Raw genomic sequence first — 230,686 nt, 5'->3', positions numbered from 1 at the left:
TTCAAGCGGGGATGTTGCCTAATAAGCAAGGGAAAGTAGTGGATTTAACTCTAAAACAATTATATCAATTAGTAGATCAGTTACGTCAAACAAATAAAAGCAGGTTAGTTAAAGTAGTAGCTAAAGAAGATATTTGGCGGGATGATAGTTTGGCCCAGAATATTAAATTTAAGGTGGAGAGTTAAGATGATTATAGCAATTGATCCCGGCAGGGATAAGTGTGGGTTAGCAGTTGTTAAAAAAGATCTAACCGTTGAGTATAAGGAAGTGGTAGCGACCACTGATTTAAAGTCTAAAGTAGAAAAAACACAAGAAAAATATCAAGTTGAAGATTTAGTTTTAGGGGATGGTACTAAGAGTCAAGAAATTAAAATAGAAATTGAAGAATTTTTTAAGCGGGTTATCATAGTTGATGAAGCCCATTCTACTCTAGAAGCTAGGGCTATTTACTGGCAGGATAATCCGCCTACTGGTTGGAGAAGGTTACTTCCTACTTCTCTACAGACACCTCCGCAACCGATTGATGATTATGTAGCAGTTATCTTAGCAACTAGATATCTAAAAAAGGATTAAAATGCTTTTTGTAAATTATCTGAAGATTAAGAAATATATGTAACACAAGTTGTATTTAATGGATTATTATGTTATAATAATACCAAATGGCTGGTGGAATCTAGGAAAAAATAAATTTTCTGATTTTTTTAGTTTATTTTGCAGGACTTTGTTCAGTTTTATACAAATAGTTAAATAACGATCTATTTACATAATAAAGGACGGGAAAGGAGGTGAATCCCCGCGCGTCGAAAATTTAATATTTTTTGAATAAGTTATTAAATTAATTTGAATAAAAATGTTAAGGGGGATATAAAATGAAAAAGATTACAACATTACTTGCGTTTGTTTTAGTTTTAGCATTAGCTATTCCAGCTTTTGCTGCTAAGGATAATGTAAAGATTACAGGTGAAACTATTACTACTTATGATAAATTTAGTGGTGAGTATAATGCACTTGAAGAAGATTGGGAAGATGGAGAAATTTTAGATGATGATAAATACTTTGAAGATAATGAAGAAAAAGTATTTAATCAAGAGCTTAACCTAAATCTTCTTGCTGAGACTGAGGGAGCAACTATTGATGTTGCTTTAAATCTAGATAATAATGACTTTGCTGGAGAAGAAGTTAGAAACTTAAAGTTAGATACTGGGAAAGTAACAGTTGAAAATGATACTGTAACTGTAAAAGCTGGTGACCTAGGTGGTTATACTATAGCAGACTATTATTTACATGATGAAGATTTAGAAGGTATAGAAGCTAGTACTGCTGTTGCTGGTTTAGACTTAAAAGTTCTATATGCTAATCAAGCTGATACTAGTACTACTTATAAAGTTGTAGAAGCTGCTACTGATGTAGCTGGTCTTAACTTAACTGGTCGAGTATTGACTAATGGTGTTAAAGAGGATAAGACTTATGCTGTTGAGGCTAAGACTACTCTTTCTGACATTACTTTAAATGGTACTTTTGTTACTAATGAAGGTAATGTAATCAGAGCTGGAGCTAGTATGCCATTCGCTGGTGGAACATTAAACGCTGATGTAGAAAAAGTTGATGCAGATTTTATTGGTGTAAAAGATGATGATGTTACTGTTACTGAGGATAAGACTGAATATACTGTAGGAGTTGAGGCTTTACCTCTAGCAGAGAAGCTAACTGTTGATAGTAAGGTAACTTATAATGAAGATGCTACTGTTGAAGCAGGAGCTACTTATGCTGTAGTAGCAGATGTATTAAGTGTAAATGGTAAGTACACTTATAAAGCTGCTAAGGACGCAGACAATATTATTGAAGCAGGAGCTAAGTATACTCCAACTAAAGCAGCTACTGCTGAGGTTTCTTATAAGAACGAAGGAGAGACTACTACTATCAAAGCAAATGGTAGTTATGATTTAACTGATGCTCTTGTTTTAAAGGCTGAAGCAATTAATAAAGATAACAAAGCTGATGTAGTATACACTTATTTAGAAGGTGGAGCTGAATATACTGTAGCTAAAGATGTTACTTTAAATACTACAGTAGCTAAATTAGCTGATGATGCTGATAATGCATCTACTAGAGTTAAAACTACTTTAGATGTTAAGTTTTAATTAACTTAATAATAAATAATCCTCGGGCCAAGCGCCCGGGGGTTTTTATTTTTTTTGGATATATTTTCTTAAAGGAATTAGGCAGGAAGCGTCAAATAAGTATAATAAAGCAGTAATGATTGATAATCAGCAATTAAAAGTTAATCTAGAATCATCTGGTAATACTGGTTGGATTAACTTAAAGGAATTAGGCAGGAAGCGTCAAATAAGTATAATAGGAGTTGATAATTAGATACTAGTGTTAGTATTTAACTATGAGTTCCACTTATATTTTTTACCCTTAATGTCGAATTTTGTCGAAAAATTGAATATTGTAGTACCCTAAACTCGTGTTTAAATAATCCTATAAATCTGGCAGGAAAGGAGGTGCCCCCCGCTAAGCCGAACAGAGGATTATTTAGCAGGTATTACAGTTGCTAAGGGATAATAAACTATAGAGTAAGGAAAGAATGAGGAAACACGGCCACTCACTTTTGAATTACTCCTAGTTATTATTGATTGTGACTGTAATATCTTAGATAGATTAGATATTAAATTAAGAAATGTTCTAACAATCAAAGATTAAACAAACTAGGGGGATTTACTAATGAAATCAAAATTAACTGTACTATTGACATTGGCTTTAGTATTCGCACTAAGTATTCCGGTAATGGCTAGTCCGTTTACAGATGTACCAGCAGATCATTGGGCTACTAGCGCTCTAAAGAAAGTTGCTAAGGCAGGACTAATTAATGGTTACAATGATGGCACTTTTAAAGGACAGAAAAAATTAAGTCGTTATGAAGTTGCTACTTTAACAGCAAAAGTATTAACTAAAATTAAGAAAGAAGATAAAGAAGTAACAAAAGATGTAGCTCAAGCAATTGAAAAATTAGCTACTGAATTTGATCAAGAATTAGCTATGGTTGACCAAAGATTAGATAATTTAGAAGCTGTTCAAATCAATGGAGAGACTGGTGTAGAGTATAAAGATATTACTGTTGAAGGTGGAACTGCTTATCAAGATCCGTATACTAAGGATATCAATGGTGATGATGTAATTGATGATGACGATAAAGTAATTGCAGAAGACACTTTTAAACAATATGCTGACTTTAATGTAAATGTTGCTCAAGATGGCGTGCAAGCTGATTTAGATTTAGAAGCTGTGAATAATAGTTTTGGTGGTGCTGATGCTACAGCTTTTAAATTAGAAAGTATTTCTGGAGAAGTTGCTACTGAAGATTTTGTAGCTAATATTGGAGATGACCAAGACCTAGGTTGGAAAGAGTATTTATTCGCTGGAGAAGATAATATTGATGGTGTTATCTTTAATGCAGGAAACTCTACTCTTGCTTTAGGTGAAGATAAAGACGGAAAGACTTTAGCTGCTAAGCAAGCTAATTTATTTAACCTACCTGTTAATGTATATGCAGGTGCTGACTATGCACAAGGTAGAAATATTGTTGTAGGTGCTGATACTGCATTTAACTTAGCTGGAATTGATTTAACTGGTGAAGTTGCTACTAGTGATACTGAGTTAAATGGTAAATTAGCTAAAGTAGGAGCTAAAAAAGATTTAGGATTTGTTGCACTAGAAGGTAATTACAAGTATGTTAATGATGCTTTTGCTCCAATCCAAGAAGACGAAGACTTTACAGCTGAAACAGGTTATGACCTAAAGGCTACTACTAATCTAGATAAAGTAGAATTAGCTGCTAAGTATGAAGATTACGCTACACAAGAGACTACTTTAACTGCTAAAGTAGCTGAAGAGAAGGCTTATAATGTATATGGTGTAGATGTATTTGGTAACTATGAGTACAAAGTAAACTCTAAAGCTAAAAAAGGATATGTAGAAGCTAATGAAGAATTAGGTAATGTTAAGTTAGCAGCTATCTATGATTATGATAGTGCTGCTAATAAATCTGATAAAGTTATGAGTGTAGCTTATACTCCAGAATTTAATGTAGCTGGAGTTAAGGTAGATACAAAGGCTAAAGTTGCTGCTATTTATGACAAGAATAATAACCAGGCTGTTAATACAGAAGCTAGTGTAGACGCTACTTATCAAGTTAATGATAAGTTAACTGCAACAGCTGGATATGCTTGGGCCAATAAAGAAGACCGTGTAGATATCGCAGGAGAAAAAACAGTTGTTAATGCTGGATTAGATTATCAAGTAGCTGAAGATGCTACTGCAACTGTTAGCTATGAAACTATGAACTTTACAGGAGCAGATGCTGCTGATAGTTTCGATGCTCAAAGTCTAAAAGGACAAGTTAACGTTAAGTTTTAATTAAGCTCCCATAAGTTTATGAGCTTGGCCCCTGGTCTTTTCCAGGGGCCTTTTTATTTTAACTCCCACAAAAAAAGGAGGAAGTGAGCATGAAAAGAATAACTATTTTCTGTTTGGTAGTTGCTATCTTAGCTATTCAAGCTCCAGTAGCCTTGGCCCAAACAGTTAAGGTAGATAGTAAGGTAGTTAAGGTAGACCAAAAAGAACTAATTGAATTAGCTAGTAGCGAAAAGTTTGATAGTTTGCAACTGGTACTAAAAAAATTAGTCCAACAAAACTTAAGTACAGAGAAAAAGATTAAATCAGTTAAACTAAAAAAGATTACCATTATAAATTTTAAGTATAGTTTAGATAATATCTTAAAAATATACTATCAATTACAGTAAACAAATTCCCAGGCAGTAAAATGTCTGGGATTTTACCTTAGATGACATAAACTATAATTAAACAAGGAAATTAACTTAAAATCAAGAATAATAAAAATAGAAGCTTGTACTTAATATTGATTAATATTGAAGGAGGTCAGAAAAGGTGAACTATAAAAATAAATATTTAGTGTCTTGTCTAGTAATATTTTTTATTGTAGCTGGTTCTTTGTCAGCTAGTGCACTGCAGACTAGTACAACAGTAGATGGACTTAAAATCTATTATAATGATACATATGGAGGAGTAGTTCCAGATGAGAATGAAACTTCTGGTGATGGACAAGCAGTAGTAGAAATTACCTCTCAAGCTGGATATAGTTTTCTTCAATTTTCTGAAGATACAGATGCAGATGGTAAACCAGATACTCCTATTAGTCTAATAAGTAGTAGTGATAGTGATGGAGATGGAAAGAAAGAATATGCAATTGATACTGCTACTTATAGTGAGGTGTATGCGGTATTCGAACCAACTTTGACCGTTGAAGCAGGAGCAGGAGGGAACGTAGAGGTTTATGAAACAAGTACTAGTAACCATCTTAGTACTGTAACAGAAGGTAATCTAGAAGAATTTCCTAAGTCTACAGTCACAAATGGAGAATTTGAATTGAGTGCTGTAGCTGGGGCAGGCTATGAGTTTTCTCATTGGGCCAACCAAGCTGGAACTGAATTATCTAGTAGTCCAACCTATTCAGTTGCTCTTACTGACCCTACTACTATAAAAGCAGTATTTGCCGCTAAAGACTTAGAAGATTACCTTGATCTTAGTACTTTATCGATGAGTCCGACTGCTAATAGTGTAGTAACAGAAATGGGATATCATGATTATGTAGTTAGACCGGCAGCTACAACGCAAAATATTAAAATAACTGTGATGCTTGAAGAATCTGTTACGGATACAGAGGTTAGAGATGCACTAGATCTAACTTCAACTGTAATTGAACTAGAAGGTGTAGGTGAAACAGGTCAGATTCCACTTTATTCTAGTGATGGAACGGTAAATGAGGAAGATATTCTACCTGTCGGATCTAATGTAGTAACTTTTACTATGAGTAATGAGGTGCTAAGGAATAAATTAAACCTTAATAATCTTGATACTTTTGAAGTTAGAATTCCTAGAGTAGAATCAGGCTATCAAGAAGCAGCTACTTTCCGCTTAAGTCAGACTTATAATCCACCAATTATAGATGTAGAGTTAACAGAATATCCTGAACTAGGTTCTCTACAGCCCGGAAAAGTTTATTATCTTCATAGTAATACAAAAGATTCTATGGATGATGTAGGTGACTTGAGAATTAGAGTTATAGCTGAATCAGAGGTTATCAAACGAAAATATAGAATTAATCAACTTGGTATTTATAATATTACAAATAATTTAATTAACTTTGAGAGTGGTTGGGCAACTGATTATAGTAAGATAAATTATAATCCTGAAGCAGGAAGTGACGATTATCCTAAAAGTTCTGAACAAAATCTTGGCACAGCAGATTATATGTATCTAGACCCCTCTCCTATTCAAAAAGAAGTAGGGATAGCTAAAGCTGAAAAATATGGTTTTAGAATTGTTAAATTAGATATTTTGAATTCTGGTGTGTCTACTGAAGAAAGGGATAATTATCAACGACCAACTTATTACTTTGTCAGAGATCCTAATTATCCTAGCATCCAGGTTTACAAAAAAGGAGATAATTTACCAAATGAAAAGACATTTGGGGTGCGAGAGGTTGCTCAGCCGTTGTTAGAAGCTAAAATAGGTGATTCTCTATCAGGAATCAATCCAGATACTATAACTGCTAAATTTATTAAAGTGCCTGGTGATGAAGATGTTAGTACTGTAATTCAGGATCTTAAGAGTTCAAATGATCCAAATGGAGAATTTGCTACAGAATTTAAGTTAGCAGAAACTAATGGTTTTTTAGAAGTTATCAATTATAATTCTACTGAACAGGTAGCTACTATGGTACCCTATACAGATTTAGGGGATGGAGAATATGTAGTAAAATTATCAGCTGCGGATAAAGCTGGTAATAATAGTGATGAATTAGGAGATGCAGATAGTGATCCTAGTAGTGATAAAAAAAGTTTTATTTTCTCATTGACTATTAATGCTGCTGGGCCACAATTTATTAGTACTAGTTTAAATGACTATAGTAATCTACTTAATAATCAACAAAATATTATAGTAGGAAAAAGTAGATTAGATCTAGGATTTAATATATATGACGCACAAGAAGTAATGTATGCCATTAGGTACAGAGGGATTGATGGTACTAAAAATGGAGTTTGGAAGTACGCCGCCCCTCAAGAATATATTAAACCTGGTTGGCAGTATATTCAACTAGACAATAATCAAGGTCTGGCAAATTTAAATTGGAGAAATCAGTATTTTACCCGAGATTTACTAAAGGTATTAAATACAAAAGCAGCTACTGATGGTATTTATGATTTAGTCTTAGTGGCAGATGATACTAAAATAGAAGAAAGGGTATTTGATGCTATAAGTACGACAGGGAGTATAGAAGAAATAGATGGCTTAGAGAATACCAGTTCTAAATTAGACACCAGAAGAACAACTATTAGTGCTTTTCAATTTCGGGTAGATGCTACAGGGCCTAAGGTAGGAAGTATTAAGTACATTAAAAAGACGGAAACAGGCGAAAAAATAATTCCTTTAGAACCAGGGGTAACTAGTTTTGGTGTTTTCTATACCGGAAAACCTGTCTTTGAAACTACAATTAAAGATATTTCTCAAGTGACAGATGATAGTATCACAGTTCAGATTGGTAAGATTAGAGGGAGTATATTTAGTTATGAGAGTAAAGAAGTAGATGGAACTAAAAAGCACACAATTAGATTCATGCCTACTATTCCGTTAAAAGATGGAGTACACAATGTTAAGATAATAGCTAAAGATATTAAAGGGAATAAAGATACGGCAACATTTACTGATTTATTTGAAACCCGAAATACCGCTAAGGGGATTAAGTTTAATTTAGCCGATAAAGACCATCGACTAAACATTAATAATAGTTCTGCAATAGAAATTATACTACCAACTGATGTACAGGTTAATTTAGCTACTTTAAAGATCAAGGTTAATGGTGAGCTTGTCGTTAATAATGGTGATAGAATAGAGAGTCCTACTAATGCCAGTAGAGATTATACTGTTTTATTCTTTCCTAGTAAAAAAGAAATGGAAAGGATACTGCTTTTTGCTAGAAGACCATTACCTGATGGGCCAAATAACAAAATAATAGTAGAGGTAGAAGATGCCTATGGGAACCCCAAAGGAAATCAAATTAACTTTACAGTAGAAGATTATCGTAATGGCTTTGGATTTGGGCGTTTACTAATTAATTAGAAAAGGGGGGGCAGAGATGCTTAAAAAAATAAAGATAGTTATAATGGTTGTTTTAATTACTACCAGCTTATCAGGTTGTTTAGTATTTAATAATTCAAGTACACTAATAGATGATCAGTCTAGAACTAAGATAGAAAATCAAGCTGAAGAGATTACAAAGCAATTTCTAGAATATAATGCTTATAGTAGTGGTCAGAAGTATCAGTATAAGAAATTATATAATCTATTTAATCAAGATAAAACAGGAGCAGTTTTAACGATCAATTCTATTGCCGGAACTGAATATTCCAAGAGATTAGATAAATTATATAACCCTCAACAAGATAGTGGAGAACTTAAAGAACAGGCCCAGGTTTTTAAAGCACAACCTGATAGTTATGCTCTAAGCTTTGCTTATAAAGTAACCACATTTGATAAAATTACTCAATATACAGCCTCTTATACAGCAAAATTTAAGGTGTTAGAAAAAACAGACATTATGAAAAATAAAATTTTAACTGATAATGGTTATATTCACTTTACCCTTGAAAAGATGATCAGTGGTTGGAAGATTAATCATTTGAAAATCGACTTTTTAGAATTAGGAGTTTTTAATAATGAAGGGAATTGGAAAACAGCTAAGTAGAATAATTATTATAGTAACTATATTAGTGATAAGTTGTACTGTTCAAGCTAAAAATAATAGCTATTATAATCTATGGTTTAATATAGGAGAGCATATTAGTAATATTAATCATAATCTACACTTAGAGTATGGTCAAGAAATAAAGGGTTATCAAATAAATACCCAACTTGATTTAAGCAAAGAATATCGTTTTTTGATGGGGGTTCCTAAAGAAGGTGACTGGAATTATAGTAATTATTTAATAAAGATTAACCGCAAAGAAACCAAGTTGGAACTGGGAAATACTTCTCAACCTATGATTTCTAGGTTTTTAGTTGGTGGGTCTTTAGTAGGGGTTTATTTTAAGCAGGATAATTTTCAATTATGGCAGGGAATAATCTCGAGTAGTCAGTTTGGGAGTACTAAACTAGTCAGTAAGGGGATTAGCTACCAAGAAAACGGAAAGAAAATAAGTTATTCTGCTGATCAATTACTAAATCAAACTAATCATTACCTTGCCTATCAGGATAGTTATACTAATTCTAATTTAAATTTGGATTTAGATGCAGTTTTAGGGGCTGATACAAAGCAGTTAGGTGAAGCATTAGCACTGAATTTATCTTTTTGGGAGGATAAAATTCATTATTATTCTAATCTCTCCTACCGCTCACCAGCTTTTACAGCTATCCAAAGTAAGTTTAATACTGGACATGGCAAGTATAGAATCAGTCTTAGTGGTTATCGAAAGCTTGGGGCTGTATTAATCAATAGTGACTTAATCTATAGTGAAAATAATTTAGATAGACAAGCTGCTCACACGACTAAGGATCTAGCTCATAGTTGGAATTTTAATTACTATACTACTGCAGGAAATAAATGTAGTATCTATTTGGGTTATCAACAACAAAGTAAGTATCAGACTAGACAGCAAAAGTTAATTAATCTTACTAAAGACTTTACTTTAAACTTAGGTTATGAGACTAGACTATGGGATTATAATTTGAAGTTGGCCCGTCTAGACGCTAAAAATTCAGGAAGTATTTCTGCTAAATATGATACGGGAACTTATCAGTTTAATCTATTTTATAAGCTAGAGGCTAGTACTAAAAAGTGGGATGATTATTATGACCTTACTTTAAATTATGAAGAGAGGTTAAATCAGATAGATTATAGTTTAGAAGTTAATCTAAATAATAATAGTAGTTTACAGGCTATTCTTAAGCAAGATATTAATTATTCACTCACTACTAATCAACAGTTAAGCCTTAGCTTAGAGCTAAATAAGTATTTAGAGTTTAATCATGCGGTCAGAAAGAGTTTGACTGGAAATTATACATACCAGTTTTAGGATACCTATTTAGTAGTTTGTAGTAGCTAAGTAGGTATTTTCTATTTTATGGTGATAGATGTTTACTGTAATTCATGTTATAATAAAGGCTATAGTGATACTTTAATTAAAGTGAGGTGTAAGTAGTGCGGAAGGTTACAATCATTACAGTACTGATATTAGTCTTTTTTGTCCAACCAGCAATGGCAGCTAAGCCACCATTTACTATTCAAGCAGATGACCACGTAGGTTTTTCGCAGGCTAAAAGAGAAATTGAAGCCGAAGGAAATGTATTAATCACACTTAAAGACGGATCAATTAGAGCAGATAAAGTAGTAATTTCATTAGCAGAGAAGCTAGTTAGAGCTAAAGGAAATGTAGTATTGATCAATGGCGAACAAAAGGTTACAGGAACAGCCCTAAAGTATAACTATCAAACTAAGACGGGCCAGTTATTTAATAGCCAGACAAAACAAGATAGGATTACTTTTAGAGGTGAGGTCATTAAACTAAAAAAAGATAAAATGACGATTAAAGATACCTCCTTAACACCTTGCGCTTTAGAAGATCCTCATTATAAGTTAACTGCTAAAGAAGTTAAAGTCTATCCTCAAGATAAGATTATAGCAACTGGAGTTTGGTTGTGGGTTAAAGATTATAAATTACTACCCCTGCCAACTTATACAGTTAGTTTAAAAGAAGGAACTAAACAGCAGACAACCTCTATTCCCGAACCTAATTTTGGTTATAACATGCAAGATGGAGCTTATATGTCAATCAATTATGACCATTACGTTAATCAGGATTTACAGGGGACTATTTATACTAAAGCTGCAACTAAAGGGCCAAATCAACTTAATCTAGACTACACTTATAGCCCACATCAGTATTTAAGCTTTAATCCTAAATTAGAGTACAATCAAAAATTTGGTCTAGACTCTTATCTTAAATTGTCTAATCAACTAGGGCCCATGACTAGTCACTTAAAGTATAACTCTTATGTAATCAAGGATGAAGATGATGCAGAGTATAAAGAGAGAAAAGAAATAACCCACTGGCAGACAACAACCAAGCTCAAGGGGCTAAGATTAAATACTTTACTAAAGCAAGAAGGGGCTAATAAATATCTACAAGAGAAGTTTTCTGTATCTAAAGCATGGTCTGATTACTATTGGAAGTTAGAAAGTAGTCGCCACACCGACATTGAGTATCAGCCCCAATTTTCTCTAGGGATTAAAAATAAACAACTAGACAATGGCGTTTTATTATCAGCTGGGATTAAGACAGGAACTATTCAGGCTGAAAAAAATCACGGCACAGCAGATCTAGAAACAACTAGAGAACAATTAAATTTAAGTCTAAAACAAGATTATAAGTTAACAGAGCAGACTAAATTTAGTTGGGCTGGTCAGATAGTAGATGCAACTTATGGTACAGGAAATAATTATCGTAGTTATGACTTTAGTGCAGGATTAGATAGAGATTTACCATTTTTACAACTTGGTTTAAATTATAACTACTATGGTGATCGAGGTCAGACTCCTTTTAAATTTGATGATTTGATTACTGATGCTTTAGGTAATAGACACTTAATCTCTGGTAGTATTGGCCAGGCAGATATTAAATTAACAAATAATACAGAATTAGATTGGAAGGTTTATGGCAACAGAACCTTTTATGAAACTGGAGAAGAATATGGACAATATGGTTTAAATGCAGGAATTAAACATCAGATTAATGAAGTTAATAGTTTAGCACTAGATTATAAATATCGTACTCTAGATCATAAGAGCCCTAAACCAGCTACTGAACTTGATTTTGTAGCTGAAGATGAACTTGATTTAATCAACCAACTTGATCTAACTTATAATTTCCAAACAGACAAGGGTAAATTTCCTTATTGGGATGTAGAAATCAAGGCAGGTTATGATTTTACAGCAGAAGAATTAGCAAAGTTAAAATACTCTGTTACGCGAGAGTTTGATTGCTTTGGCCTGCAGTTTGATCTAGACCAGATTAATAAAGAGGCTAACTGGAGACTTAACTTTAAATATTAAATAATTAAACAGGTAAGCTCGTTCCTAGGAACGAGCTTACCTGTTTTGCTAAAGAATGTTGATTGAAGTATGATTATATTTATTATATAATCTGAAAGAAAGGGAATAATAATCTATAAACTACTATTGGTGAGGGTGTTTAATAATGCGAGTAGCTTATTGGCTGTATGATTTATTGTTATTAGTTGTTTTTATTTTTTATTTGCCAGTTATGTTATATAAAATAATATTCAAAGGAGAACCTAAAGAACAATTTAAGCAACGTTTAGGATTCTTATCTGCTAGGATTAAATATAATCTATCAGGGAAACAGGTAATTTGGGTTCATGCAGCCTCTGTGGGTGAAACCGGAGCCGCTGAACCATTAGTTACAAAGTTACGTGATAAATTTCCCAAGTATAAGATTCTATTTTCTACGATGACTACTACGGGCCAAGAGATGGCCCATAAATTAATAGATGAGGCAGATGAGATCATCTACTTTCCTTTTGATTTACCCTGGATTATCAAGCGGGTTCTACAAACAGTTAACCCAGAATTAATCGTGTTAATGGAGACAGAATTATGGCCTAACTTAATTAGCCAAGCTAGCAAAAAAGGAAGTCAGATAATGGTTGCTAGTGGTCGAATTAGTGACCAAAGTATTGATCGTTATCAAAAACTAGGTCCTTTCGTAGAAGATGTATTAGCTAAGATTGATTCTTTTAGTATGCAGTCACAGTTAGATAAAGAAAGAATAATTACATTAGGGGCTAATGAAGATATAGTTTATAATAATGGAAATACTAAGTTTGACCAAGAGTATGGTAGTACTAGCCCTGAGGCTAAAGAAAAAATTTATCAAGAGTTTAAATTAGATCCTAAAGAACCTATTATAGTAGCTGGTAGTACTCATGAGGATGAGGAAGAACAGTTACTATCTTGTTACCAGAAGTTAAAAGAAAAGTTTCCTGATTTAGTCTTGCTCTTGGCCCCTAGATATGTAGTCCGAAAAGAAGAAATTGAGGCTATCTATCATAGAGCAGGGATTAAGACTGTCAGAAGAAGTAGAATTAAGACTAGAGACCCCCAGCAGGAGTCAGTGATTATAGTAGATACTATTGGTGAGCTAGCTAGCTTATATGGGATTGCCGACCTTGTTTTTGTAGGGGGTAGTTTAATAGATAGAGGAGGACATAATATTTTAGAACCTGCTGCCCAAGGAAAACTGGTCTTCTTTGGCCCAGCTATGTATAACTTTAAGGATAGTACAGAGTTATTATTAGAGCATGGCGTAGGAATTCAGGTACAGGATGCTGACCAGTTGGCAGTTAAAATGGCCTGTTATCTTAAAGACCGAGCTAGGTTAAAGGCTAAAAATAGACAAGCCCTAGATTTAATTAAGCAAAATCAAGGAGCAGCTAGGGCCAATGCTAAGTTAGCCCAACAATTAATAGCTACCAGAAAGATATTATTAGTTCGTTTAAGTGCTATTGGGGATGTAATTCATGCTTTACCAGTAGCTAGAGCAGTTAGAGAGACTTATCCGCAGGCCCAATTAACTTGGATTGTAGAGGAAAAAGCAAAGGATTTAGTAATAGATAATCCTAATTTAGATCGAGTTATTGTCTTACCTAAAGAGCAATGGAAAGCCGACTTTAAAGCAAACAAGAGGGCTACTCTAAAAGAAGCTAAAGAATTTTTTGCTAAGATAAGAAAAGAATATGATTTTGATTTAGCTTTAGATCTTCATGGCTTATTTAAAAGTGGTCTAACAGCTTATCTAAGTGGGGCCAAGCGAAGAATCGGTTCCCAAGCGGGCCAAGAAGGTAGTCCCCTCTTTTATAATCAACAGCTAGAACTACCTACAACCCAGATGCACCAGATTGATAAGCACCTTTATTTAGCTAAAAAGGGGTTAGGAGCTACCAGTCAAGAGGTAGGATTTGATATTGTGATCTCTAAAGAAGAAAAAATAAAGGTAGATCAATTATTAACTGAACTAAAGATAACAGAAACTGATAAATTAGTAGCTATTAATCCTTTAACTAGCTGGGAATCTAAAAATTGGTTACCTAGCAGATACGCTCAATTAGCTGATAGATTGATTAAAGAATTAGATGTTACAGTTATCTTTACTGGCGGGCCAAGTGATCAAGAGCAGATAGAAGCCATTCAAGATCAAATGGATACTCTAGCCTATAATCTAGCAGGCCAGACTAATCTAAAAGAAACAGCCGAGCTTTATAGGCGGGCCCTAATTTTTGTAGGTGGTGATACAGGTCCACTTCATCTAGCAGTAGCTATGGGTCTTCCCGCGGTAGCACTCTTTGGCCCAACTACTCCAGTAACTCATGGCCCTTATGGCAAAGAACATATTGTGATTCAACCAGATATAGAATGTAAAAAATGCTGGAAGCGAGAGTGTCCCAAGGAGACTCATAGGTGCATGGAAGAAATAACAGTTGATCAAGTTTTTAGTGTTATTAATCAAAAAATTGGAGTGTGAGTAAGATGAATCAGATGCAAAAAGCTGAACGAATAGTAATTATCGATCTACTATATTTGGGAGACTTGCTATTTGCCACCCCATTCTTTCGTAATTTGAAAAAGAATTTTCCCCAAGCTAGAATAGATTTAGTAGCCAATGCCAATTTTGCTGAGATAATTGAGGACAATCCTCATTTGGAGCAGGTGTATGCCTATGATAAAGATTGGGGCCTTACAGAAAGTTGGAGTTTTGCTCGAGAGCTAAGCGGTAATGATTATGATCTAGGACTTAATATCCATGGTAATTGGCGGACTGCTCTATTACTAAAGATAATTAATCCTAAGTATAGTGTAGGGTATGGTACCAAAGGTAGAGGAGTTTTTTTAGACCAGACTTTAACTCCAGTGGAAGCAGGACATATGGTTGATAATTATCTTGCTTTATTACCAGAAATAGATCTAGATATTTTTGATGATGCAGGACAGGAGTTAGGAATTAATGATTCGGCTTTAGAGAGTATGGAGCAGTTTTTAACTACAGCTAATACTGATGAAAATAAGATTATTGGTTTGAATACAGGAGCTAGTTGGCCTACTAAACGGTGGCCTTGCCATAATTGGGCCAACCTAGCAGATAAATTAATCAAGCAAGGGGCTAAAGTAGTCTTTTTTGGTGGGCCCGGTGATGTTGATCGGGTAGACCAGATAGTAAATATGATGGAGGAGGAACCTATTGTAGCTGCCGGAAAGACTAATTTAAAGGAGTTAGCTGCTTTAGCGTCATTATGTGACTTATTTATTAGTGGTGATAGTGGACCAGTTCATGTAGCTGCTAGTGTAGATACTCCGACTATAGCTATTTTTGGCCCGTCAGATGAGAAAAAGTATCACCCGTACGGAGAGAATCATCAAGTAATAAAGACTGAACTTGATTGTCGCCCGTGTGGTGAGCATGAGTGTCCTTTAGAACATCATCAGTGTATGGAGAATATTAGTGCTGAGGAAGTTTTGAGCTGTGTGCTGTGAGTAAATAATTCCCCTCTAAATGTATGTAATTATCTAGATTGAGTAATAGTAATTTTAGGGGGTGACTAATGAACAAATTAAATATACTACATATTCATTCTGCTAAACACTTTGGTGGTGGAGAAGTCCATCTCTACCAACTGGCTAAAGGGCTATCTGCAAGAGGTCATAATCTTGTTTTGGCAATTAGAGAACCTATGGTTGATAAGTTTTCAGGGTTAGATGTTAAGATAGAAGAGTTACCTTTAAGAAATGTGTTAGATCTTTCTTCTATTTCACAGTTAGTTAAAATTATAAAAGAGAATAAAATAGATATCATTCATGTTCATCGTGGGAAAGGTTATTGGTTAGGTGTTATCTCTGTTAAGTTGGCTAGAAGAGGTAAAGTAGTAGCTACCAGACATATTCTTCGTTCTTTAGGAAAGGGATATGTTTATTCTCGATTATATGAGAATATTAGTAGATTTATAGCTGTATCTAATGAAGTAAAGAATATTTTAGTTCAGGAAAATAAGATAGCTGATGACAAGATAGCTGTAATCTATAATGGAGTTAATATTGAAAATTTTAATACTAAAAAGGTTGATAATCAAGGCTTAAAGCAGGAATTTGGACTTAAGAATAATGAGTTAGTAGTCGGAACGGTAGGTAGATTAGGTGCACTTAAGAATCAAGAGTTATTGGTCAAGATGGCTGCTAAACTAAAGAATAAAGCAGATGTTAAGTATCTAATTGTAGGAGAAGATAATAGTTCTAATCAAAGCTATAAGCATAGACTAGAAGACTTGATTAAAGAGTTTAAATTAGAAGATAAGGTGGTTTTAACAGGATTTCGTAGAGATATTCCTGAACTAATGAGCCTTTTTGATATTCTCGTTGTTCCTTCACAAGAAGAATCATTTGGGATTGTGGCTATTGAAGCTATGGCAATGAAGAAACCAGTAGTAGCTAGTGATGTTGGTGGCTTAAAAGAAATTATTCAAGATAATAAAACAGGATTTTTAGTACCTTTAGTAGAAAAAGAATTTATAGGCAGGTTGCTAAAGCTAATAAATAATTCAAATTTAAGAAAAAAGATGGGTCAAACTGGATATGAAAGAGTATTAAATAAATTTACAATTGAAGCCATGATTGACCAGACGGAGGAGTTGTATTTTAGTTGTGTGCTGTGGGCATAAGACACACGACACAAGAAGGAGGCAACTAGATGGTATCTATTGGAGTATTAGTTTTAACTTATAATGAAGAGGATAATATTGAAGAATGTTTAGAAAGCGTTAGCTGGGTTGATGAGATAGTAGTAGTCGACTCTTATAGCCAAGATGATACTTTAGAGTTGGCCCGGCAGTATACTTCAAATATCTATCAACGTGAATTTGATGACTTTGCTACCCAGCGAAACTATGGTTTAGACCAGATGGAGTCAGAATGGGTGTTAGTAGTTGATGCTGACGAACGTGTTACTTCTGATTTACAAGAAGAAGTCTTAAATAAGTTATCTAATCCTGAAGCTAGTGGTTATAAGATTCCTCGGAAGAATTATTTCCTAGGCAAATGGATTAAATACTGTGGCTGGTATCCAGATTATACACTACGGCTATTTAAAGTAGCTGATAATAGATATAGTGGATTAGTTCACGAAGGGTTAAAGATAGAAGGAACAGTAGAAAAACTGGAGGGCACTTTAATTCATTATACTTATCGTGATTTAGAACATTACTTAAATAAGATTAATCACTATACTACTTTAGATGCTCAAAAGAAGTATCAAGCTGGCAAAAGAAAAAGACTATTATATATATTAATGCGTCCAGTATTAGAGTTTATCAAGAAGTATATCCTGAAGAAAGGCTTTCTGCTAGGTTCTCAGGGTCTTATCTTAGCTATTTTATCATCCTACTATCAATTTTTAAAGTATATTAAGTTGTGGGAGAAGTATAATAGCGATGAGTCGTGAGCTATGTGCTCAAGACACAGAGCACAAGATACGCGATCCCAAAAGGAGGTGAAATGAAATTTGAAGAAGATATTATTCCTCAATAGTTGTGTAGAATGGGGCGGTGGAGAAAAGTGGACTTTTGAAACAGCTCTAGAATTACATAATAGAGGTTATCAAGTGACTGTTGGTAGTGTTCCTAATAGTGAATTATATCAACGAGCTAAAGAGAATGGACTTAATACTAAAGTAGTTCCTATTAGAGGTAGCTTAACAGTTCTAAATCCAGTTAAGTTAATATCTTTTGTTAATTACTTAAAAAGTGAGGAAATAGATACTATTTTTTTAAATTTATCTCAGGATTTAAAGTTTGGTGGCTTAGCAGGTAGATTAGCTGGAGTAGATAAAACCATCTATAGACGAGGTAGTGCAATCCCTATTAAAGATAGGTTTTATACTGAGTTTTTATTAGAAAATTGTGTAACTGATATTATAGCTAACTCTCAATCTACTAAAGAGACGATTTTAGAAAATACGGCTCAGTGGTTATCTGAAGAGAAGATAGAGATTATTTATAATGGAATAAAGTTGAATAAAGTAGAGCAAGAGCAGGAAGTTGGTCCTGATATTCGGGATGAGTTTGGAATAAATAAAGAAACTACTCTAATAGGGAATGTAGGTAGACTAAGTGAGCAGAAAGGACATAAATACTTAGTAAAAACAGTTGATTTACTAAAGGATAGACTAGATGACTTTAAAGTTTTAGTAGTTGGTAAGGGAGAGTTAGAATCTAAGATAAAAAAGCAAGTTAAAGATTTAGATTTAGAAGAATACATAATTTTTACTGGTTTTAGAAGTGATATTTATAATATTATGAGCCAGATGGATTTCTTATTACATACAGCTTTATGGGAAGGTTTTGGTTTTGTAATTGCTGAAGCAATGGCTGTTGGTAAGCCGATTGTAAGTACTAATGTAAGTAATATTTCTGAGATTATAATAGAAGGAAAGACTGGTTACTTAGCTGAAAGTAAAAAACCTGAGAATATTGCTAAAGAGGTTATTAAAATGGTTAAGCTTAGTCCAGATGAAAGAAATAAGATGGGACAATTAGGTAAAGAGATAGTAAAAGATAATTTTGCTTTTCAGGATAAAGTTTCGAGACTAGAAGATCTATATCTTATAATGAGTGACAAGAAATTAGTAACGAGTAAGCAGTGATAAGTAATCAGTTGCTATCAGTCTTCATATAGTTTAGCTGATGGCAGAAGACAGATAGCAGACGGTAGATGAACAGAAGGAGGAGGTAATAAGTGGATACGGGCTTAAGGCAAGTGGTTGAAAATATAAATTGTGAGATAGAAGAGAAGAGTTCAAGTGATAAATTAATTTGGCTTACTCAAGAATGGGCTACTGATAATTTTAGAGAATTTATAAGTTATAGAGATGAATTAGAAACTGGAAAGATTATTGATGATAATCGTAATCTATTAGTCCATATTTCAGCTGATATAAAGCCAAATCTTAAAGAAGATATTATGGTCAAAAAATTCAACCTAGTTAGAAAGTATGATAAATTAAGATTTTGTTTTCTAAATTCTAAGGCAGTTCGTTCTTTACGATTAGCTTTGGCCTTACAAGAGTTAGGACTTAATACTCCTCAGCCTTTAGCTGTTATAGAAGAAAGAGGTAAGTTCAATCAACTAATTTATAGTTATTTTATTACTGAGTATATTGATTATGATTACAATCTATTAGATATTGTTAAGGATTATGACCATCCTCAGCGAGAGAAAGTAAAAGGCTATCTCCCTTTAATTGCAGATGATATCAGACAGATGCATGATGCAGGAATAGTTCATAATGATCTTCACGCAGGTAACATTTTAGTTAAGGAGAGAGAAGATAAGCCTGAATTTTATTATATAGATTTAAATCGAGGTCGGATAAAGGATGAGTTAAGTATTAAGGCTAGGATGAAGGATTTGGCAAGATTTAAATTAACAGAAGAGGAACAAGAGGTCTTTCTTAAAAATTATGATCCCCAAAACTATAAAAAACTACTAAAATTAATGATCGCTCAAAGAGAAAAAAGAAAGAAGTTTAAAGAATGGAAAAGAAAAGTGAGAATTATTTTTAAAAAATAAGATGGGAGGATTAAAAATGAAAATTAGTGGATTTTCAATGGTGCGTAATGCTACTAAATTGTACTATCCAATAAAAGAAGCGATAGAATCTATTCTACCTATTTGTGACGAATTTATAGTAGCAGTAGGAAAAGGAGATGAAGATGATTATACTAGAGAGCGGATTGAAAGTATAGATAGTGATAAGGTCAAAATAATTGATACTGTTTGGAAGGAGAAAGATTTTGAAAGCGGTAGAGTGAATGCTATTCAGACTAATATTGCTTTAGATGAATGTAGTGGAGATTGGTGTTTTTATCTTCAGGCAGATGAAGTAGTTCATGAAAAGTATTTACCAGTGATAAAAGATAGATGTAGAGAGCTTTTAGATGATGATGAAGTAGAAGGTTTAGTTTTTGATTATAAGCATTTTTGGGGTGACTATGAACATTATCATAATAGTCATGGTTGGTATAAGCGTGAGGTAAGGGTAATTAAAAATAATATAGGAGTTAGATCTCATAATAGTGCTCAAGGATTTAGAAAGAATGGAGAGCCTACTAAAGCAGCTCATGCTAATGCAGAAATATTCCATTATGGTTGGGTAAGACCTCCTCATTATATGCAGAGTAAAAAGAAAGCACTTGATTCTGTTCATTGGGGTAAGGAAGAAGCAGAAGAATTTTATAAGACTGAACCTGATGAATTTGATTATGGCCCTTTAGATCAACTACCAATTTATAAAGGTACTCATCCAGAAGTAATGCAAGATTGGATTGCTAAAATGGACTGGGAAGATAAATTACAGTATAGTGGTGAGCCTGATCCAAGACGTGAGTTACATAAGCATGAACAGACTAAGAATAAGATTCTAACTTCTATTGAACAATGGTTAGAAAGAAAATTTGGAGGAAAAGTATATCTAAGTAGTCACCGTAATTACAAATTATTGGGAGAAAAATAATCAGTTATTGTTAGGATAGTTAGTATATTTTAGAAGGAGGAAATAATATTTTAATTAAGAACAAGGACTCTAAATTAACTAGTTTTTTAGACCAGGGAATTATAATAGGTTTATTTATATTTGCTTTAGCATCTTTAACTTCTAAAGGATTATCGAGTATAGGTATAGGATTGGTTGTTCTATTTTGGTTGGTTCGTATTATTATAACTAAAGATTATAAATTTACATCTCTACCTTTAAATAAAGCAATGTTATTATTTTTAGTATCGATATTAGTCTCGGGAGTAGATGCTTGGGGAATTAAATTTTTAGATGAAGTTAGCTCATTTATCTTATTGGTGTTATTTTATTTTGCTATAATTAATACGGTAGATAATCTTATCTTAATTAAGAAATTAGCTTATACTACTTTATTTTCTATGCTTATAGGAGTAGGGTATGGCTTGTATCAAAAATTTTACTTAGATATGCCTCGAGTGGGAAGTTTTTCTTTTGCGTTAAGCTTTGGAGAGTTTACAGCTATTTTTCTAATGTTTACTATCTCCTATTTACTCTGGTCTAAAGCCGATAATAAGCAGAAAGGTGGATTATTATTTTTAACTGTAATTATAGCATTAAATCTATTATTTACTAAATCTCGAGGAGCTTGGTTAGCTTTTATTGGTGGTTTGTCTAGTTTGGTTTGGCTAAAGGATAAAAGAATAATAATAATATTTTTAATCTGTTTACTAGTTTTACCCTTATTGTTACCTCAAGAATATATAAGTAGATTTAAAAGTAGTTTTAATGTAACGACTAATAGGTCTAATCTGGGTCGGATAGCATTATGGAAGGGTTCGTGGCTAATGTATAAGGATCATCCAATTAATGGAGTAGGCATTGGTAGATTTAGTTCAATTTATAGTAATCAATACAGACAACCTCATACAACTAGTATTGATCATGCTCATAATAATTGGTTACATTTATTAGCTACTACAGGTACTATTGGAGTGTTAGCTTTTGGATATTTAATTTTTAAGATTCTGAAGTTGTTATATTATGGCTATTATAAGATAAATGAATCTAATTGGCATTTATTTGTATTGGCTTCTCTAGCTGCTGTGATTGTATTTAATATAGAAGGGTTAACACAATATAACTTAGGAGATACAGAAACATCACGATTTTTTTGGTATTTAGTATCTTTAAATTCTATAGTAATTAATAAGTTAGTGAGGGAGGGAGCAAAGGAATGAGAGTATACTTTAGACCTAGTGAAAGTAATAGTAACAAGTATATTAAGAATATTGTACAAGGATTAGAGAAGAAGGGAGTAACTATTGCTAACAAAGGATTTAGTAGTAATTCTCTAGCTAGGATTAAATGTACCATGTCGCAAGATGTTAAAGTCTTTCATTTTAATTGGGTATTAAAAAGGGCAACGGGAAAAGAAATTGATAGTTATATTCAAACGTATAAGTTGATAACATGGTTAAAAATATTACAAAAGATTGATCGAAAGATCATTTGGACTATGCATAATAAAGTACCACATAAATTTGATAATACTAGTTTAGTGTATAAATTTAGAGAGTTTATGATTCGGAATAGTGATCGAATAATTATTCATTGTACTGAAAGTAAAGAGATCTTAAAACAATATTTATCAGTCGAAGATTTTGAACACAAGGTAAGGTATATTCCTCATGGGCATTATATAGATAATTATCAAAAGACAGATGATGATTTTAGAAAAGAATTCAATATAGCTAAAGATGATTTTGTATTTCAATTTTTAGGACAGATTCAGCCATATAAAAATATTGATTTGCTTATCAAAGTTTTTAATGATTTAAAACTAAAAAAATCCAAGTTATTAATTTGTGGTCGCCCTGCTAATGATAATTTAAAACAGAAATTAAAAAAGTTAACCAATAAAAATAATAATATCATTTTTATACCTAAGTTTATACCTAACAATCAAATAGTTAAGTGTTTAAATACTGGTGATGTGTCGGTACTGCCGTATAATAAACAGAGTGTATTAAATTCTGGTTCTATTTATTTGGCTTTATCTTATAAGCAACCAGTAATTACATCCCAGATAGGAACTGTTAAAGATATGGAGGGTAGAGATTTTATCTTTAGTTATAATTATGAAACTAGAGATGAACATTATAATAATTTAAAACACAAGATGAAAGATTGTTATAATTTAGCTAAAGACAATAAGGATAATTTCTCTAAATTAGGAATAGAAGCTTATGATTATCTTCAACAAAATAATAGTTGGGATAATATTATTAAGAACCTATATAATATTTATGAGAAATGTTTCGAAAGATGACTTAAAGTAGAAAAATGATATGAAATTAAAAATCAAGTTAGTATTTCAACTATTGACATAAATATAAAAAAAGGAGGAGAGTATGAAAAAGACTAGAATTATTTTATTAGTAATTTTGATTTTATCATCACTTCCTGCAGCCGCTCAAGAGAGATGGAGGTTCGATTTTTTATTAGGTGTGCCTTATAATTTCTCAACTCCTTTGAGTATTGAGCAAGAAGGATATGATGATATTAATTTAGGTAATGCTGATTATGAGTCTAAACCTTTTGTAAACCCAATCTATTATTCTTGGCGTTTAGGTCGTTGGAAGCGGGATAGTGCTTGGGAGTTAGAACTTCTTCATCAGAAGCTCCATTTACAGAATAAACTTCGAGAAGTAGACCACTTTGAAGTCTCTCATGGATATAATTTAATTACTATTAATAGGGCTTGGCAAAGTGATAGTTTGACTTATCGTTTAGGAGCTGGAATAGTCTTGGCCCATCCTCAGACTACTATTCGAGGTAAGACTTTATTTGAGCAGGGGGGAGTTTTAGATACTGGATATTATATTGCCGGGCCAACCTTGCAGGTAGCTGTAGATAAGAAGTTTCCTGTAACTAATAGATTATATATTATCACAGAAGGTAAATTGACAGCCTCTCATGCTATTATACCTATCAGCGGTGGACAGGCTAAAGTACCTAATCTGGCCTTACATGGATTATTAGGATTAGGTTATAAATTTTAAAGGAGGAGCTTATGCAAAATATATACTTATCTAAATTCAATAAAATAACTGCTTTTTTACTAGTAGTTATTAGTAGTGTACTTATCTTCTCTCCCTTAGCTAAGGCTAACTTAGATGAGGTTATTAGAGATAGAGTTCAAGCAACTGATACAGGATTTGTTGATAGTTCAATGCAGGCTATTACTTACTTAGGAGATGGAGCTGTTGATACTATTATAGCCAGTGCTTTGCCTGATGAAGAAGCCAAATATGATGCTTATAAATCATTACTAGTTGGTGGTCTCTCAGTCTTTACTTTAAAGTCTATTATCGGGAAAAAGAGACCACCTGGGCCAATTGAATATAATCATTTTACTCTAGATAGTAAGTATCATGCCTTTCCTTCAGGACATACAACAACAGCTTTTGCTTTAGCTACTATTATAGCAGAGTATTATCCAGATTATAAGTATCTATCTTATGGTTTAGCAACTCTAGTAGGGATCAGTCGTTTATATGAAGATAGACACTGGTTTAGTGATGTAGTTGCCGGAGCAGGTTTAGGCTATGCAAGTGCAAAGTTTGTAAAGTATAAGTGGTAATAATGTCGAAATTTAAAATTAATAGGGCCAAAAATAGATTAAAAGTGACTTACTTTGATAAAAAGTGTTAAATGACACATAAATTCAGGCTTTTTAGTTGTAAAATTAAAGTAAAGTTGGCCCTAAGTAACAAATTATCAGTTTTGGAAAGGGGTAAAATATGAACCAACTGGAGAAGAGAGAAGAATTTGTAGAAATCGATTTAAGAGAGTATCTTAAGGTATTAAGCAAAAGGAAAAATGTGATTATAGGAATCTTTTTAGTAGCAGTTTTATTAAGTGGATTTATAAGCTATTTTGTCTTAGATCCTGTTTATCAATCACAAGCCACAATTAAATTAGGAAATTATAGTGGAGAATATTCTAATCCTCAAGTGGCAGCAAGTTTCTTAACTAGTTTAGGTTATTTAAAACAGGTTAATCAAGAGTTGAATTTAGATTATACTACAAGTCAACTTACTAAATTAAAAGAAGAAACATTGAAAGTTAAGAGATTGGAAAATACTAAAGATTTAATTACTATCACTTACAATAGTAAAAGTGCTAAAAATACAAAATTAGTTATTGATAAATTAATTGAGCAATATAAAAATAATAGCTTAGTAGAATTTAATCAAAACCGAAAGCTCAAAGAAGAAAGACTAGCAGCAATTAAGGATGAGATTAAGAATTTAAAAGCTAGAATTAATCAGACAAGAAGTGTGCTTAATAATTTAACAGAAACTAAATTATCTACAGTAGATCAAGTAGTATTGAACAATGATTTGATAGGTAAGTTACAAGCAATGAATCAAATGAAATCATCATTAATAAATCAAAAATATTCTCTAATAAATAAGCTAAATGATATGCAAGCAATGCAAGTAATTAATGAACCAGTAAAACCAAAGATTCCTATTAAACCTAACAAGAAGTTAAACATTGCTATAGCTGCTGTATTAGGGTTGATGATAGGAGTCTTTGCTGCCTTTTTACTTGAGTTTTTAGATGATGGTCAAGAAGTAGTAACTAGTAGCTAAAACAGATTGCAATTTAAAATGAGTATGTTATAATACTAACAGTCTTTAGAAGATTTATTTTCCAAATAAGAAAAATGTTTTAATTTGAAATTTAAAGTAGGAATTAAGGATAAATTGTAGAATTTATTATAAAGTATACCTTATAAGTATTAGTCAAGCATAAGACTGGGGGGTTACAGATGTCAGAAGTAGAAAGTAGAGTAATAGAGGAAAGAGTAGAAGAGTTTAATATGGAATTAGTCAAGGAAGAAAGAATAGAACAGACAGGGTATTTAGCTATTAAAAGAATAGTTGATATTGTGGTATCTATAGTAGGATTGGCTATAACAGCACCTATTATGTTATTGGCTACTATTGCTATTAAACTAGAGTCACCCGGGCCAATTATCTTCAAACAGACTCGCTTAGGAAAAAATGGACAAGAATTTACTATTTACAAGTTCAGATCCATGGTCAAAAACGCTGAAAAGAACACAGGAGCAGTCTGGGCCAAAAAAAATGACGCCCGAGTAACTAACGTGGGTCGCTTTATCCGAAAGACTCGGATTGATGAACTCCCTCAGTTTATAAATATCTTAAAAGGTGAGATGACTTTAGTAGGGCCAAGACCCGAACGTCCATCTCTGACAGATGAATTTCATCAACAGTATCCTGGTTTTAAGAATCGCCTATTGGTAACACCTGGTGTAACAGGACTTGCACAGATTAAGGGTGGCTATGATATAACTCCTGGACAAAAGTATCGGTTAGATAAACTATACATTAAACGACGAAATTTATTATTAGATATAGAGATTATGTTTAGAACAGCTTTAGTAATGATTATCGGTGATGGAGCGAGATAAAAGCAATTGACAATTAACAATGTAGAATTTACAATTAACTACCATAAGAGATATTAAACTACAGTATAAGATAAGAGGAAGGTGAGAAGATGATTACACCATTAATCATGGCTGGTGGGGTAGGAAGTAGATTTTGGCCTCTGAGCCGAAAAGATCGACCAAAACAGTTTTTAAATCTAGTAGATGAAGACCGAAGTATGATTCAAGCTACAGTAGATAGAATTAGCAAATTAACTGCTCATGAAAATATTTTTATTGCTACCAATGATAGATACGCCCACAAGATGAAAGAACAGTTACCTGAAATCCCAATGGATAATATAGCTGTAGAACCAATGCGCAAGAATACGGCAGCTTGTATTGGACTAGCTTCACTATATATTGAACGAAAAGATCCAGAAGCAGTGATGATGGTCTTACCTTCTGATCACTTGATTAAAGATGAAGCTAACTTCTTAGAAGTAATGGAGAGTGCTGTTGAAGTAGCTAACAGAGGAGATAATTTAGTAACATTAGGTATCCGACCTAATCATCCCGAGACAGGTTATGGCTATATAGATTATGCGAGTAAGTATGATGAGATAGATGGTAATGAGGTTTTTGAGGTAAATGCCTTTACTGAAAAGCCTGATAAAGAGACAGCTAAAAAGTTTGTAGATGATGGTACTTATCTCTGGAATAGTGGTATGTTTGTCTGGAAAGTATCTACTATTCGGAAGATGTTTAAGGAACATATGCCTCAATTACATAAAGGTCTACAAAAGATGAAAGAGGCGCTTGGAACACCTAAAGAGAGAGAAGTAGTAACTGAGGAATTTGCCAAATTAGATAGTATCTCTATAGATTATGGAATTATGGAAAAGGCAGAGAATATTTATGTTATCCCCGGTAGCTTTGGTTGGGATGATATTGGAAGTTGGCCCGCCTTAGAAAGAGTAGAAAAGAGAGATAAAAATGGAAATGTAATTAAGGGAGAACATATTGGGATTGATACCGAAAATACTATTGTGCATGGTAATGGTAAAATAGTTACTACCGTTGGGCTTGATGATGTAGTAATTGTTGATACAGAAGATGCTATCTTAGTTTGTGATAAGAAACGTGCCCAAGAAGTAAAGGAGATTAGGAATCTACTAGCTGATAATGGTTTAGAGAAGTGTTTATAAGTAACCTTAAATCAAAAGAAAGGTTGATTTGAATTGAGTAATGAGACTGTTTTAGTAGTAGGAGGAGCAGGATATATTGGTTCTCATCAAGTGAAAATGCTAGATGAGCAAGGATATAATGTGGTAGTTTATGATAATTTATCCAAGGGGTATAGAGATTTAGTTACAGTTAATAACTTTATTAAAGGAGATCTAGCTGATAAAAATACTCTAAGAGAAGTTTTTGAAGAGTATGATATAGATGCAGTTATGCATTTTGCTGCTTTTATAGAAGTGGGAGAGTCAGTAAAGGATCCAGCTAAATATTATAGAAATAATGTAGTGAATGTAATTAATCTTTTAGATGTAATGTTAGAGTATAATGTGAATAATTTTATTTTCTCTTCAACGGCAGCAGTTTATGGTGAACCTGAGGAAATTCCTATTAAGGAAAATCAGAAAAAAGATCCCATTAATCCATATGGTAAATCTAAATTCATGGTAGAACAGGTTTTAGAAGATTATGACCAAGGTTATGGTCTGAAGTATACTTGTTTTAGGTATTTTAATGCTTCAGGTGCAGATGAAAGTGGAAAAATTGGAGAAAAACATAATCCAGAAACCCATTTAATCCCTTTAGTATTACAAACTGCTTTAGGAGAAAGAGATGAAATTTATATTTTTGGCACTGATTATGATACAAGAGATGGTACTTGTATCAGAGATTTTGTTCATGTTAATGATTTAGCTGATGCACATATTAAAGGTTTAGAAAGACTATTTAGTGGTGGAGAATCTGAAGTATTTAATTTAGGTTCAGGCGAAGGTTATTCTGTTAAAGAAATCATAGATAAAGCTATAGAAATTACAGGGATTAATTTTAAAGTTGTAGAAGATGATAGAAGACCAGGTGATCCAGCTGTACTTATTGCTGATAGTTCTAGAGCAAGAGAAATTTTAAATTGGAAACCTAAATATAATTTAAGTGATATAATAAAAACAGCTTGGATCTGGCATAAAAATAATAATGATTGGATGTAAAAAGCTATAATTAGGATTTATAAAAAAGCGAGGAATAAAATATGATAAATAAGAAAGAGGAGTTAGTGACTGATTCCCATTCAAAAGAATTAGTTAAAAAAATAGTTATATATGTCCCAAGTAAAATTTTTCCTGCATTTCTTAGTTTAGCTTTTACAGCAATATTTACACGAGTTTTTTCAACGGGAAGTTATGGTAAATATAGTTTGATGTTAAGCATAGCTACATTAGTAGTTGCAATTTTATCTCAATGGCTTCAGCAGTCTATCAATCGTTATTTTCCTGGTGCAAAAGCTAAAGAAAAAGATAAATTGAGAGAAATCATAGGATTAGGTTTTATATTTATTATCGGAGTAATTTTAATTTTGGCAGTTATAGGTTGGATAATAGTTGAGCATTTATTTCCTAATTGGAGTGTTTATTATATATCGTCTATTTTATTTATATTAGCTTATAGTTTATTTAATCCTTTAAGAGTAATTTTCCAGGCAGATATGCAAGCTAATAAATTTACTAAATATAGTTTATTTAAATCTATTCTTAGATTTGGAATTTCTGTAGGATTAGTATTTTTAGTTTTTAAAAAAACTTATAATTTACTTTTGGGAACGGCTTTAGGGGGGTTGTTTTTAGTTCCCTTTTTATGGTGTGAATTAAATTTTCCTTCCTTTAGTAATATTCTTAGTAAAAAAAAGATTAGAAGCAGATTAGTTAGATTGAAAAAACTTTTTAATTATGGTCTTCCTATGACTGGTTGGTTTTTGGTAGCCACAATTTTAAATGTAGGAGATAGATATATTATTCAGTGGTTCAAAGGGGCTAGTCAAGTTGGCTTATATTCTGCTAATTATCGATTGATTAATGGAACGGTTGGTTTAATGACAGCACCCATCGTAATGGCTGTTCATCCCTTTTTAATGCGAGCTTGGGAAAATTCAGATAAAGAAAAAATGTCAAAATGGTTAGAAGTTATTATAGAGTACTTTTTTATTGGAGGTATATTATTAATAAGTGGAGTTTGGCTATTTAGTAAAGATATAGCTTTTTATTTCTTAGGATCTCAGTTTAGAAAAGGACATATTATTATGCCAGTAGTAATAGGAGGGATTATAATTTGGCAAATGGGGATGTACTTTCATAAACCCTTGGAATTTGTTGAAAAAACTAAAGTTATGTTTAAATTAGGTTTAATAACTGCAATAATTAATATATTATTAAATATATTGCTTATACCTAAATTTGGGTATATAGCTGCTGCATATACTACTTTAATTAGTTTCATTTTCTATGCAATAATCGCAGCAGTTATCGGTAAAAAAATCATAAATTGGAAAATTAACTGGAAAAAAATAATTAATTATTTTTTTTTAATTTTACCTCTTGTATTAGGTTTACGAATATTAAGAATTAAATTATTTATTAATTATATGCATATAATTAATTTTGTTTTAAGTATGATTTTATTTTGCGGAATAATAATTATTATAATTGGATTAGAACATTTTTTTAATAAAAATAAGTCTAATTAGATAATAGAATTGAGAGGTGGATTATAAAGATATGAAAAGGAAAGTTCTAATTATTGGACCAAAATTTTATAATTATAATAAGAGCGTTGGAAAAGCCTTTCAGCGTTTAGGGTGGCAAACAGAAATTATAGATTTTTTTGAGGAATACCCTCCTGGATTAAAGAATAAAATTTTATGTGGTGCTTTATCTGAAATATTTAAAATAAAATATTTTGTACGAAAATATGATAAGACTATAAATGAATATATATTAGACATTTATAGAGACTTTGAGCCAGAAATAGTTTTTGTTATAAAAGGCCACAAACTTTACCCAAAAACTATAAAAGAAATGAAAGGGTCTAAGGTAGTTTTATGGATGATGGATTCCATTTACAGGGTTCCTGAGACATACAAGAATTTAGATTTATATGATTATAAATTTATGTTTGAAAAAAGTGATGTTAATAAATTAGAAAAAGAAGGTTTTTGTTCTTATTTTTTACCATTAGCTTTGGATAGTGAGATTTACTATCCTATAGATAAAAAAGAAGATATTGATATTTTATTTGTTGGATCTTTATACCCAGAACGATTAGAAGTTTTAGATAAATTAATAAATGATTTTCCTAAATTTAATATTAAAATTTATGGTAAGTATACTAATTGGAGGAGGCCGAATTCATATATTAATTATTATTTAAAAAAATATGACCATTACTTTATGAATAAAAATATTTTACCTAAAAAGGTTAATGAGTTGTATTCGAGGTCTAAATTGATTATTAATATTCATCATAATCAATCGCAATATGGTTGTAATCCAAAGGTTTTTGAAATATTAGGAACTAAATCATGTCAATTAGTTGATAATAATAAATTTGTAAGACAAAATTTTTCTCAAGAGGAGATTGTAACTTATTTTAGTTATAATGATTTAAAAGAAAAAATAAAAAAATATTTAGTAGATTCTGAATTAAGGTCATCTATATCTGAAGAGGGATATGAAAAAGTCAAAAAAAATCATAATTTTAATAGGAGAATACAAAAAGTAATAAGTATAATAAATTCATGATTTTATCGAATTTTATTATTTTAATTTTTAAAACAAGCAATAGGTTATTCTATTGCTTGCTTAGGTAAAATTGTTAGATGATTAATATAACTATTTTTAATAAATAAAGAAGAGATTAATGTAGTAGTGTTATTTTTAGAAGGAGGTAATAAGATGAAGATTTTATTTATAAATTTAACTCCATTTTATGGTGGAGGAGAAGTTTATTTAAAAGAGTTAATAAACAATTTTTTTCGAAGAAAGGATTTTCAGAATGTTTATCTAGCATCTCCTAAAGTTGATGAATTCTTTAATAATTTAATTATACCTAAAAAGAATATCTTTGATATATGTAATGGATATTCTAGATTTAAAAGAAATTCCAGGGATATTAATGAAATAATTGAAAATAATAATATAGATTATGTTTTTTTAAATGGAAATAGGTCTATTTATTTAGCACCATTGATAAGTAAAAAAGTAAAAAAAATATGTACAAGGCATATGCTTTTGAATTCTAATTCAGGATTGAAAAAAATTGCATCTAAATTTATTGGTAAAATGGCTACAAAATATATTGATAAGGTAATAGTAATATCGAATTATCATAAGAATGAACTTTTAGAAAATGACTTTTGTAATGAAGAAAAAATAGAGGTTGTTTATAATGGTATCAATACAAATCATTTCACACCTAAACCTTTTAATATAGAAGACAATATTACTAGGATTACTCAAATTTCACGGTTAGAACCGCATAAAGGTCATTTGGATCTAATATCTGCTTTTGAAAGAGTTTATATGGATAATAAGAACATTAGATTATTAATCGTAGGAACTGGAAGTCAAGAAAAAAAATTAAAAAGGATTGTTCGGGATAGAAATCTAGAAGAATCAATATCCATATTAGGTTTTAGAAAAGATATAAAAGCAATCTTAAATAAAACTGATATTTTTGTTTTACCTTCTTATGATGAAGGATTCCCATTATCTATATTGGAAGCAATGTCCATGGGGGTTCCAATTATATCAACAAATATAGCAGGAATTCCTGAAATGATTGAAGAAAATAAAAGTGGATTTTTGATTAAACCAGGGGATATAAATAATTTAAAGGCTAAGATTGAATTATTAATTAACGATTTAAAATTAAGAAAACAAATGGCTGATTGTTGTATGAATAAATCTAGGCAATTATTTGATGTTTCTAATATGGTCAGTAATACACTTGAAGCTTTAAAAAGGATTTAGATAAAATGAGAATTAAACATATCAGATTTAAATTAGAAACAATTTTATTTTTATTTATATTAGTTAGTATTCAAGTTAATAATAGTAAATATTTTATTGAGATTAGTGGATTATCTATAAGATATTATATGATATTTATATTATTAGGTTTGTTTTTTATTATTTTTAATAGAAGAAAAGTATTAGTTGAATGGTTGCTTAATTATATTTTTATATTCCTTTTTGGAATAATCTCATTTTTATATAGTCCATTTCCTGTTGAATTTAGTCATGTTCTAAAATATTCGATATTCTTCTTGTTTCAAATGATATGTTATTTTGTTATTTTAAATATTTATTTTAAAATAAATAATAGGGAGAAGGCGAAATTATTTAAAATATTACTATTTATATTTTCTTTTAGTTCTTTGATTTTATATACTATTCAATTACCTATAACTTACGGTAGTTATAGTACAACATATTTAGGTATATTTTATGGTCATAATGGAGTTCCTAGAATGACTGGTTTCTTTGAAGATCCAAACTATTTTGGATTATATATAAACACATTTATGTTCATATTTATATTTGTCAAATATAAATATGAACATAAATTTAATAGAACTGATTATTTAATATTAATAATTTCTATTCTTTGTATTGTGTTAACTCATTCAAGGGCTGCAATGATTAGTGATTTTATTGCAATTTTTTTATTATTTTTAACGTTAAAAAAGAATTTAAAAATAAAATTAGCAACTATAAGTTCGTTTTTTCTTATTATCATTATTGGAATAATTTATTATAGTTTTCCCGACTATTTGAACGAAATATTTTCTAGATATAGTTTTTCTGGAGGTTCATTTAGTGAAAGATTGAAACTTATGAAGATAGGTTTAAATAATATTGTAAGGTATCCTTTTGGTGTGGGATTAGGTAATGTACAATTCTATTATAATGAATTTTATGGAAAGCTTAAATTAGCCCATAATGATTTTTTATCTGTATTTATTGAAACAGGTGTAATAGGTATTACATTTTATATTTTATATTTTATTAGAATTTTTATTTTATCTGGAAAATATGGTAAGATATTAATCATAACATTATTTATACATTTGAATACACTTTCATGTTATAAATATGAGCCAATTATTCCAATTGCTTTAGCAATTCTAATCTTAGAAAGTAAATATAATTATTATTTTAAAGAAGGGTGACAATTATGAGAATAGGTATAAATGCTAAATATGCTTTTGACAAGAAAGTAAGGGGGATAGGAAAATATACTTTAAAACTAATTCAAAATTTAGCTAGAATAGATACCAATAATTTTTATATCTTATATGTAGACAAAGTTTATTCCAATAATGATATATTTAATAATTTACCAGACAATTTTAAGATTAAACAAGTAAAAGAATCAAATTATTTACTATTTGAGCAAGTAAAACTACCTAAATATATAAAAAAAGATAGTTTAGATGTATTTCATGCTACTGGTAATACCTTTCCTGTATTAACAGACTCTAATCTGAAGATGATCGTTACGATACATGATGTAATGTTTTTAAAAAATGAAGATATTATCCCTCAACCACAGACTTTTTATCAAAAACTAGGGAAGTACTATAGAAAATATAATTTAAAATTTAAAAGTAAAATTGATAAAGTTATTACTGTTTCTGATTTTTCAAAGTATGATGTACACCAAGAGACTAATATAGACTTATCTAAAATAAAAGTCACTAGATTAGGATTTGAAAAAAAATTTTTGAATTATGAAATTAGTCAAAAAGAAATTGAAAAAGGTAAAGAAAAGTTTGGAATTAAGGATCAATTTTTTTATCATTTAGGTGGAGATGCTACTAATAAAAATACTGAACAAGTTATAAAAGTTTATAGTAAATTACCTAGTCATATAAAGGTTAAATATCAATTAGTAATAACTGGAATAAAACATGATTTGGAAGATTGGAAACGAAAATTGAAAGATTATGGACTAAATAATGAAAGAGTTATTTTTACTGGATATGTAACTGATGATGAACTGAAATTTTTATATGACCAAGCTGAACTATTTTTATTCTTATCATTATATGAAGGATTTGGAATTCCAATATTAGAAGCCATGGGGAGTAAAACTCCAGTTATAGCTTCAAATCGTTCGGTGATTCCTGAGATAGTAGGTGATGGGGGGAAGATTGTTAACCCAAATAATGAAACGGAAGTAGTAAATGCTATTTGTAATATTTTAAAATCTCAAGAGTTATATTGTAAGATAATTAATAAAGGAGTTAAGAATTTAAATAGATTTAGTTGGTTGGAATTAGCTAAATTAACTTTGAAACAATATAAAGAGGTGTATCAAAAATGAATGTTCTATATGTAACTCCGCGTCCTCCTCATTCTCCATATAAAGGAGATCAATTAATTGCCTATAATCAAATAAAAAGATTAGAAAATAAATGTAAGTTGAATCTTATTACATTTATAGAAACTCAGAAACAGAAAAAAGAAGTTCATAATGAATTTGCTGAGTATTGTGAAAATATATTTTTTATTAAGCTCTCAAGAAGCAAAAAAATTAATATATTGAAAACCTTAATTAATTACAAACCTTTTCAAGTAAATATGTTTAAGGAATCTAGAGCTAAAGAAAAAATAGAAGATATAATTAATAGTGTTGATCCTGATTTAATACATGTACAAACTATAAGATTGGCCGAATATTTTTTAGATACTAACTTACCTAAAGTAATTGATATGATTGATGCTATATCATTAAATATGAAAAGAAGAAGTAAAAAAGATAGTTTTTTATTAAAACTTCCTTTCTATTTAGAAAGTTATTTATGTGAGAAGTATGAGGATAAAATTTTAGATGAATTTAATCAAGTTTTGTTAATATCTAAAAAAGATAAAGAATATTTAAAAGACAGTGACAAAATAAAAATAAATCCTAATGGAACATATATAGATCAAGATTTTTTATCTAATTATAATAATATAAAAAAGGAAAAGGCTCTTGTTTTTCATGGTAATATGCAGTATTTTCCCAATGTTGAAGCGGTAAATTATTTTACAAAAGAGATTTTCCCAAAATTAAAAAATGAATATAAAGATTTAAAATTTTATATTGTGGGAAAAGATCCAACAGAAAAAGTTGAAAAATTAGCTAATAAAGAAGGGGTTATAGTTACAGGCTTTGTTGATGATATATGTGGATATTTAATCAAATCACTAGTGGGGGTTTATTCATTAAGATCTGGAACTGGAATGCAAAATAAGATACTTGAAGCATTAGGTTGTGGGTTACCTTCTGTGGTTTCTCCATTGGCTCTTCAAGGAATTCAAAATACCAATGATTCACATGTGTGTATTGCAAGAAATAAAGAAGAATTTATAGAAAAGATTAGTATACTTATTGAAAATGAACAATTAAGAAAATCCATTGCTAAAAGAGGACAAGAGTTTATTTTAAATAATTATACTTGGGAGGCTAATGTTAATAGACTATTAAAATCATGGAAAAACACGTTAAACGATTAACCATTTTCTAAAGGAGGTAATAAGATGAAAGGGATTATTTTAGCAGGTGGTTCTGGAACTAGACTATATCCATTAACTAAAGCATTATCAAAACAGAGTTTACCAGTTTATGATAAGCCAATGATTTATTATCCATTATCAACATTAATGTTATCAGGCATAAGGGAGATACTTATTATTTCTACTCCACAACATTTACCGGTTTATAAAGAAATGTTAGGTGATGGAAACCATATAGGACTAGATATTTCTTATAAAGTACAAGAAGAACCAAAAGGATTAGCACATGCCTTTATAATTGGAGAAGAGTTTATTGGAGATGATAATGTATCTTTAATTCTTGGTGATAATATCTTCTATGGTCAAAACTTTAGTCAAATATTAAAAAGAGCTGCCTCTTTAGAAGAAGGAGCCACTATCTTTGGTTATTATGTAAAAGATCCAAGTAGTTTTGGTGTAGTAGAATTCGATGATAGTGGAAAAGTATTATCCTTAGAAGAAAAGCCAGATAATCCAAAATCAAGTTATGCAGTACCTGGATTATATTTTTACGATAATACAGTTGTGGAGAAGGCCAAAGAAATTGAACCTTCAGATAGAGGAGAACTTGAGATAACTGATATAAATAAGCTTTATTTAGAAGAAGAGCAGCTAATGGTAGAACATTTTGGTCGAGGTATGGCTTGGTTTGATGCAGGAACTCATGATGGATTATTAGAGGCTGCTACATTTGTAGAAGCTATTCAAAAGAGACAAGGACTTTTTATAGCTTGTCTAGAAGAAATAGCTTATAGATTAGGTTATATTAATTCTGAGCAACTAAAAGAATTAGCTCAACCATTGATGAAGACTAATTATGGTAAATATTTATCTGATATTGCTCAAGGGAATAGAGAGTTTAAATATAATTCTACATTATCAGAGGTAGCAGCAACTAAAGAGTAGAAATAGGAAATAAACTGTTCACTATTTTTACTATTGATGATTGAAAGGAGTAATTATAATGTCTAAGTTTAAAAAGATTGAGACTCCTATACAAGATTTATATATAATTGAACCAACTGTTTTTGGAGATCATAGAGGATTTTTTATGGAAAGTTATAATCAAAGGGAATTTGCAGAGATTGGTATGGATATGGATTTTGTTCAAGATAATCATTCTAAATCTAAAAAGGGAACTCTTAGAGGACTTCATTTTCAGACTGAACATCCTCAAGGTAAACTTGTTAGAGCTATTAAGGGACAAGTTTATGATGTAGCTGTTGATTTAAGAGCAGGCTCTGATACTTATGGAGAATATTTTGGAGTTGTTTTATCTGAAGAGAATAAAAAAATGTTTTATATTCCAGAAGGATTTGCTCATGGATTTTTGGCTTTAAGTGATGAAGCAGAATTTATGTATAAGACGACTGATTATTATTGTCCCGAGTGTGATGGTGGAATTATTTGGAATGATAATAATATAAATATAGATTGGCCATTAAAAGAGTACGGACTTACAGAAGATGATTTATTGCTTTCAGACAAGGATAAAGAGTTACCTACTCTTAAGGAATCAAATTATAAGTTTTAATTGATATATATGCTATAAATTATTGATTAAAAATAGGTAGGTGTTAATTAATGAACGTATTAGTAACCGGTGGAGCTGGATTTATTGGTAGTAATTTTATTTATCATATGTTAAACAAATATGACGATTATCAGATTGTTAATTTAGATAAATTAACTTATGCAGGAAATTTAGAAAATTTAAAACAGGCAGAAGATAATCCAAATTATAAATTCATTAAAGGGGATATTACAAATAGAGAATTAGTTGAATATATTTTTAATGAATATGATATTAATTATGTAGTTAATTTTGCAGCTGAATCTCATGTAGACCGTAGTATTGAAGATCCAGATATTTTTGTTAAGACTAATGTGAGAGGAACTCAGGTTTTATTAGATATAGCAAAAAAATATTGGTTAGATGAGTGTTATGATCAATCAGTTAAATCTAAGTTCTTACAAGTTTCAACTGATGAAGTTTATGGTTCACTTGGAGAAGAGGGTTATTTTACAGAAGAAACTCCATTAGCGCCGAATAGTCCTTATTCTGCTAGTAAAGCAAGTGCAGATATGATGGTACGAGCTTATCATGAAACTTTTAATTTACCAATCAATATTACACGTTGCTCTAATAATTATGGGCCTTATCAATTTCCTGAAAAATTAATTCCATTATTCTTAACAAATGCTTTAAATGATAAGGAATTACCGCTTTATGGAGATGGACAGAATGTACGGGACTGGCTTCATGTAAAAGATCATTGCCAAGCAATTGATTTAGTATTACATGAAGGTGAAAATGGAGAGGTATATAATGTTGGTGGAAATAACGAAAAATCAAATATTGAAATTACCAAAGCTATTTTAAATGCTATTGATAAACCAGAGTCACTAATTACTTTTGTAGAAGATAGATTAGGCCATGATAGAAGATATGCGATTGACCCTAGTAAGATTAGAGAAGAATTAGGTTGGGAACCAGAATACACATTTGAGACAGGAATTAAAGAGACTATTCAGTGGTATTTGGATAATAAAGAATGGTGGAAGAAAGTAAAGAGTGGAAAGTACCAAGAATACTATAAAAAAATGTATGCTAAGCGTTAGAGAAAAAAGAAGGGGACTTTATCCTCTTCTTTTTTGCTTATGATATGGAGGTATTAAAATGAAAGTATTAATTACTGGAGGACAAGGACAACTAGGAACAAGATTAAATTCTTTATTAGCAGATAAATATGATATATATGCTTGGGATATTGATGAACTAGATATTACCGAAGGAGAAGAAACAATTGAAAAGGTAGTTAATCTAAATCCCGATGTTGTAATTCATTCTGCTGCTTATACAGATGTTGATGGTTGTGAAGAAAATATAGATTTGGCGTATCAAGTTAATGCTTATGGAACTAGGAATATAGCAGTCGCTTGTCAAAAGTGTGATGCTAAAATGGTTTATATCAGTACAGATTTTGTTTTTGATGGAAAAAAAGATGAACATTATATAGAGTTTGATCAAACTAATCCCTTAAGTGTTTATGGTAAGTCTAAGTTAGCTGGAGAAAAATTTGTTAAAGACCTATTGAATAAATACTTTATTGTTAGGACGGCTTGGTTATATGGAAAAAATGGGGGTAACTTTGTCAAGACTATGTTGAAGTTAGCTCAAGAAAGAGATTTATTGACTGTAGTTGATGACCAAGTAGGGTCTCCAACATATGCTAAAGACTTAGCTAAAGTCATTGCAGAATTAATTACTACTAATTTATATGGTACTTATCATGCTTCCAATAATGGAGAATGTTCTTGGTATCAATTTGCTAAGAAAATATTTGAATATACTGATACAGAAATAGAAGTTAAACCGGTGACTTCTGAAGAGTTCGTTAGACCAGCTACTAGACCAAGTTACTCTGTAATGGATAACTATTCTTTAGAACAAGGTTTAAGTTATGAAATGAGAGATTGGCAGGATGCTTTAAAAGATTATTTGGAAGAAAATTAAATAATCTTTTTAACAACTTTTATATAATGAATTTAATATACTAATAAGCTTTGTTTTTAAAATATATTAATTATATAATTTAAGGTAAGGATGTGATAATTGATGTTTTTGAGAACTGTATTAGTAACAGGAGGAGCAGGATTCATTGGTTCCCATATTGTAGATAAATTAATAGCTAAAGGAGATAGAGTAATTGTAGTTGATAATTTATCAACAGGAAAAAAGGAAAATTTGAATCCTCAAGCTGAGTTTTATCAGTTAGATATTAGAGATGATTTAACAGAAGTTTTTGAGAACTATCAGATTGATTATGTTATTCATCAGGCTGCCCAGATTGATGTCCAACAGTCTCTGGAGCAACCTGACTTTGACAGTGATGTTAATATTACAGGGACAGTTAATTTATTAGAATACTGTAGGCAGTATGATGTAGAGAAGATAGTCTATGCTTCTTCAGCAGCAGTCTATGGACAACCTGAGTATCTAGGAGTTGATGAAGAGCATCCAGTTAATCCTATTTCTTACTATGGAATTTCTAAGCATACTCCTGAACACTACTTAAAAGTTTTTCACCAACTATATGATTTAGATTATACTATTTTGCGTTATGCTAATGCCTATGGTATTAGACAAGACCCTAAAGGAGAAGGTGGCGTTATCTCCATCTTTGTTGATAAGTTTTTACAAGGAGAACAGCCTATTATCTTTGGTGATGGAGAACAGACTAGAGACTTTGTTTATGTTGATGATATTGCCGAGGCCAATTTAGCTGCTTTAGAGCATGGTAGTGGAGAAATTATCAATATTAGCTGTAATATCCAGACTTCAATTAATGATTTGGTTGCTACTATGAATCAAATTACAGGTTTAGATTTAAAAACAGTCTATCAAGGGGCTAGATCAGGAGATATTAGAGATAGTTATCTAGTTAATGATAAAGCTCAGGATATTTTAGATTGGGAGCCACAGTATGATTTACAAACTGGATTAAAAGAGACTTTTGCTTATTATCGTGATCAATATAATTTAAACCAAGAGATTGCAGCAACAAAAGAATAAAGTTTAAGTTTTAGGGTGAGCTATTATTAGTTCATCCTTTTTTTAATATAATAGTTATAGCTTAAGATTAAAAATCTAGTTTAAATCAAATTTTACCTTGCAAACTAGCAAATAATTGTTATAATACTAATTAACTTGTAATGATGATTAAACATAGCGATTTAGTAGAGATTAATATATAACAACGAACAATTCTTCGTTGTAAATTGTAAATTACTAATGAGGGGGCTTAAATCGTGGATCATTTAGACAAACTAGAGAATAAGAGTATTCATATCATTAGAGAAGCATATAGTGAATTCAATAACTTAAGTATGTTATGGTCAATTGGAAAGGATAGTACAGTTCTTTTATGGTTAGCTCGGAAGGCTTTCTTTGGTCATGTACCACTGCCTTTAGTACATATTGATACAGGCTATCAAATTCCAGAGATGATTGAACATCGTGATAAGTTAGCTAAGGAATGGAAGTTAGATATGATCTATGGTCAAAATGAGAAGGCTCTAGAAAAGAAGCAAACTCTTCCTGCTGGCAATGTAGATCATACACAGTGTTGTAAGAACATGAAGGCAGAAGCACTAAAGAAGACACTAAATGGAACTTGGAAGAGATACAGAATGAATCATGAAACAGGCCAGTATGAAGCAGATGATAATCAAAAGCCATATACAGGTGTGATTGTAGGGGTTAGAGCAGATGAGGAAGGTTCTCGTTCTAAGGAACGTTACTTCTCTCCTCGAGATACAAACAATGATTGGGATATTGGAGACCAACCACCTGAATTTTGGAGCCAGTATAAGACAGACTTTGCTCCTGGTACTCACGTGCGGATTCATCCTTTACTAGACTGGACTGAACTTGATATCTGGGAGTATATCAAACGAGAACAGATTCCAATAGTAGATCTTTATTATGATCGAGGTGAGGGAGAGAGATATCGTTCTTTAGGTTGTTATCCTTGTACTGAACCTGTTCAATCTACTGCTAGTAATGTAGATCAAGTAGTTCAAGAATTAAAAAGTGGTAAATTCTCTGATATAGCCGAACGAGACGGCCGAGCCCAAGATTCAGACGAAGGCGCAGGATTGGAGGAGTTACGGAAGGATGGCTACATGTAAAAAATAATTGACAATGGAAAGGCAAATTCAAAGTCTTTAAAACTAAATATTATAAGATTAATGGGTTTTTAATTCTCCATTCTCAATTAAGAACAGATCACCTCTTAAAAAACAATGTAAATGTATCATTTACAACTTGAATGAATATAATAATAACTGTAAATAATTGATTGCAGGACACTTATGAGAATGATATAATTGTATTGAAATCTATTGGGTTTATGATTTTGATTGTAAATTCTCAATTGTCAATTATTATTAAGGGGTGATAAAATGGTTTCTTTGAATAAACTTATTGGAAATAGAATACAACAATGTTTAGATAAAATGAATTGGAGTCAGTCTCAGTTAGCAGAAAAGTTAGATGTATCTCGACAAACTGTTAATAAAATCATTAATGGTAGAAAGAATATCACCATTGCAGAAACTAAAGCAATTGCCGATATTCTGCCATTAGACCTTCAGGAATTAATCAAACCAGCTAAAGAAGTTGAAGAGAAAGATCCAATTATTGCTTTTATGGGTGAAGTAGATTCCAGTGAAGCTAAAGCCGGATTACAACATGCCCAACAAATTATGGATCTGTTAATCTTCCACCGTGATATGAAACAAGAACACGAAAACATTTTAGCTGATAAGTAATATTAAATGATAATCTGATTGTGTAATGTAGTTATTAAGGTTGTAATGTAGGGATTTGGCACTGCCAAATCCATGATTATAATTTTTTGAATTTGATTGTATTGTTTTAATTGTCAATTTTCAATTGATTGTATATTCCTGGAGGGATGTAAATGGATTTATTAAAGCAGACTATAAAAAATATTAATCCTGACTTATATGAAGAAATAGCCAAAGAAGCTACTTATGTCTTAAAAAAATTTGGTGGAGCTCATGGCCAGGCTTTACAAGATGATATTTTTCGCATTATTCCTGATCAAGTTGATTTGCTTCGGTTTCCAGTAGAAGATGATGACTTTTGTGGCTTTATCTGTAACCACCAAGGAGAAACTTTTATTTATATTAACACTTATCTATCTTATGAAAAGCAGATTTTTGCAACTGCTCATGAGTTGTACCATTTTCGTAATAACCGTAATGGAGAACAAGAAGTACTTCATCAGCAAGTTGTTAATCAGGAGAATAATATTGATTTAGAGGAAAGTAAAGCTAATTTATTTGCAGCTTTATTATTAGTTCCTGAAGAGTCTTTAAAAGAAGAATTAGATCTCTTGCAGGTTAACCAGGCCGCAGATTTAGATCTATTAAAACTAATTAAACTAATGGATACTTTTGCAGTACCTTATAAAACAATCATTCTCCGGTTGTATGAAATTGAACTACTGACTACAAAAGAAGCTCAAAGCTGGTTAGATATTCCTGATAGAGATCCTAAGCAAGGAGTCTTATACCATATAAATAAACACCAAATTGGTCAGCGGTGGCAAAAGAGAACTAAAGAAGTCAAATATAGTAATCTCAAACCACTTATATTAGATAATGATGCAGCAGAAATACTACCTAAAACAAGAATAGAGCAAGATTTAGAACTGATAGGTGCCAATGATGAACAATACTTTAGAAAATGAAGAAATAATTCGAAAATTATATCAGGATGAATTGATATTGCTTAGAAATGGTAGTTTGATGTTAAAGGAAAACTAGCACAAAAGTTATTTGTAAAACTCTTATTAGCCTTTCTAAAATATGTTTTATACACTTAGTACTTGATTGTTTTAGGGGTTAATGTTTTCAACCGTCAACCGTAAACTGTAAACTAATAATTTTTTCAAATGATTGTAATATTTCTTTATTGAGATATAATAAAAATAGAAGTTAATAGTGTATAAGAGAGAATATTGAAGACATAATAAGCTAGTTAAAGGGGGCGAAAAAATAGATGGATTCTAATCAAATAAGTAATACATTACAGGATATATTGTCTACCAAACAAGAAATAGTTTTTGTTTATCTTTTTGGATCAGTAGCAAAAGGATCAGAGAACAAACTAAGTGATATTGACATTGCTATTTATTTAAATAAAGATAACATGCCTCCCAGTGGTAACTTTGGTTACAAAGCTGAATTGATAGCTGAATTAGAAGAAAAGATAGAAAAAGAAATTGATTTAGTTATCTTAAATGATGTTTCTTTAGAATTAGCTTTTAATATAATTAAAGATGGTAAATTAGTACTATGCAATTCAAAAAGAAAAAGAGCTGATTTTCATTTTAGAACACAAAGAGATTATCTTGACTTTAAACCTTTTTTACAGGTACAAGATGACTATTTAAATGAATGGTTATATAGTGAGTCTAAAAGATGAATTTGGAGGTAGCAAATGGTAGAAGAAAAGCTAGTACGAACCAAATTGAAGGAATTGCGTAGTTATTTAAATCAATTAGATAAGTACCAAGAGATTACTGTAGAAGAGTTAGAGAATAATTTAGAACAACGTTGGGTTATTGAAAGAGGACTACAACTCTCTATTCAACTAGTATTAGATATTGGAAATCATATCTTATCTGAAGAAGGAATAACAGTAAATAATTATACAGGTATATTAAAAGAATTAGGTGAATTAGAAGTTATTCCTCCTGAGTTTGCTAAAAAAATAAAAGGAATGGCAGGTTTTCGGAATGTTTTAGTGCATGATTATATGGAAGTTGATCTTGAGTTACTTGTAAGAGTTATTAATAATAGTTTAAAAGACTTCAAGAAATTTGCACAATATATTTTAGATTACTTAAATAATAATTAACTTTCAATTTTTAAATCCAATTTACAATAAAGAGATATTTGCCATCTGGGTATGAAAAATAGGGGTGAGTCAAATGTGTAGATACAATCCCAAAATAGATCTAGTCTTTAGAAAATTATTTGGTAAGTGGTATGATATAGAGATGCAACTAGCTGAACAAGGAGCTTATGGAAAAAGATCATTTGGAATTCATTGCTAAATTAATTTTATAAATTATTACGCGAAAGGGGAGAAACAATGAATCAGCAGATAGATTCTTTAAATGAGAATACAGACCAAAACATGAATCTAGTAATTGCCGGTCATGTTGATCACGGTAAAAGCACCATCATTGGTCGTTTACTAGCCGATACAGATTCACTGCCTAAAGGTAAACTAGCTGATGTTAAAGAAACTTGTCGCCGTAACTCTAAACCATTTGAATATGCTTTTCTATTAGATGCTCTAAAAGACGAACAAGACCAAGGAATCACTATTGATTCGGCGCGGGTCTTCTTTGAAACTGACTTACGAAAGTATATTATCTTAGATGCACCAGGCCACATTGAATTCCTAAAGAATATGGTTACAGGAGCAGCTAGAGCAGAAGCAGCTTTACTAGTCATTGATGCTGATGAAGGAATTCAAGAGAACTCTAAGCGTCACTGTTATATGTTATCTATGCTAGGGATTGAGCAAGTATCTGTCTTAGTCAATAAGATGGATTTAGTAGATTATGATCAAGATACCTTTAATCAGATAGTTGAGGATTATACTGAGTTTTTAGAGGAGATAGGTATGGAAGCAGACTGTTTTGTGCCTGTTAGTGGCTTAGAAGGAGCTAACATAGCTACTTTATCTGATGAGACCCCTTGGTATCAAGGTCAGACTGTGTTAGAAGTCTTAGATAGTTTTGAGAATCAGAAGTTACCAGAGGATAAACCATTTAGAATGCCTGTTCAAGATGTCTATAAGTTCACTCGTGGAGGAGATGATCGTCGGATTGTATCAGGTACAATTGCAGCAGGTCAGGTTAGTGTTGGAGATGAAGTCGTTTTCTATCCATCTGGTAAGCGCAGTACTGTTAAGTCCATTGAAGGATTTAATCGAGCTAAGACAGATACAATAGGGCCAGGTTTTGCGACAGGCTTCACTCTAGATGAACAGATCTTTATTAAACGAGGCGAGCTAGCTACTTTAGCAGATGAGACAGAGCCCGAAGTAACTTCTCGGATTAAGACCAATCTCTTTTGGTTAGGTAAAGCACCACTAAGTAAGAATAAAGAGTATCAGATTAAGCTAGGTACTGCTAAGGTAAGTGCTAGACTAGAAAAGATTGAACGAGTTATAGATGCTTCTAACTTAAGCCAGAGTCAAGAAAAAGATCAAGTAGAGCGCCATGATGTAGCCCAGTGTGTCTTTAAGTTAAATAAAGCTATTGCTTTTGACTTAGCTACTCAGTTTGAAAAAACAAGCCGCTTTGTAGTAGTTGATGATTATGAGATTGCTGGTGGTGGCTTAGTTGAAGAGGCTATAGAAGATAAACAAAGCTGGGTTAGAGAAAAGGTAATGCTTAGAAACTATAAGTGGGAAAAGAGTAAGATCACTCGTGAAGAGAGGGCCAAGAAGTATAGCCAACAGCCTACTTTAGTCTTAATCACTGGAGAAGAAGATGTAGGTAAGAAGCCAACGGCCAAAGAATTAGAGAAACAGTTATTTAATGAGGGCCAAATGTCTTACTTCTTAGGTATTGGTAACTTATTGTATGGTGTAGATGCTGATATCAAAGGCGAGAATAATCATAAAGAAGAACACCTACGCAGATTATCTGAAGTCTCTCATATCATGCTTGATGCAGGGGCTATCCTACTTGTAACTGCTGTAGAATTAACTCAAGAAGACTTAGAACTAATCAAGACAACAGTTGCTCCTGATCAGATAGAGACAGTCTGGTTAGGTGATAAGATAACAACAGATATTGATTATGATCTACATATCTCCGACTTTGAATCTGAAAGAAAAGCTGCTGGAGAAATAGAAGGTCTATTGCAGGATAGAGGGATTATTTTTAGACCGTGGTAGAGAAAAAGTTGGCTATGCGCCAACTTTTTCTCACGAAGGGTTTTGGAACAAAACCCGAAGGGACGCGTTGTCAATTCATTATGTTTGGAGGTGTTAAAATGACTGAAAACATAACCTGGCACGAAGGGGAAGTGACTTATCAAGATCGCTGTGCTGTTTTAGACCAACCTGGCCTTGTCATCTGGTTTACAGGTTTATCAGGCTCAGGTAAATCAACAATTGCTGTTGAGGTAGAGAAACAACTAGTAGCTCAGAAAAAGGCTGTTTATAGACTAGATGGTGATAATGTTCGCCATGGCTTAAACTCAGACTTAGGCTTTACTCCTGAAGATAGGAATGAAAATATCCGCCGGATTGCCGAAGTAGCTGCTTTATTTAAAGATGCTGGATTAATTACGTTAGCTTCCTTTATCTCTCCTTACCAAGAATCTAGAGCATTTGCTCGGGAGAGAGCAGGAAGAGATAATTTTATTGAGGTTTATGTCAAGGCTGATGTAAAGACTTGTGCTGATCGTGATCCTAAAGGATTATACGAACAGGCTAAAAAGGGTGAGATAGATAACTTTACGGGGATTTCTGCTCCTTATGAAGAACCAGTTGATCCCGAAGTGGTAGTTGATACCAGAGAGCTATCTCTAGAAGAAGCAGTTAATCAGGTATTAGCAGCAATTACTGAAAAATTAAATGATTAAGCAGTCTGAGGTGAACTTTGGGTTCACCTCTTATTATTTGCTCCCCGCTTAAATTATTGTTATAATATTAGCGTTGATTTTGAAAGGAGATAACTATGAAAAAAATTGATTTACATACACATACTATAGCTTCTGATGGTTCATTTACACCACAGGAATTAGTAAAGGCAGCCGTTGAACAAGGTTTAGCAGCAGTTGCTATCACAGACCATGATAGTCTAGCTGGAGTCCAACCAGCTTTAGAAATTGGAAAAGAACTGGAGATAGAAGTCGTCCCAGGGATTGAGTTAACGACTTATTACCAGGGACAGAGAATAGATATCTTAGGATATTATATTGATTTAGACTCACCACAATTAAACGAAGTATTAGATAAGTTACAACGAGCTAGAGAAGTAAGGGCCAAGCAGATCCTAGCTAAACTGGCCAACTTAGATGTAGAATTAGACTTTAAGCGACTAAAAAAAATAGCAGGAGATACAGGAGTAGGTCGGCCGCATATTGCTAGATTAATGGTAGAAGATGAGTATGTTACTGATATGCAGACAGCCTTTGATGATTACCTAGAAGATGGTGGCCCAGCTTATGTTCCTAAGTACCAGTTAACACCTAGTGAGGCAGTTAAATTGCTAAAACAAGCAGGAGGTATTCCGGTTTTGGCCCATCCTGGAGTGATAGATAATCGAGAGTTAGTAATAGAGTTATTAGAGCAAGAGGACTTTGCTGGAATTGAAGCTTATTACTCGCAGCATAATCAAGCCGAGACAGATTATTATCTGCAGTTAGCTACTGAGTATGATTTGTTGGTAACAGGGGGTTCTGATTGCCATGGCCCTGCTAATGAAGATAAGTATCTGTTAGGGAGAGTAGATGTACCTTATAAACTGTTAGAGCAATTAAAGAAAGGATAAATCTGTTGATTGAAATAATTTCAAATTTATCATATAATGGATACAGTGTTATCGATTTCACAAATTGAATTAAATAATTTATAGTTGCAGGAGGAATATTAAATGAAGCTAACTGTTGTAGGAACAGGATATGTAGGATTGGTTTCGGGAGCTTGTTTTGCTGAGCTAGGAAATGATGTAATCTGTGTCGATATTGATCAAGAAAAGATTGCCGGTTTAAAAGATGGGGTGATGCCTATCTATGAACCAGGTTTGAAAGAAATTGTTGATCGTAATTATGAGCATGGTAATCTAAAGTTTACTACTTCTTTAGAAGCAGGGGTTAAAGAAAGTGATATTATCTTTATTGCTGTAGGTACTCCTTCTCAAGAGGATGGAGGAGCAGACTTATCAGCAGTTAAAGCAGTAGCTCAAGATATAGCCCAGTACATTAATGGTTATAAGATCGTAATTGATAAGAGTACTGTTCCGGTCGGAACAGGGGATTGGGTAGAAGAATTAATTGAGCAACAACAAGAGGCTGATTATGACTTTGATGTTGTTTCTTGCCCTGAGTTTTTACGGGAAGGTTCTGCTGTAGCAGATACTATGCATCCTGACCGAGTGATAATAGGGACTGAAAGTAAAAAAGCTGCTGATATTTTAGATGAGTTACATCAGCCATTTGAAGCCCCTATCTTACATACTGATAGGTATAGCGCAGAGATGATTAAGTATGCTGCTAATGCTTTTTTAGCGACTAAGATTAGCTTTATTAATGAAATAGCCAACATTTGTGAACGAACAGGTGGTGACGTAGCAGAAGTAGCTAAAGGAATTGGGACAGATCATCGAATCAGTGACAAGTTCTTGCGCGCTGGAGTTGGTTTTGGTGGGGCTTGCTTCCCTAAGGATACTAAAGCAATTACTAAGACAGCACAAGAGCGTGGCTATGACTTTAAAGTTGTCAATTCAGTAGTTGAGGCTAATAAATTACAGAAACAAACTCTAGTCAAGAAGTTAAAACGAGAAGTACCAAATTTAGCTGGGCAGACAATCTCGGTTCTAGGATTAGCCTTTAAGCCAAATACTGATGATATGCGAGAAGCACCATCTAGAACAATAATCAAGCAGTTATTAGAGGCTGGGGCCCAGGTTAAAGCCTACGATCCAATTGCTATGGAAGAAGCGCAAGGTATCTTTGCTGATGATATTCAGTATTGCAAGAACGCTTATGATGCTATAGAAGATACAGCTGCTGTTATTTTAGTTACTGAATGGGATGAATTTCAAGACCTTGATCTTGATCGGGTAGCAGAACTATTAACTAATCCTATCTTTATTGATGGACGCAACTGCTATGATGTAGAAGAGATGAAAAAGCGAGGCTTTACTTATTATAGTGTTGGTCGTCCAGCAGTGAATAATAGAGAATTGGCTGCTACACAAGAGGTGGCAACAACTGAATAGATAATGCAGGTGACTAATGACTAAAAGTTGCTTTAGCTCCATATACTAAATAAAAAATGGGGGATAATTGTAATGAAGCAACTCAAAATTATGTCTATCTTTGGTACACGACCAGAAGCAATCAAAATGGCTCCGGTAATCAAGGTTTTAGAAGAAGATCACAGAATCAAATCCCTGGTTACCGTTACGGGCCAACATCGTTCTCTATTAGATCAGGTCTTAGAACTATTCTCTCTTAACCCAGATTATGATTTGCAAATTATGGAATCGGGCCAATCGCTAGCCCAAATTACTACTAAGATATTATCTAATCTAGAGGATGTAATTAGTCAAGAAGAGCCAGATTTAGTTTTAGTCCATGGTGATACCTCTACTACCTTTGTCAGTGCTCTAACTTCTTTTTATCAACAACTTAAGATAGGCCATATAGAAGCTGGTTTACGCAGTGGTAATAAGTATGCACCGTATCCTGAAGAGATCAATCGCCGTCTAACAGGTGTCTTAGCTGATCTACACTTTACTCCTAGTGCAACTAATCGTTCTAATCTACTAGCCGAAGGGATCCCAGATGCTAATATCTTTCTAACAGGTAATACTGTGATTGATGCTTTAGAAATGATGGTAGAGCCTACTTATCAGTTTCAAGATTCTACATTACAACAGCTTGATTTCCCAAACAAGAAGATAATTTTAGTAACAGCCCACCGAAGAGAAAATTTAGGCCAACCACTAGTTAATATTTGTAGAGCAGTTGAGGATGTAGTAGCTTTATCCTCTGAGGTAGAAGTAGTCTGGCCTCTCCATCCAAATCCTAAGATTAAGGATAAAGTTTATGATAGTTTGGCTAATCTATCTAGAGTCCATTTAATTAAGCCCTTACCTTACCAAGAATTCATTAATTTAATAGCTAGATCTTATTTAGTAGTTACTGATTCTGGTGGCTTACAAGAAGAAGCGCCTAGTTTAGATAAACCTGTTTTAGTATTACGGGAGACCACCGAACGAAGTGCAGCATTACAAGCAGGTACTATTGAGTTAGTAGGTACGCAACAAGAAGGTATTAGAGCAGGGATACTTAAGTTATTGACTAACCAAAGGAAGTACGAAACAATGGCTAATACGCCTAATCCATATGGTGATGGACAGGCTAGCCAGCGGATAGTAGAGGCAATTTTATATTCTTGGGGTTATCATGCTATCAGACCAACTGAATTTGAACCTCTAATTATATAACTAGCATTCCTAGTAACTATTTTGTAAATAATGCTATCATATGTTACAATATTGAGTATAAGTTTAAACTAAAATTTAATTATAAATTAGAGTAGGAGGATTGTATATGACTAAGGTTAGAAAAGCAGTAATTCCAGCAGCAGGATTAGGGACTAGATTTCTCCCAGCAACTAAAGCACAACCTAAGGAAATGTTACCAATTGTTGATCAGCCAACGATTCAGTATATTGTTGAAGAAGCAGTTCAGTCAGGTATTGAAGAGTTAATTATTATTACTGGTCGCCATAAACGGGCTATTGAAGATCACTTTGATAAAAATTTAGAGCTAGAGATGGCTTTAGAGAGAAAAGGTAAGGATGATATGTTAGAGACAGTCCAGGATATCTCTAATTTGATTAATGTTCATTATGTGCGCCAAAAAGAGCCTAAAGGCCTAGGACATGCTATTTTACAGGCAAAGACCTTTATTGGTAATGAGCCATTTGCAGTTTTATTAGGTGATGATATTGTAAAGGCCCAAAAGCCTGTCACTAAACAGTTAATTGAAGCCTTTGCAGAAAAAGAATCTAGTATCATTGGGGTCCAAAAAGTGGCTGATGAAGTAGTTAATAAGTACGGAATTGTTGATTATGATCAGCAAGAGGATGATTTATATAAGGTGGATAATTTAGTAGAGAAGCCAGCTTTAGAGGAAGCACCATCTAACATTGCTATTTTAGGTCGCTATATTTTAACGCCAGAAATCTTTACTATTTTAGAGAATACGCCACCTGGTAAAGGCAATGAAATCCAGTTAACTGATGCTTTAGAGAGCTTGTTGGCTCAAGATGAGATCTATGCTAGAGTATTTACAGGAAAGAGATATGATATTGGTAATAAATTAGGCTTTTTAAAGGCTACAGTTGAATTTGCTTTATCGCGAGAAGATATTAAAGATGACTTTAGCAATTATTTAGCTGAATTATTAAGTCAAGATCCCCAGACACTCCAAAAAATAGCAGCAGCTCAAGAAGAATAATCTTAAACGTCGGAGAAAATCCGGCGTTTTTTGTTTCCAATAATTGATAATTGTATAGTCAGCTAACGTACGCTATAATTAGATATAAAGGATTCTAACAAAGGTTGTGATAAAATGTGGCAGGATAGGAATAAAATGGTGCTAGGAATAGTAATTATTGGTTTATTATTTGGGATTAGTCTAGCAGTAGGGAGTTTTTATTTAGCTCCCAAAGAGCAGATATCCCAGGGCCAAGAGCAAAAGAAAGTAGAGAAAGAACCAGTCAAGAAGGAACCAGTCAAAAAATTATTAACTGTAGCGCGACAGGCTTATTATCAGGGAGATTATCAGAGTAGTATTAAGCAGTATAAAAGAATTGCTAAGGAATTTAAATCTCAGCAGGCACTGCTTAATTTGGCTACGATTTATGAAGAGCTAGGTAAGTATCAACTAGCAGCAAAAAGTTACCAAAGGTTATTAAAGTTAGATTCACAACCACAGGTTAGATTAGGATTGGGGATTGCTTATTATAATCTGGGCCAACTGCAAAGAGCTAAGCAGCAATTATCTAAAGCTGTAGCTACTGGCCAACAAGATTATTTATTACGAGAAGCACATTATTATTTAGGATTAAGTTATAAACAACAGCAGGATTATAAACTAGCGGCTACTCATTTGCAAAAAAGTTTAAAGCAAATCAATTTTGCGTTAGGTTATTATCAGTTGGGCCAAGTTAGATTTGCTCAAGGTAAGTATCAACAAGCACGTGACCTTTATCATCAGGCTTTAGAAACTGATGGAAGTTTGAAAGGTGTAGCCCGTGAATTAGCGTTATCATACCTTAAAGCAGGGCAAATCGGGGCTGCGATTAAGTATTTTAAGGCAGCTCATAGTGAAAATAGTAGTGACCAATTAGTAAATCAAGAATTAGCTAAGTTACAGGAGAAGTATCCACAGTATTTTGAATCTACTCCTGCTCCAGTGCCTACTCCAGGTCAAGAGGAGCCAATTACTAGAGAGGATTTACCGACAGAGGTTGATTTTAAAACAATCAAACCTTTACCACAAGCTGGGCCACAGATAAGAGTTGGGATTATGACTAACCAACCACAAGTCTTCTTTAGAGTAGGTAGTGATTTTTCAGTTAAGCAAGGTACTAAGATAGTTGCGACTGGAGAGAAAGGCCAAATTGTCAAGGCTTCTTATCAGCAGGGTAGTTATCAGTTAGACTTTGGAGAGCAAAAATTAGATTTTAGTAAACCAGTTAAGATTGTACCACAGGCTTATGTGCCTATTTTAGTGCATAATGTTAAATATGGTCAAAATTATTACTGGGGTGGCAAAGAAGATCGCCAGTATCGTGGTTTACTAGAGTTAAGACCAGCTGAGCAAGGGGTGACAGTTGTTAATCTAGTACACTTAGAGGAGTATTTAGCAGCAGTAGTTCCTTCGGAGATGTCTGCTTCTTGGCCCCTTGGTGCTTTAAAGGTGCAAGCAGTGGCGGCTAGAAGTTATACTTTAGCTAATTTAGGTCGCCATGTGAGTGAAGGTTTTGACTTATGCTCAACTGTTCATTGTGCGGCTTATCGTGGCTTAAGTAGAGAGTATCAACGATCTACTCAAGCTGTTAGAAAGACAGCTGGTGATGTAATGACCTATCAGGGAGAGCCAATTAATGCTGTCTATAGTGCTAATTCAGGTGGTCATACAGAGGATAGTGAGGATATCTGGAGTGGAGAAGTACCTTATTTACGTGGGGTTTCTACTGCAATGGAAGAGACTGAATTTCCTCTACCGCCTGCTAAGTTAAAGAAATGGTTAAAGAAGATACCTCAGTCTTATTCAGCAGATAAAGAGTATACTAAATTAAGCCATTATCGCTGGCAACGGAGCTTAGCTGTAGATTATTTAGAGAATAGATTAGGCATTGAAGATATTAAGCAGATTATCCCAACCCTTCGTAGTGAAGCAGGAAGTGTAAAAGCACTACAGGTAGTTGGAGCTAAGCAGACCAAAGTCTTTAAGGATGGAATCCGGTGGAGATTTGGTGGCTTAAGAAATAATCGGTTCTGGATCCAACCCCGGTATGAAGATGGTCAAGTAGTTGACTTTTTATTTTATGGTAGTGGTTGGGGCCATAGTGTAGGTATGGATCAGGTAGCTGTAGCTAGTATGGCTGATCACGGCAAAAATTACAAGAAGATTTTGCATCATTTCTATACAGATATTAAATTAGAAAATTGGTATTAAAGGTACAAGGGCTTAATTAAGCCCTTGTATTTTTTATTTTTTGATAGATTAATTATTTAGAGTAGGTTTTTGTTAGGTATATAATTTGCATTAAGTTAATAAAAGTAAAGGAAACTAAGAAAGGATGTAGAATTAATTATATAATTATCCATTTATCTTTTAGAAAAGAAAATAAATTATTTAAAAATATAAGGAGGCTAATAATGAAAACAAAGTCCAAAAGATTAAGATTAGTAGTATTATGTTTAGTATTAGTCGGACTAGCTGTTGGTTGTGCCCGTAATCCTCGGGGAAATAGCTTTGGCCCGGCTTGGGATGTAGCATATAAAGTTCCTTTAATTGAGAGTAAAGAAAAAGTTTTAGGGGATGTATTACGTGAACAGAATTTAGGAAGTGAGATTGTAGTGCCTAAAGAGGGGGCAACTGATACAAGAATTAAGATCAATCAAACTAAGAATTTAGCTTCGATTAAGTTGGGTGAAAAAATGACTGATATAACGTGGCCTACAATAAGTTCCTCAGTAGATTTACCTTTAATTACTTTAGGTAGTAGCACCGATCCTTTAATTCCTAATAAGAATTCTAGCATTACATTGCCTTCAGGAAAGACAATTCCTGCTGGGAGTAGGTATAATTATGACAGTACTTCTAGTACAGAGTTAAATGGTATTTCTATTGATCTATCAAATCAGTTTAGTAGTATTCTCTTTAGTGCTAATACCATAAACAAGATGGATATTACAGTAACTAATGCCACTGGACTTAAAGTTGAAAATCTAGCTTTGAATTTAACGGATGCTAAGGGAAATAAAATTCCAGCAGAAATTACTTCTATAGCTGATGGTAGTAATCAAGATAGTAATTGGGACTTACAAAGCACAGAATTATCTAATCTAATTAATGCTTCTATAAAATTTGATTTAGTTAATAATACAGGTAATTTTGTAACTTTAGATGGAAGCGAAAGTTTAGCATTTGATTTTAGCTTACCACAAGCAGAAGTTAGTAGAATCGAAGGATATGATTTGAGTTCAGGTATCACTTTTGATAAGTCAACTAGTATTCATATAAAAGATGGTCTACAAAGTATTGGTTTTAATAGTGGTAACTTAGATTTAGCTATTAATTCTTCTAATAGTACTCTTAATTTTACTATTAATCAATTTAATTTGGGGAGTATAACTAGTGATACTAGTAGTGTAGATTTAACAGGGCAAGAGGCTAGTCTTTCTTCTGGAAATATTAATATTGAGTATATACTTACAGTTTCAGGTAGTAATATAACTTATGATGCTAGTCAATCAGTTGCAGTAACTGGTAGTTTTAGTAATCCACAGATAAATTATGTAACAATTGATAAATCGAGTATTGATTTTAGTCAATTTGATCAGAATTTGACTCAAGAGATAATGTCTAGTATTCCTGATAAACTTTCTAAGTTATCTTTAAATAACGCTACAATGGAGTTAGTTATTGATCATAGTATTAAGGGGTTGTATCTAGATTTAACTAGTACTAGTAATCCTATTAAATTTGTAGCTAAAGCTGATGGTAGTCTAGTAGATGAGAAACCTATTACTGAATTAACTAGTGATAGCACTAAAATTACTGCTAGCAATTCTAAAATTTCTCTCAATGTTAGTGAATTAATAACTTGGTTACAAGGATTAGATTCTAGTAGAGTTGATTCTGTAGTGTTGGCTGGTGCAATTAAAGCCGGAGCAGATACTAGTCCGCTAAAGGTTAGTGCTGATAGTGTAATTGCTCCTCAGGTTAAGATGAATATTCCATTTGATTTTACACTCAATCAGAATATAGAGGATGAAGTAGCGATTACTGCAATGGGCCAAGCTCTAACTGAGCGTCAGTTAGCTGCTCTTAAGTCTGGAATTAAAGAGGCAAGGCTGATTATAGGGGATTTTGAAAATCAATTGCCAATTAACTTAGAGATTAAATATTATGCTGGTACGGTTAGTGACTGGGCTACTTATGATAATATTAAAAATCATTTAGCTAGTTTAACTTCAAAGGAGAAGGAAGACGAGCTGGACAAATTATATAAGCCAGATAATTTAGTAAAGACATTTACTCTAGATGAAGGTGATGATGGTAAGAAGGAATTTATTTTAAGACCTGAAGCTGCAGAGGTCTTTACCCAAGATAATGTCTATACAGGTATTAAGTATATCATTAAGAGTGGTAATGTAACATTAAATACGACTGATCTTATTAAGATTGAGGATGCATATCTTGAATTAACAACTAAAGTTAATCAATTTGCACAATAATTTAAGGAGGTGACTACTAATGTTAAAGAATAAATTTATTAGTTTAGTTGTGGTGATGGTCTTACTTATAGCGGTGACGTCTATTACTTTAGCTAATTCTTCGGCTAAAATGATTGGTTTAGGTGATAATTTTGTAACTGTTACAGGAGCAGATGCTTTATATGGCAATCCAGCGGCAGTTAATGCTAATGCAGATGTATTTACTTTAGAGTTAGGTACAGATATGAAAATCTGGAATAACTTATTGAAGAATGATTATATTAGCTCAGCAGAAAAAAAGGATTTATTATCTAGTATCAAAGGTGAAGGTTTTTTCGTTGGAGTGACAGGTAGAAATGGTGCTAAGTTGATTATTGGCCCTGTAGCTACCAGTTTAGACCTTAAAGCAGAGGGAGTAGTTAGATTTAATCCTGATATAGCTAGATTAGTACTGCAAGGAAATAAAATTGGTAAAACTTATCAGTTTGATGATTCAACTGGTAGTGGGGCAATTTATGCTGATGGGGCAGTTAATCTTTCCGTTACAGGTCCAGAAGATATCTGGGATGTAGAGGATTTATATATTGGCTTTACCTATCATCAACTAGCAGGAACAATCTTTAAGGTTACAGGTACGGGTGATTTAAAGGTTGATTATGCTGCTGATGGTGGGCCAAAGGCTACAAGTAATGGTCAATTTACTGTTAAGTATAATCCGATGGAGACTGCATCTGATATGGCAATGGGGTCTGCGCTTGATTTTGGAACTTATGCTCGGTTAAATGATACTTATACTGTTGGATTTAGTGTGATGAATATAGGAGCTATGACAGCCGATAGTACTCGTTATATTAAGTATAAGTATAATTATGATAGCCAAACTACAGATAAGACCTTACAAAAGACAGAAGAAGGAAGATCTACCCAAGATTTAAAATGGCGCTTGCCAGCTACTTATCGGGTAGGAGGTCAGATGAGTTATAGTGAAGATATCACTTTCTTTACTGACTATTCATATACTACTTATTATACGGGAGAAGAAAGTTATCAAGATCATCAGATAGCAGCAGCTACTCAATTAACGTGGCTTAGTTTCTTACCCTTACGGACAGGACTTAATTATTCTACTTTAGAGAATGACTTTGATTGGTCAGCTGGTTTAGGGTTATACCTTGGCCCGTTACAGGCAGATTTAGGTGTTTCTGATCTAACAGGATTATTTAATCAGACTAAGGATTTAAGATCTGGTCTAACATTTAAAATAGAATTTTAAGCAAAAGACAGGAAGTTTTCTTCCTGTCTTTATAGTCTTAATTCGTAGATTATTTGGATAAGAAAGGGGTAGAAGTTATGTTAAAGGGGAGTAGTAAATTAATTTCGACTTTATTAGTATTCTTTATGTTAGTCACATTTATCGGAAGTGGTTATGTAGAAGCTAAAGGCAGAGCCACTGATAACCAAGTTTTAAAGAATATAGGTCTTGGTGGATTAGTAGTATTAGGAGTTTGGGGGATTATTAATTGGGTGAATGATTATCAGCAACAACAATATACTTATTATTTAGAGCGCGGTCAGATGTATTTTCAAGCGGGAGATTATGGATTAGCTATTGATAATTTAAAAGAAGCTTCTGAGATAAGAAGTACTATAAAAACAGAAAAATTATTATATAAAGCTAAGAATAACTACCAACAGAAGCATTATCAATTAGGAAGTAAGTATTTAAGCGAAGAAAAGTGGCAATTAGCCTACCAAGAATTTAAACAAGTAAAACGCTTTGGAGATTATCTAGATACTACCTATAAATACCAGCGAGCCTATCAAAAATTACGCAAGTTAAAATTAAAGCGCATAGCAATCATACAATTTGAGGATAATTCATATAATTATGAGTTAGGAAATAAAGCTACTAGCCTATTTACTGCTCAATTATTAAGTAAGGATCCTAAGTTTATTGAAGTAATTGAACGTGAACAATTAAATCAAATAATTAAAGAACAAAGATTAGGTGCTACTGGTTTATTAAGTCCTGCTAGCTCACAAGAGATAGGCAATATTTTAGGGGTTGACTATCTAGTAGTAGGGGAAGTGATTAGTGGACAGGTATCAGAAAATAAAGTAAGTCAGTATGTTGAAGTTTATTATTCAGACTCTAAGAAGAGAAGGTATGAAATACAAAAGTCAGCTTATGTCCACCTTTATTTTAAATTATTAGATGTAAGCAATGCTGCAGTAGTTTTAAGTAAAAAAGTTGAGAAGAAAGTAAATTATAGTACTAGTTATTATGAAGGTGAATCTGTTATTATTCCTTCAGATGAAGAGTTAATTGATGAGGCTTTGCTTAAAGCTGTTGATGTGTTTGCTCAAGAAGTTTATAATCGTTATCAGCTTTAAAAAGAGGGAGGATTCTAATGGTAAATAAAAAATTAGTATTTCTAGTCAGCTTATTATTATTGATAAGTATAGGACCAGTAATTAATGCTAGTGATAGTCAAGTGGTAGAGGTAGAAGGAATGGCATCTGTTACTGCTGGCAACTTAGTTCAAGTTAAAGAGCAGGCTATAAATAACGCTCTAAGAAGAGCAGTAGAACAGGTGGCAGGAACTTTTATTAGTGCTACTACTAAAGTTCGGAATGCTAAATTAATTAAAGATGAAATTTTAAAGAATAGTCAAGGTTATGTAACAGGTTATAAAGTTTTGCATAAGGAACTTAGTGGTAGTTTATATCAAGTTAGACTAAGAGTAAAGGTAGGGGTTAAGGATTTAAGTGCAGATGTAGAAGCCCTTAAGATGAATATTAAACGTATTGGTAATCCTAGGATAATGATCTTAATTTCCCAACTAAAAGAAGGATATTATCTTAATTTATCTTCCTCAATTGTAGAAACTGAATTAATGGATCAATTTGTTAGTTCAGGTTATCAAGTAATAGATAGGTATATGATTAATAAAATTATTACTAGAGAACAACGCCGATCAATTTTGCAGGGTGATTTTCAATTAGCTACGAAATTAGGGTCTAAATTAAATGCTGATTTTATTGTAGTAGGGGATGCAAGAGCTAGTTATGTTGACTTAGATGATATGTTTAGTGATAGTGTTGCATCTAGTTTAAAAAGTTATAATGCTCAAATAAATGCTAGAGTAATCAATACTGCTACTGCCCAAGTAATTGCAGCAGTAAATAGTAATGGTCAAGGGGCTGGGATTAATAAGGAGAGTGCTGCTAAGAAAGCATTAGTAACAGCTAGTAGTAATTTAGCAGATAATCTTATTGAAAAAATAAGTAAGGATTTAATCCAAGGGGAGAAGACAATTAAGATAAGGATTGCAGGGGTTAAATCTTTAAGTCAATTAAATCAATTAAGAAATGCCCTACCTACTTTATCTGGAGTTAAAGATTCTTATTTTAGAGATTATGGAAGTGGTTTAGCAACTTTTGATCTTGATTTGGAGACTACTGCTAAGATTTTAAATTTGGCTATTGAGTTAAAAGAAAGAGTTAACTTTGCTTTTAAAATTAGGAGTATGTCAGCCACAAAGTTAGTCATAAAGATCAAATAAATTTTAAGAGGTGGTATTAATGTTAAGGAAGCTAACCGTTTATGTTGTAGCAGCTTTATTAATAGTAAGTATGATTTTAGGTGTAGGAACTAAAGCTAGTGCGGCAAATAATTTTTTGAGTAACCAAGAACAAAAAAATAAAATTGATTGGGAGCAATCAGTAGTTAAAGCCACTGGTTATGGTATAGCTCCTGACTATATCAATAATGATGCCCAAGCTAAAATAATGGCTAGAGAAGCTGCTATTACCTTGGCCCAACGACATTTATTAGAAACTATTAAAGGAGTTCAAGTTAATGCTACTCAAACAGTTAAGAATGCTCAAATTCAATCTGATATAGTTAAGAAGAGACTATCTGGTATGATTAAAGGGGCCAAGATTATACAGGAAGAGAGTCCAGCCCAGGGAGTCTATAAGGTAGTAATGGAGGTTAAATTTTATGGTCAAAATGGTATTGTGAAGGCCATTTTTCCTAAGCTAAAAGAAGAAATTAAGCAAGCTAAACAGAGTCGGCAATTTAGTCTTAATCCGTCTAATGATCCAGGAGGTAATAATTCAACTACTAGTGTAGCCCAGGATTATACAGGGATTATTATTAATACTATAGGCTTAGATGTTGAGCCTGCCTTAGTTCCTAAGATCTATAGTGCTAGTGGAAATATAATTTATGGGATGAGTATTGTTAATTCAAATGGAGTAGTTACTAAGGGGATTGTAAAATACAGTAGAAGTTTAGCCGGGGCCAAGGTTAACCCAAGAGCAGGAAATAATCCACTGATTATTAATGCTAAGCAAATAAAAGGTAGCTATAAAACAGATATAGTGCTATCTAATAAACAAGCTAATCGGGTTAAGCAAGTAGGAAGAACTAATAATATCTTTGCTAATTGTAAAGTAATTATTGTTTTAAATTAAGGGGGAGAGTTAGATGAAAAAGAAGTTATTACTAACTAGTTTATTATTAATATTGACTTTAAGTGTAGTAGGATGTAAGACTGAATATATGAATTTAAGAGGTCAGGTAACTGATAGGTTTACTGGTCAAGCTCTAGCTGGGGTTCAAGTTGAGGTCGGAAATCGACTAGTAGAGACTAATGCCCATGGTTACTTTATAGTTAAAAATATTCCCGTAGTAGATGATTTATCAGTTAAAGATAGAATGCTTAAGGTTAGTGCACCAGGGTATAGAGTCTATGCTCAACCACTGACTTTACAAGCAGGAGATAAGAAGGTTAAGATTGGATTAGAGAGTAGAAGGGAGACTAAATTTTTCTTTGTTAGTGACCAAAGTGATTCTAAAAGTATTTATCTGACTGATATTTATGGTAATCAAGTAACTAAGCTAACAGATGATAAAGGAGATGATTGGGCACCAGATTGGTCTGCTAATAAAAGGAAGGTTGTCTTTTTATCTAATCGAGCTGGAAACTCTAATATTTATACTATGGATGCAGGTGGCTCTAACTTAAAGCAAATTACTTATACTACTACGAACAAGCAAACTCCAATTTGGGTTGGTGACAATAGTATATTATTTGCCTCTAATCGTGATGGTGATTATGATTTGTATTTGACTAATTTAGCTGGTAGCTTTTTAAGACGACTGACAGATAATAATCATTATGATGGGCAAGCTGCTTATTCTGCTAAAAGAGCACAAATTGCTTATATCTCTGCAACAACTGGTAAGAGACAACTCCATTTAATGAAGATCACAGGAGATAGAAAGTTATTATTAAATAAAGGCCTAGGAGTAGATCAGCATCCAACTTGGTCTTACAAAGAAGATAAGATTTTGTTTACTACATCAAGCACTGGAAAAACAGTTATCAAGCAGATTAATCCTAATGGAAGTGGTTTGCAATCATTATTTAAAACTAGAGAGAGAATTTATGATTATGCTCTGTGGGATACTAAAGAAAGATTAATTCTTTATGTTACAGATGGAGAAGATAGTAAAGATTTAAAGCTATACACTAGTAATAACCAAAGGGATGTTTTAGTAGCTGAAGATATAAATTATCTTAACCCTGAATGGAAAGAAGAAAAGTAGCCTATAACACTGGAGGTATAGGTTGATAGGCCAACTTTTAAGTTGGCCTGTTTAATTAATAAGCAAAGATATGTTTACCAATTCTTCTTACTACATCTCTAGAGTAAATCCACATTGAGGTAACTCCGGCTGGATTATAGTAATAAAGTGAACCATAAGTAGGATCCCAACCTCTATAGGCAGCTAGTGTAGCCCGAATAGTTTTATAGCTTGGTGCATGATTCCAAATATGTCCGTACATGACTGCTGTAAAAGCCCATGGTTGATAGATAACCCCTCCTATTGTATCGGGGAATTTGGGACTATCAACGCGGTTCATGATTACTGCTGCAACTGCCACTTGGCCCACAAAGGGTTCTCCTCTAGCTTCTGCTGATACTGTTCTAGCCATTAGTCTTACTTTAGGGGCCAAGGTCCAAAACCACCAAGGGGTATAAGCTTCAGTATTCTCTATATTACTATCAGATTGAATATAATAGACAAAGGTTCCCATACTAATCAATAGTAAAATTAGTATAAAAGTAATCCCTTTTTTCATACTATCCCTCTTTTATAGACTATTTCAGGAAGTTAAACTAAAGCTCCCTGATGTATTTTTATAATTTGCTTATAATTCAATTTCTATACAATTAAATTTGAAAGTTTTTAATCTAGGTGGTTGACATTTGTCTTTCAATATCGTATTATATAAATATAATCTTCTTTGGAGGTAATTCAAGTGGAGAATATCACAAATGAAATGGCAGAGTTAGAGGAGAAGGCTGAAATTTTAAAAGCATTATCCCATCCAATTAGACTATGTATTGTTAAGGGATTAATGGAGGAAGAAGGATGTAATGTATCTAAAATGCAATATTGTATTGATATTCCTCAATCAACTCTATCCCAACATTTAGCTAAATTAAGGAATCTTAATATTTTAGAAGGGAATAGGAATGGAGTTGAAGTCAATTATTATGTAGTTAATGAAGATGCCAAAAAGATTATCAGGACATTATTTTAATATAAAGCACTGCTAAAAATAAATTTATTTGAACAAGTAACTGTTTTGTTTTAGATCATATATTTGTTTATTAATATATAACAATATTTAAAGGAGGATTGATTATGGGTAATAAGATTTTGATTGTTGGTGGTGTAGCAGGTGGAGCTAGTACTGCTGCTAGGTTACTCGAATGGATGAAGAAGCAGAGATTGTCATTTTTGAAAAGGGAGCACATATTTCTTTTGCTAATTGTGGATTACCTTATCATATTGGTGAGGTAATTGAGGAGCGAGAGAAATTATTAGTTCAAACTCCTGAGGCAATGAAGGCTAGATTTGATATTGATGTGAGAGTTAAAAATGAAGTGCTTAAGATTGATCGTGAGGCAGAAGAATTAGAGATAAAAGATTTAAACTCTAATGAGACTTATCGTGAAAGTTATGACTATGTCGTATTATCTCCAGGGGCTGATCCAATTAAGCCACCTCTTCCTGGTATGGATGGAGAGAAGATCTTTACTTTACGTAATATTCCTGATACTGATCAAATTAAAGGATTTGTTGATAATAACAATCCACAACATGCTGTAGTAGTGGGAGCAGGATATATTGGGGTTGAAATGGCAGAGAACTTACATGAGCGGGGGCTTGATGTTTCAGTTGTAGAGATGGCGCCTCAAGTTCTAGGGCCAATTGATAGAGAAATGGCAGCTCAAGTTCATAATCATCTCCGGATGAAAGGGATTGAGTTATATTTAGATAATGGAGTAGCTGGCTTTGCAGACCAAGATAAAAGAAAGAAAGTTGAGTTACAGGATGGAACTGAATTAACAACTGATTTAGTTATTATGTCAGCAGGAGTTAGCCCTAATACTAAATTGGCTGAAGAAGCAGGGTTAGAGATTGGCCAAACAAGAGCAATTAAGGTTAATGATTATTTACAAACTTCTGATGAGAAGATCTATGCAATTGGTGATGCTATTGAAGTAACTGATGTAATCACTGGGCAACCAGCCCATATTCCACTAGCAGGACCTGCTAATAAACAAGGTCGGATTGTAGCTAATAATTTAGTGGGAGACAAGGAGAAATTTAAAGGTAGTCAAGGAACTGCTATAGCCAAAGTCTTCGATTTAGAAGTAGGAGCTACTGGAAATAATGAAAAGCAACTTCAAGCAGCAGGTATTGATTATCAGGTTTCTTATATTAATAAGAAAAATCACGCTGGTTATTATCCTGGTGCAGTACCATTAATGCTTAAGATTCTTTTCACTCCTAAAGACGGGAAGCTATTAGGAGCTCAGGCTATAGGATATGATGGAGTAGATAAACGAATTGATGTTTTAGCTACAGCAATTAGATTTGAAAAGACAGTTTTTGATCTACAAGATATAGATTTAGCTTATGCACCACCATTTGGTTCAGCTAAAGATCCTGTTAATATGGCTGGATTTACAGCAGGTAATATTTTAACTGGTAAGATGGATGTTATTCAATGGCATGAAATTGCCGATTTAGATTCTGAGACGATTATTTTAGATGTTAGAGAAGAAATAGAAGTACAGTTAGGTAAGATAGATAATTCAGTAAATATTCCGTTAAATCAGTTGCGAGATAGATTAGATGAATTGGATTCAGATAAAGAAATAGTAGTTTATTGTGCTGTTGGATTAAGAGGTTATATTGCAACTAGAATCTTGTTACAAAATGGATTTAATAATGTTAAAAACTTAGCTGGTGGATATAAGCTATATAGTGCAGTTCAAAAGGACCAAAATGAGGTAGTTGATGATTCTACAACACCAAATCAGGATAAATTAGCTAGTATTTCTAACCCCGAAGAAGGACAACAAGCAGAGGAGGAAATAGAAATGGCTACTAGTGAAGGAGAAAGAGTTAAGCTTGATGCCTGTGGATTACAGTGTCCAGGGCCAATCATGCAGGTCTCTAAAAAGCTACAAGAGCTTAATGATGGAGATATTTTAGAAGTTGTAGCTACTGATCCAGGGTTTACAGCTGATATTAAGGCCTGGTGTCAAAGCACAGGTAATACTTTATTAACTACGGGTAATCAAGGGAGTGAATTCACAGCTGAGATTAAAAAAGGTCAATCTGATCAACCTTTAGGAAATAATCAAAGTGCTCCAGCTAAAAATGGTGCTACAATGGTTGTCTTTGAAGGTAGTTTAGATAAAGCAATAGCTTCCTTTATCATAGCTAATGGTGCAGCTTCAATGGGTAAAGATGTTACCTTATTCTTTACTTTCTGGGGGCTTAATGTCTTACGGAAGAATCAAGATATAGATGTAGATAAGGGACTTATGGATCAGATGTTTGGCAAGATGATGCCCCAAGGTAGTAAAGAGTTACCACTATCAAATATGAATATGTTTGGCATGGGCCCTAAGATGATTAGAAATGTAATGGAGAATAAAGGAGTGGATTCTTTAGAATCATTAATGAAGCAAGCTCAAGAGAATGGAGTTAGATTAGTTGCTTGCCAGATGACGATGGATATGCTAGGTATTCAAAAAGAAGAATTAATTGATGGAGTTGAAGTTGGTGGAGTAGCTACTTTCTTAAACTCTGCTGACCAATCAAATATGAGCTTATTTATTTAGTATAATAAGCCCCTTAGCATTTTGCTGAGGGGCTTATTATTTTGTCTAAATAGCAAATAAAGTTAATTATTGAATTAATAATTAAAATTTGCTACAATCAATTTTTGAGGTAATTATTGGTCCTTATGTTACATATAAAAAGAAAAATAGTTTATGTCAAAAGATTATTAATCGTAGTTATTATTGTAGTTATTATTATTGATAAAATAATTTTAAGTATTAATCTATAAAAAATTGACGTTATCAAAGTATAGAGAAGTGTTTACTTAGCAATAATTGCATGATATAATTATTACTAATAATAGTTATTGATTTTAATAATATGATTAGTAGGATGAAAGAATTAAGAAAATAAATAGTACAGAAATCTGATAATATTAGTAATCATTAATGATTAGGGAGGCCAAATGAAAACTGTAACTTATTCTAAAAATATATTTATTCCACTAACCAATGCTTGTTATAATAATTGTAATTACTGTCAGTTCAAGAAACCTCTGTCTAAAGCTAATATCACTTCCTTGGCCCAGATAAAAGCTACTTTAAAGCAAGCTAAACAGGCTGGTTGCAAAGAAGTATTATTTACTTGCGGAAGCAAACCAAGAAAAGTAGCTGGATTTAAGGAAAAATTAAAGTTAGAAACAGGATTTAAATCTTTATTTGATTTGTTAGTGGCTGCTTGTCAGCAAGCTTTAGAGATAGGTTTATTACCTCATTCTAATTTGGGAGTAATCTCTAAAGAAAAATTGCAGAAGTTAGCTCGCTATAATGCCAGTTTGGGATTAATGTTAGAAACAACTGCTGATGTTAATGCCCATACTCAATCTCCTACTAAGAAACCAGTATTTAGGAAGAAATTAATATCTACAGCTGGTCAACTTAAAATTCCATTTACTTCTGGATTATTATTGGGTATTGGTGAAAGTAGGCAGGATAGAATTGATAGTTTAATTGAGTTAAAAAAGTTACAGACAACTTATGGCCACCTACAGGAAATAATTCTTCAGCCAGTTGACCCACCAATAGATACTGAAATTACTACTCCATCAATAAGAGTTTTGATTGATACTTTAGAGTTGGCTCGAAAGATTTTGCCAGAAGAAGTTGCTCTACAAGTACCACCTAATTTAGTGGATCTAAATCAAGTTATATCTTATTTTATAGATGATATTGGAGGGATTTCTCCTTTAACTATTGATTATATTAATCCAGAACATAAATGGCCAGCTATTGAAAGATTACAAACCAGATTTCCAGAAATTAAATTTCAAGAGCGATTGCCAGTTTATTCACAGTATTTAACTACTGAATGGCTAAAAGAACCAGTTTGGAATTGTTTACAAAGTGAGGGATGGCTAGATGAATACAGAACAGAAAAGAATTTTAACTAAAGCTAGGGAAGGTTCAAGACTGACAGTTAAGGAAGCAACAGAGTTATTAACTGTCCAAGGTGTTGATATTTATCCAGTACTCAAAGCAGCTGAGAAACATAAGCAACAAGTAGTTAATGATAAAATAACTTATGTAATTAATTATAATTTGAATTTGACCAATGTATGTGTTAATGATTGTAAATTTTGTGGTTTTAGTCGAAAGATTGATCATCAATCTAGTTATCAGCTTAGTGAGCAAGAATTAGACCAGCACTTAGCCAAAGTAGCAGAACATGATATTACTGAAATCTGTTTAGTTAGTGGTTTACATCCTGATTTTAACATAACTACTTATTTAGAAATTATAGAAAAAATTAAAAGGCGATTACCAGAAATTCATCTGCATGGTATTACTCCAGCTGAATTAAATCATGGGTTGCGAAATAGTGAATTGAATTTTAAGGAAGGGTATCAGTGTTTAAAGGAAGCAGGGCTTGATTCTATTCCTGGAACAGCAGCTGAAATTTTAGTTCCTGAGGTAAGAAATAAAATTTGTCCAGATAAAATTTCTGCTTCTAAGTGGACTGAAGCTATTAAAGCAGCTCATAAAGTAGGGTTGAAATCAACCGCCACTATTTTATACGGTCACCTAGAAACAATGGAACAACGAGTTAAACATTTAAAAATTATTCGAGATATTCAAGATCAAACTGGTGGTTTTACTGAGTTTATACCTCTATCTTTTGTTTATCAAAAGACTCCCTTAGGGCAAACAGAAAAAGTTACCCAAGCTGCTACTGGTCGAGAAGATCTGTTAATGATAGCTGTCTCTCGGTTATTTTTAGATAATATTCCTAACTTGCAGGCTTCTTGGGTTAAGTATGGAACAAAGTTGGCCCAACTTATGCTGACTGCTGGAGCTAATGATTTAGGAGGTACTCTATTTAATGAAAATATTTCTAAGGCAGCTGGAAAAGAAACTAGAGGCTATTTACCTCCCAAGAGAATAGTTAATTTGATTTCTGACATGGGCTATATTCCTCAACAGCGAACAACGTTGTATGAGTTAGTATAAGTTAATTATTACAATTAAAATAGATTAATATTTTAAATGGAGGTGCTTGTTAATGAAGGAAGTTTCTCTGTATCAAGAAATTTTTGATGAGTTGGAAGGTCCAGTAGAAGATTTAACTGGTGAGGTTAGTAATAGCAAATTAAAATCCCGTTCTTTAAAGTATGAGACTGAAATTCCCAAACTAGAGCAGATGTGCTATATTATGGAGAGTGTGTTATTGACAAAGGATGAAGCTGAAGGCACGACTGTTTATGCTGGTTTTCAAAAGGTTTCTCGAGCAGAAGATATCTGGGATCGTTATTTTGATTTAGCTGATACAGTAGATCAAATTTATTTATTTGGTGAAGATGATGCTACTTTGAAGGCGCATCCAAATATTGATTTTATCTACTTGCCAGAAGGACATGAGTTGACAAGAGAATGGTTTTTAGTTATTGACCAGCCCTTAGCTAAGTCAATGATGGTAGCTTATGATTTAGATGGTTTTGGGGTTTATGAAGATGAAAAATTGAGGAACTTTAAGGGTGCTAAGAGTAATAATCCGCGTGTAATTAAAAAGGCTATTGATTTATTAGAAGATGTGATTGATTCTTATTAAAAAAATATAAGGAGTATGGTAGATAGAATATAATCTATCCAGAAGTTAGATCTTTTTTAGGAAAGAATTTATAGAAACCCCGATGCTAATATTAGCATCGGGGTTTTAAGGAAAATTTAGAACAAAAGTTAGATAATCTAAAACCAGGTACTCAGCAGTCTGATTTTAATGACTTAGAAGAATTTGACCAAGAAAATATGGGGATTCCTTATAATCACTTAACTATCATGAATAAATAAGAGAGGTGATCATAATGACAGTAAATTGGAATCAAGGTTTAGAACTAGGAATTAAAAAAATTGACCAACAGCATCGAGCTTTTTTTGAAGAAAGAGATAAGTTTGTTACAGCTTGTACTCAATTATTAAAAAAAGAGAGAGATTCTGAAATTAATAGAGAGAAGATTGCTGAAGTATTTTATTTTTTAACCGATTATTTTAAAACTCATTTTAGTGATGAAGAGCAATTGCTGCAGGAGAAGGAATATTCTTATTATGAAGAGCATAAACAGAGACATCAAAAGTTTATTAAGGAAGTGCAGCAGATTAAATATGAGTTTTTGCAAACTGATGAAATTAATATCGAATTAGTGCATCAGTTAAAAGATAAAATCACGAACTGGTTTGTTAATCACATAGCTAAAGAAGATAAAAAAATTGCAAATCATTTATAGAGACTAATTGGTAATTTTTAAAAGAGGAGGCAATATTGTCTCCTCTGCCTATAATGATTTAACTCTAACTCTTTTACCCGAAAAAGTTATGTTGTGTTAATGATTAAAATAAAATTATTACTTTGTAAAATTTACTATTCTCCTATATATATATTTAATAAGTTTGAAAAATAACATACAATATCATAAAATGGTATTATATTATTTTATTTAAAAATGATGAAATATAATTTTTAAATTGGAAAGGTAGTAATAAACTATTATGTTTGCATTAAAATAGTAGTTATTAGTAATGATAATAAATTTTAATATATTAGGAGGAGAACTAATGAATTTAAGTAAACTTAGAGATATGAATATTAAGAAGAAAATACTTTTGTTATTATTAATAATTGGTGGGATACTCATTGGTTTATCTAGCTTGGTAGGAAGATTTCAACTTAATAATTTAGAAGAAGAAAATTTAAAAACAACTAGTAAAAAATTAAAGACTGAATTAAAGGATTCTATTAATGCTAAGAAAAAAGTGTGGTTGACAAATTCTTTACAAATAGCAAATAATCCAATTATTGAAGAAGCAATGGCTAAAAAAGATAGGAAAAATTCTCTAAAGATATTAGAGAAATATAGCCAAATTTTTAAAAAGAATACTGGTTTTAATAATATCAAAGTACATTTAATTGATAAGCAATTGAACTCTTTTGTTAAATCATGGAATAGCGAAAGTTTTGGTGAAAGTCTAAAGTATTCTGATGCTTATCAAAAGGTAAAAGATTCTAAAGAGCCTCTAGTTACAAAGGAAGAATCACCTAAGGGATTAAGGTTAAAAGCATTATATCCTGTACATTATCAGGAAAAATTTGTAGGAATGGTTAATTTTGAAGGTGGGCTTAATTCAATAAAGAGAACTTTAAAATCTAATAAAATTGATTTCTTGTATTTTTTAAAAAATGATTATTTGAATATGGCTAAGGGTATAAGTGATAAAGCTAAAATTAAAGGATATACACTGAGTCAAAAAGATGTCAATCAAGAATTTTTATCTGCAGTAACTAGTAATCTAGATTTGAGAAAAGCAATACAAAGTTATCATCTTACTGATGACTATTTAATAACTGCTCAAAAAATTAAAAGTGTGAATGGAGAAGAGGTTGGTATTTATCTTTTAGGACAACCGAAAGAAGTGGTTATGAAAACTGTAAATAAGAGTAAAGGGGTTGTCTATTGGACTTATTTTTTCTTCTTAATTATTTTTATTTTACAATTAGGCGCTATATTTTTATTTATAAGTAAGAATATAAATCAACCTTTGGATAATTTGATTGATAATATTAATGAATTTACTGATGGTAATTTAAAAGAAAAAATTAATATTGAGCGAAAAGATGAAATTGGAATATTAGGAATTAAATTAGAAGAAATGAGGGGCACATTGAAAGAGATAATTGAAGATATTTTTGACAAAACAGAAGATTTATCAGCTTATAGTGAGGAATTATCAGCTTCTGCTGAAGAAGGAAATGCTACAATTGAAACCTCTAATGAATTAGTAGAGGATATATCTGCTAATATAGAAGAAATATCAGCTAGTACTCAAGAAGTAACTAGTTTTGCTCAACAATCCAGTTCAAAAACTAAAATAGGTAGTGAAAATATAGATGAAACTTTAACTAGTATAAGAGAAATTAAACAATCAACTAATCAGGCAGTGAATATTATTAATGAACTAGATAATACCTCTAATGAAATTGGAAAAATAGTCGAAATGATTAATAATATAGCTGAACAAACTAATTTGCTAGCTTTAAATGCATCGATTGAGGCGGCTAGAGCAAGTTCTATAGAGAATTTTAATAGAGATCATAAAAATGAAGCGGGAGCAGGTTTTGCAGTAGTTGCTGAAGAAATAAGAGAATTAGCTGAAGAAACTAATAAAGCTACTCAAGAAATTGCAAATTTGATTACTGAAACTCAAGATAAAGCTAATAATGGCCTTGAAGCTGTTAAAGAAGTAAAAGATAAAGCATTAAAAGGAGAGAAGGTAGCAAAAGAAACTAAAAAAGTACTTATAGGAATTAAAGAAGCGAGTAATGAAACAGCAACTCAAATTGAACAAACTGCTAATGCTACTCAAGATGTAGCAGAAAAAAGTGAACAGGTAAGATCAAGTTCAAATAATATAGAAAATATGTCTAATGAAATCACTAATTCTTCACAAGAATTAGCTAATATGGCACAAGAATTACAATCTCTGCTTGATGAATTCGAAGTATAAAGATAAATTTTTCTTTATCATATCAAACCGTGCTAGTTAATCTTTATCACTAAAAAAATTAATATTATAAATAAAAACCAGGAATAATAGAAGTAAGTAAGAAATAGATAGTTATGAATGGAGGGGTATATTATGATTAAATTATATCAATTTCAAGCATGTCCCTACTGTGCTAAGGTAAGAAGAAAGTTAGACCAGTTAGGATTAGAGTATGAAAAGATAGAAGTCTCTAAAGATAAATCTAAACGAACAACTATTAAAGAGTTATCAGGACAGATTAAAGTGCCAGTTATTCAAGATAGTGATGGGACAGTAGTTAATGATTCAAGTGAAATTATTACTTATTTAGAAAAACACTACGGATAGTTTAAATTTAGACTTTAAATTATATGAAAAATATGCTAATATATATAATGAATAGTTACTATGGTATATTTGATACTGTGCAATCGTTTGAACAAATTTAAGGAGGCTTATAATGGCTACTAAAAAACCAAAAGTAAGTTATTTCTGTATGGAGTATGGTCTAGAGAGTGATTTTAATATTTATTCTGGTGGTTTAGGTATTTTAGCTGGTGATCATTTAAAGACAGCTAAGGATCAAGGTGAATCAATTATTGGATTGGGTATTTTATGGAAGCAAGGCTATCACAAACAAGAGATTGGTAAAGATGGTAGACCACGTAATGCATATCCAATTTATGAGTATGATTTCTTAAAGGAGACTGGAATTAAGGTTAAAGTTAAGATTAGACAACGAGATGTTTACTGTAAGGTTTGGAAAGTAGACTGCTTTAATAATGTTGATTTATATTTATTAGATACTGACCTTCCGGAGAATGGTGGAGGAGATAGCTGGATTACAGGTCAGTTATATGGTTGGTTTGGAGAAGAGAGAATTGCTCAAGAGATGGTCTTAGGTATTGGTGGAGTAAAGGCATTAAGGAAGTTAGATATTGAAACAGATGTCTATCACTTTAATGAAGGTCATGCTGTGTTTGCTGGAATTGAATTGATTAGAGAGAAAATGGAAGAGGAAGGTATGAGTTATGAGGAAGCTGTAGAAGCTACTCAAGAAGAGATTGTCTTTACTACTCATACTCCAATTAAGCAAGGAAATGAAGAACATCCCCATCATAGATTAAGATACATGGGTGCTAATCAGAATTTGACAACTGAACAAATGGTTGCTTTAGGTGGAGCTCCATTTAACATGACTGTAGCTGCTTTAAAGTTGGCCCGTAATGCCAATGGTGTAGCTCAGCTACATAAAGAAACAGCTCGTGAAATGTGGAAGCATGTAGATAAAGCTGCCCCTCAAATTGAAGGTATTACCAATGGTGTTCACCGACCTACTTGGGTAGATGAAAGAATGGTTAATGCCTTTAAAGATGGTTCAACTGAGAAAGTGTGGAATAGTCACCAAGATGTTAAAAGGGATTTAATCGATTATGTCGAGGAACAGAATGGAGTTACACTAGATGAAGATAAATTATTAATTGGATTTGCTCGTCGTGCTGCACCTTATAAGAGAAGTAATTTAATCTTTACTAAACCAGAAGTAATTGATAAGTATTTAGAAGATGGTAAGATTCAAATTATCTTCTCTGGAAAGGCACATCCTTTAGATGATACAGGAAAAGAAATAGTAGAGCGTTTAGTAGAAATGACAGAAGAATACCCAGAAAGTGTGGTATTTATTGAAGATTATGATATGACAACAGGTAAAATGTTAACGAGAGGTTGCGATGTATGGCTAAATAACCCACGTCGACCTAAAGAAGCAAGTGGAACTTCAGGTATGAAGGCAGCTATGAATGGGGTACTAAATGTAAGTATTCTTGATGGTTGGTGGCCTGAGGCATGTCGTCATGGTGAAAACGGTTGGGCAATTGGTACTGAGCCTAAAACTGCTCAAGATTTTACAGGTACTTATGACGAAAGAGTTGAGAAGTTAGATGAGTATGACCTTAAGAATCTATACGATGTATTATTAGATGAAGTGCTTCCGACTTATTATGAACAACAGGATAAGTGGGTTAAGATGATGACAGAAAGTCATGATGATACTTATGAAAAATTCTCTGCTAAGAGAATGTTAGAACATTATTATGAATTAATGTATGCTCCAGCTGAATAACCAATAGTTAAAGGCCAACTTTTAAGTTGGTCTTTTTTTTATTATAATAGAAGTATTAAAGCAAAAGGAGTGAAAGTATGGATAATAGATTAAAAGATGAAGTTACTGAGCGATTAGTTGAAGCTATTTTATTACTAGAGGATAAAGAAGAGTGTTATGATTTCTTTGAAGATATATGTACGATCAAGGAGATTAAATCTATGGCGCAGCGATTAGAGGTAGCTAGAATGTTAAAGCAAGGAGCTACTTATGATCAAATTGCTGAAAAGACTGGGGCAAGTACTGCTACTATTAGTCGAGTTAAACGTTATTTAAATTATGGAGCTGATGGTTACCAATTAATATTAGAACGAATGGCAGAGAAAGATGAATAGAAAATTCTCATATTTTGAAGATGAAAGTGGTAGACTAATGATTAATTAACTTAAGAAAGGAGTTAATTATGCAGATTGTGCATGCCACTTTTGAATCAGGAGAAGGAGGAACGGCAGTAGAGATTTTATTAGAGTTAGGAGTTGATATAGAAGATTATAAGTTGATTCAATCACAAACAGGGGACTTATTAATTATAAATTTATTATATGGACATGCTGATAAAATAATAGATAAATTAAAGGGCCAATTTGATTTTAGTACAAATGAAGATAGGAGTTTGATTATTTTTACTCCTGATACTGTAATCCCACGTAATAAGGAGAAAGTTGAGAAATCTAAATCTAGAGCTAGCAAAGAAACAATAGTTACTTACGCTAAGGAAAGTGCTCAGCTTGATTCTAATTTTATAGTTTTAGCTATTGCTGCTTCTATTGCAGCCGCCTTAGGTCTAATTGTTAATAATATTCCTGTAATAGTAGGCTCAATGATTATTGCGCCTGTCTTTGGCCCGATTGCTGCTATGGCAGTGGGGATTGTATTAGGAAATTGGAAGTTATTTAGAAAGGGATTAGGAGCTGAAATAGTAGTAGTTGCGATTGGAATTATAATTGGCTATATTTTTGGAGCAGTAATTCCTGATGTATCAATTAATCCTGCTTTACGTGTTAGGATGTTTCCTACTATAGCTGATTTATTAATTGCTTTTGCTGCTGGAGGAGCTGGGGCTTACTCTTTAATTGCGGATGTTAAGTCCCAACCATTAGTAGGGGTTGTAATTGCTGCTGCTTTAATCCCAGTAATGGCTGCTTTAGGAATTGGAATATCTATGTGGAATTTATCAATGGTTTATGGGACAAGTTTACTCTTATTTGGTAATTTGTTTAGTTTATTGTTAGCAATTATAGTTATTTTTTATAGTAAGGGCTTAAAGCCACAGTGGTGGTATGAATCTACAGCTCAAGAAATGATAAAGAAAAGCTTAGTGTTTCTGATTATAGCAGTGATTATATTAACTATTCCTTTATCAGTGATTACTTATCGACAGATGATTAAAGAAAAACCAACTGAAATTATAAGGGAACTTTATAAAGAGCAGTTTAAAGATCAGTTAGAGGCTAGACTAGTTTCAATTAATACTAATCCTAACCTTAAAAAAACTGTTTTAGTTTTGTATGTACCAGCTAAGACAAGAAAATTTTTATTTGATCAGTTAGCTAATAGAATTAAAGAGAGGCTAGGAGCAGATTATCGAGTTATATTTGAAGTAATTCCTACCAATATTATCCAGCCTTCTTTAAGTAATCTTGACAAGTAGGGTATATTTTGGTACACTAATAATGTCATTAAAACTTATCAATTTACTATGTTTTAATCGTGAGGAGGATACAGATGAAAATAGCAAATAATATTACTGAATTAATTGGTGCTACTCCACTGGTTAAGTTAAATAGACTCGTACCAGAAGATGCAGCAGAAGTATTAGTCAAGTTAGAATCTTTCAATCCCGGAAAGAGTGTTAAGGATCGAATCGCACTAAATATGATTGAAGAAGCTGAAAAAGAAGGCGTTTTAAAGCCTGGTGGAACTATTGTAGAGCCTACGAGTGGTAATACAGGAATTGGATTATCTTTTGTTGGTATAGCTAAAGGATATAATGTAATTTTGACAATGCCCGATACAATGAGCATTGAAAGAAGAAAATTATTAAAAGCCTATGGTGCTGAATTGGTATTGACACCGGGTGAAGATGGTATGCCAGGAGCAATTGATAAAGCTAAAGAAATGGTAGAGAATAATGAAGATTATTTTATGCCCCAGCAATTTAATAATAAAGCAAATCCACAGGTGCACAGAGAAACAACAGCCCAAGAAATTATAGAAGCTACTGATGGTCAATTAGATGCTTTCGTAGCTGGAGTAGGAACTGGAGGAACTATTACTGGAACTGGGGAAGTTTTAAAGCAAGAGTTAGACCAGGTAGAAGTAATAGCAATTGAACCAACAGATTCAGCAGTAATTAGTGGTGAAGAGCCAGGACCACATATGATCCAAGGAATTGGTGCTGGATTTATTCCTGAAGTTTTAGAGGTTGAATTATTAGATGAGGTTGTTAAGATAGAGAATGAAGAAGCTATGAAGATAGCGCAGAGGTTGGCCCAAGAAGAAGGCATTCTAGTTGGTATTTCTTCTGGAGCAGCAGTAGCAGCAGCTATTAAAGTAGCTAAGGAGTTAGGGCCAGATAAACGGGTAGTAACAATAGCCCCTGATACTGGAGAGAGATATTTAAGCACACCATTATTTAAAGAAGAATAAACTATTATTTTCCTAGAGCAACCTAAAGAGGTTGTTCTTTTTTTTATTTAAATACCTAGTAAATTTATTGACATACTAAAAATAATATGATAGTTTTTATAGTAACAACTAATATATATAAAACATATAAGAATACTAGGTATTAAGAGGAGGAGAAAGATGAAGATTGAAATTAATGGTAATCAGGTAGAATTTAACAAGGAATTAACAGTGACGGAATTATTAGAAGACCAGGATGTTGATATGCCAGATATGGTTTCAGTTCAGTTAAATGGTGAAATTTTGGCTAGAGATAGTTTTGAAGATACAGTAGTTACAAATGGTGATGAAGTAGAATTCTTATACTTTATGGGTGGTGGAGCTCTTGTTTAGTGAAGAGCAGTTAGAAAGATACTCACGTCATATTATCTTAGGCGATGTAGGTGTTGAAGGACAACAAAAGTTACTTAACTCCTCAGTTCTTATTATTGGGACTGGTGGTTTAGGGACCCCAGCTGCTCAGTTTTTAGCTGCTGCTGGGATAGGCAAAATTGGTTTAGTAGATGCAGATCAAGTAGAGTTATCTAATTTACAACGACAGGTTTTACATCATACTCCAGATGTAGGTAAATTAAAGGTTAAGTCAGCTAAAGAGACTATCAATGATATGAATCCTGATGTAGATGTCGAAACTTACGATTATTATTTACATTCAGGAAATATTAAGGAAGTAATTAGAAGTTATGATTTTGTAATTGATGGAACGGATAACTTTCCGGCTAAGTTTTTAATTAATGATGCGTGTGTAATGGAGAACAAACCTCTTTCTCACGCAGGGATAATTAGATTCTCAGGCCAGACAATGACTATTGTTCCTGGTGAATCTTCTTGTTATAGATGTGCATTTCCTAAACCTCCTAAGCCAGGTGCTGTTCCTTCTTGTAAGGAAGCAGGAGTATTGGGAGTAATGGGGGGCGTGATTGGTACTATTCAAGCTACAGAAGCTATTAAGTATTTGCTTGATAAAGGTGAATTATTAACTAACACCTTATTAACCTATGATGCTTTAAAGATGGAATTTAATAAGCATCAACTTAAGAAGAGAGATAATTGTGCTATTTGTAGTAGTGAACCAGAGATTACAGAACTAATAGACTACGAACAAGGAGCTTGTGATTTATAATGATTAAGTTACCAACTAGCTTATATAAAAAATTAGTCGGTCATGCTCAAGATGAATTTCCTCAGGAATGTTGTGGATTAGTAGCCGGTGTCAGTCAAGAAGAGATAGAGGTTAAAGAAGTATATCCGATGACTAATACTGATGCTTCAGCAGAGCATTTTTCTATGGATCCTAAAGAGCAATTTAAAGTAGTTAAAGAAATTAGGAGTGAGGATTATGAAATGATTGGTAATTATCATTCCCATCCCTTTACTCCTTCGCGACCTTCTGAGGAAGATAAGAGATTAGCTTATGACCAAGAGGCCATTTATTTTATTTTATCACTAGCAGGAGAAGAGCCGGTTTTAAAGGCCTTTAGAATTAAAGAACAACAAGATGTAATTGAAGTAGAGATTGAATTAATTTAGAAAGGAAGGTGAAAGTTAATGAACAAGCAGCCTGTATTTAATATTCCTCAGACAGTTAAAGAAGATACTAAAGAATATGAAACAGAAGTGGAACGATTTTTGGCTGGGGAGCTTGATGCTGTTAGATTTAAGAGTCGTAGAGTACCAAAAGGGGTTTATAGTCAACGAGGTTATCAGCCTGGTCAAGAGAGATATATGGTACGGGTTAGAATCCCGGGAGGAGTCTTAACTAAAGAGCAATTAAAGCGCTTAAATCAATTAAGTAAAGATTATGGGAGTGGATATCTACATGTTACTACTAGACAGGATATTCAAATCCATCAAGTTAAGATAGAAGATACGCCACAAGTTTTATTTGAATTATTAGAGGTTGGTTTAAGTCCACGCGGTGGAGGTGGAAATACTGTTAGAAATATTTTAAATGCTCCTCGAGCAGGTGTTAATCCTCAGCAGGCATTTGATACTACTCCACATGCGTTAGCTTTAACTGAATATTTGATTAAGACTCGTTCATCATTTAATTTACCACGTAAGTATAAGATTGCTTTTTCTCCTACTCAGGAGGATAATGCTTTGGCGACGATTAATGACTTAGGCTTTATTGCTCAAGAGGTTGATGGTACAAGAGGTTTTAGAGTTTATGCTGCTGGTGGAATGGGTAATGAACCAGAAGTTGGATTGCTTTTAGAGGAATTTGTGACTGAGGGTAAAATCTTTCATGTAGCAGAAGCAATTAAACGATTCTTTGATGATTATGGTGACCGAAGTAATAAGCACCAGGCTAGATTACGTTTTGTTAGAAAGAGATTAGGAGATCAAGAGTTTGTTAAGAAATATCAAGAATATCTAGCAGAAGTACTAGAGGAAGATTTAGCTGGTGAAGAAATAAATTATTACGAGGAAGTAAGGACTAAAGGAGAAGACTTAGATTTAGAACTAGAGGCTGATTATATTTATCCTGAAGCGGAAGATGGGTATTATTCTTTAGAATTAAGACCTACTAATGGTGATCTTAATTATAAAGATGTAGAAGAGTTATTAGATCTATTGACTACAGAGGAGATAACTCTTAGAACTACTTTAAAACAAGGTTTACTAATTAGAGGAGTAAAAAGTAATCAAGTAGCAAGTTTAAGCAAGCAAATTAATAATATTAACGATGAATTATTAATCGCTAATAGGGGTACGGTACCAGTTTCATGTAAAGGAGCTTCTACTTGTAAATTAGGTTTATGTATTTCACCTAATTTGGCCCAACAGATTAAAGCTGAATTAAGTTCTTTACCAGACAAATTACAAAGTGTTTTACCTCAAGTTTATATCAGTGGTTGTCCTAATGTCTGTGGTCAACATTTAATTGGTAAGTTAGGTTTTGAAGGGAAAGCAAAGAGATTTAATGATAAATTAGTACCTCATTATTCATTATTCTTAGGTGGTAATATAGAACAGGATAATAGCTGTTATGGTGATAAGACGATTGATATTCCAGCTAAAAGGATCCCTGACTTTTTAGAGGATTTAGCGAGAATGTTGGTAGAAGATTTAGATTATAATAAAGAGCAGTTTAATCAGTATTTAGAGGCTGGTGGAGCAGAAAAAATAATTAATCTAGCTGCTAGGTATACTAGTGTTCCTAACTATGAAGAAGACCCTGCTATCTATAAAGATTGGGGCCAAGAGCAAGACTTCTCTTTAGCAGGTAGAGGGCCTGGAGAATGTGGAGCTGGAGTAATGGATATTATTCAGTTAGATATAGATACAGCTAAATCTCACTATCAAGCAGCTACTAAAGATAATGATAATGAGCAACTTTATCAGGCAATAGTTAATGTTGCTCGAGCTTTATTAATTGTAAGAGGTGTGGATACAGATAAAGATCGGGTTATTTTAAAAGAATTTGAAACTGAGTTTATCGATAGTGATTTAGTAGATAATAGTTATGTAAAATTATTAGATGCTGCTATAGATTATAAACTAGGTGATATTGATGATCTATTACAGTATCAAGAGCAGGTAGCAGCATTAGTTAATCGAGTTGAGAAGTTATATAATTCTTTAAATGCTAAATTAGAGTTTGATTTAGAGGAAGAAGTTGAGGAGAATAAGGAGACTACAGAGGATAGGGAAGAAAAATTAGCGGACTTAAGAGGCGTTGAATGTCCGATGAATTTTGTGAAAGCCAAAGTAGCAATTAGTCCTTTAGATGAAGGTGATATACTAGAGATTTATTTAGATGAAGGAGAGCCAATAGCTAATGTACCTCAGAGTTTAGCTAAAGAAGGCCATGAAATTTTATCTAAAGAACAAACTAAGGAAGGTCATTATATCTTATTGGTAAAGAAGCAATAAATATGATATATATAGTTTAACTTTTAGATTGCTTAGAGAGGATTTCTCACTAAATAAATTTCTCAAAATTCGTCTAAGCTTACTTCCATAAAAATAAGGTTAAGCTAATCAAAAACAGGTGATTAGCTAACCCAAACCTTATTTTTATTCCAGTTCACTAAGACTCATTAATGAAAAATTTATGAGTCGTTGCGAACCCTCTCCAGCAATTATTAAAGGTATTGTGGGGCTTTTGGACTGTCTTATAGTTTTTGTTCATATGCTTTGAATGAAAGGTAAAATAGATATGAATAAGCAAATCTATGATTTGGTTTATCTCATTTTACCTGGAATGAAATGAACAAAAACTATTTAAGGAAAAAGCCACACAATGCCTAATTGAGAAGTGCCACTATATATCAATAAAGCTAAAAAGAGAGGAGTAGAGTATGAGATTTAATACCAAGTTAGTTAATAATAAAATTAAAGATGATTACGGGGCAACTAATACTCCAGTTTATTTAACTAATGCTTTTGAGCATCAGACGGCTGAAGATTTAAAGAAGGTATTTAATAACCAAGCTCCTGGGTATGTTTATAGTCGGATTAATAACCCTTCGATTAATAATGTAGAGCAAAAATTAGCTGATTTAGAAGGTGGAAAGGCTGCTATTTTATCTTCTTCTGGGATGGCAGCTATTTCAACTGCTACTTTAGCTATTTTAGAAGCTGGTGATGAATTTATTGCTACTAGTTCATTATTTGGAGGGACTTATAATCTTTTTAAAAGTTATCAAGATTATGGGATAACTCCTCGTTTTGCTAAGGGAGTAGAGAAAGAAGATATAGAGGAGCTAATTACTGCTAAGACTAAATTTGTTTTTTTAGAGACCTTGGGGAATCCGAAATTGGATATCCCAGATATTCGAGGGATTGCAGAGCTTTGTAAGAAACAAGAGGTAGCTCTAATAGTTGATAGTACAATGACTACCCCAGCTTTAATTAAACCTTTTGAATTAGGGGCCAACCTTGTAATTCATTCTACATCTAAATATATTAATGGTACTGCTAATTCTATTGGTGGGATAATTATTGATGGTGGAAATTTTGCTTGGACTAGATTTGATAACTTCTCAAATTATAAAAGGTATGGTAAGTTAGCTTTTAGTGCTAAGGCCAGAGGAGAGACATTTAGAAACCTTGGCCCGTGTGCATCACCAGTTAATTCTTTCTTGAATGAATTAGGATTACCTACTTTAGCTTTAAGAATGGAACAACACTGTGATAATGCTTATAAGCTAGCTAAGTTTTTAGATGATCATCCGCAAGTAAAAGAAGTTAATTACCCTGGATTAGAGGATAATAGTTATTATTCTAGAGCTCAAGATCTATTTAATGGTGGCTATGGTGGAATGTTAACAATAAGAGTAGGTAGTCAAGAAGAGGCGTTTAAAATAATTAATAAATTGGAATACTTTTATAATCTAGCTAATATAGGTGATGTTAAATCACTTGTGATTCATCCAGCTTCTACAATTTATACTAACAATACTAAAGAAGAGCAAGAAAAGCTGGGGGTTTATGATGATTTGATTAGAATTAGTGTGGGGCTAGAAGATATTGCAGATTTAAAGAAGGATTTCTCTCAAGCTTTACAGGATTAAAGTTAAAAAGGTGGTAACGCATTAAGTTAGTGATTAATAGTATAAAGAGAGTGGGTAAAAAGTTCAATTGAATTAGGAGGGATTGAGATGTTGATTGAGCCACATGGTGGTCAGTTGGTTAATAGAATTGTACCAGAAGATAAGCAAGCTCAACTGTTAGCTGCAGCAGAGAATATGCCCCAAATTAACTTAAGTAATCGAGAATTAACTGAAGTAGAGAATATAGCCACTGGGTTATATAGTCCTTTAACAGGATTTATGAACCAGAAAGACTATCAACATGTTATAGAAGATATGCAACTAGCTAATGGGTTACCATGGACTATTCCAGTCGTATTAGGTGTTAGTGAGGCACAAGCGAAAAGTTTAACCATTGGTCAAGATATAGCCTTGACTGCAGGTCAAGAAGTATATGCTATCTTGCATTTAGAAGATAAGTATAAGTATGATAAGAAGCAAGAAGCTAAATTAGTCTATCAGACTACAGAAAAGGAACATCCTGGAGTAAAAAAGCTTTATCAACGTGATAATATATTACTAGGTGGGAAGATTTCATTACTTAAAAAAATTGATCACCACCGGTTTAGACATTATAGGTTAGAGCCTAGTGGTGTAAGAGAGATGATTAAAGAAAAAGGTTGGGAGAGAGTGGTAGGTTTTCAGACACGAAATCCAATTCATAGAGCACATGAGTATATTCAAAAGTGTGCTTTAGAAATATGTGATGGTTTATTATTAACTCCTTTAGTAGGAGAGACTAAAAGTAGTGATGTTCCTGTAGAGTATAGAATTGAAAGTTACGAAGTAGTAATGGATAAGATCTATCCTCAGGATAGGATGGCTTTGACAGTTTTTCCAGCCCCAATGAGATATGCCGGGCCAAGGGAAGCAATCTTTCATGCTTTATGTCGTAAGAATCTTGGTTGTACTCACTTTATAGTAGGCCGGGATCATGCTGGAGTAGGAGATTATTATGGTACTTATGAAGCTCAGGAATTATTTGACCAATTTGATTCTGATAAATTAGGAATTGCTCCTTTATGTTTTGACTATTCATTTTATTGTAAAGAGTGTAATTCAATGGCTACTAAAAAGACTTGTCCTCATGATAGTGACTTTCATATTTCCCTAAGTGGAACCAAAGTAAGAGGTATGTTACGAGCTGGTAAAAAGCCTCCTAAAGAGTTAACTAGACCTGAAGTAGCTGAAGTTTTAGTTAAGGGTATGGCCCAGTAATATAATAAAGAATATAAGGTGATAATTATGAAACAGATAGAAACTGTCCAATTAGAAACTGATGTATTGGTGATTGGTGGAGGGGCAGCGGGATGTTATGCTGGAATTAAGCTCAAAGAAGAGAATGAAGATGTTGATGTTTTGATTGCTGAAAAGGCACAGATAGAAAGAAGTGGCTGTTTAGCAGCTGGGATTAATGCTTTAAATGCTTATTTAAATCCGGGGGTTACAGCTAAAGATTTTTTAGAATATGTTAAGCAAGATTCAGAGGATTTAGTAAGAGATGATTTAGTTTATTCTATAGCTAAAGGGGTTAATGAAGTAGCTTATAACTTAGAAGAGTGGGGGTTACCTTTTCTAAAGGACGAACAAGGCAATTATGTAGCTAAAGGTACTAGAAGTGTTAAAATCAAAGGTGAGCAGATTAAGCCGATTTTAGCTCAGGCTACTCTAGATAGTGGAGTTGATATTTTAAATAGAGTTAATATTACTAATTATTTAGTAGTAAATAATAGGGTTAGAGGAGCTGTTGGTTTTTCTGTGCGAGAGAATAAATTTTATATAATTAAGGCTAAAGCTGTTATTTGTGCTACTGGTGGTGCAGCTGGTATTTATAAGCCTAATAATCCAGGTCAAGCTCGTCATAAAATGTGGTATTCTCCTTTTAATACAGGAGCAGGTTATGCTATGGGGATTAGAGCAGGAGCTGAGATGACAACTTTTGAGATGAGATTTATAGCCTTACGGGTTAAGGATGTTATTTCTCCTACGGGAACATTGGCCCAAGGATTTAATGCTAATCAGATTAATGTCCAGGGCGAGGAATACCAAAAAAATTATGAGAAGAATTCTACGCCACTTAGATTACATGCTACTATCAAAGAAAATCAAGCGGGTCGAGGGCCTTGTTATTTAAATGTGAATCATCTTGATAAAAAGGGCGCTACAAGATTAAAAAGGACTTATTTAAATATGTCTCCAGGGATTGTATTGCAGTGGGCTGATAATGAAGTAGAGCCAAATCAAGAACCAATAGAGATTAATGGTACTGAACCTTATGTTGTAGGTGGCCATTCTCAATCAGGCTATTGGGTAGATGTTAACCGAAAAACTACTATTGAAGGTCTTTATGCTGCTGGAGATGTTGTCGGAGGAGCCCCCAAAAAATATGCTACTGGTTGTATGGTAGAAGGAGAAATAGCGGCTTCTCATGCATTAGATTACATTAAAAGTCTAGAGACTAAAGAAGTACCTCAACAGATGATAGACCAAGAGTTTAACAGAACATTTGCTCCTTTAAATAGAGAAACAGGTTTTACTCCAGCAGAACTTGAGGAAAGATTACAAAAAATAATGGATGAATATGCTGGAGGATTAAGTGTTGATTATCAACTTCACGAGAAAAAGTTATTACAGGCTAGAGATTTATTAAAGCAATTAAAGGATGATTTAACTAAAGGTTATGCTACAAGCATGCATCAATTAATGAAGTTACATGAAGTAATTGATCGAGTAGATGTAGCTCGTGTTCTTGTAGAGCATCTATTATATCGAAAAGAAACTAGGTGGAAAGCTTATCAACAACGAATTGATTATCCACAGCGGGATGATGATAACTGGTTTAAGTTTGTTAATTCTGTTTATGACCAAAGTGCTGATCAAATCCAGATTATTGAGCGAGAACATGTAGAGGTAGGTGAATTAGATGGCAGTTAAAGTTAATAAAAAATTATGCAATGGCTGTGGAAGTTGTAAAGAATCACGTTGTATGAGAATTTGTCCCGGGAACTTATTATATAAAACTGAGGATAATAAAGCTACGATAAGGGATAAACGAGAATGTTGGGATTGTGCTGCTTGTGTTAAAGAGTGTCCTAACCAAGCTATTGAAATGTATTTACCAGCAGAGATTGGGGGCAGGGGCTCTACCTTAAAGGCTAAAACTAAGAGAGATGAAATAATCTGGACTTTAAAAAAGATAGATGGTTCTACCAAGAAGTTTAAAGTTAAGAATAAGTTATTATTAAATAAAAACTTATAGTAAAATACCAGCTATGAGATAGAGAATACTGGAGATAACTACTCCAGTAATACCATAAAGCAATTGGTTATTAGCATGCTTAACAACTGGCATCTTCATAATTGTAGCTGTAATTACTGTCGTTTCAGATAATGGTGAAATATGATCACCAAAGGTTCCCCCAGCAAAAACAGCTCCAACACTTAGCGCTAAGTTACTATTAGTTGCAATAGCAAGTGAGATGCCCATAGGCATTAAAAGCCCCCAGGCCCCCCAAGATGTACCAATAAAGTAGGAGACTATAGATCCTAGTAAAAATAATATGCTAGGAACTAAGTAACCGGGGAGAAATGTACCTAAAGTATTAGTAATAAATTGGCTAAAGCCCAGATCATTAGATACTTCAGCTAATCCCCAGACAAGAAAAAGTAGCACCATAGCCACTATAATCTCGTTACCACCTTCAAGAAAACCATTGATTAACTCTCCAATTTTAAATTTTTGGAAAATATAAAATAATGCTGTGATAACTAAGGTTGCTAATAAAGCAACAAGCATCATTCGAGCTGTTTTGGCTTTTAATAAAGCAGTGAGGAATGAATTAGTCTCTTGACTTCCTGACCACCACAAAAAGTAAAGGGTTAAGATAAATAAAGTAAGGATAGGAAAGACTATATTCCAAATTTTCGGTTCTACATCTTCTTTAAATTTACTATGGTGATGTTGTTTAGTCTCTTTATCCTTAACTTTTGTAGTATCTTTTTTTATACTAAAATATTTACCAGTTATAACTACCCCCAGACTAATTAGAATTGCTACAATAGCATAGAAATTATAGGGTATACTCTTAATAAAAAGCGAGTAAGGATCTTGATTTATATTATTTTCTGCTAAACTAGTTCTAACTAGAGTAACCATATATCCTACATAGGTAGTTCCTAATGGAGCAAGCACAATTAATGGTACGGTAGCAGTATCAATAACATAGGCTAATCTTTCTTTAGCCAAGTTAATTTTTTTAGCAATTGGTTTCATAATCGCTCCTAAAGCCATAATATGAAAACCACAATCAATAAAGGTAAATAGTGATAAGCCCCAAGTAGTCAATAAGACTCCTTTTTTACTCTTTATTCGCTTAGAAATTAAATTTTCTACTCCCTTAACCCCACCAGTTACCTTAATCATCCCAATTAATCCACTAAATATGTATAAGAAGAAAACTATTTCAATATTTTCTTCAACAGTTGCAGATTTGATTAAATAATCTGTAGTTTGTAAAATGCCCCCTAAAATAGTTGGTTTGACTAAATAGGAACCAGCTATTAAGCCAATGATTAAAGCAGGTAAGACTTGTTTTGTAATGATTGCTATTATAATAGCTGTTAATGATGGTACTAAAGAAACTATTCCTTCCATGATGTCACCCCTTTATTATTATCTAATTATATTTTAACTCAGTTTGTAATAAATATTCAACAAACCAAATTATTCTTGACAGATTACTATACTAATCATAAAATGTAATTAGAATAAGAGAATGGAGGGCGATAGAATGTCAACTAAAGAAAAAATCACCTTTAAGATGATACCTCATTCGGAAGAGAGGACTTTACGTTATCAAATTTCTAAAGATATACTAGAGTATATCCTAATATTTACATTGATTGTACTATTAACTGTAGCAAATGGAGCCCTCTATTATAAATATAAGTATGATGCTTCTTTAAATAAAGTAAAAAAGTTAGTTGCAATTAAACAGAAGGTACCTAAATTAAAGGAACGCAATAAATATTTAAAACAGAAGTTAGCTAAGTTAAAAACAAAGCAAAAAAGTATTAAGCGAGAGTTTAAACAGGTTAAGGAATTGAATCAAGATGTAGGAAGCATGGTAGGAGTTAGTCTAGATGATACAATAGATAATAAAAGCGTAGTAGCAGCATATACCTCTAATCAAAAACTAGTTGATAAAGGTTTGGCCGAAGAATTAACTACAAAATTGCAACGGTTAGATAAATCACTCTCTCAAAGGAAAGAGAATTTATCTGAATTAAAGGAAGATACTTTAACCTATTTAGATTATTTAGAATCTAAGCCACAAGGTTGGCCAATTCAAGGTGGCAGGGGTAGGATTACTTCTGAATTTGGAATACGCTATCATCCAATACTTGAAAGAAGAGCAATGCATGAGGGAATAGATATTGCTATTTGGTATGGTACTAGATTAATAGCTACTGGTGAAGGTGTAGTTGAACACGCAGGATGGTATGGTGGGTATGGTAATGCTGTTATTATTGACCATGGTTATGGATATAAGACATTATATACTCATGCTAAGCGCTTGTTAGTGAGTGAAGGAGAAAGAGTAGAGCGTGGGGAAGCAGTTGCTTTATCTGGTAGTACTGGACGTAGTACGGGACCTCATACCCACTATGAAATCATATATAATGGAAAATCTGTTGATCCATTTGATTATATGCCGGATTATATGCAACGTAGATAAGCTTGTAGTTTAAGGAGTGATAAAGTGACTGATGATAAATTGATTTGTCAAGATTATTGTCCTAATTTAAAAAATATTGAGGAAGTAGAGAGCGAAGAATTATCAAAAAATGTAGTTAAAAATTTAGCTGCCACTTTTAAAGTGTTAAGTGATCCAACTAGAATTAGAATTATTAATGTATTGGCTAATAAAGAATTATGTGTTTGTGATATTTGTGAATTATTGGACATGAGCCAATCTGCTATTTCACATCAATTAAGAAAATTAAGAGATATGAATTTAGTTAAATATCGTAAAGAAGGACGAGTTGTTCATTATTCTCTAGATGATGAGCATATTTTACAATTATTTTGCCAAGGATTAGAACATGTCAGAGAAGATAGATAACTTACTATTGATTTTTAATTATTATTGACATTAAAGTTAGTTAGACATATAATACTAATAACATGAGTGAACAATCATATTTTTTTACTAAATACATGATTACTTGTTCATATTAACATGAATAAAACTTAATTTTATACTTTAACAGGAGGTAGTATAATGAATGGTAAAAAAATAATTAAAGAAGAATTTATTTTAGAGGGGTTAAGTTGTGCAGATTGTGCAGGTAAGATTGAACGACAGGTTAATCAACTACCTGAAGTTAGTGAGGCTAATTTAAATTTTGCTTCACAGAAGTTAAAGATTAAAGTAGATAATTCTAATAAGTTAGCTTCTGTGGTAGAAGAAGCTAAAAAGTTAGTTAAGGATATTGAACCTGGTGTAGAGATAAGAGAAGAAGTCAATGATCAGTCTCATGAAGGTCATAGTCATAGTCACAGTGATAATGATAATTTAAAGTCTGAATTTATGAGATTGGGAGCAGGTTCTATTTTTTTTATAGCGGCTTTATTTTTAGATCTCAATCTTTGGGGAGAGTGGGCTCTATATGGGATTGCCTATCTAACAATTGGTGGTAAAGTATTGAGTAAATCAGCTAAGAATATATCTCGAGGACAAATCTTTGATGAAAACTTTTTAATGACTATTGCTACTATTGGTGCTTTTGCAATTCAAGAATTTCCTGAGGGTGTAGCAGTAATGTTATTTTATGAGATTGGGGAGTTATTCCAAGATATTGCTGTTAACCGTTCCCGACGTTCTATTAAATCTTTAATGGATATTAGACCAGATTATGCTAATTTAAAGAGGGATGGTCAAGTTGAAGAAGTTGGCCCTGAGCAAGTTGAAATTGGGGATATAATTGTAGTTAAACCTGGGGAAAAAGTTCCTTTAGATGGTGAGGTTATTGAAGGAGAATCAATGCTTGATACATCTGCTTTAACAGGAGAGTCAGTTCCGCGCAAGGTTGAACCAGGAGAAGAAGTATTAAGTGGTTCTATTAATCAAGATGGCTTATTAACTATTAAGGTTACCTCGGATTTTGCTGAATCAACTGTAAATAAAATTTTAGATTTAGTAGAGAATGCAGCTAGTGAAAAAGCACCAACAGAGAATTTTATCACTAAGTTTGCTCGTTATTATACTCCAGTTGTAGTTTTTGGAGCATTGGCTTTAGCTACAATTCCACCTTTAGTTATTTCAGGAGCTACTTTTAGTGATTGGATTTATCGAGCTTTGATCTTTTTAGTTGTTTCTTGTCCTTGTGCTTTGGTAGTTTCTATTCCTTTAGGTTTCTTTGGTGGGATTGGTTCTGCCTCAAAACAAGGGGTCTTAGTTAAAGGTGGTAATTATCTAGAAGCTTTAAATAGTGTCAAGACAGTTGTGATGGATAAGACAGGTACTTTAACAGAAGGGACTTTTGAAGTAGCTAAGTTAGTACCAGAAGATAAATGGTCTAAAGATGAGTTATTAAAGTTAGCTGCACAGGCAGAAACTAATTCCAATCATCCTATTGCCGAATCTATCCTAAGGGCTTACGATGGAGAAAAAATTAATACAGAAGAAATAGATAGTTATCAAGAAATTGCTGGTCATGGTTTGCAGGTAGTTGTCGATAGCAAAGAAATTTTAGCTGGTAACCATAAGTTAATGGAAAAAGAAGAAATTAAGTATCCTACGACAAAAGAATCTGGAACAGTTATTCATGTAGCTTATGATGGAGAATATGTAGGTTATATCCTTATTTCAGATAAAATTAAAGATGATGCAGCCGCAGCAATCTCAGGTTTAAGGGAACTTGGGGTCGAGCAATTAGTAATGTTAACAGGTGATAATGAGCGAGTAGCTAAGAGTGTAGCTAGTGAGTTAGATTTAGATAAGTATTATGCTGAGTTATTACCAGATGATAAGGTAACACAAGTAGAAGAGTTGATTAGAGATCGGGATGAGAATGATAAGTTAGTCTTTGTGGGAGATGGAATTAATGATGCTCCAGTATTGGCTAGATCTGATATTGGTGTTGCAATGGGTGGTTTAGGTTCAGATGCAGCAATTGAAGCAGCAGATGTTGTCTTAATGAAAGATAAACCATCTAACTTAGTTGATGCAATTAATGTGGCTAAGTTTACTCGGAATATAGTATGGCAGAATATTGCTTTGGCCTTTATTGTTAAAGGAGTTGTATTGGCAATGGGTGCCTTTGGAATGGCAACTATGTGGGAGGCAGTCTTTGCAGATGTAGGTGTAGCATTAATTGCTGTCTTAAATGCAATGAGAATTACTAGAGCCAAATTTTAATCAAGAAATAAAGTCCGCTGGTATACCAGCGGACTTTATTAATAGGAAGAATTTAAATTCTTCCTATACTTATAAACTTATATGTGGATCACGGCAGAAAATCCTTGTTTATACTACTATTATAATGTATATTCTTTACGAAACTATGACGAAAGTAAAATTATTTTTTATTTTGAATTACTATTTCTTCAACATTAATATTTGGGCGTTCCTTAATATTAGTTAAGATTATTTCAGCAATATCATCAGGATCCATTAATTTTTTCATTTTTTCCTCACCAAAAATACCTTCCCAAAAGCTAGTGCTCATACCTCCCATATATACTCCTACAGCACGTAAAGGAGTGCCCTTTAATTCTAAAGCTAGACTTTCAGTAAAACCACGGACTCCAAACTTACTAGCACAATAGACAGACTCAGTAGTCTTGCCAGTTTTACCGGCGGTTGAAATAATATTAATAATTAATCCTTTGTTTTCTTCTTTCATTTTAGGTAGGACTGCTTGACTACAGAAGATAGTTCCTTTTAGATTAGTATCTATCATTTTCTCTACTTCTGGTGCAGATAACTCTTCAGCCGGGCCAAAAATACCTACTCCAGCATTATTAATTAAGATATCAACCGGGCCAATGTCAGAGAATACCTGATTTACTTGTTTTGAGTTTCTAACATCTAAGGTATGAACTTCACTAGGATTAGTTAGATTTTTGGAAACTTTATCTAATTTGGCTTTAGTTCTACCTAATAGATAGACCTTGGCCCCGTGACTTGAGATTTGTTGGGCCAAGGACCGACCTAAACCACTACCTGCTCCAGTAATTACTACTTTTTTATTTTCCATATGTACGGCCTCCTTTACAATAGCTTATCAAAAATAAATTTATTCTTACAGAACTTTTTTTCCTTTACCAATGGGGATGCAAAGTGGGGTTTTAAATATGGGATCGGAGACAATTTCAGATTCCATGCCAAATACTTCACGCACCATCTGTGCATTTACAACTTCTTTTGGTTTACCTTGTGTATAAACATTTTTATCTTTGATTGCAATAATATGATCTGCATAACGACAAGCTAGATTTAGATCATGTAGTACCATAATAATAGTACGATCTTCCTCTTTATTTAAATCATGCAATAAATCTAGAATCTCTACTTGGTGGGCCAAATCTAAATAAGTAGTTGGTTCATCTAACAAAATGGTATCAGTTGCTTGGGCAAGGGTCATTGCTATCCAACCTCTTTGCCTTTGTCCCCCTGAGAGCGAATCTACAGATCTATCAGCAAGAGAAGTCATCTTTGTAGCTTCAAGTGCTTTATTAACCATCTTTTCATCTTCTTGAGACCACTGTTGTAACCAATTTTGGTAAGGATAGCGCCCTTGCTTAACCAGTTCGAAGACTGTTAAACCTTCTGGGGTCAAAGGACTTTGAGGAAGAATGGCTAGACGTTTTGCAACTTCTTTTGTAGATAGATTATTTATCTTTTCGCCATCTAGTAAAACAGCTCCTTTCTTAGGCTTTAACAGTCTAGCTAAAGAGCGTAGTAATGTGGATTTTCCACACCCATTACTTCCTATAAAAACAGTAATTTTCCCTTTGGGAATCTTAATATTTAAATCATCAATAATAGGCTCCTCGCCATATGATAATACCAATGATTTTGTTTCTAAATTATCCATAGTTTTCCCTCCTATACTCTATTTCGGTTTATATAAAGTAAATAAATAAAAAATGGAGCTCCAATCCCAGAGACAAATACTCCTGCTGGAAGATCAAGTGGTAAAAAGAGTGTTCTAGCTATAAGGTCTGCTAAAAACACAGTTAAGCCACCTATCATTGCTGAGGTAGGTACTAAAGCAGCAAAGGAGCGACCAACAAGCTTTCTGGCAATATGAGGTGCAATTAAGCCTACAAAGCCAATTCCTCCTGCAAAAGCGACAGCAGAACCTGCTAAAGCTACACTAATAAACAGCAGACTAAAACGATAAAATTGAACCCTAACTCCTAAACTGTAGGCTACTTGATCCCCTAGTTCTTGGACATTAAGAATTCTAGAAAAAAGCAGAGCAAGAGGAATAAAAACTATAACCCAAGGTAACATGGCATAAACATCTGTCCAATTAGCTCCATAGACACTTCCAGTTAACCAAGTATAGGATTTTATGGTAGTAGCAATAGGACTAAGAACAATCATTAATGTTGTTAAAGCATTCATTGCTGCTGCCATTCCGATGCCAATTAGAACAAGTCTAATGGGAGTAACGCCTTCTTTCCAAGCTAAAGTATATATGATAAACGAAACAATTCCAGCCCCTATGATAGCTGCTAGAGGAAGCCATTTAATGCTTAAAGTTTTCGAAAAATATGAAATAAATAAAACTGCTGCTGCCGAAGCACCACCTGTGATACCAATTATATTTGGAGAAGCCAGTGGATTTCTAATTGTACCTTGCAGAATTAGTCCTGATACTCCAAGTGCAGCACCTACAAGTAAAGCAAGAAGGATTCTTGGCAGTCTAAGAATATTGATAATAAAGGCATATTTATCTATCTTGGCCCCTAATAAATGCTTAAGCACAACTAGAGGATTAATCATAGTACTTCCTATAGACAACCCTATAATAAGCATTACTAACATAAGACAACTAAGTAAGGATAATACTGTTATAGTCTTTTTATTTATCTGAAAGGATATAGAACCTGATTTATTACGAAAAGTAGTATATTTATCCATGATTATTAAACCCCCTACGTGCTACATAAATAAAAAATGGAGTACCGATAAAGGCAGTCATAACCCCAATTGGAACTTCTTGAGGCATGATAATAAATCTTGCTGCTACATCAGCTACCAATAATAGGCTAGCTCCAAGAGACATACTATAGGGTAATACCCAGCGGTAATCATTCCCAACAAGGGTACGAGCAATATGAGGAACAATCAAACCTATAAAACCAATGGATCCAGCTACTGCAACAGATCCTCCTGCTAAAAAAATGACTACAATGCCAATTAAAATCTTGATTAGAATCGTTCGTTGTCCTAGTCCTTTGGCAATATCATCACCTGACATTAGAATATTAACATGATTTCCTAAAAATAATGCTAAAATGCTAGCTCCGACCATAAAAGGTAAAAGTGGTTTTAACATATCCATTGTTCTTCCTGCTACAGAACCAGATAGCCAAAATAAAATACTTGATAAGGCTTGTCGATTAATTACTAACAATCCTTGAGTAAAGGAAACAAACAAGGCTGTTATCGCCGCTCCTGCTAATACAATTCTAACCGGAGATAATCCATCTCGTCCTAGAGAACCAAGAAAATAGACTAAAATTCCCGCGACTGCAGCTCCTAAGAAGGCAATCCACATATAGTGTACTAGTGAAGATACTGAAAAATAAGTTGCTGAGAATACAATAAAAAAGAGTGCTCCAGCATTAATTCCAAAAATACTTGGTGAGGCTAAAGGATTTCTTGTTAAGGCTTGCATCAATGCTCCTGATAGCGCAAGACTGGCCCCAATAACTGTAGCAATTACTGCCCGTGAAACTCGTGTAGTTCTGATAATAATATGTTCTGTTGAAGCTTGATTATAATTTAAAAAAGCATCTGCCACAGTCTCAAATGTAATCGGTGTCTGACCGAAAGAGATACTTGATACAAAGGAGATTGCAAAGATGCACAGACTGATAACTAACCCTGAAATTTTTAATGATTTATTTGAAAACAAATATGTCATTTTTCCCCTCTTCCTTCTTTATTTCTAAAATTATAAAAGGATAGGAGATTATTTATCCCCCATCCTTATGTTAATATTAATTATTTTTTTAAGTTAAAGTGATTATAAATTTGATCAAGCATGTTATGAGCAGAGATTATACCACCAGCCATATTCCAAGCAACCTGATCTACTCGATATACTTGATCCTTCTTTACAGCATCAAGATTCTTCCATAATGGATGATTAGTCCATTCTTGATAAGTATTCTGAACTGCTTCATTATCTGACATAAAGACAAAGAAAACATCAGCATTCATTGCAGGGATACTTTCTTTACTTGTAAGTTTAATTCCCCATTTATCTTGTTGATGAGATTTAGGACGTTTAAATCCTAGTTCATCTAAAATCCGTCCTGCATAACCACTGAAATAAATTCGAGCATGGTCTGCTCTAAAATTAAGTACAGATACCTCTAATGGCCATTTGTCACCTAATTTATTTTTAACTTTTTCTTTAAAATCAGTTACTCGTTGTTCCCAATTAGAAATAATTTTATTAGCTTTTTCTTCTTTATTCATTGCTTGGCCCACTAACTTAACTGTCTCTTTAAACTTAAATACTGTTTCATGTGCTACTGTGGGAGCAATTTGGGACAATTTAGAATAGATCTTTTCATGGCGCACTTTTGAAGCAATAATTAAATCTGGATTAAGCTTTGCAATCTCCTCTAAGTTTGGTTGTGTTTCTAAACCAACATGCTGTACACCTTTTAATTCATCTCTTAGATACTTATACATCGGTTTTTGAACCCAAGAGTCAACAACTCCTACTGGTGTTACTCCTAAAGCTACTGCGGCATCATTAGCACCTTGGTATAAAGTAACAATCCTTTTAGGTGTACCTGTGATTTTAGTCTTCCCTATAGCATGCTCAATAACTCGTACTTCTTTTTGAGCTTGTGCATTCTCTTGTTTATTCTCTTCTTCATCATTACCGAAGATCCACCAAGCTCCTGCAGTTACAGAAATAGATAGTACTAAGCTTAATGTAAGAACAAAAATCCAATTTTTTCTTTTCAATGTACTATTAAACATTATCGTTTCCCCCTTAAAGTCAATGTTGATAACGAATTTCATTTACATTTATAAGATTAACATAGTATCTTTATCATGTCAATATTAATTCTCAATATCATTTTTGATTATTAATTATAGATTGTTAAATAACTAAAATTTTCAAATAGAAGAGTACACTTATTTTAAAGAAGAGCGAATCAATATAAATAAGTATAAAAACGCAAAGATAACTAAAAATTATGCGTGTTTATACTTTACTTTTCTTCTTAAATGGCTTATAATATACTTGAAAGCGAAAAAGGAGGCAAATAAATGAATAAACAAGAAATTTCAATTAACCCATCAATTATGTGTGCAGATCTATGTAACTTAGAAAAAAGCATAAGACAGATTGAAAAAGAAGGAATCAGTACATTGCATATTGACGTAATCGATGGATCTTTTAGTCCAAGTATGCCACTAGGTATAGGTACAATTAAGCAATTAAGAGAAATCACAGATATGGATTTTGATGTTCATATTATGTCTAATAATAATGAATTTTTCATCAAAGAAATGTTAGACATTGGGGTACAACAGATAACTTTTCATTATGAAAGTACAACTCATATTGACCGACTTTTAAATTTAATAAAAAAGAATGGAGTTGAAGCAGGATTAGCTTTAAACCCAGCCACTTCATTAAATGATTTAGACTATGTACTACCGTTATGTGATACAGTGATGCTAATGTTAATGAATCCTGGCTTTGCAGCAGATAAAAGTGAGACGCAAGTAGATTATGCTGAAAAAAAGGTGACAGATTTATATAAATTAATTAAAGATAGAGGATTGGATACAAGTATTGAGGTAGACGGACGTGTTTCGCTAGAGGCTATTCCAAAGTTAGTGAAGTCTGGAGCAGACCAGTTAGTTGCAGGAAGTACTAGTTTGTTTAGACCTGAAAGAAGTATGTCAGAGAATAAAGTGATTATGGAAGAAAGTATAGAACAAGGATTAAAATTAAGGGAGGAATAACATATGTCAGACTATAATGTGGCTCAAAAAGATGTTATTAGTGAATTGGAAGAAACTTTAGGCAAAGTTGATGCTGAAGAGGTAAATAAACTAATAGAAGAAATCGAAAAAGCAGATAAAGTTTTCTTTGTAGCAGTGGGAAGAGTACTACTATCACTACAATCAGTTGCAAAGCGTTTAGCCCACTTAGGTGTTGATTGTCATATAGTTGGGGAGATTACAGAACCAGCTATTACAGAAGATGATTTATTGATTGTTGGCTCGGGAAGTGGTGAAACCACGTTTCCGGTAGCTATTGCAGAAAAGGCAAAAAAATATAATGCAACAGTTTTTCATATTGGAAGAAATCCAGATTGCTCCATGGATGAATTTTCTGATTTCTTTGTCAGAATTCCTGCTAGTGATATTCCAGAATTACCGGTTAAAGGGGTAGAATCAGTACAACCAATGACAAGTTTATTTGAACAGGCATTACTATTATTAGGTGATACAATAGCATTAATGATGGCTAGAGAAATGGATATTGAAATGGAAGACCTTTGGGAATATCATGCGAATTTAGAATAAAGATATAAGAGTTGATTTGTAAATATCTGTTAAGCAACATCTTGAACATTGTGTTTTATTGTAGTTTTGAGCCCTCTTCTTTCTGAAGATTTTGAAGAGGGTCTCAAGTTTCATATAACTTAATAAATTATAGGGAGGAATTTCAATGAAGTTTTTTATTGATACTGCAAATTTAGAAAAGATTAAAGAAGCAAGTAAGTTAGGTGTAATTGATGGAGTAACAACTAACCCCAGCTTAGTAGCTAAAGAGGGAGATGTTGACTTTCATACTCGAATCAAAGAGATTTGTAAAATAGTTGATGGTCCAGTAAGTGCTGAGGTAATTAGTCTTGAGACAGAAGGAATGTTAGAAGAAGCTAGAGAATTAGCAGAATTAGCTCCTAATATAGCAGTTAAGATTCCTATGACAGTTGCAGGATTAAAGGCAGTCAAGACTTTAAGTGACGAAGGGATTAAAACTAATGTAACTTTAGTATTCTCAGCTAATCAAGCATTATTAGCAGCTAAAGCTGGAGCAACTTTTGTAAGTCCATTTGTAGGTCGTTTAGATGACCGAGCTCATGATGGAATGAAATTAGTAAAAGATATCAATGAAATTTTTGCTAACTATGAAATGGAAACAGAAATTATTACAGCTAGTATCAGAAGTCCACGTCATGTAAAAGAGGCAGCTTTAGTTGGGGCAGATATTGCAACAATTCCATTTGGAGTTATTAATAAGATGTCTAAACATCCATTAACTGATATTGGAATTGAAAGATTCTTAGAAGATTGGAAGAAGACTCAAGGATAAGTAAGGGGGGAGCAATTTGTTAAATAAGGTAGCTGACATAGTTAGAGGATTATCAGCTGATACAGTAGAACAGGCTGGTTCAGGGCACCCAGGGATGGCAATTGGTTGTGCAGATATAGGAGCAGCATTATATGGAGAAATTATGAATTATGATCCTACTCAGCCTAATTGGCCTAACCGAGATAGATTTATTTTATCAGCAGGTCATGGATCAGTGTGGTTATATTCATTTTTACATCTTTCTGGTTATGATGTGTCATTAGAAGATTTAAAAAGATTCAGACAATTACATTCTAAGACACCAGGACATCCAGAGTATGGACATACTTCTGGAGTAGAAACTACTACTGGTCCATTAGGTCAAGGATTTGCTAATGCAGTAGGAATGGCCATTAGTGAAAAGATGTTAGCAGAAAGATATAATACAAAAGAATATGAAATTATAGATCATTATACTTATACATTACTAGGTGATGGTTGCATGATGGAGGGAGTAACATCTGAAGCAGCTTCCCTAGCAGGTCATCTAGGATTAGATAAATTAATAGCAATTTATGATAGCAATGATATTTCAATTGGTGGGAATGTAGATATTACATTTACTGAATCAGTACCAGATAGATTTAAAGCTTATGATTGGCATGTAATTGATGAGGTTGATGGGCATGATATTGCAAGTATAAAAGAAGCAATTGCAGAAGCTAAAGAAGTTACTGATAAACCGACATTAATTATAGCTAATACCCATATTGCGTATGGGGCTCCTACTAAGCAGGATAGTAATTCAGCTCATGGTGCTCCATTAGGAAAAGAAGAGTTAACAGGATTAAAAGAAAATTTTGGTTTACCAACTGATAAAGAATTTTATGTTTCTAACGAGGTAAGGGAATTCTTTGCAACTAGACAAGAAAAATTACAAAAGATAAGACAAGACTGGGAAGATAGATTTACTAAATGGGCCAAAGCTAATCCAGAATTAAAAACTCAGTGGGATCAGGCTCATAACTTAGAGCTTCCTAACGACTTAGAAAGAGTAGTAGCAGATATAGAGTTAGATACACCACTAGCTACTAGAAAAGCTTCTGGGTCAATATTAAGAAAAATTGCTGATCAAGTACCATATTTAGTAGGAGGATCAGCAGACTTAGCTCCATCAAATAAGACCTATCTTGATAAGTATGAAGAAATCCAAAAAGAAAGTTTTTCAGGGCGTAATTTCCGATTTGGTGTTAGAGAACATGCTATGGGAGCAATTGCTAATGGGATTTCTTTACACGGAGGAGTAAGACCATTTACAGCCACTTTCCTTGTCTTTTCTGATTATATGAGACCAGCAATTAGAATGGCCGCCCTAATGAAACAACCAAGTATATATGTCTTTACCCATGATTCAATTTATATTGGAGAAGATGGGCCAACACACCAGCCAGTAGAGCATGTGGAATCATTAAGATTAATTCCTAACTTAGAAGTTATTAGACCAGCTGACGAAGAGGAAACTAAAGCAGCTTGGCTTGAGGCTATGAAGCGTCAAGATGGGCCAACAGCTTTAATATTAACTCGTCAGAATCTACCTCATCTTAAAAAAGATAAAAAGATAAATATGGATAAGGGTGGATATGTAGTTCAAGAAGGAAATGACCCACAAGTTGTGCTAATGGCTAGCGGAAGTGAAGTTTCATTAGCAGTGGAAGTAGCAGAAAAATTAGATGTAGAAACTAGGGTAGTTTCTATTCCAGATAGGAATAAGTTTATAGCTCAAGGTCAAGATTATATTAAAGAAGTTTTAGGAGAAGATACTTTCCGAGTAGCTTTAGAAGCAGGGGTAGGACAAGGATGGTATCAGCTTCTAGGGGATAAACATCATTTAGTTAGTGTTGAGGACTTTGGAGCAAGTGGATCAGGAGAAAAAGTAGGCAAGTATTTTGGTTTTGTTGCTGAAGAAATTACTGAACAAATAATTAATAGATTATAATGATTATGAATTAGGGGTTAGATTTTCGTTTATAAAATTAATCTAACCCCTATAAAATAAAAAAATATTGAACTTGTAAAGATCAGGTTAAAAAGAATAAAAATGCAAAAAAACTAAATATTATGAGTGTTTGTGCTTTACTTTCCTCCATAAATGCGTTATAATATGCATATAAAAACAAAAGGAGGCAAATAAATGAACAAACAAGAAATTTCAATCAATCCATCAATTATGTGTGCAGATCTATGTAACTTAGAAAAAAGCATAAGACAGATTGAAAAAGAAGGCATCAGTACACTGCATATTGATGTAATCGATGGATCTTTTAGTCCAAGTATGCCACTAGGTATAGGTACAATTAAGCAATTAAGAGAAATCACAGATATGGATTTTGATGTTCATATTATGTCTAATAATAATGAATTTTTCATCAAAGAAATGTTAGACATTGGGGTACAACAGATAACTTTTCATTATGAAAGTACAACTCATATTGATCGGCTTTTAAATTTAATAAAAAAGAATGGAGTTGAAGCAGGATTAGCTTTAAACCCAGCCACTTCATTAAATGATTTAGACTATGTACTACCGTTATGTGATACAGTGATGCTAATGTTAATGAATCCTGGTTTTGCAGCAGATAAAAGTGAGACGCAAGTAGATTATGCTGAAAAAAAGGTGACAGATTTATATAAATTAATTAAAGATAGAGGATTGGATACAAGTATTGAGGTAGACGGACGTGTTTCGCTAGAGGCTATTCCAAAGTTAGTGAAGTCTGGAGCAGACCAGTTAGTTGCAGGAAGTACTAGTTTGTTTAGACCTGAAAGAAGTATGTCAGAGAATAAAGTGATTATGGAAGAAAGTATAGAACAAGGATTAAAATTAAGGAAGGAATAGCTTACCTTATAGTATTCAGAATATTATGAGGGTCAAAAAAGGAGGCAGCAGAATGCAAGCACTTCATTTTGGTGCAGGGAATATTGGAAGAGGATTTATTGGATATTTACTAAATAAAACAGGCTATAACGTTTGTTTTGTAGATGTTAATGAAAAAATAATTGAATCTATTAATAAAACTAATAGTTATACAATTGAATTACTAGATGATGATCAGACTAGAGAAACTATATTTCCTGTTACTGCATTAAATAGTATTAAAGAAGAAGAAAAAGTTATTCAGGGTATTATAGAAGTTGATATAATTACAACTTCAGTAGGGGTCGGTAATTTATCTAAAATTGCAGAAATACTTTCTAAAGGGCTTTCAAAGAGATTAAAGGAAAATAAAACCAAGATAGATGTTATTGCTAATGAAAATGCCATTAATGCCTCTTCAACTTTGAAAAAGGAGATTGAAAAGCATGTGCCTTCTGAAAAAATGTCAGAAATATGTGAATTTGTTGGATTTCCAAATTCCGCTATTGACCGTCTTGCTTTATCAAAAGAAACTGACCAAGGAGAGATTGCTTTAGTTGAACCTGTATATGAGTGGGTCATTAATAAATCTGAAATGATGAACTTAGATTTGCCCTTAATAGAAGATGTTATTTATGTTGAAAATTTGGATCCCTATATTAAAAGAAAGATATATATGGTAAATATGGGGCATGCAGCAACAGCTTATATTGGATTTGCAGCAGGAGAAGATACCATTCAAAGTACATTAGCAAAACCGGAAATGGAAGATTTTATAAGAGGAGTACTAGATGAAGTTAAACATTATGTTGTTAAAAAATTAGGTTTTGAATCTAAAGAAATAGACTCTTTTATTGAAAAAACCCTAAAACGTTTTAAAAATGAAAATATTAGTGATAATGTTTTACGAGTAGGTAAAGATCCTATGCGGAAACTAGGCTATGATGAACGGTTAATTAAACCGCTGAGAGAACTTTTTGATTTAGGAGTTTCAGTGGAATACTTAAGTACTGCAGTTTCTGCTGCATTTTTATTTAGCAATTCTGACGATGAAGAAGCTGTTCGTCTAGAGAAATATATTCAAGAACAAGGTATAAACGAAGCTATTTATCAGTTTACTGAAATTGAAGATCCAAAACTTAAGGATAAAATTGTAGAAGGTTATTATGAATTAAAAGATAAAGGATGCAAAGAACTAATAAAACAAATTAATGCTGGTTAAAGTATTTTGGTAAATATTTAATAATAAATTTATTATTAAGTAAAAAAGATTTACTTTTTTATAAAAATAAAATATACTGACTATAGTTGATTCTATTTAAAACAGTAACTTAGCTTAATAAGTAATCAAAACTTGAAATCAAATAGGTCATAGGGGGGGAGAGGAGGGATAAAATGCTAAGCCAATATTTAAAAGGGAATATAAGTTTCCTAGATGAAGTTTCTTCTTGGGAAGAATCTATTAAGGTAGCTGCAGAGCCATTATTAAAAAAAGATTTTATTACTGAAGAATATGTTCAGGCTATGATTGATAATGTTCACGAGAATGGGTCCTATATGGTGATAGTTCCTAGAGTTGCTATGCCTCATTCTAAAGATAATGAAGGTGTAAAAAAAACAGGTATGTCTTTTTTAAAGTTGAAAGAGCCTGTACTTTATCCTGAAGGAAAGGAGGTAAATATTTCTATTGTTTTGGCTGCGAAAGATAATTCAGAACATTTAGAACTAATGGCAGACTTATCTTCTGTATTAGGTGACGAGGAAGTTAGGAACAAATTTGAAAATGTAGCAAGCGAAGAAGAATTAATTAAACTTATCAAGACAGTGGAGTAATATTGTCTGTATAAAATTGATAAAGATGCTTTATCAAACTTCAGTTTATAATAAGTTAAAAGGTAAAGTAACATTTTAGTATAAGATATTATAAGGCTATAATTATATTATGTTCTTGATCAAAAATACCAAACAATAGTGTATTTTAACAAGGAGGTAATATTATGTCAAATATGCCAACTGGAATGCAAACTCCGTCATCTGGAACTAATTCATTTCGTGCTAAACTTCAGGCTTTTGGTGGTTTTTTAACTAATATGGTGTTACCAAATATAGGTGCCTTTATTGCCTGGGGGATTGTAACAGCGTTATTTATTAAAACAGGATGGCTTCCTAATGAGCATCTAGCCAAATTGGTTGGCCCAGCAATAAAGTATTTACTACCTTTGCTTTTAGCTCATACCGGAGGTAAAATGGTAGGAGGTAAAAGAGGAGGAGTAATGGGAGCTGCCGGGGCTATAGGATTAATTGTTGGTGCAGATATCCCAATGTTTTTAGGTGCAATGATTGTTGGTCCTTTAGGTGGTTTGATCATTAAAAAGTTTGATGACTTTATAGAAGGTCACATTCCTGCAGGATTTGAAATGTTAGTTAATAACTTTTCTATTGGTATTTTAGGATTTGGACTAATGATTCTGTCCTACCTTATAATTGGCCCGGTTATTTCAGCTGCAAATAATATGTTAAAAGCTGCTATTCAAGTATTGGTAGATACGGGGATGCTACCTTTATTATCTCTTATCAATGAACCAGCTAAAGTATTATTCTTAAATAATGTAATTGATCAGGGGATTTATTATCCGTTAGGTATGCAGCAAGCTGCAAAACTAGGTAAATCTATTTACTTTACAGTAGCTTCTAGCCCTGGTCCTGGTCTTGGACTATTGCTGGCTTACACTGTATTTGGAAAAGGAAATGCTAAGCGTAGTGCTCCAGGTGCTATAATCATTCACTTTTTCGGTGGTATTCATGAACTGTATTTCCCATATGTTTTAATGAATCCCCTTACAATTTTAGGGATGATTGCTGGAGGAATGTCAGGAATTGCAACTTTTCAATTTTTCAATGCTGGACTTGTAGCAGGTCCTAGTCCAGGTTCAATATTTGCATATCTTGCTTTAACACCTCCAGGTAACTTTTTAGGAATTATTTCTGGAGTACTTGTAGGTGCTGCAGCTTCCTTTGTGGTCACATCTGCTATATTAAAATTTCAACAAGGAGCAGATGAAGAAGATAATTTTGAAGAATCTGTAGAACAGTCAAAGTCTATGAAATCTGAAGGTAAGCAGGTTTTAGATTCAGAAAGCAATACTACTGCTGATTCTGTTGAAAATATTAGCAAAATAGCATTTGCTTGTGATGCAGGGGCAGGTAGTAGTGCTATGGGAGCAACGACTTTTAGGAAAAAGTTAAAAAAACAAAACATGAGTGATATTGAAGTAAAACACTATCGTATAGAAGATGTTCCTGAAGATGCAGATATCATTGTAGTCCATAAAAACCTGCAAGAAAGAGCTAAAATGAGCCATGGAGATAAGAGGATTATTCCAATAGAAACTTATATAGGTGATCCGAATCTTGAAAAGCTGCTTAATGAACTAAAAGAAAATAAATAAAAAGTAAGAAAGCATAAAAAAGCCGTAGCTCTTTGGAGAAAGAGTTACGGCTTTTGCTTTTAGTAAATTTATATTAAACTTGTCTGTCCAAGCTACATAATTTATCAATCAACAACAATAATATCCTGATCCTGATATATGTTTTTAATATCAGGATTAATATCTTCTGTCACCATATAGGTTAGATTTTCAGTGGGACAAACAATTTGACTAGAAACTGTTCCTAATTTATCTGAAGTAACTAATCCAAGTATTTCAGTTGAAACATCGGCCATTTTTCTTTTTATTAAGCATTCTGATAAAGTTGGTACACTTATTCCTTGGGCATTAATATTATAAATGCCCATAATATATAAATCAGCTCTCATTGTTTTTAAACTATCTACGGTGTTTATTCCAAGGTTTACCATAGATTGTTTATATAAATTTCCTCCTAACATAATAACCTCAACTTGCTTATAGTTAGACAATGCCATACTGATGGGAGGGCTGTTAGTTATTACAGTTGTATTTAATGTAAGAGGAAATTGATTTACAAGATGCAAATTTGTAGTACCTCCATCAATCAGTAAAACTTGACCGTTTTCTATAAAACGGAGTGCTTTTTGAGCTAATTTCTTTTTTTCATCATTGGAAATATTTTGTCTAGCAAAGAAATCAGTAACTGGAGGCCCCTTTTTAAGAGCTCCACTATGTACTCTTTTAATTAAACCTTTGTTATCAAGTTCTTTTAAATCTCTACGAATAGTATCTTTAGAAACAGATAGACGCTCACTTAAATCACTTGTAATTACTTTTTCCTCAGAATTTAAAATTTTTAAGATTTCTTGTTGGCGCTCTTCTTTTAACATAATCACCACTTCTTTCTGTATTAAATATATTTAATATAACGCATTGTGTTAGTTGAATTTACAAATAAAAACTAATTCTTTCATCATTAATCCAATACATTAATTCATTATATCATAAAAATAAAAAAAAGAAAGAACAAAAACGAATAAACAAGCAAAAAGACAATTGTTTATGCTTTAGTTTTCGATATAAATATTATATAAAGCAATTTAATATAGCTGATAAGTTTGATTATTGTTACTAAATTTAATATACTAGATAAAGAAGATTTATAGGAGGCAGTAATAATGAAAACATTTAAACCAACAGGTGTTTGTGCTAGAGAGATTAAATTTAATGTAACTGATGATGGAGTTATTGAAGAAATAGAATTTATAGGAGGATGTAATGGTAACTTATCTGGTATAGCAGCTTTAATAAAAGGTTCTCAGGTAGAAGAAGTAGCAGAAAGATTGGAAGGAATTACTTGTAGAAATGAGACTTCTTGTCCTGACCAGCTAAGTAAAGCTTTAAAGGAGATGGTTTGATAAAAAGCCCTTGACAATTTTAATTTAACTTGTTATTATATTGGCAACTTAACTGAAATTTAATAGCAGAATCTCTTATCAAGAGTGGCGGAGGGACTGGCCCAATGATGCCCAGCAACCAGTACTTAATAAGTACCCGGTGCTAACTCCTGCAGTTATTAGTAACTGAGAGATAAGAGGAGAGTTTATATAAACCTCTTCTCTTATGGGAAGGGGATTTTTTATTAATAAGAATATTAAAGGTTTAAATAAAAGTAAGGAGTAGATATATTTATGATTGAGGTTCATAACTTAGATAAGGTATACCAAAGTGAGGAAGGACCAGTGAATGCTCTAGAAGGAATTGATCTAGAAATTGATGAAGGAGAGATTTTTGGGATTATTGGCCCGAGTGGAGCAGGAAAAAGTACTCTGATTCGTTGTTTAAATTTATTAGAGAGACCAACTCGAGGGCAAGTGATTATAGATGATAAGGATTTAACTGATTTAACTATTTCTCAATTAAGAGAAGCTAGAAAAGAAATTGGGATGATTTTTCAAAATTTTAATTTATTAAATTCCCGTACAGTAGCAGAAAATGTAGCATTTTGCTTAGAGATCGCAGGGGAGAAAAAAGAGGATATCAATCCTAAGGTAAAAAGATTACTGAAGTTAGTAGGTTTAGCAGATAAAGCTGACAATTACCCTAGTCAACTAAGTGGTGGCCAGCAACAGCGAGTTGGTATTGCTCGAGCTTTGGCTAATGATCCTAAAGTATTATTGTGTGATGAAGCTACATCTTCTTTAGATCCTGAAACAACCCATTCTATTTTAGAGTTACTACAGGATATTAATCAGGAATTAGGAATTACTATTGTATTAATTACTCATGAGATGGAAGTGATTAAAGAAATATGTACTCAAGTAGCTGTTATAGAAGGGGGAGAGATTGTAGAGCAAGGTCATGTACTTGATATTTTCACTACTCCTCAAGAACCAGTAACAAAGAAATTCTTACAACGAGTAATTAATGCTAATGTACCAGAGGAATTATTATCAAGAGTTACAGTTAATAACCCTGGACAAGGTAGGTTAATTAAACTAAGTTTTACTGGAAGATCGGCTGGTCAACCGATAGTTTCCAAGTTTGTGCACACTCATCAGGTTGAGGCTAATATTTTATATGGTAATATTGATAAGATTCAGGGAACCCCATTTGGAACTTTGATTATTGAGTTAACAGGAGAGAGGGAACAGGTTAAAACAGGAATTAAAGATCTTAATGAGCAATCAGGGATTAGAATTGAGGTGATTGAAGGTGCAGAATCTATTAACCTATCTAACTAAGAATATGGATCTTTTAGTAGTAGGAATTCAAGAGACTATTTATATGGTTGGAATATCAATGATAGTAGCTATGTTATTTGGTATTCCGTTAGGGATAGGTGTAGTAGTTACAGAAGAAGGAGATATTTTAGAAAACAAATATTTAAATTTAATATTAAGTATTATTATCAATGTTACAAGATCAGTTCCTTTTATTGTCCTAATGGTAGCATTAATTCCTTTTACTAGAGTAATTGTAGGGACTTCAATTGGGACTACTGCTGCTGTTGTACCATTAAGTATAGCCGCTATTCCTTTTATAGGAAGGATTGTAGAGAATTCTTTAAAAGAAGTAGATAATGGGGTAATAGAAGCAGCTCAGTCTATGGGAGCTACTCCATGGCAGATTATCAGTAAGGTATTATTAGCTGAAGCTTTACCATCTTTAGTATTAGGAATGACGATTACTGCTATTACTTTAATTGGTTTTTCAGCTATTGCAGGAGCAATTGGTGCTGGAGGCTTAGGTGATATTGCAATTCGTTATGGGTATCATCGTTTCCAGACAGACATAATGATTAAAACAGTGATCTTATTGGTAATTATTGTTCAATTGGTGCAAAGTTTTGGTAATTGGTTGGCAAAAAGATTAGATCATAGTTAATTTAGCAAATATAAGTCTACAATAAATAAGGAGGAGAGAAGATGAAAAAAATAAGTTTAATATTAATTGTATTGTTAGTAGGAGCATTAGCAGTAGGTTGTACAGGAGGTAAAGAAACAGCTAAAAAGGATAAAACATTAGTAGTAGGAGCTACACCAGTCCCTCACGCTGAAATTTTAAAAAATGTAGTAAAGCCTATATTAGCTAAAGAAGGAATTACTTTAAAAGTTAAGGAATTTACTGATTATGTAACTCCTAATTTAGCTTTAGCTGATGGGAGTATTGATGCAAATTATTTTCAGCATATTCCTTACTTAAAGAATTTTAAGAAAAATCGTGGATTAGATTTAACATATATTACAAAAGTTCATTTAGAGCCAATGGGACTTTATTCTAAGAAAATATCTAAATTAAATCAATTAGAAAAAGGAGCAGCAATTGCGATTCCTAATGATGCTACTAATGAAGGAAGGGCTTTGTTATTGTTGGAATCAGCAGGTTTAATTAAATTAAGTCAAGAAGCTGGATTAGAGGCTACACCACAAGATATTAAGAAAAATCCTAAAAATCTAAAGTTTAAAGAATTGGCTGCACCGCAATTACCTAGAGCATTAAAAGATGTATCTGCTGCAATAATCAATACTAATTATGCTTTAGAAGCTGATTTGATCCCAACTAAAGATGCTATTATTATTGAGGGCAATGATTCACCATATGCTAATGTTTTAGCAGTTAAAAGTGAAGATAAAGATAATCCATTATTAAAGAAGTTAGCTGATACACTTACTACCCAACAAGTAAGAGAGTATATTAAGAATAAATATGAAGGAGCTATTGTTTCAGTCTTTTAATAATTATAGATTAGAGTATGCCGCAAGGTATACTCTCTTATTTTTTTGATTATAAAGGAAAATAAAGTTGTTTTATATAAATATATATTAGTAAAGGTAAAATATTTAGGATAAGGTGATGCTTATGGAAAAGGAGATAACTGAAGAACTTAATGGGTATTTATGGATTAAAGGAAAGTTTAATTATGGCGGCCGAAATAAAACTTATGGTTTAGTTAACCTTTTTATTGATTTAGAAAAAGAAAAGTTAATGGATTTAAAAATAGCCATGGTTGATAAAGTAATAGAATTAGGCTTAGGTTCTAATTTGAATTTTTTCTTAGAGACTTTAGATAAGATTAAGACTGATTACAGAAGTCAAAAAGCTCAAGAACAATTGGTTTCTAACTTTAAGGCATCAGAGATAGTAAGGTTGTTAGGGGCAGTAGATGATAATAGTAGTGAAGTGGCTAAAGAAATTTTTAAGGAAAAGTTAGAAGATATAACTCAAGAAGCAATTAATTTTAAAGTGAAAACAAAGTTGTTTTCTAGAGATGAACTAGAAGAATCTTATCCTAAATTATTTGATGAGGATAAGAAAGAGGTAGAAAGTCAAACCGAAGATGAAACAATAGAAAATGATCAAGAAACTAAATTAGATGCTAGGATTGAATTAAAGTGTTCACCAGTGATTTCTGCTGTAGCCGGTAAACGAATTACTGATTTACAATTACAAGATGAACTAGTAGTCCAGGTCAAAGATGATAGAGATATTGGGCAAGATATAGCCGAATTGTTGCAAAAACAAGGGCAAGATAAAGTAGTGGGCACAATTGAAGAAATCAAACATGATCAGGAGTTAGATCGCTATCATATAGTGGTTAAATTTAAACGTAATATTTATGGAAAATTAGTTGTAGATCCTGAAGTAAAATTAACTATTACAGAAGAGTCTCGGGCTAATGTTGAAAGTAGAGAAAAGTCTGATTCAACTTTCAATTTAGACCAAGAGGAATTAGTTTTATTTGCGATTTTAGGATTAATTGTTATAGTAATAATTATTTTATTTTTAGTAATTTAAAGATTAAGATTTAAGTGTACCCTAGGGTACACTTTTTATTTTTATAATTTAGCTTTTAAGAATAATTGCTTATTTTCAACGATATAATAATTAATAATAAGATTTCTAGGAGGTTAAGTATGAATCTATTTTGGTTATTAATAGTTTCTGTACTACCAGGTTTATTGTGGGTCTACTTCTTTTATAGTAAAGATAAATATGAGCCTGAACCAGTTCGTTTGATTTTAGTAACTTTCTTTTATGGAGCACTAGCAGTTATACCAGTAGGATTAATTGAATTTCCATTTTCTAATCTACTTGCTAATCCACCTAGTATGTTAATGTTGTTATTATTATCAGTAGGGATTGTTGGTGTTACAGAAGAAGTAGCTAAGTTTGCTGTTGTTAGATATACTATTTATTCTTCTGATGAGTTTGATGAAGTGGTAGATGGTATAATTTATTCTGTTTCAGCTGGTTTAGGTTTTGCTGTTCTAGAGAACTTTTTATATACATTAGTTTTTGGATACCAAGTAGGAATGATTAGAGCCATTGTTACTAGTTTGATTCATGCTTCGTTTTCTGGAATTATGGGGTATTATCTAGGTCGGGCCAAGCTCGAAGATAATTCTACTTTAATTTTAGTAGGTTTAGTTCAAGTTATTTTATTACATGGGTTATATGACTTTTTAGTGTTAGGTGGGTTTATATCTGATTATATTGTTTATGGAATAGTAGCAATTTTATATATATATCTTGTGAGATTAATTAACTCTGCTGTTGAGACATCACCTTTCAAATAAAACGAACATTATTATGATAAAATAAAAAAACATTTAGTTTAATGTTGACTATAAGTTATTAATCTGGTAATATTATTAGTGGTTTGGATAAAAGACGAACATTTCATTAAAATTGAAAGGGATGGTTCGATGAATTATAATGTAGTAATTGTAGGTGCTGGACCGGCAGGAATATTTACGGCTTTAGAATTAGTTAAAGAAAGTAATCTTGATATTTTAATTATAGAAAAAGGTAGAGATATTATAAAACGAGATTGTCCTATGAAGACCAGGAATACTGATTGTGTTGAATGTAGTAATTGTTCTATTGTTTGCGGTTGGGGCGGAGCAGGTGCCTATAGTGATGGTAAATTAACTTTATCTAGTGATATTGGTGGTAACTTAGATAAATATATAGGTGAAGAAAATCTAAAAGAATTGGTTAATTATACTGATAATATATATTGTGATTTTGGAGCTCCTGATAAAGTTTACGGGCCAAAAAAAGCAGAAGAAGAGCGAATTAATCATCAAGCTACTTTAGCAGAATTAAATTTCATTCCTGCAAAGATCAGACACTTAGGAACGGGGTATAGTAAAACTGTTTTAAGTAATATGAAAGAATATTTATTAGAAGAAGGAGTAGAGATTAAAACTGGAACTAAAGTTACTGAGATTTTAACCGAAGATGAAAGAGTAATTGGGGTTAAGACTGAATACGGTACAGAAATAAAGAGTGATAATGTAGTAGTAGCACCAGGGCGAGAGAATGCTGAATGGCTAACTTCAGAAGCAGAAAGACTAGGAATTAAAACGGCCATTAACCCAGTTGATATTGGGGTTAGAGTAGAATTGCCAGCAGCAGTAATGAAAGATTTAACTGATGTCGTTTATGAATCAAAATTTATTTATCATTCCCCTACTTTTGATGATAAAGTAAGAACTTTCTGTATGTGTCCTAATGGAGAAGTAGTTAATGAAAATAATGACGGTTTAATTACAGTTAATGGCCATAGTCATGCTACAGAGAAGACTGAAAATACTAATTTTGCTCTATTAGTAAGTAAGACTTTTACTGAACCATTTAAAGAACCGATTACTTATGGTCAAGATATAGCAAAATTAGCTAACTTATTAGGTGGTAGAGTTTTAGTACAAAGATTAGGTGATTTTTTAGATGGCCGACGTTCTACATCCAAGAGGATTAAACGAGGTATAGTAGAGCCCACGCTAAAGGACGCTACACCTGGTGATTTAAGTTTAGTATTACCTTATCGCCATTTGACTGCTATAGATGAAATGTTACAGGCTTTAGATGAAGTTTGTCCTGGAGTTTATTCTAGACATACTTTATTGTATGGAGTAGAGGTCAAGTTTTATTCTTCTAGATTAAACCTTAAAGATAATTTAGAGACTAAGGTATCTAATTTATACGCTGGTGGTGATGGAGCAGGAGTTACTAGAGGATTGATTCAGGCTTCTTCTTCTGGGGTTGTGATAGCAAGAAATATTTTAAATAAATATTAGTGAAGTTAATATTTGTTTAATTACTAACTAACCCATTGACATAAGTTGGTATAACTGATATAATTCTTAATATAATATGTCGAAAAATGTCGTAAGGGGTGACAGTAATGAAATCAACTGGAATTGTTAGAAAAGTAGATGGGTTAGGGAGAATGGTAATCCCTATTGAATTAAGAAGGACATTAGGGATAGATACTAAAGATCCATTAGAGATTTATGTAGATGGCAATAAAGTTATTTTAAAGAAGTATGAACCAGCTTGCGTTTTCTGTGGTAATGCTGGAGATACAATCGAATTCAAAGGAAAAATCATTTGTTCTGAATGTTTAGATGAAATGGTAGGAACAGAAGAAAAATCTGCTTAAATATTTGAGTGAAGGTAGTAAATTGGAAGTCCGATTTACTACCTTTTTAATTTAAATTGATATTAATTAGATAAAAGATATTTGTTTATTATCTTTTGCAATTTTCTTTTTTTCTTAAGCCCTACTTTAGTAATTGGCTTGTCATATGGTTTGTAAAAGATAACTGTAGGAATTGCAGTTACATTTAATTTTTTGGTTAGTGTAGTCTTACTATCTATTATAGTTCGAAATTGAATATTTTTAGTATTAAGCAGTCTTTTGATTTTCTCTTTCGATAAATTTCCAATACCAATTGATATGATATCAAAATTATAGTTAGAAGTTCGTTTAAATTCAGATAAGATTTCTAATTGTTTGATACAAGTTGATGAATCAGGAAGCCAGAATAATAATAAAGTTGGTTCTTTTATCTTGTGGAATTGAACTTCATTGCCTCGTAAATCATTTAAAGTAACCTTTGGTAAATAGTATCTTTCCTCAGATTCAGCTACATTATCATTTTTAAAACTAAGAATTAATTTAATTGCTCCCCCAATTAAAAAACCACAGATTAATAAAAAAATAATAAAAAAGATAATTAATTTTTTCATTATTATCTCTCCTTAAGTTTCCTTTGTCATTAGACAAAGAAGCCATTTTAATATATAATATTGAAGAAACTGAGACTAGGAGGAATAGGATGGATATTTTAGGAGGACTAAATCCTGAACAACAGGAAGCAGTAGAGCATAATTATGGTCCATTATTAATTCTAGCAGGTGCTGGTAGTGGTAAGACAAGGGTTTTGACTCATAGAATTGCCTATCTAATTCATCATTATGAAGTTGATCCTGATAATATTCTTACAGTTACATTTACGAATAAGGCAGCTGAAGAAATGAAGGATAGAGCTAAGAACTTATTAAATTTAGATAGAAATTTACCCTGGATGGGAACATTCCATTCAATATGTGTTAGAATTTTAAGAAGAGAGATTAGTAATTTAGGTTATAGCTCTAATTTTGTTATTTTCGATACTACAGATCAACGAAGTTTGATTAAGAATATCTTAAAGGACTTAAATTTTGATACTAAGAAATATACCACTTCTGTCTTAAGGGCAATTAGTAGCGCTAAAAATGAATTGATTTCTCCAGAAAATTATGAACAAGGTGGTTATTTAGAGCGAGTAGTAGCTAGAGTTTATCCAGTTTACCAGGAGCGATTATTAGAGAATAATGCCTTAGACTTTGGTGACTTAATTATGAAGACGGTGGAATTGCTGCAAAAAGAACCTAAGGTATTAGATTATTACCAAGAACTATTTAAATATATATTAGTTGATGAGTACCAAGATGTTAATCATGCTCAGTATAAATTACTTTATTTATTATCTGCTAAGTACAATAACATTTGTGTGGTGGGGGATGATGATCAAGGGATCTATGGTTTTAGAGGAGCAGATGTTAGCAATATTTTGAACTTTGAAGAGGATTATACAGATACTAAAGTAGTTAGATTAGAACAAAATTATCGTTCTACCAAGAAAATTTTAGATGCAGCCTATCATATAGTAGCTAATAATATAAATCGTAAAGAAAAGAAATTATGGACTGAGAAAAAAGCAGGCAAACCATTATCATTATATAAAGCCCAAGATGGGCGAGATGAAGCCCGCTACATAACTAATCAAATTAAGTCTTTAGTAGAAGGTGAAGATAAAAATTATAGTGACTTTTCTATTTTATATCGAACTAATGCTCAATCTCGTGTTTTGGAAAGAGTTTTACTACAGCAAGATATTCCCTATCGGATAGTCGGGGGGGTTAAGTTCTATGAGAGAAAAGAGATAAAGGATATATTAGCTTATTTGCGCCTGCTTTATAATCCAAATGATGATCTTAGTTTAGAAAGAATCATTAATGTACCTCGCCGCGGGATTGGAGCAACTAACTTTAAGCGGCTTCAAGATTATGCCCAACAACACCAGATTAGTTTATTAAAAGCAGTTAATAATGTTGAGAATATAGATAGTATTAGTACTCGATTTAGAAATAATATACAGGAATTTGGAGGTTTAATTGAGCATTTTAGAAAAAGGAAGAGTGAAGTATCTGTTGCAGTTTTAACAGAAGAGTTATTAACTGAGACTGGTTATTTAGCTAACTTAAAGAGTAAAAATACAGATAAAGCTCAAGATAGAGTTAATAATATTAAGGAATTACTAGCTAGTATGGAACAGTTTGAAGAAGAAAATCAAACTGGAGGTTTAAGTGAGTTCTTAGAAGAAGTAGCTTTATTATCAGATATTGATAATTTAGATCAAGAAGAGGATGCTATAGTATTAATGACCTTACATAGTGCTAAAGGTTTGGAATTTCCTGTTGTCTTTTTAGCTGGTATGGAAGAGAATTTATTACCACATGCTAGATCAACAGATACAGAACAAGATTTAGCAGAAGAACGCAGGTTATGTTATGTAGGAATTACTAGAGCAGAAGAAAAATTATATTTAACCTATGCTCGTAAACGTAAGATTTATGGTCGAACTCAATTTAAGAGGCCATCTCGTTTTATTGGGCATATTCCAGACCATTTATTTAGTGAGGATAATAATGAAACTGCAGTTAAAAATAATAGAAGAGAAGCTAGATTTTCTCCAGGAGATAAAGTAAAGCACCAGCGTTGGGGCCAAGGTACAGTAATTAATGTAGATGATAGTAGTGGAATGGAACAAATAAAAGTTTCTTTCCCCCAACAAGGAGTTAAAGCGTTAGCAACTGAATATGCACAGCTTACCAAAATTAATTGACAATTGAGAATTGACAATGTACAATTAAAATCACTTTATTTTAGTGTGATGTATTATAAACAAGGAGGAGAAAAAATGACTACTTATGTTGTAGGCCATCAGAACCCAGATACAGATTCTATTTGTGCTGCTATTGCGTATGCTAATTTAAAACAACAATTAGGGGCCAAGGCAGAAGCTATTAGAGCAGGAAAGATTAATGCAGAAACAGAATTTATTTTGGATAAGTTTGAGGTGCAAGCTCCTAAGTTAGTTACTGAGCTTGCTAAAGGAGATGAAGTAATTTTAGTTGACCATAATGAAAAGAGTCAAGCAATTGCTGGAATAAAAGAAGCCGAGGTTAAAGAAATTATAGACCATCACAGAATAGGTGATATTGAAACTGGTAATCCAATCTACTTTAGAAATGAGCCAGTAGGTTCTACTGCTACAGTCGTAACTAAGTTATACCAGGAAAATGGAGTAGAGATTAATGAACAAATGGCTGGTTTATTATTATCAGCTATTTTATCTGATACAGTCATTTTCCGTTCTCCAACCTGTACTAAAGCAGATAAGGAAATAGCTAATAGATTAGCTAAGCAGTTAGGAGTGGATATTCAAAAGTATGGGAAGAATATGTTTAAGGCAGGTTCAGTAGTTAACCAACTAGAGCCTAAAGAATTGATTACTAATGATTATAAAGAGTATGAATTGGCTGGTGAAACAATTGGAGTAGGTCAGATTGAAATTATGGATGTAAATGAAGTTAATGATATTAAAGAAGATCTATTAGTAGGGATTGAAGAGTTAGTTGCAGAAAGAGGATATAAGTTTTTAGTATTAATAGTTACCGATATTTTAGCTGAAGGTAGCTTATTACTTTTCCCAGCAGATGCAAAAGAAATTATTGCTGATGCTTTTGATGTAGACACAAAAGGAACTGAAGTTTATTTAGATGGAGTTTTATCACGTAAAAAGCAGGTTATACCTGTCTTGTCTGACTACTTAACCACATAGTTACCGATAAGGGTCTAGCTTATTTTGCTAGGCTCTTTTTTATTTTTTGGTTAATAGTAATAAATCCTAATAAATTGAGTATTGCCCTTGACAAATTAGTTTATAAGGGTTATACTATTAATAGTAATAATTACTGATAAGGGGTAAAGATTTAATACATAGTTTTAATTAATTGTGGTAATTTAATTATTAGGATTATTATTTAATTAATAAGGGGGAATTAAAATGGATTTTGCAGTAGAGAATAAGTTAGGTGTAACTAAAGGAACAGATTTAGAAAAGATAGTAAAGGGCCAATTTCAAGGAGAAACTAATGAGGTAGGGCAGTATTTAGCAATGGCTCGTCAAGCTCAGAGAGAAGGTTATCCAGAAGTAGCAGAGGTACTAAAGAGAATTGCTAAAGAAGAAGCTGAACATGCAGCAAGATTTGCAGAGTTAAATGGTAAGATTAGTGGTTCAGTTAAAGAAGACATTGAGAAGATGTTACAAGGAGAACAAGGAGCCAATAAGACTAAGCGTAAAGCAGCAGTAGATGCTAAAGAAGCAGGAATTGATCCAGCACATGACTTCTTTGATGAGTCTGCTAAAGATGAAGCTAGACATGCTAGTATGTTAAAAGGTCTGTTAGATAGATACTTTGGATAAAATAAAAAGGCGTTGGGTAATCCCAACGCCTTTTTTTAGTCTGTATTGTTTTTCATTAGTGAAAGTAGTTTATCTTTAACTTCTGGGTCTGCTAGAGCAATAACTGTATCTTTAGCTTTAATGGTAGTATTACCTCGAGGGACAATAGCCTGATCCCCTCTTAAGATTGTAATTAGAATAGCCTCATCTGGAATAGTAATATCTTTAATCTTTTGATTACAAGCTATAGCCTCTTCTTCAACTTGAATATAATGCATTTTTAACTGATTAATACTATCAGCCCATAGGTTTGATTTTTCTTTCCACTCAATTTCTTCTTCAATTAATCCTAGCATTAATGAAGTAGAACTCACCACTTGATTAACTCCTAACCACTCAAATAGTTTTTCGTTACCTGGATTATTAACTAAAGCTAGGGTTCTTCCAATATCGAATTGCCGTTCTGCTAGTTGACAGATTACTAAATTATCCTGGTCATTGCTAGTTGCAGCTACAACAATATCTCCTTCTTCGGCTCCTGCTTTTTCCAGATAATCACGTTTGGTTCCATCTCCTAATAAAACATTAACTTCTAACTTATCTTTTAGCTTATTTATTTTCTCTTTATTAGATTCGATAACTGTTACTTGATGGCCAAACTTATGACAGTATTTAGCCAATTGAAATCCTTTTTTTCCTCCACCAACAATAATAATATTCATTTATTCATCCTCCCTTAAAGAATTAACTGTAATTATTTAGGGATTATAATGAGCTTAAACTCACATTTATCCATTATACTAAACTAAAAAGACAATCGCAAATGTTATAGTTAAAAAAGGAGTTTAGAGCTACAGCACGAAAAGTAATATAGATGGAGTTACATGATTATTATTAATTGAGGTATACTAACAATCGTGTTATTGTGAGGTGAAGTTAATGGGCCAACTTAAAGAGAAAATAAAGAAATTAAGAGCAAAAATTAGAAAACATAATTATTATTATTTTGTATTAGATGATCCCCAAATTAGTGATCGAGAGTATGATCAATTAATGCAAGAATTAATTGATTTAGAAAAAGAAAATCCTAAGTTAATTACTTCAGATTCACCTACCCAGCGAGTAGGTGGAGAACCAATTGATCAATTTGATAAGGTAGCACATCAAGTTCCGTTATTGAGTTTAGATAAAGCATTTTCTATTAGTGAGTTAGAGGATTTTGCTAGCCGCGTTAAGAGATCTATTAAAGAAGAAATAGATTATATAGTAGAACTAAAGATTGATGGTTTATCTGCTTCTTTAGTCTATCAAGATGGCAGTTTAAACCAGGGTGCTACTCGAGGTAATGGAGAAGTAGGAGAGGATGTAACACATAATTTAAAGACAATTAGAAGTATTCCACTTAAGTTAGAGCAAAGGTTAGATCTAGAGGTTAGAGGCGAGGTTTTTATGCCTAAAGATGATTTTTTAAAGTTAAATGAAGAGCAAGAAAAAGCTGATGAAGATGCTTTTGCTAACCCACGTAATGCTGCTGCTGGTTCATTACGTCAATTAGATCCTCAAGTAGCTGCTAGTAGGCCATTAGATATTTTTATTTATGATAGTGCATATATAGAGGGCGTTGACTTTAAAACACACAGTCAAAAGCTAGATTATTTAGAGGAGTTAGGTTTTAAAATTAATCCTCAGCGGATGGTATGTAAAGGTATTACAGAAGTAATTAAGTATTGTAAAGAATGGACAGAGAAAAGAAATGATTTAAACTATGGGATTGATGGAATAGTAATTAAAGTTAATCAGCTAAATATGCAAAAAAAGTTAGGAAGTACAGCTAAGCATCCCCGCTGGGCAATAGCTTATAAATTTCCGGCTCAAGAGAAGGAAACAATAATTGAAGATATTGAAGTTACAGTTGGTAGAACAGGGACTCTAACACCAACTGCTATTTTAGAGCCTACTTTGTTAGATGGATCTGTAGTTAGCCGGGCCAATTTACATAACCAAGATGAACTAGAGCGAAAAGATATTAGAATTGGAGACCGAGCTATTGTAAGAAAAGCAGGGGATATTATTCCTGAAGTAGTTAAGGTGCTACCTGGGAAAAGAACTGGTAAGGAGGAAGAATTTAGTCTGCCAGATAAATGTCCAGTTTGTGGGGCCAAGGCTGTTAGATTAGAAGGAGAAGTAGCAACTAAGTGTGCTGGTGGAGCATGCCCAGCTAAATTACGAGAAGGAGTCTTACACTTTGTACAGCGCAATGCTATGAATATAGAGGGAGTTGGCCCAGCTTTAGTAGAGCAGTTAATAGAGAACAAATTAATAGAAGATGTAGCTGATTTATATTACTTAACTAAGGAAGATTTAATCCAATTAGATAGAATGGGCCACAAGTCGAGTCAGAATGTACTAGATGCTTTAGCAGATAGTAAGGATAATAGTTTACAACAAGTCTTATATGGTTTAGGAATTGAGTATGTAGGCAGTAGGGTTGCCCAAATTTTAGCCCAAAATTTCTCTAATATAGACCAGATTATTGAAGCAAGTCAAAAAGAATTAGAATCTATTGATGAGATTGGCCCTAAGATAGCTCAAAGTATTGTAGCTTATTTTAATCAAGAACAAAACCTAGAAATTATTGCTAAGCTTAAGGAAGCCGGAGTCAACTTTACTGCTCAATTAAAAGAGGCAGAACAGAAACTAGCAGGAAATAAATTTGTTTTAACTGGTAAGTTAGAAGACTTTACAAGACAGGAAGCTAAAGAAGCTATTGTTGATTTAGGTGGTCGAGTAACTAGCTCAGTCAGTGGTGCTACTGATTATTTAGTAGTAGGAGAAAACCCTGGTTCTAAATATGAACAGGCACAAGAACTAGGAACAACAGTCCTAGTGGAAGAAGAATTCAAAGAATTAATTGACAAGTAGGAGTTAGCAATTTACAATTAAAAAGATAATTAAAGGAGGAGATTTGATGAAAATAGCAGAGATGAAGACAGAAAAAGGGGTAATGAAGATTGAATTTTATGAAGAAGATGCCCCCAATACAGTAGATAACTTTTGTAGTTTAGCTGAGGATGGCTTTTATGATGGTTTAACTTTTCATCGGGTAATTCCTGATTTTGTAATTCAAGGTGGATGTCCTAAAGGAGACGGAACAGGAGGGCCAGGCTATACTATTGATTGTGAAGTAGATGGTGATAAACAGTATCACGAGCGAGGAGTATTATCTATGGCTCATAGTGGAAAAGATACAGGAGGATCGCAGTTTTTTATCTGTCATAATCGAAAGAGAACTTCTCATTTAGATAGAAAACATACCTGTTTTGGAAAGGTTGTAGAAGGGTTAGAAGTAATTGATGATATTAGAGCTGGAGATGTGATTGAAGAAGTAATTATCAAGGAAGAGTAGATATTGCGGGAAGGTTCCTCTTATGATATAATAACTAACTAGTTCAAAACGTGGATTAAATTTATTATTAATCAAGAGGTGGTGAAATTATGAAATTAGATAAGGAAACAGTAGAGCGGGTGGCTCATTTAGCTAGATTAGAATTGACTGAAGCAGAAAAGGATAAGTTTACTGAACAATTAAGTGATATTTTAGGTCATGCTGAGAAGTTAAATCAACTTGATACTGAAGATGTAGACCCAATGGCACATGTGCTACCAGTTAATAATGTTTTCCGAGATGATGAAGTAAGAGAGTCTCTTGATCGGGAAGAGGCCTTAGCAAATGCTCCAGAAAAAGAACGGGGGATGTTTAAAGTACCACAGATTGTAAGTGATGAGTAATATTTAAACAAGGAGGGAAAAGTTATGGAACTTTATCAGTTAACTGCTCATGAATTGCATGAGAAATTAACGGCTGGGGAAGTTAAAGCCCAAGAAATTGTTAAATCAGTTTATAATCAAATAGAAGAAGTGGAGTCGGATGTACAAGCCTATGTAACTTTAACTAAAGAGGATGCTTTACAACGAGCTAAAGAAGTAGATCAAAAACTAGCTAATGGTGAAGAAGTTAGTCCTTTAGCAGGAATTCCCATTGCTATTAAGGATAATATGTCTACTGCAGGGGTTAAGACAACATGTTCTTCTGAGATTTTACATAATTACAAACCACCATTTGATGCTACTGTAGTAGAAAAATTATTTGCTGAAGATGCGGTTATGGTTGGAAAAGCTAATATGGATGAATTTGCTATGGGGTCTTCAACTGAGAACTCGGGAATTCAAGTTACTAAAAATCCTTGCGATTTAGAACGAGTACCAGGTGGTTCTAGTGGGGGATCTGCTGCTGCTGTTGCTGCTGGAGAAGCAACAATTGCTTTAGGTTCTGATACTGGTGGTTCAATTAGGCAACCAGCATCTTTTTGTGGGGTAGTAGGTCTAAAGCCAACTTATGGTTTAGTATCTCGCTATGGGTTAGTTGCTTTTGCTTCTTCATTAGATCAGATTGGCCCGATTACTAAGGATGTAACTGATTGTGCTCTAACTTTAAATTATATTGCTGGACATGACCAGTATGATTCTACATCTGTAGAACGGGAGATTCCAGATTATACTAAAAGCTTAACAGAAGATATAGCAGGGCTAAAGATAGGGGTTCCTAAAGAGTACTTTGGTGAAGGAATTGATGAAGAGGTTAAGAAATCAGTTTGGGAAGCAATTGAACAATTAGAGGAGTTAGGAGCAGAGTATGAAGAAGTTTCTCTACCACATACTGAATATGCTTTATCAGCCTATTATTTAATTGCACCTGCTGAGGCTAGTTCGAACTTGGCCCGGTATGATGGAGTAAGGTATGGTTTACGAAGTGAATCTAATGGTTTAATTGATATGTTTAAAGAAACTCGAGAAGAAGGATTTGGAGATGAAGTTAAACGTAGAATTATGTTAGGTACTTATGCTTTAAGTTCAGGTTATTATGATGCTTACTACAAAAAAGCACAAAAGGTTAGAACTCTAGTGAGAGAGGACTTTGACCAAGCTTTTAAAGAGTATGATGTATTAATCTCTCCTACGTCTCCTACAACTGCTTTTGAAGTTGGAGATAAGTCGGATGATCCATTAGAAATGTATTTATCAGATATATGTACTATTCCAGTTAATTTAGCTGGTCTACCTGCTTTATCTATGCCATGTGGAACTGATGAACAGGGGTTACCAATAGGATTACATATTATTGGTCAAGCTTTTGATGAGGAAACTATTTTACAAGTTGCTTATGCTTTTGAACAAGCAACAGATACTGAGTAATCAGGAGGTGGAAGTTATGTTAGAAAACTATGAGATTACAATTGGGTTAGAAGTTCATGCTCAATTAGATACAGATACTAAAATATTTTGTGGATGTAAAAATGAGTTTGGTGCTGAGCCTAATGATCATACCTGTCCTATATGTTTAGGTTTACCTGGGACATTACCTGTTTTAAATAAAAAAGCAGTTGATTATATTATTAAAGCTGGTTTAGCTTTAGATTGTGAAATAGCTACATTTAGTAAGTTTGACCGAAAAAATTATTTCTATGCTGATTTGCCTAAGGCTTATCAAATATCTCAATTTGATTTACCATTTTGTGAGGATGGTGCAATAACTATTGAAGTTGAAGAGAATAATTATCAGATAGGAATTACTAGGATTCATCTAGAAGAAGATGCAGGAAAGTTAACCCATGCCGGTGATATTTCTAGTGCAGATTCTAGTTTGGTTGATTATAATCGGGTAGGAACGCCCCTAATTGAGATTGTTAGTGAACCTGATTTACATTCTCCTAAACAAGCAGTTGCTTATTTAAAGAAATTAAAGAGTATCTTAGAGTACATAGCAGTTTCTGACTGTGAAATGGCAGAGGGTTCTTTAAGAGCAGATGCCAACCTTTCTATAGCTCCTAAGGGTGCAGATGAATTAGGAACTAAAACTGAGCTAAAGAATATGAATTCTTTTAAAGCAATTGAAAAAGCTTTAACATATGAAGCTAAGCGTCAAGCTAAAGTTTTAGCTGAAGGTGGCACAATAATTCAAGGTACAAGAACTTGGGATGGAGACGCAGGAAAGACCTTGCCACTAAGAGAAAAAGAAGAAGCACATGATTATCGTTATTTCCCAGAACCAGATTTAGTTCCAGTAATTGTAAAAGAAGAGTGGGTTAATGAAATAGAAACTAGTATTCCGGAGTTACCAGATGCTAGACAATCTCGCTATGTTAATGAGTTAGGTATTCCGGAGTATGATGCTGGAGTAATTACTGCTGATAGAGAGATGGCTGACTTCTTTGAAGCAGTAGTAAAAAATTATGAGGATGCTAAAGAAGTTAGTAATTGGATGATGGGCCAATTCTCTCGTTTATTAAATGAAGAGGATATAGAAATAAGTAAGATTAAATTTGCGCCTCAAGACTTAGCTGATTTATTAACTATGATGGAAGAGGGTACTATTTCTCGAGATATTGCTAGAGAAGTTTTTGAAGATATGTTCACTACGGGTAAAAAGCCAGAAGCTATTGTAGAAGAAAAAGGTTTAAAGCAGATTAGTGATGAAGATGAATTAGATAATATTGTTGCTGATGTGTTAGCTGATAACCAATCAGCAGTAGATGATTATCATGGTGGAAATAAGAATGTAATTGGATTCTTAATTGGACAAACAATGCAAGCTAGTGGTGGAAAAGCTAATCCACAAAAGGTTAGAGAGTTATTACAGGAAAAACTAGAAGAGTAATAAATATTCCCCCTGGTTAAATAGGGGGAATTATTTATTTTAATTGATCTCGTAAAACATGTCTGGTGTTAAAGCCATCATATAATTGGTTTGGTCTGAAGATTTTATTTTTTACTTCTAAATTTTCAACCCAATGAGCACACCAGCCCATAATTCGACCTAGAGCAAAGATTGTAGTAAAGTACTTTGGTTCAATCTTCATTGCTCTAAGTACTAGACCTGACCAAAAGTCAATATTAGGGAAAATTTTCTTATCTGCAAATTTATTTAAAGCTATTTCTTCCATTTTCTGAGCTGTATTATATAAATTTTCAAGCTTAGAATTAACTTCTGGTGAATCTTCAGCAAAGATTTGAGGTAGTATTTCTTCTTTTAGATAAAGAGCTCTAGGGTCATATGTTCTATAGACTCTATGGCCTAGTCCCATTATTTTTTCTCCTGCTTTTAATTGCTCTTGGATGTAACTTTCAACATTTTCTGGAGCACCAATCTCAGTTAACATTTTAATTACTTTTTCATTAGCCCCGCCATGAAGTGGTCCAGATAAAGAATTAATAGCAGAAGAGATTGATGCATAAATACTTGCTTTAGAAGACCCTACTGCTCGAACTGAAAATGTGCTATTATTCATTGTATGATCGCCATGTAATATTAAAAGTTTATCAAGAATATTAACCCACTTTGGTTTAGCAGCTAATTCTTGATTAAAACAGTATAAAATATACTGCGCAAAAGAATCAAAAGTTTTACCTTGAGCAAATTCAGGGTTCTGAGTTTGATAGACCCCCATTATAGTAGGTAACTTTGCAATCAATTGAATAGCACGATTTAAATTTACAGTATATTGATCTAGATCAAAACACTTTGGGTCATTACTTTGTAACTGTAACACACTTGAACTTAACATATACATAGGGTGTAAGTTATCATTCATAGAAATTATCGTTTCTTTGATTTTAGAGTCAATTCCTTTACTAGCTAGGAGTTGCTTTTTTAGTTCCTTTTTTTCTTGAGGTATTGGCAGATCACCTTTAAGTAATAAAAAGCAGACATCTTCATAAGAACAATTATTAGCTAATTCTTGAATTGGATAGCCTCTAAAGGTAAGAAGACCATTTTCCCCATCGATATTACTGACACTTGATTTAGCTACAGGAATATTTTCAAGTCCAGGAAAATATCCTTTTTCAAACATAGTTATTATTATTTGCATATACTTTTCTTTCAGTTTCTTATTCTCAAGATTTGATAGAGCTTCTTTGATTTGGGACAGCATAGTTTACCTCCTTTTATATCTATTCAAATATAGGTATAATTATACTATCATATATCCTTTGAAATTACAATCTGATTAGATTAAGATTAAAGTTAAAATTGACATCTTGGTTAAGAGACTGTATTATGTACATAATATTAATATTATCTAAAATTAGATGAGGAGTGAGAAGATGTATAATGTAACTTTAATACCAGGAGATGGAATTGGACCAGAAATTACTGAGGCGGTACAGCAGATAATTTCCGCAGCAGGAGTAGATATCAAGTGGCAGACTGTAAATGCAGGGGCCAATGTAATGGAAGAGTATGGAACACCGTTACCTGAAGAAGTTTTACAGTCAATTAAGAAGAATAAAGTGGCTTTAAAAGGGCCAATTACCACCCCAGTAGGAAGTGGATTTAGAAGTGTTAATGTAGCTATTAGACAAAAGTTAGATTTATATGTTAATTTAAGACCAGCTAAGATTTTAAAGGGAGCACCAACTCAGTTTTCTGACTTAGATGTAGTAATTTTTAGAGAGAATACAGAAGGTTTATACGCTGGGATTGAACATAATGTAGGAGATAACGCTGCAGAGAGTATTAAGATTACTACTAGAGAAGCTTCAGAGAGAATTGTTAGAGCAGCTTTTGAATATGCTCTAGAAAATGATAGAGAGCAGGTTACAGCAGTACATAAAGCTAATATCTTAAAGTTAAGTGATGGTTTATTTAAGTCAGTAGCAGAAGAAGTAGCCCAAGATTATCCAGATATTAAGTTTAATAATAAAATTGTTGATAATATGTGTATGCAGTTAGTCCAATACCCCGAGGACTATGATGTATTAGTCTTACCTAATTTATATGGTGATATTGTATCTGATCTATGTGCTGGTTTGATCGGGGGATTAGGTGTAACACCTGGAGCTAATTTAAATGATCAATTAGCAGTATTTGAAGCAGTTCATGGTTCTGCTCCTGATATTGCAGGAGAGGATAAAGCTAATCCAATTGCTTTATTATTATCAGCTTGCCTAATGTTAGAGCATTTAGGAGAAGAAAAAGCAGCTTCTCAAATTGAAACTGCTATTGAAGAGGTATTGACTAGAGGAGAAGTACTAACGGCTGATTTAGGTGGTACTGCTACTACGACTGAATTAACTGAAGAAATAATTAATCAACTAGGGGTAGAGTAGTATCTTCTGTGTTTGATCTCATCTTCTTTTTCTTGTGTTTCTTGCTGGTGAGCTCTAATATAAGTATCAAAAAGACCAATAACTATAATAATTCCCATGCTAATTAGATAAAACAAAGGTAAAGGATTATTTTCTAGCAAAGGGATTTTAATTAATTTACTAGCCCTGAAGAATAGTTCAATTTTTTTGTTCCAACCCATAAAAAAGTAGATAATATAGGCTAATGTATTAAATATTAACCAATTTAAAGTTGGAATAAAAGCTTTTTTCATATTAATACCTCCTTGTATAATATGATTAGTTATTTTATGATAAAATCCTTTTCTAAATTTTGGCGACCCTAGTGGGTCGTCTTCTATTTTTAATCAATTTTGCTAAAAGGTTTTTTTAGAAGTTATTTTTTGATATAATTACTTGTTGAATGAATTGATATTTGATAATGAAATAAACTAATATTGAACTAGTAATTTAGTGGGGGATTAAATGAATAAGTTAAAAAATAAAATTTTATTCACATTAAGCTTCAGTTTAATAATACTTGTAATACTCATTTTGTTTACAGTTAATCAACAAACTTGGCAGGTGTTAAAAAATTTAAACTGGATATATATAGTAATTAGTTCAGGTATTATGGGGTTTGTTTGGTTTGCTAATGGGTTTAAACTAAAGGTTTTAGCTAAAGGGGTAGATGTTAAATTACCTTTGTTAGCTGCTATTGAGATAGGTTTAGTAGGTAGCTTTTTTGCTAATATTACTCCCTCAGGGGTTGGGGGCCAACCTTTTAAAGTGGTTGCATTAGCTAAATCAAATGTTTCTTCGGGTAGAGCTAGTGCTATTGTAATCGTAGAGTTAATTCTTAGATTAGTCTTTTTTATCTTTAGTTTACCATTAGTATTTTTTAAGTTACGTAGTTTATTTGTTTCTTATATTAATGGCAAACTATTAATTTTGGGGGTCACGATTTTTATTCTAGGTTTATTAGTAGTGATTTATTTATTATTGTATCACCCTCGTAATTTAGTTTTAATCTGCTTTTGGTTATTAAATAGAAGCTTAATTAAAAAAATTGTTGATGAGCAAAAGATATATGCTTGGAAAAGGGAATTAGCTAGGGAGATACGTATTTTTTATCAAGCTCTTTGGAGATACTTAAAGGTTAGTAAGTGGGAGCTAGTCTTTAGTTTTATTCTAACAGTGTTATCCTGGAGTGCTCAATTTATAGTTATTTACTTTATAATCAGAAGTCTTAATTTACAAATGAACTTAGGATCTCTTATCTTAATCCAGTTATTGATTTATACAGCTGCTATCTTTATTCCAATCCCTGGAGGTAGTGGAGTGGAGGTTATTTTAGCTAGTTTGTTACAACAGAGTTTACCAGTCTCAGTGCTAGGAATAGTAGTAGGGGGTTGGCGTTTTTTTACTTATTATAGCTACTTGATAGTAGGAGGAATAATCTCCTTTAAAGTTTTTAATTTAGATAAGGAAGTAAGCCAATAAAGGCTTAAATTAGATATAAGGGAGGAGTAGAATGGTCAAACCAGTTAAAGTAGGAGATATGACAACTATTAAATTAGAGAATATAGCTTATGGTGGAGATGTAGTAGGTAGAAAAGATGATTTCGCTATTTTTGTTACTGGTGGAGTGCCAGGAGAAGTAGTAAAGATAAAGGTTACAGAAGTAAAAAGAAATTATGGTCGGGGGAAGGTAGTAGATGTAGTTGCACCAGTAGAGGAAAGAATTGATTCGGAGTGTCCCAAGTATGATTTATGTGGTGGATGTCAGATGCAACATATTGATTATACGGCGCAACTTAATTATAAACAACAGATGGTTGAAGATGCTATAGAGCGGATTGCCAAGCTAGATGATATTAAGATTAATCAAGTTAAGGGTATGGAAAATCCTTATCTATATCGTAATAAAGCTCAGTTTCCTTTAGGGGTTGAAGATGAAGAAGTAATTACGGGTTTTTATGCAGCTGGAAGTCATAAGTTAATTAAAGTTAAGGATTGTCAAATCCAACATCCAGTTATTAATCGAATTGTTGATAGAGCAGTAAAATTAATAGAGGATTATAATTTATCTATTTACAATGAAGAAATTCATCAAGGGCTATTGCGCCATTTAGTAGTCAGGGTGGGAGTGTGTACTAATCAAGCAATGTTAGTCTTAGTTACTAAAGATGAGAAATTTGTTAAGGGCCAAGAAATCGCCCATAAATTACTAGAAGAAGTACCAGAGTTAATTAGTGTTTATCAAAATGTAAATCCAGAGCAAACTAATGTAGTACTAGGAGATAAGACTGCATTATTAGCTGGTCAAGAGTATATACTTGATTATATTGGCCCAATTAAGTATCAAATCTCCCCTTTGTCATTCTTTCAGGTTAATTCGTTACAGACTAAGGTGCTTTATGATCAGGTGTTAGAGTATGCTAAGTTGACAGGTGAGGAGAAGGTACTGGATGCTTATTGTGGTTTGGGATCTATCTCTCTCTATTTAGCCAATCAGGCCCAGGAGGTTTATGGTATTGAGGTTGTTCCAGAAGCAATTGAACAAGCTAAAGAAAATGCTAAATTAAATGATATTAATAACTGTCAATTTGCTGTAGGAAAGGTTAAGGATGTGCTACCTCAACTTAAGAATCAGTTTTCACCAGAGGTAATTGTTGTTGATCCTCCTCGTAAGGGCTGTCATGAAGAAGTTTTAGAGGCCTTTGCAAAAATTAAACCTCAACGAATTGTGTATGTATCATGTAAACCAACTAGTTTGGCGAGGGATTTAAAGAGGCTAAAAGATTTAGGATATTATACAGAAGAGATTCAGCCAGTTGATATGTTTCCTCAGACTTATCATATTGAAAATGTAGCATTGATTAAGAAAAAATAAAAGGAGTGAAAGAAATGACTAAGGAAGAAAAATATAATACAATTGTTACTCAAATTAAAGGATTAACAGCTGATGAAGATAATTTAATTGCTAATTTGGCTAATACAGCAGCAGTTTTATATAATAACTTAGAACAGGTCAATTGGTCTGGATTTTATTTGTGGCAAGAAGGACAGTTAGTTCTTGGCCCGTTTCAAGGACTAGCAGCCTGCATTAGAATTGATAAAGGGGCTGGTGTTTGTGGGACGGCGATAGCTAAAAAAGAGACTCTAGTAGTTTCTGATGTACATAATTTTCCAGGACATATTACTTGTGATGCTGCTTCTAAATCAGAGATAGTAGTCCCCATAATTATCGCCGGAGAAATAAAAGGGGTATTAGATATTGATAGTCCGATTAAAGAACGCTTTAATGAACTTGATCAAAAATATTTAGAAGGGGTAGTAGATATTTTAATAGAGCAATGCCAATGGTAGATTATTTTCAATTTAAAAAGGTATTTAAGCAGGAATTATAAAGTTGTATATATAATTAGGTAATTATACAACTACTTGCGAGGTGATAATAAATGGTGACTAAAGAAGTTAAAATTAAAAACCAAACTGGATTACATGCTAGACCAGCTGCTTTATTGGTTGATGTGGCTAATAAATTTGAATCTGAGTTAAAAATTATTCATGGTAATAAAGAGGCCAATGTAAAGAGTATTATTAGTTTAATATCTTTAGCAATTGGATGTGATGATGCAGTAATAATTCAAGGAGATGGGGTAGATGAAGAAGAAGCAGTAGCAGAAATTGCTACAATTATTAAGGGGAAATTTAACGAGTAAAATATTAGCAATGAATTATTGTAGTAAATATGTTATATTGATAGTTGGACAAGTTATAAAGGGGGATTGTAAATGAAGAATAAAGTTACAGTAGTAATATTGATAATGGTTGTTATGTTAATGAATATTGGTTCTGCTTCAGCTTTACAAAAGGCTGAACTTGATCCTTATCATCCTTCGGTTGCGTATGGAGTTCAAACCTTAAATGGGAATTTAATTGCTTTAAATTTGGAAACCGATATAGGCCTGTCATCTAATTTTGGAGTTGAAGGATTATTTACTCACTACAAAGATAAAAATAAGAATAATAGAAATGTGCTAGATTTAAATGCTAAATTAGCTATTATTAATAAGCCAGACTTTAATTTATCTGCAATAGTAGGTTATCATACTAAGTTGCAGGAATTAAATGAAGGAGACCCAAGAGTTGGATTATTGATTTCTAAAAAAGAGACAGATAGTTTGGATTTAAATGTAGGGTTTGATTTCTTATTAGGTACGGGCCCTGATGAAAATTATTTAGGGTATAATTTAGGATTTGATTATCAATTAACTAGACGTACTTATTTAGAGATAGAGCACAGAAGGTTTAGTGGGCAAAAACGGACAGAAGGATTAAATGTTGGTATGAGATATTATTTTTAAGAGGAGAGAGAACTAATGGATTTAAATTGTGTAGGAGTATTTATGGATCGAGATGGAACAGTAAGTAAAGAGATTGGTTATGTAAACCACGCTAGTCGTTATGAGTTATTGCCACGAACTAGTTTAGCTATAAAAAAACTTAATCAAGCTGGAATTAAAGCTTTGTTAGCAACCAATCAAGCTGGTGTAGCTCGCGGTTATTTTAAAGAAGAAATGATTGGAGAGGTTCATGCTAAGTTAGAGCGATTACTTGCCCAAGAAGATGCTTATTTAGATGAAATTTATTATTGTCATCATCATCCTGATGTAGGAGAGGGGAAGTTTAATAAAAACTGTAATTGTCGTAAGCCTAAGCCAGGTATGTTATTGCAAGGAGCAGAAGAATTTGATTTAGATCTAAATAAATCCTATATGGTGGGGGATAAAATCAGTGATGTAGAGACGGCTCGCAGAGTAGGAGCCAAAGGAATTTTAGTATTAACAGGTTATGGAAGAGGTAATTATGAAAATGATCGTGATAGTTGGGAAGTAAAGCCAGATTATGTAGCAGAAGACTTGCATGATGCAGTGGAATGGATTTTATCACATCTTGAAAAGAGGGATCAGTAGTGGTTGATTTATTGCAGCATTTACCAAATTTTAATGATCAAAATATTTTAGTTATAGGTGATATGATTGCTGATGAATTTATCACTGGTCAACCAGAGCGTATTTCTAGAGAGGCTCCTGTTTTAATTTTGGAGCAAGATGAAGAAGAAATACTACCTGGTGGAGGCTGTAATGCTGCTAATAATGTAGCTTCTTTAGCAGGAAATGTTTATTTAGCTGGAGTGATTGGTGATGACATGGTCGGTCAGAAATTAAATACTAAATTAAATAACCTAGGATTAAAAACTGAGGGTTTAATAGTTGATGAATCTCGCCCTACTTCTGTAAAGACTAGAATTTTAGCTGGGGGAGATCAGATGGTAAAACAACAAGTAGTTAGAGTTGATAAATTAGAGACACATGCAATTGATAAAGAAATTGAGGAAAGACTAATAGATTATGTAGAAGAGATTATAGACCAACTTGATGCTATATTACTATCTGATTATGGTAATGGAGTCTTTACTACTAATTTAAAGAAGCGAGTGATTGCTTTAGCTAATAAATACAATAAAATTATTACAGTAGATTCTCGTTATAATTTGCTTACCTTTAAAGGGATTACCATTGCTACACCAAACAAAGAGGAAGCAGAAAAAGCTGTAGGTTTTCAACTTGATACTCCAGATAAAATAGAAAAAGCAGGTTGGAAATTAAAAGAAAAATTAGAGGCAGATGCTATATTAATCACCTTAGGTGGTGAAGGAATGCAATTATTTACTAAAGAAGAAATGATTCATATTTCGGCCTCTAATTACACAGAAGTATTTGATGTAACAGGTGCTGGTGATACTGTAATTGCAACTTTGGTCTTATCTTTAGCAAGTGGTGCTTCTTTAGAAGAAGCAATGAAATTAGCTAATCATGCTGCTGGAATTGTGGTTAGAAAGTTAGGGGTTGCTACAGTTACTAAAGAAGAATTATCTACAGTAATTCAAGGAGAAGATAATGATGAGTAAAATTTATTCTTTAGCAGAATTAAAAGAAATTTTAGCTACTGAAAAAGAAGCTGGTGCTAAAGTTGTTTTTACTAATGGTTGTTTTGATCTATTACATGTTGGTCATACTAGATATTTAGCGGAGGCTAAAACCAATGGTGATTTATTGGTTGTTGGTTTAAATAGTGATACTTCTGTGCAAGCTTTAAAAGGTGAAAAAAGACCTTTGATTTCTGAACAGGAACGGGCTGAATTATTGGCCAATCTAGAGGTGGTAGATTATATTACTATTTTTGCTGAGAAAACTGCTAGTAAAGTAATTGCTAAGTTACAACCTAATGTTTATGTTAAGGGAGGCGACTATAAAATAGAGGAATTACCAGAAGCAAGAGTAGTAAATGAGTATGGAGGACAGATTAAATTAGTTTCAGAAATAAAAGGTGCTTCGACTACTAAAATTGTAAATAAGATACTAAAAACATATGGTTAATAAAAGGTCCAATCTTTTGATTGGATCTTTATTATTTGATATGATTGTTATTAAATTATCAATTTTGACATGCTATTGGTTTTTACATATAATCTAATAGAGGTAAGAATTTTTTTATTTATCATCCAAGTGAAGTTATTCACATATTATTTTAACCTTGGAATTTATTTCATGGTGTGTTATATTTAGATTAGTAAATATAATATATCAGATTAAGATTATTGTAAAATTTAAAGGGGGTATAGTGATTATGGCTTGTCAATGTGGAAATGAAGCAGACAATCAAGAACAATATCTAAAACCTTTAAAGAAGGTATTAGAGGGATATGAGAAAAAAGAGAAAAATTTAATCCCAGTTTTACAAGATGCTCAAAACGAGTATGGTTATTTACCAGAAGAAGTACTAAAAGAAATAGCTAATCAATTAGATTTATCTTTTAGTCAAGTGTATGGAGTGACAACTTTTTATTCTCAGTTTCATTTAGAGCCACGAGGTGAAAATATTATTAGAGTTTGTATGGGAACTGCTTGTCATGTGCGTGGTGGAGGAGCAGTTTTAGATGAAATTAGAGATCAGTTAGGAGTAGATGATGGCGAAACTACTGATAACCTACAATTTACTTTAGAGTCAGTAGCTTGTATTGGTGCTTGTGGCTTGGCCCCAGTAATTATGGTAAATGATGATACTCATGGTCGAATGACTCCAGATAAAGTATCAGAAGTTTTAGAACAGTATAAATAATGCGAGAATTATCACTTCATATCTTAGATATAATCCAGAATTCAATAACTGCTGAGGCTACTTTAATACAGGTGATTATCGAAGAGAATATTAAGGATGATCAGTTACTTATTAAAGTAATTGATAATGGTTCTGGAATGAACAAAGGACAAGAAAAAGACGTTTTGGATCCATTTATTACATCACGAACCACTAGAGATGTAGGATTAGGATTACCATTATTTAAAGCAGCAGCTAAGAGGTGTGAAGGGGATTTTAAGTTAGAATCTAATCTAGATCTAGGAACTAAGGTAGTGGCCTCTTTTAGACATAGTCATATAGATAGAGCACCATTAGGTGATATAGTAGGAACTATAATTACTTTTTTAGTTTCTAATCCGAAGCTTGATTTAGTATATCAACATAAGTTTAATGAGCAAAAGTTTGAATTTGATACTAGAGAGGTAAAGAATAATTTAGGGCCAAAATTAGAAATTAATGATCCTCAAGTATTAGATTGGATAGAAGGTTACTTAACTGATAATTTAGAACAATTGCGGAGGTGATTAGTGTGAAATCATTAGATGAATTAAAGGAATTAAGAAAGAAGGCTCAAAAGGATTTACAAACTAGAGATACTATCAATAAACCTAAAGTAATTGTAGGAATGGGAACTTGTGGGATTGCAGCTGGAGCAAGAGAAGTAATGAAGGCTCTTGTTAAAGAGGTAAACAAAAGAGATTTAGATGTAATTATTACTCAAACTGGTTGTATTGGTATGTGTGAAAAAGAACCACTAGTTGATGTCCAACTACCAGGGAAAGACAGAATTACGTATGGTCCAGTTACAGTTGATGATGTAAAGAAAATTATAGCTGGTCATATAGTAAATGGTCATATTGTAGAAGATTTAGTTGTTGCTAGATTAGAGGAGTAATAAATTTAAGTTTTGAGGGAGGTAAAGCAAATGGAAGAATCTATTTATAGATCTCATATTTTAGTTTGTGGAGGAACCGGATGTGTTTCTTCAGGTTGTAAAGAGGTACAAGATGCTTTAAGAGATGAATTAGATGCTAAAGACTTAAAGAATGAAGTCAAGGTAGTTGAAACAGGATGCCATGGTTTTTGTGAAAAAGGGCCAATTATAATTATTTATCCAGAAGGTGTATTTTACTGTGAAGTAACACCAGAAGATATGGAAGAAGTAGTAGAAGAGCATTTATTAAAAGGTAGAACAGTAGAAAGATTATTATATGAAGAGCCAATTACTGAAGAGAATATCCCATCATATCATGACATTGAATTTTATGAAAAACAACAACGAGTGGCTTTAGCTAATTGTGGACGGATTGATCCAGAGAATATTGAAGAATATATTGCTGTTGGAGGTTATGAAGCAGTAGGTAAAGCTTTAACAGAAATGTCTGCTCAAGAAGTAATTGATCAAGTTAAGGATGCAGGACTGCGTGGTCGTGGTGGGGGAGGTTTCCCAACTGGACTAAAATGGCAATTTGCTCATGATGCTGAAAGTGATAAAAAGTATATTATCTGTAATGCAGATGAAGGAGATCCTGGAGCATTTATGGATCGGAGTATCCTAGAAGGAGATCCACACCGACTAATTGAAGGAATGATTATTGGTGGATATGCTATGGGAGCAGACGAAGGATATGTTTATGTCCGAGCTGAATATCCACTAGCAATCCAGAGATTACAAAAGGCTATTGATCAGGCAGAAGAATACGGCTTATTAGGTGATAACTTATTTGGGTCTGATTTTAGTTTTGAATTACACATTAAAGAAGGAGCGGGAGCTTTTGTTTGTGGTGAAGAAACAGCTTTAATGAATTCTATTGAAGGTAAAAGAGGAATGCCACGTCCTAGACCACCATTCCCAGCTCAAAAAGGTTTGTGGGGTAAACCATCTAATATTAATAATGTAGAGACTTTTGCTAATGTACCAGTGATTATTAAAGAAACTGCTGAGGAATACAGTAAAGTTGGTACTGAAGGAAGTAAAGGTACTAAGGTATTTGCTTTAACTGGTAAAATTAATAATACTGGATTGGCTGAAGTCCCAATGGGGATTACAATTGAAGAGATTGTATTTGATATTGGTGGTGGAATCCTTGGTGATAAGGACTTTAAAGCAGTTCAAATTGGTGGACCTTCTGGAGGTTGTTTAACAAAGGAACATTTAGATTTACCAGTTGATTATGATTCTTTAATCGATGCAGGAGCTATGATGGGCTCTGGTGGATTAGTAGTAATGGATGAAGATACTTGTATGGTTGATGTAGCTCGTTTCTTCTTAGACTTTACGCAAAGTGAATCTTGTGGTAAGTGTACACCATGTCGTGAAGGTACAAAACGTATGTTAGAGATTCTAGAAAGAATTACTGCTGGTGAAGGGCAAGAGGGAGATATTAAGTTATTAGAGGATTTAGGAGAAAATATTAAGAGTACTTCTCTTTGTGGCTTAGGTCAAACAGCTCCTAATCCAGTCTTAAGTACTTTAAAATATTTCCGTAATGAATATGAAGCTCATATTTATGATGAAACTTGTCCAGCGGGAGCATGTTCAGAATTATCATCAGGCTATGTTATAGATGCAGATGCTTGTATTGGTTGTACAGCTTGTGCTAAAGTTTGTCCAGTAGATGCTATTGAGGGAGAGCCTAAAGAAGATCATGTAATTGATGCTGAAGTATGTATCTCTTGTGGTGCTTGTGCTGATAAATGTCCAACAGATGCAATTTCGCGCGGATAATAATTGAGCAGCTAAAAGTTATAAGTTAAAATTGATTAAATAAATTTACTAGTGATTAAAAGGAGTGGTAAGAAAATGTCTACCATCACGTTAACTATAGATGGCCAGCAGGTTGAAGTAGAACAGGGTTCTACTATTTTGGATGCAGCGAAAAAATTAGAGATTGATATACCAACACTTTGTTATCATCCAGATTTAAGCTTATTTGGCTCATGTCGAGTTTGTGTAGTAGAAAATGCAAAAACAGGTGATTTATTAGCTTCTTGTGTAGCTCCAGTAGCAGATGGGATGGAGATTAAAAGCCATAGTACTAAAGTTAGAAGAGCAAGAAGAACAAATGTAGAATTATTATTAGCTAATCATCCTAACGAATGTTTAACTTGTGAACGAAGTGGAACTTGTGAATTACAAGGTCTGACTGAAAAGTTAGGAATTAATGAAATTAGATTTGAAGGGGAGCAGACAAAACATCCGATTGATGAGTTTGGCCCGTCAATTAAACGTGATCCAAACAAATGTATTCTATGTGGACGTTGTGTAAGAACTTGTGAAGAAATTCAAGGTGTATCTGCTTTAGATTTTACTCAGCGTGGCTTCGATTCTGTAGTAACTACAGCTTTTGATTTACCACAAGCAGAAATTAATTGTGCTAATTGTGGTCAGTGTGTAACAGTTTGTCCTGTAGGAGCTTTAACTGAAGTTAGTGAAGTAGATAAAGTTTGGCAGGCTTTAGAAGATGAAAATCAGCATGTTGTAGTCCAGACTGCTCCATCTATTCAAGCTACAATGGGAGAGCCATTTGGTATGGAGCCTGGTACAGTAGTAACTGGAAAATTAGCTACTGCTTTAAACCAACTAGGTTTTGATCGAGTATTCTCTACTGACTTTGCTGCTGATTTAACTATTATGGAAGAAGGAAGTGAGTTATTAGCAAGGTTAGAAGATAAAGAATCTAATACACCACAGATAACTTCTTGTTGTCCAGGTTGGGTTAAGTTTTGTGAGCATAATTACCCAGAGTTATTAGATAATTTATCAACAGCTAAATCGCCAATGTCAATGTTTTCTCCTTTAGCTAAAACTTATTATGCTGAGACAAAGGATTTAGAAGCCGAAGATATTTATACTGTTTCTATTATGCCTTGTACAGCTAAGAAGTTTGAAAAAGAAAGAGGAGAGTTACAAGATAGTGGTACTCAGGATACAGATGCAGTATTGACTACTCGAGAGTTAGCTAGAATGATTAAAGAAGCTGGAATTAAGTTTGCAGAACTTGAAGATACAGAGTATGATAGAATGATGGGTGAAGCTACAGGAGCAGGAACCATTTTTGGAACGACTGGTGGAGTAATGGAGGCTGCTTTAAGAACAGTCTATGAAAAATTAACTGATGAAGAATTACCACGGCTTGACTTAGATGAAGTTCGTGGATTAAAAGGTGTTAAAGAAACAGCAGTAGAAATTGGAAATGATACTGTTAAGGTTGCTGTGGCTCATGGTTTAGGCAATGCAGCGGATTTATTAGACCAAGTTAAAGCTGGTGAAGCTAATTATGACTTTATTGAAGTGATGGCTTGTCCAGCTGGTTGTGTTGGAGGTGGCGGTCAGCCATATCCAGCTTCTAAAGAGATCAAAGCTAAGCGTGGCCAAGGGTTATATAATATTGATCAATCTGATAAGATTCGTAAATCTCATGAAAACCCAGAGATTAAGAAATTATATGAAGATTTCTTAGGAGCACCATTAAGTGAAAAAGCTCATCACTTACTGCATACTAATTACCAGAAGCGAGATAAAAATTAATAAGATTAAAAAAAGACAGGTAGGATATCCTACCTGTCTTTTTGTTTATTACTATTTAAACTTTAAATAAAAATTGGTATAATAATTTATGATTGGAGGCAATTACATGGATGATAATAAACTGAAATTAATTGAATCTAATTTATTGGCAGGATTAGTGGTTATTTTAGTAGTAGTTATTTATACTGTCATAGGTGGCAAATTAGATAGTTTATTGGCCAAGTTAATTTAGAGAGGGGGCAGAAATTGAAAGTAGCTTCTATAGGGTGTACAGATTATAATTATGGGCAGGTAAAAGAGAAGGTAGTGCAGACTATATCTTTATTAGGGGGGATAGAGGAGTTTGTCTCTAGCGGGGATACAGTGCTACTTAAACCTAATTTATTAAGTCCACATCAACCTAAGTTAGGGATTACTACTCATCCAGCTGTTGTTAAAGCAGTAATTGAATTAGTTAAAGATGCTGGGGGAGAGGTTAAGGTAGGAGAAAGCTCTGGGGGGATGATGATTAACCACTCCTTAACTCAACAAGCATTTAAGGAGACTGGTATTAAGGAGGTGTGTCAAGATTTAGGAGTAGAGTTAATTAACTTTGATCGGGTAGAAACAAAAATTATGACTTCAGGTCAAGGAGAGGAAATTCCGTTACCTAAAGTGTTATTAGAGGCTGATGTAGTTATTTCTTTACCTAAGATAAAGACCCACAGCTTAACTTTGTTTACTGGTGCAATTAAGAACTTATATGGTTGTATTCCTGGGGCCAAGAAGGCTGAGTACCATAAGTTATACCCAAATCCTAGAGATTTTGCTGGTTTGGTTGTTGATTTATTTAGTTTGATTAAGCCCCAATTGACTATTATGGATGGGATAGTCGGTTTAGAGGGCAATGGGCCAGGTACGACTGGTGATAGATGTGAAGTAGGCACTATTCTAGCTGGTTCTGATCTAGTAGCTGTTGATACAGTAGCTGCTTCTTACCTTGGTTATGGTGCTGATGAAGTACCTATTACTAGTATTGCTAATCAACAAGATCTAGGGACTAATGATCTAGATAATATAGAGATACTAGGTGATTTTAAGAGGCCAGAAAGGGAGTATAAATTACCATCAAATGCTTTATTGAATTTATTACCTAATTGGTTATTAGGTTCTGTATTTAATTCTTTCTTATCTAGTCCTAAAATTATGCAAGAGGAATGTGTACAGTGCAAACGTTGTTTGCATAGTTGTCCTCAAAAAGTAATTGTTGAAAAAAATGATAAATTAAAAATTGAGTTAGATGATTGTATTAAGTGTTTATGTTGCCAAGAATTATGTCCTAAAGAAGCAATTGTGGTAACTGAACATAAATTAGTTCAGTTAATAAAACAGGTGAAAAAATTCTGGAGTTAAATTTTGATAATTTAGATGGTGTATGATATAATCGGGCGTAGTTGTTATAATAATAATGTTTCCATAATTAGCCATAGGTTTAACGCCTAGTATTACATAAATTAATTAAGTTAGCAGTAATATAATAGTTTTTAGGTTTACAATTTAGATTATATAAGCAACTAAATATCCAAAAAATATATAAGGTGGGGATATTATAATGGCTGGCAACTATCAACAAACCCCTAAACAAGACACTTCTAGATATGAGGAAATACCGGAAAATGATGTAGTATGGTTGGCCCAACAAGGGGACAAGCAGGCTGAGGAGTATCTAATAGACAGTAATATTGATATTGTCTATTCTAAGTCTAAATTATTTTATATTAAGGGATTAGATAATGATGATGTAATTCAAGAGGGGCTAGTAGGACTTTACAAAGCAATTAGAGACTATAAAATTAAACGAGAAGCTTCATTTAGAGGTTTTGCACATTTGTGTGTTAGCAGACAACTTATATCAGCTATCAAAACTGCTAATCGGCAAAAGCATATGCCACTTAATAATTCAACTTCTATTAATAAGAAATTAAATTACTCTAAAGATGATGGTGGCAGAGGGCGAACTTTGTTGGATATCTTACCTGATCAACAAAATGATCCTGAAAAAGATTATGTTAATCGAGAGTTAGTTGGTGAAGTAACCAATCAACTAAGAGATAATTTAACTAAGTTAGAGTGGGATGTATTTGATCGTTATATTCAAGGGAAATCCTATAGGGAGATTGCTGCCGAGATTGAAGGAAGTGTAAAGACGGTAGATAATGCTTTACAGCGAGCTAGGCGTAAAATAGATGAATTAAGAGAGAAGTTAAAATCGGAAGTTGGAGATTTATCAATTAAATAGCTACGTAAACGAGTAGTCGTCCTTGGGACGACTTTTTTGTTTGCATATCTATGTTATTTTTTGTAAAATAATTAAATAAATGGTATAATTAAGGATATAATACTAATGATGAGGTGGGAGTAAGTGCAACAGCCTGTACTTTATTGTTTAGCTGATAAGAATAAATATTTAGTAGGACTATCAACCAGGCCTACTGTGGAGGCAAAGTTTTATTTTAAAAAAGGAAAGATAGATCAGAAAACAGGAGAGTTATACATATTAACAGATAGGTTAAGTTGGGGAGTAGCTGATTATATTTATCGAACAGTTACTACTTTAGATGAGAGGAGGGAAAAAGAATACCAAGATATAGGAGGTAAGTTGCTTAATCTCTTGTGGAGGGTTGATTCTTTAGAACAGATAATCCAAGAAAAGCTAAAATTAATTAAAGACTTAATAGCTAATTTAGAATTACAGCTAGAAGTAAGAAGTAGGCAAGTTGACCAAGAGGAAATAAATCGAGTTAGGCTACCAGCTACTGAAAAAGTTAAAGAAGTTTATCAACTAGTTCAAGGACGAAGGCTATACCAAAGTGAGATAAAGAAGTTACTAAGACAAAATCAAGTAGCGGTTAGGTCTTTAGAGAAGCTATTAGTTTATCTAAAATTAGAGCATAAGTTAGAGGTTAGACCCAGTATTAGATATAAAGAAGAGCAGCTTGTTTGCCAAAGGTGTGGTAGTCAAGAGATAATAGCACTAGATTGTAATTATTGTTATAGTCAAGATTACTATTGTAAGAAGTGCTTGTTAATGGGCCAAGCTAGATTATGTCGCCCCTTATATTTAATCTCTGCTCCTCTAAAAGATTTAAAGTTAAATTATATTCAACCGCAGCTTGGTTTTAAGTTGACTGCTTTACAGACTGAAGTAGCCAATTCTTTGTTAGACTTATGGTATCAAGATTATAATCAGGCTTTTGTTTGGGCTGTCTGTGGGGCAGGAAAGACAGAAGTAACTTTTAAATTAATTGCTGATGTATTAAGTCAAGGGGGGAAGGTTTTATTTGCTATTCCGCGCAAGGATGTAGTAGTTGAGTTAGCAGAGAGACTGCAGGAAGCTTTTCCAATGATAGAGATTAAAGCTTTGTATGGAGGCAGTAATAATAAGTATAAAAAGGCTGAGTTAGTTATTGCTACGACACATCAATTATTGAGATATTATCAAGCCTTTGATTTAGTAATTTTAGATGAAATGGATGCCTTTCCTTATCAAGGTAGTGAGATGTTACAACGGGCTGTTAGACAAGCTCGTAAAGCACAAGGTAAACTAGTCTATATGACTGCTACACCTAGTCAAGCACAAATAACAGAAATTAAAGCTGATCAGAATAGTAAGTTAATTAAGTTATCGGCTAGGTATCATGGTCATCCTCTACCTGAACCGGAGTTGATGGCATTAGATTTAGTTTATGATAAAGAAATAGAGCAGGTAGAGCTACCCCCAAGAGTGGTTGAAGAACTAAAGAAGTGGGTTGTAGGGGAGTTGGCCCAGGTATTTATCTTTTTACCTAGCCGCAAGTTAGTTGAATTAGTAGTAGAAAGTTTACAGGATTATTTCCCTAAAGTTAATGGGCAAAGTTGGGTCCAAGGTAGTCATGCTCAGGATGATTTACGTGACGAAAAAAGAGAGTCTTTTATAGCAGGTGAGTATCCTATTTTAGTCTCAACAACAATTATGGAGCGGGGTATAACAATAGAGAAGGCTAATGTACTAGTTTTATTTGCTGATTGGGATTATGTTTTTGATGAACAGTCCTTAATTCAGATGGCAGGACGTTCTGGAAGATCAATCAAGTATCCTCAAGGGAGGGTCTGGTTGGTAGGAAATGAGATTACTAAAGAAATGAAGTTAGCAAGAGATATGATTCAAGATCTAAATCAGGAAGCAGCTAGAAAAGGGCATTTAAAGTGTGGTGAAACTTATTTTATCTAAACTAGCAACAGCTTTACTAGAATTATTTTATCCTTCCTTTCCTCAGTGTCCTAGTTGTGGGAGTGAATTTAAGCCCCAAGAGATTAGCTTATGTAATAAGTGTATTACTAAAATAGAGTTTATTACAGATGACTTTTGCCAGCAGTGTGGTAAGTCAATTGGTGCTAAGGAGAGGTTTTGTCAGGAATGTAGGCAGCGAAGATTTTTCTTTGCAGAAGCTAGAGCAGTCGGAATTTATGAGCAGGGCTTAAAGCAGTATATTAAACAGCTAAAGTATGATGGCTACCAGAGCTTGGCCCGACCGTTAGGAGAGTTACTTAGTATCTATACTCAGCAATTTTATGATCTTAAGGAAATCGATTTGATCACCTATATTCCTGTTCATCAAGAAAGAATGGAAGAACGGGGGTTTAATCAGGCTTATTTGTTGGCCCGAGAATTAGGAGAAAATACTAATTTACCTGTTAAATCGTTATTGGCCCGGCAAAAAAACACAATAAAACAAAGTAAATTATCACGTCAGGAGCGGTTAGAAAATGTACAAAATAAATTTAAGGTTGAACAAGGTCATTTAGTTAAAGAGCAAAAGATATTGTTAGTAGATGATATTTATACTACAGGGGCAACAGTCAATGAGGCTAGCAGGATTTTATTAAATCATAGTGCCCACTCCATTAAGGTAATAACCTTAGCTACAGGAAGAGGAATTAATAGTTAAAAGGAATTTTAGCAACAATCGAGAAATAAAAATAAATGAGTAAAGATTAGGAGGGATGGCAATGGGAATTAAGAAATGTAAAAGATGTAAACGTGTCTTCTCACCAGTAGGAAGGGAGAAGATCTGTCCTAGGTGTAAACAAGATGAAGAAAGAGACTTTGAAAAAGTTAAAAATTACTTATGGGATCATCCAGGAGCAAATGTTGAGGAGATTAGTGAAGAGACTGAGGTAGCAGAAGATTTGATTACTAAATTTATTAAAGAGGGACGATTTGCTCAGTTAGATGGAGTTGACTTAAGTGTAGAGTGTGAACGATGTGGTGCCCCAATTAAAAACGGTCGGTTTTGTGAAGACTGTAGCCAAAAATTACAGCAAGGATTTAAAGGGAATCAGAAGCCAAAGAAGAAAAAGAAAGAAAATAACAAAGGGAAACAAGACCGGATGTTTACTAGAGATTAATCAAATTGATTTGAATTTAAGGGTTTAAGGTAGAATAGCTTATCTTAGGTTAGCTAATCTACTTTAAACCCTCTTTACCATTTAGCTCAAGATTTAACTTTTGGTTAAACTTTTCGATAAATAGAGTGTAAAGACCAAAAGAAAGTAGGTGGTAGCATGAAAGTTAATGGTAGTAGAATGGCAAAGTTGATCAATAATTATAATAAAGATCAGAAAAATAAAACTAATAAAGTTGAACCAGTAAAAAAGAAAGACCAATTATCTTTATCTGATGAGATGCAACACTTACAAAACGTTAAAGAAAAGATAGACTATAGTCCACAAATTAGACAGGAAAAAGTTACTAAGTTAAAAAGAGAAATTAAACAAGGAAATTATAATGTCAATGGAGAAGAAATAGCTACAGATATACTAGATAAAATAGTAGACAAACGGGTGTAAAGGAAGGATGATTATATGGAAGCTAACTTAAAGAAGTTGGCTGATCTATTGGCAGCAGAGTATAAATTATACCAAGAAGTTTATCAGTTGGCTAAAGAAAAACAAGAAGTAATTATGAATGATAAGCTAGATAAACTAGAAGAGATAATCAAACAGGAAGAAGAATATCTACAAACGGTACAAAAGTTAGAGAATACTCGAGAACAACTAGTAGGAGAAAAAAACATTTCTCAAGTGATGGCAAATGCTAAAGAGCCGATGAGAAGTAGGTTAGATAATTTACAAGATAAATTACTAAAGATGACAATGAAGTTACAGGATCTAAATCAATTAAATGGGAAGTTACTAGAAGATGCCCTGCAATTAGCCAATATTAATCTTAGTATTTTAGGAGTTAATCAACAAAATAATACTTATAGTAGGCAAGGTAGTGTTAATCAAAATCAGAATGGTGGTTCAATGTTGAATCATAAGGCGTAACAACGATCAATTAATAAAAGTCTGGGGTGAATAAAATGTCGACTTTCGGTGGATTAGAAATAGCCAAGCGGGCTTTACAAGTCCAAAAGAAGTCTTTAGAGGTAACAGGTCATAATATAGCTAATGCCAATACAGAAGGATATAGTCGCCAGCGAGCAATCCGAACTGCTACTGATCCTCTTAGTGTTTCAGGAGCAGGTCAGGTAGGAACTGGAGTAAAGATAAGTCAAATCAAACGGATTAGAAGTGAATTTGTTGATCAACAGATTAGACAAGAATCTAGTACCAAGGGTATGTGGGAGATGAAAAGAGGAGCTCTTAAAAAGATTGAATTGATCTTTAATGAGCCATCAGATAAAGGATTACGTAACTCAATGGGTGAGTTTTTTAATTCCTTAGAAGAATTAAATAATCGACCAGAGAGTAAAGCAGTCCGAGCTACAGTAAGACAGAAAGCTAAAGCACTAACCAATATGTTCAACCACTTAGATACTCAACTTGAGGATTACCAAGGCTCACTTAATCGTCGGATTAAAACTAAGGTAGAAGAGATTAATTCCTATGGGCAACGAATTGCCGATTTAAATAAGCAGATAGTAGCAGTAGAAAGCAATAATCAAAATGCTAATGACTTACGGGATAAACGCAATCTATTAGTCAAAAAATTATCTAAGTTGACTAATACCCAGGTTCAGGAAAGTAAACAAGGTGCTCTAAGAATAGGGATTAATGGGACTAAATTAGTAATAGGAGATGAAGTTAATAAATTAGAAGTGCAAAATAACCTTGCTACTAATCTCTATGACGTTCAGTGGAAAAGTGGTAATAAAGTACAATTTAAATCAGGAGAGCTTAAAGGTCTCTTGGCTGCTAGAGATGTAGAAATACCTAAGTACAGAAACCAATTAGATAATATGGCTCAGACACTAGTTGCTGATTTTAATACAATACACCAAAGTGGTTATGGATTGGATAATAGTACAGGTAATAATTTCTTGACTGGTACTACAGCAGAAAATATAGCTTTAGCCAATGCTGTTAAAGGAGATTCGGGCTTAAAGAAAATAGCAGCTGCTTCTAGTCCAAATAGTCCAGGTGACGGGACTAATGCTTTACAGTTAGCTAATTTAGAGAGCAAACAAATATTTAATTCAGGTACTGCTAGTATTACTGAATACTATAGCTCCAATATAGCACGGTTAGGTGTCGATAGCCAACGGGCCAAGCGCATGGTAGATAATCAAGAAACTTTACTAAAAAATTTACAGCAACAACAAGAAGCCATAGCTGGTGTATCCCTTGATGAAGAAATGGGTAAGATGATTAAGTTCCAACATGCTTATACAGCAGCAGCTAATGTAACATCAACTTTAGACCAGATGTTAGGCACATTAATTAGAAAATTAGGCTAAGTAGAGGTGAAGTAGAATGAGAGTTAATAATGGGATGATGGTAAATAACTTATTATCCAATCTAAATCAAAGTAGAGAAAAGCTGTCTAAATATAATCGGCAGTTAGCTACAGGGAAAAAGTTTAGTCTACCTTCCCAAAATCCAACAGGAACAGTCCGCAGTATGCGTTTAGAAACTTCTCTAGAAGATAATCAGCAGTATATTGAGAATATAGATAATGGAATTACATGGTTACAAACGACTGATGATGCTTATAGTCAAGCTACTAAAGTACTACAAAGAACTAGAGAGTTAGCAGTCCGAGGGGCCAATGATTCTTTAAGTGATACAGATCGAGAAGCAATTGCTGAAGAGGTTGAACAATTAAGAGAAAGTTTAGTCGGAATCGCTAATTCAACTCATAATGGTCGTTATATCTTTGCAGGCCAGAAGACAAAGAGCAAACCTTATACAGATGCTCCATCTAATGTATTGAATTCTAGTTCTGTAGCAGATCCTAATGTTAACTTAGGTTATGATGGTAGTTTTGAAATAAAAATTGGTGGTAATACACAAACTATAACAGTTGATTCCACTACTGGTGGAGGCAATCCGACTACTCTAAATGAGATTGCTAATCAGATTGATGGCAGTAGTTTAGGTGGGACGACTGTAATGGCTAAAATAGATGATGATAACTCTTTAGTGATAGAAGCTAATGATAAAAGTACTACTTTAGAAGTAGCTAATATAAGTGGAGATAATATTGTCAATAAATTAGGAATTGAGAACAAAAAATATGTTTACGAAGGCGGGCAGGGAAGTCTTAAGCGGAAAATATCTCAGGGAGTAACTATCTCTATTAATCAATCAGGTGATTATTTTGAAGATACATTAGAAGAATTGAAAAAGCTAGAGGAAAATTTGAGAAAAGGAAATGGTGAAGCAATTACTGAAGAAAGAATTGGCGGAATAGATCAAAAATTAGATCTTTTATTAAGAAGAAGAGCTGAAGTGGGTGCTAAACAAAAGCGTTTGGAGATGAATAAAAGTCGTTTAGAAGAAAATCGAATTAATTTAAAACAATTAAAATCTGAGAATGAAGATGTTAATATGGCCAAGACAATTATGAATTTAAAGATGAGTGAGAATGTTTATCGAGCTGCTTTGTCATCAGGGGCTAGGATTATTCAACCAAGTTTGGTGAAGTTTCTGAGGTAAGGGGAGTTGATACTTTTGCGCTTAAAAATCAATCAACAGTTTGCTAAAATTGGTTTACAGATAAAACCTCCTCAAATAAAAGTAAGGCAAACACCAGGCAAGTTTAAATTACAGCAGATTCCGGGTAAACTAAAAATAAATTCTAAACCTACTAAAGTAAAGGTTGATATGACTCAAGCACGAGCTGATCTAAATTATAAAACTCAATCAGCTTATAGTCGTCAGTTAGCTAAACAGGGTCAACAAGCTGCTTTAAAATCGATTGCCGAATATGCAAAAGAAGGAGATAAACTAGCAGCTATTGAAAAAGGAGGTAAACCCCTAATCCAGCAAGCTAAGAAAAATTCTCAAAACAAAAAGAGAAAGGTAGGTTTAAGATGGAAGCGAGGAGCTGACGTTAAGGTCAAAGTTGGAAAACAAGAGATTGAATTTAAGAAACAAGATTTTGATGGAGTGCAGTTAAACTCACAGCCAAGTTGGCCTAAGGTAGATTTAGACTGGGGAAAAGTAAAGGTTTATCAACAGCAGAAGCCTAAGTTAGAGATTAGGGCAGTAGATGTGAGGAAATAATTGATAATTTAAATATGTAATGTGTAGACACTGACTACTCAATACCTAGCATGGAGGTTAATAGCATGAGGATAGAAACAACTAGATTTGGTGAGATAGAAGTTTCAGAAGAAGAAATAATTATTTTTCACCAAGGGTTATATGGATTTAAAGATGAGAAACAGTTTATGCTAATAGAAGATCAAGAGACTGATTTCTTTTGGTTACAAGCGGTACATAATCCAGATTTAGCTTTTGTAGTTACTGAACCGTGGGCTTTTTGTCAAACTTATGAATTTGATTTAAAAGAGAGTGTAAAGCGAGAGCTAAAAATTAATGGTCAAGAGGATGTATTGGTGATTAATATTGTGGTAGTACCAGATAATCCAAAAGAGATGACAATGAATCTAAAAGCACCACTAGTGATTAATAAGAGAGAGAGGATTGGTAGACAGATTATTTTAGAGGATACAAGTTATCCAGTCAAATTCAAATTATTTAGTGATAGAGATAATAGGAAAGTAGCGGGTAATAAGAAAGTAGCGGGTAATGGGTAGTGAGTAGTGTGTAGTGTGTAATGTGTAGCGAGTAATGAGTAGTGTGTGGTGTGTAGCGAGTAATGAGTAATGAGTAATGAGTGATGAGTGATGAGTAATGAGTGATGAGTAGTAGGTAGTGTGTGATGTGTAGTGTGTGAAACCGATAACCCATAACTCAATACCCAACACTCATAACCCAATACCGATTACCCATAACCCAACATTAATCAAAGGGGTGTATAGTTATATGAAGTATATTGAAGATTTAGATGTCTTTCAGAAGGCTCATAAATTAACAATAGATTTGTATAAAACAACTGATTCTTTTCCTAAAGAAGAAAAGTATGGTCTGGTGTCTCAGATAAGAAGAGCTAGTTCTTCTATTAATTCTAATTTGATGGAAGGAAGTCATAGAAAGACTCAAGGAGAGTATAAACAATTTGTTGGTATTGCTAGAGGTTCAGTAGGTGAACTCAAATATCATATTTTATTAGCCAAAGATTTAGATTACATAAGTGAAGAAAAATATTTAGAGTTTAAAGAAAGGATAAACCAAATAAGTAAGATGTTAGCAGGGTTGATGAGATCTATCAAGTAATGTGTAGTGAGTAGTGTGTAGTGAGTAGTGTGTAGTGAGTAAAGCCGATAACCCAATACCCATTGCCCAACACCCATTACCCAATACCCATTACCCATTACCCAATACTAAATGAGGTGAAAAAATGTTAGTCCTAACTCGTAAAGAAAATGAAAGTATCATGGTAGGAGATAATATAGAAATTACAGTAGTAGAGGCTGGAGGAGGACAAGTTAGGTTAGGTATTGATGCTCCTCAAGATATTGAGATTCATCGTAAAGAAATCTATCAAGAAATAGAAGCAACTAATAAAGAGGCAGCAAGTCAGAAGGTTGGGAGTTTGAGTGAATTAATTAAAAAAATAAGTAATGAGTAGTGTGTGATTTATAATGGGTAAAACTCAACATCTAATATCGAATAATAATGAAATGAAGAGTAATTAGATGATTTTGGCCAGTAATATGAAGGTATACTTATTTAATAGACTTAAATAGTAAATGAGTAAGGTTGAATCTGGTTAAAAAAATTAATGTCTTATCGATAACAGTATTGAGAGGAGTCGAGAGTACCAATTACCCAATACTAAAAAGTTGAGTAGTGAGTAGTAGGTAGTCTCTAATATTGATTATCTAGTACCCACTACCCAAAACTTAGGGTAGCAATGGCTACTAACTTATCTAAGCTATAGATAGTTAGTAGTAAAATATCAACTTACCTAATTTTCAACAAGGATGTTGAAAATTAAAACAAACTCAAGGAGGAATAAGAAATGAGAATTAATACTAATATTTCAGCTTTAAATGCGTATAATCAATTACAAAATACCAATTCAGCAATGAGTGATTCATTAGAGAAGTTATCTTCTGGTTTAAGAATTAATAAAGCTGCTGATGATGCGGCTGGATTAGCTATTAGTGAGAAGATGGAGAGCCAGATTAAAGGTCTTTCTCAGGCTCAGCAGAATGCACAGGATGGAATATCTATGATTCAGACAGCTGAAGGGGCACTAAAAGAGACTCACTCTATCTTACAGAGAATGAGAGAATTATCTGTTCAAGCAGCTAATGATAGTAATACTAAGTCTGATAGAAAAGAGATTCAAAAGGAAATGACACAGCTGTCTCATGAACTTGACAGAATTGCTGAAACGACTGAGTTTAATACTAAGAAATTACTTGATGGAAGTCAAGAAGATAAGAGTCAAGTTGCTAAAGCAACTGTTAGTGGTAATACTACTGTTACAATAAATAGTGAAGTTGAGTTTAATGGGGAATATGAGGTTAGCCATGTAGGTACAACGACTAGTGGAATAGTAGTTGAGAATTCATTTGGTGAAGTAGTAGCTAAAGATACAGGTGCTACATCTATTAGCTTTGATGGGGTGAAATTTGATGCAAGTTCTGTTAATGCTAATACTGCTAGTACAGTTACAGTTACTGCTGGACAGAAAACAGCCGGTACTGATAATTCTGTGACTTTCCAGATTGGAGCCAATCAAGGTCAGGATACTGAAATTAGTATTAGATCTATGAAAGCAGAAGACTTAAATGTAGGAACAGGTACTATTAGTGTTACTACTCAAAAAAATGCTGAACAGGCTATCAGTGTTCTTGACCAAGCAATCAACAAAGTATCTAATGAGAGAGCTAAGTTAGGTGCTCAGCAGAATCGTTTTGAACACACAATTAATAACTTATCTGCATCTGAAGAGAACTTAACAGCTGCCCGATCTAGAATTAGAGATACAGATATGGCTAAGCAGATGATGGAGTTAAGTAAGCAAAGAATTATGCGTCAAGCAGGTACTGCTATGTTAGCTCAGGCAAATCAAAAGCCACAGGCTGTAATGCAGCTATTAGGATAATTTAATATATTTTATTTAGTGAAGAGGTCGGTCATATTGACCGGCTTTTTTCTTTCATAACTATAGGAGGTGTTTAGTATGGATGTTTCATTAAGTGGTTTAGCTAGTGGATTCCCTACTGATCAATTCATTAAAAAGATGATGTATATAAGTAGGCAGCAGACTATTGCTCCAATTCAAGATGATATTTCTCAGATAAGGCAAGAAAAGAATGCTTGGCGCGATGTTAATTCACGACTTTCTAAGTTAGATAAACTATTTGAAGACTTGCAAAAACAAGAGACTTTTACTAGTAAAAAAACAACAACTAGTGATAAAGATGTATTAACTGCAAGTGCTACTACAGAAGCGATCAAAGGAAGTTACGATATTACTATTGACCAGAAAGCTCAGGCCCAAAGAGTGGTAGGAAGTACTAAGATAGCAGAAGCAACTTCTAGTGGCACTCAAGATGCTACTACTGCTGATGGTGATGCTAGTGATATTGCTATGGAAGATGGAAAGACTTACGATGTAACTGATATAACTGATACTACAATTGATGGTTCAACTTATAAATATGGGCTAACCAATAGTAACGGAGATGTTGTGGCTATTAGTAAAAATGGAGAGAATTATACTGCACTTAAATTAGCTACTGCTGAAGGTAATTTAGGTAATTTAAATCTTGATACTGACACTGGTGGAAATTATAATTTTGGCTATCAAGTTAGTACTGGTACTACTCTAAAAATGCATGGTACTGAAGGAGGAGAACAGAATACCCTTACTCAGAATAGTTTATATGATACTGTAGGTAGTGACCCTCAAATTAATAAGACAATAATTGATATGACTAGTAGTGATACTTTATCTGATTTTGTAACCAAAATCAATGATAGTCAGGCAGGCGTAACTGCTTCTATAGTAGATAATAGACTTGTATTAGAAAGTAATAAGACTGGAGCAGATAGTTCAATGACTTTGAATGAAAATGGAGGTAATTTATTAACTGACTTAGGAGTTTATGATTCTACTAATAGTGATAATGGCTATGTAAATGAAGGTGGAACCGATGGTATAGAGGATACTCCTAGTAATGATGCAGAAGATGGATACCAGCCAGCTCAGGATGCAAAAATTACTATTAATGGGATAAGTGGAATTACGAGTTCAGATAATAGCTTTGAAAATGCAGTTGATGCAGTAACCTTTAATATTGAAAATAGTGCCCAAGTAGGCGATACTGCTACTATTGATGTTAGTGCTGATACTGATAAAGCATATAATGCACTTAAGGATATGGTTAATCAATACAATAGTGTAGTAGATTTTACTGATACTAAGAGTGCTAAAAAGGCAACTTTGCAAGGTGATGGTACTCTAATGCGATTACAAAGTAGTTTGCGAACCAAGTTAACTGAAGAAGTAGCTACTGGAAATGATATTACTACTGCTTTTGAAGTAGGAATAGAGGTAGATAGATATGGTAAGATATCAATTAATAAAAGCGAATTTAAAAAAGCAATTCAGAATAATCCTCAACAGGTGGTTGATTTATTTACTGCTGATAGTGAAGATGCAAATTACAATTATGATGGAATTGCTACTAAGTTAAAAGAGTATACTAATATGATGGTAAAAAGCGAAGGAATCATTCCTAACAAGACAGAAATGTTAGGGGATCAAATTGAGAGAATGAAAGAATCAATTAAAGATCAAGAACGTAATTTAGCCCTTAGAAAACAAAATCTTGAACAGCAATTTTTAGCAATGGAAAAAGCAATAGCTAACATGAATAGTCAACAGTCTTGGCTATCAGGTCAAATTAGTAGTTTAGGTTTAATGTAATAATTTCTAGTAGGAGTTTATTTAGTAATGTTTAATAAGTTGTTAGGGATGGTGACTTAGATGAGTGAAATTTATAGCCAGAATCTTAAAGCATTAGCAGAAATAAATCCTTATTTAGCTAATAAGATTGATCAATTGAATGATGGAGCAGATGATTTTACAGTTTTGTCCACTAAAAATAATAGTGATTATACCTTAAAAGTTTCTGTTCAAGATAAGGAACAGTTGGTGCATAGTTTATATCGGCCTCGAAGTCAAGCTAAGAGGCAGATTGAAAAATTGGATTTAGGTTATTATAATCTGATTGGGGTAGCTGGTATAGGTTGTGGCCATTATATACGAGAGATATTGAGATGTTTTAATCACGAATCACAGTTAATAATTATTGAGAATAGACTTGACATGTTAAAAGAAGTAATGAAGCAGCAAGACTTAACAGATATTTTGATTCCTAGAAATGTAATGATTTTTGATGGTACTAGTCAGGAATATACTCATAGGATGCAACAGGTTATGCGACGAATAGATTATAATGCTTTAGTGGCAGGAAATGTTGACTTCTTTAAAACTCCTATTTTAAAGGAAATAGAAAGAGATAAATATAATAAAATTCAGAAGGAATTCTTTAAGACGATACATTTTTTGGCTAAAACTTTAGGGAATGATCCTGGGGATACATTGATTGGAGTAGATCAGATATTTACTAATATGAAACATATTTTAAATAGTATTAATCTAGGTAAGATAGATGCTTATCAGAATAAACCTGCAGTCTGTGTTGCAGCTGGGCCATCATTGGATAAGAATATAGACGTATTAAAGGAGTATCAAGATGAGGTTCTAATTATTACAGCTGATACTGTATTAGGTAAACTACTTAATAAAGGGATCATTCCTGATATTGTAGGGGTAGTGGAGCGTACAAAGGAAGTTTATAATTATTTCTTTAGAGATTTAATAGCAGAAGATAGGATTCCCCAGGAAGTTACTTTAGTTACTGGGGGAGTTGCTTATCCTGAATTATATAATAATTTTCCTGGCAGAAAAATAACTGTCTTTAGAAATAATATTTATACTGAAGAATGGTTTGCAGATAACATTGAGGGAGTTACGGGATTTGATATTGGAAATTCTGTGGCTAATTTGAATTTTAGTATAGCTCAAGTTTTAGGTTGTGAGCCTATTATTTTAATTGGTCAAGATTTAGCCTTTTCTTCTGATGGTTTAGCTCATACTGGAGATACAAGGTATGATGAATTTGAAGGAAAGCTTACAGTAGATGATGTGTCCGCTAGAGATGATTTAGTAGAAGTAAAAGGATATAATGGAGAAAGATTAGTAGCAAGAAAATGGTGGAAGATATTTAAAGACTGGTTTGAGTATAAGATTGCTGAGACAGGAATAGATTGTATTGATGCTACAGAAGGTGGAGCATATATTGAAGGAACAGAAGTAAAAACTCTACAAGAAACAGCCGAACAGTATTTTACGCAAAAGGTTACTCCTTTTCATCAACTGGTTAACTCATTTCAAATGAAAGAAGTAGACAGCAAGGCTGATGAGTTTAAAGAAAAGGTTTTGGAGAAGCTATCTAAGTTAGAAGAGATTAGAGAAAGAATTATAGAAGTAATTGATTTACTAGAGAAGACTAAGCAGGAATTTGAAGAGAGTGATGATGCTATAACATATGCTCAAAAAAAATATGGTGAGATCAATACTGAAGTGGCTATGATATCACAGATGGATATGTTCTTTTTGTTTACTTGTCAGGCTATTTTTGTACAGCTTGAAAGGTATAAAGTAGCATTAGGGGATTTATCTATTGATACAGAGGAGAAGTTTGATAAATGGTCTAGTTATGAACTGGATAAATTAAGGGATATTAAACGAATTTGTAACCTAACTTTGAAACTTTTTAGAGTAGGAGTCGAGAATATAGAGGGGTATATTGGTGAGGAGTGAGTTGATTGAAGAAGATAGATGTAGATATAGAAAAAGAAGAGATTATAGAACCATTACAAGGAGCAATAGATTATATAGATAAGGTTTTATTAAGAAAGGATTTAATCTCTCAGGCTTTAGAAGAGGAAAATTATGGAGTGGCTTTTGAAAAATTTAATAATTTGATTTCAGGGATAGAGTCATTAAATCAACTTTTATATAATGTTGATTCTTTGTTACCAGTAGATTATAATGAGTTACAGTACGAGGGAAGAGTTATAAATGATTATATTAAGCAATTTAATGATTTTTTAGCTGGTGAGCTTATAATAGCTATGAAAAACGAAGATTACTTTTTATTATCTGATTTGATTCATTACGAATTGGAGGTCCATTTAAAAGAGTATCGAAAAATATTTATATGTTTATTAGAATATATAAGTGAAATAGAGTTTGTATAATTAGAGGGAGGATATTAATGGCAAATAATCCTTATCAACAGTATAAAAATACTCAGGTGCAGACGGCTAATCAAGAGAAGTTATTGCTTATGTTATATGATGGAGCAATTAAGTTCACAAGAAGTGGTAAGAAAGGAGTTGAAAAAGAAGACAAAGATTTAGCTAATAACGCTTTGAATAGAGCTCAATCTATTATTTCTGAATTGAGGGCTACTTTAGATAGTGATAAAGGGGGAGAGATTGCTGAAAGTCTTGATGCTTTATATGAATATATGAATTATCAGTTAGTCCAGGCCAATATTAAGAAGGAGGTTGAGCCATTAGAAGAGGTTCTAGAGATGTTAGGTGAGTTAAAAGAGACTTGGGTAGAAGCAGCTCATAATTTAAAGAATAAGCAGCAAGGCCAACAAGCTGGAGGAATTAATATTGAAGGATAAATTAAAAAGGTCAATTTCAGATTTAATAGATAATTATCAAAAACAGTATGATAATTATCGTAAATTATTAAATTTTACTCAAGAACAAAACAATCTTATTAAAAAAGATAATTTTTTAGAATCAAATAAATTATTAGGTAGAAAAAAAGAAGTAGTTGAAAGAATAAAAACATTGCAGGAAAAAATAATAACTTGTCGAAATAAGTTAAAAGAAGAATTCAATATTATTAATAATGAGAAATTTATTAATAAGTTGTTAGAAGAAGATATTCCTAAAAAAGAAGAATTAAAAATGATTAGGAAGGTATTAAAAAAGATTATTTTGAAACTTCAGTCTTTAGAGCAGGAAAATAAAGGGATGATTCAGAGAAAGAAAGAAAATTTATCTAAAGAAAAGAATAAGTTGAATAAAGGAGAGAAAATTCTTAATTCATATAGTAATACCAAGCAATCACTTTTAAATGAAGGAAAATTTATAGATAATAAGAGTTAGATAATATAGATAGTAAGGTGATGCAGTTATGCTAGATAATAAAACTATACTATTAACTGGTGGTACGGGGTCCTTTGGGAAGAAATTTACTGAATTAATATTAGATAAATATAATGTAGAAAAATTAATTATTTTAAGTCGTGGTGAATTAAAGCAAGCAGAGATGCGTTCAAAATATGCTGATGATAGATTAAGATTTTTTATTGGTGATGTACGAGATAAAGATAGACTTTATCGGGCTTTTGATGATGTTGATATTGTAGTTCATGCAGCTGCTTTAAAGCGAGTACCAGAGTGTGAGTATAATCCTTTTGAAGCAATTAAGACTAATGTATTAGGAGCTGAAAATATTATTAATGCTGCTATTGATAGAGGAGTAGAGAAGGTGGTAGCTTTAAGTACTGATAAGGCAGCTAACCCAATAAATCTTTATGGTGCAACTAAATTATGTTCAGATAAGTTATTTATTACAGGAAATTCCTATGCAGGTAAGAAGAAGACTAAGTTCTCTGTAGTACGCTATGGTAATGTATTGGGAAGTAGAGGAAGTGTGATTCCATTTTTCCAGGAGAAGAGAGGAGAAGGAATTATACCTATTACTGATGAAAGAATGACTAGGTTTTGGATTACTTTAGAAGAAGCAGTAGAGATGGTAATCTTGGCTCTAGAGAAGATATTGGGTGGAGAGATTTTTGTGCCTAAGATTCCTAGTATGAAGATTACTGATTTGGCTAGAGCAATAGCCCCAGATTGTGAACAAGAAGTTGTAGGTATTAGACCAGGAGAGAAGCTACATGAATCTTTGATTAGTCGAGCAGATGCTAGACATACTTTAGAATTTGATGATCATTATATTATTCAACCGGAATTTAATTGGTGGGGTAAAAATAATCATGATGATGGCCAAGCTTTGGAAGAAGGATTTGAGTATAGAAGTGATAAGAATGATGAGTGGATTAGTATTGAAGAGATGAGGGGAATTATAAGAGAGCTGTGAGTCGTGAGCTATCAGTAGTCCGTGTCAGTAGTCAGTGCCGGTGGTTAGTAGTCAGTGTCAGTGACTGGTGTTAGTAAAGAGACAATTGAGGATTAAATTTACTTTTCTGGTTATACTATGATTAAAAATCATTTATATAATCAGGAGGGATATATATGATAAAATCTGTTGAGGATTTAGATGTTTTTCAAAAAGCTCATAAATTAACAATAGATTTATATCAAATTACGAAGTCTTTTCCTCAAGAGGAGAAGTTTGAACTTGTATCACAGATAAGAAGAGCTAGTTCATCGGTTAATGCTAATTTGATGGAGGGTAATTATAGAAAGAGTAATCAAGAATATAGACAATTCAGTGTAATTGCTAGAGGTTCGATAGGTGAGTTAAAGTATCATTTGTTATTAGCAAGGGATCTAGGTTATATAAGTAAAGAAGAGTATTTAGAACTAAGAAAAAGATTAGACAATATAAGTAAAATGTTAACTGGACTTATCAAAGCGTTATAAATTAGTGTCAGTTATGTGTGTTAGTGGTCTGTGTTTGTGTTAGTGGTCTGTAAAAATCATAAAATTAAAATTTTATTAGTAAAAAGTATAGAGTTTCTTTGCAGTTAGAGGTTTTGATTTTTACAAACTACAGACTACAAATTACTGCCACAGACACAGAATACAGACACAGAATACAGACACAGAATAGGATGGAGGTGATATTAATGACGAGTAAATTTATCCCTTATGGTAAACAGTGGATTGATGATGACGATATAAATGCAGTAGTTGAAGTTCTAAAGAGTGATTATTTGACCACTGGCCCAAAGATAAAAGAATTTGAAGAGAAGTTTGCGGATTATGTTGATGCTGAGTATGCGGTAGCAGTCTCTAATGGAACTGCAGCACTTCATGCTGCTTGTTTTGCTGCTGGGATAGGTGAAGGAGACCAAGTAATTACTACTCCATTAACCTTTGCTGCATCAGCTAACTGTATCTTATATCAGGGAGGAACTCCTGTTTTTGCTGATATTAAAGCAGATACATATAATATTGATCCTAAAGAAATAAGAAAGAAGGTTACAGATAAAACTAAAGCTATTATTCCAGTTCATTTTACTGGCCAACCTTGTGACTTAGATGAGATTCATCAGATAGCAGAAGAATATGATTTAATTGTAATTGAAGATTCAGCTCATTCTTTAGGAGCTACATATAAAGGTAGAAAAATGGGTGGTTTAAGTGATATGTCTATTTTTAGTTTTCATCCGGTTAAACATATTACTACTGGAGAAGGTGGAATGATAACTACCAACTCTAAGGAGTTATATAATAAGTTAATCCAATTTAGAACTCACGGGATAACAAAGAGTGAAGATAATTATATAAATGAAAGTCATGGAAAGTGGTATCATGAACAACAATTTTTGGGATATAATTATCGGATGACTGATATTCAAGCAGCTTTAGGGATTAGTCAGTTAAGAAAAAGTGACCAGTTTTTAAAACGAAGACAAGAGATAGCAGATATTTATAAACAAGAATTAAAAGATATTAAATGGCTTAAGTTACCCTATCAAAAGGAAGATATAAATAGTTCATGGCATCTTTATATTATACAGATAGATGAAGATAAACTGGATAAAAGCCGAAAAGAAGTCTTTAATTATTTTAAAGATAATAAATTAGGAGTACAAGTGCATTATATGCCTGTCTATTATCATCCTTACTATAAAGAACTAGAATATCAAAAAGGGATTTGTCTAGAAGCTGAAGAGTTATATGAGAAAATAATTTCTATACCTATTTATCCGAAGATGTCGGATGATGAAGTTAGGTATGTTATAGAAACTATAAAAATATTGTAGTTTTATTACTATATACTAATGTATTCATTATTAGAATTAGGAGATGAGAAAATGAAAATTTTAAAAGTTAGAGAAAGTAGTTTTGATAGAATAAATAAATTTCAAAAATTACTCTTTCAAAATGGTATTAATAATACTGTGGAATCTAAAGGGGATGGATTGTACCTTAAAGTAAAAGAAAAAGATTTAGATAGAGTGTTATATTTAGCTAAAAAGAATAATGTGTATTTTTATTAAAATTATTTTAAAGAAGGTGAGATTTTGTCAGTTGGAAAATATGATTATAGAGGTAGTGCAAGACAAATAGCTTTCATTGTTGGTACTGGACGATGTGGAACTACTATATTATCTAAAGTATTAAATGCTCATTCTAAGATTTGTATTCCTCATGAATTACAAATTATCTGTGGAATTGGTAATGGTGATAGACTATATGAAAAGTATATAAAGAATGAGTTTATGAATTATACTGCTGATGATTTTATAAGGCTCATAAATAAGTCATGTCCTTATTATTTTGAAGATTTTTTTGATTACTATCATCATTTTAAAGAACTTCATTATCCTCAAACTGATTTAAGAAAATTATTAAAAGATTTATTTGATCATATTTGCTATAGTTATGATAAAGAGATATTTATAGAACAGACTCCATGGTATGGTCAATGTTTAGATGTTTTAAAAGAATTGTTTCCTAAAATGAAGGTTATACACATGGTTCGAGATGGAAGAGATGTGGCATTATCTTTTGTTAAAACGCCATGGTGGTCTAATGATATAAATGAAAACTTATTACAGTGGGAGAAAGAAGTAAATAAAATTCATGGTTTTGGACTAAATAATGATGAGATATTCTTAGAAATAAGATATGAAGACTTAATTTTAAATCCTGAGATAGAATTAGAAAAAATAACTAATTTTTTGGAGGTTTCTTTTGAAAGAAATATAATGAATCCTAAAGAGCTAATAGATTATTCGAAATTATTTAAAAATAATATAAAAAATCATACTTCAAAAGAGTATAAAAAATGGGATAAAAAGAAAGATAACGTATTCTTTAAAGAAAGCGTATATTCATGGAAAAGCAATCTTGGTGTAAATTTCAATAATATTCCTGTGAAAGTTAAAGAATCTTTAGTTAAACTAGGATATGAAATATAAAAATTTAAAGTAGGTGAATAATATGTTAATGCTAAATATAGGCTGTGGAGATGTTTGTTTTGATGGATGGGTTAACATTGACTTAGATTCTAAAGCAGCTGACTTGAATATAGATGTTAGGGATGGCTTACCTTATGAAGATAATAGTATTGATTATATATATAGTGAACATTTTATTGAACATTTGACTGTTAATGAGGGAATTTATTTTTTTGAGGAAGTATTCAGGGTACTAAAAAAAGGTGGAGTTATGCGAGTGGCTACTCCAAGTTTAAAATCTGTGGTTATGCAATATTTATCTGATGACTGGAAAGATCAAGAATGGATAAAGAAACACGGATATGAATATTTACAAACAAGAGCTGAAATGATTAATCTTAGTTTTAGAGCTTGGGGACATAAATATTTATATGATGAAGAGGAACTAAAAAGAAGGTTAATAGAAGCAGGGTTTAATTGTAATAACATATTTCAAAAGGAATTAAATGATAGTGAATTTAAAGATTTTTGTGATAAGGAAACTAGACAAGAATCTGATTTAATAATAGAAGTTACAAAGTAAATTTCAAAAGGAGTATTTTAATGAAAAAGAAAGTATTAGTTTTTCCATGTGGATCTGAAATTGGACTAGAAATTAACAGAGCACTTGCAAAATCAATTCATGTAGAATTATTAGGAGCTTCAAGTGTAAAATCTAATCACGGGAAATATGTTTATAAGAATTATATTGAAGGGTTACCATTTGTTAATGAACCAACATTTATAGATGAACTTAATTTGATAATTAAAAGTTATGATATTGATTTTATTTTTCCGGCTCATGATAGTGTTGTTTTAAAACTTGCAGAATTTAAAAATAAATTAAAATGTGAAGTAATTGGTTCTCCAGTTCAAACTTGTCGTATTTGTAGATCTAAAAATAAAACATATGATGTGTTTAAATCTAAAATAAATACTCCTTATATTTATAAAAATTTAGATAGTGATTTTCAATTCCCGGTGTTTTTAAAGCCAGATATTGGACAGGGCTCTAAAGGTGTTCATAAAGCTTTTTCAAAGAAAAATGTAAGATTTTATTTAGAAAAAAATTCTTCATTAATTATGATGGAATATTTGCCAGGAAAAGAGTATACTATTGATTGTTTTACCAATAAATATGGAGAACTAATATTTTGTAAAGGACGCGAAAGAGAAAGAATATATAATGGAATTAGTGCACATACATTTCCTGTTAATGATGAAAATTTTAAAAGAATGGCTAGGGTGATAAATAATACTTTAGAATTTAGAGGAGCATGGTTTTTTCAAGTTAAAAAAAGAAAAAATGGGGAATTAGTATTAATGGAGATAGCGCCTAGAATTGCGGGTTCAATGGGACTTTACAGGAATTTAGGAGTCAATTTTCCGTTGTTAAGTATTTTTGACCGTCTAAATTTTGACTTGGAAATAGTTTATAATAAATTTGGAATGGAAATGGATAGAGCTTTAGTTAATAGATTTAAAAGTGATTTAGAATTTGATAATGTATATATTGACCTAGATGATACTATTATCATTGATGATAAGGTGAATCCTTTAATTATTGGTTTTATTTATCAGTGTTTAAATAAAGGAATTAAAGTTCATTTAATCACACGTCATTCAGAGGATAATGTATTAGATTATTTAAAAGAATATAATATAGAAAATTTATTTGAAACAATTAGTATATTAAATAAGTCTGAAAATAAAAGTGATTATATAAAACAAAATAATTCAATATTTATAGATGATTCCTTTAGTGAGAGGCTTGAAGTTTTTAATAAGTTAAGTCTACCTACTTTTGACATAACTGCTATTGAAAGTTTAATAGATTGGAGAGTATAAAAATGAAAGAAGATGTTAAAGTGTCTCAAATGGATAAAGAACATTTAAGATTAATTAGAAAAAATGTTTCTGATTTTATAGAAAAGTGTGCCCTGAAATATGATAAACAAGGAACATATTTATTAGATATTGCTCCTCAAGATTACGAAGGTGCAATTGCTTTTTTTAAGGAAACTAATGTTTATACATTAGATATTAATCCTGAAGCAGAAGCTGATTATACAGTAGATATATGTCAAAATAGTGAAGAATTAATAGATGACAATTATTTTGATTATATTTTATGTACTGAAGTATTAGAACATACTTTAAATCCTTTTTCTGCTATAAAAGAAATAAATCGCATTTTAAAACCGGGAGGATTGGTATTTATAACAGTTCCATTTAATTTTCGGATCCATGGACCATTACCAGATTGTTGGAGATTTACTGAATATGGATTAAAAGAATTATTAAAAAAATTTACTATTAAAAGCTTAGAGAAGATAGAAACAGCAGATCGTGATCTTATGCCGATTCATTATAGAGTTATAGCTAAAAAGGAAGAGTGCTAATAATATGAAACATAATATTAAAGGATTTGAAGAACCTGTATATATTACTCGACCTCTTTTACCTAATTTAGATCAAGTTAATAAAAAAATTAAAAAGATATGGACTTCTAAATGGCTTACAAATAACGGAAAACAGCATCAATGTTTAGAAAATAGATTACAAGACTTTTTAAAAGTAACTAATCTATCATTATTTAATAATGGAACAATTGCTCTTTTGATAGCGTGTAGAGCACTTGAACTTTCTGGAGAAGTAATAACAACTCCCTTTAGTTTTCCTGCTACAACCCATGTGTTAGAGTGGAATAATATAACTCCTGTTTTTTGTGATGTTGATGAACAAACTATGAATATTAATGTTGATAAGATTGAAGATTTAATTACTGAAAAAACAACTGCCATACTTCCAGTTCATGTCTTTGGGGTTCCTTGTGATGTAGAGAGAATTCAAAAAATTGCAGATGATTATAATTTAAAAGTAATCTATGATGCTGCCCATGCCTTTGGGGTTGAAATTAATAATCAAGGAATAGGTGAATTTGGTGATGCATCAATGATGAGTTTTCATGCTACTAAAATGTATCATACACTTGAGGGTGGATCATTAAGTTGTAGTGACCCTGAACTAAAAGAAAAGTTTGATTTAATGAAAAATTTTGGGATAAAGAATGAAGAACAAATAGTCATGCCAGGGATAAATGGAAAAATGAATGAAATTCAAGCTGCTATAGGGTTAATTGTATTAGAACACTTAGAAGATGAAAGAAATAAGAGAAAACTACTTATTAATACTTATAAAAAATGTCTAAGAGGGGTAAAGGGAGTTTATTTTACGGAAGAAATCAAAGGAGTTAAAAGTAATTATCAATATTTTGTTATTAGAATTGATGAAAAAGAATTTGGTAGATCTAGAGATTATGTATATGAAAAATTTAAAGAATTTAATGTTTTTACTAGAAAGTATTTTCACCCGTTAATAAGCAACTATTCTTTTTATTCTCAATTATCTTCAGCTAAAAAATCTAAATTACCAGTTGCTAATAATATTGTAAAAAAAGTTTTGTCAATGCCTTTATATGGTGAGTTAAATGTTGATGATATTAATAAAATTTGTGATATCTTAAAATCATTTAAAAGATAAAGGAGCAATTTGTTATGCCTAAAGTTAGTGTTATTATTCCATCATATAATCATGAAAAGTACATAGCAGAGGCTATTAATAGTGTGTTAAATCAAACTTTTCAAGATTTTGAATTAATTATTGTTGATGATGGTTCTAATGATAATTCTGTAGAAGTAATTAAATCGTTTACAGATTCTAGAATAGATTTATTCTGCTTTAAAGAAAATCAAGGTGCAAGTGTAGTTGTTAATAAATGTATAGATAGAGCTAGAGGAAAATATATTGCTATTTTAAATTCTGATGATATATTTGTATTAGATAAACTTGAAAAGCAAGTTCAATTTTTAGATAAGTATAGTGAAATTGGAGCAGTCTTCAGCTATGTTGAGTTAATAGATGAGACTGGAAAGCAATTTAAAGATGAAAGTCATGATTATTATAAAACTTTTAACCAGAAGAATAGAACAAGGTTTGAATGGCTAAACTATTTTTTTAATCATGGTAACTGTCTATGTCATCCAAGTGTTCTAATACGTAAAGAATGTTATAATACCATTGGTTATTATGATGAGAGATTAGCTCAATTGCCTGATTTTGATTTTTGGGTCAGATTATGTATGAAATATAATATTTATATAATGCCTGAGCAGTTAATTAAGTTCCGTATTAGAGATGATGAAAAGAATATTAGTGCAAATACACCTCAAAATAAAATTAGGTCATCTTGGGAATTGCCTAAAATCCTTAAAAATTTTTTAGATATTAATTCAGATGATATTTTAAAAATTTTTCCCGGTTTAAGAGAAGATATAGATTATATAGATGATGATATAACTCCCTTTTTAATTGCTAAATTAGCTTTAGAGAAAAAGGATCCATCTTATAAAAGTTTTGGGTTGAATACTTTATATAAAATGCTTGGAAATAAAGTAATATATAATAAGCTTAATGAAAAGTATGAATTTACTTATGCTGATTTCTTAAAATTAACTGTTAAATATGATTTGTTTAGTATTACTCATAACTTATCAGAGTTAGATTTAAATATTAAAAAAGAACTTCTTAAAGATGTTATAAAAGATAAAAAAATCTTTATTTGGGGTTCTGGTGATGGAGGTATTAAGACATTAAATTATTTACAAGGATTAGGTATAGATATTAATGGCCTTATAGACATTAGTCCGAATAAACAAGGGAAAAAGATTAATGATATTTATATATATGAACCATCAATATTAGAAGAAGATAAATTTAAAAGAGATTCTTATGTGATAATAGGGTCTAGTTATGTTCAGGAAATAGAATCTAATTTAAGATGCTTAGGGTATAGGTGGATTGATGATTATATTACTCCTATAATAAAGTTTTGAATAACCGATTTTATTTAATTTACCTTGTTGAATAATTAACCTAATAAATTTCCTAGAAATCACAAGTTGGGTTTTTAACTGTTATTTAATAATCATAATTTATCTATTCCATGGAAATTTATTATCTGTTATTCCATTTTATTCATCAAGCAATTTTTCTATTAAATAAAGTAAGATAGTCCATATAACATGAGATTTATATCTTTTAAAACCATATAATCTAGGAGATTCTAAATTATATCGCTTCTTTAAAATTGAAAATAATCTTTCAATAGTTAATCTTATTTTTATACATTTGTTCTCCCATAGGAGAATTGAAATAAATACCATTTTCTATTCCGCATTGGTCATTAAAATCATATATAGAACCAGCATTTCTATAATTTATATCAGTTAGCATATTAAAACCTAAATTATTTGCTAACTTAAACAATTTTGTGCTATCATAAGCTGCATCACCTAAAAGAATAAAGACATCATAATCTTTTAATGGTTCCATAACTTCTTTACAACAATCAAAAGTATTATCATAAGCCTATATAGCCCCCTAACTGACTTGTAGAAATCGTGCATTAGTAGTATAATTAGAATAATTTAAAATTAGGGGAACTAAATAAAAATGCCTAAAACAAAGTATTCTAATGAACTTAAAAAGCAAGTTGTGGAAGAATGTAGACAAGTAGATAATATTTCTTTAGTAGCTCGACGTCATGAAATTTCTAAAAGCACCGTTTATTCTTGGGTTAAAAAAGCTCGTAAGACTGGTTCTGTTAACTCATTACCAAAAGATCAAAAGAAAAAGCTCAAAGAGACTTCTAAAAGATTAGAGAAAGTAAGTTCTGAAAATGATCAACTAAAAAAATTACTTGCTGAAAAGGAACTAGAATTAGTTATTTTAAGAGACCTAAGAGACCAATCAAACCCGCAGTAACTGACAAAGTAAAAATTGCAGTAAAGTGGATAAATAAAGGTTATAAAATAGTTACAGCTTTAAACTTTGTCGGTTTATAAGAATCCATTTATTATTACAATATTAGTCATAATAGTGAAAATGATAAAAGCTCAATTAATCCTAATGGTAGACCCATCCCTGGCTATTCTTATAGCTATAGTGGTAAAAGAGTTTCAGATGAACAAATAAAAGAATGGTTATTAAAACTAGTTGCAGGTGATGGTTTTCCTTATGGTTATAAGAAGCTAACTACTTGTTTAAAAGATGATTATATGCTTAAAATCAATCATAAAAAGGTATATAGATTGTGCAAAGAATTTGATATATTAAGACCTCAAAGAAAGATGAAAAAGCATCATCCCAGAAAGTTAGCTAAGAGAGACGAGATTAGTAATTCTAATCAACTTTGGGAGATGGATCTTAAATATGGTTATATCACTGGAACAGATCAATTTTTCTTTCAGTTATCAATAATAGATGTCTTTGATAGGTCAATAATTGACTATCACCTAGGTTTAAGTTGTAAATCTGAAGATGCTTGTAGAATATTAAAAAACGCTCTTGCTAAAAGAGAATTTAAAGGTATGGCATTGCCTATTATAAGAACAGATAATGGTTCATAGTTTGTTTCCAAACTATTAGATGACACCTGTCAATCTTTAGGTATGAAACACCAAAGGATACCAGTGAAAACGCCAAATATGAATGCTCATATTGAATCATTTTACTCTATATTAGAAGACGAATGTTATAGTCGTAATGAATTTAAAAGCTATATAGAGGTCTATGAAGTTGTTAGTGAATATATGAGATATTATAATCAAAGACGTAGACACGGTAGTTTAAATAACCAAGCTCCAACTCAATATTATCAAGCCATTAAAGATAAAGAGATTGAACCTAAAGTTTTTATTGCATAAAAAGAGAAACTATGAATGATTAAGTATAACAAAGATTTTCTCCAATATTAGGGGGTCAAACCGAAACATTACCTGTGGTAAATTTAAAGGATAGTGGAATATAATCATTTGAAGTTGCTAAGTGCAATTTATATCCTTTATATTTACCTAAATATGTTGATAGACCAAATTTAGCTTCTGAATCGTTTTTAGAGCTCCTTAAAGCTGTCGCATCAATAGATGTAATCCTAGTATCAGGATTTAACTTTTTAACAACTGATTGAAAAAGTATATCAAATTTTTCTTTTTCAAGTTGCTTAAATCTCAGAGCAAAAGTAGAATGATCAGGAACTTCATTAAACCCAATGATTCCAAGGGTTAATAGGTCATCTTTAAGTTCAGATTTTAGTTCTCTAAGACAATAAATTTTATTCTTAACTTTATATAATAAGCACTTAATTATTTGTAGACCAGAATATTTTTTAGGTCGACTACGACCCTCATTGTTTTGAGATCCAAATTTTTCATAGTAAATATCATTTAATTTAGAACAAATTTGATAAAAGGTGTTTTCTTGTAGAGCTTCAGGTGATATAATCATTGTTAGTTGCTCCTTTCTAGTTTTGAGGTTTGGTCACCTATGCACTACTAGAAAAGGAGCAACTTTTCCTTTTTTGAATTGGAAAAATCTTTTATTCAACAACCTATAATTAAAAAAAAGGGGGGCAATTAAAATGACAAAACCGTTATTCAGTATAATTATTCTTTCTTATAATAACTTACAATATTTAGAGGAATGTCTGAGTTCGATATTAATGCAAACTTATACTAATATAGAAATAATCTTTAGTGATGATGGTAGTTCGAACTTTGATAAAAATGTAATTTTAGATTTTATTAATAAAAATAAAAAAGGAAATATTAAAAGATGTGTAATTAATCATAATAGTAGAAACTTAGGTGTTGTTAAAAATTATAATAAAGCAATTGAACTAAGTGAAGGAGAATATATTTTTTATGTTGGATTAGATGACATGTTATATGATGAAAATGTGGTTTTAGATATTGTGAATTTTTTTAAAAAATCAAATAGTCTCATATTTACAGGATATAGATGTGTTTATGATAAAAACATGCAAGAGTGTTTAGAAATTCTTCCTAATAAAAGAAAGAAGGAGTTCATTAAAAATGATACTCCTAGAGAATTGCATCTGAAATTAAGTAGGGGTAACTTTATTGCTGGTTCAGCAACACCTTTTTCAAAAAAAATAATAGAAAAATATGGATATTTAGATGAAGAGTATATTCTATTGGAAGATTATCCTAGATATTTAAGTTTGACTAAGCAAGGATGTAATATAGATTTTATAGACAGAAAGTTAATTAAATATAGAGCTGGTGGAATCACAACTAATAAAGAAAAAAATGAAGTTTTAGAGGAGGATTTTACAAAAACAAGAAAGAAGGAAGTAGCACATTTTGTAAAAGGTATAGCAGAATCAATTAATATTAAAGGGAAAAGAATAGTTGGTTGGGGAACATCTAGAGGATATAAGGATAATAAAGATATGTTTGATTATGATATTAGTTATCTTTTAGATTCGGATAAAAATAAACATAATAAATTTTTAGATGGAAAAAAGATATGTTCTCCTGAAAAACTGTTGGATGAAGATCCAGAGGAAATATTTGTAATAGTTTTTAGTGAAACTTATTACTATGACATTAAAAGTTATTTAGAAAAGATCGGTATGAAAGAATTAGAAAATTATTGTTGTTTTGTAGATTTACTGTATGATAATTAATATATATTGTCTTAAAATTTTAAGTTTATAAGGAGAAGAGTAATGTATTATTCAAAAGAAAGAAAGATAACAGCAATTATACCCACATATAATTCTGAAAAATTTATAGAAGAAACTATATATAGTATTTTAAATCAAACAAAGCCATTAAATGAAATAATAGTAGTAGATGATAATAGTAAAGATAATACTATAAATATTATTAAAAAATTTATTAGGAATTACAGTCAAATAAAATTACATAAACTTAAGTGTAATCAGGGTTCTTCTCAAGTGAGAAACATAGGTATGAAAATTGCTAACAATGATTGGGTATTGTTCATGGATCATGATGATATAGCAGAGCCTGAACTTTTAGAAAAAGAGTGTCAAAGATTAATAGAATTGAATAATCAGAATGAAGAAGAATTTGTGTTAGTTCATAGTGCTTATCAGCAAATAGATGAAAAGGGAGATTTATTCGCTAATATTCATAGTTGGAAACAAGCAGAACCGAAGGAAATTTTAGGGTATCAGTTTGTACGTAATAGAATTATATCTAATTCTGGAGTACTTTTGAATAAAAAGCTTGCTTTAGAGATCGGAGGATATGATCTTGATCTTCATTATTCTCAAGATTGGGATTTATGGCTTAGACTGTGCCAATTAGGTGGGTTTGGCTATGTAGATGAGCCTCTTGTCAAGTTGAGGAGACATAGTCAGAATACTTCAAGAAAGGTTGAAGATTTTTTAAATGATGAACAGGTAATATTAAATAAATATAGTATTAATTTTATTGAAGAAGCAATTAATAAGAGAAATTTATCAGATGAAATTAACAAAATAGATTTTGTATCAGTACTTTTTAGGCTTAATCAGTTGGAAAGAGCTTATCAAGTAATACAGGAAGTTATTAATATGGCTCCCAATTTAACAAGTGGATATTTCTTTTTAGGACTTTATTTTTTAAAAAGAAGTAATTTGAATCAAGCTAGACAAGCTTTTGAAAAAGCTATTAAATTAGCCTCTGAAAATGCTGCAGCTATAAATAATTTAGGTTGTATTATGTTACTTCAAAATGAAAATAAAAAAGCAAAAATATTATTTGAAAAATCTATTAATATTTTACCTAATTATATAGATGCTAATCATAATTTAGAAATATCAATAGAAAATAAGAAGATTAATAGAGAAGAGCTGAAATTCACTTGGAGGGAATTAAGGTCTACTTTATTAAATTATTCAAAATAAGATGTTCTATTTTAAATCATAATTATTAGGAGGAAAGTTAAAGATGAGCTCTCCACTAGTTAGTATAATTATTCTATCATATAATAATTTGCAATATTATAAAGAATGTCTAGAATCTGTTTTAAAACAAAATTATTCTAATATAGAGATTATTTTTAATGATGATGGTAGTAGTAATTTTAAACAAGATGAGATTATAAGTTTTATTAAGGAGAATAAAAATAATAATATTAAGAGAACAGTAATTAATCATAATGAGAATAATTTAGGGGTAGTCAAAAATTATAATAAAGCTCTTAGGTTAAGTAAGGGAGATTATATTTTCTATATCGGGTTAGATGACATGTTACATGATAAAGATGTAATTTCTGATGTAGTAGATTTTTTTGAAAAGACAGGTAACCTTATTATTACAGGTTATAGAGCCATTTATGATGAAGATATGAAGAATTGTCATAAAGTATTACCTAGAGAAAATGAAACAAAATTTATAAAGAAAGGAGATCCTAAATATTTACATATAAAATTAAGTAGAGGAAATTTCATTGCTGGTTCATGTACTCCATTTTCTAAAGAGTTAATAGAGAAATATGGTTATCTTGATGAAGATTATACTTTACTAGAAGATTATCCTAGGTATCTTAATCTAACTAGAAGAGATTGTAAAATAAATTTTATTGAAAGAAAGTTAATTAAATATAGACTTGGTGGGATTACAAATAATAATGAGGATAATAAAGTATTAAAGAGAGATATATCTAAGGCTAGTGAAAAAGAAATAGGAGATTTTGTAGGTCAATTTTTCAAACGAAAGATTAATAGTATTAAGGATAGAGATTTAATTGCTTGGGGAGCTTGTGAAGGATACCAAAATAATAGGGAACAGTTTGAGACTAATATTAGATATTTTGTGGATTCAGATAAAAATAAATATAATACTTTAGTTGATGGTAAGAAGATATATTCACCTCAGAAGCTTAGGGAAGAAAAGAGGGAAGAAGTATTTGTAGTTGTATTTAGTCGAAGTCATTATAACGAAATAAGTGAAGAATTAAATGATTACGGATTCATAGAATTTGAAAATTATTGTTGTTTTAGGGATTTAATAATCTCCAACTGATAATTAAGATGTAAAGGAAGTAGGTAATATTAAAAGGAGGGCCAACTATGAAAGGAATAATCTTAGCAGGTGGTTTAGGAACCAGACTTTACCCTGTAACAAAAGCATTATCAAAGCAGAGTCTGCCAGTCTATGACAAGCCAATGATTTACTATCCATTATCAACATTAATGTTAGCAGGAATTAGAGAAATATTGATTATTTCTACTCCAGAACATCTACCAGTCTATGAAGAAATGTTAGGTGATGGAAGTTATATTGGATTAGATATATCATATGAGGTACAAGAAGAGCCCAAGGGATTGGCCCAGGCCTTTATAATTGGAGAAGAGTTCATAGCAGATGACAATGTGGCCTTGATTTTAGGAGATAACATATTTTATGGACAAAGCTTCAGTCAGATATTAAAAAGAGCAGCTTCTTTAGAAGAAGGAGCTACTATCTTTGGTTATTATGTAAAGGATCCAAGTAGTTTTGGAGTAGTAGAATTTGATGATAGAGGAAGGGTGTTATCACTCGAAGAGAAACCAGATAATCCAAAATCAAGTTATGCAGTGCCAGGATTATACTTTTATGATAATACAGTAGTAGATAAGGCTAAAGAAATTGAACCATCAACTAGAGGAGAACTTGAGATAACTGATATAAATAAGCTTTATCTAGAAGAAGAACGGTTAATGGTAGAACATTTTGGACGAGGAATGGCTTGGTTTGATGCAGGGACCCATGATGGTTTACTAGAGGCTGCTACATTTATAGAAGCCATTCAAAAAAGACAAGGCCTTTATATAGCTTGTATAGAAGAAATAGCTTACAGACTAGGTTATATTGATTCTAATCAGTTAAAAGAATTAGCTCAGCCATTATTAAAGACCAATTATGGTAAGTATTTGGTATCAATCTGTGAGGAGTAAGAGTTAAGGAGAGATTTTATAATGTCTAAATTTAAGAAAATTAAAACTTCCATAAATGATCTCTACATAATAGAACCAACTGTTTTTGAAGATGATAGAGGCTTTTTTATGGAAAGCCATAATCAAAGAGAGTTTGCTCAAATTGGCATGGATATGAATTTTGTTCAAGATAATCACTCTAAATCAACAAAAGGAACTTTGCGAGGCCTTCACTTTCAGGTTAAACATTCTCAAGGAAAGCTAGTTAGAGTTATTAAGGGACAGGCTTATGATGTAGCTGTTGATTTAAGAGAAAATTCTAATACTTATGGAGAGTATTTTGGAGTTCTCTTATCTGCTGAAAATAAAAAAATGTTTTATATTCCAGAAGGGTTTGCTCATGGTTTTTTGGCCTTAAGCGAAGAAATGGAATTTATTTATAAGACAACAGATTATTATTGTCCTGAGTGTGAAGGTGGTATTATTTGGAATGACAATGATATAAATATAGATTGGCCTTTAGAGGAGTATGAACTTACAAAAGAGCAGTTATTGCTTTCAGATAAGGATAGGAAATTACCAACGTTAAAGGAATTCAATCGTGATAACTGAATAGGCAGGTGTTATAATAATGAATATATTAGTAACTGGGGGAGCAGGATTTATAGGTAGTAACTTTATCCATTATATGTTAAGTAAATATGATAATTATCATATTATTAATTTAGATAAGCTAACTTATGCTGGGAATCTAGAAAATTTAAAAGAGGTAGAAAATAACCCTAATTATAAGTTTATTAAAGGAGATATTACGAATAGAGAGTTAGTAGAAAAGATCTTTATTGAGTATAATATTAATTATGTGGTTAACTTTGCTGCAGAATCACATGTTGATAGAAGCATAGAAGACCCAGATATTTTTGTGAAGACCAATATTAGAGGAACACAAGTCTTGCTAGATATTGCTAAGCAATACTGGTTAGATTGTCCTAAAGAAGCCGAAGTAGAGTCATTAACAACTAAATTCTTACAAGTGTCGACTGATGAAGTTTATGGTTCCCTTGGAGAAGAAGGATATTTTACAGAAGACACCCCTTTGGCACCTAATAGTCCTTATTCTGCCAGTAAAGCTAGTGCAGATATGATAGTGCGGGCTTATCATGAAACTTTTGGATTAGTAGTGAATATTACTCGTTGTTCTAATAATTATGGGCCATATCAATTTCCAGAAAAATTAATTCCATTTTTCTTGACTAATGCTTTAGCTGATAAAGAATTACCTCTTTATGGAGACGGAAAAAATGTACGTGATTGGCTTTATGTTAAAGATCATTGTCGGGCAATAGATGTAGTACTTCATCAAGGAAAAAATGGTGAAGTATATAATGTAGGTGGTAATAATGAAAAGACAAATATTGAAATTACTAAAGCTATTTTAAAAATAGTTAATAAGCCAGAATCATTAATTAATTTTGTTAAGGATAGATTAGGGCATGATCGTAGATATGCTATTGACTCAAGTAAGATTCAAGATGAATTGGATTGGGAGCCTGAGTATACTTTTGAAGAAGGGATTAAAGATACAATTCAATGGTACTTAGATAATATCAAATGGTGGGAGACAGTAATGAGTGATTAGTAATGATTAAAAAATTTTAACTAGTTATTGAAGGTTAGTTACTTGTAGTAAAAAAGAGGTGTTGAAATGAAGATATTAATCACAGGAGGTAAAGGACAGTTAGGGTTAGATTTAAAAAAATTATTAGATAAAGAGCATGAAGTTTATGCTTGGGATATAGATGAACTAGATATAACTCAAGGAGAAGAAGTAATAAATAAGATAGCAGGTTTAAATCCAGAGATAATAATCCATGCCGCAGCTTACACAGATGTGGATGGTTGTGAAGAAAATATGAATTTAGCTTACCAAGTAAATGCCTATGGAACTAGAAATGTAGCAGTAGCATGCCAAGAATGTAATGCTAGACTTGTTTATATAAGTACAGATTTTGTATTTGATGGTACTAAGGACAAGCCATATATAGAGTTTGATCAAGCTAACCCATTGAATATTTATGGAGAGTCTAAACTAGCGGGAGAAGAGTTTGTTAAGAACTTATTAAATAGATATTATATCGTTAGAACTGCTTGGTTATATGGAGAAGATGGTAATAATTTTATTAAAACAATGTTAGAATTAGCTAAAAAAAAGGAATCATTAGATGTTGTAAATGACCAAGTTGGTTCCCCAACTTATACCAGAGATCTGTCTCAAGCAATTCAAGAGTTAATTACTACTGATTTATATGGAATTTATCATGTTTCGAATAGTGGAGAGTCTTCTTGGTATCAATTTGCTAGAAAAATATTTGAGTATACTGAGACTGAAATAGAAGTAAATCCAGTAACTTCTCAAGAATTTACTAGACTTGCTACTAGACCAAAGTACTCTGTTATGCAGAATTATTCTTTAGAACAAGGTTTAGACTATAAAATGAGAAATTGGGAAGAGGCTTTAAAGGATTATTTAAATTAACTTAAGTAAGGTGATAGTAATGGGTACTAATATTTTAATAACAACAATTGGCCGTAGAGGAACCTTAACCAAAATATTTAAAGAAGAATTACATAAAATAGGTGGTAAGGTTATTGTAACAGATAATAGTTCTTTAGCTCCAGCTTTATATCAGGCTGATGACTATTATTTAACTCCTAGAATAGATGCTCCTAATTATATAGACCGGATTTTAGATATTTGTCAGAAGGAAGATATTAAGGTGATAATCCCGTTGTTAGAACAGGGATTTAGTATATTGGGCCAAGCTCGGGATACCTTCAAGCAAGTAGGAGTTGAACTTCTATTATCTTCTAGTAAAGTATTTAATCTCTGTAAAGATAAATATAATCTTTATAATTATTTTAGGGAGCATGAAATCGCAACTCCTGAGACATTTTTAGTAGAGCAGTTACAAGAAAAAAATGTATCCTTTCCTCTCTTTATAAAACCTCGTTCTGGACAAGGTAGTCAAGATACATTTATAGCTAAAGACCGTAGAGGTTTAGATTACTTTATTGATCATATGGAGGAGATAGTAATTCAGGAATATATCCAAGGTACAGAGTATACTATAGATACTTTATCTGATCTAGCAGGAAACCTTTTATCAGCTGTCCCTCGTAAAAGAATTGAAGTCCGAGCTGGTGAAGTAAGTAAAGCCGTTACAGTAAAAGAGGAGAGGTTAATTAAGTGGGCCAAGGAGATAATCGAAGGCTTAGGTATAGTTGGCCCGGCGAATTTACAAGCAATTATTACTCTAGAAGATGAGATTAAGTTTATTGAGGTTAATCCTCGCTTTGGTGGTGGAGTTCCTCTTTCTTATCAAGCAGGAGTTAATTATCCTAAGTTGATTACTGAAATGATTAACGGTAAAGATATAGAACCATTTATTGGAGACTTTAAAGAGGGGTTAGCTATGTTAAGATATGATACGCCATTGTTTAAAGCTGTGGGTCATGAGTCTTGAGCTGTGAGCTAGAAGCTAGTGCAAAACCTTTAATTTTAAGTTTTAAAAGAGGACAAGATTTTTATTTTATCAGTTTGATGGCTGTTAATTAGCTAACGATTGCTCAAAAGAGGTGATTTAAATGATTAAAGCAATAATATTTGATTTAGATGATACCTTATATCATGAATTAGAATATGTTAAAAGTGGATTTAGGGCAGTTAGTAATTATATTGCTGATAAATATCCTATTTCTAGTGAAGGGTTTTATAAAGTATTATTATCTATTTTAAAAAAAGAAGGAAGAGGGCAGACCTTTGATTTAGCCTTAGAAGAATTTGGATTATCTTTAAAAGAAGTCCCAGAGATGGTGAATCTATATCGTATTCATCAACCAGAGAGTTTTAGGTTATATCCTGACGCTGAACGAGCCTTCAATAGATTGTCAGGGGATTATAAGCTAGGATTAATTACAGATGGTATTTCTAAAGTTCAGTGGAATAAGATAGAGGCTCTTGGGATTAAAGATAGATTTGATTATATTCTTGTTAGTGATGACCATGGAAGAGAGAATCGCAAACCTGCTCCTTTCTTATATCAGAAGATGATTGAAGAATTTGAGGTTAGTCCACAGGAGGCGGTATATATTGGGGATAATCCTGATAAAGACTTTGTAACTGCTAAAAAATTAGGGTTAAAGACAGTACGTATTATTAGACAACAAGGAATGCATATTAATAAGAAACTATCTGAAAAGTATGAGGCTGATTATGAGATTGAATCTTTGGATGAGTTGGAGGAGATTATATGAGTAAAAAAATTAAAGTTGGGACTAAAGCTATAGCAGAAGATCAACCATGTTTTATAATTGCTGAAGCAGGGAGTAATCATAATCAAGATTTAGATCGAGCTAAAGAATTAATTGATGTAGCTGCAGAAGCAGGAGTAGATGCGGTAAAATTCCAGACTTTTACTGCAGATAAGATAGCTGCTAAGACAGAAGATGAAGTTATGAAATTAGGAGATGAATATGATACTGCTGATCATCTTTATGAACTTTATCAAGATTTAGAACTACCACGGGAATGGCAGACAGAATTAAGAGGTTATGCTAGGGAAAAAGGATTAATATTTCTTTCAACTCCCTTTGATTATGAAGCTGTTGATCAACTGGATGAATTAGGTATGCCAGCTTTTAAGATAGCATCTTTTGAATGTATTGATCTCCCTTTCTTGAAATATATAGCGAAAAAAGATAAGCCAATTATCTTATCTACTGGAATGGCTAATCTAGGAGAGATAGAAGAAGCTTTAGAAGCTATTTATCAAACAGGAAATGAACAAGTGGTTGTACTCCACTGTGGGATTAATTATCCTATGCCTATGGAGGATGTAAACTTGGCAGCTATGGATACTATCAAACAAGCTTTTCAAGTTTCTGTAGGATATTCGGATCATACTTTAGGAATTAATGTACCAATAGCAGCTGTAGCAAGAGGAGCTAAGGTTATTGAGAAGCATTATACTCTTGATCGAGATTTAGCAGGCCCAGACCATAAGTTTGCTCTAGAGCCTGATGAATTAAAAGAGATGGTAACAGGAATTCGAGAAATCGAATCAGCTATAGGTAGTCCAATAAAGAAGCATGTAGAGTCTGAAGAAGTTCACTATCAGAGAGGACGGCGGAGTATATTTGCAATTAAGGATATTAAAGAGGGGACTAAGATAACTGAGGATATGGTTAAAATATTAAGGCCTGGTATTGGATTAAAGCCTAAGTACTATGACCTGGTAATTGGTCGGGAAGCTCAGCAAGATATTGAGGCTAATGAACCGATAACGTGGGAAAAAATATAGTGTCTGTAAACTGTGTTGGGTAATCTGTGGAAATTAGATAAAGTATTTTTTGTAAGCTAGGAGTTGAAAAGAATGAATCGTAACAAAAAAGTAGTTGCAATTGTGCAAGCACGGATGGGATCATCAAGATTGCCAGGTAAAGTTGCTAAAGAAATAGTAGGTCGGCCAATGTTGGCTCATTTGATTGAAAGATTAAAGTATTTTGATAGATTAGATCAGATTGTAATCGCTACCAGTGATAAAGAGATAGATGATAGAGTAGTAGAAATTGCCAAAAACTCAAAGGTTGATTTTTATCGTGGATCAGAAGATGATGTTTTATCTCGTTATATAGAGGCTGCTCAGAAATTTAAAGCTGATGTAATAGTCCGGATTACAGGTGATTGTCCTTTAATTGACCCTATGACTATTGATAAAGCAGTTACTAAGTTTTTGAATTCTGATTATGATTATTTCAGGTTAAATGTTGGTGATAATGGATACCCACGGGGTTTGGATACAGAAATTTTTTCTTCTGATACTTTATTAAAAGTAGAAGAGTTTGTGTTGAAAGAGGAAGAAAATAAAGATAATCCTTATCGGGAACATGTGACCTTTTATATTAATCGCCATCCTGATAAATTTAAAATAACAAGTCATAACCCTAAAGAAGATCTTAAACGAAATTATAGATTATGTGTTGATGAAATAGATGATTTTAAATTGATAAAAGAGCTTTATCAAAGACTATATCAAATAGGAGAAATAATTAATATTCAAGATGTAATTAGATTATTGGATGATAATTCTGAATTAGCTCAAATTAATAGAAAGGTGCAGCAGAAGAAGGTATAATCAGATAATAGCTATCAATCATGCTCCGTTGAATTGGCTAAGTAGAAAAGATTAGTATTTAAGGATGATATATTATTTGGATTGAATTCCAAATTAAGCAGGTGATATATATGAAGAATATAGCTTTTCGAGTTGATGGTGGGCCAACAATCGGGATGGGCCATCTAATGCGTTGTCTAGCTTTAGCTACAGCTTTTCCTGATGAGGTAGATATATTCTTTATAACTAAGGAAGAGAAGAGTGTAGAGAAGTTATTACAAGAATATAATATTAACCTGATTACTATTTCTTCTAATCTGGATTATAAAGAGGAGATAGAAAAATTAAAAGAGATAGTCATAAAGTATAAGTTAGATACCTTAATTACAGACTCTTATCAAATAGATCAAAATTATTTACTTGAACTCAAAAAGACAGTAACTAAATTAATTTCTATTCATGACTTTGCTCCTTTTGTTTTCCCTTCAGATATCATGATTAATGGCAATATTTATGCTCCTAGCTTAGATTACCATTCTTTGAATGGGAATACAGATTTTCTATTAGGAACAGATTATACTTTACTCCGTGAAGAATTTACTAATTTATCTAGGCAGGTAATTAAAGATCAGGTAGAGAATATATTAATTACCTTTGGAGGTAGTGATCCTTTAGAATTAACTGATAGGGTATTAGCAACCTTAAATCAAATAGATAGTAATTTAATTGATCAAGATAAATTACATCTTGATATTGTTGTTGGCCCTGGATTTAGTAATCTAGAAAAAATTATTGAAGAGGTGCAGGAGAGTAAGTTTGAAGTTGCCCTTCATTTTAATATTACTCAGATAAGCCAACTAATGCTAAAGAGTGATTTAGCAATCTCAGCAGGGGGGAGCACTTTATATGAATTAGCTGCAACGGGAACACCTGCAATTGTATTATTACAAGCAGACAACCAGATCTTAGCTGCTCAAACTATGGAAGAAAAGGGTATAATTATTAATTTAGGATTTTGGGATAAAACTAAAGAAGAGAAATTAGTAGCTACTTTAATAGATTTAATGAAAAAGCCAAAATTAAGATATCAAATGAGTAGAAAAGCTCAAAGCCTTGTTGATGGACAAGGGATTAAGAGATGTGTAGAACGAATACTTAGTGATAGTGTCAGTAATGGGTGCCAGTAAAAAGAACTTAATATTAGTCAATTTCTTAAACTGATACAGACACTAGTTCCTAACACTAAACCAGAAAGGGGAAATTAATGCATCAGTAAGAAGAGATTAAAGCAATGAATAAACTATTTGATAAATTATTTCCTATCTGTAGAAGTATAACTGGTTCAGGCTTGCGAAAGACCTTAGAAATTTTAAGTGAATATATTCCATTAAAAAAGTTTAATGTTAAAACTGGAACTCAAGTACTTAATTGGACTATTCCTAAAGAATGGAGAGTTAGGGAAGCTTGGTTAAAAGGGCCTGACGGAAAGAAGATTGTAGATTTTAATAATCATAATCTTCACTTGTTAAATTATAGTACTCCAATTAATAAAAAATTACCTTTAGAAGAGCTTAAAGATCATCTTCATACTATTCCTAACCAACCAGATGCTATTCCTTATGTTACATCTTATTATAAGAGAAGATGGGGATTTTGTTTGCGTCACAGTACATATGAACATCTTAAACCTGGTAAGTATCATGCTTATATTGATAGTGAGTTAGTTGAAGGAGAATTGAATTATGGTCATGCTATTTTACCAGGAGAAAGCAATAAAGAGATATTGATCAGTTCCTATATTTGTCACCCTTCTATGGCTAATAATGAATTAAGTGGGCCAATTGTAGCTGCTTTTTTATATAATCGTCTTTCTAATTGGTCTAAACGAAGATTTACATATCGCTTTGTTTTTGCTCCAGAAACTATAGGGGCCATTTCTTATTTAGATAGATTCGGTAAAGAACTACAAGAAAATTTATACTCAGGATTAATATTAAATTGTATAGGTGGTAGATCAGACCTTAGTTATAAACTATCTAGGCAGGAGAATAGTCCAATAGATAATATAGTAAAACATTTGTTTAATGTTGATGATAATACTCCAGAAGGAAAGATTAGATCATTTACTCCTATTTATGGTTCTGATGAGCGACAATATTGTTCACCTGGTTTTAATCTTCCAATAGGACAAATGGCACGATTAGTATATGGTTATTCTGAATACCATACTTCTTTAGATAACAAAGAGTTAATGACTATTGAAGCGTTACATCATAGTGTTAATGAATTAGAACAGATTATTAAAGCACTTGAGTTGAATGGTTATTATATTAATCAGTATCCATATGGAGAAGTTAAGTTAGATCAATATGATTTATATCCTGATATAAATTCCAAACGATATGAAGAACATTTTAAAGATAAGGTGATAAAAAATAGAAATCAACTAGATCAAGTTTTAACTATACTTAATTATTCAGATGGTTTGCATTCTTTATATCAGATAGTTGAAGATTATAATTATAATATTTTAGAATTAAGTCATGTAATTGAAATATTAAAGAGCAGAGGATTATTAAAAGGACCATATTTTAAAGAGGAGGTTTAAAGTTATGAAAGTATTATTATTAACTGGTTCTCACTGTCGACATTTATATTTAGCTAAGAAGTTACTAGAATCTAATTTTCTTACTGGATTATTAATTGAAAAACGAGAAGAATTTATACCACAACCTCCTAAAGGATTGGATGAAATTGATCATAATAATTTTATTCGTCACTTTGAAGGTCGAGCTGAAGCAGAAAGAAGTATTTTTGGGAGAATAGATGATTCAGAATTCCATGGGATTTCTAAAATAAAAATAAATCAACAAAAGCTTAATAGTGATAAGGTTAAAAAATGGATTAAGAAACAAAATCCAGATATAGTGTTAACTTATGGTGTACATATTATCAATGATGATTTGTTAGCTGAATTTCCTGATTATTCTTGGAATGTTCATGGAGGTTTATCTCCCTGGTATCGAGGATGTATTACATTATTTTGGCCTTTTTATTTTTTGCAACCTAATTGGGCTGGTATGACAATTCATTATTTAAGTTCTGAACTTGATGGGGGAGAAATAGTCCATCATTCTAGACCAGAATTAAAATATGGAGATGGAATTCATGATGTAGGAGCTAGAGCAGTAGTTCAGGTAGCAGATGATTTAGTAAAAATTTTAGGTTTGCTAAAGAAAGGAGAAAAATTACCTAAAGAATCACAAAAATCAACTGGAAAATTATTTTTAGCAAGGGATTGGAAACTAGAGCATTTAAGATTAATTTATAATACTTTTGATAATAATATTGTAGATTATTATCTAGATGGAAAATTCAATCCTGAAGCTCCTCAATTAGTAAAAGCTTTTAAAGATTAATAAGTTATGTTTTCTTCAAATTACTAGAAAATAATCAAGTGATTCAGACTAATATATGATATTAAAGGATACTTTATTTCTTAAAACCTAAAGGAATTTTAATTATTTTCTAGAATTAAAACATAAATATAAAATAAAAGGGGGAGGATGATATGAAAGTATCTAAGGCCAATAATAAGTTGGCAACTGAAAATGTAAACTCAAAGATAGAGCAGACTCAACAGGTGCAAGAGGTAAATAATAAGAATAATCAATCAGCCTCTGAGCAAGAGAAAGGATTTACCAAAGAAAAGTTACAAGAAGGCGTAAATAAGTTAAATGAAGCTGTGCAAGCATTTCATGAAGAATTACAGTTTGAACTTCACAAAGAAAGCGGAAGACTGATGACTAAAGTAGTAAATACTGAAAGCAATGAAGTAATAAAAGAGATACCACCTAAAGAAGTATTAGATATGTTAGGAAAGATTAAAGAAATGGTTGGTTTATTTTTAGATGAGAAAATATAGTATGATTAATTTTGTCGGGCTATTATAGTTCGACTTTTTTGTTTACCAAAGAAAGGAGAGATAATTATGGCAGAAGATATGGTATCAGCTTTAGAAGAAGAAGTTAAATTATATCAAGAAATCTTGACCTTAACTAAAGAGAAGCATCAGTTGCTTAAGGAAGGGGAAGACACGACTGAAATTGATGAGCAAAAGCGTGAGTTAAGAGATCAAATTGCTAACTTAGATCTTAAGTTTGATATTAAGCAGGTAGATAAATTAAATATAGTCAATAACAGTGATTTAGATAAGATTAATCAGTTTAAACCTACTCTACAAAAACTATATAGCTTAGAGAAGAAGAATCGAGAGTTAGAGGGTTAAGTAGAGATTTTCAGATTTCCCTTGCATAATTATAATATATCATGTATAATTATTTGTAAGATAACAAATGTCAGGGGGACTTATAGTGAAAAAAATATTATTATTTTCTTTATTAATAGGATTATTGGTAGTGACAGGATGTGGACAACAAGAAGCGACAACTTGGTCTAAAATCCAAAACAAGGGTAAGCTAGTAGTAGGAATGGATGCAGCTTATAGACCATTTGAATATCACAATCAGAATGATAAGATTGTAGGTTTTGATGTGGATATGTTACAAGCTGTTGCAGATCAGCTAGGAGTTAAATTGGTCATTAAAGATACGGCTTGGGATGGAATTATCCCTGGGTTGAAGGCTAAAAAGTATGATGTAATTGCTTCTGCAATGACAATTACTGAACAACGAGAGAAGGCTGTTGATTTTTCTAATCCTTACTTTAATGCTGGACAGGTGGTTGCTGTTTTAGATAGTAATAACACAATTAAAAGTGTAGATGATCTAACAGGAAAAGTAGTAGGAGTTCAGTTAGGGACTACAGGTGATTTAAAGGTTAGTAAGATGGAAGGTATTAAAAAGATCAAACGATACGGTAAGATACCACAAGCTTTTATTGAGTTACAAAATGGTCGTTTAGATGCAGTAGTTAATGATCTTCCTGTAACAGCAGCATATATTATGAAAAAACCAAACGTTAAAATAGTAGGAGAACCATTTACTAGTGAACAATATGGAATTGCAATTAGAGAAGCAGATGATAAGCTAACGAAGAAGGTTAACGCTGCTATTAAGAAGATTAAAGAAAATGGCACTTACGATAAAATTTATAATAAGTGGTTTAAATAATCTGAATTATTAGCGAAGAAGAGTGGGCAACTGCTCTTCTTTTTTGTTTGCATAACTAATCAAATTAATGTATAATTATTTCCGGTAGATTTTAATTGTAAATTGAATGTAGAGGAGTGAAATTTGTGTTAGCAGATAAACTAGCAGTGATGCAGCAGGCACTGCCTTTATTATTACAAGGTGCCTGGATGACAATTAAGTTGACGACTTTTGGGGTCTTAATTGGAGTTGTTTTAGGAACAATCTTAGGTTTAGCTAGAGTATGGAGGAGTAATTTATCTCGTAAGATAGCCAAGGGCTATATTGAATTCTTTCGGGGTACACCTTTATTAGTGCAATTATTCTTATTATATTATGGTTTACCAAGTGTAGGGGTTGAGATGTCCCCTTATTTAGCAGCTACTTTAGGCTTAGGCTTAAATAGTGGTGCTTATGTAGGAGAGATTGTCCGGTCAGGAATTAATGCTATTAATGAGGGCCAAATGGAAGCAGCCCGTTCTTTAGGAATGTCTTACTTTGAAGCTATGAGATATGTTATCTTACCCCAGGCTTTTAAGCGAGTAATTCCACCTTTAGGTAATGAATTTATTGCTTTACTAAAGGATTCTTCTTTAGTATCGGTAATTGCAGTTAAGGATTTAACCAGACAAGGTAGATTAATTATTAGTCGAACTTATGAATCATTCTTAATTTATGCTATGGTAGCTGTTTTATATTTTATTATGACCTTTTTAATGACACGATTAGTTAATTTAATTGAGGGGAGGTTAAATGCCAGTGATCAAGGTTAAAAATTTACACAAACACTTTGGTGATTTAGAAGTTTTAAAAGGGATAGATGAGGAGATTAAACAAGGTGAAGTGGTAGTAGTCATTGGCCCAAGTGGTTCAGGAAAAAGTACTTTCTTACGTTGTTTAAACCGGCTAGAAGAGCCTACGGAAGGCCAGATTAAGATTGATGAAGAAGTAATTAATTCTCCTGAGGCTGATATTAATAAAATTCGGCAGGAGACAGGGATGGTTTTTCAGCATTTTAACCTTTTTCCTCACAAAAATTCTTTAGGTAATATAATTTTATCACCGATGAAGGTTAAGGGAATGTCTAAAGAAGAGGCTACTAAAATAGCTTATGATCTTCTAGAGCAAGTAGGCTTAAAAAACAAGGCAGAAACTTATCCTAGCCAACTATCAGGTGGTCAAAAACAAAGAATTGCTATTGCTAGAGCTTTAGCTATGCAACCTAAAGTTATGTTATTTGATGAACCTACTTCTGCTTTAGATCCTGAAATGGTAGGAGAGGTACTAGAGGTTATGCGTGATTTAGCGAATGAAGGTATGACAATGGTAGTTGTTACCCATGAGATGGGTTTTGCTCGTGAAGTAGGAGATCGGGTTTTGTTTATGGACGAAGGAGTAGTTGTTGAAGAGGCTAAGCCAGAAAAGTTATTCTCTAATCCAGATCAAAAGAGAACACGTGAATTTTTAGCAAAGGTATTGTAAATGCTATTAGTACAGGAATTATTTCCAAATCCCCTTGACAATAATAGGGGAATGTGTTAGACTTATTTACAGATTGTGTTGGCAAGAAATTGTCAAAAAGATTTACTTAATTATTAGGAGGAATGTGTATAATGAAAGAACAAGGTAATGTTAAGTGGTTTGACGAGAAAAAAGGTTATGGATTTATCGAGCGTGAAGAAGGAGACGACGTATTCGTTCACTTCTCTGCAATTGAAGAAGATGGTTTCAAGACTTTAGAAGACGGTCAAGCAGTAGAATTTGAGGTTGTTGACGGCGAGCGAGGACCTCAAGCTGAAGATGTCGTTAAGCTATAGTTGATATAGATTACGACGGTTAGTCCCGAGTATTAGCTCGGGACTTTTGTTTTTTTTGGAGTAATTTTTTTAAAATAAATGATATTTAGGCAGGACTTTTATTATTAATAAAGAATTAGTATAGTACATAAGAATATTTTATAGCCAAATTTATTCTTGCGGAAGGGGTTGGTCATGTATGAAATTTATGCTTCGGGGTAAAAATATTGAAATTACTGATGCTTTAAGAAATTATGTAGAAGAAAAAGTAGGAAAAGTAGAAAATTACTTTGATGATGAAGAAACTGAAATTGAAGCTCAGATTTCACTTGATGTAGAAAAAGAAGGCCATATTGTAGAAGTTACTGTTTTTGTGGATGGCTTGATTTTAAGGGCAGAAAAGAAAACAGGTGATATGTATGCTTCTATTGATGGCGTAATTGAAAAGTTAGAGCGTCAAATTCGCAAATATAAAACTAGAGTTCAACGAAAAATTAAGAAAGAACAAGAAAACTTTAGAAAAAATGTAATTGAATCCCGAGAAGAAGATAATGACGATGATGACCCTAATATAGTTAGAACTAAGCGGTTTGCAGTAAAGCCTATGGATGTTAAAGAAGCAGTGATGCAAATGGATTTATTAGATCATGACTTCTTTGTCTTCTCTAATGCAGAGACTAAAGAGGTAAATGTAGTCTATAAAAGAAAGAATGGAGATTATGGTTTGATTGAACCTAGTCTCTAAATTCGATATAAATTAATGGTCAAAGGGTTAGCCGAGAGGCTAGCTCTTTTTGTTATTTACTAGATTTTGTAATTAAGCTAGTAACATGATATAATTAAAATAATTGTGACTATAAACTGATTTCATTATATATGAAGGAGGCAATCAATGTTAGGATTACTAAAAAAATTATTTCCTGACCCTAATGAGAAGAGATTAAAGCAGATGAGACCACTGGTAGATCAAGTTAATAGTTTTGAAGCAGAAATTAGTAATTTAACTGATGAACAGTTAAGGGCCAAGACCGATGAGTTTAAGGAGCGATTAGCCAACGGAGAAACGGTAGAAGATTTATTAGCGGAGAGTTTTGCGGTAGTTAGAGAGGCTGCTAAACGAACTACTGGGATGCGCCATTATGATGTACAAGTCCTAGGAGGTATTGCTCTACACCAAGGACGAATTGCAGAAATGAAGACAGGAGAAGGTAAGACTTTAGCTGCTACTTTGCCAGCCTATCTAAATGCCTTAGCTGGAAATGTGCATATTATAACAGTTAATGATTATTTAGCTGAGCGAGATAGTGAGTGGATGGGCCAAATTTATGAATTTTTAGGTCTTGAGGTAGGAGTTATTCTAGAAGATATGGAGCTTCAAGCTCGTAAAGAAGCTTATGAAGCTGATATTCTTTATGGAACCAATAATCAATTTGGTTTTGATTATCTAAGAGATAATATGGCAACTGATAACCAAGAGTTAGTCCAAGGAGAGCTTGATTTTGCCATCTTAGATGAGGTAGATAGTATCTTGATTGATGAAGCTAGGACTCCACTAATTATTTCTGGTCCAGCTCAAGAATCACCTAAGGTTTATTATAAATTTGCTGAGATAGCTAATAAATTAATTAAAGATCGTGATTATGAAGTTGATGAAAAAGCTCAATCAGTTATTTTAACAGAAGCAGGTATTGATGAAGTAGAAGCTGCTTTAAAGGTTGATAACTTATATGATAATCAGCATATGGATGAGTTACATCATATTAATCAAGCACTAAAAGCTAAAGAATTGATGCAGCGGGATGAAGATTATATTGTTAAAGGTGGAGAAGTCCATATTGTTGATGAATTTACCGGGCGTTTAATGTCTGGTCGTAGATTTAGTGAAGGGTTACACCAGGCTATTGAGGCTAAGGAAGGGGTTAAGATTAAGCGGGAAAATCAGACTTTAGCTAGTATTACCTTCCAGAACTTCTTTAGGATGTATGAGAAACTATCAGGGATGACTGGTACTGCTGCTACTGAAGCTGAAGAATTTGAAGAAATTTATGATTTAGATGTAGTTGTAATTCCAACTAATGAACCAGTAATTAGAGAGGATCACCCTGATGTAATTTATAAAACAGAAGCTGCTAAATTTAGGGCAGTAGTTAAAGATATTAAAGAATGTTATAAGAAAGAGCAACCAGTACTAGTTGGTACTGTATCAATTGATAATTCAGAGCAAATAAGTCGGATGTTAAATAAAGAGCATATTCCTCATGAAGTACTAAATGCTAAAAATCATGAACGAGAAGCAGAGATTATTAAACGAGCCGGTCAACGAGGAGCAGTTACAATTGCTACTAATATGGCTGGACGAGGAACTGATATTGTTTTAGGTGCTGGAGTAGTAGATTTAGGTGGTTTACATGTAATTGGGACTGAGCGTCATGAAAGTCGTAGAATTGATAACCAATTACGTGGTCGTTCAGGACGACAGGGAGATCCAGGTTCTTCTCGCTTCTATGTTTCACTAGAAGATGATTTAATGCGTTTATTTGGATCAGATAAGATTTCAGGGATTATGGAGACATTAGGTGTAGATGAAGACCAACCAATTGAACACAAGTTAATTAGTAAGTCTTTATCTAATGCCCAAAAGAAGGTAGAAAGTCGTAACTTTGATATCCGAAAGAATATCTTAGAGTATGATGAAGTACTCCATCAACAACGGGAAGCTATTTATGCTCGACGCAAAAAGATTTTATTAGGCCAAGATTTAACGGAAATTATAACTGAGATGGCTACTAAATGGTTAGAAGAAATTTTAGCTGAATATGCTAATGAAAAAGACCATCCTAGAGATTGGGATTTAGCAGGACTAGTAGATTATCTAGAGCAGATGTTAAGAGAGATTGAGCTGACTGTTGATGATTTAGAAGGATTAAGACGAGATGAACTTAGAGATAAGTTAATGGACTTATTTCAGAAAGCTTACCAAAGCAAGCAAGAAGAGTTAGGTGCTGAGGGATTAGAGGATTTAGAGAAGATAGTTATGTTAAAGGTAATTGATGATAAATGGATGGATCATTTACAAGCTATGGATAATCTAAGACAGGGGATTGGCCTTAGAGCTTATGGTCAACGAGATCCTTTAGTAGAGTATAAAAAGGAAGGTTTCCAGATGTTTAAGCAGATGAATCTCTGGATTAGAAGAGATATTATTAAGTATTTATTTGCTATTGAGGTAGTTGCAGGTGAAGAAGTGATTAGTGATAGACAAGGCCTAGATTATACTCATGGTGATGAGATAAATGCTTATGACTTGGCCCAAGCCCAAAGGCAAACACAAGCTGAGCAACAAAGTGCCCGTCAAGCCGGAGCAGAGACTAAGGAAGAAGTAAAAGCTCAACCAATTACTAAACAAAAAGAACCAGGTCGTAATGATCCCTGTCCGTGTGGTAGTGGTAAAAAGTATAAGAAGTGCTGTATTAATACAGGTAAATATGGTGGGTATAATAGATAAGTTAACAATTATCAATTAGAAATTCAAAAATAAAGATTAAAGAATAGAGAATAAATTTGAGTCTGAGTTTAAGTTTTAGTGAAATATTGATTTAGGTTTAAACTTGGGCTCAATCTCTGACTTGTTCAAGTTTAAGAAGATTTGTTTTGGGTTGGGATTTAGCTTTTTAGTTTTCAGATGTTATTCTACCATTTGGTATGCTTTAAGTAGGCAATTCTCTATGAATAAGGAATCCCCGTATGCTTGCATCGGGGTAGGTCAATAGTTCTTTGTTACTTATTCTTTGTTTTTAATTGTAAATTGTAAATTGTAAATTGTAAATTATATACGTGAGGTGGTTAGATGAAAGATTTAACAGCTAAGTTAGCTAAGATTGGAGAACAACTAAAAGAATTAAGGAGGTCTCTTTGACTATGATAAGTTAGTAGCTAAGCACGAAAAGTTAAAGGAGAAGATGTCCCAGCCAGACTTTTGGGATGATAGCTCTAAAGCACAACAGATTAGTAAACAAGCTAGTGCTCTACAGGATAAAATAACAGGATTTGATAGTTTAGTTGAAGAAAGAGAAGAGTTAGAAGTCTTATTGGAGTTAGCTATAGCAGAGGATGATCAAGCAGTAATAGCAGAGGTTAAAGAGCGAAGTCAAAAATTAGTTAAAGCTAGAGAAGAGCTGGAACTTAAGGTCTTATTATCTGGAGAATATGATAGTAATAATGCCTTGTTAGCTATTAATCCTGGAGCTGGGGGAACTGAATCTCAAGATTGGGCTGAGATGCTTTTAAGAATGTATACCCGGTGGGCTGAGCAGCATAACTATGATTTAGAAACTCTAGAGTTTATACCAGGAGAAGAAGCAGGAGTCAAGAGTGTAACTATTCAGGTTAGTGGTGATTATGCTTATGGTTATCTAAAATCAGAAAAAGGGGTGCACAGATTAGTTAGAATCTCTCCATTTGATTCTTCTAGTCGTCGTCATACTTCTTTTGCGTCTGTTGATGTCATGCCTGAGCTTGATGAAGATATTGAAGTTGATATTGATAAGAGTGATTTAAAGATTGAGACTTATCGGGCCAGTGGTGCTGGTGGTCAGCATGTTAATACTACTGATTCAGCAGTAAGAATTACTCATCTACCAACTGGGATAGTAGCTCAGTGTCAAAATGAGCGCTCCCAGCATAAGAATCGCCAAGGAGCGATGAAGGTATTACAAGCTAAATTATTTGAGTATCTACAGGAGAAACAAGCTGAAAAATTAGATGAGATTCGTGGTGAACACAAAGAAATAGCCTGGGGTAATCAAATTCGCTCTTATGTTTTTCATCCTTACCAAATGATTAAAGATCATAGAACTGATTTTGAGACTGGTAAGACTGAGCAAGTGATGGATGGTGATCTAGACCAATTAATTGAAGCTTATCTTAAGCAGGAATAACTTGTTTACTCTGAACATAAGTTAGGATAGATGAAAATCCTCGTCTATTATAGGCGAGGAACTTTTACTTATGTGTGAGGTGAGGGGTAATGAGCTTAATTCTTGTAATTACCTTAATTGGATTATTAGCTGGGATAGTGGGCACGGGATTAGGTGGTGCAATTACTTTATTGTGGCGTAAACCTAAGAATAATTCAATTAGTTTAATGTTAGGTTTAGCTAGTGGGGTTATGTTATCTGTAGTATTATTTGATTTATTTCCCGAGGCTATTGAACATAGTAATGAGCTTTATACCATTATTGGAGCAATATTAGGTTTATTAGTATTAAGGCTGTTAGCTGGTTATATTAAAACAGAGGAAGCTGAGGGTGACTATATTGAAACAGGAATCTTATTGGGTTTAGGGATTGCTTTACACAATTTTCCTGAAGGGTTAGCTATTGGGGCCGGTTGTGTAGCCCAGGCTAAACTTGGTATTAGTTTGGCTGTAGTGATTGCTTTGCATAATCTACCAGAGGGATTGGCCCTAGCAACTCCGATGAATATAGGTGGTTGGAGTCCTGTTAAGGTTGTGGTTGCTTCTATGTTACCAGGAATCCCAATGGGATTAGGGGCTTTCGTTGGTGCCTTGTTAGGTTTTGCATCTCCTGTTTTTTTAACCCTTAATTTAGGATTTGCTGGTGGAGGTATGTTATATATTATTATCTATGAATTAGTGCCCCAAGCTTATGGCTCAAAGTATGGTTTATATGCTACAGTAGGGGTGTTAGTTGGTTCAGTAGCTGGGATATTATTGGCCGTTTTATTTTAAGGTGGTGAAAAAATAATGAAATCGATTAAGTTATGGTTAATAGTGATAGTCTTGATAGTAACGGTTGGTTTGCAATTAGTATTACCTAATTTATTTGCTGAAAGAATTGCCACTAGTTTAAAGCAAGAATTAAATAGCTGGCAGCAGCTAGAGGTTGAGATAGATGCTGTTCCTGCTCTAAAACTTTTATTGGGCCAAGCTGATGAGCTAGAGTTAGAAGGTAAAGAATTAGTCTTAAATAGGATTAAAATTAGTAGCATAGAAGCTAAATATAAGGACTTAAAGGTTAAAGAGACTAACCAAGGTTGGCAAATGGTAAAAGGGAAGAATACTTATCTTGATTTAGAGTTAACTGAGCAGAATTTAAATGATTATTTACTTACGAGATCTGAGTTAAGGGTCTTTGAGGATTTTAAGGTTGATATAACCTCTAATCAAGTCTTGATTACAGGGGTAATTGTATTCTTTGATGCGCAAGTAAATTTGCAGTTAGCAGGAAATTTCAAGGTTATTAACAGTCAACAGATAGTCTTTAGGTCTGATAAATTAGCGGTAGAAAATATTGTAATTCCTAGTGGAGTAATTAAAGAGTTAAAGAATCAGTTACAGTTTAAAATTGATTTAACTAAGTTACCTATACCAGTTATAGTTAAACAGGTCAAGCTAAAACAGGATGGTTTAGAGATATTAGGAATAAATAATTAATCAGCTCCTCATCCTAAGGGTGAAAGGAGCTTTTTTATTACAATGCGGAACCTATTGATTGTAGTTTTGATTATTGCTGTGGTAAGTGCGGGGATTTTAGCAATCAATAAGTCTAGAGTAGAGACTAAAAATAGCAGTGTAGAGTTAGTGATGGATTATAGTTTGTTAATTACTACTGATCAAGTAGCTTTACTACCTAAATTAAAGCAGAATGGATTAAGAACAATAGCCGTTACTGGAACTAATTTATCTTTTTTTAATCCTAGGTTAGATAAACTGGCTAATCTAAGTTTAATTCCTAGGATTGCGGGGACTATTAGCCCCCAGAAATTGGCCCTGATTTTAGATCGATTTCCTCAGACCAAACAGATTATTTTTAAAGGAGCTCAAGTGGTCGGTTACCCTGACCAATTAGCTAAGACAGCTAAGATTTTACAAGAAGAAGGAATTATTTTAGGGATTATTGAACCTTTTATTGCAGCTCAAAAAGGAGTTAAAAAGTTAGCTAGGTTAATGGGTTATCAGGCTGTAAGGGTTCATAGTATCCAACATGAAGCTATGTTAGATTCTACTGTAGAAGATGTAATTAATCGTTATTTAAAAGCAGTTAGAGAACGCGGGGTCAGAACTTTATACTTAAAACCATTTCTTACAGCTAAGCAGACTATAAAGTTAGTAGCTGGTTTAAGTCACCAATTAAAGAAGTATGGGTATCAATTAGCAGCAGCTAATTCTTACCAAAAAGTAGAGGTAAATCCTTATTTGCGCTATTTAGTTTTAGTAGGAGCAATAGCTGGAGCAAGCTTAGTAGTTGATTTGATTAGACCTAATTTGGGATTAGTGGGGTTTGTAGGAGGAATTATATTCCTAAGCTTATGTTCCCTTTTTAATTGGCAGTTAACTTTACAACTAGTAGCATTAGGGATAGCAATTATTACGCCGGTGTTTATTTTAGTTATAATTAAGCGACAAGTAAGTAATAGTCAAGGATTAGTTAGTACTATGATTATCTTGATGCAAAGTGGTGTAATAGCTTTGTGTGGAGGATTGATGATTACTGGTTTATTATCAGATATTAGTTACATATTACAAATAAGAGTTTTTCGTGGTGTTAAACTAGCTTTTGTAGTTCCATTGTTATTAGCGGGGGTTTATTATTTAGCTACTAGATATGATAGTTGGGGCCAAATATTTAAATTATTAGATCGTCCAGTCCTCTGGAAGGATATAATAGTCATAATTATAGTTTTATTAGGGGGGATTATTTATTTAGGTAGGACAGGGAATACATCTTTATTTGGGGTGAGTACTTTAGAGATGCAAGTTAGAGAAATACTAGAGAGAATATTATCTGTTAGACCTCGCTTTAAGTCTTTTTTAATTGGATACCCTCTCTTAGTATTAGGAATTGATTATTCTATCAGAGAAAACCAGCTTAGTTGGTTAGTGACCTTTGGTTTAATTGGCCCTATTAATATGATTAATACTTTATCTCATCTGCATACTCCAGTTTTAATATCACTAGTTAGAATTGCAGAAGGATTTATCTTAGGTGGGATAATTGGGATGGGATTGGTGGTTGTAATTGGTAAGTTGTCACTAATAAAAGCAAAGTTTAATAATAATAATTAATAGGTGATTGTGATGCCCCATATAATACTTTCTGGATACTATGGATTTAATAATGCAGGAGATGAAGCCATCTTAGCTGCCTTAATTACAGGGTTACAAGATAGGATAGATGATGTTGAGTTAACTGTATTATCTTCTAATCCTACTTGGACGAAAGAAGTGCATCAAGTTAAGGCAATTGGAAGATATAATATTAAGAAGTTAAGTAGTTACTTTAGATCAGCTGATTTATTGATTAGTGGTGGTGGTAGTTTGTTACAGGATGTAACAGGCTATAAGACAATTCCTTATTATTTAGGGGTGATGAAGTTGGCCCAACTATTTAAGACCCCAGTCTTTTGTTGTGGACAAGGGATTGGGCCCCTTAATAATCCACTTAATCGTAAGTTAGTCAAGCAAGTTTTAAATTCTGTAGCTGCAATTACTGTTAGAGATCGGGCTTCTCAAAAATTATTACAAGAAATAGGAGTTAAACAAGAGGTTAAATTAACTTCTGATCCAGTCTTTTTATTAAGGCCTGCTAAAACAGACCGAGTTAATCAAATCTTAAAGCAGGAAGAAATTGAGATTAATAAACCAACAATTGGTGTTGCCCCTCGAGCCTGGGGGGATAATTCATACTTAAAAGAGTTAGCTAAGTTATTGGACTTGCTTAAAGATAAGTTACAAGCTCAAATTTTATTCTTACCCCTTGATTATCCAGATGATCGAGAGGTTAGCTTACAGGTGCGAGAAATGATGAGTGAAGAGGCAATGGTTATTAGGGCCAACTACACCCCTCAGGAGGTTTTAGCGCTAACTGAGAGAGTAGATTTAATGGTGGGGGTTAGACTCCATTCCTTGATTTTTGCTACTGTAATGGGGGTTTTGCCTGCTGGTATTTCCTATGATCCGAAAGTAGATAATTTCTTGGAGCGTTTAAGCTTGGCCCCGGTAGCTAAAGTTGATTCACTAGAGGTAACTAAAACTTATAACAGGATAGTATCCTTATACGAAGAAAAAGAATCATTTAAATCAACTTTAGAGAAAAAATCTGATAATTTAGCAGGACTAGCTAGACAAAACCTAGAAATAACTTTAAGGCTATTAAGTGATTTTAATGATTGATAAAGTAGATATCTTAGGTATTTTAATTGATCGGGTGGATATGGGCCAAGCTTTAGATAGGATTGAAGAATTTATTAAATTGGATACTAGTAATCTAGTAGTAACTCCAAATGCTGAAATGATTATTAGAGCTACTAAAGATCCTAAGTTACGAGAAATTATTAATTCTGCTCAACTAATAGTTCCTGATGGAGCCGGAGTTATATTAGCTGCTAATTTATTGGGTCAACCACTTAGTGAACGAGTAGCTGGGATTGATTTAGTAAAGGAGTTATTAGCACAGGCTAATCAAAAAGATTATAGTTTTTATTTTTTAGGATCTGCTCCAGGGGTAGCTAATAAGGCAAAAGAAAAAGTGTTAAAGAAATGGCCTAAGCTAACTATTATAGCTCACCATGGCTACTTAGATCGTGAATTAGAAGAACAGGTAATAGATGAGATTAAAAAAGAGGAGATTGATATACTATTAGTAGGTATGGGGGTTCCTTTACAAGAAAAATGGTTAGCTACTTATTTAGATCAATTAGATATACCAGTTGGAATTGGTGTAGGAGGTACATTTGATATCTTAGCTGGTAATAAAAAACGGGCTCCAGAGGTTATACAAGGTCTTAATCTGGAGTGGTTATATAGACTGTTACAAGAGCCTAAACGTCTAGGTAGGATGACGGCCTTACCAGAGTTTATTTATAAAGTCTTACACCAACGATTAAAATAGATAAGGTGATGTGTTATGTTAAAGAAGGAATTATTTTATGATTACTTTATGATTACAATAGGCTCATTACTAACAGCAATGGGTTTAGTTATATTTTTAATACCCAATAAAATAGCTGCTGGAGGGGTAAGTGGTTTAGCCACAATAATTTATTATATATTTAATCTACCTGTTGGTAAGGTTATGTTAGCTTTAAATATTCCTCTTTTTATTGCTGGGGTTAAAGAGTTAGGGACTAAATTTGGGATTAGAACTTTATATGGAATTGTAGCTTTATCTTTAGCCACAGATTTATTGACTGGGAAATTAGCAGTTATAACTCATGATCCTTTATTAGCCTCTCTTTATGGAGGAGGATTGGCAGGGTTAGGCTTAGGATTGGTCTTTAGGGCCAAGGGAACTACTGGAGGAACTGATTTAGTAGCTCAAATAATTAGTAAGTATACTCACTTTAGTCCTGGTAAAAGTTTATTAATAATAGACTTTTGTGTAATTACTTTAGCTGGTTTAACTTTTGATGCTGAACAAGCCTTGTATGCTTTTATTGCTTTGTATGTAACCAGTTATGCTATTGACTTAGTCCAAGAAGGTTTAGATATTGCTAAAGCAACCTTTATTATTTCTGATTGTGCCCCTCAAATAAGACAAGAAATACTAGAAGAGATGGACCGGGGAGTAACTATCTTAAAAGGTGAAGGTGGCTTCTCTAGCAATAGTAAAGAGATATTATTATGTAGTATTAGCCGCTCAGAAGTATCAGACCTTAAGCGTTTGGTACATACTATAGATGAGGATGCCTTTGTAATAATTACTGAAGCACATGAAGTATTAGGAGAAGGCTTTAATGAACATAAGATTAAGGGGGTTTAATAATGGCAAATATTGAACAATTGCAAGAGAAAGCAAAGACTATTAGGTATGAGATTTTGGATATGTTAGTTGGATCAGGTTCTGGACATCCAGGGGGTTCTCTATCAGCGACTGATATTGTAACTGCACTTTATTTTGAGGAGATGAATCTAGATCCTCAGAACCCAGATTGGGAGGATAGGGATCGTTTTGTATTATCTAAAGGACATGCTGCACCTGTATTATATGCTACTTTAGCTGAAAAAGGATATTTCCCTAAGGAAGATTTAGGAACTTTAAGACAGTTAGGTAGTCATTTACAAGGCCATCCTGATATGAAGAAGACACCTGGGGTAGATATGACCACTGGTTCTTTAGGCCAAGGGATCTCTGCTGCTGTTGGTATGGCACTAGCTGGACAGTTAGATGAAAAGGATTATAATGTTTATTCTATATTAGGTGATGGCGAGTTACAGGAAGGCCAAGTCTGGGAAGCTGCTTTAGCAGCAGTTAAATTTGGACTGGATAATTTAGTAGGAATTGTGGATAATAATAGAATTCAGTTAGTGGGCAGAACAGAAGAAGTTATGTCTTCTACAATGCCAGTTGTAGAGAAGTTTGAGTCATTTGGTTGGCATGTAATAGAGATTAATGGGCATGATATGGAAGAAATTTTAGATGCCTTTGCTAAAGCAAAAGAGGTAACTGGTAAACCAGTAATGATTGTTGCTAATACAGTTAAAGGTAAAGGTGTTTCTTATATGGAGGATAATCCTGCTTGGCATGGTAAGACACCTGGAGAAGATAAAGCAGAACAAGCTTTAAGTGAACTGGAGTAAAAAACAATTAAAGATTAGAAGCATTGAATTACTTGGGGAGGGTAAAAAATGACAGAAGAAATTCCAACACGTAACGCTTATGGTGAAGCATTAGTTGAATTAGGTGCAAAAAATGAAGATGTTGTAGTATTAGATGCGGATTTAGCAGGTTCTACAAGAACAACTTATTTTGCTGAAGAGTATGAGGATAGATTTTTTCAGGTAGGAATTGCTGAACAAAATATGATGGGGATGGCAGCTGGTTTAGCCACTTGCGGTAAAGTTGCTTTTGCTAGTACTTTTGCTGTCTTTGGTAGTGCTCGGGTAGCAGATCAGATTAGAAATTCAATTGCCTATCCTAATTTAAATGTTAAGATTGCTGTTACTCACGCTGGGATAACGGTTGGCCCGGATGGTGCTACACATCAATCTGTTGAAGATTTAAGTATTCTACGAGCTATTCCAAATATGACAGTGATTGTTCCTGCTGATTATACAGAAGCTAAGGCAGCAACTAAAGCTGCGGCTGAATATGATGGGCCAGTATATCTTCGCTTTGGAAGAGTAGGAACGCCAGTTGTTTTTGCTGAAGAAGATTATAAGTTTGAGTGGGGTAAAGTTAATGTTGTAGAAGAAGGTAGTGATGTAACAATCTTTGCTGCTGGTATGATGTTAGCTAAAGCCCTTGAAGCTAAGGAAGAGTTAGCTCAAGAAGATATTTCAGCTGAAGTAGTTAATGTCCATACAATTAAGCCTTTAGATGTAGAAGGAGTTGTTGCTTCTGCTAAGAAAACTGGTGCTGTAGTAACAGCAGAAGAACATAATATTTATGGAGGATTAGGTAGTGCTATTGCTGAAGCTGTAGCAGAAAATTATCCTGTTCCTGTAAAAAGAGTGGGAGTTAAAGATACGTTTGGTAAGTCTGGTGCTCCTAAAGAGTTAATTGAAGAGTTTGATTTAACAGCTGAAGAAATTGTTAAGAATGTAAAAGAAGTAATTAAGAAAAAGTAAAGGAGGCATTAGTATGGATGCAGAAAAAGTAGCAGGAATGATTGATCATACGATTTTAGGCCCAGATGCTACTAAAGAAGATATAGTCAAAAAGTGTCAAGAAGCTATAGAGTATAAGTTTGCTTCTGTCTGTGTTAATCCTAGTTTTGTTAAGTTAGTTAAGCAAGAATTAAGTGGAAGTCCAGTTAAGGTATGTACAGTGATAGGTTTTCCTTTAGGGGCCAATACTACGGAAACAAAGTCTTTTGCTACTAGGGATGCAGTTGATGCAGGAGCTGATGAAATTGATATGGTAATTAATTTAGGAGCAATTAAGTCTAAAGCATGGGAGATTGTCCAAGATGATATTGCTGCTGTTGTTCAGGCTGCAGGAGATAAAATAGTCAAGGTGATTATTGAAACATGCTATTTAACAGAAGAAGAAAAAAAGAAAGCTTGCCAGGTAGCTAAAGAAGCAGGAGCTGATTTTGTTAAGACTTCCACTGGTTTTGGAACTGCTGGTGCTACAGTAGAAGATGTAAAATTAATGAAAGAAGTTGTAGGAGATGACTTAGAAGTTAAAGCTTCTGGTGGGGTTAGAAGTATGGCTGATGCTCAAGATATGATTGAAGCTGGAGCTACTAGGATTGGAGCGAGTTCTGGAGTTAAAATTGTCACAGGAGAAGAAGCTAATACAGATTATTAATAATGATACCTCCTCTATTTAGAGGAGGTTATTTTGTGTGCTCTGTAGTCTATGATGATAGTAGGTGTAAGTCCTGCCTATTCTGGAAGAATGGATAATATGGTTGAGATATTGTGGCACTCACAGACGAAATGGGTGAGCAAACGGAGAAAACAAACGTCAACCTAAGTTAATAAAGAACAGGATATGAAGCCAACAGTAACAGGGTGTTCATCGTGAGATGTAATCTGAAGAGTTTGAGGCGAAAAATCAGTCCGGAACAATATGTGAACCGAAGGTGGCATTCATTAGTGACGACTCACCAAAATAATGGGGAAGTCCAAGGCTAACTTATAGACCATAGGAATATGTTAGGCTAATGAGTGTGATTATGGTCGGAATGATTGGAATATAGCATAGGTGACCAGAGGATGCTCTAATATGGTCTTTATAGAAATTTATAAAGATAAGTGATGATATAACCTGAATAGGGAAAGTCAAAGCGATGAAATATTAGAGTTCAGAAGCTATCATAGTAGTGAAAAAAAAAAATCAATGAAAGTTGATTACAGTGAAGGATAGCCAGGTTATTGAAGTTTAGAATTGAGTGTTGATGGTATTTAAATCAAAATGGTTTAAACATTGTTAAAGACAATAAGTCTTAAAAGAAATAGCGGACAGAAAATCATAACTGGAAGCGTGATGAATTTAAGAAAAACCATGACCTAAGTAGTAGTAAACTAAGAGGTGCGATTGGCGAGAGCTTAGAAGACGTGCTTAGGAATGCTACGAATATAGGGGTTTAGATATTAAGACAGGATAGGAAGAACTGGTAAGTCGTGAGGTAGGATAGGTGAAAAAAAAAATTAGTTCGCTATATAGTATAAAAGATTTAGTGACTAAGAAAAGACATTTACATTGTGCAGCTCAGAAAGTTTTGAATAATGGTGGTTGTGGAGGGATTGACGGTGTAGAAGTTGAAGAATTTAGAGAAAATTACACTAAGAATATGAGTGCTTTATATCGCCAGTTAACAGAAGATAGATATGAGCCACAACCAGTTCTAAGAACGTATATCTCAAAAGGAAATGGAGAACAAAGACCACTAGGTATTCCAGTAATTAAAGACCGAATTGCCCAACAAGCAGTGAAACAGATTCTAGAGATACACTTTGAAGAAATATTCTGCGACTGTTCTTATGGTTTTAGACCTAATAGGTCAACCGAAGATGCAATTAAGAAAGTAGAAGAATATAAAGAACAAGGTTATAATTGGGTATTAGACGCAGATGTCAAATCTTACTTTGATACAATAGACCATGAAATTTTAATGGAGCTGATAGCAGAGGAAGTAAGTGATGGTTGGATATTAGATATTATTAGGTCGTGGCTTACTATAGGTGTCATGACTGAGCAAGGAAGAGAAGAAACAACGGAGGGAACTCCACAAGGAGGCGTAATTTCTCCACTTTTAGCAAATATCTACCTACATCACTTTGATAAGAAAATGACGCGTCGAGGATATAAGATAGTTAGATTTGCCGATGACTTTATAATTATGGCTAAGAGTAAAGCTAAAGCAGAACGTGCTTTGGAAGTAACTCGCCAGATTATAGAAAATGAATTAAACTTAAGACTACATCCTCGGAAAACAGTAATTACGAATTTTAATGATGGATTTAAATTTCTAGAATTTAAATTTTATAATTGTGATTATAAAAAGCCAAAAGAGAGCTCTATTAAAAGTTTCAAGGATAAAGTAAGAAAGAAAACCAAAAGGAATAGATCAATAGGAGTAGCTGTAATGATTGATGAACTTAATTTAATTATTAGAGGTTGGGGTAATAGCTTTCTACTAGGAAATGTTAAAGGACTATATAAAAAGTTAGATGGTTGGATAAGAATGAGAGTACGTTGTTTTATAGAAGGAAAGAAGGCGAAAGGACAGAATTATCGCCTTCCTAATAAAATATTAAGAGATTTAGGACTAGAATCACTGCTTACCGATGTGCTTTAGACAAGAGTAAAATATACATTTGTGGCAACACAAAGACGATAACTTACTCTCTGTTAAGGAGCAACAATGACCGAAAGCTGTATACGGGAGAACCGTACGTGCAGTTTGACAAGAGGTCCCAGCCGTGAGGCTGGTCCTACTTTATTTTAGCTTTTAACGACAGATTAAGACAAAAGATGACAAATAATTTATTGACAAACCTGTATATACAAGTTATAATATAATTGCTAAATAACCTGTATATACAAGTTATAAGATTATAACCCTATAAGAATTCATATAAGAGCTTGTGTATATAATTGAAAAAGTAAATTTGTTTCCTATAGGGAGGGAAATTAATGGCAAATTATAAGAAGAATGCCGAACAAATAATTAAATTTATTGGCGGTAAAGAAAATATTGAAAATGCAGCACACTGTGTAACAAGACTTCGTTTATCTTTAAAAGATGAATCTAAAGTAGATAAGGAAAAAGTAGAAGATGTAGAGTTAGTAAAAGGTGCTTTTAGTTCATCAGGAATCTACCAAATTGTTATTGGGTCTGGTGATGTTGAAAAAGTGTACGCAGAATTTACAGCTCTTACTGGATTGGAAGAAGCTTCGGTATCAGAAGTAAAGAGTTCTGGTGCTAAAAACTTAAATCCATTACAAAGATTAGTAAAGACATTATCTGATATTTTCATGCCTATTATTCCGGCTATTATAGTTGCTGGTGTATTGATGGGACTTAACAATTTATTAGGAGCTAAAGGATTATTTGTAGAAGGTAAGACTTTATTACAGGTATATCCTGATTTAAAAGGATTATGGAATTTAATTAATATGATGGCTAATACATCCTTTGTATTCTTACCTGCACTAGTTGGTTGGTCTGCAACTAAAAAGTTTGGTGGTAGTCCAATCTTAGGTATTGTTATGGGGCTTATGTTAGTACATCCTAGTCTGATGAATGCTTGGACTTATGGAGAAGCAGCACTTGAAGGAACAGTTCCGCATTTTAATATCTTAGGATTATTCCAGATTGAAAAGGTAGGATATCAAGGACAGGTATTACCAGTTTTAGCTGCAGCATATATTCTAAGTATAGTAGAAAAGTGGTTAAGAGACTGGGTTCCAAATGCTATTCAGTTATTAGTAGTGCCAATTACAACTATTTTAGTAACTGGATTCTTATCATTAGGACTTATTGGCCCGTTGACTCGTACTATGGGTAATGTATTAACTAGTGGAATTGTTAATGCTTACCAAGCTGTACCATGGTTAGGTGGTCTATTATATGGTGCACTTTATGCTCCAATGGTTGCTACAGGAATGCATCATATGTTCCTTGGGGTTGATATTCAACTTATAGCTCAACACGGTGGAACATTCTTATGGCCTATGTTAGCTTTATCTAATATAGCTCAAGGGAGTGCTTCTTTAGCAATAGCTTGGTTATCAAATGATCCGGATGAAGAGAGTCTAGCATCAACTTCTGCTATTTCTGCTTACTTTGGAATTACTGAACCAGCTTTATTTGGTGTGACATTAAGAAAGAAATATCCATTCTTTGCAGGAATTATTGGTTCTGCGTTAGCAGGCTTATATGTTACAACAAATGGTGTTTTGGCTTCATCAATTGGAATTGGTGGATTACCAGGCTTTATCTCAATTATTCCTAAGTATATTCCAGCATTTTTAGTTGGAATGGCAATTAGTTTAGTTATTCCATTTGTTTTAACAGTAATTTACGCCAAGAGATTTGCAAAATAGATTAATCACTAAAAGGCCTGAAAAGGCCTTTTAACTTTATATAAGACTTTATGGAGGTGGGTCAATTAATATGGAAAAATTAAGTGATAAATGGTGGAGAGATTCCGTTGTCTATCAAATTTACCCTAAAAGCTTTAATGATACTACAGGAAATGGTGAAGGTGACTTACAAGGAATTATAGAGAAACTTGATTATTTAAATAAATTAGGGGTTGATGTAATCTGGTTAACTCCAATTTACGAATCACCTCAGAATGATAACGGATATGATATAAGTGATTATTATAGTATTTACAAAGAGTATGGAACAATGGATGATTTTGAGAGATTATTAGAAGAGGCTCATCAACGTGGGATTAAAGTTATTATGGATATAGTTATTAATCATACTTCTACTGAGCACCAATGGTTTAAGGAAGCAAGAAAGTCTAAAGATAATCAATATAGAGATTTTTATATTTGGAAGGATGGTACTGAAGGCGAAGTACCAAATAACTGGGAATCAAAATTTGGTGGTTCTGCTTGGCAGTATGATGAGCAGACGGGGCAATATTATTTACACTTATTTGATGTAACACAGGCTGATTTAAATTGGGAGAATGAAGAAGTACGAGATAAATTATATGAGATGATGAACTTTTGGTTAGAGGAAAAAGGAGTAGATGGATTTAGGTTAGATGTAATTAATTTAGTCTCTAAAAGACAAGATTTCCCAGATGATTATCAAGGTGATGGCAGGAGATTCTATACTGACGGGCCAAGGGTTCATGAGTTTATGCAGGAAATGAATCAAGAGGTATTCTCCAATTATGATATGATGACAGTAGGAGAGATGTCTTCAACTAATATTGCAGATTGTGTTAAATATACTAATCCTGATAGAAATGAATTAGATATGGTCTTTAGCTTCTATCATCTAAAAGTTGATTATCCAAATGGGAAGAAATGGAGTAATGAAGACTTTGATTTTATTCAATTAAAAGAAATTTTATCCAACTGGCAGGTAGGAATGAATCAAGGTGGGGGCTGGAATGCTCTATTTTGGTGTAACCATGACCAACCACGAGTTGTAACTAGATTTGGTGATGATCAAGAGTATCATAAAGAATCAGCCAAAATGCTTGCTACAACAATGCACATGATGCAAGGTACTCCTTATATTTATCAAGGAGAGGAAATTGGTATGACAGATCCTAAATTTGATAGTATTGATGACTATCGTGATGTTGAGTCGCTAAATGCTTATCAAATTATGAAAGAAGAAGGTAAGACAGAAGAAGAAATTATGGCTGCTATTAGGGCCAAGTCCAGAGACAACTCCCGAACTCCAATGCAATGGGATGCTAGTGAACATGCTGGTTTTACTAGTGGAACACCTTGGATTAAGGAAGCATCAAATTATAAAGAAATTAATGCCGAGCAGGCATTAAAAGAGCAAGATTCTATCTTTTATCATTACCAAGAATTAATTAAATTAAGAAAAGAACTAGATATTATTGTCTATGGTGATTACCAATTAATTTTAGATGAGCACCAAGATATTTTTGCTTATCTAAGAAGTTATGAAGACGAAAAATTATTAGTGATTAATAACTTCTATGGTGAAGAAACTATTTTTGAATTACCAGCTAAATTACAGGATTTAGTTGATTATCAAAGTGAAGTTTTAATTTCTAATTATAGTGATTATCCAAAAGATTTTGCAAGGATTAAACTAAGACCATATGAGTCAATTGTTTATCATCTTGAAAAATAACTTTTTAGGTGATAAAATGTTTAGGGTGATAAATAATGAAGAATAAGTATTTGAAAATTTATAATGAGATTGTCAAACAAATAGAAAATGGTGAACTAGAGCCTAATGTAAAACTACCTTCTGAGAATAATTTGGCTGATAAATATGGTGCATCTAGGGGTACAATTAGAAAGGCACTAAATTTATTATCACAAAATGGTTATATCCAAAAGATAAAGGGCAAAGGTTCGATTGTTTTAGATGTAAAGAAGTTTGATTTTCCTATTTCGGGTATAGTAACCTTTAAAGAACTTTCCAAAAAAATGGGCCAAGCATCAGATACTACTGTTCATCAGTTAGATTTAATGAAACCAGATAATTTTCTAAAGAATCAATTAAGTGTAACAGAGGATGATCAAATTTGGAAGGTCGTAAGAGCTAGAGAAATAGGCCAAGACAAAATAATCTTAGATAAAGACTTTTTTAATCAAGAATTTGTTCCTTCTTTAACCAAAGAGATTTGTGAAGGATCAATTTATGAGTATCTTGAGGATGAACTAGGACTTGAAATTAGCTTCGCTAAAAAAGTAATCTCCGTAGAGGAAGCTACCAGAGAAGATAAAGAGTATTTAGATCTAAATGGTTATAATGTTGTAGCTGTTGTAAAGAATTATGTTCATCTAAATGATGCTAGTTTATTTCAATATACAGAGTCTAGACATAGACCGGATAAATTTAGGTTTATAGATTTTTCTAGACGTGGTGTTTAAGAGTTTTAGTAGGTTGTCTACTAAAACTCTTTTTTCTTTAGTTAGGTAGAGAATAATAAAAGTATTATCCTCTTATACTAATAAAAAATAGTTAGGAGAGATAATATGCTTTTTAGTGATAAATTAACTGAATTATCTATTGGAATGGCAAATGAAGAACTAAAGGAAATGGAGGCTTCAGATCCAGAAAAGTATGATAAGACCCTTGAAATGATAGTTTTAATGACTGAAATAGCAACTCATTTTTTAAATGAAAGTCAAGAATTTCGGGCAGCTTTTGCTAAGATACATGCTCAATTTTTAAAATATCCCGAGAGTAGAGAGGTAATAAAAGAATCAATGGCAGCTTATGATGACTTTAAGCAAAGTGAAGAAAAGTAATATTTTCTTCACTTGAAGTTTTTGTAGTAGATTCTTGACAATAGTTTTAAATTTAGTTAACATATAAATAGGTATAAATATGTTTATATAAGGAGAGATAATCATGAAAGAAAAAATAGAAGATACTGTCCCTCTACTAAAGGCTCTAGCAGATGAACGAAGGCTACAGATTATTAATTTATTATCTTGTGGTAAGATGTGTGTTTGTGATTTAACAGATAATTTAGAGATAAGTCAGCCTAATATGTCGCATCATCTTAAAGTTTTAAAGAATGCTGGATTAATTAAGGCTACTAAACGAGGAAAATGGGTTGATTATGAATTAGATAATGAAAGAATAAAAGAGTTGCAAAAAAATTTAGATTTTATGGTTACTAAACAACCACACCAACCTGATCTTGAAAAATCAAACTGTTAAAGGAGGATAAAATGAGGTTAGCTATAATTTCTGATATTCATAGTAATATTTATGCTTTAGAAGAAGTTTTAGAGGATATTAAGGGTAGGAAGGTAACCCAGATTGTTTGTGCAGGTGATTTAGTAGGTTATAATCCTTTTCCTAATCAAGTAATTGAGAGGATACAAGAAGAAGAGATTAAAACAGTCCAAGGTAATTATGATGATGCTATTGGAAATAATCGAATTGCTTGTGGTTGTGATTATAAAACAGAAAAAGCTAAGAAGATAGGCTTAAACTCTATTCAATTTAGTAGCACGGAGACTACAGAGGAGAATAAAGAATTTCTGAGTAATCTATCGCAAGAGTTGAAGTTAGAGCTAGCAGATTATGAAGTGTTATTAGTTCATGGTAGTCCACGTAGATTAAATGAATACCTTTATGCTGATAGTGAACAGGTGAAAGAAGTAACAGTAGAGTTAGAAGCGGATATTTTACTGTGTGGTCATACTCATCAGCCTTATCATAAAATAATTAATGATAAACACGTGATTAATGTAGGAAGTATTGGCAAACCTAAGCATGGTAATCCTAATGCAGTCTATACTATTTTGGAGATTAAAAATAAGCAGGTCAAGACTGAATTTATTGAAGTACCTTATCCAGTAGATAAAGTAACAGCTAAAATAAAAGAGACTGATTTGGCAGATGAATCGATTGAGTTATTAGAACAAGGAATTGGATAAATATCCTAAAGTAAAGTTAGATTAATAAATTAAATAAGGGGGATTAGGTGATGAGTCAACAAATACAAAATGAAGAGCAGGTGAAGGAAGAGGTAGTAGATGGAGGATTAGGTTTTTTTGAGAGGTACTTAACGATCTGGGTAGCAGTTTGTATTGTATTAGGAATCGGGGTTGGACGATTTTTACCAATAATTCCAGAGATATTAAGTCAGTTTGAATATGCTCAAGTTAATATTCCTGTAGCAGTTTTAATCTGGTTTATGATTTATCCAATGATGGTAGAAATTGATTTTAGTAGTATTATAGGAGCTGGGAAGAAGCCTAAGGGTTTGGGTTTAACATTAGTAGTAAATTGGTTGATTAAACCCTTTACCATGGTTTTCTTTGGTTGGTTATTTTTAGAGAATATTTTTAGAGTCTTTATTAGTCCAGAATTAGCAAATCAATATGTAGCAGGGATGATTTTATTAGGAGCAGCTCCTTGTACAGCAATGGTTTTCGTTTGGAGTTATTTAACAGATGGAGATGCAAATTATACTTTAGTTCAGGTAGCTGTAAATGATTTGGTCTTAGTTTTTGCGTATGCTCCTTTAGTAATGTTTTTATTAGGGGTAACTAACTTCAGTGTACCTTATGATACAGTACTATTATCTGTAGTATTATATATTGTTGTGCCCTTAGTAGCTGGTTATCTTTCTCGTAAGTATTTAATTAAAAATAAAGGTCTAGAGTGGTTTGAGAATGTCTATCTAAAGAGTTTAGATAACTTCACAATTATAGGATTATTATTAACGTTGATTATTTTATTTGCTTTCCAAGGTGATATTATTTTAAATAACCCACTTGATATCTTATTAATTGCTATTCCGTTAACGATTCAGACCTTCTTTATCTTTATCTTAGGCTATGGAGGATCTAAGTTACTTAACTTAGATCATTCTGTGGCTGCACCAGCTAGTATGATTGGAGCTAGTAACTTCTTTGAATTAGCAGTGGCAACAGCTATTTCTATCTTTGGTTTAACTTCTGGTGCTGCTTTAGCAACAGTAGTGGGAGTGCTAGTAGAAGTGCCAGTTATGTTAACTTTAGTAGCAATTGCTAATCGGACTCGAAACTGGTTTAATAAGGGTCATTAGTCATTTCGATTACAGGCTAGTTTGATTTTTTCGCAGACATATTAGTATATTCTAATATACTAATTAACAAAGGAGGACAGTAATGTCTTTGCTAGCTAAGTTACAAGTAGAAAAGATGGTTTAAAAGTTTATTATAGTTTAGAAAATGAACAAATTATAGAAGTTTTAGAATTGGCTAAGAATATTTTATTGGCCCAGATAAATCAAACTCAAGAAGCATTGGTTAAAGAGAGGGAGTGATCTTAAATGATTGATTGGTTTGCTGATTTAGTAGTTTATAACTGGTTTGGTCTTAGTAAAGTAACACGATGGGGAGAGTCAGTTCATTTCTTTGTTTATGATACTATTAAGATTTTACTTTTATTAACTGTAATGATCTTCTTTATTTCAATTATTCGGAGTTTCTTTCCTCCTGAGAAGACTAAAAAATTGTTAAGTCACAGAAGAAAGTATGTTGGTAATACTTTAGCTGCATTATTAGGAATAGTAACACCGTTTTGTTCTTGTTCTTCAGTGCCAATTTTTATTGGTTTTATTGAATCAGGTGTTCCATTAGGCATTACTTTTTCTTTTTTAATTACGTCACCTATTGTAAACGAAGTAGCACTAGTTATGTTATATTCATTATTTGGCTGGAAGATTGGAACCTTATATTTAATTAGTGGTTTAGTAGTTGGTATCGTAGGTGGGATAATAATTGGTAGTCTAGGCTTAGAGGATGAGGTTGAAGAATATGTTTACCAAATTCAGATGGATGAAGATGAAGTAGAGGAGAAGACTTGGCAGGATAGAATTAAGTATGCTAAGGGAGAAGTAAAGGAGATTGTTGGTCGTGTCTGGAAGTATGTAATAATTGGAATTGCAATTGGAGCTTTAATTCATGGTTATGCACCAGCAAGTTTGTTAGCTAAATATGCAGGAGAAGGGAATCCGCTTTCGGTTATTGTTGCAGTTTTATTAGGTATCCCGCTTTATTCAAATGCGGTAGGAACTATTCCTATTGCTCAAGCTTTAATTAATAAAGGAGTAGGTCTAGGAACTGCTTTAAGTTTTATGATGGCTACTGTAGCATTGTCTTTTCCTGAGATGGTTATTTTAAGAAAGGTGATTAAGCCTAAGTTGATTGGTATTTTTATTGCTGTGGTGGGAACAGCTATTATAGGTGTTGGTTATTTATTTGATTTTGTAAGTCTATACTTTAATATAGCGCTTTAAAAGCAATTGACAATGGCCAATGAACAAGTTACAATTAAAGATTAAAAACCTATAATCATTTAATTCATAAAGGTTTTTAGGGGTTCTAATTGTCAATTGTTAATTATAAATTGTAAATTAGTAAAAAGGAGAGTGTTAATCATGAAAATTACTGTTTATGGGCCAGGATGCAAAAATTGTGTTAGTTTAGCTGATAATGCAAAAGAGGCTGTGGAGGAGTTAGGAATTGATGCTAAGGTAGAGAAGGTTGAGGACATGGCTGAAATTGCTAAGGCTGGGGTAATGAGTACTCCGGGATTAGCTATTGATGGTAAGGTTAAGATTAAGGGTAGAGTACCTAGTAAGGATGAGATTAAGAAATTACTTAAGTAAGTTTAAAAAGGAGGGAGGTTGGCCCCTCCTTTAATTAGTTTCTTTATTAAGTGATTTAAATCTAGTTATTCGGATGCAGTTTCTAATGCCTGGTCATAAGTAACTCTATCCTCAAATTCTTCTAACTTGCCTTTATTCCAGTTCTCTGTAGGAGTAATGAACCCGACGACGCGGGAGTATGTCTGGCATCTAGTTCTTTCTTCATTATTACTACTCACTCAAAACACCTCCTTTCAAAGATTAATTTCTAATAAATACTCTTTCAACATATTTAGATAGTATACTTTTAAACTCCTTTAGTTTTGCAGGAGGAAACTCTTTTATTTTAAGCAATTCAGAATCTAGAGTATTTTTAGGTCTAAAATTCTGGATATAATGGCGTTTACTACCATTGATTAACTTTCCAATTTTATCAATAGTTTTAGCATCATGAAGTGTAGGAACAACAGTAGTACGGAATTCATAGTTTATAGTTGATTTTTTTATTAATTCGATGCTTTTAGATATAGATTTTTCAAATCCTGATTTACCTATAATTGGTTCATTTTTAGCAAAAGGAGCTTTAATATCCATAGCAATATAATCAAGTAACTCTTGGTTAATTAATTTAGCAAGCAAGTTAGGATTACTCCCATTGGTATCTAACTTAACTTTTAAATCATTACTGTTAATCTTTTTTATAAAATCGATTAATCCTTGTTGTAAGGTTGGTTCTCCCCCTGTAATGACAATCCCATCAATTAACTCTTTTCTATGGTCTATAAAGTGCCATAATTGATCTAAGGGTATAAAGTCTTGCTCATCTTTAGCAGAAGGAATTAAACTAGGATTATGGCAATAAGGACACTTCATATTACAGCCTTGGGTAAAGATAATACTAGCAATTTTTTCTGGATAATCAATTAAAGTTGTCTTTTGTAGACCTGCTACTTTCATATTATCAGTCCTTTATTCTTCCTGATAACCTATTTCAGCATCACACTTAGGGCAGTATTCATGTTCTCCAGCTAAATAGCCATGTTTTGGACAAATACTGAAAGTAGGTGTGATAGAGTAATAAGGTAGTTCAAAGTTATCAGCTAATCTTTTAACTAACTTTTTAGTACTGGCTACTGATGGCATTCTTTCTCCTAAGAAGCCGTGGAGTACAGTATTATGAATAAATACCATAGTGTTGTTTCCAGCTAAATAATTATGATTATTTTTAGTAGTTAAATCATAAAATTGATTGTCTTCAATATCTACTTTAGTTGTTGCAGTTACTCTTACTACAGGTAACTGTCTTAATTTTCTGTTTGATAAATCATCTTTGATATATTTTTTATCATTCACAATTGTTAATTTATCTTTTAACATTGTCATTTGATAAGCAGGAATTGTAATTCTAAAACCATCTACTTCATTTTCTCTGTTAGTTGGTTTATCTTCTTGGGCTACCATGATTCCGGCTTGACTACAGATTTCTACTAGATCATTTGCTAGATTCTCGGAAACTGTATAATACTCACCATTACCATATCGTTTATTAATATGACCATCGCTATCTAATAAACCTGATAATAAACTATAAATATTTTGAGCATTAAGTTCTGATTTAACTTCAGAAGTTATTTTGACATCATAAGTTTTTTCTCCAGCTGAAAAACCATAATTAAAGAAGAAGTCTATTACATCTTGTTTAGAAGTTATTAGATGATACAATTTATTACTTCGTTTATCATTCTGGATTACATTAATATCAGCATTAAAGTTTTCATTAATAATTTTTTTAGCTTTAACAAGATTTTGTTTATTAGCATCAAATAATCTAAGTTTATATTTGGTTAAATTATTTCCGCCTCGATTATCTTTAAACTGACTGATGCATCCATCACCGATAAAGTAACCAATTAACCACATTAAATCTTGGTCTAAGTTAGTTTCTTGCTCAGGATATAAATTATCACTATTTTGTAAGATATAATCCCCTTCTTTTAATTCATCAGCTCTTTTTTCTACTACCTGATATTTATTCAACTTATTGTATTTTTCTCTGCATTTTGATGAATATTTCATATGTCCTGCAAAACCTCTTACTCCGGCTACTTCCTTATCACAAATAGGACATTTTTTATCAACAGGAATTTTTTCTAAAACAAAGAATGGATGCCAATCACTAGTAGTTATATCTAATCCTTTTTCCCCTTTAACTCTAATTTTATCATTATGTGTCACATCAATTGACATTGCATCTGTAATTAGATCCCATTCCGCTTCTTTTTTATCAGGGTTATAGCTTAATGCCTTAATTGGTTTTAGATCTTCATAGTTATTAACGATATTTTCAATTTTCATTGAACCTTTATCAGTTAAAACTTTATTTCCTTTTTCAATACAGCCCCCATTATAACGTTTCTGTAATGGATCCTGTAATTGGAAAGCCTCGAAGATATCAGTTGTATGACCAACAGGAAGCTGAGTAGAGTTAGTATAGTATGGATCAGCATCCTCATTTCTAACTCGTTCTTGATTAGCACAGATAATATCAGCACCAAACTTTTGCTTATCTAAGTTAGCAAAGCGATAAGAAGTTCCTTCGGCTGGAGTAGCTTCTAAGTTATAGATATTACCTGTCTCTTCTTGGTAATCGACTAGTCTTTCTCGCATTGCTTCCATGACTTCTATGGCAAATTGTCTACCTTCTTCACTAGCTATATCTTGGCCCATAAAGTTAAGTAGAGCTTCATTCATCCCATTAAGTCCAATTGTATTAAAGTGATTTTTCCAGTATTCATCAAAGCGCTCTTTAATTCCTCGTAGATAAAATTTACTATAAGGATACAGACCATTGTCAGTTAATCTTTCTAGTACTTTACGTTTAATTTCTAGACTTTCTTGCGCTATATCCATTAGTTCATAAACTCGCTTAATAAATTCTTCTTTATCTTCTGCTAAGTAACCAATTCGTGGCATATTAATTGTTACTACCCCAATCGATCCGGTCATAGGATTAGAGCCAAATAGAGCACCACCACGTTTACGCAGTTCTTTGTTTGATAGCCGCAATCTGCAACACATACTTCTTACATCTTCGGGATTTACATCAGAATTTACCATATTAGAATTATGAGTTATAATTCCATTAGATAAAGTAAATAAATGACTATTACTATTTACAGTTATATCTACAGATTTAAGAGTATTGTTAATAAGTTTTAAATTTGATATGTCTACTTTATTTTTATATTTATTAAATTCAGCAGTGAATAGGTAGATACCGTTACCATTTTCTTTTATTCTAAACATTTCCTTATCATAATATTGTCTGTGATCATTTCCAAACATTTCAAATGATTGTTCTTTAGTAATTATTTTATCACCTAGAACTGTTTGTTTTTTCTTATTCTTTTGTAATCTATTATTTTTTCTATTTATTCTAAATCCTATTTTTTCTTTGAATAAATTAATATTTTTAGAGCCATGTATATTAATTTTTCCATATTTATCATCTGTATCTTTGTAAGAAGCTACAATTCCTAAAAACATTAATAACTCTAATACTTGTTGTAATAATTTGTGATTTTTTAATACTAAAGATATATTAGGATTTCCATTATTATTTATAGTAATAGACCCATCAGTATCAAATAGTCCTCTTAATAAAGCTGATATTTCAGCATCACTTCTATGATATACAATAGAAGGTATTTCTTTTTCACTACCTATACCAAATTTTAAGCCAAGATGTTGTAAATATGATTTTAACATTGCTGAATTAACATTTGCCTCTAAGCATGTGTCGCTATTACCAGCTTGACAAATTTTTGTATCAAGTCCAAATTTATATTTTATAGTTTCAGAAAAGAAATTTATAATTTCATCATCATTACTAGTTAATCTTATAGAATTTTTATTTTTAGGTAAATAGCCATCTCCTAATAATTCTCCTATTATTTCAAAAATATCCGTATCTAATTCTTTAGGAATATCAATTTCTTTTAAGGTTGTTTGATATCTATTTTTTGGATAATTAAAATCTGATAATGATTTCATTTCTCTAACTGTAGGTTTTAAATAATAAAATTCTTGTATATTTTCTTTGTTTATATTCTCAAATGTTATTTTATTATCATTTTTATCATAAATATCAAAGTATGATTGGTTTTTATATGATAACTTAAAACCATTTTCAAATACTAATTCTGTTTTGTGTTCATACAACTTATCATTTAATGATAGGTCAATAGCTTTTTTAAGACCATTATTAGTTGGAAATTTGTGATTTTTAGAAGATTTTATTGTATTATTATTTTTTGTTTCTATCTTAATATATTCAGAATGTTCATTTTTAAAGTAATTAGTAACTTCATAAAATTTATTGTCTTCTCCTAAAACTTTATCTGTATCTATATTTAAATCTTTAACTTTCTTAATACCATTATTTGTAATTATATTAGTATCTTCATCTAAACAGAAATACGGGATGCCATACTTGGCTGTCATTTCCCAAACAGGCTCTAGCACTTCATTATCCCAATTAAAATCATCCGTTATATTATAAGTAGGAATTGGGAATGAGAAGACTCTCCCTTTTTTATCCCCTTCTAGCATCACTTCAGCAAAGGCTTTGTTGAACATATCTAACTCTACTTCGAATTCACCATAAGTTTCATCTTGATATTCGCCACCAATGATTACTGGTTCATCTTTCATCATCTGTGGTACATTTAAATCCATAGTAATATTTGTAAATGGAGTTTGAAATCCAACTCTAGTAGGTACATTTAAATTATAAATAAATTCTTGCATGCCTTGTTTAACTTCTTCATAACTTAAATCATCATAGTGGATAAAAGGAGCTAAGTAGGTATCAAAGTTAGATAGAGCTTGTGCACCTGCTGCTTCTCCTTGTAAAGTATAAAAGAAGTTAACAGTCTGTAACAGAGCAGTTCTAAAGTGTTTAGGAGGATTACTTTCTACTTTAGTTGAAACTCCTCCAAAACCATTTAATAATAAATCTTTAAGATTCCAACCACAACAATAAACAGCTAAGTTACCTAAATCATGAATATGTAAGGAACCAGATTTATGTTCTGTTCTAATTTCTTGAGGATAAATTTCTTGTAACCAGTATTGAGCAGTTACTTCAGAGGAGATATGATTATTTAATCCTTGTAGGGAATATCCCATGTTACTATTTTCATTAACTTTCCAATCACTACGATCTAAATAACTATCAATTGCATTAATAGCATCACTAAATAATTCTTCTGTATGTCTTAATCTAGCGTGTTGTTCTCGATAAAGAATATATGATTTGGCTATTTCAGCTTCCCCTTTTTCAATCAAGCTTTTTTCTACTAAGTCTTGAATTTGTTCTACAGTAGGGATGCTGTTACTTTTGGCGATTATTTTAAGATAAGATAAAACTTCTTCAGTTACTTCTTGAGCAATTTGTTTATTATCTCTATCTACAGCTTTCATTGCTTTTAGAATTGCTGTTTCAATTTTTTCCTTTTCAAATGGAACTTTTCTATCATCTCTTTTTTTGATATAATTAATTTTCATAGAAGACCTCCTTTGATTATTCAGACATTCAATATTGTATACTAGTTATGCCCGAGTGTCAACTATATATGGTATGTGTTAAAAATGAACAATACTATATATAGTGGTTATGCAAGTGTATAGTTTTTTATACTAAGTTAAGCTATTATTTTCATCATTACTTAATTATTACTATTTTCTTTTGTTTGCGAATTAAAAAAAAGAGTGATACAATTAACTTGTATAATATATTTGTTAAATAACTAAAATTTTAAGAAATTAATTTTAAAATAGGGAAGGTAGGCTAAATTAATGTTTAAGAGAAAGAGGCTTTTAGGACTTAGCTTGATTTTGGTGATGTTATTTGCTGCAGGAACAGTGGGCTTTTTCTTTCATAAAGCTCAAGCTAATGCAGATGTGAGTTTGTCTCAAAGTCAGACTCAGCAATTAAATCCTATCCAAAAGTTATTCTTAGTTTTAGATGTAGTTAAAAGAAGTTATGTAGAAAAACCAGATAATGATAAGTTATTAACTGGTGCTATTAATGGTATGCTAAAATCTTTAGATGACCCTTATACAGTTTATTTATCAGCTCAAGAATATAAAGAAATGAAGCAGGGTTTCTCTGGTGAGTACAGTGGAATTGGAATTGTAATAACAATGAAGAATAATCAGTTAACAATTATATCTCCAATTAAAGGAACCCCAGGAGATAAGTCAGGTTTGCAAGCTGGGGATCTGATAATGACTGTTAATGGTAAGGCAACTAAAGAAATGACTATGACAGAAGCTGTAAAGTTAATGAAAGGGCCTGCGGGAACTAAAGTACAATTGGGAATTAAACGTAAATTAGAGAATGATAAAGATAAGAAACAACCTAAATTTAAGGAGTTTAAGGTAGATATTACTAGAGCAGAAGTAGAAGTTCCATTTGTAACTTCTAAACTAAAAAAAGACCACATAGGTTATATTAGAATTAGTCAATTTATTCAAGGTGCTGGTCAAAAGGTTGCTACTAGAATAGATAAGCTACATAAGCAAGGAGCTAAGGCTTTTATTCTGGATCTAAGAAATAATCCGGGGGGATTATTACAGGAAGCAGCTAACGTATCTAGTAATTTCCTTAATCAGGGACCAGTTGTAACAATTAAAGGGCGTAACGGTCAAAAACAAACTATAGGATTATCTGATCAGATTAATAATATAGATGCTCCATTAGTAGTACTGGTTAATGGTGGAAGTGCTAGTGCTTCTGAGATTGTAACAGGAGCAGTTCAGGATTATAATCGTGGAGTAGTAATTGGAGAACAGACATTTGGTAAAGGGGTTGTGCAAAGTGTTGTACCATTACCAGATGGATCGGCTATAAAACTAACTACCGCTCGATATTATACTCCAGATGGCCGCTATATTCATCATAAAGGGATTAAACCAGATATTACAATAGAACAGAATCTAAAAACTAAAGTAGATGAGCAATTACAAAGAGCAATTAAAGTATTACAGCAAAAACTAAAATAGAGAGGAATTAGGCTGATGAAGTCTAAAAAAATAGGAATTTTATTAATCTGTATCTTATTGAGTATGGTCTTACTTTCTTGTAGTAAAGAAAGTGAAGAAACAATGAGTAATAAGAATAACCATAAATTAATTAAGGTTAATTATAAAGGGGTAGTAGCTAATCTTGAAGAACAGTTAAAAAAGAGTTTATCTCAATTAGGGTTAGCTAGGGCAGATTCTTTAGAGCACAAAAGAAAAGCTAAAAAGAAGCAGGTAACTGATTATTTATTTACTTGGGATTATAACTATCATAAGTTTGAAGTTCCTTTGTTTGGCCCTCATGGTAAATTGCTATCTGATTATAAAGAAGAGATTATAGCTAAGTTCAAAGATGATTTTCCGATTGTAAAGGCTAACTGGAGAATTAAAGAGCAGGAACGAATTTTAACTCTTGAACTGGGGTTCTTGGCCCAGAGTGACTTAGAATTACTGACACACAAGGTAACATTTGTGCAACAACCTCCTGCTGCTAAAATGGCTATTGTTATTGATGATTTAGGTTTTAATCGAAAGGGAACAGAGGAAATATTAAAGATTAAACGACCGTTGACATTTGCTGTTTTACCACATCGTCCGTTTTCTAAAGTTGATGCTAAATTAGTCAAGGAGGCGGGCCAAGAATTGATTCTTCATCAACCATTGGAACCTTTAAACCCTAAAGTAAATCCAGGGGCAGGAGCAATAAATAGTACAATGACGAATAAAGAAATAAAGAGTGTATTAAAGGGTAATTTAGCTAATTTACCTCAATTACAAGGGATTAATAACCATATGGGATCTAAGGCAACGGCTAATCCCCGAGTGATGAAAGCAATAATTGAAGTACTAAAGAAAAAAGGATTGTACTATGTAGATAGTAGTACAGCTCATAATTCAGTGGGTTTTGAGGTAGCCCAAAAAAACAATTTACCAACGGCAGCTAATTATTTATTTATTGATAATATTGATAAAAAGAAAGAAATTAAAGAGATGTTATTAACTTTAGGTAAAATAGCATTGAAAGAAAAAGAAATGGTAGTAATTGGGCATGTAAGGGAGAATACTGCTTTGGCCATCAAAGAGGTAATTCCTAAATTAGAGAAAATGGGAGTTAAGCTAGTATTTGCATCCCAGTTAGTACAATGATTTAAAGCACCTATGTGGGTGCTTTTTCTTTATATTTTACTTTTAAATAAAACTTGTAGTTTAATTACAAACTAGTAGATAGAGGAGGTAAAAGAATGCCACAGTTTGAATTAGTATCACCATATACCCCCCAAGGAGACCAACCTAAAGCTATTAAAGACTTGGCAACTGGTATTCAAGAAGGCCTGAAAGAGCAGACTCTATTAGGAGTGACAGGCTCAGGAAAGACCTTTTCAATAGCTAATGTAATTGAAAAGGTACAAAAGCCGACATTAGTTATTGCACATAATAAAACTTTAGCAGCTCAGTTGTGTAGTGAATTTAAAGAATTTTTTCCTAATAATAGAGTAGGATATTTTGTCAGTTATTATGATTATTATCAACCAGAGGCTTATGTACCACAAAGTGATACTTATATAGAAAAAGATGCTTCTATTAATGATGAAGTGGACAAGTTAAGATTGGCTGCTACAAGTGATTTATTTGAACGAGATGATGTAATTATTGTAGCTAGTGTTTCTTGTATTTATGGCTTAGGTAATCCAACAGATTACTTGGATTTAACTTGTTATTTAAAAGAGGGATTAATTAAGGAAAGAGATGAAATAATTAGAGAGTTAGTTAATATTCAGTATGAACGGAATGATATTGATTTTGACAGAGGTAGTTTTAGAGTCAGAGGAGATACTATAGAGATCATTCCTGCTTATCAAGATAAGGTTTATAGGGTAGAGTTATTTGGAGATGAGATAGAGCGTATTAGGCAGGTTGATTCAGTAACAGGAGAAGTTTTAGGACAATTAAATGAAATTACCATTTATCCAGCTAGTCACTTTGTTAAACCGCAGGATAAAGTTAATCGAGCTCTAAAAGAGATTAAAGCTGAGTTAGAAGTAAGGTTAAAAGAGCTTGAAGATGAAGGTAAATTAGTAGAAGCTCAACGATTAAAAGAAAGAACTAAATATGATATGGAGATGATGGAAGAAGTGGGTACTTGTTCAGGGATTGAGAACTATTCAAGACATTTAGAGAATAGACCAGCTGGTTCAAGACCACAAACATTATTAGATTACTTTCCTGATGATTTTTTATTGGTAGTAGATGAATCCCATAAAACTATTCCTCAAATTGGAGGAATGTATGCTGGTGATCGTTCTAGAAAAGAGAGATTAGTTGAGCATGGTTTTAGACTTCCTTCTGCTTTAGATAATCGTCCGTTAAAGTTTGCTGAATTTGAAAAATTAGTTAAGCAAGCTGTTTATATTTCTGCGACCCCTGGAGATTATGAATTAGACCGGAGTCAACAAGTAGTAGAGCAGATTGTTCGCCCAACAGGTTTAGTCGATCCTCAAATAGCTGTTAGACCAATTAAAGCTCAAATTGATGATTTATTATCTGAAATTCAGCATGTAATTGCAAATGATGAACGTGTATTAATTACCACTTTGACTAAGAATATGGCTGAAGATTTAACTGATTACTTAGCTAATGCTGGAATTAAAGTTAGCTATCTACATTCAGATATAGATACTATTGAACGATTAGAGATTATTAGAGACCTAAGACTTGGAAAGTTTGATGTATTAGTAGGAATTAATTTATTGCGAGAGGGACTTGATATACCAGAAGTATCATTAGTAGCTATTTTAGATGCTGATAAAGAAGGATTTTTAAGATCTAGGACTTCTTTAATTCAGACAGTTGGACGAGCTGCTCGAAATGTGAATGGAAAGGTAATTATGTATGCTGATAAGATGACTGATTCTATGAAAGAAGCAATTGATGAGACAGAAAGGAGGAGGGAACTACAGGTAGAATTTAATCAAGAGCATGATATTACTCCAGAAACAATTAGAAAAGAAGTACGTGATGTTTTAAGACCAGTTGATATGGTAGCTGAATCAGCGGCTGATTATAATATATCTAACGAAGAAACCAACCAGATGTCAACTGAAGAACTAGAAGATAAAATTGCTGAATTAGAAATAGAAATGAAGGAAGCAGCAGAAGAGTTACAGTTTGAAAAGGCTGCAGAACTACGAGATAAAATTGAAGAATTAAAGAAATAGAATTAATTTAGATATTATCCTCCCTGTGATAAAGCTCACAGAAGTTACAAGTAAAAGATGGTACTATTTTAGTAGACTAAGAGAGAAGTTAATTAGAAATTCAAATATAAATTAGGAGGAGCGATTAGAATGGCTAAACGAGAGATTATTAGGATTGATGAAGATAAGTGTAATGGATGTGGTGAATGTATTGTAGGATGTCACGAGGGAGCACTACAGATTGTAGATGGAGTAGCTAAATTAGTGAATGAAGAGTTTTGTGATGGCTTTGGTGATTGTATTGGCGAATGTCCTACAGGAGCTTTAACTATTGAAGAACGAGAGGCTAAAGAATTTGATTTAGAAGCTACTAAGGATCATGTAGAGAAAGTAAGAGGTGAGGAGGCTGTAGAAGAAATGATGAAAGCTCAAGCAGAACATGCAGATGAAGATAAGAAAGAGAGTCATGGCCATGGACATACAGATGGTTGTCCAGGAAGTAGAATGAGAATGATGAATAAAGATAATACTAAATCATCTGGAGAGGAAGTAGAGGTTGAATCTCAATTAGAGCAATGGCCAATTCAAATACACTTACTACCACCTACAGCCCCTTACTTTAAGAATGCTGATTTATTAATAACAGCAGATTGTGTACCAGCAGCGTATGGTAATTATCATCAAAAGATGCTTAAAGGAAAGGCAGTAGCTATGGGTTGTCCTAAATTAGATGATGCCCAAGCTTATGTTGATAAATTAACAGCAATTATTAGGGAGAATAATTTAAATAGTATAACTGTAGCACGGATGGAGGTTCCTTGTTGTGGAGGATTAGTTAGAATTGCTGAGCAAGCTATTCAAGGAGCTAATTCGGAATTAGTGTTAGAAGTAGAAACTGTAGGAATTAATGGTAAACTTAAATAATAATTAAATAAAAGAAAGCCCTCAGGTTTAAACCTGAGGGCTTTACTTATATAAGTTACTTAATGAAAGTAGGAGTTTCAGATTTATTTTTGGCACCAGCAATTAATTCTTATATAAAAATTGATATTAATCATAAAATTTTACATCTACGGTATAACAATGTATTTTTTATTAATCATGGTTGAAATATAATCATGATTATGGTAATATAAATAGTGAAAGATATTACAAACAATCAAACTGGAGGTGCAATTATGTTAGAAAATAAGAAGGTAGTGATTATTGGTGACCGTGATGGTATTCCAGGTCCTGCCATTCAAGAGTGTATTGAAACAACAAGCGCTGAAGTAGTATTTAGTTCCACAGAATGCTTTGTGTGAACGGCTGCAGGCGCTATGGATCTGGAAAATCAAAAGAGAGTTAAGGAGATTGCCGAGGAGCATGGTGAAGAAAATGTAGTAGTTGTTTTAGGTGGAGCAGAGGCAGAAGCTTCTGGCTTAGCTGCTGAAACAGTTACTAATGGCGATCCAACTTTTGCAGGTCCATTAGCAGGAGTCCAGTTAGGACTCAGAGTATTTCATATTTTAGAACCTGAAGTTAAGGAAGAAATTGATGAAGATGTATATGAGGAACAGATAAGTATGATGGAAATGGTATTAGAGGTAGATGATATTGTTGATGAGGTTGCCTTATATAGAGGTAAGTACTGTCAATTTGAATAATTAGTCCACGGGGGGTGGCTTATGTCTGCTACCCTAAGGACTAAAATAAATTTATTTAACTTGTGCTAAAATTCACAATAATAGGGTCATACTAACCTGGCTCTAGTATTGAATTTAACCTGATTAGTGGAAGCCATTTATTTTTATATTATTAAAAAGAATATTATCACTATTATAAATATTCAGAAAAATTTAAATGGTTGTAAAGTTTTAAAAGGTTATGAGCTAAATAGGAAAGGGGTGTGGTTATTAGTGCGTTTAGAGATAGCTAATTTTAATGTTGAAGATATTACTTTTGGAGATGAAACCTCTTATCAAGATGGAACATTAATTATTAATAAAGAAGAAGCTCTAAAAGTAGTTAAAGAAGATGAACATATTACTGAAGCAGATATAAAAATTGCTAGACCAGGTGAAGATAAGCGAATTGTCCCTGTTAAAGAAGCAATTGAACCACGATGTAAGGCGGATGGAGGAGCAGTTTTTCCTGGAGTAACAGATAATGTAGAAGCTGTTGGTGAAGGACAAACTTTAGCTCTAAAAGGTTGTAGTGTGTTAGCTGTAGGTAAACATTGGGGTAGTTTCGGTGATGGATTAATTGATATGAGTGGTGAAGGTGCTAAGTACACTTATTTTTCTCAACTAAATAATATCTGTTTAGTTGCAGATACAGATGAAGAGTTTGAGCGTCATGAACAACAGAAGAAGAATCATGCTTTAAGATGGGCTGGACATAGATTGGCTAAATATTTAGCTACTGAAGCTTTAGAAGACCAAGAACCAGCTGAAGATGATATAGAGGAATTTGATTTGGAACCAATTACTAAACGTCCTGCTAAAGTAAATGATCTACCGTCAGTTGTTTATGTTATGCAGGCTCAATCTCAGATGGAAGAGATGGGCTATAATGATTTAGTTTATGGTTGGGATATGAATCATGTAGTACCAACTTTAATGCATCCTAATGAAATTTTAGATGGAGCTATGATTTCAGGTAGCTTTATGCCATGTTCTTCTAAATGGTCAACTTATGATTTTCAGAATTGTCCTACAATTAAGAATTTATATCAGGAGCATGGGGAAACAATTAATTTCTTAGGTGTAATTATGTCTAACTTAAATGTTAATTTAGAAGAGAAAGAGAGGTCAGCATTATTTGTCCAACAGATAGCTAAGTCTTTAGGTGCAGATGCAGCTATCTTAGCAGAAGAGGGTTATGGTAATCCAGATGCTGATTTTATTGAGTGTTTTAAAGCATTAGAAGAGGCTGGAGTTAAGACAGTAGGAATGACTAACGAATGTACTGGTAGAGATGGAAATTCTCAGCCACTTGTAACATTAGATGAAGCAGCAGATGCTATTGTTTCTTGCGGAAATGTGTCAGCTTTAATTGAGCTGCCACCAATGGAAACAGTAATAGGTGAATTAGAAGCATTAGCTAGAGACGGTTTATCTGGTGGATGGGAAGATGATGATGAATTAGGATCATCTGTTAAGGAAGATGGTTCCATTATTATGGAAAACAACTCAATGTTCTGTGGTGACCAGGTTCTTGGTTGGTCTCCTAAGACAATGAAAGAATTTTAATAAGGGGGGTGCAAAAGATATGAAAAAGGCTATTTTATACTTGAATCAATTTTTTGGACAGATTGGTGGTGAGGATCAAGCTGATTATGAGCCAACATTAGAAGAGGGTAAAGTTGGCCCGGCTATGTTATTAGATCAGTTACTTGACAATGCTGAAGTAACTAATACTGTTGTTTGTGGCGATAACTATATGGGTTCTAATGAAGAAGAAGCTATTGAAAGAATCTTAAGTTTTTTAGAAGATAAAGAATTTGATATCTTTTTTGCTGGTCCAGCTTTCCAGGCAGGTAGATATGGTAATGCTTGTGGTGCTATCTGTAAAGCAGTTAAAGAAGAATTTGATGTACCTGTCATTACATCTATGAATAATGAAAATCCTGGAGTTGATATGTATAAAAAAGACATGATTATCTTCCCAGGTGGTCAAAGTGCAGCTAAAATGAGAGATAATATGAAAGATATGGCTGACTATGGTAATAAAATTTTAAATAATGAAGAACTAGGGTCAGCTGAAGAAGAGGGATACTTTATTAGAGGCAAGAGACATCAAGTCTGGTTAGAAGATGAAATCCCAGCAGCTGATAGAGCAATTGATATGTTACTTAAAAAGGTTAATGGAGAAGAATTTAAATCTGAATTACCTATGCCAGATATGGATCGAGTTGAGATTGCTGAACCAATTGAAGACTTAAGTGAAGTTAAGGTTGCTTTAGCTACTTCTGGTGGTATTGTACCAGTAGATAATCCTGATAATATTCAGTCAGCTTCTGCTACTCGATGGGGTAGATATGATATCTCTGGTTTGAATCAACTGCCTAATAGAGATGCTGAAGGTTTTAAGACTATTCATGCTGGATATGACCCAGCAGCTGCTGATGCTAATCCTAATCGAGTTGTACCTGTTGATGTTATGCGTGAGTATGAAAAGGAAGGTAGGATTGGTGAGCTTGATAACTACTTTTATTCTACTGTAGGAACTGGAACAACTGAAGCAGAAGCTTCTAGAATGGGCCAAGAAATGGTAGAAAAAATGCTAGAAGATGGTGTTCAGGCAGTAATTTTAACTTCTACATGAGGAACTTGTACTCGTTGCGGTGCAACGATTGTAAAAGAAATTGAAAGAGCCGGTATTCCTGTCGTTCAAATGGCTAACTTAATTCCAGTTGCTGAAACAGTAGGTTCTAATAAAATGGTGCCAACCATTTCTATTCCTTATCCATTAGGAGATCCAGATGATTCTAAAGATGACCAATGGAAGTTACGTTATCATCGAGTTGGAGTTGCTTTAGATGCACTTGAAACAGATATTGAAGAACAAACAGTATTTAATGTAGAGATTTAAGTTCAGACCAATACACTTACCCCATTTTTATTTATAGTGGGGTAAGGTGTATTTCATTTAATAAAGATAGGGAGGCTGAAATATGTCAACTGAACCAGAAAAAGAAACTAAAGTTGTGGAACAAGACAATGAAGGTAATCCAGTCTACTATATTTCTTTAGTAGTAACTTTTATTGTAGTAGCCTGGGGGATTATAGCGCAAAAGAATTTCAAGAATGTAGCTAATTCAGCATTTGATTTTTTAGTAGGGAACTTTGGCTGGTTTTATCTAATTACTATGAGTTTGTTTGTAGTTTATACTATTGGTTTAGGAATTAGCAAGTACGGAAATGTGAAGTTAGGTAAACCGGATGAAGATCCAGAGTACAGTACTATTTCCTGGTTTGCGATGCTCTTTAGTGCAGGAATGGGTGTTGGATTAGTTTTTTGGGGTGTTGCTGAACCTTTAACTCATTTTGTTAAACCATTAGGAATGGAAGGTGGCGGCCGAGCAGCAATTGATTTTGCCTTGAAAAAATCTTATTTTCACTGGGGTTTACATCCGTGGGCTGCTTATGCAGTTTTTGCTCTAGCTCTGGCTTATATGCGATTCCGTAAAGATAAACCAGTTTTAATGAGTAGTGTTTTTATTCCATTAATTGGGGAAGAAAAAGTTTCGGGAGCTATAGGCAAATTTGTTGATATTCTAGCTTTATTTGCTACTGTTGCCGGTGTAGCAACTTCACTTGGAATGGCGGCTTTGCAGATGAACAGTGGATTTAATTTTCTCTTTGGAGTTCCGCAGACTGATATGGTAAAAGTTATTATTATGGTAGTAATTACTGCCTTATTTATGATCTCTGCTATTTCCGGTTTGGATAAAGGGATTAAAATATTATCTAACGCAAATATAACTTTAGGAGCTATTTTGATGGTTGTAGGTTTGGTTATCGGGCCTACAGTAATGATTATGAATAATATTAGTACTGGAGTTGGAGCCTACTTGGGCTCGTTTGTACAAGACAGCCTGCGGGTTACAAGTAATAAATGGTACGGCTGGTGGACAATCTTTTATTGGGCTTGGTGGATTGCCTGGGCACCATTTGTAGGTACGTTTATTGCGCGAATTTCTCGCGGTCGAACTATTAGAGAATTTGTAACTGGTGTATTATTAGCTCCAGCTTTAGTTGGTTTTGTCTGGTTTGGTATCTTCGGTACTTTAGGAACTAGTTTAGGAATTGATACTGCAAGTAAGATTGTTAATAATCAACCTGCTTCGACAATGTTATTTTCAGTTATGGAACATTATCCAATCACTGATATATTCTCCTTTGTAGCGCTAACATTATTATCTACATTTTTTATTACTTCAGCGGATTCTGCTACCTTTGTACTGGGGATAATGAGTTCTAAAGGAGACCCTAATCCGACAACTAGACGACGAGTTATTTGGGGGGTTATCCAGGCTGGTTTAGCACTGACATTAATGTTAGCTGGCGGTTTGGAAATGTTACAGACAGCTTCCATTGTAGCTGCTTTCCCATTTGCAATTGTACTGCTGTTTGCTATGGTTTCAATCCTAAAAGCTTTGCGAGAAGAAGAAAAACGAGGGGCTAAGGAATTAACTGATTAAAATAAAAACTTCAGTAGTAGGAACCCCAATTTCCCTACTACTGAGTTTCATTTTTCTTTTCTTATTTAAATAATCACGATTATATTATAATCATGATTATAACATTGTATAATTATTATAACTCATATTCATTAAAAAATAAAGGGGGAATCATAATGAGCAATGCATATGATGTATTAATAATTGGTGGAGGACCAGCAGGGTTAGCAGCAGGACTTTATGCATCACGTTCTAAGCTTAATACAATTTTGTTAGAAACAAATAGTCAGTTAGGAGGGCAGGTATCCACCTATCATGAAATGGAGAATTATCCTGGAGTTCTTGATACTACTGCTCCGGAGCTAATGGATAATTTTAAAGAACATGCTAAAAGTTTTGGAACTAAAATTGAGAAAGCTGAGGTTCAAGAGGTAGAAACAGGAGACTTTATTAAAACTATTAAAACTAAAGATGGTATAAAATATCAAGCTAAAAGTGTAATAGTAGCTACAGGAGCAGAACCAAGAAGGTTAGGCGTTCCTGGAGAAGAAGAATTTAAAGGTAAAGGAGTATCTTATTGTGCTACTTGTGATGCAGACTTCTTTGTTGATTTAGAAGTAGTAGTTGTTGGAAATGGTAATTCAGCTATCGAAGAAGCACTATATTTAACTAAATTTGCTAGTAAAGTAACTGTTATAGTAATTCATGATCAAGGAACAATGGATGCAGATAAGATTTATCAAGAAAGAGCTTATCAAAATGATAAGATTGAATTTGTTTGGAACTCTACTTTGGAAGAAGTAAAAGGAGAGGGCCTAGTAGATACAGCAGTACTTAAAAATGTTAAAACAGGAGAAAAGACAGACTTTTCTTGTGATGGTATCTTTATCTTCATTGGTCGAGTACCACGAACTGATTTTCTAGAAGGAATAGTTGATCTAACAGATAATGGATATATAAAGACTAATGATAAACTAGAAACAAGTGTTCCAGGAGTTTATGCAGCAGGAGATGTAAGGAATAAATTTTTACGTCAAGTTGTAACAGCTGCTGCTGATGGAGCTACAACTGCAGCTGCTGCAGGAGGATATATTGAAGAAGAAGAGTATTGGCAAGAAAATGTATTAGAGGCTGAAGAAGATGTATTAGTAGCCTTTTGGAGTCCAACAAATGAGGAAAGTTTAAAAATGACAGGTAAGTTAGAAAATATGGATTTAGAAGCTAAAGGTGTTAAATTAGTAAAGATAGATACTTATAAGAATACTCGTATTTCTAATCGGTATGATGTTACTGAAGTTCCAACTTTGCTTAAAATTGAAGATGGAGAAGTTGCAGAAAAGATTACTCAACCTACAGAAACTGAGATAGAGGAGCTTATTTAATTTAAGAAAAATAAGTCTAAGTTAAACTTAGACTAAATTTAAACTTATAAACTTGAAAGGGGATGAAAGTAATGATTAAAGTTAATAAGGAAAATTATGAAGAGGAAGTATTAGAGGTAGAAGGACCAGTAATGGTAGACTATTGGGGTGAAGGTTGTGACCGTTGTATGGAATTGTTGCCTAAAGTTGAAGATTTAGCTGAAGAGTATGGAGATGACATGAAGTTTTGTAAGTTAAATATTAAAGGCAATCGTCGTTTAGCTATGAGCCAGCAAGTTATGGGATTACCATCTATGGTATTTTATGTTGATGGAGAAAAAGTAGAGCACTTAAGTGGTGATGACTTAACAGCTGAAGAGATTGAAGAAGAAATTAAGAAATACATTTAGTAACTGAATATCAGTGTGGGTAATGAGTGTGAGTCGTGAGTTAAGTCAAATTCAAAATTGTAAAATCAATTCAAACCTTTAAAAGATAGGGCTTATAGTGATTTTGGTTTTGAATTTAAATGTTTTGATCTTACTCACACTGATTCCTCACACTTACACTAAGTTAGAATTTAATTTTGAAAATTCAAATTGCAGGGTAAATGATTTCAACTGTAAATTGTACATTGTTAATTGTTAATTAATAAACCAGCGGAGGTGCCAAAGATGAATGAAGCAGTTTTAAAAGGAAGTAGTTATATATTAGTTCATGCTGCTAATACTTTATTACAACATGGATCTACCCAAACATCAGAGAGAGCACAAAATCCTGATAGTGATTATTTAGAGCAAGCACCTAAATTCTTAAGAAGCTATGAGGAAGTAGTAAATTACGGGCCAAACCAATCTTATATTGGGAATATATCAGTAGAAGAATTAGAAGAGATAGAGCAAAAGTGGTATGATAATCCAGTTAAAGATGCTAAACGATTTAGTGACTGGGGCGAAATCATGCCTGAAGATGAATTTTATGGTTTAATGAAGATGGCAGATAGCTTTGATTTAGTAAAATTAAGTGAAGGATTTGCTAAGGATATAAAAGATAAATTAGCAGAACATGATCTATTAGGTGAAGATTATATAGAGCAAATTGAGGGCACAGAAGTTGACTCTATTAAACAGTTAGTAGATGAACACACTGCTGAACCTTTATACTTAGATGGAGAGTTAATTGGTTGTGTCAAGCAAGCTCACGATACAGATGTTAACTTAAATGCTCATACTATGTTAGAGAATACAGTAGTTAAAGCTTCAGGAGTACTTTCGATGTTACATCTAGGCAAACAACAAGGAATTGATTTAGAAGAAGTAGATTATGTAATTGAAGTATCAGAAGAAGCTTGTGGTGATGTAAACCAGCGTGGTGGTGGTAATTTTGCTAAAGCAATAGCTGAAATGGCAGGCTGTAAAAATGCTACTGGTTCTGATACCCGAAGCTTTTGTGCTGGACCGGCTCATGGTTTAGTCCATGCAGCTGGATTAGTCAAATCAGGTGTCTTTGATAATGTAGCAGTAGTAGCAGGAGGATCTACAGCTAAATTAGGTATGAATGGTAAGGACCATGTAGACCAAGAAATGCCTATTTTAGAGGATTGTTTAGGTGGATTTGCTGTGTTAGTTAGTCAAGATGATGGAGAAAGTCCTATTTTAAGAACAGATGCTATAGGTCGTCATACAGTAGATACAGGTTCTGCTCCTCAAGCAGTAATTTCGTCTTTAGTTACTAATCCATTAGATGAAATAGGATTAAGTATTACTGATATTGATAAGTATTCTGTAGAGATGCAAAATCCAGAGATTACTAAACCCGCTGGAGCAGGAGATGTACCAGCATCAAATTATAAAATGATAGCTGCTTTAGGTGTTAAACGTGGAGATTTAGAGAAAAAAGATTTAATGAACTTTGTTAATGAACATGGCATGCCTGGATTTGCTCCGACTCAAGGTCATATTCCATCAGGAGTTCCATTTATCGGTCACGCCCGAAAAATGATGAAAAATGATGAATTAGAAAGAGCAATGATTATTGGTAAAGGTAGTCTATTCTTAGGTAGAATGACTAATTTATTTGATGGAGTTTCCTTTATTATGGAGAAAAATACTGGCCAGGGTGCTAAAGAAGGAGGCGTTAGTGAAGATGAAATTAATAATATAGTAGCTAAAGCTATGCGTAACCTAGCAGATTCTTTATTAGAAGAAGAGTAAATAAAACACAACTATAGGAGGTGAGAAAATGGCTACCAATCAATCTAAACAGCAAGTGGCCCAAGTTTTTAATCAACTAGCTGATGCACTTGAATCAGGTGAATACGGAGGAAAAACTAAAGTAGGAATTACTACTTTAGGAAGTGAACATGGTATTGAGGAAGTTATAAAAGGAGCAGAATTAGCAGCTAATAAAGATTCTGATCTTGAAGTAAAGTTAATCGGGCCACAAGTTGATACAGATTTAGAGATAATTTATGAGACAGATTGTGAAGAAGAAGCACATGACAAAATGGAAAAGTTATTACAAGCAGGAGAGATTGATGCTTGTGTTACTAATCACTTTAACTTTCCTATCGGCGTTTCTACAGTAGGAAGAATTATAACTCCTGGTTTAGGTCAAGAAATGTTACTGGCTACTTCTACAGGTACTTCTGCTACTAACCGCATCACTGCTATGGTCAGGAATGCTATTTATGGTATTATTGCTGCTAAGGCACTAGGAAATCAAAATCCATCACTAGGTATCTTAAATGTTGATGGTGCTCGACAAGTAGAGCAGGCTCTTAAAGAATTAAAGGATAACGGCTATGATATTAACTTTGCTCAAACAGTTCGAGCTGATGGTGGCTGTGTAATGCGGGGAAATGACTTATTACAAGGCTCAGCTGATGTCATGGTAACTGATACTTTAACAGGTAATTTATTAATGAAAGTATTTGGTGCCTTTACTACTGGAGGTAGTTATGAATCCTTAGGGTTTGGTTATGGTCCTGGAGTTGGAGAAGATTATGACCAAATTATTAATATTATCTCTAGAGCTTCAGGCGCTCCAGTAATTGCAGGAGCAATAAGATATGCAGCAGATGCAGCTCAAGGTGAACTTACTAAGTTAGCTACAGATGAATTTAAATCAGTTAATAAGGCAGGTTTAGAAGAAATTATTGCTGATGTTGAAAGTAGTAATGCAGCTTCTAGTGAAGAAGTTTCTGCTCCTCCATCTAAAACAGTAGATGAAGAAATCTCTGGTATTGATATCTTAACTTTAGATGATGCTGTGCATGCTTTATGGGAAGAAGATATTTATGCAGAAAGTGGAATGGGTTGTACAGGACCTGTAGTAATGGTTGCTAGTGAAGATGAAGAAGAAGCTATGGAGATTTTACAGGAAGACGGGTTTATTGGTTAATTTTAAAATAAAGTCGCTCTTGGTTAATTCTAGGGCGGCTTTACTATATTTTCAGGCAGGATAAGGGGGCAGTAAAATGAAAATTTTAGTAATTAATAGTGGTAGTTCTTCAATTAAGTATCAATTAATTAATATGAAGAGTGAATCAGTTTTGGCTAAAGGATTAGTAGAACGAATTGGTATTGAAGGCTCACGATTAGAGCAAGAAGTTAATGGAGAAGAAATTGAAATTGAACAAGAAATTGCTGACCATGGTGTAGGAATGGAGTTAGTGATTGATACCTTAACTAATAAAGAGACTGGAGTTATCTCTAGTGTAGATGAAATTAATGCTGTAGGGCATAGAGTAGTACAAGGTGGTAAATACTTTGATAAGTCAGTTATTATTGACCAAGATGTAAAAGAGAAGATTGAAGAATGTGCTACTTTAGCTCCACTACATAATCCTCCTAATTTAATGGGAATTGAAGTTTGTGAAGAATTAATGCCTCATGCTAAGCAAATAGCTACTTTTGATTCTGCTTTTCACCAAACTATGCCTGAAGAAATTTATATGTATGCTTTACCTTATGAACTTTACGAAAAGCATGATATTAGACGTTATGGTGCTCATGGAACATCTCATAAATTTGTAGCTAAGAAAGTAGCTAAAGAAATGAGCCAACCTATTGAAGATTTAAAAATTATTACTTGTCATTTAGGTAATGGAGCTAGTGTAACAGCAGTCAAAAATGGTAAATCTTATGATACAAGTATGGGACTAACTCCTTTAGAAGGTTTAGTAATGGGAACTAGATGTGGTGATCTTGATCCAGCTGCTGTACCATTTATTATGGAAAAGGAAGATTTAAACCCGCAAGAGATGGATGATTTAATGAATAATGAAAGTGGTCTAAAAGGTATTTCTGGTATTAGTAGTGATATGAGGGATATAGGAGAGGCAGCTGCAGAAGGGAATGAACGGGCTCAGTTAGCTTTAGATATGTTTGTAGGGCGAGTTAAAAAATATATTGGATCTTATACTGCAGAAATGAATGGTGTAGATGCTATTGTCTTTACTGCTGGTATTGGAGAAAATGCTATTGAATTAAGAGAGCAGATCTGTTCTAACTTAGATTATTTAGGGATTGAGTTAGATTCAGTTAAAAATGATGTTAGAGGAGCAACAACAGAGATTAGTGCTGATGAATCTAATGTTAAGGTCTATGTTATTCCAACTAATGAAGAATTAGTGATTGCTCGAGATGCTAAGAAGTTAATAGATTAGTTTTAGGATTAAATTTACTTAAAAAATAAGTACAGCAAACTTAAGGAGGAAAATGATTATTTTTTCTACCATTAAATCTAAATTAATTGCGATAGTTTTAGTTTTAGCTCTAGTGCCTATAATTGTTTTGGGGCTATTGGGAACTAATAAAATGAAGAAGATGATAACTAATAATTTTCTTGAATCTACTACAAAAGAAGTCAAGCAGGTAGATAAATCTATTAGCTTATACTTTAAAACTGTAAAAGAAAACTGTGAATTATTGTCAACAATGTCCCAAGTAAAGCAAGCTAATGAAACAATTACTACCTATATGGATAAAACCACACCTGAGGAAAGAAAATTAACTCCATTAGAAAATGGTGGGATTGAAGCTGAAATTTATAAGTTATATCAAAAATTTGCTCAATCACATCCTAATTCAGCATATGTTTATATGGCAACTATCAATGGGGGTTATATTCAGTGGCCTGCTAATTCAGTTCCTAAAAATTATAATCCTAAAGAAAGGCCCTATTATAAAGTAGCAATGAGAAATAAGCAACAGGTTACTAGGACAAGTCCCTACTATTGGTCAGCTGATGATGCAGTAATTGTAAGTACAGTGACCACTATTAGAAATAATAAAGGAAAGATTATTGGGGTTCAAGGGCTAGATGTTAGCTTAAAAGGATTAACTAAGATGGTTAAGGATATCAAAATTGGAGAAACTGGATATGTAATTATGACTACTAATGATGGAACTATTTTAGCTCATCCGAAGAATCCCAAGTTGAATTTTAAAAATATAAAAAAATTAGGAGTTAAGAAGTTAAATAACATCTCTCAAATAAAACAAGATAACTTTACAGTAACTATGAAGCAAAAAGATTATTTGATGAATGTTTATACTTCTCCAATTACAGGTTGGAAGTTTATATCTGTAATTGAAAAGTCAGAATTAGCTAGTAAGT

Annotated in this window: 215 protein-coding genes, 4 pseudogenes and 1 riboswitch (2 of these 220 running past the window's edge); of the genes and pseudogenes, 202 read left to right on the top strand and 17 right to left on the bottom strand. The window is 32.7% G+C overall.

Annotated features, from left to right (window positions below):
- The 54 genes from HALHA_RS13190 to HALHA_RS11540 form a co-directional block, all read left to right on the top strand.
- Positions 1 to 185, top strand: partial view of a DUF3084 domain-containing protein gene (locus tag HALHA_RS13190; RefSeq protein WP_015327998.1) — the 3' portion only. It extends 856 nt beyond the left edge of the window; the window shows 185 of its 1,041 coding nt (coding positions 857-1,041); its start codon lies beyond the left edge, outside the window; it ends in the stop codon at positions 183 to 185.
- Between the two features lies 1 nt (position 186).
- On the top strand, positions 187 to 573 hold the full coding sequence (locus HALHA_RS11795; RefSeq protein ID WP_015327997.1) for a RuvC family protein: 387 nt from the start codon (positions 187 to 189) through the stop codon (positions 571 to 573).
- 296 nt (positions 574 to 869) lie between these two features.
- The gene (locus HALHA_RS11790) at positions 870 to 2,141 is read left to right on the top strand and encodes a hypothetical protein (protein WP_015327996.1); all 1,272 of its coding nucleotides are present in this window, start codon (positions 870 to 872) and stop codon (positions 2,139 to 2,141) included.
- Positions 2,142 to 2,727: 586 nt separating this feature from the next.
- Positions 2,728 to 4,419, top strand: coding sequence for an S-layer homology domain-containing protein (locus tag HALHA_RS11785; RefSeq protein WP_015327995.1), 1,692 nt, complete (start codon positions 2,728 to 2,730; stop codon positions 4,417 to 4,419).
- A gap of 89 nt (positions 4,420 to 4,508) precedes the next feature.
- A complete protein-coding gene (locus HALHA_RS11780) occupies positions 4,509 to 4,805 on the top strand; it encodes a hypothetical protein (protein WP_015327994.1) in 297 nt (98 codons plus the stop codon).
- Between the two features lie 145 nt (positions 4,806 to 4,950).
- Complete coding sequence (locus HALHA_RS11775) at positions 4,951 to 8,202, top strand: InlB B-repeat-containing protein (RefSeq protein WP_015327993.1); 3,252 nt, start codon at positions 4,951 to 4,953, stop codon at positions 8,200 to 8,202.
- Between the two features lie 16 nt (positions 8,203 to 8,218).
- Positions 8,219 to 8,827, top strand: coding sequence for a hypothetical protein (locus tag HALHA_RS11770; RefSeq protein WP_015327992.1), 609 nt, complete (start codon positions 8,219 to 8,221; stop codon positions 8,825 to 8,827).
- Positions 8,799 to 10,154, top strand: coding sequence for a hypothetical protein (locus HALHA_RS11765; protein WP_015327991.1), 1,356 nt, complete (start codon positions 8,799 to 8,801; stop codon positions 10,152 to 10,154). Before HALHA_RS11770 ends, HALHA_RS11765 begins: the two co-directional genes overlap by 29 nt.
- Positions 10,155 to 10,279: 125 nt before the next feature.
- Positions 10,280 to 12,190: an LptA/OstA family protein gene (locus tag HALHA_RS11760; RefSeq protein ID WP_015327990.1), complete on the top strand. Its 1,911-nt coding sequence runs from the start codon at positions 10,280 to 10,282 to the stop codon at positions 12,188 to 12,190.
- Between the two features lie 145 nt (positions 12,191 to 12,335).
- The gene (locus tag HALHA_RS11755) at positions 12,336 to 14,678 is read left to right on the top strand and encodes a glycosyltransferase N-terminal domain-containing protein (RefSeq protein ID WP_015327989.1); all 2,343 of its coding nucleotides are present in this window, start codon (positions 12,336 to 12,338) and stop codon (positions 14,676 to 14,678) included.
- Between the two features lie 5 nt (positions 14,679 to 14,683).
- Complete coding sequence (gene waaF, locus HALHA_RS11750; RefSeq protein WP_015327988.1) at positions 14,684 to 15,685, top strand: lipopolysaccharide heptosyltransferase II; 1,002 nt, start codon at positions 14,684 to 14,686, stop codon at positions 15,683 to 15,685.
- 68 nt (positions 15,686 to 15,753) lie between these two features.
- On the top strand, positions 15,754 to 16,863 hold the full coding sequence (locus tag HALHA_RS11745; RefSeq protein ID WP_015327987.1) for a glycosyltransferase family 4 protein: 1,110 nt from the start codon (positions 15,754 to 15,756) through the stop codon (positions 16,861 to 16,863).
- Between the two features lie 29 nt (positions 16,864 to 16,892).
- Positions 16,893 to 17,642, top strand: coding sequence for a glycosyltransferase family 2 protein (locus HALHA_RS11740; protein WP_015327986.1), 750 nt, complete (start codon positions 16,893 to 16,895; stop codon positions 17,640 to 17,642).
- Between the two features lie 60 nt (positions 17,643 to 17,702).
- Positions 17,703 to 18,842, top strand: a complete 1,140-nt coding sequence (locus tag HALHA_RS11735; RefSeq protein ID WP_015327985.1) for a glycosyltransferase — start codon at positions 17,703 to 17,705, stop codon at positions 18,840 to 18,842.
- Positions 18,843 to 18,934: 92 nt separating this feature from the next.
- Positions 18,935 to 19,768 (top strand): lipopolysaccharide kinase InaA family protein, encoded by an 834-nt coding sequence (locus HALHA_RS11730; RefSeq protein ID WP_015327984.1) that lies wholly within the window; start codon positions 18,935 to 18,937, stop codon positions 19,766 to 19,768.
- Positions 19,769 to 19,784: 16 nt separating this feature from the next.
- A complete protein-coding gene (locus HALHA_RS11725) occupies positions 19,785 to 20,711 on the top strand; it encodes a glycosyltransferase family protein (RefSeq protein ID WP_015327983.1) in 927 nt (308 codons plus the stop codon).
- 170 nt (positions 20,712 to 20,881) lie between these two features.
- Entirely contained in the window at positions 20,882 to 21,949 is a 1,068-nt protein-coding gene (locus tag HALHA_RS11720; protein WP_015327982.1) for an O-antigen ligase family protein, read from the top strand.
- Positions 21,946 to 23,040, top strand: a complete 1,095-nt coding sequence (locus tag HALHA_RS13185; protein ID WP_015327981.1) for a glycosyltransferase family 4 protein — start codon at positions 21,946 to 21,948, stop codon at positions 23,038 to 23,040. Before HALHA_RS11720 ends, HALHA_RS13185 begins: the two co-directional genes overlap by 4 nt.
- Before the next feature lie 82 nt (positions 23,041 to 23,122).
- The gene (locus tag HALHA_RS11710) at positions 23,123 to 23,773 is read left to right on the top strand and encodes a hypothetical protein (protein WP_015327980.1); all 651 of its coding nucleotides are present in this window, start codon (positions 23,123 to 23,125) and stop codon (positions 23,771 to 23,773) included.
- Positions 23,774 to 23,784: 11 nt separating this feature from the next.
- Positions 23,785 to 24,354 carry a phosphatase PAP2 family protein gene (locus tag HALHA_RS13180; protein WP_015327979.1) on the top strand — a complete coding sequence of 190 codons (570 nt, stop codon included), beginning with the start codon at positions 23,785 to 23,787 and terminating at the stop codon, positions 24,352 to 24,354.
- A 160-nt stretch (positions 24,355 to 24,514) separates the two neighbouring features.
- Positions 24,515 to 25,372, top strand: coding sequence for a YveK family protein (locus HALHA_RS13175; protein ID WP_015327978.1), 858 nt, complete (start codon positions 24,515 to 24,517; stop codon positions 25,370 to 25,372).
- A gap of 179 nt (positions 25,373 to 25,551) precedes the next feature.
- Positions 25,552 to 26,217 (top strand): sugar transferase, encoded by a 666-nt coding sequence (locus HALHA_RS11695; RefSeq protein ID WP_015327977.1) that lies wholly within the window; start codon positions 25,552 to 25,554, stop codon positions 26,215 to 26,217.
- A gap of 89 nt (positions 26,218 to 26,306) precedes the next feature.
- The gene (locus HALHA_RS11690) at positions 26,307 to 27,383 is read left to right on the top strand and encodes a mannose-1-phosphate guanylyltransferase (RefSeq protein WP_015327976.1); all 1,077 of its coding nucleotides are present in this window, start codon (positions 26,307 to 26,309) and stop codon (positions 27,381 to 27,383) included.
- A 33-nt stretch (positions 27,384 to 27,416) separates the two neighbouring features.
- Positions 27,417 to 28,403 carry a UDP-glucose 4-epimerase GalE gene (gene galE, locus HALHA_RS11685; protein ID WP_015327975.1) on the top strand — a complete coding sequence of 329 codons (987 nt, stop codon included), beginning with the start codon at positions 27,417 to 27,419 and terminating at the stop codon, positions 28,401 to 28,403.
- A 41-nt stretch (positions 28,404 to 28,444) separates the two neighbouring features.
- On the top strand, positions 28,445 to 29,932 hold the full coding sequence (locus tag HALHA_RS11680; protein ID WP_015327974.1) for a lipopolysaccharide biosynthesis protein: 1,488 nt from the start codon (positions 28,445 to 28,447) through the stop codon (positions 29,930 to 29,932).
- A gap of 31 nt (positions 29,933 to 29,963) precedes the next feature.
- Positions 29,964 to 30,986, top strand: a complete 1,023-nt coding sequence (locus tag HALHA_RS11675) for a CgeB family protein (protein ID WP_015327973.1) — start codon at positions 29,964 to 29,966, stop codon at positions 30,984 to 30,986.
- A gap of 153 nt (positions 30,987 to 31,139) precedes the next feature.
- Positions 31,140 to 32,216, top strand: a complete 1,077-nt coding sequence (locus tag HALHA_RS11670) for a glycosyltransferase family 4 protein (RefSeq protein WP_015327972.1) — start codon at positions 31,140 to 31,142, stop codon at positions 32,214 to 32,216.
- 500 nt (positions 32,217 to 32,716) lie between these two features.
- Positions 32,717 to 33,418 carry an O-antigen ligase family protein gene (locus HALHA_RS13575; RefSeq protein ID WP_169314491.1) on the top strand — a complete coding sequence of 234 codons (702 nt, stop codon included), beginning with the start codon at positions 32,717 to 32,719 and terminating at the stop codon, positions 33,416 to 33,418.
- Positions 33,419 to 33,423: 5 nt separating this feature from the next.
- Positions 33,424 to 34,575 carry a glycosyltransferase family 4 protein gene (locus HALHA_RS11660; protein ID WP_015327970.1) on the top strand — a complete coding sequence of 384 codons (1,152 nt, stop codon included), beginning with the start codon at positions 33,424 to 33,426 and terminating at the stop codon, positions 34,573 to 34,575.
- Positions 34,572 to 35,750 carry a glycosyltransferase gene (locus tag HALHA_RS11655; protein ID WP_015327969.1) on the top strand — a complete coding sequence of 393 codons (1,179 nt, stop codon included), beginning with the start codon at positions 34,572 to 34,574 and terminating at the stop codon, positions 35,748 to 35,750. The genes HALHA_RS11660 and HALHA_RS11655 overlap by 4 nt, the downstream gene beginning before the upstream one ends.
- A 24-nt stretch (positions 35,751 to 35,774) precedes the next feature.
- Entirely contained in the window at positions 35,775 to 36,695 is a 921-nt protein-coding gene (gene rfbA / locus HALHA_RS11650; protein ID WP_015327968.1) for a glucose-1-phosphate thymidylyltransferase RfbA, read from the top strand.
- 58 nt (positions 36,696 to 36,753) lie between these two features.
- Positions 36,754 to 37,323: a dTDP-4-dehydrorhamnose 3,5-epimerase gene (rfbC, locus tag HALHA_RS11645; protein WP_015327967.1), complete on the top strand. Its 570-nt coding sequence runs from the start codon at positions 36,754 to 36,756 to the stop codon at positions 37,321 to 37,323.
- A 50-nt stretch (positions 37,324 to 37,373) separates the two neighbouring features.
- A complete protein-coding gene (gene rfbB, locus HALHA_RS11640; protein WP_015327966.1) occupies positions 37,374 to 38,411 on the top strand; it encodes a dTDP-glucose 4,6-dehydratase in 1,038 nt (345 codons plus the stop codon).
- A 58-nt stretch (positions 38,412 to 38,469) separates the two neighbouring features.
- Complete coding sequence (rfbD, locus tag HALHA_RS11635) at positions 38,470 to 39,306, top strand: dTDP-4-dehydrorhamnose reductase (RefSeq protein WP_015327965.1); 837 nt, start codon at positions 38,470 to 38,472, stop codon at positions 39,304 to 39,306.
- A 102-nt stretch (positions 39,307 to 39,408) separates the two neighbouring features.
- Positions 39,409 to 40,365, top strand: coding sequence for an SDR family oxidoreductase (locus HALHA_RS11630; RefSeq protein WP_015327964.1), 957 nt, complete (start codon positions 39,409 to 39,411; stop codon positions 40,363 to 40,365).
- A 236-nt stretch (positions 40,366 to 40,601) separates the two neighbouring features.
- Positions 40,602 to 41,483: a sulfate adenylyltransferase subunit CysD gene (gene cysD, locus HALHA_RS11625; protein WP_015327963.1), complete on the top strand. Its 882-nt coding sequence runs from the start codon at positions 40,602 to 40,604 to the stop codon at positions 41,481 to 41,483.
- A 273-nt stretch (positions 41,484 to 41,756) separates the two neighbouring features.
- Entirely contained in the window at positions 41,757 to 42,125 is a 369-nt protein-coding gene (locus HALHA_RS11620; protein WP_015327962.1) for a helix-turn-helix domain-containing protein, read from the top strand.
- A gap of 152 nt (positions 42,126 to 42,277) precedes the next feature.
- Positions 42,278 to 43,072: an ImmA/IrrE family metallo-endopeptidase gene (locus HALHA_RS11615; RefSeq protein WP_015327961.1), complete on the top strand. Its 795-nt coding sequence runs from the start codon at positions 42,278 to 42,280 to the stop codon at positions 43,070 to 43,072.
- A 311-nt stretch (positions 43,073 to 43,383) separates the two neighbouring features.
- Positions 43,384 to 43,809: a type VII toxin-antitoxin system MntA family adenylyltransferase antitoxin gene (gene mntA / locus HALHA_RS11610; RefSeq protein WP_015327960.1), complete on the top strand. Its 426-nt coding sequence runs from the start codon at positions 43,384 to 43,386 to the stop codon at positions 43,807 to 43,809.
- Positions 43,810 to 43,824: 15 nt separating this feature from the next.
- A complete protein-coding gene (hepT, locus tag HALHA_RS11605; RefSeq protein ID WP_015327959.1) occupies positions 43,825 to 44,244 on the top strand; it encodes a type VII toxin-antitoxin system HepT family RNase toxin in 420 nt (139 codons plus the stop codon).
- A 73-nt stretch (positions 44,245 to 44,317) separates the two neighbouring features.
- Positions 44,318 to 44,443, top strand: a complete 126-nt coding sequence (locus HALHA_RS13875) for a hypothetical protein (protein WP_281098757.1) — start codon at positions 44,318 to 44,320, stop codon at positions 44,441 to 44,443.
- 38 nt (positions 44,444 to 44,481) lie between these two features.
- Positions 44,482 to 46,305: a GTP-binding protein gene (locus tag HALHA_RS11600; RefSeq protein ID WP_015327958.1), complete on the top strand. Its 1,824-nt coding sequence runs from the start codon at positions 44,482 to 44,484 to the stop codon at positions 46,303 to 46,305.
- 98 nt (positions 46,306 to 46,403) lie between these two features.
- A complete protein-coding gene (gene cysC / locus HALHA_RS11595) occupies positions 46,404 to 46,997 on the top strand; it encodes an adenylyl-sulfate kinase (protein WP_156801238.1) in 594 nt (197 codons plus the stop codon).
- 95 nt (positions 46,998 to 47,092) lie between these two features.
- Positions 47,093 to 47,908 (top strand): PHP domain-containing protein, encoded by an 816-nt coding sequence (locus tag HALHA_RS11590; RefSeq protein WP_015327956.1) that lies wholly within the window; start codon positions 47,093 to 47,095, stop codon positions 47,906 to 47,908.
- Between the two features lie 102 nt (positions 47,909 to 48,010).
- Positions 48,011 to 49,357: a UDP-glucose dehydrogenase family protein gene (locus tag HALHA_RS11585; RefSeq protein WP_015327955.1), complete on the top strand. Its 1,347-nt coding sequence runs from the start codon at positions 48,011 to 48,013 to the stop codon at positions 49,355 to 49,357.
- A gap of 72 nt (positions 49,358 to 49,429) precedes the next feature.
- Positions 49,430 to 50,590, top strand: coding sequence for a non-hydrolyzing UDP-N-acetylglucosamine 2-epimerase (wecB, locus tag HALHA_RS11580; RefSeq protein ID WP_015327954.1), 1,161 nt, complete (start codon positions 49,430 to 49,432; stop codon positions 50,588 to 50,590).
- 106 nt (positions 50,591 to 50,696) lie between these two features.
- Positions 50,697 to 51,608, top strand: a complete 912-nt coding sequence (galU, locus tag HALHA_RS11575) for a UTP--glucose-1-phosphate uridylyltransferase GalU (RefSeq protein WP_015327953.1) — start codon at positions 50,697 to 50,699, stop codon at positions 51,606 to 51,608.
- A gap of 135 nt (positions 51,609 to 51,743) precedes the next feature.
- A complete protein-coding gene (locus HALHA_RS11570) occupies positions 51,744 to 53,837 on the top strand; it encodes a SpoIID/LytB domain-containing protein (RefSeq protein WP_169314490.1) in 2,094 nt (697 codons plus the stop codon).
- Positions 53,838 to 54,040: 203 nt separating this feature from the next.
- The gene (locus tag HALHA_RS11565) at positions 54,041 to 56,125 is read left to right on the top strand and encodes a hypothetical protein (RefSeq protein ID WP_015327951.1); all 2,085 of its coding nucleotides are present in this window, start codon (positions 54,041 to 54,043) and stop codon (positions 56,123 to 56,125) included.
- Between the two features lie 19 nt (positions 56,126 to 56,144).
- Positions 56,145 to 57,377 carry a hypothetical protein gene (locus tag HALHA_RS11560; RefSeq protein ID WP_015327950.1) on the top strand — a complete coding sequence of 411 codons (1,233 nt, stop codon included), beginning with the start codon at positions 56,145 to 56,147 and terminating at the stop codon, positions 57,375 to 57,377.
- Between the two features lie 77 nt (positions 57,378 to 57,454).
- Positions 57,455 to 58,498, top strand: coding sequence for a CsgG/HfaB family protein (locus HALHA_RS11555; protein WP_015327949.1), 1,044 nt, complete (start codon positions 57,455 to 57,457; stop codon positions 58,496 to 58,498).
- Positions 58,499 to 58,515: 17 nt separating this feature from the next.
- Positions 58,516 to 59,670, top strand: a complete 1,155-nt coding sequence (locus HALHA_RS11550; RefSeq protein ID WP_015327948.1) for a FlgO family outer membrane protein — start codon at positions 58,516 to 58,518, stop codon at positions 59,668 to 59,670.
- Positions 59,671 to 59,689: 19 nt separating this feature from the next.
- A complete protein-coding gene (locus HALHA_RS11545; protein ID WP_015327947.1) occupies positions 59,690 to 60,586 on the top strand; it encodes an LPP20 family lipoprotein in 897 nt (298 codons plus the stop codon).
- Positions 60,587 to 60,599: 13 nt separating this feature from the next.
- Entirely contained in the window at positions 60,600 to 61,724 is a 1,125-nt protein-coding gene (locus HALHA_RS11540; protein ID WP_015327946.1) for a DUF5050 domain-containing protein, read from the top strand.
- Between the two features lie 55 nt (positions 61,725 to 61,779).
- On the opposite strand, the gene HALHA_RS11535 is transcribed toward HALHA_RS11540, so the two are convergent.
- Entirely contained in the window at positions 61,780 to 62,262 is a 483-nt protein-coding gene (locus HALHA_RS11535) for a cell wall hydrolase (protein ID WP_015327945.1), read from the bottom strand.
- A gap of 180 nt (positions 62,263 to 62,442) precedes the next feature.
- Here HALHA_RS11535 and HALHA_RS11530 point away from each other — a divergent pair, with 180 nt between their 5' ends.
- From HALHA_RS11530 to HALHA_RS11435, 20 genes and pseudogenes are all read left to right on the top strand, one after another.
- Positions 62,443 to 62,727: an ArsR/SmtB family transcription factor gene (locus HALHA_RS11530; RefSeq protein ID WP_015327944.1), complete on the top strand. Its 285-nt coding sequence runs from the start codon at positions 62,443 to 62,445 to the stop codon at positions 62,725 to 62,727.
- A 104-nt stretch (positions 62,728 to 62,831) separates the two neighbouring features.
- Positions 62,832 to 65,329 (top strand): annotated as a pseudogene (locus HALHA_RS11525) (CoA-disulfide reductase).
- 407 nt (positions 65,330 to 65,736) lie between these two features.
- Positions 65,737 to 66,720: a 7,8-didemethyl-8-hydroxy-5-deazariboflavin synthase subunit CofG gene (cofG, locus tag HALHA_RS11520; protein WP_015327942.1), complete on the top strand. Its 984-nt coding sequence runs from the start codon at positions 65,737 to 65,739 to the stop codon at positions 66,718 to 66,720.
- Positions 66,689 to 67,777 carry a 7,8-didemethyl-8-hydroxy-5-deazariboflavin synthase subunit CofH gene (gene cofH, locus HALHA_RS11515; RefSeq protein ID WP_015327941.1) on the top strand — a complete coding sequence of 363 codons (1,089 nt, stop codon included), beginning with the start codon at positions 66,689 to 66,691 and terminating at the stop codon, positions 67,775 to 67,777. The genes cofG and cofH overlap by 32 nt, the downstream gene beginning before the upstream one ends.
- Positions 67,778 to 67,829: 52 nt before the next feature.
- Positions 67,830 to 68,375 carry a DICT sensory domain-containing protein gene (locus HALHA_RS11510; RefSeq protein WP_015327940.1) on the top strand — a complete coding sequence of 182 codons (546 nt, stop codon included), beginning with the start codon at positions 67,830 to 67,832 and terminating at the stop codon, positions 68,373 to 68,375.
- Positions 68,376 to 68,628: 253 nt separating this feature from the next.
- Positions 68,629 to 69,048, top strand: coding sequence for a bacteriohemerythrin (locus HALHA_RS11505; RefSeq protein ID WP_015327939.1), 420 nt, complete (start codon positions 68,629 to 68,631; stop codon positions 69,046 to 69,048).
- Between the two features lie 328 nt (positions 69,049 to 69,376).
- On the top strand, positions 69,377 to 71,323 hold the full coding sequence (locus HALHA_RS13170; RefSeq protein ID WP_015327938.1) for a methyl-accepting chemotaxis protein: 1,947 nt from the start codon (positions 69,377 to 69,379) through the stop codon (positions 71,321 to 71,323).
- Positions 71,324 to 71,455: 132 nt separating this feature from the next.
- A complete protein-coding gene (locus HALHA_RS11495; RefSeq protein ID WP_015327937.1) occupies positions 71,456 to 71,689 on the top strand; it encodes a glutaredoxin family protein in 234 nt (77 codons plus the stop codon).
- Positions 71,690 to 71,801: 112 nt separating this feature from the next.
- Positions 71,802 to 73,463: an alpha-glucan family phosphorylase gene (glgP, locus tag HALHA_RS11490; RefSeq protein ID WP_015327936.1), complete on the top strand. Its 1,662-nt coding sequence runs from the start codon at positions 71,802 to 71,804 to the stop codon at positions 73,461 to 73,463.
- Between the two features lie 77 nt (positions 73,464 to 73,540).
- A complete protein-coding gene (locus HALHA_RS11485; protein WP_015327935.1) occupies positions 73,541 to 73,837 on the top strand; it encodes a YerC/YecD family TrpR-related protein in 297 nt (98 codons plus the stop codon).
- Positions 73,838 to 73,905: 68 nt separating this feature from the next.
- Positions 73,906 to 75,153, top strand: a complete 1,248-nt coding sequence (locus HALHA_RS11480) for a TIGR00341 family protein (RefSeq protein ID WP_015327934.1) — start codon at positions 73,906 to 73,908, stop codon at positions 75,151 to 75,153.
- Positions 75,154 to 75,227: 74 nt separating this feature from the next.
- Positions 75,228 to 76,151, top strand: coding sequence for a cysteine synthase A (gene cysK, locus HALHA_RS11475; protein ID WP_015327933.1), 924 nt, complete (start codon positions 75,228 to 75,230; stop codon positions 76,149 to 76,151).
- Between the two features lie 159 nt (positions 76,152 to 76,310).
- Complete coding sequence (gene thiS, locus HALHA_RS11470; protein WP_015327932.1) at positions 76,311 to 76,523, top strand: sulfur carrier protein ThiS; 213 nt, start codon at positions 76,311 to 76,313, stop codon at positions 76,521 to 76,523.
- Positions 76,516 to 77,313: a HesA/MoeB/ThiF family protein gene (locus HALHA_RS11465; RefSeq protein ID WP_015327931.1), complete on the top strand. Its 798-nt coding sequence runs from the start codon at positions 76,516 to 76,518 to the stop codon at positions 77,311 to 77,313. The genes thiS and HALHA_RS11465 overlap by 8 nt, the downstream gene beginning before the upstream one ends.
- Entirely contained in the window at positions 77,313 to 77,720 is a 408-nt protein-coding gene (locus tag HALHA_RS11460; RefSeq protein WP_015327930.1) for a M67 family metallopeptidase, read from the top strand. The genes HALHA_RS11465 and HALHA_RS11460 overlap by 1 nt, the downstream gene beginning before the upstream one ends.
- Before the next feature lie 18 nt (positions 77,721 to 77,738).
- Positions 77,739 to 80,069, top strand: coding sequence for a sulfurtransferase TusA family protein (locus HALHA_RS11455; RefSeq protein ID WP_015327929.1), 2,331 nt, complete (start codon positions 77,739 to 77,741; stop codon positions 80,067 to 80,069).
- Positions 80,070 to 80,497: 428 nt separating this feature from the next.
- Entirely contained in the window at positions 80,498 to 81,712 is a 1,215-nt protein-coding gene (locus HALHA_RS11450; RefSeq protein WP_015327928.1) for an O-acetylhomoserine aminocarboxypropyltransferase/cysteine synthase family protein, read from the top strand.
- 87 nt (positions 81,713 to 81,799) lie between these two features.
- On the top strand, positions 81,800 to 82,948 hold the full coding sequence (gene sat / locus HALHA_RS11445) for a sulfate adenylyltransferase (RefSeq protein WP_015327927.1): 1,149 nt from the start codon (positions 81,800 to 81,802) through the stop codon (positions 82,946 to 82,948).
- 27 nt (positions 82,949 to 82,975) lie between these two features.
- Positions 82,976 to 84,664, top strand: coding sequence for an adenylyl-sulfate reductase subunit alpha (locus HALHA_RS11440; protein ID WP_015327926.1), 1,689 nt, complete (start codon positions 82,976 to 82,978; stop codon positions 84,662 to 84,664).
- On the top strand, positions 84,654 to 84,989 hold the full coding sequence (locus HALHA_RS11435; protein ID WP_015327925.1) for a 4Fe-4S binding protein: 336 nt from the start codon (positions 84,654 to 84,656) through the stop codon (positions 84,987 to 84,989). Before HALHA_RS11440 ends, HALHA_RS11435 begins: the two co-directional genes overlap by 11 nt.
- Here the strand turns inward: HALHA_RS11435 and HALHA_RS11430 are convergent.
- Positions 84,984 to 86,384 carry a Na+/H+ antiporter NhaC family protein gene (locus tag HALHA_RS11430; RefSeq protein WP_015327924.1) on the bottom strand — a complete coding sequence of 467 codons (1,401 nt, stop codon included), beginning with the start codon at positions 86,382 to 86,384 and terminating at the stop codon, positions 84,984 to 84,986. The two genes, HALHA_RS11435 and HALHA_RS11430, sit on opposite strands and share 6 nt — an antisense overlap.
- A 136-nt stretch (positions 86,385 to 86,520) precedes the next feature.
- Here HALHA_RS11430 and HALHA_RS13165 point away from each other — a divergent pair, with 136 nt between their 5' ends.
- From HALHA_RS13165 to HALHA_RS11415, 3 genes are all read left to right on the top strand, one after another.
- Complete coding sequence (locus HALHA_RS13165; protein WP_015327923.1) at positions 86,521 to 87,468, top strand: M23 family metallopeptidase; 948 nt, start codon at positions 86,521 to 86,523, stop codon at positions 87,466 to 87,468.
- 24 nt (positions 87,469 to 87,492) lie between these two features.
- Complete coding sequence (locus tag HALHA_RS11420) at positions 87,493 to 87,855, top strand: ArsR/SmtB family transcription factor (RefSeq protein ID WP_015327922.1); 363 nt, start codon at positions 87,493 to 87,495, stop codon at positions 87,853 to 87,855.
- A gap of 159 nt (positions 87,856 to 88,014) precedes the next feature.
- A complete protein-coding gene (locus HALHA_RS11415) occupies positions 88,015 to 90,153 on the top strand; it encodes a heavy metal translocating P-type ATPase (RefSeq protein WP_015327921.1) in 2,139 nt (712 codons plus the stop codon).
- Positions 90,154 to 90,313: 160 nt separating this feature from the next.
- On the opposite strand, the gene HALHA_RS11410 is transcribed toward HALHA_RS11415, so the two are convergent.
- The 5 genes from HALHA_RS11410 to HALHA_RS11390 all read right to left on the bottom strand — a co-directional run bounded on the left by HALHA_RS11410 (position 90,314) and on the right by HALHA_RS11390 (position 94,974).
- The gene (locus tag HALHA_RS11410) at positions 90,314 to 90,994 is read right to left on the bottom strand and encodes an SDR family oxidoreductase (RefSeq protein ID WP_015327920.1); all 681 of its coding nucleotides are present in this window, start codon (positions 90,992 to 90,994) and stop codon (positions 90,314 to 90,316) included.
- Positions 90,995 to 91,039: 45 nt separating this feature from the next.
- Positions 91,040 to 91,834 (bottom strand): ABC transporter ATP-binding protein, encoded by a 795-nt coding sequence (locus HALHA_RS11405; protein WP_015327919.1) that lies wholly within the window; start codon positions 91,832 to 91,834, stop codon positions 91,040 to 91,042.
- A gap of 11 nt (positions 91,835 to 91,845) precedes the next feature.
- Positions 91,846 to 92,889: a FecCD family ABC transporter permease gene (locus tag HALHA_RS11400; RefSeq protein ID WP_015327918.1), complete on the bottom strand. Its 1,044-nt coding sequence runs from the start codon at positions 92,887 to 92,889 to the stop codon at positions 91,846 to 91,848.
- Positions 92,882 to 93,898, bottom strand: a complete 1,017-nt coding sequence (locus HALHA_RS11395; RefSeq protein WP_015327917.1) for a FecCD family ABC transporter permease — start codon at positions 93,896 to 93,898, stop codon at positions 92,882 to 92,884. The genes HALHA_RS11400 and HALHA_RS11395 overlap by 8 nt, the downstream gene beginning before the upstream one ends.
- Positions 93,899 to 93,978: 80 nt before the next feature.
- Entirely contained in the window at positions 93,979 to 94,974 is a 996-nt protein-coding gene (locus HALHA_RS11390) for an ABC transporter substrate-binding protein (protein ID WP_015327916.1), read from the bottom strand.
- Between the two features lie 294 nt (positions 94,975 to 95,268).
- On the opposite strand from HALHA_RS11390, the gene HALHA_RS11385 reads away from it, so the two are divergent.
- From HALHA_RS11385 to HALHA_RS11350, 8 genes are all read left to right on the top strand, one after another.
- Positions 95,269 to 95,973: a ribulose-phosphate 3-epimerase gene (locus HALHA_RS11385; protein ID WP_015327915.1), complete on the top strand. Its 705-nt coding sequence runs from the start codon at positions 95,269 to 95,271 to the stop codon at positions 95,971 to 95,973.
- Between the two features lie 3 nt (positions 95,974 to 95,976).
- Positions 95,977 to 96,540 (top strand): 6-phospho-3-hexuloisomerase, encoded by a 564-nt coding sequence (hxlB, locus tag HALHA_RS11380; RefSeq protein WP_015327914.1) that lies wholly within the window; start codon positions 95,977 to 95,979, stop codon positions 96,538 to 96,540.
- Between the two features lie 145 nt (positions 96,541 to 96,685).
- On the top strand, positions 96,686 to 97,333 hold the full coding sequence (gene fsa, locus HALHA_RS11375; protein ID WP_015327913.1) for a fructose-6-phosphate aldolase: 648 nt from the start codon (positions 96,686 to 96,688) through the stop codon (positions 97,331 to 97,333).
- A 16-nt stretch (positions 97,334 to 97,349) separates the two neighbouring features.
- Complete coding sequence (gene tkt / locus HALHA_RS11370) at positions 97,350 to 99,308, top strand: transketolase (RefSeq protein ID WP_015327912.1); 1,959 nt, start codon at positions 97,350 to 97,352, stop codon at positions 99,306 to 99,308.
- Positions 99,309 to 99,503: 195 nt separating this feature from the next.
- Positions 99,504 to 100,208, top strand: coding sequence for a ribulose-phosphate 3-epimerase (locus HALHA_RS11365; protein ID WP_015327911.1), 705 nt, complete (start codon positions 99,504 to 99,506; stop codon positions 100,206 to 100,208).
- 52 nt (positions 100,209 to 100,260) lie between these two features.
- Positions 100,261 to 101,448: a mannitol-1-phosphate 5-dehydrogenase gene (locus HALHA_RS11360; protein ID WP_015327910.1), complete on the top strand. Its 1,188-nt coding sequence runs from the start codon at positions 100,261 to 100,263 to the stop codon at positions 101,446 to 101,448.
- Positions 101,449 to 101,621: 173 nt separating this feature from the next.
- A complete protein-coding gene (locus tag HALHA_RS11355) occupies positions 101,622 to 102,059 on the top strand; it encodes a PTS sugar transporter subunit IIA (RefSeq protein WP_015327909.1) in 438 nt (145 codons plus the stop codon).
- A gap of 164 nt (positions 102,060 to 102,223) precedes the next feature.
- Positions 102,224 to 103,675, top strand: a complete 1,452-nt coding sequence (locus HALHA_RS11350; protein WP_015327908.1) for a PTS mannitol transporter subunit IIBC — start codon at positions 102,224 to 102,226, stop codon at positions 103,673 to 103,675.
- A gap of 104 nt (positions 103,676 to 103,779) precedes the next feature.
- Here HALHA_RS11350 and HALHA_RS11345 read toward each other — a convergent pair whose 3' ends face one another.
- Positions 103,780 to 104,526: a DeoR/GlpR family DNA-binding transcription regulator gene (locus tag HALHA_RS11345; protein WP_015327907.1), complete on the bottom strand. Its 747-nt coding sequence runs from the start codon at positions 104,524 to 104,526 to the stop codon at positions 103,780 to 103,782.
- Positions 104,527 to 104,814: 288 nt separating this feature from the next.
- Between HALHA_RS11345 and HALHA_RS11340 the strand changes: the two genes are divergently transcribed.
- From HALHA_RS11340 to HALHA_RS11305, 8 genes are all read left to right on the top strand, one after another.
- A complete protein-coding gene (locus tag HALHA_RS11340) occupies positions 104,815 to 105,054 on the top strand; it encodes a TIGR03905 family TSCPD domain-containing protein (RefSeq protein WP_015327906.1) in 240 nt (79 codons plus the stop codon).
- A 72-nt stretch (positions 105,055 to 105,126) separates the two neighbouring features.
- Positions 105,127 to 105,233: riboswitch (SAM riboswitch) on the top strand.
- 94 nt (positions 105,234 to 105,327) lie between these two features.
- The gene (locus tag HALHA_RS11335; RefSeq protein ID WP_015327905.1) at positions 105,328 to 106,380 is read left to right on the top strand and encodes a methionine ABC transporter ATP-binding protein; all 1,053 of its coding nucleotides are present in this window, start codon (positions 105,328 to 105,330) and stop codon (positions 106,378 to 106,380) included.
- Positions 106,352 to 107,023: a methionine ABC transporter permease gene (locus tag HALHA_RS11330; RefSeq protein WP_015327904.1), complete on the top strand. Its 672-nt coding sequence runs from the start codon at positions 106,352 to 106,354 to the stop codon at positions 107,021 to 107,023. The genes HALHA_RS11335 and HALHA_RS11330 overlap by 29 nt, the downstream gene beginning before the upstream one ends.
- A 41-nt stretch (positions 107,024 to 107,064) precedes the next feature.
- Positions 107,065 to 107,874: a MetQ/NlpA family ABC transporter substrate-binding protein gene (locus HALHA_RS11325; RefSeq protein WP_015327903.1), complete on the top strand. Its 810-nt coding sequence runs from the start codon at positions 107,065 to 107,067 to the stop codon at positions 107,872 to 107,874.
- Between the two features lie 124 nt (positions 107,875 to 107,998).
- Positions 107,999 to 108,934, top strand: coding sequence for a hypothetical protein (locus HALHA_RS11320; protein WP_041607853.1), 936 nt, complete (start codon positions 107,999 to 108,001; stop codon positions 108,932 to 108,934).
- Between the two features lie 119 nt (positions 108,935 to 109,053).
- Positions 109,054 to 109,716 (top strand): PrsW family intramembrane metalloprotease, encoded by a 663-nt coding sequence (locus HALHA_RS11315; protein WP_015327901.1) that lies wholly within the window; start codon positions 109,054 to 109,056, stop codon positions 109,714 to 109,716.
- Positions 109,717 to 109,845: 129 nt separating this feature from the next.
- A complete protein-coding gene (locus HALHA_RS11310) occupies positions 109,846 to 111,222 on the top strand; it encodes an NAD(P)/FAD-dependent oxidoreductase (RefSeq protein ID WP_015327900.1) in 1,377 nt (458 codons plus the stop codon).
- A gap of 107 nt (positions 111,223 to 111,329) precedes the next feature.
- Positions 111,330 to 111,587 carry an AbrB/MazE/SpoVT family DNA-binding domain-containing protein gene (locus HALHA_RS11305; protein WP_015327899.1) on the top strand — a complete coding sequence of 86 codons (258 nt, stop codon included), beginning with the start codon at positions 111,330 to 111,332 and terminating at the stop codon, positions 111,585 to 111,587.
- Between the two features lie 62 nt (positions 111,588 to 111,649).
- On the opposite strand, the gene HALHA_RS11300 is transcribed toward HALHA_RS11305, so the two are convergent.
- Positions 111,650 to 112,177 (bottom strand): peroxiredoxin family protein, encoded by a 528-nt coding sequence (locus HALHA_RS11300; RefSeq protein WP_015327898.1) that lies wholly within the window; start codon positions 112,175 to 112,177, stop codon positions 111,650 to 111,652.
- An 89-nt stretch (positions 112,178 to 112,266) separates the two neighbouring features.
- Here HALHA_RS11300 and pcrA point away from each other — a divergent pair, with 89 nt between their 5' ends.
- The 3 genes from pcrA to HALHA_RS11285 all read left to right on the top strand — a co-directional run bounded on the left by pcrA (position 112,267) and on the right by HALHA_RS11285 (position 116,022).
- Positions 112,267 to 114,378 carry a DNA helicase PcrA gene (gene pcrA, locus HALHA_RS11295; protein ID WP_015327897.1) on the top strand — a complete coding sequence of 704 codons (2,112 nt, stop codon included), beginning with the start codon at positions 112,267 to 112,269 and terminating at the stop codon, positions 114,376 to 114,378.
- Between the two features lie 75 nt (positions 114,379 to 114,453).
- Positions 114,454 to 115,377 (top strand): manganese-dependent inorganic pyrophosphatase, encoded by a 924-nt coding sequence (locus tag HALHA_RS11290; RefSeq protein ID WP_015327896.1) that lies wholly within the window; start codon positions 114,454 to 114,456, stop codon positions 115,375 to 115,377.
- Between the two features lie 225 nt (positions 115,378 to 115,602).
- Positions 115,603 to 116,022 carry a ferritin-like domain-containing protein gene (locus tag HALHA_RS11285; RefSeq protein ID WP_015327895.1) on the top strand — a complete coding sequence of 140 codons (420 nt, stop codon included), beginning with the start codon at positions 115,603 to 115,605 and terminating at the stop codon, positions 116,020 to 116,022.
- A gap of 35 nt (positions 116,023 to 116,057) precedes the next feature.
- Here the strand turns inward: HALHA_RS11285 and HALHA_RS11280 are convergent, their stop codons facing one another.
- Positions 116,058 to 116,723, bottom strand: a complete 666-nt coding sequence (locus HALHA_RS11280) for a potassium channel family protein (protein WP_015327894.1) — start codon at positions 116,721 to 116,723, stop codon at positions 116,058 to 116,060.
- Between the two features lie 217 nt (positions 116,724 to 116,940).
- Between HALHA_RS11280 and ligA the strand changes: the two genes are divergently transcribed.
- The 5 genes from ligA (at position 116,941) to gatB (ending at position 122,716) form a co-directional block, all read left to right on the top strand.
- Positions 116,941 to 118,923, top strand: coding sequence for an NAD-dependent DNA ligase LigA (ligA, locus tag HALHA_RS11275; RefSeq protein ID WP_015327893.1), 1,983 nt, complete (start codon positions 116,941 to 116,943; stop codon positions 118,921 to 118,923).
- A gap of 46 nt (positions 118,924 to 118,969) precedes the next feature.
- Positions 118,970 to 119,407 (top strand): peptidylprolyl isomerase, encoded by a 438-nt coding sequence (locus HALHA_RS11270; protein WP_015327892.1) that lies wholly within the window; start codon positions 118,970 to 118,972, stop codon positions 119,405 to 119,407.
- Positions 119,408 to 119,496: 89 nt separating this feature from the next.
- Complete coding sequence (gene gatC / locus HALHA_RS11265; protein WP_015327891.1) at positions 119,497 to 119,790, top strand: Asp-tRNA(Asn)/Glu-tRNA(Gln) amidotransferase subunit GatC; 294 nt, start codon at positions 119,497 to 119,499, stop codon at positions 119,788 to 119,790.
- A 24-nt stretch (positions 119,791 to 119,814) separates the two neighbouring features.
- Complete coding sequence (gatA, locus tag HALHA_RS11260) at positions 119,815 to 121,254, top strand: Asp-tRNA(Asn)/Glu-tRNA(Gln) amidotransferase subunit GatA (RefSeq protein ID WP_015327890.1); 1,440 nt, start codon at positions 119,815 to 119,817, stop codon at positions 121,252 to 121,254.
- A 16-nt stretch (positions 121,255 to 121,270) separates the two neighbouring features.
- Entirely contained in the window at positions 121,271 to 122,716 is a 1,446-nt protein-coding gene (gene gatB, locus HALHA_RS11255; RefSeq protein WP_015327889.1) for an Asp-tRNA(Asn)/Glu-tRNA(Gln) amidotransferase subunit GatB, read from the top strand.
- 34 nt (positions 122,717 to 122,750) lie between these two features.
- Here the strand turns inward: gatB and HALHA_RS11250 are convergent, their stop codons facing one another.
- Positions 122,751 to 123,992 carry a citrate/2-methylcitrate synthase gene (locus HALHA_RS11250; RefSeq protein WP_015327888.1) on the bottom strand — a complete coding sequence of 414 codons (1,242 nt, stop codon included), beginning with the start codon at positions 123,990 to 123,992 and terminating at the stop codon, positions 122,751 to 122,753.
- Positions 123,993 to 124,164: 172 nt separating this feature from the next.
- On the opposite strand from HALHA_RS11250, the gene HALHA_RS11245 reads away from it, so the two are divergent.
- Positions 124,165 to 125,169 carry an isocitrate dehydrogenase (NAD(+)) gene (locus HALHA_RS11245; RefSeq protein WP_015327887.1) on the top strand — a complete coding sequence of 335 codons (1,005 nt, stop codon included), beginning with the start codon at positions 124,165 to 124,167 and terminating at the stop codon, positions 125,167 to 125,169.
- Here HALHA_RS11245 and HALHA_RS11240 read toward each other — a convergent pair.
- Positions 125,151 to 125,441, bottom strand: coding sequence for a hypothetical protein (locus tag HALHA_RS11240; protein WP_015327886.1), 291 nt, complete (start codon positions 125,439 to 125,441; stop codon positions 125,151 to 125,153). The two genes, HALHA_RS11245 and HALHA_RS11240, sit on opposite strands and share 19 nt — an antisense overlap.
- Before the next feature lie 211 nt (positions 125,442 to 125,652).
- Here HALHA_RS11240 and HALHA_RS11235 point away from each other — a divergent pair, with 211 nt between their 5' ends.
- The 43 genes from HALHA_RS11235 (at position 125,653) to HALHA_RS13155 (ending at position 163,487) form a co-directional block, all read left to right on the top strand.
- On the top strand, positions 125,653 to 126,669 hold the full coding sequence (locus tag HALHA_RS11235; RefSeq protein WP_015327885.1) for a lysylphosphatidylglycerol synthase transmembrane domain-containing protein: 1,017 nt from the start codon (positions 125,653 to 125,655) through the stop codon (positions 126,667 to 126,669).
- Positions 126,670 to 126,700: 31 nt separating this feature from the next.
- Entirely contained in the window at positions 126,701 to 128,062 is a 1,362-nt protein-coding gene (gene rlmD, locus HALHA_RS11230) for a 23S rRNA (uracil(1939)-C(5))-methyltransferase RlmD (protein ID WP_015327884.1), read from the top strand.
- A 14-nt stretch (positions 128,063 to 128,076) separates the two neighbouring features.
- Positions 128,077 to 128,538 (top strand): GAF domain-containing protein, encoded by a 462-nt coding sequence (locus tag HALHA_RS11225; protein ID WP_015327883.1) that lies wholly within the window; start codon positions 128,077 to 128,079, stop codon positions 128,536 to 128,538.
- Positions 128,539 to 128,630: 92 nt separating this feature from the next.
- Positions 128,631 to 128,894, top strand: a complete 264-nt coding sequence (locus HALHA_RS11220) for an HPr family phosphocarrier protein (protein ID WP_015327882.1) — start codon at positions 128,631 to 128,633, stop codon at positions 128,892 to 128,894.
- 72 nt (positions 128,895 to 128,966) lie between these two features.
- Positions 128,967 to 129,539: a hypothetical protein gene (locus tag HALHA_RS11215; protein WP_015327881.1), complete on the top strand. Its 573-nt coding sequence runs from the start codon at positions 128,967 to 128,969 to the stop codon at positions 129,537 to 129,539.
- A gap of 15 nt (positions 129,540 to 129,554) precedes the next feature.
- Positions 129,555 to 130,148: a D-glycero-alpha-D-manno-heptose-1,7-bisphosphate 7-phosphatase gene (locus HALHA_RS11210; protein WP_015327880.1), complete on the top strand. Its 594-nt coding sequence runs from the start codon at positions 129,555 to 129,557 to the stop codon at positions 130,146 to 130,148.
- Entirely contained in the window at positions 130,148 to 131,146 is a 999-nt protein-coding gene (locus HALHA_RS11205) for a bifunctional heptose 7-phosphate kinase/heptose 1-phosphate adenyltransferase (protein WP_015327879.1), read from the top strand. Before HALHA_RS11210 ends, HALHA_RS11205 begins: the two co-directional genes overlap by 1 nt.
- Positions 131,136 to 131,615 carry a D-glycero-beta-D-manno-heptose 1-phosphate adenylyltransferase gene (gene rfaE2 / locus HALHA_RS11200; RefSeq protein ID WP_015327878.1) on the top strand — a complete coding sequence of 160 codons (480 nt, stop codon included), beginning with the start codon at positions 131,136 to 131,138 and terminating at the stop codon, positions 131,613 to 131,615. The genes HALHA_RS11205 and rfaE2 overlap by 11 nt, the downstream gene beginning before the upstream one ends.
- Before the next feature lie 250 nt (positions 131,616 to 131,865).
- The gene (nuoE, locus tag HALHA_RS11195) at positions 131,866 to 132,357 is read left to right on the top strand and encodes an NADH-quinone oxidoreductase subunit NuoE (protein WP_015327877.1); all 492 of its coding nucleotides are present in this window, start codon (positions 131,866 to 131,868) and stop codon (positions 132,355 to 132,357) included.
- On the top strand, positions 132,357 to 132,902 hold the full coding sequence (locus HALHA_RS11190; protein ID WP_015327876.1) for an ATP-binding protein: 546 nt from the start codon (positions 132,357 to 132,359) through the stop codon (positions 132,900 to 132,902). Before nuoE ends, HALHA_RS11190 begins: the two co-directional genes overlap by 1 nt.
- Before the next feature lie 5 nt (positions 132,903 to 132,907).
- On the top strand, positions 132,908 to 133,273 hold the full coding sequence (locus tag HALHA_RS11185; RefSeq protein ID WP_015327875.1) for a (2Fe-2S) ferredoxin domain-containing protein: 366 nt from the start codon (positions 132,908 to 132,910) through the stop codon (positions 133,271 to 133,273).
- A gap of 30 nt (positions 133,274 to 133,303) precedes the next feature.
- Positions 133,304 to 135,106 carry an NADH-quinone oxidoreductase subunit NuoF gene (gene nuoF, locus HALHA_RS11180; RefSeq protein ID WP_015327874.1) on the top strand — a complete coding sequence of 601 codons (1,803 nt, stop codon included), beginning with the start codon at positions 133,304 to 133,306 and terminating at the stop codon, positions 135,104 to 135,106.
- Between the two features lie 75 nt (positions 135,107 to 135,181).
- Positions 135,182 to 136,909 (top strand): NADH-dependent [FeFe] hydrogenase, group A6, encoded by a 1,728-nt coding sequence (locus tag HALHA_RS11175; RefSeq protein ID WP_015327873.1) that lies wholly within the window; start codon positions 135,182 to 135,184, stop codon positions 136,907 to 136,909.
- A 106-nt stretch (positions 136,910 to 137,015) separates the two neighbouring features.
- Entirely contained in the window at positions 137,016 to 137,141 is a 126-nt protein-coding gene (locus tag HALHA_RS13870) for a hypothetical protein (RefSeq protein ID WP_015327872.1), read from the top strand.
- Positions 137,142 to 137,155: 14 nt separating this feature from the next.
- Positions 137,156 to 138,301, top strand: a complete 1,146-nt coding sequence (locus HALHA_RS11170) for a DUF362 domain-containing protein (RefSeq protein ID WP_015327871.1) — start codon at positions 137,156 to 137,158, stop codon at positions 138,299 to 138,301.
- Between the two features lie 199 nt (positions 138,302 to 138,500).
- Positions 138,501 to 139,187, top strand: coding sequence for an RNA polymerase sporulation sigma factor SigH (gene sigH / locus HALHA_RS11165; RefSeq protein WP_015327870.1), 687 nt, complete (start codon positions 138,501 to 138,503; stop codon positions 139,185 to 139,187).
- 123 nt (positions 139,188 to 139,310) lie between these two features.
- On the top strand, positions 139,311 to 141,158 hold the full coding sequence (locus tag HALHA_RS11160) for an ATP-dependent helicase ComFA (protein WP_015327869.1): 1,848 nt from the start codon (positions 139,311 to 139,313) through the stop codon (positions 141,156 to 141,158).
- Positions 141,136 to 141,876: a ComF family protein gene (locus HALHA_RS11155; protein WP_015327868.1), complete on the top strand. Its 741-nt coding sequence runs from the start codon at positions 141,136 to 141,138 to the stop codon at positions 141,874 to 141,876. The genes HALHA_RS11160 and HALHA_RS11155 overlap by 23 nt, the downstream gene beginning before the upstream one ends.
- Positions 141,877 to 141,937: 61 nt before the next feature.
- Entirely contained in the window at positions 141,938 to 142,336 is a 399-nt protein-coding gene (locus tag HALHA_RS11150) for a TIGR03826 family flagellar region protein (protein WP_015327867.1), read from the top strand.
- A gap of 156 nt (positions 142,337 to 142,492) precedes the next feature.
- Positions 142,493 to 142,777 (top strand): flagellar biosynthesis anti-sigma factor FlgM, encoded by a 285-nt coding sequence (gene flgM, locus HALHA_RS11145; protein ID WP_015327866.1) that lies wholly within the window; start codon positions 142,493 to 142,495, stop codon positions 142,775 to 142,777.
- 15 nt (positions 142,778 to 142,792) lie between these two features.
- Positions 142,793 to 143,257, top strand: coding sequence for a flagellar protein FlgN (locus HALHA_RS11140; protein WP_015327865.1), 465 nt, complete (start codon positions 142,793 to 142,795; stop codon positions 143,255 to 143,257).
- Between the two features lie 35 nt (positions 143,258 to 143,292).
- Positions 143,293 to 144,669 carry a flagellar hook-associated protein FlgK gene (flgK, locus tag HALHA_RS11135; RefSeq protein ID WP_015327864.1) on the top strand — a complete coding sequence of 459 codons (1,377 nt, stop codon included), beginning with the start codon at positions 143,293 to 143,295 and terminating at the stop codon, positions 144,667 to 144,669.
- 16 nt (positions 144,670 to 144,685) lie between these two features.
- Complete coding sequence (gene flgL / locus HALHA_RS13160; protein ID WP_015327863.1) at positions 144,686 to 145,870, top strand: flagellar hook-associated protein FlgL; 1,185 nt, start codon at positions 144,686 to 144,688, stop codon at positions 145,868 to 145,870.
- A 15-nt stretch (positions 145,871 to 145,885) separates the two neighbouring features.
- Entirely contained in the window at positions 145,886 to 146,440 is a 555-nt protein-coding gene (locus HALHA_RS11120) for a DUF6470 family protein (RefSeq protein ID WP_015327862.1), read from the top strand.
- Positions 146,441 to 146,505: 65 nt separating this feature from the next.
- On the top strand, positions 146,506 to 146,976 hold the full coding sequence (gene fliW / locus HALHA_RS11115; protein ID WP_015327861.1) for a flagellar assembly protein FliW: 471 nt from the start codon (positions 146,506 to 146,508) through the stop codon (positions 146,974 to 146,976).
- Positions 146,977 to 147,205: 229 nt separating this feature from the next.
- Positions 147,206 to 147,556, top strand: coding sequence for a four helix bundle protein (locus HALHA_RS11110; RefSeq protein WP_015327860.1), 351 nt, complete (start codon positions 147,206 to 147,208; stop codon positions 147,554 to 147,556).
- A 124-nt stretch (positions 147,557 to 147,680) separates the two neighbouring features.
- On the top strand, positions 147,681 to 147,911 hold the full coding sequence (csrA, locus tag HALHA_RS11105) for a carbon storage regulator CsrA (RefSeq protein WP_015327859.1): 231 nt from the start codon (positions 147,681 to 147,683) through the stop codon (positions 147,909 to 147,911).
- 393 nt (positions 147,912 to 148,304) lie between these two features.
- Positions 148,305 to 149,399, top strand: a complete 1,095-nt coding sequence (locus tag HALHA_RS11100) for a flagellin N-terminal helical domain-containing protein (protein ID WP_015327858.1) — start codon at positions 148,305 to 148,307, stop codon at positions 149,397 to 149,399.
- Between the two features lie 78 nt (positions 149,400 to 149,477).
- Positions 149,478 to 151,229, top strand: coding sequence for a flagellar filament capping protein FliD (gene fliD / locus HALHA_RS11095; protein ID WP_015327857.1), 1,752 nt, complete (start codon positions 149,478 to 149,480; stop codon positions 151,227 to 151,229).
- Positions 151,230 to 151,289: 60 nt separating this feature from the next.
- The gene (locus HALHA_RS11090) at positions 151,290 to 153,191 is read left to right on the top strand and encodes a motility associated factor glycosyltransferase family protein (RefSeq protein ID WP_015327856.1); all 1,902 of its coding nucleotides are present in this window, start codon (positions 151,290 to 151,292) and stop codon (positions 153,189 to 153,191) included.
- A 5-nt stretch (positions 153,192 to 153,196) separates the two neighbouring features.
- Complete coding sequence (locus tag HALHA_RS11085) at positions 153,197 to 153,631, top strand: hypothetical protein (protein ID WP_015327855.1); 435 nt, start codon at positions 153,197 to 153,199, stop codon at positions 153,629 to 153,631.
- Positions 153,632 to 153,648: 17 nt separating this feature from the next.
- Complete coding sequence (fliS, locus tag HALHA_RS11080; protein ID WP_015327854.1) at positions 153,649 to 154,068, top strand: flagellar export chaperone FliS; 420 nt, start codon at positions 153,649 to 153,651, stop codon at positions 154,066 to 154,068.
- On the top strand, positions 154,058 to 154,561 hold the full coding sequence (flgN, locus tag HALHA_RS11075) for a flagellar export chaperone FlgN (protein WP_015327853.1): 504 nt from the start codon (positions 154,058 to 154,060) through the stop codon (positions 154,559 to 154,561). Before fliS ends, flgN begins: the two co-directional genes overlap by 11 nt.
- 28 nt (positions 154,562 to 154,589) lie before the next feature.
- Positions 154,590 to 155,558, top strand: a complete 969-nt coding sequence (gene pseB, locus HALHA_RS11070) for a UDP-N-acetylglucosamine 4,6-dehydratase (inverting) (protein ID WP_015327852.1) — start codon at positions 154,590 to 154,592, stop codon at positions 155,556 to 155,558.
- 155 nt (positions 155,559 to 155,713) lie between these two features.
- The gene (locus HALHA_RS11065) at positions 155,714 to 156,064 is read left to right on the top strand and encodes a four helix bundle protein (RefSeq protein WP_015327851.1); all 351 of its coding nucleotides are present in this window, start codon (positions 155,714 to 155,716) and stop codon (positions 156,062 to 156,064) included.
- A 206-nt stretch (positions 156,065 to 156,270) separates the two neighbouring features.
- A complete protein-coding gene (gene pseC, locus HALHA_RS11060) occupies positions 156,271 to 157,413 on the top strand; it encodes a UDP-4-amino-4,6-dideoxy-N-acetyl-beta-L-altrosamine transaminase (protein WP_015327850.1) in 1,143 nt (380 codons plus the stop codon).
- A gap of 51 nt (positions 157,414 to 157,464) precedes the next feature.
- On the top strand, positions 157,465 to 157,650 hold the full coding sequence (locus tag HALHA_RS11055; protein WP_015327849.1) for a hypothetical protein: 186 nt from the start codon (positions 157,465 to 157,467) through the stop codon (positions 157,648 to 157,650).
- Between the two features lie 24 nt (positions 157,651 to 157,674).
- A complete protein-coding gene (locus HALHA_RS11050; RefSeq protein ID WP_015327848.1) occupies positions 157,675 to 158,574 on the top strand; it encodes a sulfotransferase family protein in 900 nt (299 codons plus the stop codon).
- Positions 158,575 to 158,596: 22 nt separating this feature from the next.
- Complete coding sequence (locus HALHA_RS11045; RefSeq protein ID WP_015327847.1) at positions 158,597 to 159,136, top strand: class I SAM-dependent methyltransferase; 540 nt, start codon at positions 158,597 to 158,599, stop codon at positions 159,134 to 159,136.
- Between the two features lie 20 nt (positions 159,137 to 159,156).
- The gene (locus tag HALHA_RS11040) at positions 159,157 to 160,440 is read left to right on the top strand and encodes an ATP-grasp domain-containing protein (protein WP_015327846.1); all 1,284 of its coding nucleotides are present in this window, start codon (positions 159,157 to 159,159) and stop codon (positions 160,438 to 160,440) included.
- Positions 160,441 to 160,442: 2 nt separating this feature from the next.
- Positions 160,443 to 160,994 carry a class I SAM-dependent methyltransferase gene (locus tag HALHA_RS11035; protein WP_015327845.1) on the top strand — a complete coding sequence of 184 codons (552 nt, stop codon included), beginning with the start codon at positions 160,443 to 160,445 and terminating at the stop codon, positions 160,992 to 160,994.
- Positions 160,995 to 160,998: 4 nt separating this feature from the next.
- Positions 160,999 to 162,135, top strand: coding sequence for a DegT/DnrJ/EryC1/StrS family aminotransferase (locus tag HALHA_RS11030; RefSeq protein ID WP_015327844.1), 1,137 nt, complete (start codon positions 160,999 to 161,001; stop codon positions 162,133 to 162,135).
- A gap of 14 nt (positions 162,136 to 162,149) precedes the next feature.
- Positions 162,150 to 163,487, top strand: coding sequence for a glycosyltransferase (locus HALHA_RS13155; RefSeq protein ID WP_015327843.1), 1,338 nt, complete (start codon positions 162,150 to 162,152; stop codon positions 163,485 to 163,487).
- 138 nt (positions 163,488 to 163,625) lie between these two features.
- Here the strand turns inward: HALHA_RS13155 and HALHA_RS13365 are convergent.
- Positions 163,626 to 164,019, bottom strand: a pseudogene (locus HALHA_RS13365) (transposase); the annotation flags it as partial.
- A gap of 87 nt (positions 164,020 to 164,106) precedes the next feature.
- On the opposite strand from HALHA_RS13365, the pseudogene HALHA_RS13360 reads away from it, so the two are divergent.
- Positions 164,107 to 165,359, top strand: a pseudogene (locus HALHA_RS13360) (IS3 family transposase).
- Positions 165,360 to 165,423: 64 nt separating this feature from the next.
- Here HALHA_RS13360 and HALHA_RS11005 read toward each other — a convergent pair.
- Positions 165,424 to 165,939: pseudogene (locus HALHA_RS11005) on the bottom strand (transposase); the annotation flags it as partial.
- Between the two features lie 133 nt (positions 165,940 to 166,072).
- Here HALHA_RS11005 and HALHA_RS11000 point away from each other — a divergent pair.
- The 42 genes from HALHA_RS11000 (at position 166,073) to HALHA_RS10795 (ending at position 207,278) form a co-directional block, all read left to right on the top strand.
- The gene (locus HALHA_RS11000) at positions 166,073 to 167,143 is read left to right on the top strand and encodes a glycosyltransferase (protein WP_015327841.1); all 1,071 of its coding nucleotides are present in this window, start codon (positions 166,073 to 166,075) and stop codon (positions 167,141 to 167,143) included.
- A gap of 42 nt (positions 167,144 to 167,185) precedes the next feature.
- Entirely contained in the window at positions 167,186 to 168,373 is a 1,188-nt protein-coding gene (locus HALHA_RS10995; protein ID WP_015327840.1) for a glycosyltransferase family 2 protein, read from the top strand.
- A 43-nt stretch (positions 168,374 to 168,416) separates the two neighbouring features.
- A complete protein-coding gene (locus tag HALHA_RS10990; RefSeq protein ID WP_015327839.1) occupies positions 168,417 to 169,493 on the top strand; it encodes a glycosyltransferase in 1,077 nt (358 codons plus the stop codon).
- A gap of 47 nt (positions 169,494 to 169,540) precedes the next feature.
- Entirely contained in the window at positions 169,541 to 170,407 is an 867-nt protein-coding gene (rfbA, locus tag HALHA_RS10985) for a glucose-1-phosphate thymidylyltransferase RfbA (protein WP_015327838.1), read from the top strand.
- 21 nt (positions 170,408 to 170,428) lie between these two features.
- Positions 170,429 to 170,998, top strand: coding sequence for a dTDP-4-dehydrorhamnose 3,5-epimerase (gene rfbC, locus HALHA_RS10980; RefSeq protein WP_015327837.1), 570 nt, complete (start codon positions 170,429 to 170,431; stop codon positions 170,996 to 170,998).
- A gap of 19 nt (positions 170,999 to 171,017) precedes the next feature.
- Positions 171,018 to 172,025 carry a dTDP-glucose 4,6-dehydratase gene (gene rfbB, locus HALHA_RS10975; RefSeq protein WP_015327836.1) on the top strand — a complete coding sequence of 336 codons (1,008 nt, stop codon included), beginning with the start codon at positions 171,018 to 171,020 and terminating at the stop codon, positions 172,023 to 172,025.
- A gap of 66 nt (positions 172,026 to 172,091) precedes the next feature.
- Positions 172,092 to 172,922, top strand: a complete 831-nt coding sequence (gene rfbD / locus HALHA_RS10970; RefSeq protein ID WP_015327835.1) for a dTDP-4-dehydrorhamnose reductase — start codon at positions 172,092 to 172,094, stop codon at positions 172,920 to 172,922.
- Positions 172,923 to 172,941: 19 nt separating this feature from the next.
- Positions 172,942 to 173,910, top strand: coding sequence for an ATP-grasp domain-containing protein (locus HALHA_RS10965; RefSeq protein WP_015327834.1), 969 nt, complete (start codon positions 172,942 to 172,944; stop codon positions 173,908 to 173,910).
- Positions 173,911 to 174,031: 121 nt separating this feature from the next.
- A complete protein-coding gene (locus HALHA_RS10960) occupies positions 174,032 to 174,700 on the top strand; it encodes an HAD family hydrolase (RefSeq protein ID WP_015327833.1) in 669 nt (222 codons plus the stop codon).
- On the top strand, positions 174,697 to 175,746 hold the full coding sequence (gene neuB, locus HALHA_RS10955; protein ID WP_015327832.1) for an N-acetylneuraminate synthase: 1,050 nt from the start codon (positions 174,697 to 174,699) through the stop codon (positions 175,744 to 175,746). The genes HALHA_RS10960 and neuB overlap by 4 nt, the downstream gene beginning before the upstream one ends.
- Positions 175,747 to 175,818: 72 nt before the next feature.
- Positions 175,819 to 176,580, top strand: coding sequence for a cytidylyltransferase domain-containing protein (locus HALHA_RS10950; RefSeq protein WP_015327831.1), 762 nt, complete (start codon positions 175,819 to 175,821; stop codon positions 176,578 to 176,580).
- A 110-nt stretch (positions 176,581 to 176,690) separates the two neighbouring features.
- Positions 176,691 to 177,746, top strand: a complete 1,056-nt coding sequence (gene pseG / locus HALHA_RS10945; RefSeq protein ID WP_015327830.1) for a UDP-2,4-diacetamido-2,4,6-trideoxy-beta-L-altropyranose hydrolase — start codon at positions 176,691 to 176,693, stop codon at positions 177,744 to 177,746.
- Between the two features lie 104 nt (positions 177,747 to 177,850).
- Entirely contained in the window at positions 177,851 to 179,167 is a 1,317-nt protein-coding gene (locus tag HALHA_RS10940; RefSeq protein WP_015327829.1) for a DUF4910 domain-containing protein, read from the top strand.
- A gap of 4 nt (positions 179,168 to 179,171) precedes the next feature.
- Positions 179,172 to 179,978, top strand: a complete 807-nt coding sequence (locus HALHA_RS10935) for a formyltransferase family protein (protein ID WP_015327828.1) — start codon at positions 179,172 to 179,174, stop codon at positions 179,976 to 179,978.
- Positions 179,979 to 180,130: 152 nt separating this feature from the next.
- Complete coding sequence (locus HALHA_RS10930; protein WP_015327827.1) at positions 180,131 to 180,484, top strand: flagellar protein FlaG; 354 nt, start codon at positions 180,131 to 180,133, stop codon at positions 180,482 to 180,484.
- 66 nt (positions 180,485 to 180,550) lie between these two features.
- A complete protein-coding gene (locus HALHA_RS10925) occupies positions 180,551 to 180,847 on the top strand; it encodes a hypothetical protein (RefSeq protein ID WP_015327826.1) in 297 nt (98 codons plus the stop codon).
- 85 nt (positions 180,848 to 180,932) lie between these two features.
- Positions 180,933 to 181,691: a basic amino acid ABC transporter substrate-binding protein gene (locus HALHA_RS10920; protein ID WP_015327825.1), complete on the top strand. Its 759-nt coding sequence runs from the start codon at positions 180,933 to 180,935 to the stop codon at positions 181,689 to 181,691.
- Between the two features lie 125 nt (positions 181,692 to 181,816).
- Positions 181,817 to 182,482 carry an ectoine/hydroxyectoine ABC transporter permease subunit EhuC gene (gene ehuC / locus HALHA_RS10915; RefSeq protein ID WP_015327824.1) on the top strand — a complete coding sequence of 222 codons (666 nt, stop codon included), beginning with the start codon at positions 181,817 to 181,819 and terminating at the stop codon, positions 182,480 to 182,482.
- A complete protein-coding gene (locus tag HALHA_RS10910; RefSeq protein ID WP_015327823.1) occupies positions 182,469 to 183,191 on the top strand; it encodes an amino acid ABC transporter ATP-binding protein in 723 nt (240 codons plus the stop codon). The genes ehuC and HALHA_RS10910 overlap by 14 nt, the downstream gene beginning before the upstream one ends.
- 131 nt (positions 183,192 to 183,322) lie before the next feature.
- Complete coding sequence (locus HALHA_RS10905) at positions 183,323 to 183,526, top strand: cold shock domain-containing protein (RefSeq protein ID WP_015327822.1); 204 nt, start codon at positions 183,323 to 183,325, stop codon at positions 183,524 to 183,526.
- Between the two features lie 178 nt (positions 183,527 to 183,704).
- Positions 183,705 to 184,250, top strand: coding sequence for a ribosome hibernation-promoting factor, HPF/YfiA family (gene hpf, locus HALHA_RS10900; RefSeq protein ID WP_015327821.1), 546 nt, complete (start codon positions 183,705 to 183,707; stop codon positions 184,248 to 184,250).
- A 147-nt stretch (positions 184,251 to 184,397) separates the two neighbouring features.
- Entirely contained in the window at positions 184,398 to 187,010 is a 2,613-nt protein-coding gene (gene secA, locus HALHA_RS10895; protein WP_015327820.1) for a preprotein translocase subunit SecA, read from the top strand.
- Positions 187,011 to 187,352: 342 nt separating this feature from the next.
- A protein-coding gene (gene prfB, locus HALHA_RS10890; protein WP_015327819.1) for a peptide chain release factor 2 occupies positions 187,353 to 188,442 on the top strand; the annotation gives its coding sequence in 2 pieces (ribosomal slippage) (positions 187,353 to 187,418 and positions 187,420 to 188,442; 1,089 coding nt in all).
- Positions 188,443 to 188,531: 89 nt separating this feature from the next.
- Positions 188,532 to 189,254 (top strand): ZIP family metal transporter, encoded by a 723-nt coding sequence (locus HALHA_RS10885; protein WP_015327818.1) that lies wholly within the window; start codon positions 188,532 to 188,534, stop codon positions 189,252 to 189,254.
- Positions 189,255 to 189,269: 15 nt separating this feature from the next.
- A complete protein-coding gene (locus HALHA_RS10880; RefSeq protein ID WP_015327817.1) occupies positions 189,270 to 189,959 on the top strand; it encodes an LmeA family phospholipid-binding protein in 690 nt (229 codons plus the stop codon).
- A gap of 42 nt (positions 189,960 to 190,001) precedes the next feature.
- Positions 190,002 to 191,591, top strand: a complete 1,590-nt coding sequence (locus HALHA_RS10875) for a DUF5693 family protein (RefSeq protein ID WP_015327816.1) — start codon at positions 190,002 to 190,004, stop codon at positions 191,589 to 191,591.
- A gap of 12 nt (positions 191,592 to 191,603) precedes the next feature.
- A complete protein-coding gene (gene csaB / locus HALHA_RS10870; RefSeq protein ID WP_015327815.1) occupies positions 191,604 to 192,698 on the top strand; it encodes a polysaccharide pyruvyl transferase CsaB in 1,095 nt (364 codons plus the stop codon).
- Entirely contained in the window at positions 192,691 to 193,416 is a 726-nt protein-coding gene (locus tag HALHA_RS10865) for a WecB/TagA/CpsF family glycosyltransferase (protein WP_041607835.1), read from the top strand. Before csaB ends, HALHA_RS10865 begins: the two co-directional genes overlap by 8 nt.
- 15 nt (positions 193,417 to 193,431) lie before the next feature.
- The gene (locus tag HALHA_RS10860; protein WP_015327813.1) at positions 193,432 to 194,286 is read left to right on the top strand and encodes a YitT family protein; all 855 of its coding nucleotides are present in this window, start codon (positions 193,432 to 193,434) and stop codon (positions 194,284 to 194,286) included.
- A 2-nt stretch (positions 194,287 to 194,288) separates the two neighbouring features.
- The gene (locus HALHA_RS10855) at positions 194,289 to 195,104 is read left to right on the top strand and encodes a transketolase (protein WP_015327812.1); all 816 of its coding nucleotides are present in this window, start codon (positions 194,289 to 194,291) and stop codon (positions 195,102 to 195,104) included.
- 48 nt (positions 195,105 to 195,152) lie between these two features.
- Complete coding sequence (locus HALHA_RS10850; protein WP_015327811.1) at positions 195,153 to 196,094, top strand: transketolase family protein; 942 nt, start codon at positions 195,153 to 195,155, stop codon at positions 196,092 to 196,094.
- A 13-nt stretch (positions 196,095 to 196,107) separates the two neighbouring features.
- Positions 196,108 to 196,779, top strand: coding sequence for a deoxyribose-phosphate aldolase (gene deoC, locus HALHA_RS10845; protein WP_015327810.1), 672 nt, complete (start codon positions 196,108 to 196,110; stop codon positions 196,777 to 196,779).
- Between the two features lie 832 nt (positions 196,780 to 197,611).
- A complete protein-coding gene (gene ltrA, locus HALHA_RS10840; protein WP_015327809.1) occupies positions 197,612 to 198,775 on the top strand; it encodes a group II intron reverse transcriptase/maturase in 1,164 nt (387 codons plus the stop codon).
- Between the two features lie 338 nt (positions 198,776 to 199,113).
- On the top strand, positions 199,114 to 200,526 hold the full coding sequence (gene treP / locus HALHA_RS10835; RefSeq protein WP_015327808.1) for a PTS system trehalose-specific EIIBC component: 1,413 nt from the start codon (positions 199,114 to 199,116) through the stop codon (positions 200,524 to 200,526).
- Between the two features lie 70 nt (positions 200,527 to 200,596).
- Positions 200,597 to 202,282: an alpha,alpha-phosphotrehalase gene (gene treC, locus HALHA_RS10830; RefSeq protein ID WP_015327807.1), complete on the top strand. Its 1,686-nt coding sequence runs from the start codon at positions 200,597 to 200,599 to the stop codon at positions 202,280 to 202,282.
- Positions 202,283 to 202,317: 35 nt separating this feature from the next.
- The gene (gene treR / locus HALHA_RS10825) at positions 202,318 to 203,031 is read left to right on the top strand and encodes a trehalose operon repressor (protein WP_015327806.1); all 714 of its coding nucleotides are present in this window, start codon (positions 202,318 to 202,320) and stop codon (positions 203,029 to 203,031) included.
- A gap of 105 nt (positions 203,032 to 203,136) precedes the next feature.
- Entirely contained in the window at positions 203,137 to 203,412 is a 276-nt protein-coding gene (locus HALHA_RS10820; protein ID WP_015327805.1) for a hypothetical protein, read from the top strand.
- Positions 203,413 to 203,515: 103 nt separating this feature from the next.
- A complete protein-coding gene (locus HALHA_RS10815) occupies positions 203,516 to 203,830 on the top strand; it encodes an ArsR/SmtB family transcription factor (RefSeq protein WP_015327804.1) in 315 nt (104 codons plus the stop codon).
- 11 nt (positions 203,831 to 203,841) lie between these two features.
- The gene (locus HALHA_RS10810) at positions 203,842 to 204,555 is read left to right on the top strand and encodes a metallophosphoesterase family protein (RefSeq protein ID WP_015327803.1); all 714 of its coding nucleotides are present in this window, start codon (positions 203,842 to 203,844) and stop codon (positions 204,553 to 204,555) included.
- Between the two features lie 50 nt (positions 204,556 to 204,605).
- Positions 204,606 to 205,691, top strand: coding sequence for an ACR3 family arsenite efflux transporter (gene arsB / locus HALHA_RS10805; RefSeq protein WP_015327802.1), 1,086 nt, complete (start codon positions 204,606 to 204,608; stop codon positions 205,689 to 205,691).
- Positions 205,692 to 205,937: 246 nt separating this feature from the next.
- Positions 205,938 to 206,906: a permease gene (locus HALHA_RS10800; RefSeq protein WP_015327801.1), complete on the top strand. Its 969-nt coding sequence runs from the start codon at positions 205,938 to 205,940 to the stop codon at positions 206,904 to 206,906.
- A 141-nt stretch (positions 206,907 to 207,047) separates the two neighbouring features.
- Positions 207,048 to 207,278, top strand: coding sequence for a thioredoxin family protein (locus HALHA_RS10795; RefSeq protein ID WP_015327800.1), 231 nt, complete (start codon positions 207,048 to 207,050; stop codon positions 207,276 to 207,278).
- Positions 207,279 to 207,343: 65 nt separating this feature from the next.
- On the opposite strand, the gene nrdD (HALHA_RS13525) is transcribed toward HALHA_RS10795, so the two are convergent.
- The 3 genes from nrdD (HALHA_RS13525) to nrdD (HALHA_RS13355) are packed head-to-tail and all read right to left on the bottom strand — an operon-like array spanning position 207,344 to position 212,825.
- Positions 207,344 to 207,496, bottom strand: a complete 153-nt coding sequence (gene nrdD, locus HALHA_RS13525; protein WP_041607832.1) for an anaerobic ribonucleoside-triphosphate reductase — start codon at positions 207,494 to 207,496, stop codon at positions 207,344 to 207,346.
- Between the two features lie 22 nt (positions 207,497 to 207,518).
- Complete coding sequence (locus HALHA_RS10785) at positions 207,519 to 208,214, bottom strand: anaerobic ribonucleoside-triphosphate reductase activating protein (protein WP_015327799.1); 696 nt, start codon at positions 208,212 to 208,214, stop codon at positions 207,519 to 207,521.
- A gap of 12 nt (positions 208,215 to 208,226) precedes the next feature.
- The gene (gene nrdD, locus HALHA_RS13355; protein WP_015327798.1) at positions 208,227 to 212,825 is read right to left on the bottom strand and encodes an anaerobic ribonucleoside-triphosphate reductase; all 4,599 of its coding nucleotides are present in this window, start codon (positions 212,823 to 212,825) and stop codon (positions 208,227 to 208,229) included.
- Positions 212,826 to 213,116: 291 nt separating this feature from the next.
- On the opposite strand from nrdD (HALHA_RS13355), the gene HALHA_RS10775 reads away from it, so the two are divergent.
- The 14 genes from HALHA_RS10775 to HALHA_RS10705 all read left to right on the top strand — a co-directional run.
- Positions 213,117 to 214,325 carry a S41 family peptidase gene (locus HALHA_RS10775; RefSeq protein WP_015327797.1) on the top strand — a complete coding sequence of 403 codons (1,209 nt, stop codon included), beginning with the start codon at positions 213,117 to 213,119 and terminating at the stop codon, positions 214,323 to 214,325.
- A 15-nt stretch (positions 214,326 to 214,340) separates the two neighbouring features.
- Complete coding sequence (locus tag HALHA_RS10770; protein WP_015327796.1) at positions 214,341 to 215,489, top strand: divergent polysaccharide deacetylase family protein; 1,149 nt, start codon at positions 214,341 to 214,343, stop codon at positions 215,487 to 215,489.
- Positions 215,490 to 215,584: 95 nt separating this feature from the next.
- Positions 215,585 to 217,558: an excinuclease ABC subunit UvrB gene (gene uvrB, locus HALHA_RS10765; RefSeq protein ID WP_015327795.1), complete on the top strand. Its 1,974-nt coding sequence runs from the start codon at positions 215,585 to 215,587 to the stop codon at positions 217,556 to 217,558.
- Between the two features lie 129 nt (positions 217,559 to 217,687).
- Entirely contained in the window at positions 217,688 to 218,461 is a 774-nt protein-coding gene (locus tag HALHA_RS10760) for an ATP-binding protein (RefSeq protein WP_015327794.1), read from the top strand.
- A gap of 254 nt (positions 218,462 to 218,715) precedes the next feature.
- On the top strand, positions 218,716 to 219,183 hold the full coding sequence (gene grdA, locus HALHA_RS10755; protein ID WP_083882261.1) for a glycine/sarcosine/betaine reductase complex selenoprotein A: 468 nt from the start codon (positions 218,716 to 218,718) through the stop codon (positions 219,181 to 219,183).
- 252 nt (positions 219,184 to 219,435) lie between these two features.
- Positions 219,436 to 220,770: a glycine/sarcosine/betaine reductase component B subunit gene (locus tag HALHA_RS10750; protein ID WP_041607827.1), complete on the top strand. Its 1,335-nt coding sequence runs from the start codon at positions 219,436 to 219,438 to the stop codon at positions 220,768 to 220,770.
- Positions 220,771 to 220,789: 19 nt separating this feature from the next.
- On the top strand, positions 220,790 to 222,112 hold the full coding sequence (gene grdH, locus HALHA_RS10745) for a betaine reductase selenoprotein B (protein WP_015327792.1): 1,323 nt from the start codon (positions 220,790 to 220,792) through the stop codon (positions 222,110 to 222,112).
- 82 nt (positions 222,113 to 222,194) lie between these two features.
- Positions 222,195 to 223,724, top strand: coding sequence for a BCCT family transporter (locus HALHA_RS10735; RefSeq protein ID WP_015327791.1), 1,530 nt, complete (start codon positions 222,195 to 222,197; stop codon positions 223,722 to 223,724).
- Between the two features lie 155 nt (positions 223,725 to 223,879).
- Complete coding sequence (trxB, locus tag HALHA_RS10730) at positions 223,880 to 225,085, top strand: thioredoxin-disulfide reductase (RefSeq protein WP_015327790.1); 1,206 nt, start codon at positions 223,880 to 223,882, stop codon at positions 225,083 to 225,085.
- A 71-nt stretch (positions 225,086 to 225,156) separates the two neighbouring features.
- Positions 225,157 to 225,474 carry a thioredoxin TrxA gene (trxA, locus tag HALHA_RS10725; protein WP_015327789.1) on the top strand — a complete coding sequence of 106 codons (318 nt, stop codon included), beginning with the start codon at positions 225,157 to 225,159 and terminating at the stop codon, positions 225,472 to 225,474.
- Between the two features lie 264 nt (positions 225,475 to 225,738).
- Positions 225,739 to 227,277 carry a glycine/sarcosine/betaine reductase complex component C subunit beta gene (grdC, locus tag HALHA_RS10720; RefSeq protein ID WP_015327788.1) on the top strand — a complete coding sequence of 513 codons (1,539 nt, stop codon included), beginning with the start codon at positions 225,739 to 225,741 and terminating at the stop codon, positions 227,275 to 227,277.
- Between the two features lie 28 nt (positions 227,278 to 227,305).
- On the top strand, positions 227,306 to 228,466 hold the full coding sequence (gene grdD, locus HALHA_RS10715) for a glycine/sarcosine/betaine reductase complex component C subunit alpha (protein WP_015327787.1): 1,161 nt from the start codon (positions 227,306 to 227,308) through the stop codon (positions 228,464 to 228,466).
- A 76-nt stretch (positions 228,467 to 228,542) separates the two neighbouring features.
- Entirely contained in the window at positions 228,543 to 229,733 is a 1,191-nt protein-coding gene (locus HALHA_RS10710) for an acetate/propionate family kinase (protein ID WP_015327786.1), read from the top strand.
- A gap of 52 nt (positions 229,734 to 229,785) precedes the next feature.
- Positions 229,786 to 230,686: the 5' portion of a methyl-accepting chemotaxis protein gene (locus HALHA_RS10705; RefSeq protein WP_015327785.1), read on the top strand. 1,067 nt of this gene lie beyond the right edge of the window; the window shows 901 of its 1,968 coding nt (coding positions 1-901); it begins with the start codon at positions 229,786 to 229,788; its stop codon lies beyond the right edge, outside the window.

Source organism: Halobacteroides halobius DSM 5150 (genome assembly GCF_000328625.1).
Lineage (GTDB): Bacteria > Bacillota > Halanaerobiia > Halobacteroidales > Halobacteroidaceae > Halobacteroides > Halobacteroides halobius.
Note: the sequence above shows the minus strand (reverse complement) of the source record. Positions and strands in the feature narration are given on the sequence as shown.

Bases quoted from the DNA above. Each gene is read 5' to 3' on its own strand.
- HALHA_RS11755 (WP_015327989.1), top strand. From the start codon at position 12,336: ATGCGAGTAGCTTATTGGCTGTATGATTTATTGTTATTAGTTGTTTTT.
- HALHA_RS11140 (WP_015327865.1), top strand. From the start codon at position 142,793: ATGGAAGCTAACTTAAAGAAGTTGGCTGATCTATTGGCAGCAGAGTAT.
- rfbA (WP_015327838.1), top strand. From the start codon at position 169,541: ATGAAAGGAATAATCTTAGCAGGTGGTTTAGGAACCAGACTTTACCCT.
- HALHA_RS10815 (WP_015327804.1), top strand. From the start codon at position 203,516: ATGAAAGAAAAAATAGAAGATACTGTCCCTCTACTAAAGGCTCTAGCA.
- HALHA_RS11680 (WP_015327974.1), top strand. From the start codon at position 28,445: ATGATAAATAAGAAAGAGGAGTTAGTGACTGATTCCCATTCAAAAGAA.
- HALHA_RS11630 (WP_015327964.1), top strand. From the start codon at position 39,409: ATGTTTTTGAGAACTGTATTAGTAACAGGAGGAGCAGGATTCATTGGT.
- HALHA_RS10820 (WP_015327805.1), top strand. From the start codon at position 203,137: ATGCTTTTTAGTGATAAATTAACTGAATTATCTATTGGAATGGCAAAT.
- fliS (WP_015327854.1), top strand. From the start codon at position 153,649: ATGGCAAATAATCCTTATCAACAGTATAAAAATACTCAGGTGCAGACG.
- secA (WP_015327820.1), top strand. From the start codon at position 184,398: ATGTTAGGATTACTAAAAAAATTATTTCCTGACCCTAATGAGAAGAGA.
- nuoE (WP_015327877.1), top strand. From the start codon at position 131,866: ATGGCTTGTCAATGTGGAAATGAAGCAGACAATCAAGAACAATATCTA.
- wecB (WP_015327954.1), top strand. From the start codon at position 49,430: ATGAAGCAACTCAAAATTATGTCTATCTTTGGTACACGACCAGAAGCA.
- HALHA_RS11455 (WP_015327929.1), top strand. From the start codon at position 77,739: ATGAACAAGCAGCCTGTATTTAATATTCCTCAGACAGTTAAAGAAGAT.
- cysC (WP_156801238.1), top strand. From the start codon at position 46,404: ATGACTGAAAACATAACCTGGCACGAAGGGGAAGTGACTTATCAAGAT.
- uvrB (WP_015327795.1), top strand. From the start codon at position 215,585: ATGCCACAGTTTGAATTAGTATCACCATATACCCCCCAAGGAGACCAA.
- glgP (WP_015327936.1), top strand. From the start codon at position 71,802: ATGGCTACTAAAAAACCAAAAGTAAGTTATTTCTGTATGGAGTATGGT.
- HALHA_RS10930 (WP_015327827.1), top strand. From the start codon at position 180,131: ATGAAAGTATCTAAGGCCAATAATAAGTTGGCAACTGAAAATGTAAAC.
- pseC (WP_015327850.1), top strand. From the start codon at position 156,271: ATGACGAGTAAATTTATCCCTTATGGTAAACAGTGGATTGATGATGAC.
- HALHA_RS11435 (WP_015327925.1), top strand. From the start codon at position 84,654: ATGGCAGTTAAAGTTAATAAAAAATTATGCAATGGCTGTGGAAGTTGT.
- treR (WP_015327806.1), top strand. From the start codon at position 202,318: ATGAAGAATAAGTATTTGAAAATTTATAATGAGATTGTCAAACAAATA.
- HALHA_RS11040 (WP_015327846.1), top strand. From the start codon at position 159,157: ATGAAAAAGAAAGTATTAGTTTTTCCATGTGGATCTGAAATTGGACTA.
- grdC (WP_015327788.1), top strand. From the start codon at position 225,739: ATGAATGAAGCAGTTTTAAAAGGAAGTAGTTATATATTAGTTCATGCT.
- HALHA_RS11350 (WP_015327908.1), top strand. From the start codon at position 102,224: ATGTCAAATATGCCAACTGGAATGCAAACTCCGTCATCTGGAACTAAT.
- deoC (WP_015327810.1), top strand. From the start codon at position 196,108: ATGGATGCAGAAAAAGTAGCAGGAATGATTGATCATACGATTTTAGGC.
- cysK (WP_015327933.1), top strand. From the start codon at position 75,228: ATGAAAATAGCAAATAATATTACTGAATTAATTGGTGCTACTCCACTG.
- hepT (WP_015327959.1), top strand. From the start codon at position 43,825: ATGGTAGAAGAAAAGCTAGTACGAACCAAATTGAAGGAATTGCGTAGT.
- HALHA_RS10925 (WP_015327826.1), top strand. From the start codon at position 180,551: ATGGCAGAAGATATGGTATCAGCTTTAGAAGAAGAAGTTAAATTATAT.
- HALHA_RS11285 (WP_015327895.1), top strand. From the start codon at position 115,603: ATGGATTTTGCAGTAGAGAATAAGTTAGGTGTAACTAAAGGAACAGAT.
- HALHA_RS11250 (WP_015327888.1), bottom strand. From the start codon at position 123,992: ATGCTGTCCCAAATCAAAGAAGCTCTATCAAATCTTGAGAATAAGAAA.
- HALHA_RS11340 (WP_015327906.1), top strand. From the start codon at position 104,815: ATGAAAACATTTAAACCAACAGGTGTTTGTGCTAGAGAGATTAAATTT.
- HALHA_RS11035 (WP_015327845.1), top strand. From the start codon at position 160,443: ATGAAAGAAGATGTTAAAGTGTCTCAAATGGATAAAGAACATTTAAGA.
- HALHA_RS11560 (WP_015327950.1), top strand. From the start codon at position 56,145: ATGTTAAAGAATAAATTTATTAGTTTAGTTGTGGTGATGGTCTTACTT.
- HALHA_RS11100 (WP_015327858.1), top strand. From the start codon at position 148,305: ATGAGAATTAATACTAATATTTCAGCTTTAAATGCGTATAATCAATTA.
- HALHA_RS11795 (WP_015327997.1), top strand. From the start codon at position 187: ATGATTATAGCAATTGATCCCGGCAGGGATAAGTGTGGGTTAGCAGTT.
- HALHA_RS11440 (WP_015327926.1), top strand. From the start codon at position 82,976: ATGAAACAGATAGAAACTGTCCAATTAGAAACTGATGTATTGGTGATT.
- HALHA_RS11600 (WP_015327958.1), top strand. From the start codon at position 44,482: ATGAATCAGCAGATAGATTCTTTAAATGAGAATACAGACCAAAACATG.
- HALHA_RS11780 (WP_015327994.1), top strand. From the start codon at position 4,509: ATGAAAAGAATAACTATTTTCTGTTTGGTAGTTGCTATCTTAGCTATT.
- HALHA_RS11280 (WP_015327894.1), bottom strand. From the start codon at position 116,723: ATGAATATTATTATTGTTGGTGGAGGAAAAAAAGGATTTCAATTGGCT.
- rfbB (WP_015327836.1), top strand. From the start codon at position 171,018: ATGAATATATTAGTAACTGGGGGAGCAGGATTTATAGGTAGTAACTTT.
- HALHA_RS11690 (WP_015327976.1), top strand. From the start codon at position 26,307: ATGATTACACCATTAATCATGGCTGGTGGGGTAGGAAGTAGATTTTGG.
- HALHA_RS11535 (WP_015327945.1), bottom strand. From the start codon at position 62,262: ATGAAAAAAGGGATTACTTTTATACTAATTTTACTATTGATTAGTATG.
- cofH (WP_015327941.1), top strand. From the start codon at position 66,689: ATGAATACAGAACAGAAAAGAATTTTAACTAAAGCTAGGGAAGGTTCA.
- HALHA_RS13575 (WP_169314491.1), top strand. From the start codon at position 32,717: ATGACTGGTTTCTTTGAAGATCCAAACTATTTTGGATTATATATAAAC.
- HALHA_RS11405 (WP_015327919.1), bottom strand. From the start codon at position 91,834: ATGGATAATTTAGAAACAAAATCATTGGTATTATCATATGGCGAGGAG.
- HALHA_RS10860 (WP_015327813.1), top strand. From the start codon at position 193,432: ATGTTAAAGAAGGAATTATTTTATGATTACTTTATGATTACAATAGGC.
- HALHA_RS11785 (WP_015327995.1), top strand. From the start codon at position 2,728: ATGAAATCAAAATTAACTGTACTATTGACATTGGCTTTAGTATTCGCA.
- neuB (WP_015327832.1), top strand. From the start codon at position 174,697: ATGAGTAAAAAAATTAAAGTTGGGACTAAAGCTATAGCAGAAGATCAA.
- HALHA_RS10940 (WP_015327829.1), top strand. From the start codon at position 177,851: ATGAATAAACTATTTGATAAATTATTTCCTATCTGTAGAAGTATAACT.
- HALHA_RS11310 (WP_015327900.1), top strand. From the start codon at position 109,846: ATGAATTATAATGTAGTAATTGTAGGTGCTGGACCGGCAGGAATATTT.
- HALHA_RS11655 (WP_015327969.1), top strand. From the start codon at position 34,572: ATGAATGTTCTATATGTAACTCCGCGTCCTCCTCATTCTCCATATAAA.
- HALHA_RS11450 (WP_015327928.1), top strand. From the start codon at position 80,498: ATGAGATTTAATACCAAGTTAGTTAATAATAAAATTAAAGATGATTAC.
- hpf (WP_015327821.1), top strand. From the start codon at position 183,705: ATGAAATTTATGCTTCGGGGTAAAAATATTGAAATTACTGATGCTTTA.
- HALHA_RS11710 (WP_015327980.1), top strand. From the start codon at position 23,123: ATGAAAAAGACTAGAATTATTTTATTAGTAATTTTGATTTTATCATCA.
- HALHA_RS11565 (WP_015327951.1), top strand. From the start codon at position 54,041: ATGAAAACAAAGTCCAAAAGATTAAGATTAGTAGTATTATGTTTAGTA.
- HALHA_RS10795 (WP_015327800.1), top strand. From the start codon at position 207,048: ATGAAAATTACTGTTTATGGGCCAGGATGCAAAAATTGTGTTAGTTTA.
- HALHA_RS11150 (WP_015327867.1), top strand. From the start codon at position 141,938: ATGGGAATTAAGAAATGTAAAAGATGTAAACGTGTCTTCTCACCAGTA.
- HALHA_RS13180 (WP_015327979.1), top strand. From the start codon at position 23,785: ATGCAAAATATATACTTATCTAAATTCAATAAAATAACTGCTTTTTTA.
- HALHA_RS10760 (WP_015327794.1), top strand. From the start codon at position 217,688: ATGGCTAAACGAGAGATTATTAGGATTGATGAAGATAAGTGTAATGGA.
- gatC (WP_015327891.1), top strand. From the start codon at position 119,497: ATGAAATTAGATAAGGAAACAGTAGAGCGGGTGGCTCATTTAGCTAGA.
- HALHA_RS10960 (WP_015327833.1), top strand. From the start codon at position 174,032: ATGATTAAAGCAATAATATTTGATTTAGATGATACCTTATATCATGAA.
- HALHA_RS11220 (WP_015327882.1), top strand. From the start codon at position 128,631: ATGGTGACTAAAGAAGTTAAAATTAAAAACCAAACTGGATTACATGCT.
- pcrA (WP_015327897.1), top strand. From the start codon at position 112,267: ATGGATATTTTAGGAGGACTAAATCCTGAACAACAGGAAGCAGTAGAG.
- sat (WP_015327927.1), top strand. From the start codon at position 81,800: ATGTTGATTGAGCCACATGGTGGTCAGTTGGTTAATAGAATTGTACCA.
- HALHA_RS11360 (WP_015327910.1), top strand. From the start codon at position 100,261: ATGCAAGCACTTCATTTTGGTGCAGGGAATATTGGAAGAGGATTTATT.
- sigH (WP_015327870.1), top strand. From the start codon at position 138,501: ATGGCTGGCAACTATCAACAAACCCCTAAACAAGACACTTCTAGATAT.
- HALHA_RS13155 (WP_015327843.1), top strand. From the start codon at position 162,150: ATGCCTAAAGTTAGTGTTATTATTCCATCATATAATCATGAAAAGTAC.
- HALHA_RS11485 (WP_015327935.1), top strand. From the start codon at position 73,541: ATGGATAATAGATTAAAAGATGAAGTTACTGAGCGATTAGTTGAAGCT.
- HALHA_RS10950 (WP_015327831.1), top strand. From the start codon at position 175,819: ATGAATCGTAACAAAAAAGTAGTTGCAATTGTGCAAGCACGGATGGGA.
- rfbD (WP_015327835.1), top strand. From the start codon at position 172,092: ATGAAGATATTAATCACAGGAGGTAAAGGACAGTTAGGGTTAGATTTA.
- HALHA_RS13170 (WP_015327938.1), top strand. From the start codon at position 69,377: ATGAATTTAAGTAAACTTAGAGATATGAATATTAAGAAGAAAATACTT.
- HALHA_RS13875 (WP_281098757.1), top strand. From the start codon at position 44,318: ATGTGTAGATACAATCCCAAAATAGATCTAGTCTTTAGAAAATTATTT.
- HALHA_RS11460 (WP_015327930.1), top strand. From the start codon at position 77,313: ATGATTAAGTTACCAACTAGCTTATATAAAAAATTAGTCGGTCATGCT.
- thiS (WP_015327932.1), top strand. From the start codon at position 76,311: ATGAAGATTGAAATTAATGGTAATCAGGTAGAATTTAACAAGGAATTA.
- HALHA_RS10785 (WP_015327799.1), bottom strand. From the start codon at position 208,214: ATGAAAGTAGCAGGTCTACAAAAGACAACTTTAATTGATTATCCAGAA.
- HALHA_RS11110 (WP_015327860.1), top strand. From the start codon at position 147,206: ATGAAGTATATTGAAGATTTAGATGTCTTTCAGAAGGCTCATAAATTA.
- HALHA_RS10855 (WP_015327812.1), top strand. From the start codon at position 194,289: ATGGCAAATATTGAACAATTGCAAGAGAAAGCAAAGACTATTAGGTAT.
- HALHA_RS11410 (WP_015327920.1), bottom strand. From the start codon at position 90,994: ATGGAAAATAAAAAAGTAGTAATTACTGGAGCAGGTAGTGGTTTAGGT.
- HALHA_RS11235 (WP_015327885.1), top strand. From the start codon at position 125,653: ATGAATAAGTTAAAAAATAAAATTTTATTCACATTAAGCTTCAGTTTA.
- HALHA_RS11175 (WP_015327873.1), top strand. From the start codon at position 135,182: ATGTCTACCATCACGTTAACTATAGATGGCCAGCAGGTTGAAGTAGAA.
- HALHA_RS11670 (WP_015327972.1), top strand. From the start codon at position 31,140: ATGAAGATTTTATTTATAAATTTAACTCCATTTTATGGTGGAGGAGAA.
- HALHA_RS11765 (WP_015327991.1), top strand. From the start codon at position 8,799: ATGAAGGGAATTGGAAAACAGCTAAGTAGAATAATTATTATAGTAACT.
- HALHA_RS11585 (WP_015327955.1), top strand. From the start codon at position 48,011: ATGAAGCTAACTGTTGTAGGAACAGGATATGTAGGATTGGTTTCGGGA.
- HALHA_RS11675 (WP_015327973.1), top strand. From the start codon at position 29,964: ATGAAAAGGAAAGTTCTAATTATTGGACCAAAATTTTATAATTATAAT.
- HALHA_RS11415 (WP_015327921.1), top strand. From the start codon at position 88,015: ATGAATGGTAAAAAAATAATTAAAGAAGAATTTATTTTAGAGGGGTTA.
- HALHA_RS11390 (WP_015327916.1), bottom strand. From the start codon at position 94,974: ATGTTTAATAGTACATTGAAAAGAAAAAATTGGATTTTTGTTCTTACA.
- fliW (WP_015327861.1), top strand. From the start codon at position 146,506: ATGAGGATAGAAACAACTAGATTTGGTGAGATAGAAGTTTCAGAAGAA.
- HALHA_RS10905 (WP_015327822.1), top strand. From the start codon at position 183,323: ATGAAAGAACAAGGTAATGTTAAGTGGTTTGACGAGAAAAAAGGTTAT.
- HALHA_RS11495 (WP_015327937.1), top strand. From the start codon at position 71,456: ATGATTAAATTATATCAATTTCAAGCATGTCCCTACTGTGCTAAGGTA.
- pseB (WP_015327852.1), top strand. From the start codon at position 154,590: ATGCTAGATAATAAAACTATACTATTAACTGGTGGTACGGGGTCCTTT.
- HALHA_RS10710 (WP_015327786.1), top strand. From the start codon at position 228,543: ATGAAAATTTTAGTAATTAATAGTGGTAGTTCTTCAATTAAGTATCAA.
- HALHA_RS11245 (WP_015327887.1), top strand. From the start codon at position 124,165: ATGTATAATGTAACTTTAATACCAGGAGATGGAATTGGACCAGAAATT.
- cofG (WP_015327942.1), top strand. From the start codon at position 65,737: ATGAAAACTGTAACTTATTCTAAAAATATATTTATTCCACTAACCAAT.
- HALHA_RS11550 (WP_015327948.1), top strand. From the start codon at position 58,516: ATGGTAAATAAAAAATTAGTATTTCTAGTCAGCTTATTATTATTGATA.
- HALHA_RS10935 (WP_015327828.1), top strand. From the start codon at position 179,172: ATGAAAGTATTATTATTAACTGGTTCTCACTGTCGACATTTATATTTA.
- HALHA_RS11315 (WP_015327901.1), top strand. From the start codon at position 109,054: ATGAATCTATTTTGGTTATTAATAGTTTCTGTACTACCAGGTTTATTG.
- HALHA_RS10850 (WP_015327811.1), top strand. From the start codon at position 195,153: ATGACAGAAGAAATTCCAACACGTAACGCTTATGGTGAAGCATTAGTT.
- HALHA_RS11190 (WP_015327876.1), top strand. From the start codon at position 132,357: ATGCGAGAATTATCACTTCATATCTTAGATATAATCCAGAATTCAATA.
- HALHA_RS10770 (WP_015327796.1), top strand. From the start codon at position 214,341: ATGAAGTCTAAAAAAATAGGAATTTTATTAATCTGTATCTTATTGAGT.
- trxB (WP_015327790.1), top strand. From the start codon at position 223,880: ATGAGCAATGCATATGATGTATTAATAATTGGTGGAGGACCAGCAGGG.
- HALHA_RS11325 (WP_015327903.1), top strand. From the start codon at position 107,065: ATGAAAAAAATAAGTTTAATATTAATTGTATTGTTAGTAGGAGCATTA.
- HALHA_RS11615 (WP_015327961.1), top strand. From the start codon at position 42,278: ATGGATTTATTAAAGCAGACTATAAAAAATATTAATCCTGACTTATAT.
- HALHA_RS11555 (WP_015327949.1), top strand. From the start codon at position 57,455: ATGTTAAAGGGGAGTAGTAAATTAATTTCGACTTTATTAGTATTCTTT.
- HALHA_RS11240 (WP_015327886.1), bottom strand. From the start codon at position 125,441: ATGAAAAAAGCTTTTATTCCAACTTTAAATTGGTTAATATTTAATACA.
- pseG (WP_015327830.1), top strand. From the start codon at position 176,691: ATGAAGAATATAGCTTTTCGAGTTGATGGTGGGCCAACAATCGGGATG.
- HALHA_RS13870 (WP_015327872.1), top strand. From the start codon at position 137,016: ATGGATGATAATAAACTGAAATTAATTGAATCTAATTTATTGGCAGGA.
- HALHA_RS11510 (WP_015327940.1), top strand. From the start codon at position 67,830: ATGAAGGAAGTTTCTCTGTATCAAGAAATTTTTGATGAGTTGGAAGGT.
- flgK (WP_015327864.1), top strand. From the start codon at position 143,293: ATGTCGACTTTCGGTGGATTAGAAATAGCCAAGCGGGCTTTACAAGTC.
- HALHA_RS11590 (WP_015327956.1), top strand. From the start codon at position 47,093: ATGAAAAAAATTGATTTACATACACATACTATAGCTTCTGATGGTTCA.
- HALHA_RS11770 (WP_015327992.1), top strand. From the start codon at position 8,219: ATGCTTAAAAAAATAAAGATAGTTATAATGGTTGTTTTAATTACTACC.
- HALHA_RS13165 (WP_015327923.1), top strand. From the start codon at position 86,521: ATGTCAACTAAAGAAAAAATCACCTTTAAGATGATACCTCATTCGGAA.
- HALHA_RS11090 (WP_015327856.1), top strand. From the start codon at position 151,290: ATGAGTGAAATTTATAGCCAGAATCTTAAAGCATTAGCAGAAATAAAT.
- HALHA_RS11480 (WP_015327934.1), top strand. From the start codon at position 73,906: ATGCAGATTGTGCATGCCACTTTTGAATCAGGAGAAGGAGGAACGGCA.
- HALHA_RS11290 (WP_015327896.1), top strand. From the start codon at position 114,454: ATGACTACTTATGTTGTAGGCCATCAGAACCCAGATACAGATTCTATT.
- HALHA_RS11000 (WP_015327841.1), top strand. From the start codon at position 166,073: ATGACAAAACCGTTATTCAGTATAATTATTCTTTCTTATAATAACTTA.
- HALHA_RS10990 (WP_015327839.1), top strand. From the start codon at position 168,417: ATGAGCTCTCCACTAGTTAGTATAATTATTCTATCATATAATAATTTG.
- gatA (WP_015327890.1), top strand. From the start codon at position 119,815: ATGGAACTTTATCAGTTAACTGCTCATGAATTGCATGAGAAATTAACG.
- HALHA_RS10735 (WP_015327791.1), top strand. From the start codon at position 222,195: ATGTCAACTGAACCAGAAAAAGAAACTAAAGTTGTGGAACAAGACAAT.
- rlmD (WP_015327884.1), top strand. From the start codon at position 126,701: ATGGTCAAACCAGTTAAAGTAGGAGATATGACAACTATTAAATTAGAG.
- trxA (WP_015327789.1), top strand. From the start codon at position 225,157: ATGATTAAAGTTAATAAGGAAAATTATGAAGAGGAAGTATTAGAGGTA.
- treP (WP_015327808.1), top strand. From the start codon at position 199,114: ATGGCAAATTATAAGAAGAATGCCGAACAAATAATTAAATTTATTGGC.
- nuoF (WP_015327874.1), top strand. From the start codon at position 133,304: ATGGAAGAATCTATTTATAGATCTCATATTTTAGTTTGTGGAGGAACC.
- HALHA_RS11345 (WP_015327907.1), bottom strand. From the start codon at position 104,526: ATGTTAAAAGAAGAGCGCCAACAAGAAATCTTAAAAATTTTAAATTCT.
- HALHA_RS10800 (WP_015327801.1), top strand. From the start codon at position 205,938: ATGATTGATTGGTTTGCTGATTTAGTAGTTTATAACTGGTTTGGTCTT.
- mntA (WP_015327960.1), top strand. From the start codon at position 43,384: ATGGATTCTAATCAAATAAGTAATACATTACAGGATATATTGTCTACC.
- HALHA_RS11570 (WP_169314490.1), top strand. From the start codon at position 51,744: ATGGTGCTAGGAATAGTAATTATTGGTTTATTATTTGGGATTAGTCTA.
- hxlB (WP_015327914.1), top strand. From the start codon at position 95,977: ATGTCAGACTATAATGTGGCTCAAAAAGATGTTATTAGTGAATTGGAA.
- HALHA_RS11620 (WP_015327962.1), top strand. From the start codon at position 41,757: ATGGTTTCTTTGAATAAACTTATTGGAAATAGAATACAACAATGTTTA.
- rfbB (WP_015327966.1), top strand. From the start codon at position 37,374: ATGAACGTATTAGTAACCGGTGGAGCTGGATTTATTGGTAGTAATTTT.
- HALHA_RS11225 (WP_015327883.1), top strand. From the start codon at position 128,077: ATGACTAAGGAAGAAAAATATAATACAATTGTTACTCAAATTAAAGGA.
- waaF (WP_015327988.1), top strand. From the start codon at position 14,684: ATGAATCAGATGCAAAAAGCTGAACGAATAGTAATTATCGATCTACTA.
- HALHA_RS11300 (WP_015327898.1), bottom strand. From the start codon at position 112,177: ATGAAAAAATTAATTATCTTTTTTATTATTTTTTTATTAATCTGTGGT.
- fliD (WP_015327857.1), top strand. From the start codon at position 149,478: ATGGATGTTTCATTAAGTGGTTTAGCTAGTGGATTCCCTACTGATCAA.
- ligA (WP_015327893.1), top strand. From the start codon at position 116,941: ATGGGCCAACTTAAAGAGAAAATAAAGAAATTAAGAGCAAAAATTAGA.
- rfbD (WP_015327965.1), top strand. From the start codon at position 38,470: ATGAAAGTATTAATTACTGGAGGACAAGGACAACTAGGAACAAGATTA.
- nrdD (WP_015327798.1), bottom strand. From the start codon at position 212,825: ATGAAAATTAATTATATCAAAAAAAGAGATGATAGAAAAGTTCCATTT.
- HALHA_RS10995 (WP_015327840.1), top strand. From the start codon at position 167,186: ATGTATTATTCAAAAGAAAGAAAGATAACAGCAATTATACCCACATAT.
- HALHA_RS13175 (WP_015327978.1), top strand. From the start codon at position 24,515: ATGAACCAACTGGAGAAGAGAGAAGAATTTGTAGAAATCGATTTAAGA.
- HALHA_RS11210 (WP_015327880.1), top strand. From the start codon at position 129,555: ATGGATTTAAATTGTGTAGGAGTATTTATGGATCGAGATGGAACAGTA.
- HALHA_RS11540 (WP_015327946.1), top strand. From the start codon at position 60,600: ATGAAAAAGAAGTTATTACTAACTAGTTTATTATTAATATTGACTTTA.
- HALHA_RS11430 (WP_015327924.1), bottom strand. From the start codon at position 86,384: ATGGAAGGAATAGTTTCTTTAGTACCATCATTAACAGCTATTATAATA.
- rfbC (WP_015327837.1), top strand. From the start codon at position 170,429: ATGTCTAAATTTAAGAAAATTAAAACTTCCATAAATGATCTCTACATA.
- HALHA_RS11065 (WP_015327851.1), top strand. From the start codon at position 155,714: ATGATAAAATCTGTTGAGGATTTAGATGTTTTTCAAAAAGCTCATAAA.
- csrA (WP_015327859.1), top strand. From the start codon at position 147,681: ATGTTAGTCCTAACTCGTAAAGAAAATGAAAGTATCATGGTAGGAGAT.
- flgM (WP_015327866.1), top strand. From the start codon at position 142,493: ATGAAAGTTAATGGTAGTAGAATGGCAAAGTTGATCAATAATTATAAT.
- HALHA_RS11045 (WP_015327847.1), top strand. From the start codon at position 158,597: ATGTTAATGCTAAATATAGGCTGTGGAGATGTTTGTTTTGATGGATGG.
- HALHA_RS11725 (WP_015327983.1), top strand. From the start codon at position 19,785: ATGAAAATTAGTGGATTTTCAATGGTGCGTAATGCTACTAAATTGTAC.
- gatB (WP_015327889.1), top strand. From the start codon at position 121,271: ATGTTAGAAAACTATGAGATTACAATTGGGTTAGAAGTTCATGCTCAA.
- HALHA_RS11055 (WP_015327849.1), top strand. From the start codon at position 157,465: ATGAAAATTTTAAAAGTTAGAGAAAGTAGTTTTGATAGAATAAATAAA.
- treC (WP_015327807.1), top strand. From the start codon at position 200,597: ATGGAAAAATTAAGTGATAAATGGTGGAGAGATTCCGTTGTCTATCAA.
- HALHA_RS11400 (WP_015327918.1), bottom strand. From the start codon at position 92,889: ATGGATAAATATACTACTTTTCGTAATAAATCAGGTTCTATATCCTTT.
- rfbA (WP_015327968.1), top strand. From the start codon at position 35,775: ATGAAAGGGATTATTTTAGCAGGTGGTTCTGGAACTAGACTATATCCA.
- grdD (WP_015327787.1), top strand. From the start codon at position 227,306: ATGGCTACCAATCAATCTAAACAGCAAGTGGCCCAAGTTTTTAATCAA.
- HALHA_RS11355 (WP_015327909.1), top strand. From the start codon at position 101,622: ATGCTAAGCCAATATTTAAAAGGGAATATAAGTTTCCTAGATGAAGTT.
- HALHA_RS11660 (WP_015327970.1), top strand. From the start codon at position 33,424: ATGAGAATAGGTATAAATGCTAAATATGCTTTTGACAAGAAAGTAAGG.
- HALHA_RS11270 (WP_015327892.1), top strand. From the start codon at position 118,970: ATGAAAATAGCAGAGATGAAGACAGAAAAAGGGGTAATGAAGATTGAA.
- HALHA_RS13185 (WP_015327981.1), top strand. From the start codon at position 21,946: ATGAGAGTATACTTTAGACCTAGTGAAAGTAATAGTAACAAGTATATT.
- flgL (WP_015327863.1), top strand. From the start codon at position 144,686: ATGAGAGTTAATAATGGGATGATGGTAAATAACTTATTATCCAATCTA.
- HALHA_RS11505 (WP_015327939.1), top strand. From the start codon at position 68,629: ATGACAGTAAATTGGAATCAAGGTTTAGAACTAGGAATTAAAAAAATT.
- HALHA_RS11320 (WP_041607853.1), top strand. From the start codon at position 107,999: ATGGAAAAGGAGATAACTGAAGAACTTAATGGGTATTTATGGATTAAA.
- HALHA_RS11365 (WP_015327911.1), top strand. From the start codon at position 99,504: ATGAACAAACAAGAAATTTCAATCAATCCATCAATTATGTGTGCAGAT.
- HALHA_RS11335 (WP_015327905.1), top strand. From the start codon at position 105,328: ATGATTGAGGTTCATAACTTAGATAAGGTATACCAAAGTGAGGAAGGA.
- HALHA_RS10965 (WP_015327834.1), top strand. From the start codon at position 172,942: ATGGGTACTAATATTTTAATAACAACAATTGGCCGTAGAGGAACCTTA.
- HALHA_RS11395 (WP_015327917.1), bottom strand. From the start codon at position 93,898: ATGACATATTTGTTTTCAAATAAATCATTAAAAATTTCAGGGTTAGTT.
- rfaE2 (WP_015327878.1), top strand. From the start codon at position 131,136: ATGATGAGTAAAATTTATTCTTTAGCAGAATTAAAAGAAATTTTAGCT.
- HALHA_RS10775 (WP_015327797.1), top strand. From the start codon at position 213,117: ATGTTTAAGAGAAAGAGGCTTTTAGGACTTAGCTTGATTTTGGTGATG.
- HALHA_RS11790 (WP_015327996.1), top strand. From the start codon at position 870: ATGAAAAAGATTACAACATTACTTGCGTTTGTTTTAGTTTTAGCATTA.
- HALHA_RS11030 (WP_015327844.1), top strand. From the start codon at position 160,999: ATGAAACATAATATTAAAGGATTTGAAGAACCTGTATATATTACTCGA.
- HALHA_RS11215 (WP_015327881.1), top strand. From the start codon at position 128,967: ATGAAGAATAAAGTTACAGTAGTAATATTGATAATGGTTGTTATGTTA.
- HALHA_RS11385 (WP_015327915.1), top strand. From the start codon at position 95,269: ATGAATAAACAAGAAATTTCAATTAACCCATCAATTATGTGTGCAGAT.
- HALHA_RS10865 (WP_041607835.1), top strand. From the start codon at position 192,691: ATGATTGATAAAGTAGATATCTTAGGTATTTTAATTGATCGGGTGGAT.
- HALHA_RS11305 (WP_015327899.1), top strand. From the start codon at position 111,330: ATGAAATCAACTGGAATTGTTAGAAAAGTAGATGGGTTAGGGAGAATG.
- HALHA_RS11545 (WP_015327947.1), top strand. From the start codon at position 59,690: ATGTTAAGGAAGCTAACCGTTTATGTTGTAGCAGCTTTATTAATAGTA.
- fsa (WP_015327913.1), top strand. From the start codon at position 96,686: ATGAAGTTTTTTATTGATACTGCAAATTTAGAAAAGATTAAAGAAGCA.
- HALHA_RS10875 (WP_015327816.1), top strand. From the start codon at position 190,002: ATGCGGAACCTATTGATTGTAGTTTTGATTATTGCTGTGGTAAGTGCG.
- HALHA_RS11695 (WP_015327977.1), top strand. From the start codon at position 25,552: ATGTCAGAAGTAGAAAGTAGAGTAATAGAGGAAAGAGTAGAAGAGTTT.
- HALHA_RS10885 (WP_015327818.1), top strand. From the start codon at position 188,532: ATGAGCTTAATTCTTGTAATTACCTTAATTGGATTATTAGCTGGGATA.
- HALHA_RS10810 (WP_015327803.1), top strand. From the start codon at position 203,842: ATGAGGTTAGCTATAATTTCTGATATTCATAGTAATATTTATGCTTTA.
- arsB (WP_015327802.1), top strand. From the start codon at position 204,606: ATGAGTCAACAAATACAAAATGAAGAGCAGGTGAAGGAAGAGGTAGTA.
- HALHA_RS11745 (WP_015327987.1), top strand. From the start codon at position 15,754: ATGAACAAATTAAATATACTACATATTCATTCTGCTAAACACTTTGGT.
- galU (WP_015327953.1), top strand. From the start codon at position 50,697: ATGACTAAGGTTAGAAAAGCAGTAATTCCAGCAGCAGGATTAGGGACT.
- rfbC (WP_015327967.1), top strand. From the start codon at position 36,754: ATGTCTAAGTTTAAAAAGATTGAGACTCCTATACAAGATTTATATATA.
- HALHA_RS11740 (WP_015327986.1), top strand. From the start codon at position 16,893: ATGGTATCTATTGGAGTATTAGTTTTAACTTATAATGAAGAGGATAAT.
- csaB (WP_015327815.1), top strand. From the start codon at position 191,604: ATGCCCCATATAATACTTTCTGGATACTATGGATTTAATAATGCAGGA.
- HALHA_RS10880 (WP_015327817.1), top strand. From the start codon at position 189,270: ATGAAATCGATTAAGTTATGGTTAATAGTGATAGTCTTGATAGTAACG.